The sequence below is a fragment of the Staphylococcus sp. KUGN1 genome (assembly GCF_045984185.1).
In the GTDB taxonomy this organism is placed as follows: Bacteria; Bacillota; Bacilli; order Staphylococcales; family Staphylococcaceae; genus Staphylococcus; species Staphylococcus warneri_A.
Map to the genome: position 1 here is coordinate 1,038,085 of NZ_JBJQIL010000001.1, position 230,686 is coordinate 1,268,770.

Annotated in this window: 203 protein-coding genes, 8 tRNA genes, 1 other RNA gene, 3 pseudogenes, 3 riboswitches and 3 other annotated features (1 of these 221 cut by a window edge); of the genes and pseudogenes, 37 read left to right on the forward strand and 178 right to left on the reverse strand. The window is 32.3% G+C overall.

Going from position 1 to position 230,686, the window contains the following annotated elements:
- The 17 genes from ACJQQZ_RS05100 to ACJQQZ_RS05180 all read right to left on the reverse strand — a co-directional run.
- Positions 1 to 2, reverse strand: a 2-nt sliver of a protein-coding gene (locus ACJQQZ_RS05100; RefSeq protein ID WP_124227794.1) for an acetyl-CoA carboxylase biotin carboxylase subunit. It extends 1,360 nt beyond the left edge of the window; a 2-nt sliver of its 1,362-nt coding sequence is all that appears in the window; its start codon straddles the left edge of the window (only 2 of its three bases are visible, at positions 1 to 2); the stop codon falls past the left edge of the window.
- Positions 3 to 15: 13 nt separating this feature from the next.
- Positions 16 to 462: an acetyl-CoA carboxylase biotin carboxyl carrier protein gene (locus tag ACJQQZ_RS05105; protein ID WP_002451832.1), complete on the reverse strand. Its 447-nt coding sequence runs from the start codon at positions 460 to 462 to the stop codon at positions 16 to 18.
- Between the two features lie 3 nt (positions 463 to 465).
- Positions 466 to 1,470: a 5-oxoprolinase subunit C family protein gene (locus ACJQQZ_RS05110; protein ID WP_145505320.1), complete on the reverse strand. Its 1,005-nt coding sequence runs from the start codon at positions 1,468 to 1,470 to the stop codon at positions 466 to 468.
- Positions 1,460 to 2,191 carry a 5-oxoprolinase subunit PxpB gene (gene pxpB / locus ACJQQZ_RS05115; protein ID WP_124227795.1) on the reverse strand — a complete coding sequence of 244 codons (732 nt, stop codon included), beginning with the start codon at positions 2,189 to 2,191 and terminating at the stop codon, positions 1,460 to 1,462. Before pxpB ends, ACJQQZ_RS05110 begins: the two co-directional genes overlap by 11 nt.
- Before the next feature lie 318 nt (positions 2,192 to 2,509).
- Positions 2,510 to 2,986, reverse strand: a complete 477-nt coding sequence (gene greA, locus ACJQQZ_RS05120; RefSeq protein WP_002451829.1) for a transcription elongation factor GreA — start codon at positions 2,984 to 2,986, stop codon at positions 2,510 to 2,512.
- Between the two features lie 26 nt (positions 2,987 to 3,012).
- Entirely contained in the window at positions 3,013 to 3,636 is a 624-nt protein-coding gene (gene udk, locus ACJQQZ_RS05125) for a uridine kinase (protein ID WP_002451828.1), read from the reverse strand.
- Positions 3,636 to 4,904, reverse strand: a complete 1,269-nt coding sequence (locus ACJQQZ_RS05130; protein WP_049424289.1) for a peptidase U32 family protein — start codon at positions 4,902 to 4,904, stop codon at positions 3,636 to 3,638. Before ACJQQZ_RS05130 ends, udk begins: the two co-directional genes overlap by 1 nt.
- Positions 4,905 to 4,915: 11 nt before the next feature.
- Entirely contained in the window at positions 4,916 to 5,839 is a 924-nt protein-coding gene (locus tag ACJQQZ_RS05135; RefSeq protein ID WP_065428320.1) for a peptidase U32 family protein, read from the reverse strand.
- A 2-nt stretch (positions 5,840 to 5,841) separates the two neighbouring features.
- On the reverse strand, positions 5,842 to 6,480 hold the full coding sequence (locus tag ACJQQZ_RS05140) for an O-methyltransferase (protein ID WP_398575057.1): 639 nt from the start codon (positions 6,478 to 6,480) through the stop codon (positions 5,842 to 5,844).
- Between the two features lie 326 nt (positions 6,481 to 6,806).
- The gene (locus ACJQQZ_RS05145; RefSeq protein ID WP_002466733.1) at positions 6,807 to 7,115 is read right to left on the reverse strand and encodes a DUF1292 domain-containing protein; all 309 of its coding nucleotides are present in this window, start codon (positions 7,113 to 7,115) and stop codon (positions 6,807 to 6,809) included.
- Between the two features lie 12 nt (positions 7,116 to 7,127).
- The gene (ruvX, locus tag ACJQQZ_RS05150) at positions 7,128 to 7,556 is read right to left on the reverse strand and encodes a Holliday junction resolvase RuvX (protein WP_075778391.1); all 429 of its coding nucleotides are present in this window, start codon (positions 7,554 to 7,556) and stop codon (positions 7,128 to 7,130) included.
- 6 nt (positions 7,557 to 7,562) lie between these two features.
- The gene (locus tag ACJQQZ_RS05155) at positions 7,563 to 7,823 is read right to left on the reverse strand and encodes an IreB family regulatory phosphoprotein (RefSeq protein ID WP_002451822.1); all 261 of its coding nucleotides are present in this window, start codon (positions 7,821 to 7,823) and stop codon (positions 7,563 to 7,565) included.
- 61 nt (positions 7,824 to 7,884) lie between these two features.
- Positions 7,885 to 10,515 (reverse strand): alanine--tRNA ligase, encoded by a 2,631-nt coding sequence (gene alaS, locus ACJQQZ_RS05160; RefSeq protein ID WP_124227796.1) that lies wholly within the window; start codon positions 10,513 to 10,515, stop codon positions 7,885 to 7,887.
- Between the two features lie 373 nt (positions 10,516 to 10,888).
- Entirely contained in the window at positions 10,889 to 13,360 is a 2,472-nt protein-coding gene (gene recD2 / locus ACJQQZ_RS05165) for an SF1B family DNA helicase RecD2 (RefSeq protein ID WP_124227797.1), read from the reverse strand.
- A 4-nt stretch (positions 13,361 to 13,364) separates the two neighbouring features.
- Complete coding sequence (locus ACJQQZ_RS05170) at positions 13,365 to 14,033, reverse strand: tetratricopeptide repeat protein (RefSeq protein ID WP_124227798.1); 669 nt, start codon at positions 14,031 to 14,033, stop codon at positions 13,365 to 13,367.
- A 228-nt stretch (positions 14,034 to 14,261) separates the two neighbouring features.
- Positions 14,262 to 15,380, reverse strand: a complete 1,119-nt coding sequence (mnmA, locus tag ACJQQZ_RS05175; RefSeq protein WP_002451818.1) for a tRNA 2-thiouridine(34) synthase MnmA — start codon at positions 15,378 to 15,380, stop codon at positions 14,262 to 14,264.
- A 2-nt stretch (positions 15,381 to 15,382) separates the two neighbouring features.
- On the reverse strand, positions 15,383 to 16,522 hold the full coding sequence (locus tag ACJQQZ_RS05180; RefSeq protein WP_124227799.1) for a cysteine desulfurase family protein: 1,140 nt from the start codon (positions 16,520 to 16,522) through the stop codon (positions 15,383 to 15,385).
- Positions 16,523 to 16,783: 261 nt separating this feature from the next.
- Here ACJQQZ_RS05180 and ACJQQZ_RS05185 point away from each other — a divergent pair, with 261 nt between their 5' ends.
- Positions 16,784 to 17,782 carry an LLM class flavin-dependent oxidoreductase gene (locus tag ACJQQZ_RS05185; protein WP_408023089.1) on the forward strand — a complete coding sequence of 333 codons (999 nt, stop codon included), beginning with the start codon at positions 16,784 to 16,786 and terminating at the stop codon, positions 17,780 to 17,782.
- 105 nt (positions 17,783 to 17,887) lie between these two features.
- Here the strand turns inward: ACJQQZ_RS05185 and ACJQQZ_RS05190 are convergent, their stop codons facing one another.
- The gene (locus ACJQQZ_RS05190; RefSeq protein WP_124227801.1) at positions 17,888 to 18,037 is read right to left on the reverse strand and encodes an SAS049 family protein; all 150 of its coding nucleotides are present in this window, start codon (positions 18,035 to 18,037) and stop codon (positions 17,888 to 17,890) included.
- A gap of 447 nt (positions 18,038 to 18,484) precedes the next feature.
- Positions 18,485 to 18,907: a cysteine metabolism transcriptional regulator CymR gene (gene cymR / locus ACJQQZ_RS05195; RefSeq protein WP_002451814.1), complete on the reverse strand. Its 423-nt coding sequence runs from the start codon at positions 18,905 to 18,907 to the stop codon at positions 18,485 to 18,487.
- 83 nt (positions 18,908 to 18,990) lie between these two features.
- Between cymR and ACJQQZ_RS05200 the strand changes: the two genes are divergently transcribed.
- Complete coding sequence (locus ACJQQZ_RS05200) at positions 18,991 to 20,262, forward strand: replication-associated recombination protein A (RefSeq protein ID WP_185291328.1); 1,272 nt, start codon at positions 18,991 to 18,993, stop codon at positions 20,260 to 20,262.
- Between the two features lie 69 nt (positions 20,263 to 20,331).
- Here ACJQQZ_RS05200 and ACJQQZ_RS05205 read toward each other — a convergent pair whose 3' ends face one another.
- The 24 genes from ACJQQZ_RS05205 to ACJQQZ_RS05320 form a co-directional block, all read right to left on the reverse strand.
- The gene (locus ACJQQZ_RS05205; RefSeq protein ID WP_002451812.1) at positions 20,332 to 21,105 is read right to left on the reverse strand and encodes a tRNA threonylcarbamoyladenosine dehydratase; all 774 of its coding nucleotides are present in this window, start codon (positions 21,103 to 21,105) and stop codon (positions 20,332 to 20,334) included.
- Positions 21,106 to 21,203: 98 nt separating this feature from the next.
- Positions 21,204 to 21,394, reverse strand: a non-coding RNA gene (gene ssrS, locus ACJQQZ_RS05210) — 6S RNA.
- A 123-nt stretch (positions 21,395 to 21,517) separates the two neighbouring features.
- Complete coding sequence (gene aspS, locus ACJQQZ_RS05215; RefSeq protein WP_124227804.1) at positions 21,518 to 23,284, reverse strand: aspartate--tRNA ligase; 1,767 nt, start codon at positions 23,282 to 23,284, stop codon at positions 21,518 to 21,520.
- Positions 23,285 to 23,299: 15 nt separating this feature from the next.
- A complete protein-coding gene (gene hisS / locus ACJQQZ_RS05220; RefSeq protein ID WP_124227805.1) occupies positions 23,300 to 24,562 on the reverse strand; it encodes a histidine--tRNA ligase in 1,263 nt (420 codons plus the stop codon).
- Positions 24,563 to 24,943: 381 nt separating this feature from the next.
- Positions 24,944 to 25,819 (reverse strand): N-acetylmuramoyl-L-alanine amidase family protein, encoded by an 876-nt coding sequence (locus ACJQQZ_RS05225; protein WP_002451809.1) that lies wholly within the window; start codon positions 25,817 to 25,819, stop codon positions 24,944 to 24,946.
- Entirely contained in the window at positions 25,816 to 26,268 is a 453-nt protein-coding gene (dtd, locus tag ACJQQZ_RS05230) for a D-aminoacyl-tRNA deacylase (protein ID WP_124227806.1), read from the reverse strand. Before dtd ends, ACJQQZ_RS05225 begins: the two co-directional genes overlap by 4 nt.
- Positions 26,269 to 26,290: 22 nt before the next feature.
- Positions 26,291 to 28,480 carry a RelA/SpoT family protein gene (locus ACJQQZ_RS05235; protein ID WP_124227807.1) on the reverse strand — a complete coding sequence of 730 codons (2,190 nt, stop codon included), beginning with the start codon at positions 28,478 to 28,480 and terminating at the stop codon, positions 26,291 to 26,293.
- A gap of 416 nt (positions 28,481 to 28,896) precedes the next feature.
- Positions 28,897 to 29,415 carry an adenine phosphoribosyltransferase gene (locus tag ACJQQZ_RS05240; protein WP_002451806.1) on the reverse strand — a complete coding sequence of 173 codons (519 nt, stop codon included), beginning with the start codon at positions 29,413 to 29,415 and terminating at the stop codon, positions 28,897 to 28,899.
- A gap of 14 nt (positions 29,416 to 29,429) precedes the next feature.
- Positions 29,430 to 31,712, reverse strand: a complete 2,283-nt coding sequence (gene recJ / locus ACJQQZ_RS05245) for a single-stranded-DNA-specific exonuclease RecJ (RefSeq protein ID WP_145505335.1) — start codon at positions 31,710 to 31,712, stop codon at positions 29,430 to 29,432.
- Positions 31,713 to 31,833: 121 nt separating this feature from the next.
- A complete protein-coding gene (gene secDF / locus ACJQQZ_RS05250) occupies positions 31,834 to 34,113 on the reverse strand; it encodes a protein translocase subunit SecDF (protein ID WP_124227810.1) in 2,280 nt (759 codons plus the stop codon).
- A 342-nt stretch (positions 34,114 to 34,455) separates the two neighbouring features.
- Positions 34,456 to 34,716, reverse strand: a complete 261-nt coding sequence (gene yajC, locus ACJQQZ_RS05255; protein WP_002451803.1) for a preprotein translocase subunit YajC — start codon at positions 34,714 to 34,716, stop codon at positions 34,456 to 34,458.
- A gap of 15 nt (positions 34,717 to 34,731) precedes the next feature.
- Positions 34,732 to 35,871: a tRNA guanosine(34) transglycosylase Tgt gene (gene tgt, locus ACJQQZ_RS05260; RefSeq protein WP_002451802.1), complete on the reverse strand. Its 1,140-nt coding sequence runs from the start codon at positions 35,869 to 35,871 to the stop codon at positions 34,732 to 34,734.
- 21 nt (positions 35,872 to 35,892) lie between these two features.
- Positions 35,893 to 36,918, reverse strand: a complete 1,026-nt coding sequence (gene queA, locus ACJQQZ_RS05265) for a tRNA preQ1(34) S-adenosylmethionine ribosyltransferase-isomerase QueA (RefSeq protein ID WP_002451801.1) — start codon at positions 36,916 to 36,918, stop codon at positions 35,893 to 35,895.
- A 1-nt stretch (position 36,919) separates the two neighbouring features.
- A complete protein-coding gene (ruvB, locus tag ACJQQZ_RS05270) occupies positions 36,920 to 37,924 on the reverse strand; it encodes a Holliday junction branch migration DNA helicase RuvB (protein ID WP_049424703.1) in 1,005 nt (334 codons plus the stop codon).
- Between the two features lie 35 nt (positions 37,925 to 37,959).
- Entirely contained in the window at positions 37,960 to 38,562 is a 603-nt protein-coding gene (gene ruvA, locus ACJQQZ_RS05275; RefSeq protein WP_002451799.1) for a Holliday junction branch migration protein RuvA, read from the reverse strand.
- 16 nt (positions 38,563 to 38,578) lie between these two features.
- Positions 38,579 to 39,034 (reverse strand): ACT domain-containing protein, encoded by a 456-nt coding sequence (locus ACJQQZ_RS05280; protein ID WP_145505343.1) that lies wholly within the window; start codon positions 39,032 to 39,034, stop codon positions 38,579 to 38,581.
- 11 nt (positions 39,035 to 39,045) lie between these two features.
- Entirely contained in the window at positions 39,046 to 40,335 is a 1,290-nt protein-coding gene (gene obgE, locus ACJQQZ_RS05285; RefSeq protein WP_124227811.1) for a GTPase ObgE, read from the reverse strand.
- Positions 40,336 to 40,536: 201 nt separating this feature from the next.
- On the reverse strand, positions 40,537 to 40,821 hold the full coding sequence (gene rpmA, locus ACJQQZ_RS05290; protein ID WP_002451796.1) for a 50S ribosomal protein L27: 285 nt from the start codon (positions 40,819 to 40,821) through the stop codon (positions 40,537 to 40,539).
- Positions 40,822 to 40,832: 11 nt separating this feature from the next.
- On the reverse strand, positions 40,833 to 41,153 hold the full coding sequence (locus ACJQQZ_RS05295; protein ID WP_002451795.1) for a ribosomal-processing cysteine protease Prp: 321 nt from the start codon (positions 41,151 to 41,153) through the stop codon (positions 40,833 to 40,835).
- A gap of 2 nt (positions 41,154 to 41,155) precedes the next feature.
- Positions 41,156 to 41,464: a 50S ribosomal protein L21 gene (gene rplU / locus ACJQQZ_RS05300; protein WP_002451794.1), complete on the reverse strand. Its 309-nt coding sequence runs from the start codon at positions 41,462 to 41,464 to the stop codon at positions 41,156 to 41,158.
- A 12-nt stretch (positions 41,465 to 41,476) separates the two neighbouring features.
- Positions 41,477 to 41,590: a sequence feature (ribosomal protein L21 leader region), on the reverse strand.
- Between the two features lie 33 nt (positions 41,591 to 41,623).
- Positions 41,624 to 42,145 (reverse strand): rod shape-determining protein MreD, encoded by a 522-nt coding sequence (mreD, locus tag ACJQQZ_RS05305; protein WP_107546679.1) that lies wholly within the window; start codon positions 42,143 to 42,145, stop codon positions 41,624 to 41,626.
- Positions 42,145 to 42,987, reverse strand: coding sequence for a rod shape-determining protein MreC (mreC, locus tag ACJQQZ_RS05310; protein ID WP_107536324.1), 843 nt, complete (start codon positions 42,985 to 42,987; stop codon positions 42,145 to 42,147). The genes mreD and mreC overlap by 1 nt, the downstream gene beginning before the upstream one ends.
- A 238-nt stretch (positions 42,988 to 43,225) precedes the next feature.
- Positions 43,226 to 43,375, reverse strand: coding sequence for a hypothetical protein (locus ACJQQZ_RS05315; protein WP_002451791.1), 150 nt, complete (start codon positions 43,373 to 43,375; stop codon positions 43,226 to 43,228).
- Between the two features lie 75 nt (positions 43,376 to 43,450).
- Complete coding sequence (locus tag ACJQQZ_RS05320; protein WP_124227812.1) at positions 43,451 to 43,930, reverse strand: DUF4930 family protein; 480 nt, start codon at positions 43,928 to 43,930, stop codon at positions 43,451 to 43,453.
- Between the two features lie 161 nt (positions 43,931 to 44,091).
- On the opposite strand from ACJQQZ_RS05320, the gene ACJQQZ_RS05325 reads away from it, so the two are divergent.
- The gene (locus tag ACJQQZ_RS05325; RefSeq protein ID WP_002451789.1) at positions 44,092 to 44,271 is read left to right on the forward strand and encodes a hypothetical protein; all 180 of its coding nucleotides are present in this window, start codon (positions 44,092 to 44,094) and stop codon (positions 44,269 to 44,271) included.
- Positions 44,272 to 44,335: 64 nt separating this feature from the next.
- Here ACJQQZ_RS05325 and ACJQQZ_RS05330 read toward each other — a convergent pair whose 3' ends face one another.
- The 12 genes and pseudogenes from ACJQQZ_RS05330 to ACJQQZ_RS05385 form a co-directional block, all read right to left on the reverse strand.
- Positions 44,336 to 44,617 carry a hypothetical protein gene (locus tag ACJQQZ_RS05330; protein ID WP_124227813.1) on the reverse strand — a complete coding sequence of 94 codons (282 nt, stop codon included), beginning with the start codon at positions 44,615 to 44,617 and terminating at the stop codon, positions 44,336 to 44,338.
- A 68-nt stretch (positions 44,618 to 44,685) separates the two neighbouring features.
- Positions 44,686 to 44,832 (reverse strand): annotated as a pseudogene (locus ACJQQZ_RS05335) (JAB domain-containing protein); the annotation flags it as partial.
- A gap of 160 nt (positions 44,833 to 44,992) precedes the next feature.
- Complete coding sequence (locus ACJQQZ_RS05340; protein WP_103207738.1) at positions 44,993 to 45,610, reverse strand: CadD family cadmium resistance transporter; 618 nt, start codon at positions 45,608 to 45,610, stop codon at positions 44,993 to 44,995.
- Between the two features lie 79 nt (positions 45,611 to 45,689).
- A complete protein-coding gene (locus ACJQQZ_RS05345; RefSeq protein WP_408023090.1) occupies positions 45,690 to 48,104 on the reverse strand; it encodes a cadmium-translocating P-type ATPase CadA in 2,415 nt (804 codons plus the stop codon).
- Complete coding sequence (locus ACJQQZ_RS05350) at positions 48,097 to 48,462, reverse strand: ArsR/SmtB family transcription factor (protein WP_103207742.1); 366 nt, start codon at positions 48,460 to 48,462, stop codon at positions 48,097 to 48,099. Before ACJQQZ_RS05350 ends, ACJQQZ_RS05345 begins: the two co-directional genes overlap by 8 nt.
- A gap of 239 nt (positions 48,463 to 48,701) precedes the next feature.
- On the reverse strand, positions 48,702 to 49,079 hold the full coding sequence (locus ACJQQZ_RS05355) for a DUF6262 family protein (protein WP_103210450.1): 378 nt from the start codon (positions 49,077 to 49,079) through the stop codon (positions 48,702 to 48,704).
- A 6-nt stretch (positions 49,080 to 49,085) separates the two neighbouring features.
- The gene (locus ACJQQZ_RS05360; RefSeq protein WP_408023091.1) at positions 49,086 to 50,978 is read right to left on the reverse strand and encodes a tyrosine-type recombinase/integrase; all 1,893 of its coding nucleotides are present in this window, start codon (positions 50,976 to 50,978) and stop codon (positions 49,086 to 49,088) included.
- Positions 50,975 to 52,060, reverse strand: coding sequence for a tyrosine-type recombinase/integrase (locus ACJQQZ_RS05365; RefSeq protein WP_031775850.1), 1,086 nt, complete (start codon positions 52,058 to 52,060; stop codon positions 50,975 to 50,977). The genes ACJQQZ_RS05360 and ACJQQZ_RS05365 overlap by 4 nt, the downstream gene beginning before the upstream one ends.
- 133 nt (positions 52,061 to 52,193) lie before the next feature.
- Positions 52,194 to 52,733, reverse strand: a pseudogene (gene radC / locus ACJQQZ_RS05370) (RadC family protein); the annotation flags it as partial.
- Positions 52,730 to 53,440, reverse strand: coding sequence for a prepilin peptidase (locus tag ACJQQZ_RS05375; RefSeq protein ID WP_124227815.1), 711 nt, complete (start codon positions 53,438 to 53,440; stop codon positions 52,730 to 52,732). The gene ACJQQZ_RS05375 and the pseudogene radC, both read right to left, overlap by 4 nt.
- A gap of 157 nt (positions 53,441 to 53,597) precedes the next feature.
- Positions 53,598 to 54,863 carry a bifunctional folylpolyglutamate synthase/dihydrofolate synthase gene (locus tag ACJQQZ_RS05380; RefSeq protein WP_124227816.1) on the reverse strand — a complete coding sequence of 422 codons (1,266 nt, stop codon included), beginning with the start codon at positions 54,861 to 54,863 and terminating at the stop codon, positions 53,598 to 53,600.
- An 11-nt stretch (positions 54,864 to 54,874) separates the two neighbouring features.
- A complete protein-coding gene (locus ACJQQZ_RS05385) occupies positions 54,875 to 57,505 on the reverse strand; it encodes a valine--tRNA ligase (RefSeq protein ID WP_124227817.1) in 2,631 nt (876 codons plus the stop codon).
- 42 nt (positions 57,506 to 57,547) lie between these two features.
- Positions 57,548 to 57,798 (reverse strand) — a binding site (T-box leader).
- 57 nt (positions 57,799 to 57,855) lie between these two features.
- Between ACJQQZ_RS05385 and ACJQQZ_RS05390 the strand changes: the two genes are divergently transcribed.
- Positions 57,856 to 58,416: a DNA-3-methyladenine glycosylase I gene (locus ACJQQZ_RS05390; RefSeq protein WP_075778020.1), complete on the forward strand. Its 561-nt coding sequence runs from the start codon at positions 57,856 to 57,858 to the stop codon at positions 58,414 to 58,416.
- 70 nt (positions 58,417 to 58,486) lie between these two features.
- On the opposite strand, the gene ACJQQZ_RS05395 is transcribed toward ACJQQZ_RS05390, so the two are convergent.
- The 29 genes and pseudogenes from ACJQQZ_RS05395 to ACJQQZ_RS05535 form a co-directional block, all read right to left on the reverse strand.
- On the reverse strand, positions 58,487 to 59,551 hold the full coding sequence (locus ACJQQZ_RS05395; RefSeq protein WP_124227819.1) for an AbrB family transcriptional regulator: 1,065 nt from the start codon (positions 59,549 to 59,551) through the stop codon (positions 58,487 to 58,489).
- A 109-nt stretch (positions 59,552 to 59,660) separates the two neighbouring features.
- Positions 59,661 to 60,947: a glutamate-1-semialdehyde 2,1-aminomutase gene (gene hemL, locus ACJQQZ_RS05400; protein WP_002451781.1), complete on the reverse strand. Its 1,287-nt coding sequence runs from the start codon at positions 60,945 to 60,947 to the stop codon at positions 59,661 to 59,663.
- 31 nt (positions 60,948 to 60,978) lie between these two features.
- Entirely contained in the window at positions 60,979 to 61,953 is a 975-nt protein-coding gene (hemB, locus tag ACJQQZ_RS05405; protein ID WP_124227820.1) for a porphobilinogen synthase, read from the reverse strand.
- A 1-nt stretch (position 61,954) separates the two neighbouring features.
- Positions 61,955 to 62,623 carry a uroporphyrinogen-III synthase gene (locus ACJQQZ_RS05410; RefSeq protein WP_124227821.1) on the reverse strand — a complete coding sequence of 223 codons (669 nt, stop codon included), beginning with the start codon at positions 62,621 to 62,623 and terminating at the stop codon, positions 61,955 to 61,957.
- 21 nt (positions 62,624 to 62,644) lie between these two features.
- The gene (hemC, locus tag ACJQQZ_RS05415; protein ID WP_124227822.1) at positions 62,645 to 63,571 is read right to left on the reverse strand and encodes a hydroxymethylbilane synthase; all 927 of its coding nucleotides are present in this window, start codon (positions 63,569 to 63,571) and stop codon (positions 62,645 to 62,647) included.
- A gap of 67 nt (positions 63,572 to 63,638) precedes the next feature.
- On the reverse strand, positions 63,639 to 64,451 hold the full coding sequence (gene ccsA, locus ACJQQZ_RS05420) for a cytochrome c biogenesis protein (protein ID WP_124227823.1): 813 nt from the start codon (positions 64,449 to 64,451) through the stop codon (positions 63,639 to 63,641).
- Between the two features lie 21 nt (positions 64,452 to 64,472).
- A complete protein-coding gene (gene hemA, locus ACJQQZ_RS05425; RefSeq protein ID WP_124227824.1) occupies positions 64,473 to 65,819 on the reverse strand; it encodes a glutamyl-tRNA reductase in 1,347 nt (448 codons plus the stop codon).
- Between the two features lie 190 nt (positions 65,820 to 66,009).
- On the reverse strand, positions 66,010 to 66,597 hold the full coding sequence (yihA, locus tag ACJQQZ_RS05430; RefSeq protein ID WP_002451775.1) for a ribosome biogenesis GTP-binding protein YihA/YsxC: 588 nt from the start codon (positions 66,595 to 66,597) through the stop codon (positions 66,010 to 66,012).
- Positions 66,598 to 66,753: 156 nt separating this feature from the next.
- Entirely contained in the window at positions 66,754 to 68,016 is a 1,263-nt protein-coding gene (clpX, locus tag ACJQQZ_RS05435) for an ATP-dependent Clp protease ATP-binding subunit ClpX (protein ID WP_124227825.1), read from the reverse strand.
- A 236-nt stretch (positions 68,017 to 68,252) separates the two neighbouring features.
- Positions 68,253 to 69,554, reverse strand: a complete 1,302-nt coding sequence (gene tig / locus ACJQQZ_RS05440) for a trigger factor (RefSeq protein WP_124227826.1) — start codon at positions 69,552 to 69,554, stop codon at positions 68,253 to 68,255.
- 172 nt (positions 69,555 to 69,726) lie between these two features.
- A complete protein-coding gene (locus tag ACJQQZ_RS05445; RefSeq protein WP_124227827.1) occupies positions 69,727 to 70,647 on the reverse strand; it encodes a hypothetical protein in 921 nt (306 codons plus the stop codon).
- A gap of 19 nt (positions 70,648 to 70,666) precedes the next feature.
- The gene (locus ACJQQZ_RS05450) at positions 70,667 to 71,275 is read right to left on the reverse strand and encodes an NUDIX domain-containing protein (RefSeq protein WP_002451771.1); all 609 of its coding nucleotides are present in this window, start codon (positions 71,273 to 71,275) and stop codon (positions 70,667 to 70,669) included.
- 177 nt (positions 71,276 to 71,452) lie between these two features.
- The gene (gene rplT / locus ACJQQZ_RS05455; protein WP_002451770.1) at positions 71,453 to 71,809 is read right to left on the reverse strand and encodes a 50S ribosomal protein L20; all 357 of its coding nucleotides are present in this window, start codon (positions 71,807 to 71,809) and stop codon (positions 71,453 to 71,455) included.
- Positions 71,810 to 71,864: 55 nt separating this feature from the next.
- Entirely contained in the window at positions 71,865 to 72,065 is a 201-nt protein-coding gene (rpmI, locus tag ACJQQZ_RS05460; RefSeq protein WP_002451769.1) for a 50S ribosomal protein L35, read from the reverse strand.
- Between the two features lie 30 nt (positions 72,066 to 72,095).
- Positions 72,096 to 72,623: a translation initiation factor IF-3 gene (gene infC, locus ACJQQZ_RS05465; protein ID WP_002451768.1), complete on the reverse strand. Its 528-nt coding sequence runs from the start codon at positions 72,621 to 72,623 to the stop codon at positions 72,096 to 72,098.
- 26 nt (positions 72,624 to 72,649) lie between these two features.
- Positions 72,650 to 72,773 (reverse strand) — a sequence feature (ribosomal protein L20 leader region).
- A 61-nt stretch (positions 72,774 to 72,834) separates the two neighbouring features.
- On the reverse strand, positions 72,835 to 74,331 hold the full coding sequence (locus ACJQQZ_RS05470) for an amino acid permease (protein ID WP_002451767.1): 1,497 nt from the start codon (positions 74,329 to 74,331) through the stop codon (positions 72,835 to 72,837).
- 201 nt (positions 74,332 to 74,532) lie between these two features.
- Positions 74,533 to 74,706: riboswitch (Lysine riboswitch) on the reverse strand.
- Between the two features lie 50 nt (positions 74,707 to 74,756).
- On the reverse strand, positions 74,757 to 76,694 hold the full coding sequence (gene thrS / locus ACJQQZ_RS05475; RefSeq protein WP_002451766.1) for a threonine--tRNA ligase: 1,938 nt from the start codon (positions 76,692 to 76,694) through the stop codon (positions 74,757 to 74,759).
- A gap of 180 nt (positions 76,695 to 76,874) precedes the next feature.
- A pseudogene (locus ACJQQZ_RS05480) lies at positions 76,875 to 76,971 on the reverse strand (hypothetical protein).
- A 92-nt stretch (positions 76,972 to 77,063) separates the two neighbouring features.
- Positions 77,064 to 77,984: a primosomal protein DnaI gene (gene dnaI / locus ACJQQZ_RS05485; RefSeq protein WP_002451765.1), complete on the reverse strand. Its 921-nt coding sequence runs from the start codon at positions 77,982 to 77,984 to the stop codon at positions 77,064 to 77,066.
- Entirely contained in the window at positions 77,985 to 79,367 is a 1,383-nt protein-coding gene (gene dnaB / locus ACJQQZ_RS05490; protein WP_075778012.1) for a replicative helicase loading/DNA remodeling protein DnaB, read from the reverse strand.
- Positions 79,368 to 79,838: a transcriptional regulator NrdR gene (gene nrdR / locus ACJQQZ_RS05495; protein ID WP_002451763.1), complete on the reverse strand. Its 471-nt coding sequence runs from the start codon at positions 79,836 to 79,838 to the stop codon at positions 79,368 to 79,370. It lies immediately after the preceding gene.
- A gap of 286 nt (positions 79,839 to 80,124) precedes the next feature.
- Entirely contained in the window at positions 80,125 to 81,150 is a 1,026-nt protein-coding gene (gap, locus tag ACJQQZ_RS05500) for a type I glyceraldehyde-3-phosphate dehydrogenase (protein ID WP_002451762.1), read from the reverse strand.
- 266 nt (positions 81,151 to 81,416) lie between these two features.
- A complete protein-coding gene (coaE, locus tag ACJQQZ_RS05505) occupies positions 81,417 to 82,019 on the reverse strand; it encodes a dephospho-CoA kinase (RefSeq protein ID WP_145506597.1) in 603 nt (200 codons plus the stop codon).
- 15 nt (positions 82,020 to 82,034) lie between these two features.
- On the reverse strand, positions 82,035 to 82,907 hold the full coding sequence (mutM, locus tag ACJQQZ_RS05510; RefSeq protein ID WP_049425094.1) for a bifunctional DNA-formamidopyrimidine glycosylase/DNA-(apurinic or apyrimidinic site) lyase: 873 nt from the start codon (positions 82,905 to 82,907) through the stop codon (positions 82,035 to 82,037).
- 14 nt (positions 82,908 to 82,921) lie between these two features.
- Positions 82,922 to 85,552, reverse strand: a complete 2,631-nt coding sequence (polA, locus tag ACJQQZ_RS05515; protein ID WP_145506599.1) for a DNA polymerase I — start codon at positions 85,550 to 85,552, stop codon at positions 82,922 to 82,924.
- A gap of 153 nt (positions 85,553 to 85,705) precedes the next feature.
- Complete coding sequence (gene pnpS / locus ACJQQZ_RS05520; RefSeq protein ID WP_002452221.1) at positions 85,706 to 87,400, reverse strand: two-component system histidine kinase PnpS; 1,695 nt, start codon at positions 87,398 to 87,400, stop codon at positions 85,706 to 85,708.
- The gene (locus ACJQQZ_RS05525) at positions 87,400 to 88,110 is read right to left on the reverse strand and encodes a response regulator transcription factor (RefSeq protein WP_002452220.1); all 711 of its coding nucleotides are present in this window, start codon (positions 88,108 to 88,110) and stop codon (positions 87,400 to 87,402) included. Before ACJQQZ_RS05525 ends, pnpS begins: the two co-directional genes overlap by 1 nt.
- 261 nt (positions 88,111 to 88,371) lie before the next feature.
- Positions 88,372 to 89,640, reverse strand: a complete 1,269-nt coding sequence (icd, locus tag ACJQQZ_RS05530; RefSeq protein ID WP_124227829.1) for an NADP-dependent isocitrate dehydrogenase — start codon at positions 89,638 to 89,640, stop codon at positions 88,372 to 88,374.
- 56 nt (positions 89,641 to 89,696) lie between these two features.
- Entirely contained in the window at positions 89,697 to 90,815 is a 1,119-nt protein-coding gene (locus ACJQQZ_RS05535) for a citrate synthase (RefSeq protein ID WP_124227830.1), read from the reverse strand.
- 348 nt (positions 90,816 to 91,163) lie between these two features.
- On the opposite strand from ACJQQZ_RS05535, the gene ACJQQZ_RS05540 reads away from it, so the two are divergent.
- Positions 91,164 to 92,522 (forward strand): amino acid permease, encoded by a 1,359-nt coding sequence (locus ACJQQZ_RS05540; protein WP_049425475.1) that lies wholly within the window; start codon positions 91,164 to 91,166, stop codon positions 92,520 to 92,522.
- A 253-nt stretch (positions 92,523 to 92,775) separates the two neighbouring features.
- Here ACJQQZ_RS05540 and pyk read toward each other — a convergent pair whose 3' ends face one another.
- The 8 genes from pyk to ACJQQZ_RS05580 all read right to left on the reverse strand — a co-directional run bounded on the left by pyk (position 92,776) and on the right by ACJQQZ_RS05580 (position 104,725).
- Positions 92,776 to 94,533 (reverse strand): pyruvate kinase, encoded by a 1,758-nt coding sequence (gene pyk / locus ACJQQZ_RS05545; protein ID WP_124227831.1) that lies wholly within the window; start codon positions 94,531 to 94,533, stop codon positions 92,776 to 92,778.
- 19 nt (positions 94,534 to 94,552) lie between these two features.
- Positions 94,553 to 95,521 (reverse strand): 6-phosphofructokinase, encoded by a 969-nt coding sequence (pfkA, locus tag ACJQQZ_RS05550; protein ID WP_002452215.1) that lies wholly within the window; start codon positions 95,519 to 95,521, stop codon positions 94,553 to 94,555.
- Positions 95,522 to 95,699: 178 nt separating this feature from the next.
- A complete protein-coding gene (locus ACJQQZ_RS05555) occupies positions 95,700 to 96,644 on the reverse strand; it encodes an acetyl-CoA carboxylase carboxyltransferase subunit alpha (RefSeq protein ID WP_002452214.1) in 945 nt (314 codons plus the stop codon).
- A complete protein-coding gene (accD, locus tag ACJQQZ_RS05560; protein ID WP_124227832.1) occupies positions 96,644 to 97,501 on the reverse strand; it encodes an acetyl-CoA carboxylase, carboxyltransferase subunit beta in 858 nt (285 codons plus the stop codon). The genes ACJQQZ_RS05555 and accD overlap by 1 nt, the downstream gene beginning before the upstream one ends.
- Before the next feature lie 177 nt (positions 97,502 to 97,678).
- Positions 97,679 to 98,908, reverse strand: coding sequence for an NADP-dependent malic enzyme (gene ystJ, locus ACJQQZ_RS05565; RefSeq protein ID WP_408023092.1), 1,230 nt, complete (start codon positions 98,906 to 98,908; stop codon positions 97,679 to 97,681).
- A gap of 326 nt (positions 98,909 to 99,234) precedes the next feature.
- Positions 99,235 to 102,429, reverse strand: a complete 3,195-nt coding sequence (locus tag ACJQQZ_RS05570; protein WP_145506603.1) for a DNA polymerase III subunit alpha — start codon at positions 102,427 to 102,429, stop codon at positions 99,235 to 99,237.
- Positions 102,430 to 102,456: 27 nt separating this feature from the next.
- On the reverse strand, positions 102,457 to 103,398 hold the full coding sequence (locus ACJQQZ_RS05575; protein ID WP_124227835.1) for a DHH family phosphoesterase: 942 nt from the start codon (positions 103,396 to 103,398) through the stop codon (positions 102,457 to 102,459).
- A gap of 28 nt (positions 103,399 to 103,426) precedes the next feature.
- Positions 103,427 to 104,725 carry a DRTGG domain-containing protein gene (locus tag ACJQQZ_RS05580; protein ID WP_002452209.1) on the reverse strand — a complete coding sequence of 433 codons (1,299 nt, stop codon included), beginning with the start codon at positions 104,723 to 104,725 and terminating at the stop codon, positions 103,427 to 103,429.
- A gap of 203 nt (positions 104,726 to 104,928) precedes the next feature.
- Between ACJQQZ_RS05580 and ACJQQZ_RS05585 the strand changes: the two genes are divergently transcribed.
- The gene (locus ACJQQZ_RS05585) at positions 104,929 to 105,342 is read left to right on the forward strand and encodes a universal stress protein (RefSeq protein WP_002452208.1); all 414 of its coding nucleotides are present in this window, start codon (positions 104,929 to 104,931) and stop codon (positions 105,340 to 105,342) included.
- A 246-nt stretch (positions 105,343 to 105,588) separates the two neighbouring features.
- Here the strand turns inward: ACJQQZ_RS05585 and ACJQQZ_RS05590 are convergent, their stop codons facing one another.
- Positions 105,589 to 106,278 (reverse strand): metal-dependent hydrolase, encoded by a 690-nt coding sequence (locus ACJQQZ_RS05590; RefSeq protein ID WP_002452207.1) that lies wholly within the window; start codon positions 106,276 to 106,278, stop codon positions 105,589 to 105,591.
- Positions 106,279 to 106,422: 144 nt separating this feature from the next.
- Here ACJQQZ_RS05590 and ACJQQZ_RS05595 point away from each other — a divergent pair, with 144 nt between their 5' ends.
- Positions 106,423 to 107,478, forward strand: coding sequence for a M24 family metallopeptidase (locus ACJQQZ_RS05595; RefSeq protein WP_124227837.1), 1,056 nt, complete (start codon positions 106,423 to 106,425; stop codon positions 107,476 to 107,478).
- Between the two features lie 79 nt (positions 107,479 to 107,557).
- Here the strand turns inward: ACJQQZ_RS05595 and ald are convergent, their stop codons facing one another.
- Positions 107,558 to 108,673: an alanine dehydrogenase gene (ald, locus tag ACJQQZ_RS05600; RefSeq protein ID WP_124227838.1), complete on the reverse strand. Its 1,116-nt coding sequence runs from the start codon at positions 108,671 to 108,673 to the stop codon at positions 107,558 to 107,560.
- 153 nt (positions 108,674 to 108,826) lie between these two features.
- Between ald and ACJQQZ_RS05605 the strand changes: the two genes are divergently transcribed.
- Positions 108,827 to 109,327: a universal stress protein gene (locus ACJQQZ_RS05605; RefSeq protein WP_002452204.1), complete on the forward strand. Its 501-nt coding sequence runs from the start codon at positions 108,827 to 108,829 to the stop codon at positions 109,325 to 109,327.
- A 167-nt stretch (positions 109,328 to 109,494) separates the two neighbouring features.
- Here the strand turns inward: ACJQQZ_RS05605 and ACJQQZ_RS05610 are convergent, their stop codons facing one another.
- The 7 genes from ACJQQZ_RS05610 to ezrA form a co-directional block, all read right to left on the reverse strand.
- Entirely contained in the window at positions 109,495 to 110,733 is a 1,239-nt protein-coding gene (locus ACJQQZ_RS05610; protein WP_002452203.1) for an acetate kinase, read from the reverse strand.
- A gap of 87 nt (positions 110,734 to 110,820) precedes the next feature.
- Positions 110,821 to 111,768, reverse strand: coding sequence for a class I SAM-dependent methyltransferase (locus ACJQQZ_RS05615; RefSeq protein WP_002452202.1), 948 nt, complete (start codon positions 111,766 to 111,768; stop codon positions 110,821 to 110,823).
- Positions 111,769 to 111,902: 134 nt separating this feature from the next.
- The gene (tpx, locus tag ACJQQZ_RS05620) at positions 111,903 to 112,397 is read right to left on the reverse strand and encodes a thiol peroxidase (protein ID WP_002452201.1); all 495 of its coding nucleotides are present in this window, start codon (positions 112,395 to 112,397) and stop codon (positions 111,903 to 111,905) included.
- A gap of 226 nt (positions 112,398 to 112,623) precedes the next feature.
- Positions 112,624 to 113,400, reverse strand: coding sequence for a TSUP family transporter (locus tag ACJQQZ_RS05625; protein ID WP_124227840.1), 777 nt, complete (start codon positions 113,398 to 113,400; stop codon positions 112,624 to 112,626).
- Positions 113,401 to 113,425: 25 nt separating this feature from the next.
- Positions 113,426 to 114,649, reverse strand: coding sequence for a tRNA uracil 4-sulfurtransferase ThiI (thiI, locus tag ACJQQZ_RS05630; protein WP_145506607.1), 1,224 nt, complete (start codon positions 114,647 to 114,649; stop codon positions 113,426 to 113,428).
- Positions 114,649 to 115,788 carry a cysteine desulfurase family protein gene (locus ACJQQZ_RS05635; protein ID WP_124227842.1) on the reverse strand — a complete coding sequence of 380 codons (1,140 nt, stop codon included), beginning with the start codon at positions 115,786 to 115,788 and terminating at the stop codon, positions 114,649 to 114,651. The genes thiI and ACJQQZ_RS05635 overlap by 1 nt, the downstream gene beginning before the upstream one ends.
- A gap of 246 nt (positions 115,789 to 116,034) precedes the next feature.
- Positions 116,035 to 117,738 (reverse strand): septation ring formation regulator EzrA, encoded by a 1,704-nt coding sequence (gene ezrA, locus ACJQQZ_RS05640; RefSeq protein ID WP_145506610.1) that lies wholly within the window; start codon positions 117,736 to 117,738, stop codon positions 116,035 to 116,037.
- A gap of 135 nt (positions 117,739 to 117,873) precedes the next feature.
- On the opposite strand from ezrA, the gene ACJQQZ_RS05645 reads away from it, so the two are divergent.
- Positions 117,874 to 118,338 (forward strand): GAF domain-containing protein, encoded by a 465-nt coding sequence (locus ACJQQZ_RS05645; RefSeq protein ID WP_002452196.1) that lies wholly within the window; start codon positions 117,874 to 117,876, stop codon positions 118,336 to 118,338.
- Positions 118,339 to 118,566: 228 nt separating this feature from the next.
- Positions 118,567 to 119,169, forward strand: coding sequence for a 30S ribosomal protein S4 (rpsD, locus tag ACJQQZ_RS05650; protein WP_002467124.1), 603 nt, complete (start codon positions 118,567 to 118,569; stop codon positions 119,167 to 119,169).
- Positions 119,170 to 119,595: 426 nt separating this feature from the next.
- Here rpsD and ACJQQZ_RS05655 read toward each other — a convergent pair whose 3' ends face one another.
- Positions 119,596 to 120,333: a glycerophosphodiester phosphodiesterase gene (locus tag ACJQQZ_RS05655; protein ID WP_124227844.1), complete on the reverse strand. Its 738-nt coding sequence runs from the start codon at positions 120,331 to 120,333 to the stop codon at positions 119,596 to 119,598.
- A 77-nt stretch (positions 120,334 to 120,410) separates the two neighbouring features.
- Between ACJQQZ_RS05655 and ACJQQZ_RS05660 the strand changes: the two genes are divergently transcribed.
- From ACJQQZ_RS05660 to serA, 3 genes are all read left to right on the forward strand, one after another.
- Positions 120,411 to 120,851 (forward strand): OsmC family protein, encoded by a 441-nt coding sequence (locus ACJQQZ_RS05660; RefSeq protein WP_002452193.1) that lies wholly within the window; start codon positions 120,411 to 120,413, stop codon positions 120,849 to 120,851.
- 119 nt (positions 120,852 to 120,970) lie between these two features.
- On the forward strand, positions 120,971 to 122,134 hold the full coding sequence (locus ACJQQZ_RS05665) for a pyridoxal-phosphate-dependent aminotransferase family protein (protein ID WP_408023093.1): 1,164 nt from the start codon (positions 120,971 to 120,973) through the stop codon (positions 122,132 to 122,134).
- Positions 122,124 to 123,719 carry a phosphoglycerate dehydrogenase gene (gene serA, locus ACJQQZ_RS05670; RefSeq protein WP_145506614.1) on the forward strand — a complete coding sequence of 532 codons (1,596 nt, stop codon included), beginning with the start codon at positions 122,124 to 122,126 and terminating at the stop codon, positions 123,717 to 123,719. The genes ACJQQZ_RS05665 and serA overlap by 11 nt, the downstream gene beginning before the upstream one ends.
- A 68-nt stretch (positions 123,720 to 123,787) precedes the next feature.
- Here serA and ACJQQZ_RS05675 read toward each other — a convergent pair whose 3' ends face one another.
- Complete coding sequence (locus tag ACJQQZ_RS05675) at positions 123,788 to 124,912, reverse strand: HAD family hydrolase (protein WP_124227847.1); 1,125 nt, start codon at positions 124,910 to 124,912, stop codon at positions 123,788 to 123,790.
- Positions 124,913 to 125,014: 102 nt separating this feature from the next.
- Positions 125,015 to 126,493: an N-acetylglucosamine-specific PTS transporter subunit IIBC gene (gene nagE / locus ACJQQZ_RS05680; RefSeq protein WP_124227848.1), complete on the reverse strand. Its 1,479-nt coding sequence runs from the start codon at positions 126,491 to 126,493 to the stop codon at positions 125,015 to 125,017.
- 371 nt (positions 126,494 to 126,864) lie between these two features.
- Here nagE and ACJQQZ_RS05685 point away from each other — a divergent pair, with 371 nt between their 5' ends.
- Complete coding sequence (locus ACJQQZ_RS05685) at positions 126,865 to 127,191, forward strand: DUF2147 domain-containing protein (protein ID WP_124227849.1); 327 nt, start codon at positions 126,865 to 126,867, stop codon at positions 127,189 to 127,191.
- A 54-nt stretch (positions 127,192 to 127,245) separates the two neighbouring features.
- Here ACJQQZ_RS05685 and ACJQQZ_RS05690 read toward each other — a convergent pair whose 3' ends face one another.
- The 3 genes from ACJQQZ_RS05690 to ACJQQZ_RS05700 all read right to left on the reverse strand — a co-directional run bounded on the left by ACJQQZ_RS05690 (position 127,246) and on the right by ACJQQZ_RS05700 (position 128,733).
- Entirely contained in the window at positions 127,246 to 127,560 is a 315-nt protein-coding gene (locus ACJQQZ_RS05690; RefSeq protein ID WP_145506618.1) for a hypothetical protein, read from the reverse strand.
- Between the two features lie 58 nt (positions 127,561 to 127,618).
- Complete coding sequence (locus tag ACJQQZ_RS05695; protein ID WP_124227851.1) at positions 127,619 to 127,960, reverse strand: hypothetical protein; 342 nt, start codon at positions 127,958 to 127,960, stop codon at positions 127,619 to 127,621.
- Positions 127,961 to 128,115: 155 nt separating this feature from the next.
- Positions 128,116 to 128,733: a lysophospholipid acyltransferase family protein gene (locus tag ACJQQZ_RS05700; RefSeq protein ID WP_124227852.1), complete on the reverse strand. Its 618-nt coding sequence runs from the start codon at positions 128,731 to 128,733 to the stop codon at positions 128,116 to 128,118.
- Positions 128,734 to 128,922: 189 nt separating this feature from the next.
- Between ACJQQZ_RS05700 and ACJQQZ_RS05705 the strand changes: the two genes are divergently transcribed.
- Positions 128,923 to 130,161 (forward strand): S1C family serine protease, encoded by a 1,239-nt coding sequence (locus ACJQQZ_RS05705; protein ID WP_398575058.1) that lies wholly within the window; start codon positions 128,923 to 128,925, stop codon positions 130,159 to 130,161.
- Positions 130,162 to 130,180: 19 nt separating this feature from the next.
- Here ACJQQZ_RS05705 and ACJQQZ_RS05710 read toward each other — a convergent pair whose 3' ends face one another.
- The 3 genes from ACJQQZ_RS05710 to tyrS all read right to left on the reverse strand — a co-directional run bounded on the left by ACJQQZ_RS05710 (position 130,181) and on the right by tyrS (position 133,488).
- Positions 130,181 to 131,605 (reverse strand): DHA2 family efflux MFS transporter permease subunit, encoded by a 1,425-nt coding sequence (locus tag ACJQQZ_RS05710; protein ID WP_124227854.1) that lies wholly within the window; start codon positions 131,603 to 131,605, stop codon positions 130,181 to 130,183.
- A 122-nt stretch (positions 131,606 to 131,727) separates the two neighbouring features.
- A complete protein-coding gene (locus tag ACJQQZ_RS05715) occupies positions 131,728 to 132,192 on the reverse strand; it encodes a MarR family winged helix-turn-helix transcriptional regulator (protein ID WP_075778990.1) in 465 nt (154 codons plus the stop codon).
- A 33-nt stretch (positions 132,193 to 132,225) separates the two neighbouring features.
- Entirely contained in the window at positions 132,226 to 133,488 is a 1,263-nt protein-coding gene (gene tyrS, locus ACJQQZ_RS05720; RefSeq protein WP_124227855.1) for a tyrosine--tRNA ligase, read from the reverse strand.
- A 460-nt stretch (positions 133,489 to 133,948) separates the two neighbouring features.
- On the opposite strand from tyrS, the gene ACJQQZ_RS05725 reads away from it, so the two are divergent.
- Positions 133,949 to 134,860, forward strand: coding sequence for a biosynthetic peptidoglycan transglycosylase (locus ACJQQZ_RS05725; RefSeq protein WP_002452180.1), 912 nt, complete (start codon positions 133,949 to 133,951; stop codon positions 134,858 to 134,860).
- 51 nt (positions 134,861 to 134,911) lie between these two features.
- On the opposite strand, the gene ACJQQZ_RS05730 is transcribed toward ACJQQZ_RS05725, so the two are convergent.
- Both ACJQQZ_RS05730 and acsA read right to left on the reverse strand, forming a co-directional pair.
- Positions 134,912 to 136,579, reverse strand: a complete 1,668-nt coding sequence (locus ACJQQZ_RS05730) for a formate--tetrahydrofolate ligase (RefSeq protein WP_002452179.1) — start codon at positions 136,577 to 136,579, stop codon at positions 134,912 to 134,914.
- 259 nt (positions 136,580 to 136,838) lie between these two features.
- Positions 136,839 to 138,548 (reverse strand): acetate--CoA ligase, encoded by a 1,710-nt coding sequence (acsA, locus tag ACJQQZ_RS05735; protein ID WP_124227856.1) that lies wholly within the window; start codon positions 138,546 to 138,548, stop codon positions 136,839 to 136,841.
- A gap of 172 nt (positions 138,549 to 138,720) precedes the next feature.
- On the opposite strand from acsA, the gene ACJQQZ_RS05740 reads away from it, so the two are divergent.
- Together ACJQQZ_RS05740 and ACJQQZ_RS05745 are read left to right on the forward strand one after the other, a co-directional pair.
- Positions 138,721 to 139,353 (forward strand): GNAT family N-acetyltransferase, encoded by a 633-nt coding sequence (locus tag ACJQQZ_RS05740; RefSeq protein WP_002452177.1) that lies wholly within the window; start codon positions 138,721 to 138,723, stop codon positions 139,351 to 139,353.
- A 21-nt stretch (positions 139,354 to 139,374) separates the two neighbouring features.
- Complete coding sequence (locus tag ACJQQZ_RS05745; protein ID WP_145506623.1) at positions 139,375 to 140,535, forward strand: acetoin utilization protein AcuC; 1,161 nt, start codon at positions 139,375 to 139,377, stop codon at positions 140,533 to 140,535.
- Between the two features lie 35 nt (positions 140,536 to 140,570).
- Here ACJQQZ_RS05745 and ccpA read toward each other — a convergent pair whose 3' ends face one another.
- The 10 genes from ccpA to ACJQQZ_RS05795 all read right to left on the reverse strand — a co-directional run bounded on the left by ccpA (position 140,571) and on the right by ACJQQZ_RS05795 (position 153,581).
- On the reverse strand, positions 140,571 to 141,560 hold the full coding sequence (ccpA, locus tag ACJQQZ_RS05750) for a catabolite control protein A (protein WP_002452175.1): 990 nt from the start codon (positions 141,558 to 141,560) through the stop codon (positions 140,571 to 140,573).
- 305 nt (positions 141,561 to 141,865) lie between these two features.
- Complete coding sequence (locus ACJQQZ_RS05755) at positions 141,866 to 142,957, reverse strand: bifunctional 3-deoxy-7-phosphoheptulonate synthase/chorismate mutase (protein ID WP_002452174.1); 1,092 nt, start codon at positions 142,955 to 142,957, stop codon at positions 141,866 to 141,868.
- Positions 142,958 to 143,295: 338 nt separating this feature from the next.
- A complete protein-coding gene (locus ACJQQZ_RS05760; protein ID WP_124227858.1) occupies positions 143,296 to 144,750 on the reverse strand; it encodes a coiled-coil domain-containing protein in 1,455 nt (484 codons plus the stop codon).
- A gap of 77 nt (positions 144,751 to 144,827) precedes the next feature.
- Positions 144,828 to 145,319: a DUF948 domain-containing protein gene (locus tag ACJQQZ_RS05765; protein ID WP_002467416.1), complete on the reverse strand. Its 492-nt coding sequence runs from the start codon at positions 145,317 to 145,319 to the stop codon at positions 144,828 to 144,830.
- A gap of 74 nt (positions 145,320 to 145,393) precedes the next feature.
- Entirely contained in the window at positions 145,394 to 146,707 is a 1,314-nt protein-coding gene (gene murC / locus ACJQQZ_RS05770) for a UDP-N-acetylmuramate--L-alanine ligase (protein WP_002452171.1), read from the reverse strand.
- A gap of 21 nt (positions 146,708 to 146,728) precedes the next feature.
- On the reverse strand, positions 146,729 to 150,577 hold the full coding sequence (locus tag ACJQQZ_RS05775; protein WP_145506626.1) for a DNA translocase FtsK: 3,849 nt from the start codon (positions 150,575 to 150,577) through the stop codon (positions 146,729 to 146,731).
- Between the two features lie 20 nt (positions 150,578 to 150,597).
- Positions 150,598 to 151,200 (reverse strand): YtpR family tRNA-binding protein, encoded by a 603-nt coding sequence (gene ytpR / locus ACJQQZ_RS05780; protein WP_049425501.1) that lies wholly within the window; start codon positions 151,198 to 151,200, stop codon positions 150,598 to 150,600.
- A gap of 14 nt (positions 151,201 to 151,214) precedes the next feature.
- On the reverse strand, positions 151,215 to 152,075 hold the full coding sequence (locus ACJQQZ_RS05785) for a DUF1444 domain-containing protein (protein ID WP_124227860.1): 861 nt from the start codon (positions 152,073 to 152,075) through the stop codon (positions 151,215 to 151,217).
- Between the two features lie 99 nt (positions 152,076 to 152,174).
- Positions 152,175 to 152,486 carry a thioredoxin family protein gene (locus ACJQQZ_RS05790; protein WP_037552591.1) on the reverse strand — a complete coding sequence of 104 codons (312 nt, stop codon included), beginning with the start codon at positions 152,484 to 152,486 and terminating at the stop codon, positions 152,175 to 152,177.
- An 18-nt stretch (positions 152,487 to 152,504) separates the two neighbouring features.
- Positions 152,505 to 153,581, reverse strand: a complete 1,077-nt coding sequence (locus ACJQQZ_RS05795; RefSeq protein ID WP_107536082.1) for a M42 family metallopeptidase — start codon at positions 153,579 to 153,581, stop codon at positions 152,505 to 152,507.
- A gap of 85 nt (positions 153,582 to 153,666) precedes the next feature.
- On the opposite strand from ACJQQZ_RS05795, the gene ACJQQZ_RS05800 reads away from it, so the two are divergent.
- The gene (locus tag ACJQQZ_RS05800) at positions 153,667 to 153,981 is read left to right on the forward strand and encodes a PepSY domain-containing protein (RefSeq protein WP_124227862.1); all 315 of its coding nucleotides are present in this window, start codon (positions 153,667 to 153,669) and stop codon (positions 153,979 to 153,981) included.
- 92 nt (positions 153,982 to 154,073) lie between these two features.
- Here the strand turns inward: ACJQQZ_RS05800 and ACJQQZ_RS05805 are convergent, their stop codons facing one another.
- From ACJQQZ_RS05805 to ACJQQZ_RS05840, 8 genes are all read right to left on the reverse strand, one after another.
- Entirely contained in the window at positions 154,074 to 154,910 is an 837-nt protein-coding gene (locus tag ACJQQZ_RS05805) for a YtnP family quorum-quenching lactonase (protein ID WP_124227863.1), read from the reverse strand.
- A 175-nt stretch (positions 154,911 to 155,085) separates the two neighbouring features.
- Positions 155,086 to 155,730 carry a tRNA (guanosine(46)-N7)-methyltransferase TrmB gene (gene trmB / locus ACJQQZ_RS05810; RefSeq protein WP_107532489.1) on the reverse strand — a complete coding sequence of 215 codons (645 nt, stop codon included), beginning with the start codon at positions 155,728 to 155,730 and terminating at the stop codon, positions 155,086 to 155,088.
- A gap of 13 nt (positions 155,731 to 155,743) precedes the next feature.
- On the reverse strand, positions 155,744 to 156,535 hold the full coding sequence (locus ACJQQZ_RS05815) for a phosphotransferase family protein (protein WP_124227927.1): 792 nt from the start codon (positions 156,533 to 156,535) through the stop codon (positions 155,744 to 155,746).
- Between the two features lie 360 nt (positions 156,536 to 156,895).
- Positions 156,896 to 157,744 carry a D-amino-acid transaminase gene (dat, locus tag ACJQQZ_RS05820; protein WP_107532491.1) on the reverse strand — a complete coding sequence of 283 codons (849 nt, stop codon included), beginning with the start codon at positions 157,742 to 157,744 and terminating at the stop codon, positions 156,896 to 156,898.
- Between the two features lie 3 nt (positions 157,745 to 157,747).
- Complete coding sequence (gene pepV / locus ACJQQZ_RS05825; RefSeq protein ID WP_002452160.1) at positions 157,748 to 159,157, reverse strand: dipeptidase PepV; 1,410 nt, start codon at positions 159,155 to 159,157, stop codon at positions 157,748 to 157,750.
- Between the two features lie 170 nt (positions 159,158 to 159,327).
- Positions 159,328 to 159,753, reverse strand: a complete 426-nt coding sequence (locus ACJQQZ_RS05830) for a YtxH domain-containing protein (RefSeq protein WP_002452159.1) — start codon at positions 159,751 to 159,753, stop codon at positions 159,328 to 159,330.
- Between the two features lie 21 nt (positions 159,754 to 159,774).
- Positions 159,775 to 160,467: a pseudouridine synthase gene (locus tag ACJQQZ_RS05835; RefSeq protein ID WP_124227864.1), complete on the reverse strand. Its 693-nt coding sequence runs from the start codon at positions 160,465 to 160,467 to the stop codon at positions 159,775 to 159,777.
- Positions 160,464 to 162,125 (reverse strand): putative polysaccharide biosynthesis protein, encoded by a 1,662-nt coding sequence (locus ACJQQZ_RS05840; RefSeq protein WP_075779005.1) that lies wholly within the window; start codon positions 162,123 to 162,125, stop codon positions 160,464 to 160,466. Before ACJQQZ_RS05840 ends, ACJQQZ_RS05835 begins: the two co-directional genes overlap by 4 nt.
- 318 nt (positions 162,126 to 162,443) lie before the next feature.
- Here ACJQQZ_RS05840 and ACJQQZ_RS05845 point away from each other — a divergent pair, with 318 nt between their 5' ends.
- Positions 162,444 to 163,712: a BaiN/RdsA family NAD(P)/FAD-dependent oxidoreductase gene (locus tag ACJQQZ_RS05845; RefSeq protein ID WP_145506631.1), complete on the forward strand. Its 1,269-nt coding sequence runs from the start codon at positions 162,444 to 162,446 to the stop codon at positions 163,710 to 163,712.
- A gap of 43 nt (positions 163,713 to 163,755) precedes the next feature.
- Here ACJQQZ_RS05845 and ACJQQZ_RS05850 read toward each other — a convergent pair whose 3' ends face one another.
- The 6 genes from ACJQQZ_RS05850 to ACJQQZ_RS05870 all read right to left on the reverse strand — a co-directional run bounded on the left by ACJQQZ_RS05850 (position 163,756) and on the right by ACJQQZ_RS05870 (position 180,659).
- The gene (locus tag ACJQQZ_RS05850) at positions 163,756 to 169,305 is read right to left on the reverse strand and encodes a DUF1542 domain-containing protein (protein WP_124227866.1); all 5,550 of its coding nucleotides are present in this window, start codon (positions 169,303 to 169,305) and stop codon (positions 163,756 to 163,758) included.
- A gap of 250 nt (positions 169,306 to 169,555) precedes the next feature.
- Positions 169,556 to 173,899 carry a DUF1542 domain-containing protein gene (locus ACJQQZ_RS05855; RefSeq protein ID WP_486387909.1) on the reverse strand — a complete coding sequence of 1,448 codons (4,344 nt, stop codon included), beginning with the start codon at positions 173,897 to 173,899 and terminating at the stop codon, positions 169,556 to 169,558.
- A complete protein-coding gene (locus ACJQQZ_RS12670; RefSeq protein ID WP_261369373.1) occupies positions 173,818 to 176,130 on the reverse strand; it encodes a SasC/FmtB family protein in 2,313 nt (770 codons plus the stop codon). The genes ACJQQZ_RS05855 and ACJQQZ_RS12670 overlap by 82 nt, the downstream gene beginning before the upstream one ends.
- Positions 176,131 to 176,434: 304 nt before the next feature.
- Complete coding sequence (locus ACJQQZ_RS05860) at positions 176,435 to 176,746, reverse strand: rhodanese-like domain-containing protein (protein ID WP_002452153.1); 312 nt, start codon at positions 176,744 to 176,746, stop codon at positions 176,435 to 176,437.
- Between the two features lie 24 nt (positions 176,747 to 176,770).
- Positions 176,771 to 179,185, reverse strand: a complete 2,415-nt coding sequence (gene leuS, locus ACJQQZ_RS05865; RefSeq protein ID WP_124227867.1) for a leucine--tRNA ligase — start codon at positions 179,183 to 179,185, stop codon at positions 176,771 to 176,773.
- Positions 179,186 to 179,468: 283 nt separating this feature from the next.
- A complete protein-coding gene (locus ACJQQZ_RS05870; protein WP_145506637.1) occupies positions 179,469 to 180,659 on the reverse strand; it encodes an MDR family MFS transporter in 1,191 nt (396 codons plus the stop codon).
- Between the two features lie 106 nt (positions 180,660 to 180,765).
- Between ACJQQZ_RS05870 and mnmL the strand changes: the two genes are divergently transcribed.
- Both mnmL and mnmM read left to right on the forward strand, forming a co-directional pair.
- Positions 180,766 to 181,719, forward strand: a complete 954-nt coding sequence (mnmL, locus tag ACJQQZ_RS05875; RefSeq protein WP_002452150.1) for a tRNA modification radical SAM protein MnmL/YtqA — start codon at positions 180,766 to 180,768, stop codon at positions 181,717 to 181,719.
- A complete protein-coding gene (gene mnmM / locus ACJQQZ_RS05880; RefSeq protein ID WP_049425517.1) occupies positions 181,716 to 182,279 on the forward strand; it encodes a tRNA 5-(aminomethyl)-2-thiouridylate-methyltransferase MnmM in 564 nt (187 codons plus the stop codon). The genes mnmL and mnmM overlap by 4 nt, the downstream gene beginning before the upstream one ends.
- A 52-nt stretch (positions 182,280 to 182,331) precedes the next feature.
- Here mnmM and ACJQQZ_RS05885 read toward each other — a convergent pair whose 3' ends face one another.
- Together ACJQQZ_RS05885 and ACJQQZ_RS05890 are read right to left on the reverse strand one after the other, a co-directional pair.
- On the reverse strand, positions 182,332 to 182,733 hold the full coding sequence (locus ACJQQZ_RS05885; protein WP_002452148.1) for a transcriptional regulator, SarA/Rot family: 402 nt from the start codon (positions 182,731 to 182,733) through the stop codon (positions 182,332 to 182,334).
- Positions 182,734 to 183,135: 402 nt separating this feature from the next.
- Entirely contained in the window at positions 183,136 to 183,963 is an 828-nt protein-coding gene (locus ACJQQZ_RS05890; RefSeq protein WP_124227868.1) for an alpha/beta fold hydrolase, read from the reverse strand.
- A 231-nt stretch (positions 183,964 to 184,194) separates the two neighbouring features.
- On the opposite strand from ACJQQZ_RS05890, the gene ACJQQZ_RS05895 reads away from it, so the two are divergent.
- Positions 184,195 to 185,196 carry a proline dehydrogenase family protein gene (locus ACJQQZ_RS05895; protein ID WP_124227869.1) on the forward strand — a complete coding sequence of 334 codons (1,002 nt, stop codon included), beginning with the start codon at positions 184,195 to 184,197 and terminating at the stop codon, positions 185,194 to 185,196.
- Positions 185,197 to 185,462: 266 nt separating this feature from the next.
- On the opposite strand, the gene ribH is transcribed toward ACJQQZ_RS05895, so the two are convergent.
- The 7 genes from ribH to ACJQQZ_RS05930 all read right to left on the reverse strand — a co-directional run bounded on the left by ribH (position 185,463) and on the right by ACJQQZ_RS05930 (position 192,459).
- Complete coding sequence (gene ribH, locus ACJQQZ_RS05900; RefSeq protein ID WP_002452145.1) at positions 185,463 to 185,921, reverse strand: 6,7-dimethyl-8-ribityllumazine synthase; 459 nt, start codon at positions 185,919 to 185,921, stop codon at positions 185,463 to 185,465.
- A gap of 12 nt (positions 185,922 to 185,933) precedes the next feature.
- The gene (gene ribB, locus ACJQQZ_RS05905) at positions 185,934 to 187,115 is read right to left on the reverse strand and encodes a 3,4-dihydroxy-2-butanone-4-phosphate synthase (protein WP_124227870.1); all 1,182 of its coding nucleotides are present in this window, start codon (positions 187,113 to 187,115) and stop codon (positions 185,934 to 185,936) included.
- 14 nt (positions 187,116 to 187,129) lie between these two features.
- Positions 187,130 to 187,762, reverse strand: a complete 633-nt coding sequence (gene ribE, locus ACJQQZ_RS05910) for a riboflavin synthase (RefSeq protein WP_002452143.1) — start codon at positions 187,760 to 187,762, stop codon at positions 187,130 to 187,132.
- 6 nt (positions 187,763 to 187,768) lie between these two features.
- Positions 187,769 to 188,812: a bifunctional diaminohydroxyphosphoribosylaminopyrimidine deaminase/5-amino-6-(5-phosphoribosylamino)uracil reductase RibD gene (gene ribD / locus ACJQQZ_RS05915; RefSeq protein WP_002452142.1), complete on the reverse strand. Its 1,044-nt coding sequence runs from the start codon at positions 188,810 to 188,812 to the stop codon at positions 187,769 to 187,771.
- Positions 188,813 to 188,973: 161 nt separating this feature from the next.
- Positions 188,974 to 189,104: riboswitch (FMN riboswitch) on the reverse strand.
- Between the two features lie 201 nt (positions 189,105 to 189,305).
- Positions 189,306 to 190,802, reverse strand: coding sequence for an FAD/NAD(P)-binding protein (locus ACJQQZ_RS05920; RefSeq protein WP_124227871.1), 1,497 nt, complete (start codon positions 190,800 to 190,802; stop codon positions 189,306 to 189,308).
- A 317-nt stretch (positions 190,803 to 191,119) separates the two neighbouring features.
- The gene (sagB, locus tag ACJQQZ_RS05925) at positions 191,120 to 191,974 is read right to left on the reverse strand and encodes a peptidoglycan release complex glucosaminidase SagB (RefSeq protein WP_124227872.1); all 855 of its coding nucleotides are present in this window, start codon (positions 191,972 to 191,974) and stop codon (positions 191,120 to 191,122) included.
- A 260-nt stretch (positions 191,975 to 192,234) separates the two neighbouring features.
- Positions 192,235 to 192,459, reverse strand: coding sequence for a hypothetical protein (locus ACJQQZ_RS05930; RefSeq protein ID WP_002452139.1), 225 nt, complete (start codon positions 192,457 to 192,459; stop codon positions 192,235 to 192,237).
- Between the two features lie 192 nt (positions 192,460 to 192,651).
- Between ACJQQZ_RS05930 and ACJQQZ_RS05935 the strand changes: the two genes are divergently transcribed.
- Positions 192,652 to 193,140: a sigma-70 family RNA polymerase sigma factor gene (locus ACJQQZ_RS05935; RefSeq protein ID WP_145506641.1), complete on the forward strand. Its 489-nt coding sequence runs from the start codon at positions 192,652 to 192,654 to the stop codon at positions 193,138 to 193,140.
- Between the two features lie 4 nt (positions 193,141 to 193,144).
- Positions 193,145 to 193,591: a competence protein ComK gene (locus ACJQQZ_RS05940; RefSeq protein ID WP_002452137.1), complete on the forward strand. Its 447-nt coding sequence runs from the start codon at positions 193,145 to 193,147 to the stop codon at positions 193,589 to 193,591.
- On the opposite strand, the gene ACJQQZ_RS05945 is transcribed toward ACJQQZ_RS05940, so the two are convergent.
- Together ACJQQZ_RS05945 and ACJQQZ_RS05950 are read right to left on the reverse strand one after the other, a co-directional pair.
- Entirely contained in the window at positions 193,566 to 194,021 is a 456-nt protein-coding gene (locus tag ACJQQZ_RS05945; RefSeq protein WP_002452136.1) for a hypothetical protein, read from the reverse strand. The genes ACJQQZ_RS05940 and ACJQQZ_RS05945 overlap by 26 nt on opposite strands.
- A 204-nt stretch (positions 194,022 to 194,225) precedes the next feature.
- Positions 194,226 to 194,939 (reverse strand): transaldolase, encoded by a 714-nt coding sequence (locus ACJQQZ_RS05950; RefSeq protein ID WP_002452135.1) that lies wholly within the window; start codon positions 194,937 to 194,939, stop codon positions 194,226 to 194,228.
- 255 nt (positions 194,940 to 195,194) lie between these two features.
- On the opposite strand from ACJQQZ_RS05950, the gene ACJQQZ_RS05955 reads away from it, so the two are divergent.
- The 3 genes from ACJQQZ_RS05955 to ACJQQZ_RS05965 all read left to right on the forward strand — a co-directional run bounded on the left by ACJQQZ_RS05955 (position 195,195) and on the right by ACJQQZ_RS05965 (position 196,357).
- Positions 195,195 to 195,500 carry a hypothetical protein gene (locus ACJQQZ_RS05955; protein WP_124227873.1) on the forward strand — a complete coding sequence of 102 codons (306 nt, stop codon included), beginning with the start codon at positions 195,195 to 195,197 and terminating at the stop codon, positions 195,498 to 195,500.
- A gap of 138 nt (positions 195,501 to 195,638) precedes the next feature.
- A complete protein-coding gene (gene crcB / locus ACJQQZ_RS05960) occupies positions 195,639 to 196,001 on the forward strand; it encodes a fluoride efflux transporter CrcB (protein ID WP_075778778.1) in 363 nt (120 codons plus the stop codon).
- Complete coding sequence (locus ACJQQZ_RS05965) at positions 196,001 to 196,357, forward strand: fluoride efflux transporter FluC (RefSeq protein WP_232133553.1); 357 nt, start codon at positions 196,001 to 196,003, stop codon at positions 196,355 to 196,357. Before crcB ends, ACJQQZ_RS05965 begins: the two co-directional genes overlap by 1 nt.
- Before the next feature lie 58 nt (positions 196,358 to 196,415).
- Here the strand turns inward: ACJQQZ_RS05965 and ACJQQZ_RS05970 are convergent, their stop codons facing one another.
- The 3 genes from ACJQQZ_RS05970 to metK form a co-directional block, all read right to left on the reverse strand.
- Positions 196,416 to 197,252 (reverse strand): aldo/keto reductase, encoded by an 837-nt coding sequence (locus ACJQQZ_RS05970; RefSeq protein WP_124227874.1) that lies wholly within the window; start codon positions 197,250 to 197,252, stop codon positions 196,416 to 196,418.
- Positions 197,253 to 197,464: 212 nt separating this feature from the next.
- A complete protein-coding gene (locus ACJQQZ_RS05975; protein ID WP_002452130.1) occupies positions 197,465 to 198,373 on the reverse strand; it encodes an NERD domain-containing protein in 909 nt (302 codons plus the stop codon).
- Positions 198,374 to 198,492: 119 nt separating this feature from the next.
- Positions 198,493 to 199,692 carry a methionine adenosyltransferase gene (gene metK, locus ACJQQZ_RS05980; RefSeq protein ID WP_049423424.1) on the reverse strand — a complete coding sequence of 400 codons (1,200 nt, stop codon included), beginning with the start codon at positions 199,690 to 199,692 and terminating at the stop codon, positions 198,493 to 198,495.
- 108 nt (positions 199,693 to 199,800) lie between these two features.
- A riboswitch (SAM riboswitch) is annotated at positions 199,801 to 199,916 on the reverse strand.
- 153 nt (positions 199,917 to 200,069) lie between these two features.
- On the opposite strand from metK, the gene pckA reads away from it, so the two are divergent.
- Positions 200,070 to 201,662, forward strand: coding sequence for a phosphoenolpyruvate carboxykinase (ATP) (gene pckA / locus ACJQQZ_RS05985; protein ID WP_075778776.1), 1,593 nt, complete (start codon positions 200,070 to 200,072; stop codon positions 201,660 to 201,662).
- Between the two features lie 32 nt (positions 201,663 to 201,694).
- On the opposite strand, the gene ACJQQZ_RS05990 is transcribed toward pckA, so the two are convergent.
- Together ACJQQZ_RS05990 and ytkD are read right to left on the reverse strand one after the other, a co-directional pair.
- On the reverse strand, positions 201,695 to 202,444 hold the full coding sequence (locus ACJQQZ_RS05990; protein ID WP_185291332.1) for an alpha/beta hydrolase family protein: 750 nt from the start codon (positions 202,442 to 202,444) through the stop codon (positions 201,695 to 201,697).
- Between the two features lie 10 nt (positions 202,445 to 202,454).
- Positions 202,455 to 202,928 (reverse strand): RNA deprotection pyrophosphohydrolase, encoded by a 474-nt coding sequence (ytkD, locus tag ACJQQZ_RS05995; RefSeq protein WP_002452126.1) that lies wholly within the window; start codon positions 202,926 to 202,928, stop codon positions 202,455 to 202,457.
- A 60-nt stretch (positions 202,929 to 202,988) separates the two neighbouring features.
- On the opposite strand from ytkD, the gene yidD reads away from it, so the two are divergent.
- Positions 202,989 to 203,228: a membrane protein insertion efficiency factor YidD gene (gene yidD, locus ACJQQZ_RS06000; RefSeq protein ID WP_002452125.1), complete on the forward strand. Its 240-nt coding sequence runs from the start codon at positions 202,989 to 202,991 to the stop codon at positions 203,226 to 203,228.
- On the opposite strand, the gene menC is transcribed toward yidD, so the two are convergent.
- Both menC and menE read right to left on the reverse strand, forming a co-directional pair.
- Positions 203,212 to 204,225, reverse strand: coding sequence for an o-succinylbenzoate synthase (menC, locus tag ACJQQZ_RS06005; RefSeq protein WP_124227876.1), 1,014 nt, complete (start codon positions 204,223 to 204,225; stop codon positions 203,212 to 203,214). The two genes, yidD and menC, sit on opposite strands and share 17 nt — an antisense overlap.
- The gene (menE, locus tag ACJQQZ_RS06010) at positions 204,212 to 205,624 is read right to left on the reverse strand and encodes an o-succinylbenzoate--CoA ligase (RefSeq protein WP_124227877.1); all 1,413 of its coding nucleotides are present in this window, start codon (positions 205,622 to 205,624) and stop codon (positions 204,212 to 204,214) included. The genes menC and menE overlap by 14 nt, the downstream gene beginning before the upstream one ends.
- Before the next feature lie 251 nt (positions 205,625 to 205,875).
- On the opposite strand from menE, the gene ACJQQZ_RS06015 reads away from it, so the two are divergent.
- Entirely contained in the window at positions 205,876 to 205,944 is a 69-nt protein-coding gene (locus ACJQQZ_RS06015) for an epsilon family phenol-soluble modulin (RefSeq protein ID WP_100066984.1), read from the forward strand.
- 857 nt (positions 205,945 to 206,801) lie between these two features.
- Here the strand turns inward: ACJQQZ_RS06015 and ACJQQZ_RS06020 are convergent.
- The 12 genes from ACJQQZ_RS06020 to hemE all read right to left on the reverse strand — a co-directional run bounded on the left by ACJQQZ_RS06020 (position 206,802) and on the right by hemE (position 212,101).
- Positions 206,802 to 206,890 (reverse strand) — tRNA-Ser (locus ACJQQZ_RS06020).
- A gap of 52 nt (positions 206,891 to 206,942) precedes the next feature.
- Positions 206,943 to 207,014: transfer RNA gene (locus tag ACJQQZ_RS06025), tRNA-Glu, on the reverse strand.
- A 1-nt stretch (position 207,015) separates the two neighbouring features.
- Positions 207,016 to 207,090, reverse strand: a tRNA-Asn gene (locus tag ACJQQZ_RS06030).
- 7 nt (positions 207,091 to 207,097) lie between these two features.
- Positions 207,098 to 207,171 (reverse strand) — tRNA-Gly (locus tag ACJQQZ_RS06035).
- Positions 207,172 to 207,192: 21 nt separating this feature from the next.
- A tRNA-His gene (locus ACJQQZ_RS06040) sits at positions 207,193 to 207,268 on the reverse strand.
- A gap of 13 nt (positions 207,269 to 207,281) precedes the next feature.
- Positions 207,282 to 207,354: transfer RNA gene (locus tag ACJQQZ_RS06045), tRNA-Phe, on the reverse strand.
- Positions 207,355 to 207,367: 13 nt separating this feature from the next.
- A tRNA-Asp gene (locus tag ACJQQZ_RS06050) sits at positions 207,368 to 207,443 on the reverse strand.
- A gap of 15 nt (positions 207,444 to 207,458) precedes the next feature.
- Positions 207,459 to 207,532 (reverse strand) — tRNA-Met (locus ACJQQZ_RS06055).
- A gap of 440 nt (positions 207,533 to 207,972) precedes the next feature.
- Positions 207,973 to 208,527, reverse strand: coding sequence for an RBBP9/YdeN family alpha/beta hydrolase (locus tag ACJQQZ_RS06060; protein WP_002452122.1), 555 nt, complete (start codon positions 208,525 to 208,527; stop codon positions 207,973 to 207,975).
- A 132-nt stretch (positions 208,528 to 208,659) separates the two neighbouring features.
- On the reverse strand, positions 208,660 to 210,057 hold the full coding sequence (hemY, locus tag ACJQQZ_RS06065; protein WP_186364175.1) for a protoporphyrinogen oxidase: 1,398 nt from the start codon (positions 210,055 to 210,057) through the stop codon (positions 208,660 to 208,662).
- A 21-nt stretch (positions 210,058 to 210,078) separates the two neighbouring features.
- The gene (hemH, locus tag ACJQQZ_RS06070; RefSeq protein WP_124227918.1) at positions 210,079 to 211,002 is read right to left on the reverse strand and encodes a ferrochelatase; all 924 of its coding nucleotides are present in this window, start codon (positions 211,000 to 211,002) and stop codon (positions 210,079 to 210,081) included.
- Between the two features lie 61 nt (positions 211,003 to 211,063).
- A complete protein-coding gene (gene hemE / locus ACJQQZ_RS06075; RefSeq protein ID WP_002452119.1) occupies positions 211,064 to 212,101 on the reverse strand; it encodes a uroporphyrinogen decarboxylase in 1,038 nt (345 codons plus the stop codon).
- Positions 212,102 to 212,435: 334 nt separating this feature from the next.
- Here hemE and traP point away from each other — a divergent pair, with 334 nt between their 5' ends.
- Positions 212,436 to 212,939, forward strand: coding sequence for a signal transduction protein TRAP (traP, locus tag ACJQQZ_RS06080; RefSeq protein WP_002452118.1), 504 nt, complete (start codon positions 212,436 to 212,438; stop codon positions 212,937 to 212,939).
- Between the two features lie 56 nt (positions 212,940 to 212,995).
- On the opposite strand, the gene ecsB is transcribed toward traP, so the two are convergent.
- Together ecsB and ecsA are read right to left on the reverse strand one after the other, a co-directional pair.
- Positions 212,996 to 214,219 (reverse strand): ABC transporter permease EcsB, encoded by a 1,224-nt coding sequence (gene ecsB / locus ACJQQZ_RS06085; protein ID WP_124227919.1) that lies wholly within the window; start codon positions 214,217 to 214,219, stop codon positions 212,996 to 212,998.
- On the reverse strand, positions 214,212 to 214,952 hold the full coding sequence (gene ecsA / locus ACJQQZ_RS06090) for an ABC transporter ATP-binding protein EcsA (protein WP_002452116.1): 741 nt from the start codon (positions 214,950 to 214,952) through the stop codon (positions 214,212 to 214,214). Before ecsA ends, ecsB begins: the two co-directional genes overlap by 8 nt.
- Positions 214,953 to 215,083: 131 nt before the next feature.
- On the opposite strand from ecsA, the gene ACJQQZ_RS06095 reads away from it, so the two are divergent.
- From ACJQQZ_RS06095 to prsA, 4 genes are all read left to right on the forward strand, one after another.
- Positions 215,084 to 215,509 carry an HIT family protein gene (locus ACJQQZ_RS06095; RefSeq protein ID WP_049424853.1) on the forward strand — a complete coding sequence of 142 codons (426 nt, stop codon included), beginning with the start codon at positions 215,084 to 215,086 and terminating at the stop codon, positions 215,507 to 215,509.
- Positions 215,510 to 215,586: 77 nt separating this feature from the next.
- Entirely contained in the window at positions 215,587 to 215,958 is a 372-nt protein-coding gene (locus tag ACJQQZ_RS06100; RefSeq protein ID WP_002452114.1) for a YtxH domain-containing protein, read from the forward strand.
- A 193-nt stretch (positions 215,959 to 216,151) separates the two neighbouring features.
- Positions 216,152 to 216,709 carry a DUF3267 domain-containing protein gene (locus tag ACJQQZ_RS06105; RefSeq protein WP_124227920.1) on the forward strand — a complete coding sequence of 186 codons (558 nt, stop codon included), beginning with the start codon at positions 216,152 to 216,154 and terminating at the stop codon, positions 216,707 to 216,709.
- Between the two features lie 419 nt (positions 216,710 to 217,128).
- Positions 217,129 to 218,121, forward strand: a complete 993-nt coding sequence (gene prsA, locus ACJQQZ_RS06110; RefSeq protein WP_124227921.1) for a peptidylprolyl isomerase PrsA — start codon at positions 217,129 to 217,131, stop codon at positions 218,119 to 218,121.
- A 151-nt stretch (positions 218,122 to 218,272) separates the two neighbouring features.
- Here the strand turns inward: prsA and ACJQQZ_RS06115 are convergent, their stop codons facing one another.
- The 9 genes from ACJQQZ_RS06115 to ACJQQZ_RS06155 form a co-directional block, all read right to left on the reverse strand.
- Positions 218,273 to 218,368 (reverse strand): type I toxin-antitoxin system Fst family toxin, encoded by a 96-nt coding sequence (locus ACJQQZ_RS06115; RefSeq protein WP_015364873.1) that lies wholly within the window; start codon positions 218,366 to 218,368, stop codon positions 218,273 to 218,275.
- 151 nt (positions 218,369 to 218,519) lie between these two features.
- Positions 218,520 to 219,461: a 3'-5' exoribonuclease YhaM gene (gene yhaM / locus ACJQQZ_RS06120; protein WP_002452110.1), complete on the reverse strand. Its 942-nt coding sequence runs from the start codon at positions 219,459 to 219,461 to the stop codon at positions 218,520 to 218,522.
- Positions 219,461 to 222,394, reverse strand: coding sequence for an ATP-binding protein (locus ACJQQZ_RS06125; protein WP_145506654.1), 2,934 nt, complete (start codon positions 222,392 to 222,394; stop codon positions 219,461 to 219,463). The genes yhaM and ACJQQZ_RS06125 overlap by 1 nt, the downstream gene beginning before the upstream one ends.
- Positions 222,384 to 223,580, reverse strand: a complete 1,197-nt coding sequence (locus tag ACJQQZ_RS06130; RefSeq protein ID WP_145506657.1) for a metallophosphoesterase family protein — start codon at positions 223,578 to 223,580, stop codon at positions 222,384 to 222,386. Before ACJQQZ_RS06130 ends, ACJQQZ_RS06125 begins: the two co-directional genes overlap by 11 nt.
- A 244-nt stretch (positions 223,581 to 223,824) precedes the next feature.
- A complete protein-coding gene (locus ACJQQZ_RS06135) occupies positions 223,825 to 224,169 on the reverse strand; it encodes a YlbF/YmcA family competence regulator (RefSeq protein WP_408023094.1) in 345 nt (114 codons plus the stop codon).
- Positions 224,170 to 224,238: 69 nt separating this feature from the next.
- Entirely contained in the window at positions 224,239 to 225,369 is a 1,131-nt protein-coding gene (locus ACJQQZ_RS06140) for a DUF445 domain-containing protein (protein ID WP_124227923.1), read from the reverse strand.
- Positions 225,370 to 225,643: 274 nt separating this feature from the next.
- Positions 225,644 to 226,108 carry an XRE family transcriptional regulator XdrA gene (gene xdrA, locus ACJQQZ_RS06145; protein ID WP_002452105.1) on the reverse strand — a complete coding sequence of 155 codons (465 nt, stop codon included), beginning with the start codon at positions 226,106 to 226,108 and terminating at the stop codon, positions 225,644 to 225,646.
- Positions 226,109 to 226,358: 250 nt separating this feature from the next.
- Positions 226,359 to 226,982, reverse strand: a complete 624-nt coding sequence (locus ACJQQZ_RS06150; RefSeq protein WP_002452104.1) for a response regulator — start codon at positions 226,980 to 226,982, stop codon at positions 226,359 to 226,361.
- A 20-nt stretch (positions 226,983 to 227,002) separates the two neighbouring features.
- Entirely contained in the window at positions 227,003 to 228,115 is a 1,113-nt protein-coding gene (locus tag ACJQQZ_RS06155) for a GAF domain-containing sensor histidine kinase (protein WP_002452103.1), read from the reverse strand.
- 177 nt (positions 228,116 to 228,292) lie between these two features.
- Here ACJQQZ_RS06155 and ACJQQZ_RS06160 point away from each other — a divergent pair, with 177 nt between their 5' ends.
- Complete coding sequence (locus ACJQQZ_RS06160; RefSeq protein WP_049425061.1) at positions 228,293 to 229,123, forward strand: RluA family pseudouridine synthase; 831 nt, start codon at positions 228,293 to 228,295, stop codon at positions 229,121 to 229,123.
- Between the two features lie 59 nt (positions 229,124 to 229,182).
- Here the strand turns inward: ACJQQZ_RS06160 and fumC are convergent, their stop codons facing one another.
- Positions 229,183 to 230,568, reverse strand: a complete 1,386-nt coding sequence (fumC, locus tag ACJQQZ_RS06165; protein WP_107533114.1) for a class II fumarate hydratase — start codon at positions 230,566 to 230,568, stop codon at positions 229,183 to 229,185.
- Positions 230,569 to 230,686: the final 118 nt, after the last annotated feature.

A 230,686-nucleotide genomic window follows, 5' to 3' on the forward strand; every position in this document is an offset into this window, starting at 1 on the left:
ATTATGTAAGCCTCCTTACTTCAAAGTCACTAATACTTGGTCATATTCAACATTTGTACCATGTTCTACAGCAATATTAGCCACTTCTCCAGCAATATCACTCGTCACTTCATTCATTACTTTCATTGCCTCAATAAAACCTATAACGTCACCTTTTTCAATTTTGTCTCCAACTTTAATTTGTGGTTCAGTTAATTCTTTACTATCTTGTAAAAAGAACGTGCCAACCATAGGTGATTTAATAGCATTCTCTTCATTTTGAGTATCAGTACTTTGAGAATCTTGTTGAGCATTATTATTTGAAGTACTGCTTGGACCTTGTGAAACGGAAGGCGCTTGTGAAATAACTTGACCTTCTGTGAAATCTAACTCTATTTCATTCTCAAAATCTTTATATTTAAATTTTTTAACATCATTTGCTTTTACTAATTTAATAATCTCTTCTATTTTTTTGGTATTCATTTGTTAAAATTCTCCTTTCATCAGATTCGCTAATTTTCTAGATGTTCTTCTCATACTTTTCATGTCATATAGCGGCTGACTTTTTATTTTTTTTAATTCTTCTTGGAATTGTTTATTAAATTGCTTTGATTCATTTATAGCATCTTCTACAGATATCCACTTAAATCGAATAGATTCTCCTGGTTGAAATTGGACTAATTGACTTAATCCTAATTGTGTAACCGTAGCAATTTTTGTATAACCACCAACAGTCTGTTTATCATTTAGTAAAATGATAGGGTTACCATCATTCGGTACTTGAATACTACCTAATGCTACAGGCTCTGAAATGATATCTGCACTTTCTTCAGGTGCAATATTTTCTCCTTTAAGACGGAAACCCATACGATCAGACATCTCTGAAATAACATATTCATTATCTGTTAACTTTGCTTTAGCATCTTGAGAGAATGATTCAATCTGTGGTCCTTCAATGATGAGTATCACATTATCTTTATTGGCAAGATTAATTTGTGATGCACGCCCAATGTTATTCTTATACGAAGGGTCATCATTTGTTTGAATAATATCATCTTTCTTCAATGATCGACCTTTATAACCACCCATATTACTTCTTGTGTGTGTTGAATAACTGTCTGCAATGATTGGTATATCTAAAGGTTGTCCAAAGGTAATATACCCTCTAGCACCTTTTATGGCATTACCAATCTCTAATATATCACCTGGCTTCACACCGTATATAATTTGAGATTCAATAGCTTCACCATTGAGTAACGCATTGAAACGACCACCTGCAATGGTAAATGAATTCTCTTTTAGAAACTGAATCGATGGGCCAATAATTGTAAATTCCAGTGCTGGGCCATCATTACCAATGAGATGAGATGCAATTTGATAATGATTTAGATCAAGTGCACCTGCCTCTGAAAACCCAACGTTCATATAACCTTTACGACCAATATCTTGAACCGTAGTAAATAAACCTGGTTTCAAAATTTTAATACTCATTTTCGTAAGTCACCCACTTATCTATGTCAAAATGTTCATTATTAATATCTGATACAATTTGGTCATATTCATCTTGTGTTATTGCCTTAAATTGCATGTAATCACCAGCCTCATAAATCGTCATTGGATCTCTGTTTAAATCAAAAACTTTTAATGGTGTTCGTCCAATGATTTGCCAACCTCCAGGCGAATCTAATGGATATAAGCCTGTTTGATTATTAGCAATACCTACTGAGCCAGCGTCAATCTTAACTCTTGGTTCAGAACGACGTGGTGTATGAATGCGCTTATCTAATCCACCTAAATATGGGAAACCTGGCATAAAGCCTAGCATATAAATCAAATAAGCTTGTTGTGTGTGTATATCTATCACTTCGTCATTTGACAAATTATTGTAAGACGCAACTTCATCTAAATCTGGACCAAAATCTCCACCATATACAACTGGTATGGTAATTATCTTACGTTGATTTTGATTATTAAGTTTTGTGTCTGAAATTTGACTGAGTTCTAAATTTTCAATTAATTCAGTGCCATCGATATTCATATTATCGAATGTGATTAGAATGGCTCTGTAAGACGGGACAATATCAATAATATCCTTGTGCTTTTGATTCTGAATATATTGTACTGTCTTATTAACTTTTTCATATGTATTTTCACTAATTTCATTTTCAAAATAAATCATTAGTGATTGTTCATTAATCAATCTTGTTTCCAACTTACCAATTCCTCCCCTTTTTATAGGACTTAGTTGTTGTACCATTCTATTGTATCATTTTCATTGTATATATGTTTAATAAGTAATTCGAATTATTGTTAATAACCAATTTGTCATGATACACAAAAATTTGCTCGTTTCAACAATAAAACAATTTATACAAAATTTTCTATATTCTATTTAATCATAATCAATTTCATTTGTCGCTATTTATTGCGTCATTTTCTATTGCTCATACTAAAATCGAAATATAGCTTAGGAATTCTTTCTATTAAAAAAACAGGCATTGTAAGATAACAATGCCTGCAATACTTATAATTATTTAATATCAACAATTTTAACGTTCATTTCGCCACCATTTGGTAATGGTACACGAACTTCATCATCTAATGATTTACCAATTAATGCTGATGCCATTGGAGATTCATTTGAAATTTTACCTTTGAAAGCGTCTGCTTCAGCAGAACCTACAATCTGATAACTTTCTTCTTCATCACCTGGTAACTCTACAAAAGTTACAGTTTTACCAATTTGAACTGTATTATTGTCGCCAGTATCTTCGATGATTAAAGCGTTTCTAATCATATGTTCAATACGTTGTATATCTTGCTCAATAAAACCTTGCTCATCTTTAGCTGCATCATATTCGGAGTTCTCAGATAAGTCACCAAATGAACGTGCAACCTTAATTTTTTCTACCACTTCTGGTCTTTTAACTGTTTTTAATTCTTCTAATTCTTGTTCTAACTTTTCGAATCCTTCTTGTGTCATTGGATACTGTTTTTGATTTTCCATTATGTCATCTTCCTTTACTTTTAATACTATTGTTTACTAACTAAAGATTGAATCTTTGTAGTCATGATATCAATGGCTACCTTGTTACTGCCACCTTCTGGAATAATGATGTCAGCATGTTTCTTAGTTGGTTCAATAAATTGTTCGTGCATAGGGCGCACCACATTTAAGTATTGATTGATAACTGAGTCCATAGATCGTCCACGTTCATGAGTGTCTCTTTTCAATCGACGTAATATTCTTAAATCTGCATCCGTATCGACATATATTTTAACATCCATCATATCACGTAACGTCTTGTTTTCTAAAGCGAAGATACCTTCTACGATGATAACATCTTTAGGTTCAAATGCAATTGTTCGTTCACTTCTAGTATGACTTGCATAATCATAAGTTGGTACTTCAACGGCTTTACCATTTCGTAAATCTTTTAGATTTTGAATTAACAAATCGTTATCAAATGCAAATGGATGATCATAATTTGTCTCCAAACGCTCTTCAAAAGTTAAATGTGATTGGTCTTTATAATAATAGTCTTGTGCTAATAATGCAATACTATGACCTTCAAGATTTTTCATAATTTCATTTGTGACAGTTGTTTTACCAGAACCAGAGCCTCCAGCAATACCTATAATCGTCGTTTGTGTCATTACCCGATTTCCTTTCTCATCATGTTGTTCGCAAAGATTGGACGATCGACTTTAATTTGTACAATTTGCAATGGATGACGTGCGGCATCAAGTTGATTACCTTCTTCATCATAAATTGTATCTACAATTTGTTTAAAGCTTTCTATTTCAGGTCCAAAGAATTCAATTTCTTGACCTGGCTTAAAATTATTTCTTTGTTGTATCGTAGCAATTTGTGTTTCTTCATCATAATCTAATACTAGACCACAAAAATCATATGGTGATTTTTTAGATTGTTGTTCTCCAAACATTTGCTCTTCATAACCTGGTGTACCTTCAAAAAAGGCAGGTGCTGTATCTCTATTTGCACATTTATCTAGTTCGATTAACCATTCTGGATTAATAGTGAAATGTTCTGGGTCTTCAGCATAAGCATCAATGACTTTACGATATACAGAAACAACTGTTGCAATATAATGAATTGATTTCATTCGACCTTCTATTTTTAATGAATCGATACCTAAGTCCATCATTTGTGGAATTGATTCGATTAATTTTAAATCTTTAGGACTCATGGCAAACGGAACTACTTCACCATCTTCATAAAATAAATCTAATTCACCATCTTCGTCTACTTGTAATAAATCATAATCCCAACGACAACTTTGGCAACATCCACCTCTATTAGAATCACGTGCAGTCATATGATTACTCAATGTACATCTTCCTGAGTACGCAATACACATAGCACCATGAATAAACGCTTCTATTTCAATATCTACTTTTTCTTTCATCTCTTTCATTTCCATTGCACCTGTTTCACGTGCTAAAACAACACGGTCAAGGCCTTCTTCTTTCCAAAACTCTACTGCTTTGTAGTTAGATAATGACTGTTGTGTAGATAAGTGAATTTCTAACTTAGGCGCTACTTTTTTACATGTTTCAATAATAAGTGGGTCGGCAACTATAATCCCTGTAGCACCTGTAGCTTCAAGGTTAATTAAATATTCATCTAAACCATCCATATTATCATCATGTGCGATAATATTGGTTGTAACATAGATCTTTGCACCATATCGATTTGAAAATTCTACACCTTCAGCTATTTCTTCCATAGTAAAATTATCAGCATTTGATCTTAAACCATATTCTTGGCCGCCTAAAAATACTGCATCTGCGCCATAATGTACTGCAATTTTTAATTTTTCTAAGTTACCAGCTGGAGCAAGTAATTCTGGCTTCTTCATTTTAGTTTTTGAAGCACCTTTTATGTCTTCTATTGTTTTCATGATTCAGCCTCCTAATATACCGTATGCTTAAATAAGAAACCTTCATCAAATGGACGATGTTCTGGTTGAATCTCTTCGATTGGGTCTACTAGCATAAATTTTTCATCTTCGTATGTTTCAGGGTCTTCATTATAAAGATCAATGGCTTCACGATATTGTTGTGTGACAATATTAATATATTCTTCTGTTTGTAAAATGCCATCTATTTTAAATGCATCAATGCCTGCTTCAAAAAATGGTTCTAATTCCTCAATTAGGCATATGTCATTTGGAGACATAATATGCGTACCATTGTAATCTTCAAATACTGGATATTTATTTTCACGTTCTTCATCATATAGTAATAAATCATTTTGATTATCACTACGTTGAATTTTCATTTGTCTATCTTGGAATGTGTAATAATTACCTAGTAACATTCTTTTAGATTGAAACATGCAAGACATACCGTGCACTTGAACTTCTATCTCAACGTCGGCATGCGATTTGATATTGATAATTTCTTCTAGACTTAATTCTCTTGCTAAAACTGCTCTAGATGCACCCTTTTTCCCCCAATAATTACATTGGAAATAGTTAGTCACTAATGTTTCAGCATCCCAATGTAATGGTATTGGATTTGTCTGTTGCTTAACATACATCACAACAGCTGGATCACCAAATATAATTCTATCTACCTGTATTTCATGTAAAAATTGAATATAATCTTCTAATGCTGCTAAATGATAATTATGGAATAAACCATTCACTGCAGCGTAGACTTTTTTGTGATTATTATGTGCTAACGTAACAGCTTTTGTCATATCTTCACGATTAAATTCTCCTGGAAGTCGTAAACCAAATTTTTGTTCACCAATAACAAATGCATCCGCACCTATGTCTATTAGTGTTTCCATATGTGTTAGTGACTTAGGAGTAACTAGTAATTCTGGCATAGTCATTCTCCTTTTATTGAAATTGCTAATCCATCATCCATATTTAAAAAGTTTGTCGTATATCCTTCTTGTTGCATTAACCATTCATTGAATTGTTGAACTTTTTTTACCATTTGGCGTACGTTTCTTGATCTAACAATATCTATATCTGAAACAAATCCATGATAAAGGACATTATCAGTAATAACAATGCCACCTTCTCTAAGTAGTGGTGTGTATAACTCAAAAAATTTCTTTGATTGTGCTTTTGCTGCATCAATGAATAGCATATCAAATGTTTGATCTTTAATTTTATCGAATTGCTCTAAAGCATCTCCCTCAAGTAGACGTATCTGATCAGAATAATGGTTATCTGAAATATTAGCTTTAGCTTGACTAATCATTTCTGAGTTTCTTTCGATTGTAGTTACAAGAATATCATCAGATACCGAAGCGAATTGCATGGCACTATATCCAATTGCTGTACCAATTTCAAGAATACGAGTTGTATGGTTTATACGAATAATTTGTTTAATCATTTCTAGCGTATTACGATCGACGATAGGCACTTGATGATTAACAGCATATTCTCTTAAGGCTTCTATATGATTGTCATTAGTTTTATGTAAATTGAGAATATATGAATGATTTGTATCCATTATAAAACGACTTCCTTTGTGTAAAATAACTATAAGTTTATTAGACAATAAAAATAAATCAGCCTATGTATTGATTTAATGTACAAATCAATGAATTTGACTGATTATAACAACGCACAAATATATAATCGCTGTATATTAAAACGATGGCTATAATATTTAACTCTAAATATTTTACCATAATTTCATTGGGATTATAAGTATAAATCTTAATGATACAAAGCAAAGTTAAAATTTTACAATATAGCTATTCATGTTAAAAACGCCTTATGCTTTGACATATTGATGTCTTCACATAAGGCGTATGTTTTAATTTATTATTCTAATACTTATTCATCAATTTCAGTATTAACTACTTCTTCAATCATATCCCATTCTTCGTCTGTTTCGATAGGAACTAATTTACCACCGTCTCCTGATTCGTCAGGTTCATTAATCATTGGAACTAGTTCAATCATATCATCTTCATCAGTTTGTGCACCTTCTTCAGCTAACACAACATATTCTTTTTTAAATTCAGGGTGATAAAATTCAAGCATTTTACGATAAAGTACTTCATTACCTTCTTCATCATATAATGTTAAAAGTTCCTCTTCATTATTAATATTTAATTCTGTATCGTGATTATGTTCAGTCATTTTATTTCTCCTTTATGAAATAGAATCCAAATAGCCTTGTAATATAAATACTGCAGCCATCTTATCTATTACTTTTTTTCTTTTTTGTCTTGAAACATCTGCTTCAAGTAATGACTTTTCAGCAGCCATTGTGCTTAATCGCTCGTCCCACATAATAATTTCAATAGATGGTAACGCTTCTTGTAGTTTCTCTTTGTATTGTAACGAAGCTTCTCCACGAAATCCAATAGAATTGTTCATGTTTTTAGGTAATCCAATAACTACTGTACCAACACCATGTTGCTTAATGATTTCTGCGAGTTGCTCGATACCTAATTCATTATTATTTTCATCGATACGGAGTGTGTCTAAACCTTGAGCAGTCCAACCCATTAAATCACTAATCGCTATACCTACAGTTTTACTACCAACGTCTAATCCGAGTATTTTATGTTTTAACATATATGGTTATTCTTTAGACTCAGATAAATAATTTGAAACAAGTTCTTCCATAATCACATCTCTGTCAATGTGACGTATTTGATTTCTAGCTTCATTTTGACGTGGAATATAGGCCGGATCACCAGATAGTAGATATCCTACGATTTGATTAACGGCATTATAGCCTCTTTCTTCTAAAGTTCGGTGGACATTTTCTAATACTGATTTGACATCTTCTTCTGGAATATCTTCATATTTGAATTTCATTGTTTTATCAAAGTTTTCCATCTCGTCACTCCTTCAATTCATAAATTGATTCTATTTTATTCTACACGAAGTTCTGATTAAATTATATATTTTTAATGTAATCTTTAATAAAGCGTAATGATTCTGTGATGTTCTCTGGTTGTGTACCGCCACCTTGTGCCATATCTGGACGGCCACCACCTTTACCACCTACAATTGGTGCCATATTTTTAATGATGTCACCAGCTTTGATTTTGTCTGTCTGATCTTTAGGTACTGTCGCGATGATAGATACTTTGTCATCTACATTACTTGCAAGAATAATCACTGTATCTTGTAATTTTGACTTAAAGTCATCCATTGTTGAGCGAATCGCTTTAGCGTTTGGCACATCTACTTCTGTTGCTAGTACTTTTAAACCATTAATTGTTTCAACTTGGTCTTCGATATTGCCCATTTTAAGTGATGTGATTTCTTTATCTCTTTGCTCGAGTTGTTTGATTAAAGATTTTTCTTCATCTTGAATTTGTGTAATTTTATCTACAACTTGATCGTCAGTTTTGACTTTTACTAAGTCTTTAACTAAATTAAATTGTTCTTGAATATGTTCTAAATACAAGAATGCAGCTTTACCAGTTAAGGCTTCAATACGTCTCACTCCAGCACCAGTACCAGATTCACTTACTATTTTGAATAACCCGATTTCTGCTGTGTTCTCTACGTGAATACCACCACATAATTCAATAGAAAATGGAGCCATATTGACTACTCTTACAACATCGCCGTATTTTTCGCCGAATAAAGCCATTGCACCCATTGCTTTTGCTTCATCAATATTCATTTCTTGAATTCGAACATCAATACCTCTCCAAATCTCTTCATTAACACGTCTTTCAACTTGATTGATTTCATCTTGAGTCATTTGTCCAAAGTGTGAGAAGTCAAATCTCAAACGATTAGGTTCAACTAATGAACCAGCTTGATTAACATGCTCGCCTAGAACTTCTTTTAATGCTGCATGTAATAAGTGTGTTGCACTATGATTTTTTTGGATAGAACGACGTTCGTCTTTATTGACACTGGCATCTACTTCGGATCCTTTATTTACTTGACCAAATTGTACTGTACCTTTGTGTAGATTTTGTCCATTTGGCGCTTTAGTTACCTCAGTTACAGCAATTTCAAAATGGTCATTGCTTACTATACCTTTATCAGCAACTTGTCCACCACTTACTGCGTAAAACGGTGTATCTTTAAGCATAAAGTAAATCGTTTCTCCAGCATCTGCTTTATCAACTTCTTCACCATTTTGAATTAAATGAATCAATTCTGTTTGATAGTCAGTTGTATCATAACCAACAAAATGACTTTCTGTAGTAATGTTCTTTAATACTTCACTTTGAACTTGCATTGATTGTGAGTTTTGACGTGCTTGGCGCGCTCTGTCACGTTGTTGTTGCATCTCTGTTTCAAAGGTTGTCATATCAACTGTTAATCCTTCTTGAGTTGCTAATTCTTCAGTAAGTTCGATTGGGAAACCATACGTATCATAAAGTTTAAACGCATCTTTACCATTGATTTCTTGATTTCCTTCTTTAGCTTGACTAATGAAGCCATTTAAAATTGATAAGCCTTCTTCAAGAGTTTCATGGAATCTTTCTTCTTCGGACTTGATTACACGTTTAATGAAATCGCTTTTCTCTTTCACGTTTGGATAATATGGTTCCATAATTTCTGCAACAATATCAACTAATTTATACATAAATGGTTCATTGATACCTAATGATTGACTGAAACGAACTGCTCTTCTTAATAAACGACGTAATACATATCCGCGTCCTTCATTAGCAGGTAAAGCACCATCAGCAATCGCAAATGAAATCGTTCTAATGTGATCGGCGATAACTTTAAATGCTACATCTTGATCATTATTTTGTAAGTAATTTTTACCAGAAACTTGTTCAACTTCATTGATAATTGGCATAAATAAATCTGTTTCATAGTTAGTACGTACATTTTGCGAGATAGACGTCATACGTTCTAATCCCATGCCAGTATCAATGTTTTTATTAGGCAATGGTGTATATGAGTGGTCTTTATTATGATTAAATTCACTGAACACTAGATTCCAAACTTCTAAATAGCGTTCATTCTCGCCACCAGGATACATCTCTTCTTCTGGATCATCTTTGCCGAAGTCTTCACCACGATCATAGAATATTTCTGTATTTGGTCCTGAAGGTCCTTCACCGATATCCCAGAAATTTCCTTCTATTCTAATAATGCGACTTTCTTCTAAGCCGATTTTTTCATTCCAAATTTTATATGCTTCTATATCTTCTGGGTGAATCGTCACATATAATTTTTCTGGTTCCATTCCCATCCACTTGTCACTTGTTAAGAATTCCCATGCAAATTCAATGGCTTCATTTTTAAAATAGTCACCAATAGAGAAATTACCTAACATTTCAAAGAAAGTATGGTGTCTAGCGGTAAAACCAACATTTTCAATATCATTTGTACGAATCGCTTTTTGTGAGTTAACAATTCTTGGTTTTTTAGGTGTTTCTCTACCATCAAAATATTTTTTTAACGTTGCGACACCTGAGTTAATCCATAACAAACTATCATCATCGATAGGTACTAATGGTGCTGATGGTTCAACCATATGTCCTTTTTCAACGAAGAAGTCTAAATACTTTTGTCTGATTTCACTTGCTTTTAAATTTTTCATCCACTTACACTCCCTGAATTTCATTTATGAGCTAATAGCAAATAATGTATAACTGTTTTTATTGTTTAAAAGTAAACAAAAAACGCTCATCCTCAAAAAGGGACGAACGTTGTCGCGGTACCACCCTAGTTATAAGATGTTGGGTTAGAATCAACACTGCATTTATAGAAAATAGCAATTTGATAATTCAAAACCAGAATTATATGATGCTAACCGTTTCTTATCACTTTAGTCTCATGATTAAATTGACACAAAGTAGCGTTCAACAATTTTAATTGTACTTTTCACCAACCAGTACATCTCTTAAAATTAAAAAATGTCTACTCATCTTTATGCGAACTTAACTTTATTTTAATTTTATTGGTTTTAATTGTCAACGATTAGCAAAGTCATATGGTGATATTTCTCCCATATTTATCATAGGGTCAATTTGATAGATTGTTTCTTCAGATAATTCAATAGTCATTGATGCATTAGACGTATTTGAATCATTATCAATATTTATCTTATCTTCAAAGTGTACAACTTGAGTATCTTGATGTTGGTCTTGAAGTTCTGCATTCTCATTGTCTTCAATTTTACTTTCTTTAAAGTATTGGCTAAGTAAATCATACAGTTGTGTTAACCTCTTTTGTCCATTGGTATTCAATCCGATATCAAATGCCTGTGGATCACCTAATAATACTAATGATTGCTTCGCACGTGTTAATCCTGTATATAAAATAGGACGCTGTAACATTCTAAAATATTGTTTAACTATAGGCATAATCACAATCGGAAACTCTGAACCTTGTGATTTATGGATAGAAGTACAATATGCATGTGTTAATTCGAGTAAATCTTGACGTGTAAATGTGATTTCATTACCTTCGAAATCCACTACTAAGACATCTTTATTTAAAGCATTTTCTTTAGCCCAAAATATACCGACAATCACACCAATATCTCCGTTAAATATATTATCATTCGGACGGTTAACTAACTGTAATACTTTATCGCCTTTTCTAAATACAACATCTCCAAACTCAATTTCTCTAGTATCTTTTTCTTTTGGATTTAAGATGGTTTGTAATATTTGGTTTAATCGTTTAATACCTGCATTCCCTTTATACATTGGGGCTAGCACTTGGATATCGCTCATATCATATCCTTTATTAACAGCACTATTTACTACTTTCTCAACAACAATAGGAATTTGATCTGTACCGCAATTAATAAAACTTCGATCATGAAATCGTTGTGTTATATCAATAGGTTGACCAAGTTTCATTCGATGGGCTAATTCAATAATACTAGAGCCATCTTGTTGTCGATAAACTTCTGTTAAATTTACTCTTGGAATCGTTTTAGAATCAATTAAATCTTTGAACACCTGACCAGGACCAACTGAAGGCAATTGGTCTTCATCACCCACTAGAATAATTTGAGCATCCAATGGCACGGCACTTAAAAATTGGTGAAATAGCCAAGTATCTACCATGGACATCTCATCAATGATGATGAGACATGCATTAATTTCATTGTCCAATATATCTTCTGGTTGTGTGTCTTGATTCCAACCAATCAGACGATGTATCGTCATGGCCTCTAATCCAGTTGACTCTTGTAATCGTTTTGATGCACGACCTGTTGGTGCTGCTAATACAACAGGATAATCATCTTCTTGATAATCATCATAATCTAAGGAAATACCATGAACTTCTGCATATAATTCAACAATGCCTTTAATCACAGTGGTTTTACCTGTACCAGGACCACCAGTCAATAGCATTACTTTAGAATTAATCGCTGTTTGTAAGGCTTCTTTTTGAGATTCTGCATAACTTACTTCATTATTTGTTTCTATTTCGCCAATATGAATTTGTAAATCAGATTGTTCTATATCTTTCAATTTGTTTGTATGCGTTTTGATGCGATACAAATTTTGAACACTTTTCAATTCTGAATAATATAAACTTGGTATCGAAACTTTTTCATTAGCAACTATGATTCTTTTTTCTTCATTTAATTCTTGCAACATTGTATGAAGTTGTTCATGTTTAATTTGATTATCATCATGGTTACTATTTTGAGTTAATACGTTGTAAGTTGCTTCAATAATTTGATCATGTGGAATATATGTATGACCTTGTTTAATGCATTCTTCTTCTAATGTAAAAAGCAAACCTGCTTTAATTCGCTCAGGTGCATCAAATTGGATACCAATTTTTTGTGCTAGATGGTCTGCTTTATTAAAACCGATCCCTTTGATGTCATATACAAGCTGATATGGATTTTTATCGAGAACATCTAACGTTTCTGCACCGTAATATTGATAAATTGAACTTGCCAATTTAGGACCAAAGCCTAAATCATGTAGTCGTATCATCACTTTCTCAGATTCTTGATTAGATGCGATTTGTTCAGCGATTTGCTTTTGTTTCTTTTTAGGTAAACTTGGTACTTTTTCAAGTACACTCGCGTCATTTAATATATCATTTATTGCATTTTCTCCTAAAGTATTCACTATATTTTGCGCAGTTTTTTTACCAATTCCTTTAAATAAGTCGCTGGATAAATAACTGATGATTGCATCCTTAGTTTGTGGTAATTCCTTTTCAAATGTTTCTGCCTTTAATTGTTTTCCATAACGTGGATGTTCTACTGTTTGACCCTTAAATGTATAAACGTCCCCTTCAACTACATTTGGAAGAAACCCTACAACTGTTGGCATCGTATCAAATGATTCATTTGTCTCAATCGTATCCACTTTTAAAACAGTATAAAAATTATCACTATTTTGAAATAAAATAGCTTCGACAGTGCCTTTAATCATTGAATAATCAAATAGTGTAGGGTCAGTCATAGTATTACTCCTCTTCTTTAATTGCTGTAAACGTTTTTAATGCGTGTTGACTCAATAAATGACCTGAATCAATTTCAATTGCTTGGTTGAAATATTCGATTGCTTCATCTACGTCTTCATTTTTCATATATGTAGCAAGTCCTAAGTTATATATTGCGTCAACATGGTTTGAATCGATAGATAGTACTATTTTTAATTGTTTAATAGCTTGATCAAACATTTCTAATTGACATAATACTAATCCGTATTGAAACTGAACTTCTGTATCCTGATTTTGATCTTTTTCTGAAGCGGTCATTAAAAATGGTAACGCTTCTTTATGGGCATTTAATTGATTGAAAGACATACCTATCATGTAATTGCAATCAACTGGTTCTATATTGTATTTCATAGCTTGTTGATATAATTTAATCGCTTCTTTAAATCTATCTTGATTATAATAGACATTTCCTAAATTATAATAAATGGCCCCATTTTCCGGATCGATTGTAATAGCTTTTTGAAAAAAACGTTCAGATTTTTCTATTTCACCTGCATCAGCTAATACAATTCCAGCATTGATATAATTTTCTGTAATTGTTGGATCTTCTTCAATATTATCAAATAAAGCCTTCAACGCTTCTTCTAATTGACCTTCTTTAATAAATTGGTATATGGTTTTTTGATCAATCATATTTTCTTAGACAACTCCTTATATCTTTGTTGAATCACTTTTGATTCTTTCTTATTTAAAACAGAGGATTATCGTTCAAAATTAGTTTAATTATATTTTATCATGATATGTATTAATTTTTAAAAGCAAACTAAGTAAAGTATATGCTTTTTGTTTATAGATGTTTCATTTAAAAAATAAAAAATGCCGTTAATCCTAAGACCATATCCATGAATTAACGGCAAAATTTTATACTACATAACTTAACTGACCAGAATTTTTATAAACATCATCGATTGTTGCGCCACCAAGGCAAACCTCTTCATTATAAAAAACAACTGCTTGACCAGGTGTAATCGCTCTAACCGGTTCATCAAATGTTACTCTTATTGCTTCATTATCTTCTCTTTGAACAAAAACTTTAGTATCTTTTTGTCGATATCTAAATTTAGCAGTGCAATAAAAACCTTTATCTAAATCAACATCTTGTTCATTAACAAACGATACATCTGACGCAATTAAATAGTCACTATATAATGCATCATGATGGAATCCTTGTTCAACATACAATACATTGTCTTCTAAATTTTTACCGACTACAAACCACGGGTCGCCATCTCCACCAATACCTAAACCATGTCTTTGGCCGATTGTGTAATACATTAAGCCACTATGCACACCCATTTTTTTACCATCAAGTGTTATCATATCACCTGATTGAGCTGGGAGATATTGAGATAAAAATGTCTTGAAGTTTCTTTCGCCTATAAAACAAATGCCTGTTGAATCTTTTTTCTTAGCTGTAGCTAAATCTTGTTCTTCTGCTATTTCACGAACACGTTTTTTATCAATATCACCGATTGGGAACATGACTTTAGAAAGTTGCTGTTGTGAAAGTTGATTTAAAAAATATGTTTGATCTTTATTGTTATCAATACCTCGCAACATTTCAACATGACCGTCTTCATGTCTTCTAATACGTGCATAATGTCCTGTTGCTACGTAATCAGCACCTAACTTTAAAGCATGTTCTAAGAATGCTTTAAATTTAATTTCTTTATTACACATTACATCAGGGTTTGGTGTACGCCCTTTTTTATATTCATCTAGAAAGTAAGTAAATACTTTATCCCAATATTCTTGTTCGAAATTAACTGCGTAATATGGAATGCCAATTTGGTTACAAACAGCTATAACGTCATTATAATCTTCAGTAGCTGTACAAACGCCATTTTCATCAGTATCATCCCAATTTTTCATGAAGATGCCAATCACGTCATAGCCTTGTTCTTTTAATAGATATGCTGTTACTGAACTATCGACACCACCTGACATACCAACGACTACACGTGTATCTTGATTCGTCACGATTATTCCTCCTTAAATTTATGATATATTTTATGAATTTCTGCGACTATATATTTAACTTCGTGCTCTGTAGTCATTTCATTAAAACTAAATCTCACTGAATGTTTCGCTCTTTCTTCGTCTTCATACATAGCTGCTAATACATGTGAAGGTGTCGTTGACCCTGCTGTGCAAGCAGAACCTGAAGACACATAAATTTGACTTAAATCGAGCAGTGTTAGCATTGTTTCCACATCAATAAAGGGAAAGTATAAATTTATGATGTGGCCGGTTGTATCAACCATTGAACCATTAAGCTCAAATGGAATGGCACGTTCTTGCAAACTCACTAAAAATAATTCTTTTAAATTCATTAAATGGATATTATTATCATCCCTATGTTGTTGTGCTAACTCAATCGCCTTAGCAAAACCAACAATCTGGGCTAAATTTTCTGTTCCTGCTCGACGTTTTGTTTCTTGTTCACCACCAAGTTGAGTAAATTGTATTGGTGTATTTTCTCTTACTAGTAATGCACCGATGCCTTTAGGACCGCCAAATTTATGACCAGTCACGCTCATAGTGTCAAATTTAAAATCATCAAAATCTATATCTAAATGACCAATGGCTTGTACTGCATCAACATGGAATAATGCATTCGTTGAGGTAACGATATCTTCAATATCATACATTTGTTGAACTGTACCAACCTCATTGTTCACAAACATGATAGATACAAGAATTGTTTTTTCTGTAATAACTTCTTCTAATTGATCTAAATCAATGGCACCCGTATCATCTACATCTAAGTATGTTACATCATAACCTTCACGTTCTAATTGCTCAAACACATGTAATACAGAATGATGTTCTATTTTAGTAGTGATTAAATGATTGCCAATATGTTCATTAGCTTTAACTAAACCTTTAATGGCAGTGTTGTTAGATTCTGTAGCACCACTTGTAAATATGACTTCAGATGGTTTAGCTCCTAAACATTTGGCTACAGTTCTGCGTGATTCATCTAAATATTTACGTGCGTCTCTTCCAATTGAATGAATTGAAGATGGGTTACCATAATGAGATTGATATATATCCATCATCGCCTCTACAACTTCAGATTTAACTGGGGTTGTGGCAGCATAATCAGCATAAACTTCCATGTTTGACACTCCTCACAAAATTATCAATGTTCCTATAATAGCACCTAGAAACGTATTTTTCTACCTATCTGTTTGACAAAAATAGTTAGTATAATTTTAACATTATATTGTTATAGTTGATAATATGAATTATAAATCTAACTATTATTTTCTCTTAATTTAATTAGTAATATTGTTCTGTGTAATGAGCAATTTAATATTGATTTCTGCTAATCGTTGTTATACTTCATATACTATTTTTACTATGGAGGAATAATTGATATGAATAAACTTAAAGTATCTGCATTAAATTTAGTACCTATTAGAGAAGGACAAGAGGATAGCGACGCTTTACATGATATGATTGATTTAGCACAATATTTAGAACAAGTAGGATATGAAAGGTATTGGATTGCTGAGCACCATAATGCGCCTAATTTAGTAAGCTCTGCGACTGCATTATTAATTCAACATACTTTAGAACATACAAAAACGATTAAAGTCGGATCTGGAGGAATAATGTTACCCAATCATGCGCCTCTTATAGTAGCGGAACAATTTGGTACAATGGCTACTTTATTTCCTAACCGCGTAGATTTAGGTTTAGGCAGAGCACCAGGTACAGATATGATGACAGCAAGTGCATTGCGCAGAGACCAACATAATGGTGTTTATCAATTTCCAGATGAAGTAGATCAATTACAACAATATTTCGGACCAGCAAATCAACAAAGTTATGTTCGTGCCTATCCAGCTGTGGATAAACAAGTACCTTTATATATATTAGGTTCTTCCACTGATTCGGCACATGTTGCTGCTAGAAGAGGTTTGCCATATGTTTTTGCTGGGCATTTTGCGCCACAACAAATGAAAGATGCGATACAAATATATAAAAATTTATTTGAACCATCAAAGTTTCTAAGTGAACCTTATGTTATTATAGGATTAAATGTTATCGTTGCAGACACAGATGAAGAAGCCAAATATTTAGCAAGTTCAATGGCTCAAGTTATGGTTAGTATTACTAGAGGTAAAATGCAACCTGTTCAACCACCAACAGATAAATTAGATCAAGTGTTAACACCAAGGGAATTGGACATGGCGAAACAACGAATCAACTCATCAATGATCGGCTCTGAAAGTACAGTTAAGCAAAAAATTAAAGCTTTTATTGATTATTATGGCGATATCGATGAAATTATGGGTGTGAGCTATATATATGATCAACAAAAACAACATGAGTCATATCAAAAATTTAAACACATTATCGATTCAATATAATTGAATTGATATATTAGACTGAAACGTGAAATTAACGTTTCAGTTCTTTTTATATACAAAAAAAGGTAGCGCTATTGCACTACCTCATTACTTATAAGAATACGATTATTTATCGTCTTTATCTTCTTTTTTATCTTTGTCGCCTTTACCAGTATCAGTGTACTCGTTAATTGAATCTTTAGCTTTGTTTACTTGCTCGTTATCACTGTTTTTGAATTTTTCTGCTGCATCTTTCGCTTTATCCATGAATCCCATAAATATAAGCTCCTTTCAAATTTAAAACTAAATTGTATTTGTTAAAACTTAAATTTTAACTTTATTACATCAATTGCCATGTGAATAAGATTAATTCAACAATTGTTATGATGTATATTCTATTCATACCACTTGGTCAAGGAACTAAACATATCAATCAAATAAAATTAGGAAATTTTAAATAAAATACAATTTAAGATTTGTTCACAGCACTATTCAAAGGCTTGATAGCAGAGCTTTAGATGATATGCTAATAAATAAAAAATATGGAAATTAATCCATATTTTTTATTAAATTTATAGTTATTAGGATTTAAACCTCTTTAAAGGGCACTTGCCTTTCCTGCATTGCTTGTTGAAATTGGATTCCCAATTTCTATTTGCTGGGTCCCTTGCCCTTCTTGCATTGTTTGTAGGTTTTCTTTTCGAAAACCTCTATGAAGGGTCCCTATATATAAAACATGTATCCGTCTAGGTTTTGGTCTGTTTCTTTGTATTCTGCAAGGTATTGTAGTGTTGTTTTGTCGAGTACGTCTCTGACTGCGTCTCTCATTCTTAACCATAATTGTTTTTGTGCAGGTGGTTCTGACTCTATACTTTCTACGAAGGTAATAGGTCCTTCTAATAATCTGATAATATCACCAGCTGTAATTTCTTCAGCAGGCAATCTTAATTGGTACCCACCCTTTGCGCCTCGAACGCTTCGAATTAATCCAGCATTTCTTAAGGGTCCAACAAGTTGTTCTAAATATAAATCACTTAAATTATTTTCTTCGGCTATTGTTTTTAATGATACGCAACCCTGGCCTTCTCTTTTAGCAAGAGAAATCATTAAAGTTAAGCCATATCTCCCTTTTGTTGATATTTTCATTGTATAACCTCACTTAATTCGAATTATATATTCCCATTCTATCATTTTTTGCGTTAAGATAATATTAGAAAGGTGTGACAAATGTGAATACTGAACCTTTAGCGTCAAGGATGAGACCAATTAATATTGATGAAATCATTTCACAACAACATTTGGTTGGACCAACAGGTATTATTAGAAGAATGGTAGATACTAAAAGATTGTCCTCAATGATATTTTATGGACCACCTGGAATAGGTAAAACAAGTATTGCTAAAGCTATTGCTGGTAGTACTCAATATAAATTTAGACAACTCAATGCTGTAACAAATACCAAAAAAGATATGCAAATGGTTGTCGATGAAGCAAAAATGTCTGGACAAATCATCTTGTTATTAGATGAAATTCACCGATTAGATAAAGCGAAACAAGACTTTTTATTGCCCCATTTGGAAAATGGAAAAATTGTCTTAATAGGTGCAACCACTTCTAATCCTTATCATGCAATTAATCCGGCAATTCGTTCAAGAACTCAAATCTTTGAATTGTATCCACTCGATGATAACGATATTAGATTAGCACTAAATCGCGCTTTAGAAGACGATCAGCGTGGTCTTAAATCATATACACCTGAAGTTGATGATGATGCTATGACCTATTTCTCAACTCAAAGTCAAGGTGATGTTAGAAGTGCACTAAATGCCTTAGAACTTGCTGTTTTAAGTGCAACTGAAGAAGATGGACAACGTCATATTACGTTGCAAGATGCGAAAGATTGCTTGCAAAAAGGCGCTTTCGTTAGCGATAAAGATGGAGATATGCACTATGATGTGATGAGTGCATTTCAAAAGTCTATACGAGGTAGTGATGTCAATGCGGCATTGCATTATCTAGCCAGATTGATAGAAGCTGGTGATTTGCCTACAATAGTCAGACGTTTACTCGTTATTAGCTATGAAGATGTAGGTTTAGCTTCACCTAATGCTGGACAACGCACATTAGCAGCTATTCAATCAGCTGAAAGATTAGGTTTTCCTGAAGCAAGAATCCCATTAAGCCAAGCAGTAATTGAATTGTGCTTATCACCTAAATCCAATTCAGGCATTTCAGCTATCGATAAAGCTTTAAGTGACATTAGACAAGGCAAAGTAGGACAAATACCTGACTATTTAAAAGATGGTCATTATGCTGGTGCGAAAGAATTAGGCCGAGCTATTGGTTATAAATATCCACATAATTATGAAAATGGCCATGTAGTTCAACAATACTTACCTGATATACTTAAAAATCGTATTTATTATGAACCTAAAACGACCTCTAAAAGTGAACAACAATTTAAAACCATTTATGAGAATTTATTGAATAAGTCTCAATAAGTCAAAAGATAGTTTGCCTAAATGTAGTCATTACATTATAGACAAACTATCTTTTTATTTACTATTTAATTATTGACCTTTATCTTTAATTCGACGAATCGGAATGTCTTTAAGAATATCATTAATGACATAACTTGAACAAATTAAACCGACCACACTAGGGACATATGCATTGGAAGATGGTGGCATTTGTCCTTTCCTGTTGATAGCGTTTTTGTCACCTACTGTTTCTTTTACATCTTCTCTAATTACAATTGGACTTTCATCTGAAAATACAACTTTTACTCCTTTTCGAATACCTACACGTTTTAATCTATTACGAATTACCTTTGCCATTGGATCTGTATGTGTTTTTGAAATATCTGCAATTTGGAATCGAGTAGGATCTATTTTATTAGCTGCACCCATACTTGAAATCATATCGATACCACGTTCTAAGCATTCTTTCATTAAATGAACTTTATAAATAATGGTATCACTTGCATCGATAAAATAATCAATATCATAGTTATTAAATATATCTTCATATGTTTCTTCTGTATAAAACATATGTAATGACGTTACTTTACAGTCTGGATTAATTTGTTTAATTCTCTCTTCCATTAATGTCACTTTGCTTTGTCCGATAGTCGACGTTAATGCATGGATTTGACGGTTAACATTTGTAATATCAACATCGTCTTTATCTATTAAAATGATATGTCCTATATTCGTTCTAGCTAATGCTTCAGCTGCAAAAGATCCGACGCCACCGACACCAAGCACAGCTACAGTTTTACTTTTTAATAAATCAAGTCCCTCTTGTCCGATTGCTAACTCATTTCTAGAAAATTGATGTTTCATTTTAATCTCCTTTAACTAAACAATCCAAATCAATATGTATTTTAAGTATTATTTTAATTTAAAAATAAAAATACGCAAGACCTAAGTCTTGCGTACCGATAGAGTCCGTAGATGCCGTAGTTATAAATAGCTTGATCATTCGGCCTGCTATATACAGGTGGGTGCCCTGTTTCATGTTTTGCAAGTCCTCCTAATGAGGCGTTTGCGCTGCATGAAAACCTATTGGGCTCCCTGATCAAAGAGTGTTAGGCCCAAATAAAAAGCAAACATACGAACATCACAGATGACTATCTTATGTCATTATAATATCACAAACTTAGAAAGAAAGGAATTAAACAACATTGTAAATTTTAATTCCTTTTTATTCAGACAACATTTAGACATATTCACAAGAAATTAACGCTTAGGTACACTAATGGCTAATTCTTAATGATAATTCTTCTAATTGTTTTTCTGAAACTTCACCAGGTGCATCTGTTAATAAACAAGTAGCTGATGCAGTTTTAGGGAATGCAATTGTATCTCTTAAGTTTGTACGGTTAGTTAATAACATCACTAATCTGTCTAATCCTAATGCGATACCGCCATGTGGTGGCGCACCGTATTTGAATGCATCTAATAAGAAACCAAATTGTTCTTGTGCTTGTTCTTTAGTAAAACCAAGTACTTCAAACATTTTTTCTTGTAATTCTCCATTATGAATTCTGATTGAACCGCCACCTAATTCATAACCATTTAATACGATATCATAGGCATTCGCTTGTGCATTTTCAGGCTCTGAATCTAATTTCTCAATATCTTCTTTTTTAGGTGATGTGAAAGGATGATGTGCAGCTACATAGCGTTTACTTTCGTCATCATATTCTAATAAAGGCCAATCTGTTACCCATAAGAAGTTTAATTTTGTTTCATCAATTAAGCCTAACTCTTTAGCTAGTTTAATACGTAATGCACCTAAACTTTGTGCTACAACATCTGGTTTATCAGCAACAAACATGACTAAATCCCCAGATGATGCTTCTGTTAATGATTTTAATTGTTCTGTATCTTTATCTTCAAAGAAGCGAGCAATTGGACCTGTTAAACCTTCATCAGTAACCTTAACCCATGCTAAACCTTTCGCACCATATATATTTACAAACTCAGTTAAAGCATCCATGTCTTTACGTGTGTATTGATCAGCAGCATCTTTAGCCACGATTGCTTTAATTTCACCATTATTCTCAACAGTATCTTTAAACACTTTAAAGTCCATATCATGACCTAATTGAGATACATTAATCAATTCCATGTCAAAACGTGTATCAGGTTTATCAGAACCATAGCGGCTCATTGCTTCAGCATAAGTCATTCTTGGGAATGGTCCAGGCACATCAATACCTTTGACATCTTTAACGACTTTACGTAACATTTCTTCACCCATAGCCATAACATCTTCTTGGTCTACAAAGCTCATTTCAATATCGACTTGGGTAAATTCTGGTTGACGATCTGCACGTAAGTCTTCATCACGGAAACATTTAACGATTTGATAATATTTATCAAACCCACTAATCATTAACAATTGTTTAAATAATTGAGGTGATTGTGGTAATGCATAAAATTCTCCATCATGAACACGTGAAGGTACTAAATAGTCTCTGGCACCTTCTGGTGTTGATTTAGTTAACACCGGTGTTTCAATGTCATAAAATCCATTATCATCTAAATATTGTCGAATTGAACGTGTTGTTTGATGTCTCATTTTAAAAGTTTGTGCTAGTTCTTGACGACGTAAATCTAAATATCTATATTTTAATCTTATATTTTCATCTACGTTGGTATTTTCTTCATTTATTGAAAATGGTGGTGTTTCTGATTTATTGATAATTTCAATATTTGAAACTTGTACTTCTACTTGACCTGTTTTAATTTTAGGATTTACTGTTTCAGCGTCACGTTTAGTTACTACACCTTGAACTTCAACAATATATTCAGATCTTACAGTTTCAGCGATATTTAATGCTTCTTGTGAAAAATCTGGATTAAAGACAATTTGCACAATGCCTTCTCTATCTCTTAAATCGATGAATATCAATCCACCAAGGTCACGTCGATTGTGTACCCAACCTTTTAATGTTACTTTTTCATTTAATAAATCTTCTGTGACTAAACCACAGTATGTCGTTCTTTTACTCATTTCAAAACTTCCTCTCTATTTGTGAAAATAATCAACAATTTGGTCTAATTGAATTGATTCAGATTCACCAGTTTCCATATTTTTAATATCAATTTGATTGTTTTCTAATTCTTGATCACCAATTACGATAGTATAATTTGCATTTAGACGATCTGCTTGTTTCATTTGACCTTTAATCTTTCTATTAAGATAATCTTTATCAGCTTTTACGCCATTTTTTCGTAATTCGTTAAGTAATTTAACTGCATAACGATCTGCTTGTTCTCCCATAGTAACGATAAATAAGTCAAAGTCATTTTTTATATCTAATTCAATGCCTTCTTCTTCTAATGCTAACAATAATCTTTCAATGCTTAATGCAAAACCGATACCTGTTTGGCTAGGTCCATCTAACAATTCAAGTAGGCCATTATAACGACCACCACCACACAAGGTTGTAATTGCACCATCATAATTTGGATTATCCATCATCAATTCAAATGCAGTATGTGTGTAATAATCTAAACCACGAACAAGATTAGGATCTTCTACATATGGAATTCCTAAATCATCTAAATGTTTTTTTACTTGTTCGTAGTATGCTTTAGAATCTTCGTTTAAGAAGTCCGTAATACGTGGTGCATTTTTGACAGCTTTTTTGTCTCTATCAACCTTACAGTCCAAGATTCTCATTGGATTAGTGTGTAGTCTAGACTGACAATCTTGACAGAAATCATCAATTACTGGTTCAAAGTGTTTAACCAATGCTTCATTGTATTCTTTACGAGAGTCACTATCTCCAATACTATTTATCACTAATTTTAAGTGCTTTAACCCAAATGATTGATAGATATGCATTACCATTGTTAAAACCTCAGCATCAATGCTTGGATTTTCAGAACCAATTGCTTCAACACCAAATTGATTAAATTGTCGATATCTACCTTTTTGTTTACGTTCATATCTAAACATTGGACCATTATAATATAACTTAACTGGTTGATTAGGATTTCCTTGCATTTTATGTTCAATATATGAACGAACTACACCAGCAGTACCTTCGGGTCTTAATGTTAGGCTACGGTCACCTTTATCTTTAAATGTGTACATTTCCTTTTGTACAACATCAGTTGAATCACCAACACCTCTAGCAAAAAGTTCAGTACTCTCAAAGATAGGTGTTCTTATTTCTTGATAATTATAAATTTCCATCAATTGGTCTAATTTATTTTCAATGTATCGCCACTTGATTGAATCTTCTGGTAATATATCTTGCGTTCCTCTTGGAATTTTTATCATATTTTATCTCCTTTACTAATACTCAAGGGTTTTCATTTCTTTTTCTTTTTAAAAATGTGAATAAAAAAGCCCTTGCATAGCATTAAATACTATACAAGGGACGAAAATCCGTGTTGCCACCCTAATTGATTTGGACATTACTAACGTCACAAATCCACTCAAAACGTTTAACGTACGTTAGCCGGCTTTACTTTTAAATAAAGCACCTTTTCTTGTGTTCAAAGAAATAAACTACTCAGCGTAATCTTTCAGCCTCATGGATTACATTTCTACGTATATAAATATATACTACCTCTTTCGTCTATTCTTTCAAGAATACAATCGGTTTACTATTTATAATTCATTTATAATGATAACGAGTTTTCATTTGATTTGCAAGTTCTATGATGAGAAATATTGTTTTAATCCATCAACGATAGCTTCCTCTACAACTTGTCTATGTAGTTGGTCCCGTACCATTACTTCATCTGTAGGATTACTGATATAACCTAGTTCTAATAATACTGCTGGTATGTTTGTTTGTCTCAAGACTTGATAATTTTGTTGTCTGGCTTCTTTATTTGTAAGGAGGGATTTCTTTTGGATGCTACTGCTGAGTGTTTGTGCTAATGCTTCTTGATTATCTTGTAACCAATACACAGTTACACCATTCGCATTTGGGGAATCTAGTGAGTCATTATGTATGCTTATAAAAGCGTCTCCTTTGATATTCCTATCATCCAAAGACACATATGTATCATTAGAACGCGTCATTTTAACATGAGCACCTTCTTTTTCAAGTAAACTTTTTAACTCTTTAGCAGTTTTTAATGTATATACTTTTTCTAAACTCTTTGAGGATGTGTTACTTGAAGCACCCTGATCACGTCCACCGTGACCAGGATCAAGTACAATTGTTTTACCTTTTAATGGTGCGGATTTTTTAGAATTATCAGCATGGATATTTAAATTGGTGTGCCAACCTGCAACCCACCCTTTTTCATCTCCAGCTTTATTCTTTACTTCAATCCACTTACCCGATTTATCAATCTTCTCAAAGGTATCTCCCTTTTCAATCTTATAAATAACAGGATAAGCTGCATTAGGTCCAGTTCTCAACTCAGCATTTTCAGTTATAGTGATTGTACCATTATCTTCATCATTATAATTTAAAAACATAAATAATAAAATGAGAAATAGTACAAAACAAATAACAACGATTAACGTTAGTCGATTCATAAGACCATGTTTGGTTAACCATGTATTTATTTTATTCATATCATTTTGCCATCCTGACTCTCATATATGATTGTTACAGGACCATCATTTTGAATGTCTACATTCATATGAGTACCAAATTCACCTGTTTTAACGTTCAAGCCATATGATCGAAGTGCTTCGTTAAACAATTCATATAATTCATTTGCTGCCTCAGGTGGCATTGAATCAGAAAAACCAGGACGATTACCTTTTTTTACATCGGCATACAATGTAAATTGAGAAATTGATAGTATTTCTCCTTCAATTTGTTGAATATTATAATTCAATTTGTCATTTTCATCTTCAAATAATCTTGCATTCGCGATTTTCTTAGCTATTGTTTGTACATCTGCTTCTGTAGAGTTTTTACCAAATCCTATTAATAAACAATAGCCTTTTTGAATAGCATTATGAATGTTGTTATTTGAAACAGAAGCTTCTGAAACTCTTTGTACAACTACTCTCATTTTTCTTTGCACCTCTTAAGTTCTAGTTCCAAACTCTTGTAACAGTATATACATCACCTAACTGTTTGATCTTTTCAACTACACGGTATACATCGTTAACATTTTTTACCATGACACTAATATTAATGACAGCATTTTTATCAATATCAGATCGACCTGATACTTTAATTAGACTTCCAGCTGTAGAATTTACAGCTTGTAATACTTCGTTTAACAATCCGTTGCGATCATATGCAGTGACTTCTAAATCGACTTGATAACGTTGTGTTGAGTCTTTAGATTTCACCCATTCAACTGATATTAAACGTTCTGTTTCATTTTTTATATTAGGACAATCGGTTCTATGTACCTTTATACCATGACCTTTGGTGATATAACCTACAATATCATCACCAGGTATAGGATTACAACATTTTGATAGTTTAATCAGTACATTTTCTAATCCTTCGACGTATACACCGCTATCAGTAATAATATCTTCTTTGATTGGAACTGATTTTGTCACTTCTTGTGCTTCATTTAAAGCTTTTTGCTTATCCAAAATTCTTTGACGTTCAGTTAACTTATTTACTATTTGGATAGCAGTTACGCCACCGAAACCAACTGCAGCATATAGATCATCTTCATTAGCAAAATGATATTTTTCATTCACTACATCGATATTTTTTTCGGTAAGAATATCGTCTACTCTAAAACCTTGTTCTTTAATTTCAGCTTCAACCATAAATTTACCTTTTTCAATATTAGAAGAGCGATCTTGCTTTTTAAAGAAGCTTTTAATTTTACTTTTCGCACTAGATGATTTAACAATTTTCAACCAATCTCTACTTGGTCCATATGAATGTTTACTCGTTCTAATTTCAATGATATCACCAGTTTGTAATATATAATCAATTGGTACAATTTTACCGTTGACTTTAGCACCTATCATTTTATTACCAACTTCACTATGAATAGCATATGCAAAATCAATAGGCACAGCACCATAAGGTAACTCTATGACATCACTTGCAGGTGTAAATGCATATACTTTATCACTTTGTAAATCATACTTGAGTGATTCCATAAATTCTTGTGCATCTGAAGACGTATGATCAGTTTCAGCTAAATCTTTTAACCAATTTAATTTATTTTGGAAATCCTGTGTTTTTTCGTTTACAGTTTTCCCTTCTTTATATGCCCAATGCGCAGCTACACCATGTTCAGCAATTTCATGCATTTCATAAGTACGTATTTGAATTTCTAGTGGGTCCCCATTAGGGCCTACAACAGTAGTGTGAAGTGATTGATACATATTTTGTTTTGGCATTGCTATATAATCTTTAAAACGACCAGGCATCGGCTTCCATAGTGTATGGACCAAACCTAATATCGCATAGCAATCATTGATTGTATTTACTATGATTCGGATAGCTAGTAAATCAAATATTTGATCAAATTGCTTTTTTTGTTTCATCATTTTTCTATAAATACTATAGATGTGTTTAGGGCGACCATTTATTTCGCCAACGATACTCATTTTATCCATTTCTGTTTCTATCTGGCCAATGGCATTGTCAATATAAGCTTCACGTTCACTTCTCTTTTTCTTCATTAAATTGACAATTCGGAAATATTGCACACTATCAATGTATCTTAAAGCCGTATCTTCTAATTCCCATTTTATAGTATTGATACCAAGTCTATGTGCTAAAGGTGCATATATTTCTAATGTTTCTTTAGAAATACGTATTTGTTTCTCTCTAGGCATAGCTTTTAACGTTCTCATATTATGTAATCGGTCAGCTAATTTTACTAAAATCACACGGACATCTTTAGCAATAGCAATAAATAATTTACGATGATTTTCAGCTTGTTGTTCCTCTTTCGAACGATACTTCACTTTTTTAAGTTTTGTGACACCGTCTACGATTCTTGCTACTTCTTCGTTAAACATTTTTTTAACGTCATCAAATGTATATGCGGTATCTTCTATGACATCATGTAAAAAGCCTGCAACGATTGTGGGACCGTCTAAACGCATCTCAGTTAGAATTCCAGCTACCTGAATAGGATGCATGATATATGGTAAACCATTCTTCCTAAATTGTCCTTGGTGCGCTTCATATGCAATATGATAACTCTTTAAAACATATTGGTATTCGCTTTCGCTTAAATAGGACTTTGCTTTGTAAAGCACCTCGTCAGCACTATAAGGATACTCGTTGTTCAATATATGACACCCCACTCATTGATTATACTTTCATGTTTAAATTTCTTTACATATGTTATGTATTATTACCCATTACTTAAGAAAGTTTATAGTAATTGATTAGCTTTATCACTTTTGATTATTTCAAAATATTTTTTGATGTTTCAATGTGAAATCAATATTAATTGTAATTAGTTTATCAAATTTTAACGACTCTGATAAGCTAACGATTATGAAATAAAATTAAATATTAGTTACATGATACTACAACTTTTGGAATAAATAAATGAATCACAATTAGATTGTAACTCTATCAATAATATTTTTTGTAAATAAAAACTAGTTCTCTACTTAAACTGTATTAACATCATTATTGTTAATCAGTAATGAGAACTAGTACTTCATGATTATTATTTCACTCAATTTAAAATTGTAAATTATTCATCATAAGAAATTAAACTCATAACATCATAGTCTTTTATCTTTTCAATTCCATTTAAATATTTTAATTCAATAATAAAAGCTATGCCAACAACGATACCGCCTAACTTTTCAACAAGTTTAATAGCCGCTTCGATTGTCCCACCAGTTGCTAATAAATCGTCTGTGATTAATACACGTTGACCTGGTTTAATAGCATCTTTATGCATTGTTAAAACATTAGTGCCGTATTCTAAATTATATTCGTATCTAATAACTTCACGAGGTAATTTACCTTCTTTACGTACAGGTGCGAACCCTATGCCCATTGAATATGCTACTGGACAACCAATAATAAATCCTCGTGCTTCTGGCCCAACAACAACGTCGACATCTTTTTCTCTTGCATATTCAACAATTTGGTCTGTAGCATATCCATATGCTTTACCATTGTCCATAATTGTAGTGATATCTTTAAAGCTGACCCCTGGTTTTGGCCAATCTTGTACCTCAGAAACATATTGTTTTAAATCCATCTTATTATTTCCTCCTAATTACTATATCCCAATTGAGTTTTAATCCATTGTTTTAAATGTTTGAAATCATCATATAATAAAAGTTTTTCGACTTCTATTCTTGATAACCTAGCTTGATAAAATTGGCTAGATTCAATATCTTGTTTATTTGGTTGACTCGCAATCGTTATTATACCATCATCTTCGTTAATAAATCCTAATTCTAAAAATACTTTTAGCATAAATTTTAATGAATTAGCTTTAATATTGAGAAATTCACACAACATCATACCTTCAGTCGCTAGATTCATTTTTCTTTTATTAATTAACGCTTTATAACATTGTTTGAATAAATTGATACTTGGCATGCCTTCGAAATAAATAGACGTTTTATGTTGAAATACAAGATAAATTTGAGATATTTGTGTTTGTTGTAATGTGTGTTTTAATTCATCAAGCGTATTCGGTAAATCTCTAAATACTATTTTATCATATTCCCCTGGTATAACTTCTCCATAGAAGAACTCATTGTCATTAGATTTTTGAACTTTAGAATGAATTACAAACGCTGTTGTTTGATCATTGTTTAAGAACTTAGTATTTTTACTTTTGCTTCGATAATCTAATATTTGCATTTTGTCCATCGCTATATCTTGAACAATGAACTGTGGTGTTTGATTCCCGTTCCATTCATTTATTTGTAAGTTACCAATTAAGTTGACTGGTTGACCAGTTTCTAATTGTGTAACATATGCACCATTTTGCCAAAATAAAGCCGGTAAATTAGAATCACCTAATGTCATCTTCAAGTGATTTTGTTCTTTACCAATAGCCTTTAAAGATTGTATAGTCATATTTTGAATTTCAAATAATGGTGAATTAAAATCTGTGCCAAAGGGGCTTAATTTCTGAATATCTTTAATGTTTTTAATTGTAATATCTGATTCATTAAGTAAAACATCTACCTTTTTACTCGGTTCAAGAGATGTCGTTTCACTTAGTTTTGCCATCCATTCATTTAATCCATTTCGTAATGCTTCAACATTATCAATATCCATAGTCATCCCTGCTGCCATATGGTGTCCACCGAATTTACTAATTAAATCTTGATGGGCATTTAAAATTTCAAACATGGATACTTGTTCAATCGATCTTGCTGAACCTTTAGCATGATTTTGTTCATGATCAATATTTAAAATTAATGTTGGTAAGCTAAACGTCTCCACTATTTTCGATGCTACAATACCTAAAACACCTTCATGCCAATCTTCTTTGGCTAATAATAGAAATTGATGTCCTTGTGAGACATAATCCTTAGCTATTGCTAATGCTTCTTCTGTAATATGAGCAACTATATCTTTACGCTCTTGGTTGAAATGCTCAACCTGTTCCGCTAAAAATTCAGCTTCATCTTCACTATCAGACATTAATAATTCAGCAGCTAAAGAAGCATCTTCTAAACGTCCAACTGCATTTAATCTAGGACCTATGATAAATCCTATTGTTTCTTCAGTAATGTCATCGTTATAACCAGCTTGTTTAAGTAAAGCTTTAACGGCTACTGGACAACTGTCATTCATGACTTTCAAACCATGTTGTACAATTGAACGATTTTCATCAGTTAATGAAACTAAATCTGCTATTGTGCCTATAGCTGCGTATGCTTTAAAATAATTTGGCACATTTTCTAATAACGCTTGAGCTAATTTATATGCTACACCTGCACCACATAAGTATTTAAATGGGTAATCAAATTCTGGATGCATTGGGTGTACGATTGCATATGCTTCAGGTAAAGTTCTACCTATTTCGTGGTGATCTGTGACAATGACATCTACACCTAATTCTTGAGCCATTTTAATTTCAGCATGCCCTTGTATACCATTATCTACAGTGATGATTAATGAAATACCTTCATCATAAGCATTTTGAAATGCCATTTCATTTGGACCATAACCTTCTGTAAATCGGTTCGGTATATACCATCCAACTTGGGCTCCTAATTTTTGTAAAGTATGTACTAATATCGTCGTAGAAGTTACCCCATCAGCATCGTAATCGCCATATACTAAAATACGCTCATTTTTATCTATAGCTTGATTGATACGTTCTATCGCTTTATCAATATCACTAAGTAAAGAAATATCACGGTTGATATCAATGCCATTTAGAGTTTGTTGAATGTCTTTTTCTTCAATAATTTGTTTACTTTCTAATATTTTCTTGATTATAGGAGATAGTTTTAAACGTTTAGCTATACTATCTGATATATATTCAGTTGGGTTATTTAAATTCCAATTATATTTAGATTTAATCATAAGTAACCTTCCTCATTTCCACATGCCATTATATCGAAAATCGAATAAAATAAAAAGGTTGAGCACTTTGTTGCAAAATCTTTTAAAGATTATACAACATCAATGCTCAACCTTAAATTGATTAAACTACGATTTTTTCATCGTTTGATTTTTTCTCTTTATAAACGACTAATTTTTGATTAGGTGATTTTTTCAATTGACGTTTCTTCATAATTCCCCATAATGGGACGGCTATGAAGATGGAAGAGAACACGCCTGAAATTAAACCGATTAATAAAGCTAATGAGAAGTTGAAAATTGTTGGTGCACCAAATAATAGAATTGCAACAACTACGACAACAACTGTTAAAACTGTATTAATAGAACGTGTCATCGTTTGTCTAATTGATCTGTTAACAATGTCATCAATTTGTTCAGCTGAAGTAATCACTTTAATCTTATGAAGGTTTTCACGAACACGGTCAAATGTAACGATGGTATCGTTAATAGAATAACCAACAATAGTTAAGATAGCAGCGATAAACGTTAAATCAACTTCTAATCGAAGTAAACTGAACACAGCGACGATAATAAATACGTCGTGTAATAATGCTAAGACAGAAGATAATCCCATTCTCCATTCGAATCGTAATGATACATAGATAATAATACCTACAGCTGCATAAACTAATGCAAGCATTGCGTTTTTAGCTAATTCTTGTCCAATTAATGGTGAAACTGTATTAATTTGCGGTGCGTTACCAAATTCAGATTTCATTTTATCACTTAATTGGTTATCTTTAGCTTGTGATAAATCTTGTTTAAATTGGACAGTCGCGTTTTTATTACCTGAACCATTAATTTGAATTTGATCTGGGTCTAAACCAACATCTTTCACTACTTTTTCAACTTTGGATTGAGTTAGTGCTTCTTTAGATTGTAGGTCTACACGCGTACCAGCAGAGAAGTCTATACCTAAATTCAATTTGAAAATATAAAGAATAACTAATCCTACAACTACAATTAAAATACTTAATGAAATCAATGGTTTAGCTAGTTTAACAAAATTCCATTTTTCAAATGATGTTTTTAAGTCATGGACATCTTTACCTTCACTGATATCATGTCTATCTGCTTTTTTAACACCAAATAACCAATATTTTTTCTTAAATAGATTAGAATAAACTAGTAATGATAATAGTAATCTAGATAAGAACACTGCAGTTACAAATATCATTAAAATACCTAATAACAACATTGTTGCGAAACCTTTTACTGAACTTTCACCAAAGAAGAACAGTACTGCTGCAGCAATTACGGTTGTTAAGTTGGAGTCAAAGATTGTTAAGAAGGAACTTTTATTGGCTTTTGAGTATGCCTGTTTAAGCGTCCTACCGATTCTCAACTCGTCTTTAATCCGTTCATACATAATGATATTGGCATCTACTGCCATACCCACACCTAATACTAAGGCTGCTAAACCAGGTAATGTAAGTACACCTGAAATAAAGTTAAAGGATACAAGTGTTAAATATATATATGTTGTTAATGCGATGATGGCTACAAGTCCTGGTAATCTGTAGAATCCTAACATAAATAGATAAATGACTGCTACACCAAGTACTGATGCAAAGATTGTTTTATCTAACGCATCTTGACCAAATTCTGCACCAACAGAGTTTGAATAAATTTCTTTAAGATCTACCGGTAAAGATCCTGCATTTAATAATTCAGCAATTTGTTTTGCTTTTTTAACGCCTTCTTGACCATGGAATCCACCAGAAATTTCTACACTATCTGAATTGATTGGTTGATCAACATTTGCCGCTGATACGAACTTAGGATCTTTTTTATCGGCTTCTTTCTTATAGCTATCGCCTTTATTGAAGTCTAACCAAACAACCATAACGTTATTTTGCTTTTTAGATATTTCTTCAGTTACTTTTTTAAATTTATTCTTATCTTTTACTTTAAATGTAACTGTAGGATCATTCGTATTCTGTTTAAATTCTTGCTTCGCTGATCCTTGCTTAATATCTGCACCGCTTAACTTAACTTTGTCGTCAGCATCACGAATCGTTAAATTAGCTTGTGATGATAAAATCTTTCTTGCTTCTTTCTGATCTTTTACACCAGCAAGTTGAACTCTAATTCTATTTGGATCTTCAACTTGGATTTTAGGCTCAGAAACCCCTAATACGTTAACACGGTTTTCTAGTGTTTGCGCTGTAGATTGCAACGCATTTTTATCAATTTTATCACCTTTATGTAATGGGTCAACTTGATAAAGCACTTCGAATCCACCCTGTAAATCAAGGCCTAAGTTAACATTCTTAATCACATTCTTATATGTAAGACCCATACCTGCGAACAGAAGGATCACCAGTAGTAAGAATGCAATCAATCTACTACTTTTCTTCACATGAACACCTCATTATTTACTTATGATACTAGAATACTCGATTAATCCTTATATTTGCAAGTCGGAGTCAATAGAATAACTCCTATGACCTATCTATATTAACATACTACACTTTATAGTGAAATTATTGAAAACTTTTTTCAATTAATTTAATGCATATGGATAATAACTAAATACAGATACTAACTCATCTCTAGCCGCATTTAATTATTGGAAACAATTCTTTAATGCTTAAATCACATCATTTTTAAATTTTTAAATTGTTTAGACATATAAGTTAAAATCCAAGTAAATATAATTGAAGCCTGAGACAATATTGCCCCAGGCTTCAATAACATACTATTATGAAGGATCAACTTGTTTAATAGCTGGTTTTTCAAAAGTCATTTCTGTGCCATGACCATTAACAGTAACCACTACTGTTGTTTCATCAACCGCTTTGACTGTACCTTTAATACCACCGATTGTAGTAATTTTTTGTCCAGCTTCTACACGACTTATCATTTCACGATGCTCTTTAGCACGTTTTTGTTGAGGTCTAATTAAGAAGAAATACATTAGAACCAACAATAAGATCGGTAATATCAATGATGTAAATTGCATGTTACATTCTCCTCTTTAAAAGTTTTTAGGGTTATCTACATTTAATCCATACTGTTCGAAGAATTCAGCTTTAAAGTCTAAAAGTCTATCTTCTCGAATGGCTTGTCTAATATCTTCCATTAATTTTAGCAGAAAATGTAAATTATGAATAGTAGTAAGACGGATACCAAAGGTTTCTTCTGCTTTGATTAAGTGTCTAATGTATGCTCTAGAATAATTTTTACATGTATAGCAATCACAATTTTCATCTAATGGTCTTAAATCATCAGCAAACTTTGCATTTTTGATTACTAAACGTCCATTAGATGTCATACATGTACCATTTCTAGCTATACGAGTAGGTAATACACAATCAAACATATCCATACCTCGGATGCTACATTCGATTAATGCATCGGGAGAGCCGACACCCATCAAGTATCTAGGTTTATCTTTTGGCATAAATTGTTCAGTGTGTTCTACCATTTCGTACATCACAGGTTTAGGCTCTCCTACTGAAAGCCCCCCAATAGCATAGCCAGGAAAATCTAGCTCAACAAGCTCTTTCGCACTTTGTTCACGTAAATCTTTATATTCGCCACCTTGAATAATACCAAACAACGCTTGATCTTCAGGGCGAGCATGGGCTTTTAAACATCTTTCTGCCCAACGTGTTGTTCTCTCAATTGAATCTTTGACATATTTATACTCAGATGGCATAGGCGGACATTCATCAAATGCCATCATAATGTCAGATCCTAAATCATTTTGAATTTCCATTGATTTCTCTGGACTTAAAAATAATTTTGAACCATTTGTATGATGTCTAAATTCGACACCTTCTTCTGAGATTTTACGTAGATTACTTAAACTAAAAACTTGGAACCCACCTGAATCAGTAAGAATAGGTCCGTTCCAATTCATGAATTTATGCAGTCCCCCAGCGTGTTTGATAATATCATTTCCAGGTTGTAACCACAAATGATATGTATTTCCCAAAATAATTTTAGCCTCAATCTGACGCAATTCTTCTGGGCTCATTGTTTTAACTGTTGCTTTAGTTCCTACTGGCATAAACATTGGTGTTTCAAACGAACCATGTGGTGTATGTACAATTCCTAAACGTGCACCTGATTGTTTACAAGTTTTAATATGTTCGTATGTTACTGCAGGCATATTTAAAATCCTCACATTCTTTTAGATAATTAACATTGCATCTCCAAAACTAAAGAATCTATATTCCATTTCAACAGCTTTTTGATATGCATTTAAAATATATTCTCTACTACTAAACGCTGACACTAACATTACTAGCGTTGATTTAGGAAGATGGAAATTAGTAATCAAACCATCAATAGCTTTATATTCAAAACCTGGATAGATAAAGATATCTGTCCAACCGCTTTTTTCAACAAATTCTGAATGATCTCTACGTATTGTTTCAAGTGTTCTAGTTGATGTTGTACCTACTGAAATAATTCGATGACCTTTTTTTCTTGTTTCATTTAATAAATCTGCAGTTTCTTGTGTCATTTGATAATACTCACTATGCATCTCATGATCATCAATATTATCTACACTTACTGGCCTAAATGTACCAAGACCAACATGCAATGTGATAAAGGCGATATTCACACCTTTTGCCTTAATTGACTCTAAAAGTTCATCTGTAAAATGTAACCCTGCAGTAGGTGCTGCAGCAGATCCACTTTCTTTTGCATAAACTGTTTGATAACGATCAGGATCATCTAGTCTCTCTTTAATATATGGTGGTAAAGGCATCTCACCTAATTCATCAAGACGTTCTTGCAATATTCCTTCATAATGCAAGCGCATAATTCTACCACCTTGGTCTAACTCTTCAATACATTCAGCGATAATTTTTCCATCTCCGAAATTCAATTGATTCCCTACTTTAATACGTTTGGCCGGCTTTAACAATACCTCCCAATCATTGCCTTCAATTTGAGTCAACATAAGCATCTCAACTTTAGCACCCGTTTCTTCTTTTAATCCAAAAAGTCTTGCGGGCATAACTCTAGTATCATTTAAAACAAGCGTATCACCAGGATTAAAATAGTTAATCACATCTTTAAAATGTAGATGTTCCATATTTCCATTATTTCTATTTAATACTAACAATCTACTTTGGTCTCTATTTTTTAAAGGCGTTTGTGCGATTAGAGATTCAGGTAAATCGTAGTCAAAATCTTCAATATTCAACTTACTCCCTCATTTCATTAGAATTGCCAAAATGTTCATGCGCCAATGGTGTTGCTTTTCTACCTCGAGGTGTACGTTCTAAGAAACCTTTTTGAATCAAGAAAGGTTCATAAACATCTTCGATAGTTATTCGTTCTTCACCAATAGACACTGCAATTGTATCAAGTCCGACAGGTCCACCTTTATATTGATTTAATATACAATTCATCATTTTGTGATCAATATAATCTAATCCATAATCGTCAACTTGTAATAGTTTTAATGCACGCTTTGTAGTTTCAATATAGATTTGATCATCTTCATTTACTTGTTGAAAATCTCTCACTCTTTTTAATAAACGGTTTGCTACACGTGGTGTACCTCTAGATCGTTTTGCTAACTCTATCGCACTCTCTTCATCTATATCTGTTCCTAGTACTTCAGCAGTTCTTATTATAATTTCTTTTAAATCTGCTTCATTATAATATTCAAGTCGTAAGTGGACGCCAAATCGATCCCTTAAAGGTCCAGTTAAACTTCCAGCACGTGTTGTAGCACCAACCAGTGTAAAAGGTGGTAAATCAATACGAATACTACGTGCTTCATCACCTTTACCTATAATGATGTCTAGGAAAAAGTCTTCCATCGCGGGATATAATACTTCTTCAACAACACTACTTAAACGATGTATTTCATCAATGAACAACACATCTCCTGGTTGTAATCCAGATAAAATTGCTGCTAAATCTCCAGGACGCTCTAATGAAGGGCCAGATACTGTTCTAATGTTAACGTCCATTTCATTGGCTATTATATTAGATAAAGTTGTTTTACCTAACCCAGGGGGACCATATAAGAGAACGTGATCTAGAGGCTCTTCTCTCAATTTAGCTGCTTTAATGAATACTTCTAAATTACTTTTAATGGAAGATTGACCAATGTACTGCTTTAATTTAGTTGGTCGTAAAGATAATTCGAAGTCAGATTCTTCATTATGTGCAGATTGGTCGACCATTCTTTCATCCATAATATTTCCCCCTTTCATTTTGATGTTAGGTTTTTTTATGACACTAATGTTTGTAATCCGATTTTAACAGCTTCATCAACTGAATCCATATTAGATTGTTTTAGAACCTTTTCAACTTTAGATAACTCACGTTTTGAATAACCTAACGCTTCTAAAGCTAACATAGCTTCCTTAATCATAGATTCATTAGCATTAGAATCATTCATCACATTTAATAGTGTGTCACTATTTTCTTCTGTAATTTGAACTTTGCCTTTTAAATCAAGCACTATTTGTCGTGCAGTTTTCTTACCGATACCTGGGAATTTAGTAAGGTAAGTATCGTTTTCATTCTCAATAGCTTGTTTCACTTCATTAGGTGTACTTGTTGCAAGTATAGCCAATGCTGATTTTGGACCTATTCCTGTTACTTTTATTAAACTTAAAAACATATCTTTCTCTTCTTCATTAATAAAACCATAGAGTAACTGAGCATCTTCTCTAACAATTAATGATGTAAATATTTGAACTTCTTTATCCAAATATTTTTGAAAACGATATGAATTAGGTGTCTGAATTTCGTAACCAACGCCATTAACATCTACCACTACGTGAGTAGGAAATAATTGCGTTAGTTTACCTTTAATATACGCGTACATTTTAGCACATCCTCATTTACATACTCATGCTTATTAATTCTACTTTAGACACATGTTCAATTTCTCGTAAAGCAATTACTACATCATCTATCATTAAATCTGAAGATGATGCATTTAACGATAAGGTAATTGTCGCTTTATCATTCATCGGTACACATTGATGTATAGTAAGTACAGATAACTGTAATTGAGAAATTGTATTTAATACTTGTGCCAACATACCTACAATATCATTGACATATAGAATTAATGTGAATTCACGATGATCTAATAATTTTTCATCTACAGGAAATATAGTTTCTCTATATTTATAAAAAGCGCTACGTGACAAACCGTATTGTTTTACGGCATCATAGATGGACAACTCAGAATTATTTTTTAATGCATCTTTTATTTTCAAAGTTTTAATTACAGATTCAGGTAAAACATCTTCGCGTATAAGATAAAACTTCCTATATTCTTTATTGTCCATCTTTCACACTCCTATTCTATAAATTCAAATTCTCCACCAAGAATTCTTACGATATCTCCATTGCTACAACCTCTAGCTCTTAGAGCATCATCAATGCCCATTGAGCGCATTTGCCTTGCGAACCTACGTACAGCAGGATCACTATTGAAATCAGTCATCTTGAATGTTCTTTCAATAGCATTACCACTCACAACGTATGCACCATCATCTCTTGTAATCGTGAATGTGTCTTGAGATGGTGTATGTTTATACACAACACGGTTTACACCAACATTTTCATCTTCTTCAACAGAGAAATCAATATCTTTAACTTTTTCAAGTTGATCAGCAATCGTATATAATAATTGATCGATATTATCTCTTGAGACAGCTGATAATGGAATTATGATATGGTCATCGCCGGTTTCCTCTTTGAATAATTCTAAATTATCTTCAGCATCTGGCATATCCATTTTATTTGCCACTATAATTTGAGGGCGATCTTCTAAACGTTGTTTATACGCCACTAATTCTTTATTAATTACGTGATAGTCATCGATAGGGTCACGACCTTCTGAACCACTCATATCAATCATATGTACGATTACTTTTGTACGTTCAACATGTCGTAAAAATTGATGACCTAATCCTACACCGTCTGAGGCACCTTCGATTAATCCTGGTAGGTCAGCCATGACAAAACTTCTATTATCAGGTGTAGATACAACACCTAAGTTAGGTTTAATTGTTGTAAAGTGATAGGCCCCAATTTTAGGCTTAGCTTTCGAAACGATTGAAAGCAAAGTGGATTTACCCACACTAGGAAAACCTACTAAACCAACATCTGCTAATAATTTTAATTCAAGTGTGACGTCAATTTCTTCACCTGGTTCACCATTTTCACTGAAGTCTGGGGCAGGATTTCTAGGTGTAGCAAAACGTGAGTTGCCACGTCCTCCACGACCACCTTTTGCCACCACAGCCCGTTGGCCATCTTCTACTAAGTCTGCAAGCACTTCTTCTGTTTCAACACTTTTAACAATTGTGCCAGGTGGTACTTTTAATACTAAGTCTTCAGCATTTCTTCCATGCATGTTACTACTTTGACCATTCTCACCTTTTTTAGCTTTAAAGTGCGTTTGGTATCTAAAATCTAATAATGTACGTAGTCCTTCATCTACTTCAAATATTACTGATGCACCTTTGCCACCATCTCCACCAGCTGGTCCACCGAATGGTACATATTTTTCTCTTCTGTAAGCGGTAATACCATTACCACCATCTCCTGCTTTAAGAGATATTTTCACTTGATCGACAAACATATATCTCACCTCTTTTACTCATTTTTGTTTTCATGATCTGTTTAATTATATCATTAAGTCTATGTGTAGAAAAATTTTAGTTCTTAAATTGAATCATTAGGAATCAACATGATTTAATGTGATAACTTTTTTACTTCAGAATAAGATTTTAAACAAAAGAAAACACCAGAAGCCTTCACTTCTGGTGTTAACTAGACAAAATTATTCAGCTACTGCATATACAGAAACTTGTTTTTTGTCACGACCTTTGCGTTCAAATTTAACAACGCCGTCGATTTTAGCGAATAATGTATCATCGCCACCACGACCTACATTTTCACCAGGGTAAATTTTAGTACCACGTTGGCGATAAAGAATTGAACCACCTGTTACGTATTGACCGTCAGCACGTTTAGCACCTAAACGTTTAGATTCAGAGTCACGTCCGTTTTTTGTAGAACTTACCCCTTTTTTAGATGCGAAGAACTGTAAGTTTAATTTTAACATCGGGATACACCTCACTTATAATTTAATCTGATATTTTCATTATATTCTTCTTCAATAGTTTGTAAAGATACAAGCATTGCTTTCAGAATTAATTGAGCTTCATCGTTATTTGTATCAACACTTCTTATATGAAAATGACCTCCGTCATCGTTATAATCGATGTCCGGCTTTTCTGACGTCAATCCCATAATTGCATTAACACTACCAAATAATACGGCTGAGGCACCAGCACAGACAATGTCATGACCATATTCACCTTGATTAGCATGACCATCCATAACGACATCTGTTACTTTGCCTTCATCATTAACTGTAATATCAACAGTAATCATTATTACGCGTTAATTTTATCGATAGTTAATTTTGTATATGGTTGACGATGGCCTTTTTTACGTTTAGAGTCTTTACGACGTTTGTATGTGAATACAGTGATTTTTTTACCACGACCGTTTTTATTAACTGTTGCAGTAACTGTTGCACCTTCTACTGTTGGCGCACCAACTTTAACTGAATCTCCACCTACAAATAATACTTTATCAAATGTGAAAGAATCACCTTCATTTACGTCTAATTTTTCAACGTAAATTTCTTGTCCTTCTTCTACTTTGATTTGTTTTCCACCTGTTTCAATAATAGCAAACATACTTTGCACCTCCTATATAATAAGTCACGCCATATATAGGTGACATATTCGTGATTTTAATAAATGTCATCATTAATTAAAATACAATTTGTACTTCGACCTATATTTGAGCGGTTGTATGTAGCCTGAAACTACTCAACTACTGCATCTTACCATTACTTATATCCTACTGTCAATCTTGATTTGTATTTTCCTCAAAAATTTTAACATGAGAGGAAATAAAATTGTTAACAGTAATAAATTAACTATAAATGTTGGTAATAATCTAAGCAATAAGAATTCAATTAGGTTAAATTGTATAAATCCAATCAATCCGTAAATTAACGCCACATATATTTCTATTAAAATGGTACTTACCAAAATAATAATAAATATCATGACTTTATCTTTATAGAATATTTTAAAGCATCTATCCATGACCACTACAGCTAATATATAACCAAACATGTATAGGCCATAAATGCTTCCATAATATAAATCAGTAATTAAACCCAAAAATATGGCTAGAACTAAAGCCACACCAAAACTACGATAAATGGTTAAAATTAACAAATACATTAAAGTTAAGTGTGGTACAAAAATGACATCAATTTTACCAAAGTGCATAGGAATGACTAAACCAATAATAGTATCAATATAAAAAAGTAGAATACCAATCAAGAAATAATATATTCCTCGCATTAGTTATCCCCGCTTTCATCTTTAGGAAGTGAAGAAGCGTCTCGCTTAGCAACATATACATGATTTAAATCTGATAAATCTGCACCTGTTTTTACTCTTACTTCTTTAGCTAAACCATATTGATCATTCTCTACACTTGTCACTTCACCTATGTATAAACTACTTGGAAGTTGATCTGCTAAACCACTTGTTACAACTTTATCGCCTTTAGAAATACTATCTTTATTATTGATATCACTAATAACTAATTCTTCGTTTTTCGCATCGTAATGATCTATTAAACCAAATACATTTTTAGATTTATGTTGTATATTAACTGATAATTTACCTGCTCTTGTATTCGTTGAAATCAAATCGACTTGTGAAGAAAATTGATTTACTTTAGTAGTTCTTCCAATTAACCCTTCAGATGTCATAACAGCCATATTATTTTTGATACCAGCTTTAGAACCTTTATCAATCACTATAGTATTCATCCATTGGTCTGGATTTCTTGCTATAACAGTAGTAGAAATCGGATCATATTTAGATATATCTTTCATATCTAATTCCTTTTTAAACTTCTTGTTTTCAGCCTCTAGACGTTGATTTTTAGCTTCTAATTGTTTGACTTTGTTTTTAGTTTTTTTCGATTCACCCATATTAAAAATATTACCAATTGCTCCAGTAACAAAATTTACAGGATAACTCATCACTCGTTGACCAAATGAAACAGAATCTCCTACATATTGCTCGGGAGGTGATTGAGTTTGAGAGCGAATAGACAAACCAATCAATGCAATAAAAACAATAATTGCACATAAAACAACAATGAGTTTGTTATTTTTAAAAAATTTAAGCACCCAGAACACCTCTTATAAAACTTTAAAATTTATTCTTCCTCACTATTCTATATTACTGCTGAAATGAAATAAAGCACTAACGCTTAATAAAATCATTTTATATCATAATCATTTACTATTGAAGAAAGCAACTTGCAATTTATCAATATTTATTAAGGTAATGATCTACTAATATATTATAAAGGATAAGTAAAAGACTACCAACTTGTCGTGAGTTGGTAGTCTTTAGTGCGTTACTCTATTCGTTCTCTTTTTGTTGTTTTTCTTGTTTCTTTCTCTCTTTTTTCTCATCTTCACTATAAAGTGTCTCTTCTTTTCTCCAACGTGCAAATAGATTTTGCGCTTTAGCTTGTTCGTTGGCACGTTTTTCTTTTGATTTTTCAACCATTGTCCACACCAACCTTTATCATTTTACTCTATATAAAGGCTAACGTATTTGAATAAGGATTTCAAACATGTGAATCTAATTATTTTCATATGCCTGTTCATTTTTTAAATCAATATTTTGGCCCAGTTCATGTAAATCCTGTTGCATTTCAAACTCATTATTATAAACTCTGATTGAATCAGAACCGAATTTATAAATAATGAATTCATCACCTCTTTGACCAGCTAAATATTCATCATTATATCCCATTCTACCTATTCCTGATACTGACATAAATTCTTTTTTATTTATCATATTAAATACATTTTTAATTTGACTTGCAGGTACGTTCTTAATTATATCATTATCTTCTATTGAATATCTTTTTCCATGTTGTGGTTGCTTTGTATTGTTATTTGGATTGTCCATATTTTGCTCAGTCTGATTTGGAGGATTGCTAATTGGATTCCACTCTTGGTCTCTTAAAAAAGGCGCATACTTTAATGCGATATAAATAATGATTAAAATAGCGATAACTGCTATAATATTTTTTATTATGCTGAATAAGAACCTCATAATATATCCTCCTTTTCCATTTAAGTTATTATATAAAATTATTAGTGAAAAATATATAGGTCTAAGGAAGTATCATAGTTGTACCTATAGACGGATGTATTCAATAATCAACTTTAGTATAATATTAATATGAGTTTCATGGCGTTAGGAGGTTTTCCATAATGAGTTTATTATCAATTATATTAATTGTATTACTTGTTATTTTACTATTTAGAGTAGGTATATCTATCATCCGCTTTTTAATATCTGTTGGTATAATACTATTATGTATTTATCTTGCTTATCAAGGAATTATTTGGCTAATGGATAATTATGATAAATTAATCGCATATATTCAATAATATAAAAGCTATGGGAATCAATGCAAAAACAATGCGTTAATTTCTCATAGCTTTTTTAGTAAATTTATTTTTTGAAAGTAGTAGATAAAAATCTAAAGAAAATATAACTTAATCCTAGTAAAACACCCCAAATTACACCTACAATTATTGAACCTAATATAACTAAACCAATAGATGCATGTGAATGAGATACTATTGTTCCAATGACAGTAGTCACTACAATCCCTAAAATTGACAGTCCTATAGTGTATAAAAAAAGTTTTATTGTCATTTTTTGATTTTTAGCATTTAATCGCATGATAAAAATAATGGGAATGAGTACTCCAATAATTAGAAATATAGTCAATTTAATGACCCCCTGATGTCTATTTTCACCTATTATACTATTCCAATTCTATTTATTCTAGGTGAAAACTATTCATTATCAAAGTAACCACACTCTACTAAACTTGTAAACTGATTATCGCCAATAATAATATGATCCAATACATTAATACCCAATATCATTCCACAGTCTCTTAATCTAATTGTCGTATTAATATCTTCTTCTGAAGGCGTTAAACTTTATCAAGAGTAAATTATGAAAAAAATGGTTTAAATCAATGTTCTTACTTTAAGTACATGTGTTTAACGTAAATGATAATTAGTTAAATATAAAAAGGTTATCCCAATCAATAGGATAACCTCTTTATACTTTACTTTATGGTTTGGATTCGCCACTTCAAAGAAGAAATGAAATCAGAGCATTGAATGTTCCATTTTCAAACAATATATAAATACCTAGCCCAATGAATACAATTGGTACAATCCAACGTTCATATTTCTCAATTGTTTCCGATATAAAATCGAAGGAAGCTAGACGGTAACTGACATAGCACAAAACTCCAACCATAATTAGAAAGACAATAGTGACAATAAAGATTTCAGACATACTTAAGGTCGTGAAGTACGGTATATAAATGGAAAAGTCATCCGCACTGGAAGCCAATACGATGAAAGTCATCGTCAAAAATAACTGATTAAATTTTCCAGAGGAGAATAAGGATAAAATGCTACTTTCATCTTCATCCTCTTCTCCTTTAATCCATATTTTCACGCCTAGGTAAAGTGGTAAAAGCCCAAGTAGTCCGATAACCCATTGCTGAGGAATTAAATTTACAACCCCCTGTGCAACTAAAAGACTTGCTCCTATCACAATTGCAGTCCCTATATATTGTCCTATCCAAATATGTTTTACCTGACCTTTTTTTACTTGCGAAAACAAAAGAATTAATATGACGAGATAATCAATTCCTGTTGCTACATATACCGCAGTAGCCGTCAGTATCGTCGCGATCATTTTATCATCTCCAATATTTTAGGGATAGGACTTTTCTTCAAAATGAAAAGTCCTTCCGTAAATTGCACACATATAGTACCTATTTATCCTTCACTCTCATCAGTCGCAAACTATTTAATGCTACCAAAATAGTGGCTCCCATATCGGAAAGAATCGCAATCCAAAGGGTTAGCCAGCCTGGAATAACCAATAGTAAGGCAATTATCTTAATTCCGATGGCAAACGTGATGTTCGCTTTGATGATATTTAGCGTTTTCCTGCTAAGTCTTACTGCAAATGGAAGCTTACTTAAATCATCTCCCATTAATGCAATATCAGCTGTCTCGATGGCAGTATCTGTTCCAGCACCGCCCATTGCAATGCCAACAGTGGATGCAGCAAGTGCAGGAGCATCATTGACGCCATCGCCAATCATAGCTACATTACCATGCTCGGCTTTCATTTTTTTAATATAGTCCAACTTATCCTGTGGCATCAATTCGGACTGAATATCAGAAACGCCTACATGAGCACCGATTGCTTCTGCGGTACCTTGATTATCACCTGTCAGCATAATTGTTTGCTTGATTCCTAACTGATGAAGTTTTTGAATCACATTTTTACTTGTTTCGCGGACCTCATCTGCTACAGCAATCACGCCGAGGATTGTTTGGTCCGTTCCAATAATCATGACCGTTTTCCCTTGGTTTTGTAAAACTTTCACTTTATTTTCAAACTCAAGGCTAAAATCGGAAACATTTAATTCTTTAAAAAGCCTTGGACTGCCAATGTAATAGGTTGTTCCATCTATATTCCCTTGAATGCCCCGACCTGTAATAGAAGTGAAGTCCTCCACTCTAACATCGGAATAAGTAATATTATCTTGCTCTGCTTTCTTCATTATTGCTGAAGCAAGTGGATGTTGTGATCGATATTCTAAAGCTGTAATAATGGAAAACAGCTCTTTTTCTTCTACTTGATCATTTAACACTTTAAAATCTGTTACCACTGGTACACCTTTTGTCAGTGTTCCTGTTTTATCAAATGCGATTGCCTTAATGGCTCCTAATTCCTCTAGATAGACACCGCCTTTAATCAACACACCTTTTTTAGCTGCATTTCCAATTGCCGAGACAATCGAGATTGGAGTAGAAATAACTAATGCACACGGACATCCAACTACAAGTACCGCTAATCCTTGATAAACCCAAGTATCCCAACTTCCACCAAAGAATAAAGGTGGAACGACTGCAACGAGCGCCGCAATAACCATAATGATCGGCGTATAATATTTCGCAAATTTATCTACGAATGCTTGCGCTGGAGCGCGCTCCCCTTGTGCTTCCTCAACCAGATGAATAATCTTGGAGATGGTTGTATCCTCTACGTATTTGGTGATTTTTACTTCAAGTAGTCCCTCTTCGTTAAGCGTACCTGCAAATACTTCATCATCTACCGTTTTGGCAACAGGGACAGATTCTCCTGTTATAGCAGCCTGGTTGACAGCCGACACCCCATTTATAATGATCCCATCCATGGCAATTTTCTCCCCTGGTTTGACGATCATAATATCACCCACGGCAATATCGTCCACATGGATCATTATTTCCTGACCATTCCGCCTAACAAGTGCTTCTTTTGGGGCAATATCCATCAATGAACGAATGGACTGTCTTGCTCTATCCATAGAAAAACGTTCAAGTGCTTCACTGATTGCAAAGAGAATGACAACAATGGATGCCTCTGCCCATTCACCAATGATGGCAGCTCCAATAACTGCAACGGTCATCAGGGTTTTCATGTCGAAATCAAAGCGTATCAAATTTTGAAAACCAACTTTAAATAGTGAATATCCGCCAATTACAATCGAACTTACAAATAACATGGAAGTTACAAGGTTATCTTCTCCATTTACAAAGTGAGAAAGGTAACCAAAAGCAATCATTAATGTGGCAAACAGCAATGTGCTGTGTTTTTTATAAAACGGTATTTTCTCTTCTTTAGGAGCCTTAGTGTCTTCTTTGACCGCTTGTATCGATGGATTCGCCAGTTTTTCAGGAATTACCTTAAGATTCTCGAAAGCACCTGCTTTTTCAAGCTCTTCAACCGATGCATTTCCATATACATCAATTTTGGAAGCGCCAAAGTTCACTTTTGCATCCTGAACTCCAGCTAGTTGTTTTACATTTTTTTCAAACTTCCCAGCACAGTTTGCGCAAGAAAATCCCTCCACACGGTAAACATTTTTATCTTCTGTTACCACTGGTTCGACCCGTCTTCTAGCCTTCTCTGGTGCCACTTTAAGATTCTCGAAAGCACCAGCCTTTTCCAGATCTTCAACAGTTGCACTGCCAAAGACATCAATTTTGGAAGCTCCGAAATTGACTTTCGCATCATGCACCCCTGGTAGTTCCTTTACATTTTTTTCAAACTTCCCAGCACAATTCGCACACGAGAAACCCTCCACACGGTAAACCTGTTTATCTTCTGTTAATGTTTTTGTTGAACTATCCAATACTAGCAACCTCCCTTTGATGCAAGAAAGCTTTTTCTACAAGCTGTTTAACATGCTCATCATCTAGTGAATAATAGACTAATTTTCCTTCTTTACGGTATGTTGCTATACCTAAATTTTTCAACAATCTTAAATGATAGGATGCCGTAGCCGTTGAAGATTCAATGATATTCGCTACATCACAAACACATAACTCTCCCTCTAAAGATAAAACATAAGCAATTTTAACCCTTGTATCATCTGACAGAGTCTTAAAAACTTTCGCTACATCCATAGGATTCTGTTTAGCAAGGTCTTTTTTAGCCCTGTTTACCTTATCTTCGTGAATACAGGTAACTTCACACATATCTTTTGTCATAATTATCCTCCTTATTCAAATGACTGTTTGTTTGATAATTATAATATATCCCACCATAAACAAATAGTCAAATGATTGTTTGATTATTATATATTAATATTACAATAAAAAAGATTGGTTTCTAATGTTAGAAACCAATCTTTTTAGAGATTTTAACCAGATTTTAAAGCATCTTAAACATAACTGCCCCGTTAGTTTAAGTACATTTCTTCACAATTCATTTATAGATTAACTTTTAACTATTCATTATTGTACAATTCTCCATATAATTTCTGAATTTGGTTTTTTAATTTTTTATTTTCCTCCTCTAATTCCTTAACTCTTGTTTTTAAAGTCTTAACAAGAACCCCTTCAGATCGAGAGCTTTTCTCAGATTTTGATACTATAATTGATGTTATTTGACGTTTACGAAGGGATTCGATTCTTTGCCTAATATCTTGTTCTTTATAAAGCCATGATTTAGAAACTTTGGCTTCCTTTGCTATTGAATTAAAATTAATAGCTTTACCTTCAATCGAAAATTTAGAAATCGCTTTGTCTACTTTTTCCCTTGTCTTTTGTGATTTCTGCTTCGCCAAACGTACAATTTCTGTTGTATTTCTAACTTGTTTATCCATTGATAATTACCCCGTCAAACTTCCAATGATTTGTTCTAAACGCTCTTTAACACGGCTATTAGTCTCTATTTGTCTTTGCCATTGTTTATCCTTTGCTATGGTTAATAACTCTTCTGTACGCTCTAACTGTTCTTCGTGCTGTGGTAAGAATTGCTTACTGGTACAGAAGTGAGTGCAATCTAAGCATGCATTCGCATGTGGACAACCACCTGCTATTACTGGCAATCTACAATAACCATTTGGAAGCACTTGTGCATTTATATTTTTCTTGAACCATTGAAGCTCTACATCATCGACTTCACTATCATCATCTAGATTGAGCACATCTCCATTATTGGTAACCAGTTTTTCTTGAAATTTAGTAAATTCATTTTTTAGAGTTTCATCAAAGATATGAGCGTATCTGCTTGTCATTTCTGGGCTTTCATGTCTCAAAAATTTCTGCACAATATGCTGGGGCACCCCGTTGTTAATCATTCTTGTTCCTACTGTATGGCGAAAGGCATGGGCATGGAATCTATAAATCTCGCCTGATTTATCCACTATATTTTGCTCATAAGCTAATTTATTTAACTCGCCTCTAAATGTTTCTTGTTTTAATGGCGATCCATCTTTTCTTGGAAAGAGGTATTCACTATCTGGAAATTCCTCTGAAACTTTATCTTCCCGAACTTTAATAAGTAAAGCTACCTCTTTAGATATTGGAACTATATGCTCCTTTTTCATTTTCCATTGATAATACTTTAAAAAGTAATCTCCATCTTTGTCCTCTAATAGACAGCCTTTTTTCAAGGTGCACAATTCACTTATCCTCATTCCACATTCTTGAACAATCATAGTCATCGTAGCTATATATTCGGGTAATTTATCAAGATGACTGTTCAATTGCTCTAGAACGAATTCGTCTATAAAGCGAGGTTTTGCTCTTGGTATTTTCGGATAGTCCTCGGGATAAATTAATATTTTGGAAGGAACATCATCCCATTCTAGCCTATGAAGGGTACTAAATAGTCCTTCCAATATAGAGATCCTCCCAGTTATTGTACTAGGTTTTATCCCCATCATGTTTAGTTCACTTAAATATGCTTCAATTTCCACTCTCGTTAATTGGTGTACTCTCTGAACGTGTTTAAACTTTATGTCCAGAAAATTAAAGAACTCTTTAAGTTTTTGGGCAATATCACTTACATAGGAAAAGCTATCCATGTTCAATCTTAACTTACAATATCTTTTTACAAGCTGTTTAAAATATGTATTCCGAAACCCTTTAAAGTTAATTGTATATTCATATTGTGTTGGGTTAACCTTATCATCTGGCAAAGGTAAGTTTCGTCTATCCCAAACGTCTTTATCCCACTCCTCTCCATCAAAATAAAAATCCTCATAAAACTCAATAAATTGTTTTAGATTAGTAACATAGTAAGAATTAGCTTTTACAGGTGTTTTTTCTTGATTAGCAGTAATCTTATAATTAGTGGTGGTAATTCTAACACCCTGTTTTGTCAAATATGTTCTATACTCCGTCATTGCTTTATCAATAGGAACTTCAGTAATTGAAGTAATGCTGGGATACTTTAAATCTAAAAAATCCAACATTTTATTAATTACTGTTCCTTTTCTAATCCAGACAGTTTTTGCATTCCATATTCCATTGTTTAAATGGTAAAAATAAAAATATTTCAATTCTGTTCTTAACCACAGATTTTTAACACGTTCAAAACGAACCCAACGATTTCTTAAAGCAGGATTCTTACTTAATTCTATGGCAGAAGGATGTGGACATTTTCTTATATCCCAACTATTATTAGCCCAAAACCCTTGCATTTCTTCATTCATTACAGCTATTTTTTTGCTGATCTCACTCTGACTGATAATTTTCCTTTTACTAGAAGCATTCATTTCTTATGCTCCTTTCTCTCAAGGTATTTATTAAACTCATTTTTCATATCCTGATCTGAAAGATGAACATAGGTATTTAACGTTGTCTGAACATGTGCGTGACCTAATCTCTTTTGAACGAACGCAACATCCCACCCTTCCCTAATTAGCTGCGTTGCGTGAGTGTGGCGAAGCATATGCGATGTAAATTCTATTCCAGTCCTTTTAACTATTCTTCTAACTAGATCAAGAACACTTTGGTACTTTAGTGGTTTCCCAAAATAGCCTTCTTTTAAGGAAATAAAAACATAGTCATGCTCCAATTCCTCACTATACTCATATACCAAGTAATCTGTATAAAGTGACATCAGTTCTTTACTCACATGTATTGTTCTTTCCTTCCTTAATTTAATATAAGCTTCATTAACATTAACATCTCTAGGTGTTAAATGGATTTGATTGTCCCAAGTGGCAATATCTTCAAGCCTAAGCGATAACACTTCACCGATTCTTAAACCACCCTCATACATAAGCATTAAAATTAACTTATCTCTTTTCGTATGACAAGCGTCAATAATTTGCTTAACTTCCTCTGCTGTCAATGTTCTTATCTGTTTCTTTTTAACCCTTAACTTTAAGACATTCTTTTGGTATCTACCCTTATTAACATGATGTAAAAATCCTTTGAAGTTTCTTCCCTTTGCTTGTTTAAATACATCAATTGATTTAAATTCTCCTAATCTACTTAAATAATCAAGAAAACTCATAACGGCATTTAAAATTGTATTAACTGTCGTTTCTTCTCTTATGGCTTCTTTTGACTGAAGATCAATTACATTATTTGCTGTTGGATATCTCAACCAACCTACGAAATCTGCTAACAACTCAAAGTTAATATCATTAAGAATAACGCCTCTCTGTTCCATGAACTCATACAGCAACTTTAAATGATAGCAGTATGCTTTAATGGTATTTGGAGACTTACCAGTGTTATCTAAGTATTTAATAAATTTCATTACTGGTTCAATTAGCTGGTATTCTTTATCTAGTAATAAATACAATGGATACGGCTTATTCTCCACTTCTATCCTTTGAACCCTCACACGCGCCCCCCTCTTTAAACACTTTAAGTACTACAAATTATAAACCTTGTTAATTTTTATTTAAAGTAAAATCTCCCTTTAACATCTCCTCCTGAACTACTTTAACTACTATTATTTATTATACTATGGTTAAAACATCACCTGATGGATGATTATGAACAACAATCATCGAATTACAAGATTCTTTAATAGCAACATTAAAAATTTCTCTAGGGTGAATGATAGAACTATTCAATGTTCCTACAAAGACACATTGTTGTTTGATAACAATATTTTTGGAATTCAATAAAAGCACATAAAAATGTTCTTGCTGTAAATCTTTAAGCTTCGACATCATCAGATCTGCGACATCAACAGGACAAGTAATTTTAAATACTTCCTGTTGAGATACACTATTTATCCGTTCCCCTATTTCAAATGCAGCCTTTAATGTTATAGCTTTATGATAACCAATACCTTTGACTTTGATTAAATTGTTAATTGATAACTTTTTCAATTCTTTCAACGTGGTTATACCACTTAATAATTCATTGGCAATTTCAATACTAGAACATCCCTTTCTACCTGTATTAATAAGTATTGCTAATAATTCTGAGTTTGATAATGATGCAGCGCCATTGGACACTAATCGTTCACGTGGTTTCTCCGAATTAGCCATTTCTTTAATCCTCAAAAAGGAACACCTCCCATTATTTCCGTCAATGATGGATAAAAGGATGAAACAAAAACAAAAGATAAAAAGATAAATGGAATAAGAGGAACATATTTAATATTGTGGTTGAAAAATATTTTAATAATAATGCTTAATATGCCACCAATCATAAAAGTGAAAAGAAAAAGGTAAAACATGAAGTTTATTGGTAAGAATAAAGATAGAATGTTAAATAGAAGGATATCACCATAACCGATATAACGATACATTAAAATAAAGAATAGGTGACTAATAATAAATGTAAGGAGAAAAGTATTTAGAAAGATTGGAGTCGTAAATAATAAAACAGTTGTGAAGATCATTAAGAAAATTAAGCTAATACAATAATCTTCAATATCATTAATTGACATAACCAATAAAAACAGAAAAGTCGTTAAATAAAACTGAGGATTGATATTAATTAATTGGTAATAAATAAGCAATATTGGAAGTATCGCAAGTAACTCACCTATCAAATAACTATATTTTAAAGGTTGCTTACAACATCTCGACTTACCTTTTAAAATAAGGAAACTAAAAATTGGAATGAAATCATAATATTTTAATTTGCTTTTACAATAATCACATTTGGATCTTAATTTTAAGTATCGCTTATCGAAGTGATCATTTGCAGAAAGTTGATATAAAAAGCTAAATAATATCGAGGATACATATGTATAAATAAGCATGACTACTCCTTTCAAAGCAATTATATCACAACATTAAAATAAAATACATATTATCATTTTTTTATAATTATAGGTGAAATAAGCTCCATAATTAACAAAAGAGCCAAGATTTCTAATTTTTTTAGAAACCTTGGCTTTATTTTTTGAATATTATTAGTTAATCAAAATTTGTTTTAGATTTAACTTCGCTAATAAAATATAAACTACCTGTGATAATTAGACCTTTTCCATCATAATTCTCTAAAAATTCTACATAATCATCTACTAGCTCAACGTTATCTCTATTGATATTTTCTGCTATTTCTTCTTTTGATAAGGCTTTTGGAAAATCAAAATCAGTGATATAAAAGTGAGACGCAATGTCTTCCAATTTGTTTAACATGTCACAAATAGGTTTCCCTTTAATTGCAGAAAATAATATATCAATTTGATCACGACCATAATATTGTTTAATCGTATCAATCAATGCGTCTACACTTTCATTATTATGCGCACCATCAATTATCATTAATGGATGTTCTTTGACTTGTTCAATTCTACCTATCCAATTGACTGACTCAATACCATCTATCATTTTATTGAAATCAAGTTCTATAATTCCAGCTTCGTTTAATTCAATTAATGCTGTTATAGCTAATGATGCATTTTCTTTTTGATGTTCACCCAACATATTTAAAATAATTGTTTCAAGTTCGTAATCTTTATATCTATAAGTAAATTCATCATCTTGAGAAATTACTATAATTTCTCTATCTAACTCAATAGGTGTTGCATTTTGTTCTACTGCATAGTCTCTAATATATTTTAAAGCATCTTCATTTTTCACTGAATAAATAACTGGTGTATTAGGTTTAATGATATCGCCTTTGTCTTTGGCTATATCTAAATAGGTGTTGCCTAAAATATCAGTATGATCTAAACCTATACTTGTTAAAATAGACATAATTGGATTAAATACATTGGTTGAATCGTTTTTAATACCTAAGCCCGCTTCAATAATAACAAAGTCAACAGGGTGTATTTCACCAAAGTATAAAAACATCATTGTAGTAATAATTTCAAACTCTGTTGCATTCCCTAACTCAGTTTCAACTTCTAACGATTCACTTACTGGTTTAACACGAGAAACTAACTCAACAATTTCATCATTTGAAATGGGATATCCATTTAAACTAATACGTTCATTAAAAGTTTCAATAAACGGAGATGTAAAAGTACCAACTTCATAGTTATTTTCAACCAATGCGGCTCTTAAATAAGCTACTGTCGATCCTTTTCCATTTGTACCGCCTACGTGTATGCCTTTAATATGTTGCTGTGGGTTATTTAGTTTTTCTAGCATCCATTCCACACGTTTAACGCCTGGTTTGATGCCAAACTTAGTTCTTTCATGTATCCAATACAAGCTATCTAGGTAATTCATGATACATACTCCTATGCTTTTAATTGTTCAATTCTTGCTTTAACACCATCATACTTTTCTTTGTAATGTTTTTGTTTTTCTTTTTCTTCATTAATAATTTTTTCAGGTGCTTTATTGACAAAGTTTTCATTGGCCAATTTCTTATCCACACGGTCTAATTCACTCTGTAATTTATCTAATTCTTTTTCTAAACGTGCAATTTCTTTATTCATATCAATTAAACCTTCTAAAGGTAAGATGACTTTACCTGCTAACACTACAGATGTCATTGCTTTCTCAGGAATGTCTATATCAACATTGATTGTCAATTCACTAGGATGACAGAATCGTTCAATATAATCAGCATTATCTGTTAATGTTGATTGAATATTACTATCTTTAGCCTGAATCATAATAGGAATGGCTTTAGATAATGGTGTATTAACTTCTAATCGAGATTGTCTAATTGATTTGATAATTTCAACTAATTGTTGCATTGTTTGCTTACTATCATCAAACATAAGTTCCTTATCTACTGTTGGCCAAGATGATTGAACAATTGTTTCGCCTTCATGAGGTAAACTTTGCCAAATTTTCTCTGTAACAAATGGCATAAATGGATGTAACATTCTCATAATACGATCTAACACATAACTTAATACAGAACGTGTCGTTTGTTTTTGGTCTTCATCCTCGCCATTCATAGGTATTTTACTCATTTCAATATACCAATCACAGAATTCATCCCAAATGAAATTATATAGTGCTCGACCCACTTCACCAAACTCATATTTATCACTTAAATCTGTAACTGTAGCGATTGTTTCATTTAGACGCGTTAATATCCATTTATCTGCTAAAGATAAGTTTCCTGATAAATCAATATCTTCTACATTAAAATCTTCACCAATATTCATTAAACTAAATCTTGCTGCATTCCATATTTTGTTAATGAAATTCCATACTGATTCAACCTTTTCAGTTGAGTAACGTAAATCTTGTCCAGGTGCAGAACCTGTGGCAAGGAAGTATCTTAAACTATCAGCACCATATTCATCAATAACATCCATAGGATCCACACCGTTACCTAAAGATTTACTCATTTTTCTACCGTCTTCCGCTCTAACTAATCCATGTAACAGAACATCATTAAATGGTCTACGGTCTGTGAACTCTAATCCTTGAAATATCATACGTGCAACCCAGAAGAAAATAATATCATAGCCTGTTACTAATGCATTAGTTGGGAAGTAACGTTTAAAATCTTCTGCATCTACGTCTGGCCAACCTAGAGTTGAGAATGGCCATAAAGCACTTGAGAACCAAGTATCTAAAACATCTTCATCTTGAGTCCAATTTTCTATATCTTCTGGTGCATTTTCACCTACGTAGACTTCGCCAGTTTCATTGTGATACCAAGCAGGAATTTGATGCCCCCACCAAAGTTGTCTTGAAATTGTCCAATCTCTGATTTCTTCCATCCATCGATTAAATGTATTTTCAAATCTAGGTGGGTAAAAATCAATACGATCATCGGTTTTTTGATTATCTAAAGCACGTTGTGCTAAAGGTTTCATTTTAACAAACCATTGTGTAGATAAATAAGGTTCTACTACTGCACCAGAACGTTCAGAATGACCAACAGAATGCATATGTTCCTCAATCTTAATAACCAAACCTTGTTCTTTTAAGTCTTCAACTAATTGTTTACGACATTCAAAACGCTCAAGTCCTTCATATTTACCAGCATGATGATTCATGTGACCTTTTTCGTCCATAACGATAATGTTTTCTAATTGATGACGTTGACCAATTTCAAAGTCATTAGGATCATGTGCCGGCGTTACTTTCATAGCACCCGAACCAAAGTCGATATCTACATATTCATCTGCTAATATAGGTAATTCTCTACCAACAATTGGTAATATCACCTTTTTGCCAATAACATCTTTGTATCTCTCGTCATTTGGGTTAACAACAATAGCTGTATCACCTAACATCGTTTCTGGGCGTGTTGTAGCGATTTCAATATATCCATCTCCATCAGCATATGGATATTTAAAATGATAAAATGCACCTTGTACATCTTCATGAATCACTTCAATATCAGATAAAGCCGTACGAGCTTGAGGATCCCAGTTGATTATACGTTCGCCTCTATAAATAATACCTTTGTTATAAAGATCAACAAATACTTTTTTAACAGCTTTACTTAAACCGTCATCCAAAGTAAAACGTTCTCTACTATAATCTAAACCTAACCCTAATTTAGCCCATTGTTTACGAATGAAGGACGCATATTCTTCTTTCCAATCCCAAGCTTGTTCTAAGAATTTTTCACGACCAATATCATGACGTGAAATACCTTGTTCATTTAGTTTAGCTTCTACTTTAGCTTGTGTAGCGATACCAGCGTGATCCATACCAGGTAAATATAAAGTGTCAAAACCTTGCATACGTTTCATGCGTGTAATGATATCTTGTAATGTTGTATCCCAAGCATGACCTAAATGTAATTTACCAGTTACATTTGGTGGTGGAATAACGATTGTATATGTTTCTTTATTAGTGTCTTCTGATGGTTTGAAATAACCATTTTTTACCCATTCATCATATCTTCCAGCTTCTACTTCGCGTGGATTATATTTCGGCTTCATTTCCATAAAGTAAATCCTCCTCAAAAATAAAAAACACCCATCCTATATACATAGGACGGATGTTCCGTGGTACCACCTATATTCAAGAAAGTAGTTAGTCTGTATATGTCTCAACCTTCTACTTTCGAGCACTCTAGAATTTGATTAACGCTCAAACACGCTTTTGCCTACTCTTTTCTTCGTTCAATCAGCAAAAGGACTAAGTGGGCTACCTTCAGTAGTAATTATTGTGTATTTTCACCAACCATACACTCTCTAAAAAATAATTAAAACCTACTCTTCCCAAATGTTATATTCATTTACTTAATTATAGTATAATGGAAATTCGCATAAGTCAATCTATTAGGAGGAATTTTATGAACCCTTGTGCCTTTGGTACCAAAGATCCAATTTATATAGAATATCATGATCAAGTTTGGGGTCAACCGATGTACGATAGTAAAGATTTATTTAAACTATTGGCTCTAGAATCTCAACATGCTGGTCTATCTTGGCTTACGATACTAAAAAAGAAATCCGCTTATGAAGAGGCATTTTATCAGTTTGAACCTAAAAAGATAGCGGCAATGACTGAACAAGATGTCGACAACTTAATGACATTTCCTAATATTGTCCATCACAGAAAGAAATTAGAAGCTATTATTGCACAAGCGAAAGGTTATTTAGAAATTGAGAAGGATTATGGTAGTTTCAGTACGTTTTTATGGTCTTATGTTGATGGTAAACCTATCGACATGGGATATGTAAAGCCTGAAGATCGTATTACGGTAGATGACCGTGCTAAAGCAATTTCCAAAGATTTAAAAAAATATGGTTTTAAATTCCTAGGACCCGTAACAGTATTTTCATTCTTAGAGGCAGCTGGATTATATGATGCGCATTTAAAGGATTGCCCTCAAAAACCAAAACATGATTAAAATTTAAAAGACGTATATCATAGCTTTCTCAATAAGCATTTGATATACGTCTTTTAATTCTATTAAATATCTACGACCGTTTAGCTCTATATTTCAAAAAGTAATTAATTAATGGTGCGATTAAAAACAAAATAAAGAAGATTCTAAATATATGATAACTCGATATCATAGCCACATCTGCACCTGTTTCAATCGCAACTAATACTATTTGACTCATACCACCTGGTGCTGCGCCTAAAAACAACTCGTTGATTGAATCATGTGTAAATAAATGTAAGATACAAACCATTACGAAAGCACTTAATATAAGCATTATATTTTGAAACGCAATCGCTACGGCTATTCTACCTTTCAAGTCTGAAAGCAAACGAGCAATCTGTAACCCTATTCGAATCATATACACTACTTGTGCTGATGCTAGTAACCAATTATCTAATGCAAATGTTATATCAGTCGTAATATTCCAAATGATTAAGACTATAATTGGTGCCAATAATTGTTTTGTTGGAAAATTGATCTTAGCCATTATCCAATAAACTACAATGATTGCTAACACAAGAAATATAAATTGCCAAATGTTTAAAATATCTGTTAACGGTTTCGCTTTAACTATTGGTTCTCCGCTACTATGATCATTTTGAAAGAAATATGAAATTAAAGGTACTAAAATAACAACGAAAATAATTCTTGATGTTTGTGTTAAACTAACAACTAAAATATTCGCCTTTTTATCTTCCTCTGCCATGACTAACATTTGGCTTAAAGCACCCGGAATGACACTTAGTACAGCTGTTTCGGTATTTACATCTGCAATCTTCTTAAATAATAATGCGATTAATAGTGCTAATACGAGCAAAAGAACTGATACAAGAATAATTGTTAACCAACTTGCTTGAATATCTTTTATGACAGTTCTAGTGAATGTTGATCCTATTTGAACACCTAAACAAATCAACCCAATTTGACTGATCCAAAACGGCCATTTAATGTTTAATTTAAATATTTTTATACATATTATAGCCGCTATAATGGGCCCGAACATAAAAGGTAATAATATATGTGATACCTTTAATAGCAAACTTATAAAAATGGATAATGCTAATATAATTAGGTTATTTCTATTTATTATTTTCATACGCACACTACCTTTTATAAATGTGTGAAATGATGTGAAATTTACTTATATAAATTAAGAGCCTGGGTATAATGAGATATCCCAGGCTAAAATATCATTAATTTAATTTTTATTTTACAATACGACTTAATGAATTATCAAATGCTTGAATTGTTTTTTCAATATCTTCTTGAGTATGCGCCGTTGATAAGAAAGTGCCTTCAAATTGAGATGGTGGTAAGAATACGCCTTCTTTTGCCATTTCTCTATACATCTCACTAAATAATTTCAAGTCACTTTTATTGGCTTGTTCAAAGTTTGTGACTGGCCCTTCATTTAAGAAATAACCAATCATTGAGCCAGCTCTATTAACAGTGATAGGAACTTGATGCTTAGCAAAGACTTCTTTTAATCCTTTTTCAAGTAAATCTCCAAGTTCATTAAAATAATCATATGATTCAGGTGTCAATTGACTAAGTGTTTCATATCCACTTGTCATTGCTAATGGATTACCTGATAAAGTACCTGCTTGATAAATATTGCCTACTGGTGCAATATGGTCCATAATCTCTTTTTTACCGCCAAACGCTCCAACAGGTAAACCACCACCTATTACTTTGCCTAAACATGTTAAATCTGGTGTGACACCAAAATAACCTTGGGCACAGTTATAACCAACTCTAAAGCCAGTCATAACTTCATCAAAAATCAATAAAGAACCGTATTCATTAGTAATGTCTCTTAATCCTTGTAAAAAACCTTCCACAGGTGGCACTACACCCATATTACCAGCAACTGGTTCAACAATAACTCCAGCGATATCATCACCATATTTTTCAAAAGCCAAACGTAATGAATCTAAATCATTATATGGCACAGTTATTGTATTTTTAGCAATGCCTTCAGGTACACCAGGTGAATCAGGTAAACCTAATGTTGCCACACCTGAGCCAGCTTTAATTAATAATGAATCGCTATGTCCGTGGTAACAGCCTTCAAATTTAACAATTTTATTGCGTCCAGTATAACCACGCGCTAATCTTAATGTATCTAATGTAGCTTCTGTGCCTGAAGATACCATTCTAACTTTTTCAATTGAAGGTACTCTATCAATTACTAATTGTGCTAGTTTATTTTCTTGTAATGTAGAGGCACCAAAACTAGTGCCATTATCCACTGCCTTATGAAGATTTTCGATAACTTGTTTATTTTTATGCCCTAAAATAAGCGGCCCCCAACTTAACACATAATCAATATATTCATTACCGTCAATATCATATATTTTTGAACCTTCTGCATGATCCATAAAAATTGCAGGTGTGTCCACTGATTTAAAAGCACGTACTGGACTATTTACACCGCCAGGCATTAAATCTTCAGCAATTTCCATTGCTTTAATTGATTTTTCATATCCCATAAATGTTGCCTCCTCTTTATTATCCTCTTTGTTATTTATCTAAATAATGACAAATATCTTTAGCAAAATAAGTAATAATCATATCTGCACCGGCACGTTTCATTGAAACCATTTGTTCCATCACAATCTTTTCTTCATCAATCCAACCATTTAATGCAGCAGCTTTTGTCATACTATATTCACCACTAACATTGTATGCAACAACAGGAACATTAGTATGATTTTTAACATCTCTAACGATATCTAAATAACTTAAAGCAGGTTTAACAATCATCATGTCACAACCTTCTTTTAAGTCACTTTCAAGTTCTCTCAATGCCTCTAAACGGTTGGCAGGATCCATTTGATATGTTTTACGATCGCCGAAAGAAGGCGCTGAATCAGCAGCGTCTCTGAATGGCCCAAAGAAACTTGATGCATATTTAATACCATAACTCATGATTGGTACATTTTGATAGCCGGCATCATCAAGTCCTTGTCTAATTTCAGTAACAAATCCATCCATCATATTACTTGGTGCAATGATATCTGCACCTGCTTCTACTTGAGAAATTGCTGTTTTGACTAGTAATGGTAATGATTTATCGTTATCTACATCATGTGTGTGGTCGTTAATCACACCACAGTGACCATGATCAGTATATTCACATAGACATGTGTCAGCAACAATCAATAAGTCACTATACATTTTTTTAGCAATGCGTGTTGCTTCTTGCACTACTCCATTATGATCATATGCACCAGAACCAACATCATCTTTATCGTTTGGTACACCAAAGAACATAATTGCTCTAATACCTAAGTCATACGCTTCTTTAATTTCATTGTGTAATAAATTTAAACTGATTTGATATACACCAGGTAATGATTTGATTTCAGTTTTAACATCATCTTTTTCAACTACAAAAATTGGGTAAATTAAATCTTCTTTTCTTACATGTGTTTCGCGAACCATGTCTCTCATTGTTTGAGAAGAACGAAGTCTTCTATGTCTATCAAATTTCATTTTAGTCCCTACTTTCTACTACTTTGTCTATCAATGACTCTAACGTTTGTTTATTTGCAACAATAGCTGGTTGATTATATGAATGTAGTGTATTTGCTGTTTGCTTGCCTATTGCAAAATAGTAATCAAACTTAGGTATTGGGTCTTCATTAAAATAATAACGTACTGAAGATGAACTTGAAAATGTTAATGCATCAATTTTGCTATTAAAAATTAATGATTTAACTTCATCTATATGTTTGTAATGTGGTACTGGCTCGTACAAATCAATTTTAACAACATTATTATTACGAGCTAATGTATCTCTCAATAGAGGCCGTGCTTGTTTACTAGAAGGTATTAATATTCTTTGATTATATTTTTGAAATTGATTAATCAACCCTTCTTGTGAGTAATCTTGTGGAATTAAATCTACAGGAATTTTTAATGCACGACAATATTGAGCCGTTTTTTCACCAACAACTGCAATTTTTTTGAAATTAACAACATGCATATAAGGTGAAAAGAACTTAACCGCGTTTTTAGACGAAAAAATAAGCCAGTCATAGTTATCTTTTAACAAACGCGAATCAAATTCAAGTGGTTTTATATCTATAAATGGTTTGTGAATAATCGTAACCAAATCACTTTGAATTTTACTTGTTTGCGTCATAACTACAACTGGTTTCATTTTAAATAGTCACCTCGAAGATTATTGTTCTTCATTTAATTTTCTAATAATTTCATATGCGCCTTGTTCTTTTAGAACACGGCTTACTTCTTTACCTAATGCTGTTGGAGATTCGCCAATAGCTGTATGTTCATATCGTTCTGTTCCATCAGGTGTCATAATTAGTCCAGTAAATTCGATTTGCTGTTGACTATTAATTGTTGCATATCCACCAATTGGTACTTGGCAACTTCCATCCATTTCGGCTAAAAATGTTCTTTCTGCTGTAACGCATTTTTCAACATCTTTATTATGAACCTCTTTTAATAGTTCTAATAATTCTTCATCATCACTTCTGCATTCAATACCAAGTGCACCTTGACCGATAGCTGGTAGTAAAATATCTTTATCTAAATAGGTTGTTACGATATCATCAGACCAACCCATTCGTCTTAAACCAGCTGCTGCTAGGATAATAGCATCGTAGTCTTCTGTTTCAAGTTTTTGCAATCTTGTATCAATGTTACCTCGTATCCATTTGATTTCTAGATGAGGATACTTAGATAAAATTTGAGCGCCTCTTCTTAGTGAGCTTGTTCCAATAATGCTACCTTCAGGTAATTCTCTTAAAGGTGTATGATTTTTGGAGATATAAGCATCAAAAGGGACCTCTCTATCAGGTATACAGCCTAATGTTAATCCTTCAGGAATCACACTAGGTACATCTTTTAATGAATGAATAGCCATATCAATTTGTTTTTCAAACAATTCATTTTGAATTTCTTTAACAAATAAACCTTTACCACCAACCTTAGATAATTGCTTATCTACAATACGATCACCTTTAGTAACTATTTCCTTAATTTCAATATCCAAGTCAGGACGTACCTGTTTCAATTTATCAATAAATTGCTGACTCTGAGTTAAAGCTAGTTTACTTCTTCTTGATCCTACTACTAACTTGCGCATGTTTTGCTGCCTCCTAGAAAAACACTCGTTCTCTTTTCCAACCTATCAATAAACACTACAAGCTAATTTACGAAAAATGTGTAGTGAAAAATAAGTTGAACATACATAAACAGAATAAAATAATATTAAAACATATAAGATTCTTTTGATTGATAATCTTTTTCACTCTAAATATTAAATAAATACCATACAATAGTGTAATAACTGAAGAAAAAATAACTTTTGGATCAATAAATATTTGTTGACCTACTGAAAATACACCCCATTGTGCTCCCAGGATAATACTAAATATAAGTATAATCCATCCTGCCAAAGTGGTGAAAAAGACAATGGACTCTAATGTAGCTACACTGCCTATTCTAAAATACTTCTGATCAAAATTCTTTTCTTTCAAATTACGATATTGAATGATATAAAGTAAACAATTTACGAAAGCTAAAGCAAAGAATGCATAGCTCAAAATTGCCAAACCAATATGGACAAGTAACAATTCGTTTATAACTGCCACTTGTTGTACTTGACTATGATACCGATCCGGCTGAAATGTATTCATTGCCATTAATACAAAACCAATTAAATTTAAAAAGAACACAGAAAAATTTAATGCTTTTATCACATTCAAAATGAGTGATAAAGAGATTATAATCCACGTAAGTGAGAAAAATACATCAAACAGTGATCCTAATGGAGCATGTTTTGTTTGTATAATAAAAACAGATAAAGAGATTGTTTGTAATACCCAAACAATCCTCAATGTATATATGCCAAATACTCTAATCTTATGACTTTTGCGTACAAAATCTAGAAAATAGCAAACAATGCTAATTAAATATATGATTAATATTATTTCATGAAATCGAATAAACAGGTTTTCTTGCATATCATCACCATATTAATATGCTTATTCAAAACTAAAAATTCGACGTGCTGAAATTTCTTTAGCCTTATTTTCTTTATGTTGTCTCGCCTGTTCATAAGGGTTATCAGCTTCTATGTCAAAAATGCTTTGAAAGAGCTCTAATTTTTCGTTACTTTTCTTATCACTACTTAATTCTTTAGCCTGCTTAATAGGGTCTTTTAACATTTGATTAATAATGCTTTTAGTATGCTTAGAGATAATCTTTCTTTCTCTCTCTGATAAATCTGGTAATTTTCTATCAATACTATCCATTGTTTCAGATTGAATGTTCATTGCTTTTTCACGTAAAGCTCTAATAACTGGTACAACACCTAACATATTAACCCAATCATTATGACTAGCTATTTCGCTAGGTATTTGATCAGCTATTGTCTGTGCTGCTAATTGACGTTCTCTTAAGTTCGCATCAACCAGTCCTTTTAAGTCATCAACATCGTAATTAAATATATTATTGATGGCATCAATACCAGGTTCGATATCTCTTGGAACTGCAATATCAACTAATAATAAAGCGTCTAATTTACGTTGATTAGCTATTGAATCAATTAAATCATTAGTAATGATATATGACTCTGAACTTGTAGAACTAATTACAATATCTGCTTGTTCTAATAAAGCTGGTAATGCATCTAGTGAATCGAATTTAACTTGATGTTTTTCAGCTAATACTTTTGCTTTACTTAACGTTCTGTTAACAATAGTTATATTTGTAATACCTGACCCTAACAGATTTAAGAGTGATAATTCACTCATTTCCCCTGCACCAATAATGACAGCTTGTTTATATTTTAGTTTTCCGAATACCTTTTTAGCTAATTCAACGGCAGCATATGAAACACTAACTGCATTATCTGCAATATCTGTTTCACTATGTGCTCTTTTAGCAAAAGTAATTGCCTGCTTGAATAAATGATTAAAGATAGTACCAGTTGTACCCGTTTCTTGTGCTAAGAAAAATGCGTCACGCATTTGTCCTAGTATTTGTGTTTCACCAAGTACTATGGAATCTAAGCCAGAAGTGACACGCAATAGATGTTCTACAGCTTCGTCCCCCACTTTAACTTCTGACATCTCTTTAATGTCATCTACTTCAAATCCAAATTTACGTGCTAAAAATCTTTGAACGTAATAACGTCCAGTATGAATTTGATCAACAACGGCGTATACTTCGGTACGATTACATGTAGATAAGATGACGTTTTCTAAGATGGCTTTGGTTTCATATAAATCTTCATGGGCTAATCGTAAGGCATCATCTCTAAAAGCAACTTGCTCTCTTAGTGCTACATTAGCAGTTCGATGATTTATGCTTATTGCAATAAAATGCATTTATAACGCCCTCCATATACTTACAATAACCTTAGTATAACACATTTGTATTGATTATTAAGTTCATTGCTCAAATAAATTAGAAAGATTCTAATCTGACTTCATTTTTTTGTCAAAATTGTTAAATTTGTATTTAAATATGCAGATTTAATCTAAATATCAAAAAAATAATTAAGAATAATTAAAATGATTATAAATAAGACTCTATCATATCCCATATTTGTTGTTGCTTGTTATTTTTTATAGAAGAATAGCTAACTATAGTATCTCCTTCTTCTAAATCTAATTTATTTTTGATGTTATTTAAATGCTTTTGAACTTTACCTTTAGGTATTTTATCTTCTTTAGTACAAATAATTAAAGTTGGAATATCAAAATGTTTTAAATAATTATACATGAGCACATCATCTTCAGTTGGATTATGTCTCAAATCAACGAGTTGAATGACTAGTTGTAATTTTTGACGTGTTGTTAAATACTCTTCAATCATTTTACCAAACTTTTCTCGTTGAACCTTACTTACTTTAGCATAGCCGTAACCTGGCACATCAACAAATACTAGCTGATCATCTATATTAAAGAAATTCAGCGTCTGTGTTTTACCAGGTTGTTGTGATGTACGAGCCATATTTTTTCGACCTATCATACTATTGATAAATGATGATTTACCTACGTTTGAACGGCCACTTAATGCCACCTCAGGTACATCTGTTTCTGGATATTGTGCTTCTTGTACAGCACTTATAATTAAATCTATATTATTAGGATTAATTTTCATTGGTGATCCTCACTTTTCTTATTTCTCACATTAACACTTTACCATTACTCTTATCATTATGTCATCCTAGTTTTAGGAAATACATACATTGAAGGAAAAGTACTGCATAAAAAAAGAGCCACAATGATATGTGGCCCTAAATCATAAAATATTAAATTATGCAGATGTTTTACTATCGTTGATTAAGTTTCCTTCTGAATCGTATAATTCAGGTTCAACTTCATCATTAATTGTTTGTCCAGTAATAACAACCTTATTGACATCTTCTGATGAAGGTACGTCATACATAATATCGATTAATGCTTCTTCAATAATAGAACGAAGTCCTCTAGCACCAGTCTTACGTGCAATTGCTTTTTCACTAATAGCAGATAATGCTTCTTCACTAAATACTAATTCGACGTTATCTAGCTCTAACATTTTAGTATATTGTTTAACTAGCGCATTTTTAGGTTGCGTTAGAATATTTTTAAGTGCATCAACATCTAAAGTTTCTAAATTAGCTACAATTGGTACACGACCAATGAATTCAGGAATTAAACCGTAAGATTGTAAATCTTCTGGTCTAATTTGTTCTAATAAGGCTTCTTCATCATATTTATCAGCTTCATTACTAGCGAAACCAATCACTTTTTCACCTAAACGACGTTTAATAACTTCATCAATTCCGTCAAAAGCACCACCAAGGATGAATAAAATATTTGTTGTATCAATTTGTATCAATTCTTGGTTAGGATGTTTACGTCCACCTTGAGGTGGTACGCTCGCAGTAGTACCTTCTAAAATTTTAAGTAATGCTTGTTGCACACCTTCACCTGAAACATCGCGTGTAATAGATGTATTTTCAGATTTTCTTGCAATCTTATCAATTTCATCTACGTAAATAATACCTTTTTCAGCTTTATCAATATCAAAATCTGCCGCTTGAATTAAACGTAATAAGATATTTTCTACATCATCACCAACATAGCCAGCTTCTGTTAAACTTGTAGCATCTGCAATTGCAAATGGTACGTTTAAAGTTTTAGCTAATGTTTGTGCTAATAATGTTTTACCACTACCTGTTGGTCCGATTAATGCAATATTACTTTTTTGTAATTCTACATCATCTTCATTAGGACCTAGTTGTTGAATACGTTTATAATGATTATAAACAGCTACAGATAAAGCTTTTTTAGCTTTTTCTTGACCGATTACATATTCATTCAAATGATCCATAATTTCTTTAGGAGTTGGTAATTCTGTTAATTCCTCTGAAGAATTTTGTGCTAACTCTTCTTCAACGATTTCTGAGCATAATTCAATACACTCATTACAGATATATACGCCACTTCCTGCAACTAATTTCTTAACTTGGTCTTGATCTTTACCACAGAAAGAGCATTTTAAATTTTCTTCATCTTCATTGAATTTGAACATTCTTTTTTACACCCCTATTCCATAAAGACTATACTAGATAGCATTCTATAATGCAACATAATCACATTTCAATTGATTTGCTTGAAAATAGGAAGGAGTGGGACTGAATTCAAACTATAACAGATTGAACTCATGGCCCCACCCCACAAGATAATATATCTTATTTATCCTACCTATCAATATTACTAAAACAATACAATGTTAAATTGTTTATCGCTTTAATAGAACAGTAATAATTAGTCTTCTTTGCTACCTTCTACTAATTTAGCATTGTCTTTTAATAAATCGATAACTTTTTGGATGCGAACATCATTTTTAACGATATCAGTATTACCTAATGTATTTTTGATATCTTCAACTGAAATGTTGAATTGTTCACTCATTTTTTCTAGTTCTTTATCAATATCTTCGTCAGAAACTTCGATATTTTCAGCATCAGCAATTGCAGTTAATGTTAAGTTTGTTTTAACACGTTGTTCTGCATCGTCTTTCATTTGCTCTCTTAATTGAGACTCATCTTGTCCAGAAATTTGGAAATATGTTTGTAAATCTAATCCTTGTTGTTGAATTCTTTGACCAAATTCTTGAACCATACGATCTAATTCAGTATCGATCATTGCTTGAGGAATGTCGATTGTAGCATTGTCTGTTGCTTTTTTAATTGCTTCTTCTTTTTCAGTATTTTCAGCTTCAGTCGCTTTTTGTTCAGCAAGACGTTTGCGTAAGTTTTCTTTGTATTCATCAACTGAATTAGCTTCTGCATCTAACTCATTAGCAATTTCATCATTTAATTCTGGAACATCTTTATATTTGATTTCATTTACTTTTGTTTTGAAAGCAGCTTCTTTTCCAGCTAATTCTTCAGCATGATACTCTTCTGGGAATGTAACAACAACGTCTTTTTCTTCTCCAGTTTTCATGCCTTCTAATTGTTCTTCGAAACCTGGGATGAATGAACCTGAACCAACTTCTAAGTCGTAACCTTCAGCCTGTCCACCTTCGAATTCTTCACCATCAACTGAACCACTGAAGTCAATGTTAACTGTGTCGCCATTTTCAACAGCGCCATCTTCTTTAACCACCATTTCAGCCATGTGGCCTAAACTATGGTTGATTGATTCTTCTAGTTCGTCATCTGTTAGTTCAGAATCTTGTTTTTCAATTTCTAAACCTTTGTAATCACCTAATTGTACTTCTGGTTCAACAGTTACAGTAGCTTCAAAAATGAAGTCTTTACCTTTTTCAATTTGAGTTACATTAACTTCAGGTTGAGCAACTGGATTAATACCAGTTTCATCAATAGCTTCACCGTAAGCTTCTGGTAATAAAATGTCTACTGCATCTTGATATAATGCTTCAACGCCAAAACGTTGTTCAAAAATTGGACGAGGCACTTTACCTTTACGGAATCCAGGTACATTAATTTGTTTTACTACTTTTTTAAATGCTTGATCTAATGCTTTATCTACTTTTTCTGATGGAACAGTAACAGTTAATAATCCTTCGTTACCTTCCTTTTTTTCCCAAGTTGCTGTCATGTATAAATACCTCCATGAATAACTATTTTATTTTTTCAACTTCCCTATTATAGCATAGGTCAATTGTGTACACAAACATTGAAATTGCAACGTTTGCGAAATGATTTATTACTTAATTCAATTAAAATTTACGTTAAACGATTTAAGAATTATTTGCAAGAAATTGAGTTTATCATTGTTTATCTAATTGATATATATATGATAAAACATCTTGATTAACAACATTATCATCTATACCTAACATAGATTTAAAATAAACATCATATGCAACAATCCAATCTTCTATTGGAAATAAAGATTCAATATTAAGAGGATATAACAATATAGAATGATTATTCATAATATGGCTCGCTTCGTCAACAATATGTATGGCACCATCCTCAAGATTCTCGATCACTTTTGGTAAGATAATTGATTTTAAAGTCGTGTGTTCAAGACCACTTAACTCTTTAGGGATGATATTAACTGTTGTTCCATATTTGGTAACGGTTACGATACTTTCAGATTGTGCGAACCTTAGGTATTCTATCATTAAACTTACAATATTATTTTCGAAAGTAGAATGACTTAACAAATAATGGATTGTTTCTTTAAAATCATAATGACCATTATCGATGAGTTGAAGTAGAACGTGTGTTTGTTCTCTTGCATTTAATTGATGAAATTGAGCTAATGATTGAGTTAATTGTTCATGATTTGAATCTAGCTTAGATTGTGCATATGCTTTAAGTGGAAATAATTCCATTCTAGTCTTATGGTCCCGTACTTCATCAATAATTTGATTAATCACTTCAACTGATTCATAGTACTGTTCTAAACCATTCAAACTCTTAATATAATAAATCATTAACTCATCATACTTATTTAAACCCTGTTTAAGTAAAATGATAGCTTCTTCTCTTAATTCCAAAAATGCCCTCATTTGATAAAGCATATCGCACTTTTTAATTGCAAGTGCTTCATCTAATTCAAATTGGCTTTCATATTGTTCAAATAATTCATACATTCTATCCAAGTCTTGTGTTAATTCCGCTTTTCTAATATCTTCTTTTAACTTTTTCTCAGATAATGGGAATGGGATGATATCTGACATTCAATTTGCACCTCAATTATTATAAATCTTGAAGAATTAATGCACTCCATGTCTCAAAGTCATCGTATGATTCTATTTTCCCTTTTTCAATCCATTTGATTCTTAACGTATCTGTTTCTTTAGATTCTACATCATTTGAACTGACTGTTATTTTAAATACTACACCCATATGAACCTTGCCTACTTCATTATTGTCATCATTGATAAAGCCTAAGTATTCCATATTTTGAGAATCTTCTGCAGATAAACCTACTTCTTCTTCTAATTCTCTTTGCGCATTCACTCTTAGCACTTCATTAATTGAATCTGCCCCTACAACGTCGTTCATATGACCACCGACGCCAATTGAGGATTGGCCATGTAGTCTTTCTTCTCCGCCGCCTGAAAGACGCTCATACACAAGTATTTCACCACTTTGATTTTCTAATAAACAATATGAAATAAGTTGTTTAAATTCTGGATCCTCTTCCATATCACCTCTACGCTTCACGTCATACTGACTTAATGCATTGAAAATATTACTACCTTTTTCATCATTTTTTGATAAAAATCCATTAAATGCATTCTTTTCATTATCGAAAAGTGTTGCTCTTGGCACAACTATAATTTGCTCATCAAATTTAGACATACTAAACTCCTTTATGTTTTCTTTTATAATATTATTCTATCAAACTTATTTTCAATTCGCGATCGTTATCAATATTCTCTATTAATATCAATGCTTAGACAATTCCATTTTAAAATTTAAAGAAATATAAATAAAAGCTGGGACATCCTAAAATGTCTCAGCTTTTATGAGTTTAGTTTATTTTAAAGCGTCTTTAGCTTTTGATACTAATTCACCGAATGCTTTATCGTCTGAAATAGCAATTTCAGATAACATTTTACGGTTGATATCGATGTCAGCTTTTTTCAATCCGTTCATTAAACGTGAATAACTAATATCGTGTTTACGTGCTGCAGCATTAATACGTGTAATCCATAATTTACGGAAATCACGTTTACGTTGACGACGGTCACGGAATGCGTATTGACCTGATTTCATTACTTGTTGTTTTGCTACTTTATATAATGTATGTTTTGAACCGAAGTAACCTTTAGCTAATTTAATCGTTTTTTTACGACGTGCTCTTGTTACTGTTCCACCTTTTACTCGTGGCATATTAAATTCCTCCTTAGATTCTATCTACGTAATTATTCTATATTCGTTAGTTGTATTATTTTTTATAAGATAATAATTGTTTTACACGTTTCATATCACTTTTAGAAACTAATCTACTTTTACGTAATTGACGTTTTTGTTTAGTGTTTTTGTTTGCGAATAAGTGAGATGTGAAAGCTCTTGAACGTTTTAATTGACCTGAACCAGTTCTTTTAACACGTTTCGCTGCTCCACGGTGAGTTTTCATTTTAGGCATGATTCATTTCCTCCTAGAAATTATTATTAATTATTTTTCATTAATTGGTGATAACATAAGGAACATTTGACGGCCTTCCATTTTAGGCTTCTGTTCGATTGTTGCAATGTCTTTGCATTCTTCAGCAAATTTTTCTAATTGGCGTTGACCAATTTCTTTGTGAGTAATTGCACGACCTCTGAAACGAATTGAAACTTTACATTTATCGCCTTTAGAAAGGAATTTACGTCCATTTTTCAATTTTGTTTGGAAATCATGTTCCTCAATTGTTGGGCTTAAACGAATTTCTTTAACGTTAATTGTTTTTTGTTTCTTCTTCATTTCTTTTTCTTTTTTCTGTTGTTCGAATTTGAATTTACCGTAATCCATAATTCTTGCAACAGGTGGTTTAGCATTTGGTGCTACGATTACTAAATCTAAATCAACACGTTCAGCCATTTCTAATGCTTCTTGTTTTGATTTAACACCAATTTGTTCACCATCTTGACCTACTAAACGAAGTTCTTTTGCACGAATTTTCTCATTAATTTGAGTCTGATCTTTTGCTATGGTTGACACCTCCCAGAATTTTACGAAATTGTCCCAAGCAAAAAGAAGAGCGAGTATCACTACCCGCTCTTCTTCACACATTAATTGTGTAACATGATTAACCTGCCAACTGCTTATTGCGTCGCTACAGGTGAGAAGCGGGAGCTTCTACTTGGTTCGTTTCGTATTCAACGTTATTAATCATATCAACAATAAATGTATTCGTCAACTACTTTTTTTATTAATCATGATGTCTTACTTCTTCCATAGATACATCTTGTCGTAAATCTACTTGTTCTAATGGAATTTTTTTAGTTTTATATCGTACTTTATGATATATAAAGAATGCTAAGAACACCGGAATTCCCATATAGGTAATAATAAATCGATTTAAGTCAAAGTCCCCTGTTTTAATAAAATCGACGTCTTGACCTAGTATAACAATTATACATAAGAATCCGGCAAATATTGGGCCGAATGGGAATAATTTAGCCGTATATTTTAATTTAGATTTGTCATAATTTTGCTTATCGAATGCACGTCTAAATCTATAATGACTCACTGCTATACCGACCCAAGCAATAAATCCTGTCATACCACTTGCTGCAACGATATATTCATATGCATCACCACTAAAATGTTGTACTGCAAAAATCACTACAACAATAATTCCAGTTACGATTAAAGAAATGTGCGGTACACCATTTTTATTCGTTTTAGAAAATGAATTAAATGCTAGTTTATCTTTACTCATTGAATATAACATTCTAGTAGACGCATACATCCCTGAGTTACCTGCAGATAACACTGATGTTAATATAACTGCATTCATAAATGATGCTGCAAATGCAAGTCCAGCATTTTGGAACACTAATGTAAATGGTGAAGTAGAGATGCTATTTTCTCCACCCATAAGTGCACTACTATCATATGGTATTAGCATACCAATGATGAAAATTGCTAGTATATAGAATAATAATATTCTCCAGAACACTTGTTTGATTGCTTTTGGAACGGCTCTTTCAGGATTTTCAGATTCCCCTGCTGTAATACCAATTAATTCAGTTCCTTGGAATGAAAAGCCAGCAACTAAGAACACACCTAATATTGAAAGTAAGCTACCACCTAAGTTACCACCAAGGATAGGGCCGCCTCCTTTAGTAAAGGTTTCAAAACCAACGAATTTACCACCCATTATACCTACAATAGTTAATAATCCTATTACAATAAATATGATGACAGTAACAACTTTTATAAGTGCAAACCAATATTCACTCTCACCATATACTCGAACTGACAATGAGTTAAGTGCAAAGATAATAACTAAAAATATACAACTCCATACCCAAGCGGGAACACTTTGCATTGGGGACCAATATTGAATGACCTGAGCGGCAATGGTTACATCTGCAGCTACTGTAATGACCCAGTTAAACCAATAGTTCCACCCTAATGCAAACCCTAGAGATGGGTCTACAAATCGTGTGGCGTATGTACTAAATGATCCCGAAACTGGTAAATATGTGGCCATCTCGCCTAGTGAGGTCATTAAGAAGAATACCATTGCTCCAATAATTGCATAAGCAATCAAAGCACCTAAGGCACCAGCGCTGTGAATGGCTCCACCGGAAGTCATAAATAGACCTGTTCCAATACAACCACCAATCGCTATCATAGATATGTGGCGGTCTTTTAAACCTCTTTGTATCCCTTCATTTTGACTTTTGTTTTTACTCATAGAAGATTCCTTTCTTTGTATTTAGAGGCAGTTATGATTTTGTTTTATCATTTATTAAAGAAACAACACATTAAGTTCTGTTTCATCATCTATTTCAATAGCTGTACCATATATCACTTAATTATGTTACTTTTATTTATAAATCTAAAACAAAAAAGTGGCTACATACCTTTAAGATATGCAACCACTTTGCTTTTATCTATATAAGGTAGCACATCACATTCTGTGACAGTACAGTTTCTTTCGACAACTGTCCCAACAAGTCATAATTATGGTTATCACTTGTTTCGGCAACATTACCTTTAACTTGTTCAACATATGTCCCATAAGACTTCTGACAAGCGACTCTTTAATATTGCAACCTCTAACTCAACTTTTTATTTAACTAACTTGTAATATACATGAACTGCGTTTAAATTTCAAGCTTATCTATGCTTTTTTAAACGGATTTCGTCTACTAAATTCCAAATAAATTCATCTTTTTCTAATGTCTCTTGATCTTGAGAACCGTATTTACGTACATTTACTTCATTGTTTTCTACTTCTTTATCTCCTACCACTATTTGATAAGGGATTTTTTGCATTTGGGCTTCACGGATTTTATAACCCATTTTTTCATTACGATCATCGATTTCAACACGAACACCTTGAGATTTTAATTCATCTTGAATTGATTTTGCATAGTCGTAATGTAAATCTAAATTAACCGGGATAATTTCAACTTGTTTTGGTGCTAACCAAGTTGGGAATGCACCTTTAGTTTCTTCAGTTAAGAATGCAACAAATCGTTCCATTGTAGATACAACACCACGATGAATAACTACAGGTCTATGTTGCTCTCCATCTTGACCAATGTATGTGAGTTCAAAACGCTCAGGTAATAAGAAATCTAATTGCGCTGTAGATAATGTTTCTTCTTTACCCATAGCTGTTTTAACTTGCACATCTAATTTAGGGCCATAAAATGCCGCTTCTCCGATAGCTTCTTCGTATGATAACCCTAATTCGTCAGCCGCTTCTTTAATCATGTTCTCAGCTTTATTCCACATTTCATCATCATCAAAATACTTTTCTTTATCTTCTGGGTCTCTATAACTTAATCTGAAACGATAGTCTTCGAAACCGAAATCTTTATATACATCTTGAATCATATTAACTACGCGTTTGAATTCTTCCTTAATTTGATCAGGTCTAACAAAGATATGTGAATCGTTCAAAGTCATACCTCTTACACGTTGTAATCCTGATACAGCACCACTAGCTTCATATCTATGCATAGTACCTAATTCGGCAATACGAATTGGCAATTCTCTATAAGAATGCGGTTTATTATTATATATCATCATATGGTGAGGACAGTTCATCGGACGTAATACCATTTCTTCTGTCTCATCTAATTTCATAGGTGGGAACATATCCTCTTGATAGTGATCCCAATGTCCGGATGTTTTATATAAATCAACATTTGCTAATACTGGTGTATATACGTGGTCATATCCCATACTTACTTCTTTATCTACAATATAACGTTCAATTTCACGACGAATTGTAGCACCATTAGGTAACCATAGTGGTAAACCAGCTCCAACTAGTTGACTATTTGCAAACAACTCTAAATCTTTACCGATTTTACGGTGATCACGTTCTTTGCGCTCTTCCAACATTTCTAAATGCGCTTTTAAATCTTTTTTATCAAAGAATGCAGTACCGTAAATTCGTTGTAACATTTTATTATTACTGTCTCCGCGCCAGTATGCACCAGCTGTTGATAATAATTTAAATTCTTTAATTTTAGACGTAGATGGTACATGAACACCTCTACATAAATCAGTGAATTCTCCTTGACTATAAAGCGTTACATTTTCATCTTCAGGTATTGCATCAATTAATTCTAATTTGTATGGATCATCTTTGAAGAATGCTTTAGCTTCATCCCTAGTGACTACTTTTCTTTCGATTTTATGATTCTCATCGACAATTTTTTTCATTGTTTTTTCAATTTTTTCAAAGTCATCTGATGAAATTTTTTCATCTGTATCGAAATCATAGTAGAAGCCGCCTTCAATGACAGGACCTACACCAAATTTAACATCCCCGTATAAACGTTTTAATGCTTGAGCCATCAAATGAGCAGTTGAATGACGCAATACTTCCAATGCTTCATCACTGCCTGGTGTAACGATTTCAATCTCACCATCTTCTTCTAACGGTCGTGTTAAATCTACCATTTGTCCATTAAATTTACCTGCTACAGCTTTTTTACGTAGACCTGGACTGATTGATTGAGCTATATCTTCAGTAGTAGTGCCTTTATCAAATGCCTTTGAATTACCATCTGGAAATTGAATATTAATTTGATCCATACTATAACCTCCTAAATTATAAAAAATCATATCGTTGACTTATTGAAATAAATCAATGTAAAACTATAGAGAAAATAAAAAAATCCCATCCCTAAATCAGGGACGAGATTGTCGTGGTACCACCCTAGTTAAGCGTTAAAACAATACTCGATTAAAAATCGAGCAATTTTAACGTCTTCTCTACATAAGATAACGGTCTTGAGCCGAGTATTCATTACAAATACCATGCATTAAAGTAGTAATAATTTAATTTATTAGCCATATTCTCATCAAACAACGGCTTTCTGTGTAACAGTGATTAAATTATCATGTCTTCAACAGTTTCAACGATTTAGATTTGATTCTATTATACAACATTTTATGAAAATATCAATTGTTTCTAAAGTTTTCACCTTTTAAGAAATAAGGTGTGGATAACGTCTTAATACGTTCAATAATTCGAGCTGCTTTCGTTTTTTCTGAACCCTCACGTGTCATTGATAAATGGTGTTCTAATTCATCATAACTTAAATTAGAAGTAAAGAAAGTGGGTAATTCATGAACCATTCTATAATGCAATAATGGGCCAATAACTTCATCTCTAACCCATGGCGTTACTTCTTCTGCACCAATATCATCTAGCATTAAAATGTTAGCTTCTCGAATTCTTTGTAATTTTCTTTCGTAACTCCCGTCCTTAAAACCACCTTTTAATGTGCGAATGTATTCGGGAAGATAAACTATAGTAGATGGCACTTTTTTAGCTTTGAGTTGATTTGCTATGGCACCTAAAATAAATGACTTTCCAGTGCCAAAAGGTCCATACAGATATAGCCCTTTGACATTCTCACCATTTATTAACTTTTTGCATATATCATTAACTTGCATTGCAATATCCAATCGATTACGTCCAGTTGTATAAATATCTTTAATCTTTGCATTTAAAGTATCTCTCTGCATATGATGTGATGTAATCAATTGAGAATTAAGTCTTTCTTCATCATATTTCACTTTACATGGGCATGGCAAATAGCGGATTTTAATACGTTCATTTTCGATATATAATTCTGGTATATGGCCTTTAACAAAATTAGGACATTCATTATAATGATGCCCATCATAGTGCTTTTGTTGATCTTTATATTCTTGTAGAACGTTTAAATCTTCATCAATCATGGCATTAGTTAATTCTGATTGATGTTCATTTAAAAATTGCTTAACATCAGGATCATTAACAACTTGCTGACGTATTTTAGCAATTCTCTTTTCGAAATCTTTATTTGAACCTACAATATTCTTAAAGCTTTCCATCTAATCCTCCTCCCAATCTTTATTTAATTGTTCTAAGAATGCTTGTCTATCCTTTTCAAATTGTTCATCCTTTTCATCTTTTGAAAGTTCTGTAGCATTCGGATTATCTCTTTCTTCTAACCATTTAGGTGTTTTCTCTCTAGAAACCAATTTACTTTTACGATTATAACCTTGATAAGGTTGCGATTTATTCTCATAAGATGGTTTAGGTTGATTAACTTTCAAGGCATATTCATAAGCTTGTTTAGCCGTAGTAATCCCTTTCTTCTTCCAATTCGAAGCAATTTCAAAAATATATGATTTTGGTAATTTCATATCTTCTTTGAGCATAACAAATTGTAATAAGATGTTAATAACTCCAAAGTTCATTTTTTCTCTATGAATTAATTCTTCAATCATATTCTTTTGAGACAATGTTGGTTCTGATTCAGACCATGAGGCTAACATATCAATTGGACTCGTCTGTTCTAACAATTGAAGCCATTGTTCCGTATCATTTTCAGGATTAGGGATTTCATTAGATTGGTTCGAATTTTCACTTTGTTTAATGCTTTTATTCAATTCTAATTTAGGTAATTGGTTTTCATGTTCTATTAAATAATATGAACGCGCTTGTTTACGCATCTCTTCAAAAGATAATTGTTGAGCACTAGTAATTGAATTCAATATAATATGTTTCATCGCGTCAGCCGTTAAACCATATAAAGTTGCAAGTTGAATAATAAGACTTTTAGCGTCTTTTGTCACGATTTCATTTGAAATGAAGTGGTTATGTAACATCTGTTTCAACATATCAAAATCAAAAGATTCATTAGACAAATCAAGTCCTTGATACTCACTCGCTTTAGGTATATCTTGTGTGTCGATATCTAATATTCTATTGGGTACTTTAAAGACATCTGTAAACTTTCTCGTTGTTTGTTGATACTGCGTTAAATCTCTAAAAGTTTGTTCAAAATGTTTCTTTAGTACTTGGTATCTTTTTTTATCAACTTCACTATATAAAAATACAGATAACATAGGGTCATTGAAAAATTGGGATGCTGACGGCGGCTGAATCAATTGATATATAAAATGTGTTTGTTGCTCATCATGTTTAACAAATGATTTCATTAAACCAATTGCTTCTAACAAATCCATTTGATTTCTAAAGTCGATTAAATTTTCTTTAAGTTCATTCATAATGACATAATGGGTTAATGGTTGTTCAATATCATTGGAAAATTGATGCATAAAATGATATAAACCAATTGCTTGAGGCCCAATTAAAGGTGTAAACAGACGGTTTAATATTTCAAGATGTTGTGAGTTTAAATAAAAATCTTGTATCACTTCAAAACTATCTTGTGGTCTTAACCCTAATTCAAAGGAATTTAACCCCATTTATAAATCACTCCGTTTATTATCATTAAGAATACCTTGCATTGAGGCCAACAGTTGATCAATATCTTTAAACTCTTTATACACAGAAGCAAAGCGAACATAAGAAACTTGATCAACATGCATTAATAAGTTCATTACATGTTCTCCAATTTCTCTAGATGAAATCTCAGTATGACCTTCATCTCTTAATTGCCACTCCACTTTATTTGTTATATCTTCTAGTTGTTGGTATCTCACTGGACGTTTTTCACATGACCTAACTAATCCATTCAAGATTTTTTCTCTTAAAAATTGTTCTCTCGTTCCATCTTTCTTCACTACTATTAATGGACTCACTTCAATATGTTCAAATGTTGTAAATCTTGTACCACAATTTTCACATTCTCTTCTTCGACGAATCGCGTTTGCATCTTCTGCATGACGTGAATCTACTACTCTCGAATGCGTTGAATTACATTTTGGGCATTTCATGATTGTCACCCTTTTCTATTTAGATTATGCTTAATTATACTATAAATTCGCACGTTACAAAAGAAAGCACCTTTTAAATTATATGACTAAAAGTGTAAACTATTTTATATCATTAAATATAACAACCTAAATAAAAAATGTGACATTTTCAAAAATGATGTTAAATTTAAATTTTTCTCTATTTAATTTATGATAAATTTGATACCCCCACTTTATAAGAACAAAAAAACTGCCAATGTAACCTTTAGCATTAAAGGTTACATTGGCAGTCGCTTAAAAATGATTTTTATACAGCTTCTACTGCTTTATGAGATTCTATCAATTTACCAATTTGTTCTGCTACTTCAACAACTCTGTTTGAATATCCCCATTCATTATCATACCAAGCGATAACTTTAACTTTTTTATCACCCATAACCATTGTAGATTGTGCATCAATTACTGCAGAATTTGGATTTGTATTAAAATCTACTGAAACAAGTGGTTCGCTTTCTACATCCAATACACCATCTAAATTTGCATTTTTGAATGCATCATTAATTTGTTCTACTGTTACATTTTGTTCTAAATCTACAACTAAATCTACAAGTGAAACATTCTTAGTTGGTACTCTTAGTGCCATTCCATGTAATTTACCTTCTACTTCAGGTAGTACCTCTTTTAATGCTTTCGCAGCGCCTGTAGATGTCGGAATTATACTTTCATTACATGAACGTGCTCTACGTAAATCTTTATGTGGGTTATCAATATTCTTTTGGTCATTAGTAATTGCGTGTACTGTAGTCATAAGACCATTCACAATACCAAATTCATCATTTAATACTTTAGCAACCGGCCCAATACAGTTAGTTGTGCATGATGCATTACTGAAAATATCGTATTCATTAACATCTAGCTTTTCATCATTGACACCTTTCACAATCATTTGAACATGACCACCTTTAGATGGGCCTGTTAATAATACTTTTTTTGCACCAGCATTAATATGTGCAATAGCTTTATCACCATGATTGAATTTACCAGTTGCTTCGATGACAACATCTATATCAAGTTCTTTCCAAGGTAAGTTTTCTGGATTTCTATCTGAAACTAATTTGATATCTTGATTTTTATAACGAATGCCATTTTCAGTAGCTTCTACTTTTTCGTCGAACTTACCATGAGTTGTATCATAATTGATAAGATGTGCAATTGTTTCTGGAGGGTAACTTGCATTAATTGCTTTTACGCTTAAGTTTTCATTTTTTAAAGCAATTCTTAATACCATTCTACCTATTCTACCCATACCGTTAATTGCTATATTCGTTGTCATTTAAAGCACCCCTTGACCATTTATTTATATGTTATACTTTATGGCATTAGTATAACATAATAAATTATTTTTGTAAGCGTTTACCAAAACTTTACAAACGCAAATTATAATCAATCATAATAAGATTTAGTTATTAAATGATATCGAATTCAATATCATCTAATAACGCTATAAATATAAAAGATTCTATAGTTACTCAGTAATCATATAAAAAAACCTGAGTCATTTTTAAATGTCTCAGGCTTAATAAATAGTTACTATTTGAATTATTTCTCAATATAACCTTTTTCACTAAGTAACTTTTCTAAATTTTGCTTTAGTTCCAGTTTATCCCCAAGATTATCAATCACGTGGTCAGCCATTCTACTTTTCTTATCAATAGATATTTGGCTATATACTCTTGCTTTTGCTTCTTCTTGAGTTAAATCATTTCTTTCCATTAAACGATCAATTTGAATACTTTCAGATGTGTAAACAAGCCATACTTCATCTACGGTATCTTGCAATTCATTTTCAAATAAAAGTGGTATATCCATAATTACGTTATGGCCTTTATTTAAAAATTGTTGCTTCTTTTCTTCCATTATTTCTCTAACTTTAGGATGAACAATTTCATTTAACTTAATACGTTCGCCTGGATTATTAAATACTAATTCACCCATATATTTTCTGTCCATCTCGCCATTTTCATCAATAACTTCTTCGCCAAAAACTTCTTTTACCTTCGCTATACCTGGTGTTCCTTTAGCAACTGCTTCTCTTGCAGCTGTGTCCGCATCTACTACTTTAAATCCAAACGCTGTTAACAATTCAGATACAGTTGATTTACCTGATGCGATACCACCAGTAAGTCCTATTACTTTTGACATATTTTCACGCTTCCTTTATTTCTGACAAGTCGGGCAATAGTGACTATTTCTAGATGCGATGACTTTCGTTTCAATTGAGTGCCCACATACCTTGCAATATTTTTGTTTATAAACATTCAGATGTAACTGCATTTCCCCTGTTTTACCATCGGCATGACGATAATCGGAAATGCTTGTTCCTCCATATTTTATACCCTCATTTAATACAGATCGAACATGATAAAATACCATTTCTTTTTCTTGTTGCGTTAAATCTTGCGTTAGTCGACTGGGTAAAATGCCCGCTCTAAATAGAGCTTCACACGCATAAATATTTCCGCAACCAGATATAACTTTATGATCTAAAATCACTTGTTTAATCGGTTTTTTAGCATAATTCTTTTTATTGGTAATATCTAAAAAATGTTGCATTGCATCTTCGTCAAATGGTTCAGGAGCTATACTTAAAAATGAAGGATATGCATCGAAGCTACTCACATTTCTAATTTCTCCAAAGCGACGAATATCTGAATAGATTAATTTTTTACCATTGTCTAATTCAAAAATAACTTGCCAATGTTTACGATAATTAGGTACAGCAATTTGTTCTAAATGATCAACAACGAAAAATCCACCAGCCATACCTAAATGACTAATCAAAATACGTTGTTCTGAATCACGATTAATATAAAATACAATATATTTACTTCTACGCTCAATTTTGGTAATTGTATAACCTTCTGTTAAACGTTGAAAACTATCAAGCGTCATTCCTTTGATAATCGTCTCTCTATTATCTTCTTTACCCTTTTTTACATTTTCTGAAAAAGTAATTTTATTTATCGTAGTATTTATGGCATACGGTTCAATCCCACGTTTAACATGTTCTACTTCTGGTAGTTCTGGCATATTCAAACCTTCCTTTATTTTGCATCATACCATGTCGCACCGTAACTTGAGTCAACTTTTAGTGGCACATCTAATTCTAGTGCAGACTCCATAATGTCTTCTACAAACTGGCTGAATGATTCTACTTCATCTTTTGGTACTTCAAAGATTAATTCGTCATGAACTTGCAATAATAGTTTCGCGTGATATTTAGTATGTTGTACTTCTTTATTGAATTGCACCATAGCCAATTTGATAATATCTGCCGCACTACCTTGAATTGGCGTATTCATTGCTGTTCTTTCTGCAAAACTTCTTAAATTAAAATTACGACTTGTAATATCTGGAATATATCTACGACGATGTAATAATGTTTCTACAAAACCTTGAGCTTTAGCATCTTTCACAATATCTGACATATATTGTTTGACTCCTGGAAAACTATCTAAATAATCATCAATAAATGCTATCGCCTTTTTACGTGTAATTCCTAAACTTTGGCTTAATCCATAATCACTTATGCCATACACAATTCCAAAGTTAACGGCTTTCGCTTGTCTACGCATTAAACTATCAACTTCATCCGCTTCCACATCGAAAACCTTCATTGCAGTCGCTGTATGAATATCATGACCATTTATGAATGCTTCTTTCATACTTTCATCTTGCGTAATATGTGCTAAAACTCTTAATTCAATTTGAGAATAATCGGCACTTAAAATAACACTATCTGTAGATGTCGGTTTAAATGCTTTTCTAATTTTCCTACCTTCTTCTAAACGAATAGGTATATTTTGTAAATTTGGATCCACACTTGATAATCGCCCAGTTTGAGCTAATGTTTGATTAAAACGTGTATGAATGCGATTATCTTCACTAATCACTTTTTGTAATCCTTCTACATACGTAGATTGTAATTTTGATAATTGGCGATATTCTAAAATATAATCAATAATTGGGTGTTGACCTTGTAATTGTTCCAATACATCAACAGCAGTAGAGTAGCCTGTTTTAGTTTTTTTAATCACTGGTAATTCTAGTGTTTCAAATAATACCACGCCAAGTTGTTTAGGAGAATTAATGTTAAATTCTTCACCCGCAGCTTCATGAATATTTTTAATTAAAACATCTAGCTTTTCTTGAATCTCTTTCTCCATATGTTGTAAATCATTTACATCTGTATAGATTCCAATTTCTTCCATCTCGCTTAATATTTCGGCTAATGGTAGTTCTAAATCTGCTAATAGAGATTCTTGATTATATTCTTTTAGTTGATTTTGCATTTCTGATTTCGATGCACTTACCGCTTCAATGATTGAGGCTACATGTTTATTTAAAATCTCGTCTTCTGGAATATGATGCTTTTTGCCCTTACCATAAATAGCCACGTTATCCTGAACATAATGTTGTCCATATAAAGAAACAACTGAATTCACATCGTCAATGGTTCTTGATGGATCGATAATGTAACTAGACAACATGACATCAAACTGAATGTTTTGAATATCGATATCTAGTCTATGAGCAACAACATAAGTTTTCTTAGCATCATAAACAGTTTTTGCTGTATTTGGATTTTCTAACCAATTGACTAAATCTGAAAATTGTTTAATTTCATCTGCATTGATAACAACATGATGTTCTCCAGTATAAAGTCCAAATTTTAATATATTATCTTTTAAATAATTACTATCTTCTAGCTCAAAATGAATGGTCGCCTCATCTAAATCATTAAAATTAATATGGTCAAAATCTGACTCAATCTCAAAGACTTTATCTTTTTGTTCTTGAGTTGCTTCAAATGAATCTATTTCTGCTAAAAGTTGGTTAAATTCTAATTTTTTAAAGAGCTCAATTTTTTCAGTTTCATCAATGTCTGCTTCCATTTTAGTATCTTCTAAATTAACTTCGATTGGGCTTTCAACATTAATGGTAGCTAAATCTTTACTCATTAAAGCATCATCTTTACTATTTTCAAGTTTTTCTTTAAGTTTTTTACCTGAAACACTATTTATATTGTCATAAACGCCTTCTACAGTATTGAATTGATTTAGTAATTTAATTGCAGTTTTTTCGCCTACGCCAGCTACGCCCGGTATATTATCTGAAGTATCGCCCATTAACCCTTTCATATCAATAATTTGATTTGGTGTTAATCCGTTATATTTTTCAGCGATAAAGTCTGGTGTATAATGATCGACTTCTGTTACACCTTTTTTAGTATAGTAAATTGTGACATGATCAGTAGCAAGCTGCGTTAAATCTCTATCGCCAGTAATTATGATAGTTTCAAACCCAGCTTTGTCCGCTTCATTACTCAAAGTACCAATAATATCATCTGCTTCATAATTCTCTAATTCATATCTTTTTATGTGATATGCATCTAATAATTGACGAATATATGGGAATTGTTCACTTAACTCAGGTGGAGTTTTTTGTCTACCACCTTTATATTCACTATATTTAGAATGTCTGAAAGTTGTTTTACCTGCATCAAACGCCACTAAAAAGTGATTAGGTTGTTCTTCTTTAAGAATTTTCTCTAGTAACATCGCAAAGCCATATACTGCATTAGTATGTATGCCTGCCTTATTTGAAAGTAATGGCAAAGCATAGAAAGCTCTAAAGCTTAAACTATTACCATCAATTAATACTAATTTATTCACGTTATAAACCTCCAGCACATATTTAAATATATTTTAGCATAAACAGTGTATCGTCATTAAACATTAAGTACCATTGTCTCATAATTCATTGAACTAAAATAAGAACCACACGCCTTTATGAATTCAATCATTTTAGGGTGTGGTTCTTAATATTTAATCTTCATCGAAAAACGTCACTTTAAAGGTCGAACCCTCATTTAAACGACTAATTACACTAATTCTTCCATTATGCGATTCAACAATATGCTTAGTAATCGATAATCCTAACCCAGTACCGCCGGAATCCCTACTTCGTGCTTTATCAACTCGATAAAATCTTTCAAAAATATGTTTTTGTTCCTCAGCACTAATACCTATACCAAAGTCTTGAATTTCTAGGTTAACCCTCTTACCTTCACGATACACACTTACAATAACTTTATTATCATTGGTTGAATAATTGATGGCATTAGATAATAAATTGGTAATAACTTGAGCAATTTTATTTTCATTTGCTTTGAAAATAACATCACGTTCAATTTTAGATTCAATTGTTATATTTTTATTCTGAGCTTGATTTTGTAAATTATCTATCGTTGTATAAGCTAATTCAGATAAATTCATATAACTCGTTGTTATTTCATTTTGTTGCTCAATATGCGATAAATCTAGTAAATCCATCACAAGTGATTCGATTCTATTCGATTCTTTCAGGATGATATTTAAGAACATATTAAGCGATTCTTCATCGTTTTTAGCACCTTCAATCAATGTTTCAGCGAATCCTTTAATTGAAGTAATCGGTGTTTTAAGTTCGTGTGAGACGTTAGCTACAAATTCTCGACGTAGGTTTTCTAACTTTTGCAAATTAGTAATATCATGCAATACGACCACCATACCTTGTAGCTTTTTCTTCGATTTAGAAAGTATTGGTACACATGATACATCAAAATATTTTGTGTGAACATTATTGATATCTACTTCAATCTGATCATAAATCACTTTCTCAGTTCTAAAACTTTCCATGATTAACTTTTCAATTTTATCATTGATAAAACCAATATAACTTTTATTTTCCACACTTTGTTCAGGACTAAATACTTCATAATATGCCGAGTTCGCTACGACAATTTCACCATGTTTATCAATCATTAATACTGAACTTGGTATATTTTCTAATGTCGTTTTTAATCTATTAGATTGGATTTTTTGTCTATTATTTAATTTCTGTAACCGTCTTGCAAGCTCATTTGTCGTTACAAACAATGCTTTAGTTTCTTTGACGTTGCTTTCGGGTACACGAACATGATAATAACCATCCGCCAATAATGAAGTAGCATATGTTACTTCATTTATGGGTCTAATATATGTACGATTGATACTTCTACTAGCTAGATAAACTGTAATTAATACAATCACACCTACAATTGATAGGTACTTCCACATTTCTTTTTGCAGGTCTAATATTTCATCATTAATTCCACTTATGTAAACAGTTTTATCATCAATTTGACTTTTAAACGTATACTTCAAACCAAGTTTCGTATTTTTATGAATCAATTGTGAGGGGTTTGCCTCGTTATCTATACGTTTATCTATCTTTTCTTTTTCATCAGTCGTGAATATCACTTTATCGTTTTTCTTGATTACGATTATATTCTCTTGATTATTAGCAATATTTTTAATCTCACTTTTTTTATTATCGTTATATAAGCTGACATAGTTACGCGATTCTTTTTCAAGTTCTTTTGTCTGATTTTGTGTTAATGTTTGATAAATCATGTTGTGGACAATTGCACCTAAACCTATAAAACTAATAATCGTAATAGTACTAATTAATATTAAAAGACGATGGTGGAATTTCAACATTAACTTTTAGGACGCTCCAATTTATAGCCTAATCCTCTAACAGTTTTAATTAATTTAGGTTGTTTAGGGTTCTCTTCTAATTTGTCTCTCAAATGACTAATATGGACATCAACGATACGAGAATCACCTGCGAACTCGTAATTCCATACAGAATTCAACATATGTTCTCTAGTAATCACACGACCTTGTCGTTCAATAAGATAAAGTAATAATTCAAATTCTTTTGGCGTAAGTTCTAATAACTCATCATCTTTATATACTTCAAAAAATTCAGGACGAATACGGATTGAATCAATAATAATATCCTCATCATCTGTTTCACTTTGTTCAACTTCATTGACGAATTGTGAACGTCTTAAAATTGCTTTTACTCTTGCCACGACTTCTCTTGGTGAGAAAGGTTTAGTCATATAGTCATCAGCACCTAGTTCCAAACCTAATACCCTATCAAATTCATCATCCTTTGCCGTAAGCATAAGAATAGGTACTAAATTTTTATCAGATCTAATTGTTTTACAAACTTCAATACCATCTTTTTTAGGTAACATAACGTCTAAAACAATTAAATCTGGTTGAGACAATTCAACCTTTTGTAGTGCTTCTTCACCGTCATAGGCTACTTCTACTATGTATCCAGCTGTTTCTAAATTATATTTAAGTAACGTAACGATCGATTGTTCATCGTCAACGACTAATACTTTTTGTGACATGATGTGCCTCCCCCATTTAAATTACATGTTTATTATAACTGATGTTTAAATACAAATAACATACCTACACATCAAATTTACATAAACTTAACAATCCAATTATAATGATACTTATATTAAGCTAACATTGGATTAATATTGTCATTTCATTAATTAAACTATCATTTTTTTATAATAAATGATATTGAAACACTAGTAATTTACAAAATCTTAATAAAAAAACGGATTGGTTTCCCAATCCGTTTAGTTCAATATCATCTATTATTTTAAGTTTTTGATTAATTCGTCAGCAAACTCTGAAGTTGATACTTCTGTCGCACCATCCATTAGACGAGCAAAGTCATAAGTAACTATTTTAGAAGCGATTGTTGCTTCTATAGAGTCTGTAATTTTATCAGCAGCTTCTTGCCATCCTAAGTGTTCTAACATTAATACTGAACTTAATAGTTCAGAAGATGGGTTTACTTTGTTTAACCCAGCATATTTAGGTGCTGTACCATGAGTAGCTTCAAAGATAGCATGACCAGTTTCATAGTTGATATTTGCACCAGGTGCAATACCAATACCACCTACTTGAGCAGCTAATGCATCTGAAATGTAGTCACCATTTAAGTTCATTGTAGCAACAACTTCATGTTCAGATGGACGAGTTAAAATTTGTTGTAAGAAGATATCAGCGATTGAGTCTTTAACGATAATTTTACCTTCTTGTTCAGCTTTTGATTGTGCTTCATTCGCAGCTTCTTTACCTTCTTTTTCTACAATTTCATCATATTGTTGCCAAGTGAATACTTGATCAGCAAATTCATTATGAGCTAAATCGTAACCCCATTGTTTAAATGAACCTTCAGTAAATTTCATAATGTTACCTTTGTGAACTAAAGTTACAGCTTTACGGTTATTATCAATTGCATATTGGATAGCAGCTCTAACTAATCTTTCAGTACCTTCTTTAGATACTGGTTTAATACCAATACCTGAAGTTTCTGGGAAACGAATATTTGTTGCGCCCATTTCATCTTGTAAGAAGTCAATTACTTTTTTAACTTCTGGCGTACCTTCTTTGAATTCAATACCTGCATAGATATCTTCAGTGTTTTCACGGAAAATAACCATATCTACGTCTTGAGGGCGTTTAACTGGTGATGGTACACCTTGGAACCAACGTACAGGGCGTAAGCAAGTAAACAAGTCTAGTTCTTGTCTTAATGCTACGTTTAATGATCGGATACCGCCACCGATTGGAGTAGTTAAAGGACCTTTTACAGCAATTAAATATTCTTTAATAGTGTCTAAAGTTTCTTGTGGTAACCATTCACCAGTATTGTCATATGCTTTTTGTCCAGCTAAAACTTCTTTCCATTCGATGCGTTTTTCGCCATTATATGCTTTTTCAACTGCAGCATCGATAACACGACTAGCTGCTTTCCAAATATCTGGTCCGATTCCGTCACCGATAATGAAAGGAATAATTGGTTCGTTTGGTACATTTAATCCATCTTTAGTTTGAGTAATTTTTTCTGCTGTCATAAAATTTGACCTCCAAGTAATTTGTTTGAATTCACCTAATACTATAGATGATTTGATTATCTTTCTTCAATAGGAACGTATTTACGATTTGTTTCACCAATGTAATTCGCTCTTGGACGCATGATTCTATTATCTCTATATTGCTCAAGAATATGTGCAATCCAACCTGATGTACGACTTACTGCAAAGATTGGTGTAAATAAATCATGTGTAATGTCCATACTGTGATAAACTGACGCACTAAAGAAATCGACGTTAGGAATTAATCCTTTTTCTTCCTTCATGCGTTTTTCAATAGCTAATGACATTTCATATAATTCGCTTTGTCCAGTTTCTTCAGTGATTTTTCTACTCATTTCTCGTAAATACTTAGCACGTGGGTCACCTTCTTTATACACACGGTGACCGAAGCCCATAATTTTTTCTTTATTAGCTATTTTTTTGTCTAAATAGTTATCTACATTGTCTAATGAGCCTACTTCAGATAACATAGCCATCACGCGTTCATTAGCACCACCATGTAAAGGTCCTTTTAATGAACCAACAGCAGCAACAATACCTGAATACATATCAGATAAAGAAGATACTGCACAACGAGCAGTGAATGCAGATGCATTTAATTCGTGATCAGCATGTAAAATTAAAGCTTTGTTGAAAGCTTCTTCCTCAATATCAGTTGGTAATTCACCTTTTAACATGTATAAGAAGTTTCCAGCGTAGCTTAAATCTGAATTTGGTTTTAATGGTTCTTTACCTTCACGTACACGTGCGAAAGCTGTAACTAATGATGCAATTTTAGCTTGAATACGAATTGCTCTTTCATATTTCTTTTCATCTGATTCGTCTTCAGCATCTGGATCGAAATGAGCAATGTATGATACTGAAGTACGTAATGCAGCCATTGGATGTACTTTATCAGTTACGTACTCTTCAAAATGTTTATACACTCTAGGATTAAGTGTCATATACTCATATAATTTTGATTTAAGTTCTTGTAATTCTTCTTTATTTGGCAATCTATAGTTCCATAATAAAAAGATGATTTCTTCAAACTGGGCATTTTCTGCAAGATCGTCAATATCATATCCTGCGTATGTTAATTGACTATCGATGATTGAGCTGATTTTAGTTTCAGCTGCAATTACCCCTTCCAAACCTCTTTGTAATTCTGCCATGATAAATTTCCCCTTTACTATTTCTTTATGAAATGGCTTTCAACTAGTATTATAGCTAATTATTAAGTTTTTGTGAAACAAAATAAATTACTATATATATGTAAGTTTGGTATTGATTCATATATAACATAAATGTTAAAAATGTTCTAAGTACCATGAAACCAACATTTTGGCCTTTTAAATTGTTTTGAAAATTAAATTTAATACAAAGTTTTTATTTGGTTATCAAGCTTGATTAAAAAATACTAATTATCTAGGAGTGTATTTTAACACTTTTTTAATAAATAAATTGTATAAAAAGCTATTTAAGTGCATAATATAATTATCTAAAAGTAAGGGAGAGGTCTTATGGCTGATAATCTACAAAGAGAATTGAGCAATCGCCATGTGCAATTAATTGCTATTGGAGGCGCTATTGGGACAGGATTATTCCTGGGTGCTGGACAAACGATTGCCATGACGGGTCCCTCAATACTACTCACGTACATCTTTATTGGATTCATGCTATTCATGTTTATGCGTGGATTAGGTGAAATTATTATTCAAAACACAAGTTTCAAATCATTTGCGGACGTAACTAATACATATATAGGTCCATTTGCAGGATTTGTTACTGGTTGGACATATTGGCTATGTTGGATAATTACTGGTATGGCAGAGGTTACCGCAGTAGCTAAATATGTTAGTTTTTGGTTTCCACATATTCCTAACTGGATTAGTGCATTATTCTGTGTACTTATTTTGATGTCATTTAACTTACTAAGCGCTAAGTTATTTGGTGAATTAGAGTTTTGGTTTTCTATTATCAAAATTGTAACAATCATAGGGTTAATTGTTGTTGGGGCTGTTATGATCTTATTTGCATACAAAACGCAATTTGGACATGCAAGCTTAACTAATCTATACAATCATGGTATTTTTCCTAAAGGAGCATCAGGATTCTTCATGTCATTCCAAATGGCAGTGTTCTCATTCGTTGGTATCGAAATGATTGGTGTAACTGCCGGTGAAACGAAAGATCCTGAATCAACTATTCCAAAAGCTATCAACAGTGTACCAATTCGTATATTAATCTTTTATGTTGGTGCCCTAGCTGTGATTATGTCAATCATTCCTTGGGATAAAGTCGATCCAGATAATAGTCCATTTGTTAAACTATTTACACTTATTGGAATTCCATTTGCAGCTGGTTTAATTAACTTCGTTGTATTAACTGCTGCAGCATCATCATGTAATAGTGGTATTTTCTCAAACAGTAGAATGTTGTTCGGATTATCTGATAACAAACAAGCACCACCTGCGTTTAGCAAAACTAACAAGAACGGTGTGCCACATGTAGCAATTATTGGATCTTCAGCATTATTATTAATTGCAGCACTATTGAATTACATTTTCCCAGATGCAACATTAGTGTTCACATATGTAACAACATTATCTACTGTATTGTTCCTAATCGTATGGGCTTTAATTATCATTGCTTATATTAATTACAGTAGTAAAAATCCAGAATTACACAAGGCGTCTACATATAAATTACCTGGTGGTAAATATATGGGCTACGTCATCTTATTATTCTTTATCTTAGTATTCGGTTTATTATTTGTTAATGAAACAACTAGACGTGCAATTTATTTAACGCCGTTATGGTTTGTAATATTAGGATTAATGTATTGGAGATATAAAAAAGCAAGTACTGCATCTAAATAGTCTTTAACAAAATAAAAATGAGCCAGTAAATGATTTATCATCAATTCATTTACTGGCTTTTTTATATTTAATATCAATATTACTTATGGTCTACATATTTAACTAATATAAAATATATTTTTACATACACTAATGATGTATCAGATCATATTAAAAACGAGTTATAAAGCAAAAAACACCACTTCCAATTTTAATAGTTTGGAAGTGGTGTTTCTGATTTCATCATCAATCTATTTAATTAAAATACTATTAATTAAAGTACGTTAGCATAACCTTCGAATACTTTACCGTTAGCTGCATCAACAGTAACTAACATATCATCTTTAATTTCTTTTGTAGCATTTTCAACACCTACTACCGTTGGAATACCTTTTTCTAAACCAACAATAGCACTTGGTGATGTAATACCATTTTCTTCAGTGATTAAACCAATAGCTTGATCTACGTATGGTACTAATGTTTCATCTACAGAGTTAGTGACGATGATTTTATCACTTAAATCAACACCTTCTAAATCACTAGCAGAATCAGCGACAACAGCAGTACCTACTACTGATCCACGACCTACACCTTGACCTTTAGCAATTTCATCACCAACTAAGTGAATTTTCATCATATTTGTAGTACCTTTTTCACCTGTTGGTACACCTGCAGTGATAATAATTAAATCACCATTTTGAACTCTTTCAGTTTCAACTGCAGTTGCTACTGCATTATTTAATAATGCATCAGTGTTTTTACGTCCTTCTTTAACTACTGGGTAAACACCCCAAACGATAGCACATTGGCGTGCAGTTTTTTCACTCGGTGTTACAGCAATAATGTCTGAATGTGGACGATATTTAGAAATTGTACGAGCTGTTGAACCACTTTCAGTTGCAGCAACAATAGCTTTAACATTTAAGTTTAATGCAGTATGTGCCACTGAGATACCAATAGCATTCACTAATGATGTTTCAACTAATTTAGTTCTGTCAGATAATAATTTTTTATAGTCTTGTGCTGCTTCTGCTGAAACTGCAATGTTTCTCATTGTTTTAACTGCTTCTTCTGGGTATAAACCTGCAGCAGTTTCACCAGATAACATTACTGCATCTGTACCATCATAGATTGCATTCGCAACGTCACTAGCTTCCGCACGAGTAGCACGTGGATTACGTTGCATAGAATCAAGCATTTGTGTAGCTGTGATTACTGGTTTACCTAATTTATTACATTTTCTAATTAAGTCTTTTTGAACCATTGGTACTTTTTCAGGTGGAATTTCAACACCCATATCACCACGAGCTACCATTAAACCATCAGATACTTCAAGAATTTCTTCGATATTATCAATACCTTCTTGGTTTTCAATTTTAGGGAAAATAGTAATATTTGCTTTTTCTTGTTCTAAGATTTCACGAATATCTAAAACGTCACTTGGACGACGAACGAAGCTTGCAGCGATGAAATCTACATCTTCTTTGATACCAAATCTAATGTCGTCTGCATCTTTGTCAGTGATACCTGGTAAGTTTACTTTCACACCTGGTAAGTTAACACCTTTTTTATTTTTTAATTCTCCACTGTTTAAGATGTCACATTTAACTTCACCTCTATCATGGTCAATGTCTTTAACTTGTAATTCAACTAAACCATCATCTAATAAAATATATGAACCTACTTGAACATCGTTGATTAAGTTGTCGTAAGTAACAGAGAATTTCTCTGGCGTACCTTCAACTTCTGTCATGCTTACAATAACTTCTTTACCTTTTTCTAAATCAATGATGCCATTTTTCATATTATGTGTACGAATTTCTGGCCCTTTTGTATCTAAAAGGATAGCTACTGTTTTATTTAAACGTTTAGCAACTTTGCGAATTGTATCAATTCTACCTTTATGTTCTTCATGGCTTCCGTGTGAAAAGTTCAAACGTGCCACGTTCATACCAGCATTCATTAATTTTTCAAGCATTTCTTCTGATTCTGAAGCTGGTCCAATAGTACATACAATTTTAGTCTTTCTCATTTTAAAATCCTCCTGAAATTTATATAGATAACTCTTTAGCTAGTTGATAAATTTGTTGATCAAACTTATGACTTGAATGACCAAATATTTCATCGAATGGTGTCGCTGTTAATTGGTTATGTTTAATACCAACACCTTTGGCAGTTTCACCTTTCTTTAATAATTCAACGGCGTGGCCACCTAATCTTGATGCTAAAACACGGTCAGCTCCTGAAGGGCTACCTCCACGTTGAATGTGTCCTAATACTGAAACTCTTGTATCAATATTAATATATTTACTTAATTCATCAGCACATTCTTGACCGCTCATACATCCTTCAGCAACCATAACGATTGAGTGTTTTTTACCACGTTTAATACCTTGCTCTATCTTTTCAGCTACTTCTTTAATATCTGTATCAACTTCTGGTACGACAATCGTTTCAGCACCTACAGATAAGCCTGCCCATAGCGCTAAGTCACCACAGTCACGACCCATTACTTCAACGATAAATGTTCTTGCATGACTTGATGCTGTATCACGAATTTTATCGACTGAATCAATAATCGTATTAAGTGCTGTGTCGAATCCAATCGTAAAGTCGGTACCGTTAATATCATTATCGATTGTACCAGGAATACCAATGGTTTGTATTTCTTTACACTCTTCACTTATACGTTGAGCGCCACGGTAACTGCCATCCCCACCAATAACTACTAAGCCTTCAATTTCTCTTTTACGTAGATTGTTAATAGCAACTTTACGTACTTCTTCTTCTTTAAATTCAGGACATCTTGCTGAGAATAAGAATGTCCCACCACGTTGGATAGTATCTCCAACTGATCCTAATTCAAGTTTATGAATATCATCTTCTACTAATCCTTGATAACCGTGATATACACCATAAACTTCAATATTATTGTAAATTGCTGTACGTACAACTGCTCTAACGGCAGCATTCATCCCCGGTGAATCTCCACCGCTAGTCAAAACTGCAATTTTCTTCATGACGACATACCTTTCTATAACTAGATTTATCTTCAACTCTAAATTACCACAAATTTTTTACTTCTTCCATCAAAAGAAAGGAGTTATATTGATGTAAACGTTTTTAATTTTGACTTTTATTTTAACAATATTAAAAATAGAGTAATAGTCTATAAAATGACTACTACTCTATTCCTCTTTATTCTACAAAAGAACCTATATTTCTAAATTTATTAAAGCGATCTTCAACTAATTGTTCCTTATTAAGCTGTTCTAATTCATTTAGATGAGTAACAAACGCCTTTTTAATAGATTGCGCTTGAGTCTCCATTTCTTTATGTGCGCCGCCAAGTGGCTCGTTAATCACATCATCTATTACCTTTAATTCATGTAAGTCATGTGCTGTGATTTTCATTGTTTCTGCAGCAATTTTAGCCAAATTACTGTCTTTCCATAGTAATGCTGCTGCACCTTCTGGAGAAATAACAGAGTACGTACTGTTTTCAAGCATTAATACTCTGTTAGCAATACCGATACCAAGTGCACCACCACTACCACCTTCACCGATAACGACTGCAATGACAGGTACTTTTAAAGAAGCCATTTCTATTAAATTGGTAGCAATAGATTCACTTTGCCCTCTTTCTTCAGCTGCCTTACCAGGGTATGCACCTTTAGTATCAATAAATGTGAATATAGGTCGATTAAACTTTTCAGCCTGTTTCATAAGTCTTAATGCTTTTCTATAACCTTCTGGATGTGCCATACCAAAATTACGATAAATATTATCTTTAGTATCTTTACCACGTTGTTGACCTACAACAGTTACTGCCTTTCCATTTAAGTAACCAATACCGCCGATCATAGCTGGATCATCTCTAAAATTACGGTCTCCATGTAATTCTATAAATGAATCAAAAATCATAGGGATATAATCTAAAGATGTCGGTCTGTCTGGTAATCTAGCTATTTGTACTCTATCCCATGGTTTTAAATTTGTATAAACTTTTTTTGTTTCGCGTTCTAAAGAAGCTTCAAGCATATCGATTTCTTCTTGTAAATCAACATCATTCTTTTCTTGAGATTCTTTTAACGAATCAATTTTCTTTCTAATTTCAAAAAGTGGCTTTTCAAAATCAAGCATTAGCTTTTCACCTCTTGATGCAGATTTAATATATTAGCAAGTGTTGTTCTCATGTCTTTACGATGTATTACTTTATCAAGTTGACCATGTTCCAATAAAAATTCAGCAGTTTGGAAATCTTCTGGTAATTTTTCATTAATCGTTTGTTCAATCACGCGTCGTCCAGCGAAACCGATTAATGCTTTGGGTTCACTTAAATTAATATCACCCACTGATGCAAAACTTGCAGACACACCACCTGTAGTAGGATTCGTAATATATGAAATATATAGTAATCCTGCGTCAGAATGTCTTTTTAATGACACACTAGTCTTACCCATTTGCATTAATGAAATAATACCTTCTTGCATACGGGCACCACCACTTGCAGAGAACAAGATAAATGGTAATCGATGCTCAGTACAATAATCAATGATTCGGCAAATTTTTTCACCAACAACTGAACCCATACTACCCATTCTAAAACGTGCATCCATTACGGCTACACCGTATTCAATACCATCTAATTTAGCAGTACCAGTCACAACGGCTTCATTTAAGTCTGTCTTTTTCTGATCCTTTTCAATCTTCTCAATGTAACCAGGAAAATCTAAAGGATTAGCAGATGTCATGCCTTTATCAAATTCATTAAATGTATCTTCGTCAGAAATTGCTTCGATTCTTTTGTAAGCAGATAATGAAATATGGTGGTCACAATTGAAGCATACATTTAAGTTCTCATCTAATTCTTTGGTATACATGATCTTTTTGCATTTTGGACATTTAGTCATGATTCCTGCTGGTACATCATTTTGTTTAGAATCTTGAACTGTTAGATATTTCTTTTTCTTTGTTCGATTAAAAAAATCTTTAAACATAGGGAAACCTCCAAAAACCTCTGACCTTTATAAGGATTAAATTTATACTCATGATGCATTTATAATTATGTATAGTGATAAAGTACTATAACGACATTTGTAACTTACACGTTATAAATGTCGTTATAATTAAACTTCATCCAAATATAGTATTCTATATGAATATATTTATCAATATTATTTTAAATCTGTTAATTTCATTGTTTTATCATACACATCTTGTGGATCAACTTCAATTCGAGCTACACCAGATTCCATTGCTGCTTTAGCAACCTCACGAGCAACAGATGGCGCAACACGTTTATCGAATGGTCCAGGAATACAATAATTTGGTTCTAATTCTTTACTATCGATTAAGTCTGCAATCGCTTCAACTGCAGCTTTTTTCATTTCTTCGTTAATATGGGTTGCTTCTGTATCCAATGCACCTCTAAATATACCTGGGAATGCTAATACATTATTAATTTGGTTTGGATAATCTGAACGTCCAGTTCCAACAACTTTCGCACCAGCATCTTTAGCATCGTTAGGATTGATTTCAGGATTAGGATTCGCCATTGCAAAAATAATTGGATCTTTGGCCATGCTCTCTACCATTTCTTTAGAAAGTAGGTCCGCAATAGATACACCTATAAATACGTCAGCATCTTTAATAACTTCACTAAGTTCGCCTTCAGTTTTATCTTTGTTTGTCCATTTAGCGACGTATTCTTTTGTGTCATTCATGCCATAACTTCTTCCTTCAAATATGGCACCTCTTGAATCACACATAACCATATTTCTAACACCATATGAATAAAGTAATTTCACAATAGCTATTCCTGCTGCGCCTGCACCATTAAGAACGACTTTAATATCTGATAAATCTTTATCAACAATTCTAAGTGCATTGATTAATCCTGCCATTGTCACTATCGCTGTACCATGTTGATCATCGTGGAAGACGGGAATGTTGGTCTCTTTTTTCAATCGCTCCTCGATTTCAAAACAACGTGGTGCTGAGATATCCTCTAAGTTTATACCACCATAATTAGGTTGGATTAATTTAACTGTCTTAATAATTTCCTCAGTATCAGTTGTATCAAGTACAATAGGTACACCATTCACACCAGCAAAACTTTTGAACAACACAGCTTTACCTTCCATAACAGGAATACTAGCTTCAGGGCCAATGTTACCTAAACCTAATACTGCGGTTCCATCAGTAACGACCGTAACTGTATTACCTTTAATTGTATAGTCATATACTTTTCTTTCATCTTCATGAATTTCTTTACATGGTTCGGCAACACCTGGAGAATAAGCCAGACTTAATTCTTCTTTATTGGTAACTTTAACATTAGGCGTTACTTCTAATTTTCCTTGGTTTTCTTTATGCATTTCTAGTGCTTCGTCTCTTAAAGACATCAAATATCAACCCCTATTTATTTAGTTATAAGAATTAGATGTTGCTAGTTATCATTCAGTTTTTATTATAATATGTTTTCACATACTACTAATAATGAATTGCTTACCTATAGGATGTAAAGTGAATTAAAACTAGCAATAATTTAATTATCAGTCACTACTTTTATAATTATTTTTTCTGCTGATCATTCATATTTTATCATTAATCGACCAATAAGATAATGCCATTTACAAACAAATAGAACAAAAAACAATTATAAAAATAAACTGATGATTAAAATTTAAATCATCAGTTTACTATATCACAATTCAATACTGGATAAAAGTTATACAAAACGGATATCACTTGGTTTAAATAACTTTACTAAATCAGATAAAAAAGCTGAATTTTTCTTAATATAACCTAATCTTGTCATCTCGTTTGTTTGATCATTAAATGATAAAACCTCAATGGATTGATTTGTATTTTCTTGATCTAAATATTGATAGAACCCTTTAACTTGGTCAACTCGTCTAACAATAATTTGTTTTGTTTGGTTCAATTTAAATGCTTCAAATGCTTCTTCTGTATAAATATCATTAAGAATCAACTGCTTTTTACCATTTCGTTGATCAAATTTTCCTTGAACAACATAAATTTGCTCTTCAGATATATCAAGTTCATACTTTTTAAATTGATTTGGAAATATCACGCCATCCAGTAAATGAACGCCATCATTCAAGGTTACGAATGCCATATTTTGACCATTTTTAGTTCTAATCCGCTTAATTTGATTAAACTGTACTAAAATAGGTTGATAGTTTTTAGCATTACTTAATTTATATATTGTTAAATATTGTTTCTTGTTAAATTCTTTCTCTACTGGGTGCTTAGAGATGTAAAATCCTAGGTATTCTTTTTCATATTCACTTATTAATTGATCGGATAACTCTTCTTTTTCTTCATATGACTGTTTTGGCGTGAAGAAATCAAATAACATATCATCTTGTTCTATATCAGTTACTTGATCAATGACTTGATCAATTGAATGTAATAACGTAGCTCGATTTTTACCGAATATATCAAAGGCACCAACTAAAATTAAAGACTCTAATAATTTTCGAGTTTTAACTCTTTTAGGTAAGCGTCTTGCAAAATCAAAGAAATCTTTAAAGTCACCATTTTGATATCTCTCGTCTACGATAAGTTTCACACTTTGGTATCCTACCCCTTTAATAGCTCCTAATGATAAATAGATGCCATCGTTGGTTGCTTTATAAAACCAATAACTTTCATTAATATTGGGTGGGAGTATTGTAATGCTCTGATGTTTTGCTTCATCAATCATGGCAGCCGTCTTTTTCTCACTGCCAATAACATTACTTAATATATTAGCGTAAAAATAATTAGGATAATGGACTTTTAAATAACTCATGATATAAGCGATTTTTGAATAACTAACTGCATGTGCTCTAGGGAAACCATAGTCAGCAAATTTTAAAATTAAATCAAAAATTTGTTTACTCATATATTCGTCATAGCCATTTTGTTTAGCACCATCAACAAAGTGTTGTCTTTCACTTTCAAGTACAGCCCTATTCTTTTTACTCATTGCACGTCTTAAAATATCTGCTTCACCATAACTAAAGTTGGCAAATTGACTGGCGATTTGCATAATTTGTTCTTGATAAATAATAACGCCATAAGTATTTTTCAATATAGGAGCTAAGTCTTCATGTAAATATTCTACTTTTGATGGATCGTGTCTTCGTGTAATATAAGTTGGAATTTCTTCCATAGGCCCTGGTCTATATAACGAAGTAACAGCAACGATGTCTTCGAAGTGTTCAGGCTTTAACTTTTTCAATACTCGACGTACGCCATCTGACTCTAATTGGAAAATACCAGTTGTATCTCCTTGAGACAATAATTCGAAAACTTTTGGATCATCAAAAGGTATACTTTCTATTTCAATGCTGATATTCAAGTCCTTTTTAACTTGATTAATAATCTGATGAATAATTGATAGATTTCTTAAACCTAAAAAGTCAATTTTTAATAAACCAATGCGTTCTGCCTCAGTCATTGTCCATTGTGTTAATAATCCTGTATCACCTAAAGTTAAAGGTGCATACTCATATAAAGCATGATCATTAATAATTATTCCTGCAGCATGAGTTGATGTATGTCTAGGTAATCCCTCTAGCTTTTTACATATTTCAAACCAGCGTTCATGACGATAATTACGATGGACAAATTGTTTAAATTCATCATTCTGATAAGCTTCTTCTAATGTGATGCCTAATTTATGAGGGATTAATTTAGAAATTTCATTTAGCGTTATTTCTTCAAATCCCATAATACGTCCCACATCTCGTGCAACAGCTCTTGCAAGTAGATGGCCAAACGTTACAATACCTGAAACATGTAATTGTCCATATTTTTCTTGAACATATTGAATCACTTTTTCACGTCGTGTGTCTTCAAAATCAATATCGATATCAGGCATCGTTACTCGTTCTGGATTTAAAAAACGTTCGAAGAGCAAATTAAATTTAATAGGATCTATTGTTGTAATACCAAGTAGATAACTTACCAGTGATCCTGCTGAAGACCCACGGCCAGGTCCAACCATTACATCATGCGTTTTAGCATAATGAATTAAATCACTTACGATTAAGAAGTAATCTTCAAATCCCATATTTGTGATAATGTCATACTCATGTTTTAATCTTTCCCAATAGTCTGGTCGATTCAAATTTAAATGATTTAACTTTTCTTCTAGTTTTTGCCATAAGTATGTTTTCGAAAGTTCACCATTCGGCGTTTGGAATTGAGGCAGTAATGATTGATGATAATTTAACTCAGCAGTACATAATTGTGCAATTTCGTCAGTTTTAATGATTAATTCATCATTAATTTCCAAATTTCGAAGTTCGTTTTTATTAAATACATGTTCATGGTAATCCTCTTGTTCAGCTACTAAATCTAATTTACTATTTTCCTTAATGGCTTGAAGTGCTGAAATCGTATCTGCATCTTCTTTATTTAAGTAACGCATGGTATTCAACCAAACAAACGATCTATTCTCTATAGCGATACAATCTTGGTTAAGATATACATGCTTTTTATCATGAAAGGCTTCAATGAATAGTTGATGGTGTTCTTCGACCCCTTTAAATATGATGATGAGATGATTTGCATAACGTTTTAACCATTCAATAGGGATATCTTCTTTCTCTTTCATTTTAATAGCTGACGATAATTGATATAAATCTTTTAAGCCATCATTATTTTGTGCCAAAAGAACAGTTTCCAATTGATACAACCCATCAGTTAAATAGACGGTCATACCAAAAACGGGGTGAATCCCCGCTTCTATACATGCATCATAAAATTTAGGATAGCCATACAAAACATTAGTATCTGTGATTGCAAGTGTTTCAATTCCTTCATTCTTAGCTTTATTAACGACATCCGATATTCTTAAGCTTGAATTTAACAAATCGTATGACGTATGAATATTTAAATACGCAACCATGTTTGTATGACTCCTTTCTGTTTATAGTTATTGAAGCTTTTTACGTAATGCTTGTGCTAGTGAATCAAATTCTTCCCAACTATATACTGAGACACCTGATGCATTAGGATGACCGCCACCACCGAAATCATTTGCTATATCATTAATGACATATTGTCCTTTAGAGCGTAGGCGACAACGAATTTGATCTCCTTCGTCTACACCAAACATCCAAATTTTTAGCCCTTGAATATCCGCTACCGTATTTACAAATTGCGACGCCTCATTTGCTTTTATCTTATATTGTTCTAATACGTCTTTAGTGATTTTTACTTGGCAGTAGCCATCACTATGCAATTCAAAGTTTTGTAATACATAACCTTGAAACGGCATTAATCGTGGGTCTTTTTCGGACATTTTATTAAGCTCAGCATTATGATCAAATGGGAAACCAAGTAGTTTTCCTGCAACTTCCATTGTATGTTGTGTTGTATTACCGAATAAGAAGCGGCCAGTATCTCCGACAATACCTAAATAAAGTACACGTGCGACATCTTCATTAATGATACTTTCATCATTGAAATGTGAAATCATATCGTAAATGATCTCACTTGTTGATGATGCTTCTGTATTAACTAAATTAATATCACCGTATTGATCTACTGCCGGGTGATGGTCAATCTTCAATACTTTCTTACCTAAAGTAAACCTCTGGTCATCTACACGTGGCGCATTCGCAGTATCACATACTATGACAAGCGCTTCTTTATAAACGTTATCCTCAATTTGATCAAATGACCCTATAAAGTTAAGCGACGCTTCTTCATCACCTACTGCATATATATCTTTATCTGGGAATTTAAGTTGTAAATAATATTTAAATCCTAATTGTGACCCATACGCGTCTGGATCAGGTCTTACATGTCTATGAATAATTACTATTTCATTTGATTCAATTTCTTTCATTATATCGTTCATAAGTGTTTCCATTTATATAACTCCTCTAGTTGATCTTTTATTAATATCCCTCAAACATTTGACATATAACTGATGCAATCGCTACTTTTTCATTTTGACAATACATCGTCACTTCTAATTTCGCAAAGTATCTCCCTACATCGAGCATTTCATATTTAACATCAACACCAGTTTCAATAGGCACTGTTTTTAAGTAAATGATATTTAAACTTTCTATCATCACATTACCCTTTTTATACTTTCTCATTTCATGTCGTAAAGTTTCTTCTATAATTCCAACAAATACTGCTTTACTTAAGGTACCATAATGATTGGTTAATAATGGAGATACATCAGTTTGAATACCATCATGATTAATAGTAATATGTTTAGCAATTTGATCATTAATCGTTTCACCAATTTGTGGTTGTCTCCCTAGTAACTGCATTGATTTCAATACATCTTGTCTATTGATAACACCGACTGCTTTTTTATTATTATCGGTAACTGGTAGAAGTTCAATACCTTCCCAAATTAATAAATGTGCACAACTTGCGACAGTGTTTGACAACTTAACACTGATAGGATGCTTAGTCATAACATCTTCAATCATATCATTGTCGTTCATATTAATAATTTCTCTACTGGTTACGATACCTACTAACTTGTAATCTTTATTTACAACAGGAAAACGTGTATGTCCCGTTTCATTCGCGATTTGTTTATAATCTTCTAAAGTCATTGTGTTTAATAATACAGACAATTCGTTTATTGGTTTTACAATATCTTCTACCACTAAAATTTCTTTTCGAATTTTTTGGTTGAACATCGCACGGTTAATGATATTTGCAACTAAGAACGTATCATAGCTAGATGACAATACTGGTAAATCGTGATCATCTGCATATTGAATGACTTCTTTTGTTGGTTGAAATCCACCTGTAATTAAAATGGCTGTACCACGTTTCAATACTTCGAGTTGTACATTTCTTCTATTTCCTATAATTAATAAAGTTTGCGGTCCAATATATCTTAAGATATCACTTAATTCCATAGCGCCAATGGCAAAGTTAGATACCGTTTTATTGACGCCATTCTTACCAGCAATAATTTGTCCTTCAACAATATTTGCAATTTCATTAAATGTTAAATTATCTATTTCATCACGATTTCGTTTTTCAATTCGAACAGTTCCTACTCTATCAATAGTTGTAACCATTCCTAGCTGTCCAGCATCTTTAATTGCTCTGTAGGCTGTACCTTCAGATACAGCTAAATCTTTGGCGATTTTCCTAACTGAGATTTTTGAACCAATTGCTAATGATTCAATATGCTTTAAAATTTGTTCATGTTTAGTCATTACGTTACCTCTTCTTAGAACAATGTTATGCCTATTATAACTTTTTAATGAAAAAAAATCATTGACGCACACTCCTAAATGATTAAAACCCTTATATTAAATTTACAACTTTTGTAAAATGATAATTTTATTAAAAAACCTTTTAATTTAAATGGAAATATCCATCTTTTTTTATTAGAATGGAAATGAGGAGGGGTGATCTTATGTATAAAAAGATTTTATTAGGCGTAGACACTCAATTAAAAAATGAAAAAGCTTTAGAAGAGGTTTCAAAACTTGCTGCTGATGACGCAGTAGTCACTATTTTAAATGCTATTAATGAACAAGATGCTCAAGCGTCTATTAAAGCTGGAGTTCACTTAGACAAAATTACCGAAGAGCGTAGTAAACGTTTAGAAAAAACACGTAATATTTTAGAAAGCTATGGTATTGATTATGATCAAATTATCGTTCGCGGGAATGCTAAAGAAGAATTACTTAAACATGCAAATAGTGGCAAATATGAAATTGTAGTTTTGAGTAACCGCAAAGCTGAAGAAAAGAAAAAATTCGTTCTTGGTAGCGTAAGTCACAAAGTTGCTAAACGAGCAACTATCCCTGTACTAATCGTAAAATAAAATCTTACTTAGCTTATTTACACTAGTTATCTATTGAGGCTCACACGCCTTTGATGGATAATTAGTGTTTTTTAATTAAAAAGGTTGGGACAAAAGCGTTTATGATTTGAGCAGAACCAAACGATGAGCAAAATTATTTTCCAAATTTTGTCGAATCATAAGATTCTGCCGATAATCCTGCTTTTGGGACGCCGTTAATCGGTTTCCCAGAGCACAAACACTATATGTCTCAACCTCATCTCAAAATTAGAATTTAACTTCTTGACCTGGTTCTAATATTTGAACATCCCCTACTTTAACTGCATCTTTAAATTGCTCTGGGTCTTGTTCAATTAGTGGGAAAGTATTGTAATGAACCGGTACTGAAATACTAGGTTTAATGAATTCATTTATTGCATAGGCTGCATCGTCTATGCCCATCGTGAAATTATCACCAATTGGAATAAAACAAACATCTACAGGATGTCGTTTAGCTATTAATTCCATATCGCTAAATAAACCGGTATCTCCTGTATGGTAAATTGTTTTTCCTTCTGCTTCAATTACGACACCCATAGGCATACCTAGATACACCGGAATACCATTTTCATGTGTATAACTTGAACTATGGAACGCTTGTACATATTTAACGCTACCGAAATCTAATTCAGCTTTACCACCAATGTTCATACCTCTTACATTTTCCACACCATGATAAGTACTTAAATAGCCGGCAATTTCTGCACTACCGATAACTGTAGCATGATTTCTATTAGCTAGTTCTACTACATCACCAAAGTGGTCTTCATGACCATGAGTTAAAATAATATAATCTACATCTAATCTTTGTTCATCTAAATCACATTTATCATTTCCTGAAATAAAAGGATCTACAATGACTTTTTTACCATTTCCTTCAAAATAAATTGTTGATTGACCATGAAATGAAAGTTTCATTATCTTAGCCCTCCTAATCGTTTATATGCATATTATACCCTAGCGACTGCGTTTTATAACACGAAAGAATGGAATAATTCAAACTTTGAAATATGTAGTTTTTTAGCATAAAATTAAGTTAATCATTTAAAGGAGGAAAACTTCATGACAAAGATCAATGAAATCATTAATTATCTACAAAAAGAAAATGCTGATGCTGCTTGGATCACTACACCATTAAACATTTATTACTTTACTGGCTATCGTAGCGAACCGCATGAAAGATTATTTGCATTATTAATTCAAGCTAGTGGTGAAACTGTTTTATTCTGCCCTAAAATGGAAGTTGAAGAAGTTAAAGCGTCTCCTTTTGACGGTCAAATTATAGGTTATTTAGATACTGAAAATCCTTTCGATTTATATCAACAATCATTCGAACGTATGCTAATTGAAAGTGAACATTTAACAGTTAAACGCCAACGTGAAATAACACAAGCCTTTCATGTAGAACAATTTGGTGATATCGACCAAACGATTAAAAACTTAAGAAACATCAAGTCAATTGATGAAATTGAAAAAATTAAGCATGCTGCTCATTTAGCAGATAAATGTATAGAAATCGGTGTAAACTATTTAAAAGAAGGCATCAGTGAACGTGAAGTTGTGAATCATATCGAAAATGAAATTAAGAAATATGGTGTGAATGAAATGAGCTTTGACACTATGGTATTATTTGGCGATCACGCTGCTTCACCACACGGTGTTCCTGGTAATCGTCAATTACAAAATAATGAACTGGTTCTCTTTGATTTAGGTGTCATCTACAACCATTATTGTAGTGACATGACTAGAACAGTACAATTTGGTACACCTAGCAAAGAAGCATTAGATATATATAATATTGTTCTTGATGCTGAAACATCAGCAATTGATGCTATTCGTCCAGGTGTAAAATTAAAAGAAATAGATAAAATCGCGAGAGATATTATTGATCGAGCAGGCTATGGTGACTACTTCCCTCATCGTCTTGGCCATGGTTTAGGCTTAGAAGAACATGAATACCAAGATGTTTCTAGCACTAATGATAATGTTTTAGAAGCGGGAATGGTCATTACTATTGAACCTGGAATTTATGTACCGGGGGTTGCTGGCGTACGTATTGAAGATGATATTTTAGTTACAGATAGTGGTTGTGAAATATTAACGCATTACGAAAAATAATCCTGTCTTCAACATTATTAACACCCTCAAATGTATTAGATGCATTTGAGGGTGTTATTTATATATTGATGATTTTAAATTATTTTAAGGCATCTTCAACAGATGTGTATTTCATATTAAATGCTTCTGCAACGCCTTGATGTGTTACATGACCTTTGTACGTATTTAATCCTAAAGATAAAGCATGGTTAGATTTAAATGCCTCTCTATAGCCTTTGTTTGCTAATATCTGAGCAAAAGGTAATGTAGCATTATTTAATGCTAATGTAGATGTACGTGGTACTGCACCAGGCATATTAGCAACTGCATAATGAACAACGTCATGCTTAATGTAAGTTGGATCATCATGAGTTGAAATTTTGTCTGTAGTTTCAAAAATTCCACCCTGGTCAATTGCAATATCTACAATTACAGAACCATTTTTCATTTGTTTAATCATATCTTCTGTTACAAGATTTGGTGCTTTAGCGCCTGGAATTAATACTGCACCTATAACTAAATCACTTTCTTTAACATACATTTCAATATTTAATGGGTTTGACATAATAGTATGTACTCTTCCATCAAACAGATCATCTAATTCTTGTAGACGTTTAGGATTAACGTCTAATACAGTGACATCTGCGCCTAAACCTAATGCAATTTTTGCTGCATTTGTGCCTGCTTGGCCACCACCAATAATTGTCACCTTACCTTTAGGCACACCTGGCACGCCTCCAAGTAAGATACCCATACCGCCATTAAACTTTTGTAAAAATTCAGCACCGATTTGTGTTGCCATTCTACCTGCAACTTCACTCATCGGACTCAACAATGGTAATGAACGATCTGGTAATTGTACAGTTTCATAGGCAATACCAATCACTTTATTATCTACAAGCGCTTGTGTTAATTTTTCTTCATTTGCTAAATGTAGATAAGTGAATAAAATTAAACCTTCTTTGAAATATTGATATTCTTCTTCTAATGGTTCTTTAACTTTAACGACCATATCAACATCCCAAACTTGTGATGCTTCTGAAACAATGTCAGCCCCTGCTTCTTTATAATCTATATCTTCAAAGTATGAGCCCATTCCAGCATTAGTTTCTACTAAAACAGTGTGTCCTTGTTCAACCAAGGCATGTACACCACTCGGTGATAGACTTACTCTGTTTTCATTGTTTTTTATCTCTTTAGGAATACCTATTTTCATTCCACACACCTCCTCTATTATAGTAACGCGAAAGCCTACTAAAATACAAATGAAAGCGCCTACAAAAATACACAAAAATGTTAATTTTTAAAGTAATATTTTCTGAAAAATGTGGTAATATATAAGTAAGAAAAGACGAAAGGGGTACTGACGATGATTACTTACAAAAATATTTTAATCGCAGTCGACGGTTCACACGAAGCAGAATGGGCATTTAATAAAGCAGTTGGCGTTGCTAAACGTAACGATGCCAAACTTACAATTGTGAATGTCATTGATTCAAGAACTTATTCTTCTTATGAGGTATATGATGCTCAATTTACTGAAAAATCTAAGCACTTCTCAGAAGAATTATTGAATGGTTATAAAGAAGTTGCGACAAATGCTGGTGTTACAAACGTTGAAACGCGTTTAGAATTCGGTTCACCAAAAGCAATTATCCCTAAAAAAATCGCACCTGAAGTTGGTGCAGACTTAATTATGAGTGGTACTTCAGGTCTTAATGCAGTTGAGCGTTTTATCGTAGGCTCAGTTTCTGAAGCCATTGTTAGACACGCACCATGTGATGTGCTAGTCGTAAGAACTGAAGAAATGCCAAATGATTTCCAACCACAAGTTGCTACACCACAATTACGTGAAAGATATTCAAATTAATTGATAATAAAATTATCATTATTACGCCAGCAAATGATTACATTTGCTGGCTTTTTTATATTCTGTAGAAAATTGTTATTACTTTATTTCATAATTAATTTATCTAAATAAAGTTATCTCTATAAACTAAAAAAGGAACGACATTGTCGCTCCTCTCATTCACTATATTATTTTGATTCAACATTTTCTTCTGAAGATGTTTCTTCAGTTTCTAAACCACCATATTTGATGACATCTCTAGATATCATTACTTCTTCATCTGTTGGTACTACAAGAACTTTAACAGGTGAATGTGGGTAGTTAATATCACCTTCTTCACCATGGAGGTTTTCATTTTTCTTAGGATCCCAATAAACACCCATAAATTCTAAGCCTTCTAATACTTTACCACGAATAATATGAGAGTTTTCACCTATTCCTGCAGTAAATACAATGACATCAACACCATGCATTCTTGCAGCATATGAACCAATGTATTTATGGATTTTAGAGGCAAATAAATCAAGTGCTACACGTGCTCTGTGACGACCATGTTTAGCTTCTTCAGTTAAGTCACGTAAGTCACTAGATGTACCAGTGATACCTAATAAACCAGATTCTTTATTTAAGATATTAAGAACTTCATCTGCATTTTTACCAGTTTTTTCCATAATATATGGAATTAATGCTGGATCTAGGTTACCTGAACGTGTACCCATAGTTACACCTGCTAATGGTGTGAATCCCATTGATGTATCAATTGATTCTCCTCCATCAATAGCTGCGATTGAAGCTCCGTTACCAATATGACATGAAATAATACGTAAATCTTCAATAGGTTTACCTAATATTTCAGCCGCACGTCGTGATACATATTTATGACTTGTACCATGGAAACCATATTTACGAATACCATAATCTTCATAATAACGATAAGGTAAACTATATAAATATGCTTGTTCTGGCATGGTTTGGTGGAATGATGTATCAAAAACTGCAACATGTGGGATTTCAGGTAATAGCTTTCTAAATGCTCTAATACCCATTAAGTTAGCAGGGTTATGCAATGGTGCTAATTCACTCAATGCCTCAATTTGTTGTTCAACTTCATCAGTAACAACTACTGATTTAGGGAATGTTTCACCACCGTGTACAACTCGGTGACCAGTACCTTGAATCTCATTGATATCTTCGATAATATGATGTTCTTTAAATTTCTCTAACATCAAGTTAACTGCTTCTTCATGATCTTTAATATCTCTGACTTCAGTTAATTTTTCCCCTTCAACAAGAATTGTAAAAATAGAATCGTCCATACCAATTCTTTCTACTACGCCTTTTGTTACTGTTTTTTCTTCAGGCATTCTAATAAGCTGGAATTTCAAAGATGAACTACCAGCATTAATCGCCAAAATTAATTTTGACATAAGATTTTGTCCTCCATCATTTGTTTAGTTATATTTTTCACATTTTATTTTATCATTAATACAGTTTGAATTCTATACTGTTACAGATTATTTTTTTGTATGATTTGTGTCCATCCATTGATTTAATTCAGTTATAAAACCTTGGAATTGTTGTGGGTTTTTAAAATCAGGAATATTCGCTAGGAATACTTCAACTGGTTTTGTTACATCTGCTTTTTTCTTCTGTAATATCAGTATAGATTTACGCGCTTTTTCATTTTTAAATAACGTAGATGGTAGATTTAAAAATGCTTGCATTTCCGTTTCTGTAGTAATGAATTTTTCTAACTGTTTCACATGTTCTCCTGAGAATAACTCGCTTGGAACAACTAAAAATGCATATCCTGCCCCTTTTAATGCATTAACAGCTTGTTCAATAAGCAAGTAATGGGAGTAACTATGCCCCTCTTTGAAACCTAGTTTCATTTCTTTACTACGGTCATCTACTGGATAATAACCAATAGGCAAATCACCAATTACAATATCAGATTCTTCTAATGGTAGTGGCATAATAGCATCTTGTGGATATACATCGAAAGGTATTTCTAGGTAGTTTGCAAGGTGAACGCTCACTCTAGAAAGCACTGGATCCACTTCAATAAGATGATGCATAATTGTTGTCTCAGTTAACACTTCTTTAACAGCAGCACTTAAGTGACCTGCACCACTTGCAATATCAACCACATGCAACTCGTCATTATCTTGTGTAAATCGTTGAACTAAGAAACCTAAAATTAAACCAATTGAATCTGGTGTGATTTGATGATTAGCCTGTATATTTTCTTCTTGCATTAAACTTAAATATGCAAATTGGAATGCTTTTCTTCTATCTTGAAGAGTAGCTTGTTCTAACATTTCTCGTTGATTAGTATAGATATCTTCCATTGCTAACCCTAGATTTTCTATAAAACTTTGTCCATTTTCTTGGTTTAAAGTTTTAGCTTTTTCATCTAAGTGATGGAATAATCTTTCCATAATCGTATTTTCTTCTGCCATTTAAATCCCTCTCTATAAAAAGCATCCATCGCTTTCATAGTGAAATCAGTTGATGTCATATTATCACTTGTAAAAAACAATGGATGCTTATTTCTCACACTACTATCTAAAAGTTTCCATCTTTAGACAAATAGTTATAAATTTTTGTATGCTTCTAAGGCTTTTTCGAAATCTGGGAAGTTTGTACCTTCACTTACAATTTCTTTATATACCACTTTGTTGTCTTGATCTAGTACGAATACTGAACGAGCTAATAATCGCATGCCTTCCATCACCACACCAAAGTTTTCACCGAATGATAAATCTCTATGGTCACTTAATGTTACCACATTATCTAAACCATTAGATGCACACCATCTTTTTTGTGCAAATGGTAGGTCAACTGAAATTGTTAATACAACACCATCTTCTTGTGATGCTTCTTCATTAAACTTACGTGTTTGTTGATCACATACACCAGTATCAATAGATGGTACTACACTGATCAATTTTTTCTTATTAGCATAGTCATCTAAAGATTTTTGATTTAAATCGTTATCTAATACTGTGAAATTAGGTGCAACATCTCCCTCATTCACTTGTTGTCCTGATAATGTTACTGGGTTATTTTTAAATGTAATTTCAGTCATATATATGACCTCCTATTTATATTTTTCATTCATTAATATCATACGACATCAATATGACCAAATTCAATTTTAAACTTTTATATCTTAAAAATTCGTTATATATAGTGTTAAATATTTTTACTAAGGAACATTCGATTTATTCAAAAAGCAAATCTTATTATGAATTGATAGTACTTACGTTTAAGTCCATCTACTTCAATAAAGATTTGCTTTCATTTTAATTATATTAATTTGTAAAAAAAGGTAATAAGTAGTCATATGCATTTTTAAGTATCAATAGTGCAGTGACTGTTATAAATAACAATTTAACATAACCCACACCTTTACTTATGGCGAATTGTGCACCCACATATGAACCTATGATCATACTGACTGCCATTATTAGTCCATAAAAATAATCAACTTGTCCTAATATCATAAATAAGATTAAAGCCCCTATATTGGATGCGAAATTGAGTACTTTAGCATTGCCTGCTGCACTTAAAAAGCCAAATCCAAACATAAGTAATACAAATAACATGAATGACCCTGTACCACCACCAATAAATCCATCATAGAAACCAATAATAAGATATGCCATGACAAACATAATGGCTTTCATTCGTGTGAAAGTGGTGAACGTCCTAACTGAACCCCAATCTTTTTTTACTAAGGTATAAATAAATACTAATGACAATGCAATAATAATTAATGGTTTTAAAAGTTGTGCAGGTAATAGTGTTGCTAAATAAGCACCAGCTAAAGATGCTATAAGGACAAACGGAAACAGTTTTGATACTATTTTCAAATCAACATTACCTGATCTAATAAACTTGATGGTGCTTGTCAGTGTCCCAAATGAACTTGCTAATTTATTTGTTCCTAGTGCTACTGCAGGTGGCAATCCAATTGCTAGTAGTGCAGGAGTAGAAATTAATCCTCCACCACCTACGACTGAATCAATAAATGATGCTAAAAATCCAAACAAAACAATAATCAATATGACATATATATCCCATTCCATGTCATGACCCCTTTGCGATTATTTATTAGAATAAATCTTCCATTAAAGCATCAGTTGATTTATCTTTTTCAGATTTATAATTTTTATCTACCATAATTGTTTCAATGTTTTCGACAGCTTCATCCACCATACTATCAAAGTTAAATACACTTTCGTATTCTACAACTTTATCAAAGTCTGGTTCTGTTACTGGGTTTTTAGGGGTGAAAATGGTACAACAATCTTCATAAGGTTGAATGGAAACTTCGAAAGTACCAATTTCTTTAGCCTTTTTCACAATATCTTCCTTATCAAGCGTTAATAAAGGGCGTAACACTGGCGTTGATGTAACGTGATTTATCGCATACATGCTATTGAGTGTTTGACTTGCAACTTGTCCAAGGTTTTCACCATTGACGATACCTAAAGCGCCAATTTTATGCACTAATTGATCAGCCACTCTCATCATTAATCGACGAGTGGAAGTCATCGTATATCTTGGATGTACTGACTTATTGATTTGTTTTTGTAAATCTGTAAAAGGCACGATGTGTAATTTAATTGGACCAACACGTTCAGACATTATACGTGTCAGTTCTATAACTTTATCTTTAGCTTTTTCACTCGTAAATGGCGGACTATGGAAATGTATCGCTTCAATTGTCACACCACGTTTCATTACTTCCATACCTGCAACAGGTGAATCAATTCCTCCAGATAACATCAAAAGCGTTTTACCGCCTGTACCAACTGGTAAACCTCCGGATCCTTGAATGACTTCCACATAAATATAGATTGCATCTAAACGCACTTCTACACGAATTTCATGTTGTGGTTGTCTCACATCTACTGTTAGTCCTTCCACATTTTTTAATACTGCTCCACCAATTTCTCGCTGTAGCTCATAAGTATCTTTAGGATAAGACTTATCTGATCGCTTAACGTCAATTTTAAATGTTGAACCATGATCAAATGATTGCGCTAATTGCACAGCGACATTAGCCATGGCTTGATCATTCTTTTCTGTTTTCAATACCGGACTGATTGATTTAATACCATACACTTTAGATAATCGATGTATGATTTCATCAATATCCGCTTCTTCGAACAACTCTATGTACATACGATCTCTTTTACCTTTAATATGGAATCCTTCTAAAGGCTTCAAAGCTCGTGTCACATTAGTTTTTAATTGATTCACAAATTTTTTACGGTTTGAACCTTTAAGTGTTAACTCACCATATCTAACTATTAAGTGGTCATATCTCATTACTTCAACAACTCCTTCACTTCTTCATATATAATTTCAAATTTATCTTTAAAGTTATCGATATCTTTTTGTGTAGTCATCTGTCCCATTGATATTCTAATACTTCCTTCAATTTGTCGGTCAGAAATACCCATTGCAAGCAATACTTCATTGAGTTTACCCCTTTTAGAAGAGCAAGCGCTCGTAGTAGATACCATAATATCTTGTTTTGAGAACGCATTGACTAAAACTTCCCCTTTAACACCAGGAAATCCTAAATTGATGATTTGTGGTGCAGCATCTTCAGGAGAATTAATTTTAATACCAGGGTATGTTAGAACCATGGCTCTAATTTGTTGTTGGTAAGAAGACAATCTTTGATGCAATTCATCTGTCTGTTTCATAGCATTATTAATCGCTTTTGCCATTGATACTGCCATTGGTAAATTAACTGTACCACTGCGAACGCCATATTCTTGACCTCCACCATGTATAATGGGCTCGATATTATGTGCTGTTCTAGTGATCAAAAGTCCTTGTCCTTTTAAACCGTTAAATTTATGACCACTTAAACTCAAACTATCAATACCTTCTATATTGAACGGTATTTTTCCTAAAGCTTGTACCGCATCTACATGAAAGTGCGCTTTAGGGTAATCTTTTAGTACATTGACAATTTGTTGTATTGGTTGAATCTGCCCCATAATATTATTGACATACATACATGTTACAAGGCCTACCCGTTCATTCATTATGGACTTCAAATGCTCGATATCTATCTGCCCATTTGATTGAACATTGACATATTTTAATACAAAACCTTCTTTTTCAGCTAAATATCTCACTACTTCTAATACTGAAGGGTGTTCTAATACAGAGGTTATGATTTCATTGGCTGTATCTTTTTTGCGATAAGCTATTCCTTTTAACGCCATATTATTAGATTCTGTAGCACCACTTGTAAAAATAATATCATATGAGTGATTTAATCTTAGTGCTTGATTAATTTGTTCTTTCGCTTGTTGCAACAATTTTTCTGCTTGTAAGCCAGCCTGATGAGGACTATTAGGATTATAATAAAGTGTCTCATTAACCTTTACAAAGGAATTCAAAACACTAGGATCTACTTTGGTTGTTGCTGCATTATCTAAATAAATCACTGATAACACTTCACTTTCTACATTTTTTACTTAGCTAATTTTATATACTACTGTCAAATATCATTGATATAGTATATTTCTATACTTAGACTACTATGAGTAATTATTTATTCAGTTTAATTATATTTTTCGTTATTTAACTATTAAAAAGCATTTCTAAATAAGCATACTCATGCATTATACTATTTTTTTGTAAAAATAAAAGACATGACTTCCAATTAAATGGAAACCATGTCTTATTATTAATTAAAATCGTTTTGATTTAATTACTTGCTCTTCAATATGTTTCGTAATACCAGGTTCTACACTTTCAAGTGCTTGTTCTGAAATTTCAATAGAACGCTTATAACGATTGTTTTTAAATAAACGTTCTGCTTCATTTAAGCTTTTATCAACACTTTGGTGATCTTTACGGTATCTGTTACCATATTGAATTAGCTTTTCAGCATAAACTGCATTAATTAATACATCGTTCGCTTCATCTTCAAATGTATTCATTTGAATGACGATTTTAGCAACTTTATCTTTTAATTGTTTGACGTGAATTGGTCTTTGACTAAATTGTTCATCAACTTCACGTACTTCATAATCGATTTCATTCTTCATAATAATGAATCGTTCTGGCACGCTAGTTAAGTTAGAAGCTAATAAGCGTCGATAAACCTCTTCTTTTTTAGATTGTACGCGCAATAAGTTATCTTCTGCCTCAGCTTCGTCTTCACGTAATTGAATTAAATGATTTTGTAATTTATCTTGCTTTTCATTAATCACACTTACATGATCTTCTAAATATTGTAAATTATCTTGTACTTCACTATATCTAACAGCCGACTTAGACATTTCTTTAAGAATCTCATCATATACTGAGATAAGATTTTGAATTTCATTTTCAAACTGTCTTACGCTTTGAACATCTGATTCATTAATATAGTAATTCTCACGAACATATTCAATTTCTGTTTTCAATGTATAATTCATGTCTTTGGCTTTGAATAAGTCATCAGTGATAACATCTTTAGTTTCTTCAACTTCATTCTTTGCCTTAACTTCATGTTCGATTAAGTCATACATTTCATCTAACTTATCATTGATATATTCAAGTTTGTCATTCGCTTCATTTAATTCTAATCTACTAATCATTGGTTCTACGAAACTCAATTCTGTTTTAAGGCTTTGAACAGTACCATCTACTTTAACATGATCTAAATCATAGCCTTCGACTTTTAAATCTCTACAACCATATTTTAAATCTTGGAATTGACCAGGAAGTTCCTTTTGAGCTTCACGAATTAATTCTGGTATTTCTTCCATATATTCTTTTAATTGTTGCATTTCTTCATGTAAAGCTGAAATATGGTTATGCGCTTGAACATAATTTCCGTCAGCTTTTAAAACTTCGTATTGAGATAACTTTGGTTCAAAGTTTTCAATTTCTGATTCTAATGGACCAGCTGCTTCACCATATTGGTGACGATTAGCTAATATATCTCGTTTCATTTCACGATGATCTACTTTACATTTTTCATATAATGCTTCGTTATCTTTATGTAATGCAACTATTTCATCCACTTGTGAAACTTGATTATTATAACTTGCTTCGTATTGATCCATTAATTCATGCGCATCATCAATTTCTGCTTGAGCACCTGAAAAGTTAAACTTATCTAAAAGTTCTTCAGCGTTGTGAATTTTTTCCTCGACAGGAGCTAAGTATTGATTAGTATTTTCTAAGTTGTCTTTCTTCATTGCATCGTACTTCGTTTTAGTTTCACCTTTTAGGTTTAAACTAGATAATTTTTTAATATTTTGATCAAAAGGTAATTTTTCAATATCTAATTTACGTTCTTCAGCTTTTTCAACGAGCTGTCGTTTATTCGATCGCAAGTAGAACATGATACCCACAGCAATCAATATAATAACTATTATTGCTAAAATGATATATAACACCATATATACTTCTCCTCCTATGTTATCACTCTATATTATAACGTAATTTGTCTTTTCATTAAATCAGAAAATGTATTTATTGATAGAATATTTTAAACACCTTATACTTATATAAAATAACGGTTAAGGGGAGACAATATGTCAGACATCAAAAACACAAATTATGACTTACTACAAAAACAACTCATTAGCTTAATAGAGGATGAATCAAATTTAATAGCGATATTGAGTAACACATCTGCACTTCTCAATGATCACTTAGACCAAGTTAATTGGGTTGGTTTTTACTTAATTGAAAATAACGAACTCATCTTAGGTCCTTTCCAAGGACACCCTGCTTGTGTCCATATACAAATTGGTAAAGGCGTTTGTGGTACAGCAGTCTCTAATAATGAAACACAAGTTGTAAAAGATGTCCACCAATTTCCTGGACACATAGCATGTGATGCCAATAGTAATTCAGAAATTGTCATTCCAATACATAAGGCCAATGAAATTATTGGTGTTTTAGATATTGATGCGCCAATTAAAAATAGATTTAATAATGAAGACCGCAAAGAATTGGAAAAAGTTGTTTCGATAATAGAAAACCAAATTAAATAGTTGAATTAAAAGTATTGACTCTTACGCATAAACTGTTACAATGAAGTTTGTGTGAATTAACGAAAATAGCAGTTGTATATTATTGAGCGCTATGTTGTTCCCAATGCGGACGTGCCGTGTAACTGTCGCTATAAGGTGAAGACACATAAAACAACATATCTTAATAAGCATATAACACTCTTTTTTGTTTATTCATAACAACAAAAAAGAAAAAGGAGGAGTCTTATTATGGCTCGATTCAGAGGTTCAAACTGGAAAAAATCTCGTCGCTTAGGTATTTCTTTAAGCGGTACAGGTAAAGAATTAGAAAAACGTCCTTACGCTCCAGGACAACATGGTCCAAATCAACGTAAAAAATTATCAGAATATGGTTTACAATTACGTGAAAAACAAAAATTACGTTACTTATATGGAATGACAGAACGTCAATTCCGTAACACATTTGACATCGCTGCTAAACAATACGGTGTACACGGTGAAAACTTCATGATTTTACTTGCTAGTCGTTTAGACGCAGTAGTTTACTCATTAGGTTTAGCACGTACACGTCGTCAAGCACGTCAATTAGTTAACCATGGTCACATCGAAGTTGATGGCCGTCGCGTAGACATCCCATCATATTCATTAAAACCTGGTCAAGAAATCGCTGTTCGTGAAAAATCTCAAAAATTAAATATCATTACTGAGTCTGTTGAAATCAACAACTTTGTTCCTGAATATTTAAACTTTGATGCAGACAGCTTAAAAGGAACTTTCGTTCGTTTCCCTGAACGTAGCGAGTTACCAGCTGAAATCAATGAACAATTAATCGTTGAGTACTACTCAAGATAATATGTTTATATTCTTCACCCTTTCTCTTTGGAGATTGGGTGTTTTTTTATTTCCATAAATAATTACAGGCTGGGACATAGATATATACGTCAAGTTACATTTATATTTAGGCTTTAGTTGACTGAAATGAAAAAGCACTTATAATAAGTATTTTCCTTTCTAGTCAACCTTGCCGGGGGGACGGGCCCCAAACATATAGAATTTCGAAAAGAAAATCTACAGACAATGCAAGTTGGGGATGGATAACGATAAAGAAATACTTTTTCTTTAGAAATTAGTATTTCTTATGCATGAGTTTCACTCATGTATTCCTATTTTAAAGTACACATTAGCTGTGGCTAATGCGTAAGAACCACTACATCATAAATGATTAGTGGTTCTTTATAATTTCTATCCCACTCCCTCCTTTTCTATAGTGATTTATCTTTATAATCGGTCTGGTATATCCGTAATAATGCCATCAATATTTAGGTCTATGAGTTTTCTTGCTTCTTTAGAATCATTAACTGTATATGGCATCACTTTTAAATGCTCAGCATGTGCTTTTTCCATAAAATGTTTGTTAACAATGCTATAATTAGGATTAATATAGTTAGCAATTTTTGCAATCGCTTTAAAATCTGGTGATTTATACCAATATTTTTTCTTACTTATTAACACACCTAGTTCATAAGGCACATTCATATGCGCTAATTTACTGACACTGTCAAAATCAAAAGATTGCAAGATTACCTTATGTGTTGGAACTTGTTTCTCTTTAAGTTGATCTACAATCATCTTTTCAATGCCCGGATATTGGCTTGGCTTTTTAATTTCAATTAGTAATTTTTTTGAACTTCGAGAATGTAAATCTAATACTTCATCAAATGTTGGAATTTGTTCGCCTTCAAAATGACCCTGATGATAAGAACCAAAATCCAATTTTTTTAATTCTTCTAATGTATAATCTTTAACTTTACCTTTACCATTAGATGTACGATCTATCGTATCGTCGTGAATGACAACAAGTTGCTTATCCTTAGTATAATGTATGTCAATTTCTAACATATCTATAGGTAATGCGAAAGCATGTTGGTAGCCTATTAATGTATTTTCAGGATAGTCTTGTGGTAAACCACGATGAGCAATTAATTGATATGATGGATTTGAATGTTCATTCGACATGAAAGTCACCTTTCTTTTAATCTGATTAATAATATTCTAAACTTAAATTACCATAATGACACAGGAGGTCAATCTAAATGGTCCAACATGACTTTAAAGTTCAAACCACTTGGCAAGGTGGTAGAAATGAAGTTGGTCAAGTAACTGGCGACGTGATTAATGAACAAATATCTATTCCAGCCTCTTTAGAAGGTACTGGTGTGGGTACCAATCCTGACGAACTATTAGTTAGCGCAGCATCATCTTGCTATATTATTTCCTTGGCAGCAACACTTGAAAGAGCTGGTTATAAAGACATTTCAATTACACAGCAATCCATCGGCAATGCTGTATTTGAAAATGCAAAATTCAAAATGACATCCATTACACATTATCCAGAAATCAAAGTAGCAGACAAAGATAAAGACAATTTAGAAAAGCGATTACCAAAATTATTAAAAATTGCTGATAATAATTGTATGATTTCTAACTCGATTAAAAACAACGTCATAGTTCACATTGAACCAATTATAAAATAACTATAAAGCTGTCAGATTGATGAAAATCATTGCTTAAATCTGACAGCGATTTATTTAACCTTTTAAATTTTCAGAATATTTGTTAAAATGGTTCAATATTACACTTGGAGGAATGACTTATGCATTATTATCAACCCCTTTTACTTACACCAGGACCAACCCCAGTACCCGATGAAATTATGTCCCAAATTCAATTACCTATGGTAGGCCATCGTTCTTCGGATTTTGAAGTGATTGCTGAAGATGCTTATAGTGGCTTAAAACCAATATTCGGTGCCCAAAATGATGTCTTAATATTAACATCTAGTGGTACGAGTGTATTAGAAGCAAGTATGTTAAATATCGCTAATCCTGAGGATCATATCGTCATTATTGTTTCAGGCGCCTTTGGCAATCGATTCAAACAAATAGCTGAGACTTATTATAAAAATATCCACGTCTATGACGTTTCTTGGGGCGAAGCAGTCAATGTTAATTCATTTTTAGATTTTCTTAAAAGTTTAAATGTCAAAGTCACTGCTATTTTTACCCAATTTTGTGAAACATCTACTGGTGTATTACACCCTATCCATGTACTTGGACGAGAAATTAAATCTTATGATTCAGATATCTATTTTATAGTTGATGGCGTAAGTTGTATTGGTACCGTCGATGTTGACTTGGTCAAAGACCATATTGATGTTTTAGTGTCAGGTAGTCAAAAAGCAATTATGTTACCACCAGGTTTAGCTTTTGTCGCTTATAGCACTAGAGCGAAATCAAGATTCAAAGAAGTTACAACACCAAGATTTTATCTTGATTTAAACAAATATATAGATTCATCTACTAAACACTCTACTCCTTTTACACCAAATGTTTCATTATTTAGAGGTGTGAATACATATGTTGACTTAGTTAAGCATGAAGGTTTGAACCATGTTATTCAACGTCATTATATTATTCGAGATGCGTTACGACATGCTCTTAAAGCACTAGACCTCGACGTATTAGTTAAAAAAGATGAAGTTGCTTCCCCTACCGTTACAGCATTTATTCCAAATTCCAAAGATGAATTGACAATAATTAAAAATCAACTTAAATCTAGATTTAATATTACTATTGCAGGTGGTCAAGGGCATCTTAAAGGAGAAATACTTAGAATTGGTCATATGGGTAAAGTCTCCCCATTTGATATTCTATCCGTTGTTTCCGCATTAGAACTTATTCTTACTGAATATAGAAACTCAAATTATATTGGTACAGGTGTATCAAAATTTATGGAGGTAATACAGCATGAGTCATAAAATTTTAGTTTCGGATCCTATTTCAGATGAAGGTATTAAAAGTTTATTAGAACATCCTGACTTTGACGTCGATATTCAAACTGATTTAACAGAAGAGACATTGGTAAATATAATTCCTGACTATGAAGGGTTAATCGTGAGAAGTCAAACACAAGTTACTGACCAAATTATTGAAGCTGCATCAAATTTAAAAGTAATTGCTAGAGCAGGTGTTGGCGTAGATAATATAAATATTGAAGCTGCGACATTAAAAGGTATACTAGTCATCAATGCACCGGATGGCAATACCATCTCAGCAACTGAACATTCCATCGCAATGATTTTGGCTATGGCTAGAAATATTCCACAAGCGCATCAATCTCTAAAAGCTGGAGAGTGGAATAGAAAAGCGTTTCGTGGCACAGAATTGTATAAGAAAACATTAGGTATTATTGGTGCTGGACGTATTGGTTTAGGTGTAGCAAAACGTGCACAAAGTTTTGGAATGCAAATATTGGCCTTTGACCCATATTTAACGGAAGACAAAGCCAAATCATTAGATATTCAATTGGCTACTGTAGATGAGATTGCTTCAAAGTCAGATTTTGTAACCGTCCATACGCCTTTAACACCTAAAACAAAAGGTATTGTCGGAGATAACTTCTTTAAAAAAGCGAAACCTAATTTACAAATAATCAATGTAGCCCGAGGTGGGATAATTGATGAAGATGCACTTATCAATGCTTTAGACCATGCTCAAATTTCAAGAGCTGCCATAGATGTATTTGAGCATGAACCCCCTTTAGATTCGCCATTAATTAAACATGATAAAATTATAGTGACACCACATTTAGGTGCATCAACTGTTGAAGCACAAGAAAAAGTAGCTGTCTCTGTTTCAAATGAAATCATTGATATATTAACTAAAGGGACTGTCGAACATGCAGTCAACGCACCTAAAATGGATATGAATGAGGTTGACCAAAATGTAAAAGATTACTTATCATTAGCCACTACAATTGGGGAATTTGGTATCCAACTCTTAGAAGGTGCACCGAGTGAAGTAACGATTACTTATGGCGGAGATGTAGCAAAAATTGATACAAGCCTAATATCAAGAACCATAGTATCTAATATTTTAAAAGAAGACTTTGGAGATGAAGTCAATATTATCAATGCTTTAGCTTTATTAAATCAGCAAGATGTAACCTATCAAATTGAAAAAAATAAAAACGAATCAGGTTTTAGTAACTATATTGAATTGTCATTATCAAATGATAAAGACACAATTAAAATTGGTGGTACGGTATTGTACGGTTTTGGCCCAAGAATTGTTAGAATCAATAATTTCTCTTTAGATTTCAAACCTAATCAGTATCAAATCGTTACATGTCACAATGACCAACCAGGTATAGTTGGTAAAACAGGTAATTTATTAGGAGATAACGGTATTAATATTGGTTCAATGACTTTAGGTAGAACAATTGAAGGTGGTCAAGCATTAATGATACTATCTATTGACCAACCAGCATCACAAACCCTTGTTACTGAACTTAACAATGCGATACCATTCAATAAAATTATAAGTACTAAACTAACACTTTAAATCAATAAAAGCTACAAAATATGTGATTGATGACATCATAACATCTCTCATATATTCTGTAGCTTTTTTTATAATAATATGTCGCGGATATTTCCCACATGATTAACAATATAATCGGCATCGTTATTTTCTAATTCTGTCTTAGCCTGTTCACCTTTTAGTCCAGTTAAAGTTCCTATAAATGTAGCACCTATTTTCTTTGCACTTAATAAATCCGCTAATGAATCACCTACAATAAATACTTCCTCTTTTTTAACTATATTATTTTGATGTGTTATATATTTGAAGTATTCATCTTTCTTATTACCACTTAATGTTGCTATATAACTAAACGGATTTGGCTTTCCTAAAGGTTTATATTCAGCAAACATAGTTTCAGCTTTTAACACTTCGCTTGCTGTCACAATGTGCTTTTCATCAAAATATGAAAGTAGATTCAGTGTTTGAAATGGCACGAGTGTTTCCGTTCTTGGTCTACCTGTAGCAATCGCAATTTGATAGCCACTAGCTTTCAAATCATTGAGTAGATCTTGAATCTCTTTAATAGGACGTATTAAAATTTCTTGATGAATAAAACCACTTTTATTTTGCTTGTACGGTGCATGACCTCCAACTACTTTAAACAATGTTGACCCTAAATACCATTCTTGATATATAGATTGTGTTAAATTCCAAAGCGGACTTTTAAAATCAAAGTATGATACATTGTTCGTATTTAATTCATTTCTCGCATACTCTTGTAATCGAGAGAAAATATTAGACTTTCCGCTTTGAACATGTTCTAAAAATTTAAGTGGCAATTGGTAATCAATTTGATAATTAGATTTTATCAATTGACCTATATGTTGTAACTGTTCTCCATTAATTTGTTGAGACTGAAGTATCTTTTCTACTTCATCAGATGGTAATGCTTTTAATATCTGAATATAATGTAAACTAAAGACAATATATAACATGTCCCAATTTGAGTTTAAACCGAGTGACTTCAACTTTTTTAAAACGTCATCGTTGACGAATATATCTGCTCTAATTCGATCAATATCTTCATTTTCAAGAAGACTTAAATCTATATCAGGTTTCAATCCTAAATAACTTTGATCCATTAGTAATTCATAGACAGTCAAAGCTGAAACATCAAAGCAACGTTCTTCACTTAAAAAAACACCATCTACATCAAACAATACTGACTTCATCTATAAACTCCCTTTCAGAAAATTCTGATACTATATAATATACATGTTGTAAATAAATAGAGCAAATTCAAATTATGAATTTGCCCTACCCTATTAAAAATATTATGATTCGATTTGTTTTTCTATTTCGTCTGCGACTTGTTGTACATGAGTACCAATGATGACTTGAGTTGAATGTTTACCACTCTTAGTGACACCAACAGCACCTGCACTTTTAATTTTCTGTTCATCGATGATTGAGTTATCTTCAAGCTCTAATCTTAGTCTTGTTGCACAATTTGTCAAAGTAGTAATGTTTTGAGCGCCACCCAAACCATCAAGAATTTGTGAAGCTGATTTACTATATTTACTTCCATTACTTTGCTTAGTATCAGCACTTTCCTTTTCAATCGCATCCTCATCAGTTGGATCAACTAATTCATTGTCACCTCGTCCAATGGTATTTAAATTAAAGAACTGTATGACAAATCTAAAGATAACATAATATAAAATGAAGAATACAATACCTTGTACTAATAACATTAATGGTTGATTAGCTACTGGATTTATTAGAGATAATATGTAATCTATGAGTCCTGCACTAAATGAAAATCCAGCTGTCCAATGAAAAGTAGCAGCAATAAATAATGATAATCCAGTTAACAATGCGTGAATAACATATAATATAGGTGCAACAAACATAAATGCAAATTCAATTGGCTCTGTAACACCTACGAAAAAGGCAGCTATCGCACTTCCTAAGAACCAACCATATACTTGTTTTTGTTGAGATGTTTTAGCTGTATGGTACATTGCTAAAGCTGCTGCAGGCATACCAAACATCATAATTGGAAAGAACCCTGCTTGGTACCGACCTGTAATACCATGTACAGCATCTTTACCTGTTTGGAATTTACCAATATCATTGATTCCAACTGTATCAAACCAAAATACTGTGTTTAATGCATGATGTAAACCCGTTGGAATTAATAAACGGTTGGCTACACCATAAATAAATGCGCCAAATGGCCCCATACCTACAATCCAAGTACCAAATGTCACAATAGCATTATAAACAACTGGCCATACAAATAATAAAATAACTGCTATAAATGTACAGAAAAATGCGGTTAGTATAGGTACCAGACGTTTACCACTGAAAAATGATAATGCGAGTGGTAACTCTGTTTCACTAAATCGATTATAAGTATACGCCGCAATAAGACCAATAATGATACCTACAAATACGTTGCCGTTATCCATCTTGTCGAATGCTTCACCTAATGATGATGGCTTAACATGCAAGATAGGCGCTAATTTATCTGGTGATAACACTTTGGTTACTACAAAGAAGCCTAATGCTGATGCTAATGCGACTGCACCATCATTCTTCTTAGCCATACCAATGGCTACACCTATAGCAAATAATATGCCTAATTGCTCAAGAATAGTAGTACCTACGGCAACAAAGAATTGAGCCACTTGAGGTAAGGCATGTAAAACGTTTAGCGCGTTACCTATACCAACTATAATCGCTGCTGCTGGTAATACTGCCACTGGTAACATCAGTGAACGACCTAAATTCTGAAAAAATTTAAACATGTAACACTCCCCCTTTATTTTTGTTGGATGATAAATGACAATTTTCAATTTCTCAAATTTATCATTTAATTTGTAATTTTGTATATGTATGAAAAATGATGTAAATCACTGTCATATCAACTTATATCCTTACATATTGTATCAGAATCAATAGATAAATAAAATTGCATTTTCATGCTAATTATGAACTTTTCAAGTTTTTTGTTTTTTTAAATTTGATAGAAGAACACTTCTGTTAAAATTCACATTGAAATAAAAGTAATTATGATATTTTACACTAATCTATTTATAACAAATTATACAAAATATATTATACACAATATTTTGATTTTTTGATAAAATGATAGCAATCAATAAGGAGGTTGAGCTTTATGAAAAAGATTTTAGTAATCGTTTCAATTTTTAGTGTCTTATTAGTAGCTTGTTCAAGTAGCCCTACTAAAAAGGCGGAAGGTAAATGGCAAAATGAGAATGGTGATATTATCACTATAAAAGGTGAATCTCTCAAAGTCACAACTGAAGGTGAAACTGCAGAAGGATCAATAAAAGATGATAAAGAACATAAAGATCTTGCCAAAATTAATTTAGGTGGCTCAACTGGTTATTTAAAAGTTGGTAAAAAAGCGGTTTACGCATTAGAAAAAACAGATGAAAAACCCGATGATAGTGAAGCAAAATTCGAGAAAATCAAACAATAATATTAATACCCGTTAAAATCTAAACATGATTTTAACGGGTGTTATATATAATCATTATTTTACTTTTTTCGCTTTGGCAACTTCTTCATCAGAACCAGCCTTTAACTTTAATTTTAATGTATCATCTTCTAGCTTATAATCAATTTTCATAGGATGATTTTCATAATATAATGTTATGATTTTATCATCTTTATTTATTTTACCGTGTAAGACTTCTTTTTCATTTTCATTAGAAACCTCAACCTTATTGTTTTTCTTAATTTCTATCGTCCCGCCATTGTCTTCCACTTTGTATTTACCATAGATTTGATTACTACACGCTGTTAATATAAAAAGCATCGTAAGCGTAATCGCCATTATTTTCTTCATACTGTTTACACCTTTCAATTAGAAATTCAGTATAAAATATGCAATCTCAAAAATTAAATTACTCTTTTTTCAATTCAATTTTTTCATCATCTTTATCTGGATTAATTAATATGAGTTTATCCCCTTTAACTTTATAATCAAATTTCATTGTTTCATCCTGCACTTCAAACGTCATTGTTTTTTTATCTTTGTCAATTCGCCCTTCAACATTACCATCATTCTTTTCTACACCAAAAATACCACCATCATTTTCTAGTGATTTTAGATGTAAAGTTGCACGATCACTATCTTTACTTGCTTTAATGCTCATTTCATCATTTTTATATGTACCATCTACTTTACTACCGCATGCTGCTAACAAAATAAGCATGCCTAAACATAATACAATTATTCTTTTCATTTAAAATGTCCCCCTAAAATTTAAAATGTTTTGTACATCATAACAATGATGGAGGACACATATTGTCTATTTACTTATACATTAAAAAACATATTAAAAAGGTTGGATATGATTCAAAATATTTCATTGAATCCCTATCCAACCTTAATGTCTAATTATAAATTTTTAGCTAATTCATTTAATTCTTTTTGCAATGCTGTTGTTTGGCGTTCGATTTCTTTTGTTAAGTAATCTACTTTTTCATTTCTTTTTAAGTCTTTAGGTAAATTACTTGTATCAATAGGTTCACCAAACTTTATTAATGCTTGACCTGTAACCAGTCCATGTAATTTTTTAGGTCCTACATATGCTGCAGGAAGTATAGGTGCTTTACCTAACATAGCTATTGTTGCTGCACCACGTTTCAATGGCACACCTTCTGCAGATGTTCTGTGACCCGTTGGGAAAATGCCAACTGTTTTATTCTCTTTTAATAATTTAATTGGTCGTTTTAATGTGCTTGGACCGGGATTTTCTCTATCTACTGGAAATGCATTTAATGCAGTTAAAAATTTACCGCCCCATTTATTACTAAATAATTCTTTCTTTGCCATGTAATGGATTTGGTTTGGATAAATAGCCATACCTAACATTATCACTTCGTTATAACTTTCATGTGTACAAGTCACAACATATTGATTATCTTTCGGTACATTTTCTTTTCCGATAACAAATAATGATTTACCTAACTTAACTAAAATAAAATACAAGATACTACTAATCACTCTATACATAGTTACACCTACTCTTATAGTTTTCTGTTTAACATTTAGATTTTATCATTTAGATACTTGTTGAACAAGATAAGCTTTAAATAAGTCTAAAGTCTGATTGCAGAAAACTAGCGTTTTTGTGAAAAAAATTACATAATTATATTGTGAGAATATTTATATTGGAGGTCAAATATGTCAGATTATACACAAATGAATCAATCCTTTGATTCTTACGATCAGCCATCTCGATATAATAAACCTAAGTTTCCATGGTTTAAAACTATACTCGTTGCATTAATTGCAGGTATCATTGGTGCATTACTAGTATTGGGTATTGGCAAACTACTCGATCATACCATTTTCAATCAAAATGGAGCCACTGTTAATGAAGCTTCAAATAGTAAAGGTGGTAATCAGTTAGACGGTAAAAGTGATAAGTATAGTTCAGTTCATGAGATGATTAAAGATGTATCGCCAGCAATTGTAGGTGTTATCAATATGCAAAAGTCAACGAACTTGGACGATTTACTAAATGGTAAGACAGCTAAGCCTGAAGAAGCAGGTATTGGATCCGGAGTCATCTATCAAATCAGTGATGGTTCAGCATACATCGTTACTAATAATCACGTTATCGATGGTGCTTCTGAGATTAAGGTTCAGTTACACAATTCCAAACAAGTTAAAGCAAAATTAGTTGGTAAAGACGCAGTCACTGATATTGCCGTATTAAAAATTAATAATACGAAAGGTATCAAAGCTATAGACTTTGCTAATTCATCTAAAGTACAAACAGGCGATAGCGTATTTGCGATGGGTAACCCTCTAGGCCTTGAATTTGCAAATTCAGTCACTTCGGGTATTATTTCAGCAAATGAACGTACGATTGATGCCAATACCACTGGTGGAAATACAAAAGTAAATGTACTTCAAACTGATGCAGCAATTAACCCTGGTAACTCTGGAGGTGCCTTGGTAGATATCAACGGTAATTTAGTTGGCATAAACTCTATGAAAATCGCTTCAGAACAAGTTGAAGGCATTGGATTCGCTATACCAAGTAACGAGGTCAAAGTTACCATTGAACAATTAGTTAAACACGGTAAAATTGAACGTCCTTCTATTGGTATCGGCTTAATTAATTTAAGTGATATTCCAGATTCATATAAAAAAGAATTAAATACGGATAGTCAATCTGGTGTTTATGTAGCCAAAGTGGATCACGATAATGACTTGAAAAAAGGAGATATTATTACTAAGGTAGACGGAAAATCAGTAAAAGAAGACACAGATTTACGAACATATCTATATGAAAATAAGAAACCAGGTGAAGACGTTAAGTTGACGATTATTCGAGATGGTAAAACTGAAACGATTGATGTCAAACTAAAGAAACAAGTTCAGTCAGTTAGCCAATCTTCTTCAGAAAAACAAAGTCAATTTGCAGAATAAATAACAGGAATGGATGAATTTAGTTTTCATCCATTCCTGTTTTATTTTCACCTAAGTAATAAGTTGGAATTAAAATAAGTATAATCGCAATCATTGAAACTAGAAAACCTTCATGAAAGCCCACAATTGAATGACTCATTTCATGATGACTATGTCTCATGGATAAATTAGAAGCTACAACGGTTGCTATGATTGCTGTACCAAAACTTGCACCAATATTTTCAATCATGTTAATTCCTACGCCAGCTTCTGATAACTGATTCTGAGAAACACCTTTGTAGGCATCGGCCATTAAACCTAAATTGATGCCACCAACACTACATCCACGAATAAATAAAATGAACGACAACCATGCAATAGATGATTCATTATCAACAAATATCAATGGAATTGTGCCAAGAATAGCAATCACGATACTAATATATATAACCTTTTTGGATCCTATCCGGTCAATAGATGTTCCAATATATGGTCGTGTGATTAACATACCTATGCCTTGAGGAATTAGTGCTAGTGCTGCACCAATAGCAGAATAACCTTTAAATTCTTGAAAATATAAAGGTAGAATAACCATTGGCCCCATAATACCCACATTTGCTAATAATAATCCTGTCATTGATGCTGAGTACGTTTTATTTTTAAACAAATTTAAAGGTAGTACCGTATTAAAATCGCATAGTTTGTTATAAAAAATATAAGCAACAATAGCTGCAACTCCAATGAATATAAATGTCATAACTTTACTATCTATAAATGAACCTATAGTACCAGCTAGACTGATACCATAGATCACTGTTGCACTCGTAATGCATAATAAAAGAATGCCCCATATATCTAACTTTTTATGCTTTTCAAATGGTTTGAATGATGGTACATATTTCATCATGAGTGGTACAGAAATGAGTGAAACTACTATATTAATAAAAAACATCCAACGCCATGAGGCAAAATGAATTATAAATCCACCTAATGTTGGGCCGAGAATTGGTCCAAAGATCATAGGTGTACTGACGATAGCCATTACCCTCCCTATATGATCTTGTCCAGCAGTCTTTACCAGTAAAGTGAACATAAGTGATGTAATAACTCCCGCACTAAATCCTTGAAAGATTCTAAATAGAATAAATATACTCACTGTCGGACTGATTCCTACAAATAATGAAGTAATACCAAAAACTAGCATAGCTATAATAAAAGTATATTTACTATTAAAATGATTCATTAACCATCCAGAAAAAGGAATAGCTATAGCAAGGGCTAAAATATATCCAGTAATCCCCCATTGGACAATATCTATATTAGTATGAAATGTTTGATTAAGTTGTTGAATACCAATATTTATCATAGTTGAATCTAACATAGGTGCAATGGCTCCAATCGCTATTGCCCATGCCGCATTCATTGTATCTTTTGGAATCTGATGTTGTGTCGCTTTCTTTGACATAAAACGTCTCCTTTTTGTTTCTTCGTCAACAAACTTACACCCTTTTAGTTTCCTTGTCAACAAAATTCCGATAAAAAAAGTACTCTAAAATTAATTAGAGCACTTTTTTCGAAATATCATACTTAATGTTGTAATCTTTTATTTTTAATTTCTTTATCCAAATGTTGATTATACTTTTCTATAAAATGTTGAATGCTTTCGAACTCTTGTTGTGTTAAACTTTCAAAAACATCTTGATCTCGTGCATCAAATTTTGCATGAAGTTGTTGATGTGTGTGATAAACTTGTTGTCCTTTAGGCGTAAGTCGAAAATAAATTTCTTTTTTATTATGCTCATTTTGATAACTTTCAATTAACTTTTTAGATTGTAATCGTTTCGTTAATTTACTAATTGCACCTCTTGTCATAAATAGCTGTTCCGTTAAACTTCTAACATTTGGATTGTCTAATTCATGTATCGCTTCAATGCAATGCACTTCACTAGACTTATAATCCTTTAATGCCTCTTGCATTTCACTTTTATTTAGCCATGCTATTTTATTAAACACGTTACGTAATCCTGTCATGATGACTTCTTCTTTATTCACGCTTTACCTCCTAGACACAACATATTGCAACTACTATTTATAGTTAACCATGAAGTATTTCTTTTTACCTCTACGAATAATCGTAAACGCACCTTCGATTTTATCTTCATCAGTTAATTCGTAGTTAACATCTTGTTGGCGTACACCATTAATATAAATCGCACCATTATTAACATCTTCACGAGCTTGACGTTTAGATGATCCAATGCCTGTTTCAATCAATGCATCAATAATATTAGTTGTATCCTTAGATAATTCAACTTGAGGTACGTCTTTAAAACCTTCTTTTAATTCTTTTGCTGATAAAGATTTTAAATCACCGCTAAATAATGCTTGTGAAATTCTAATCGCATCATTCAAGGCGTCTTCACCATGGATAAAGCGTGTCACATTTTCAGCTAAAGCTTTTTGAGCTTCACGTTTGTGAGGTGCTTCTTCTTTAGACTGCTCTAACTGATCGATTTCTTCTTTACTCAAGAATGTAAAGTATTTTAAGAACTTGATAACATCTTCATCTGATTGATTAATCCAGAATTGATAAAATTCATATGGGCTTGTTTTATCAGCATCTAGCCAAACAGCACCTGATTCTGATTTACCGAATTTCTTACCATCAGATTTTGTTACTAAAGGAATTGTTAATCCATAAGCTTCAGTTTGACCATACATACGTCTCATCAATTCGATACCACTTGTAATGTTACCCCACTGGTCTGAACCACCGACTTGAATTTTACAATTTAATTCACGATTCAAGTGTCCGAAATCGATAGCCTGTAAAATAGTATACGTAAATTCAGTATATGAAATACCATGTTCTAACCGCGTTTGGATAGAATCTTTACCTAACATGTAATTGACACCGACATGCTTACCATAATCGCGTAAGAAACTAATTAACGAAATTTGGCCTAACCAGTCTTTATTATTTACTAATACTGCTCCTTTATCGGTACCAAATTCAAATAATTTATGCATTTGATTACTAATACCTTGCACATTGGCTTCTACTTGTTCTTCTGTTTGTAACACACGTTCTTCTGATTTACCTGATGGGTCCCCAATCATACCTGTTCCGCCACCAATTAAAACAATAGGACGATGCCCGTGTTCTTGGAAACGTCTTAATGTTAAGAACGGAAGCAAATGACCAATATGTAAACTATCTGCAGTTGGATCTGCACCACAATATAGCGTTACTTGCTTTTTATTTAATAATTCCTCTATACCCGCTTCATCTGTTTGTTGATAAATCAGTCCACGCCACTTTAAATCTTCAATTAATGCATTTGTCATATTTCTCTTCCTCCTATATATTATGTATTTTCATAAGTTAAGATGAACGTAAAACTTAGAATTAAAGACCAATTCTAAAAATTTGTATAAGTATGATTTATAGATTTATTTAATCAACAAAAAAAGCACCCTTACATCATATTTAAATGTAAGGGCGCAATTGCACGGTACCACCATACTTGAATTAAAGGTATATACAGATTTTATAATTAAACCCATTTATACCTCTTTTCTCTTTACTAATGATACGTTCATTAATCAAACGTCAGACTGTTATATAAGGTGTATTCACTAGTTAGATCATGTTAGTTCTCAGCAACCACTAACTCTCTAAAAATCTCTAAAAAGCTACTTGTCCTTCATCTGAAACTTATGTATTTGCCATTAATTATAGTTAACATTATTTTAAAAGTCAACTTTACGACTATGGTATAATAAGTCTACATAAAGGAGGTTTGCTATGGATAAAATCATGAAACAACAACAACAAGATAAAATGTTTCAATTTGAAAAGAAATATAAGCAGCTCAAACATATCATCGTTACCATCTTTCTAATTGGTTTGATGTTTATGATTATTATCCTGCTAGCAGCCATCATATACTTTCATCAATTGACTAAAGATGCTTCATCTATAAGTGATCATGCACTTAAACATAAGGTCATTCACTTTGCAGGAGATGACTTAATTAATTATAAAAACAATGACATTTTAGATGAATATGATCATTCTTTAAATTCATTAATTGTTGGTCCAAAACATGTTAGTCCAGACGTCATTAAAGCATTAACTTCTTCAGAAGACACCTTATTCTTTCAACATAATGGCATTTTACCTAAGGCCATTATACGAGCAATGTTTCAAGATATAATGCAAAATGATCAAAGTTCTGGTGGCAGCACGATAACACAACAATTGATTAAAAACCAAGTACTTTCTAATGAAAAAACTTATAGTCGTAAAGCTAATGAAATTATATTAGCACAAAGACTTGAACGTATACTCTCTAAAGAAGAAATTATTTATACGTATTTAAATATTGTACCTTTTGGTAGAGATTATAACGGTGCCAATATAACAGGTATCTCTTCGGCGTCTTATAGTTTATTTGGAATTCCACCTAAAGATTTAAATGTTGCACAATCAGCTTATTTAATTGGCTTATTACAAAGCCCTTACGGTTATACACCATATAAGGAAAATGGTGACTTAAAACCAGACAATCAAATAGATTATAGTATTCAGAGACAACATTATGTACTAAAACGTATGTTGGTCGAAGAAAAAATATCTAAAAAAGAGTATAAAGAAGCGTTAAAATACCATATTAAATCACATTTACTTACAAAACCTAATAAAAATGCTGGTTAAATCATAAATACCCGGTAATGATCAATACATTACCGGGTTTGTTAATTAAATTTAGAATAAGCCTACTGCATGTCCATCATCTGTAACATCCATATTTAATGCTGCTGGTTTTTTAGGTAAGCCAGGCATTGTCATAATTGCACCTGTTAATGCAACTATAAATCCTGCACCTGTTTTCGCTTCTAATTCACGAATCGTAATTTCAAAATCACTAGGTGCACCTAAGGCTGTTTGATCATCGCTAAATGAGTATTGTGTTTTAGCCATACAAATTGGATAATGGTCCCAACCATTGTCTTTAAATTGTTTTAATTGTTTTTGAGCCTTACTTGAGAATGTTACTTTTGAACCACCGTAGATTTCTTTAACGATTGTTTCAATTTTATCTTCTAAAGGTTGATTTAATTCATAAAGTGGTTTGAAATTTTGAGGTTGATCAATGACTTCTAATACTTCATTAGCTAGATCAACGCCACCTTTACCACCTTTTTCCCAAACTTCAGTCAATGCAATTCTCACGCCATTTTCTTTGGCCCATGATTTAACAAACTCAATTTCTGCATCTGTATCGTGAATAAATGCATTGATAGCTACAACTGGTTCAACACCAAACTTCTTAATATTATTTACATGACGTTCTAAGTTAACGATACCTGCTTTAACAGCATCCACATTCTCTTCTTTTAAATTATCTTTCGCAACGCCACCATGCATTTTTAAGGCACGCACAGTTGCTACCACTACAACTGCTGATGGTTCGAAACCTGCTTCACGTGCTTTGATATCCATGAATTTTTCAGCTCCTAAATCAGAACCGAATCCTGCTTCAGTAACCACAATATCAGCTAATTCACGTGCAGTTTCTGTCGCTAAAATTGAATTACATCCGTGAGCGATATTAGCGAATGGTCCACCGTGTACAAGTGCTGGCGTTCCTTCAATTGATTGTACTAAGTTTGGCTTAATAGCATCTTTTAAAATCATTGCTAAAGCACCTTCAACTTTTAAATCAGCAACAGTCACAGGCTTACGATCACGTGTATAACCGATTGTGATTTTACTAATTTTTTCTCTTAAGTCTTTAATGCTTCGGCTAAGACATAAGATAGCCATAATTTCAGATGCAACTGTAATATTAAAGCCATCTTCACGTGGTACACCATTAGTTGGACCACCTAGTCCAACGTTAACATGACGTAAAGCACGATCGTTCATATCTAATACACGTTTCCATTCAATACGACGTTGATCAATGCCTAATTCATTACCTTGATGTAAGTGGTTATCGATAAATGCTGATAATGCATTATTCGCTGTAGTAATCGCATGGAAGTCACCGTTAAAGTGTAAATTGATATCTTCCATTGGTAATACTTGTGCATATCCACCACCAGTAGCGCCACCTTTTATACCAAATGTTGGTCCTAACGCTGGTTCACGTAATGCTACCATGACATTCTTTTTTAATTCATGAAATGCATCTGATAAACCAACTGTAACTGTCGATTTACCTTCCCCTGCTGGTGTTGGACTCATTGCTGTTACTAATACAACTTTACCCTTATTATCTTTAGGTTTTATTTGGTTAATATCAATTTTAGCTTTGTAATGTCCATATTGCTCTAAGGCTTCTGCTGGAATCCCTGCTTCTTTAGCTATTTCACTAATAGGTCTAATTTTTGATTGATTCGCAATTTCTAAATCTGATAAATGTGCCAACTTATTTCAACCCCTTGTAAATAATATAAATAGAAAAATAAGTGTAAGAATGTTTGATATGTAATGACTCTCATTCTCTTACAACTTTAATAATAACCGACTCAATCAATGATGTCGAATATTTGTTAACGTTTACATTACTATTATCAGAAATATTCAAAAAATATGATTGAGTCTAGAAAAACTAAACTCAATCATATTTATCTTAATCGTTAATGTATGGAGATAGTTATTTTGCTAATACTACTTAATCAATCATCTAATCTTCCATTGTACTTAAATCACCTGCATCTAAATCTAATTCCCAAGCTTTTAATACACGGCGCATAATTTTACCAGAACGTGTTTTAGGTAATTTGTCTTTAAATTCAATTTCACGAGGTGCTGAATGTGCTGATAATCCTTCTTTAACAAATTGCTTAATACTTTGTTTTAATTCATCTGATGGTTCATAACCTTCTCTTAAAGCTACAAAAGCTTTAATGATTTCACCTCGTACTGGATCAGGCTTACCAATAACACCTGCTTCAGCAACAGCTTCATGTTCAACTAATTTAGATTCTACTTCGAATGGACCGACACGTTCACCAGCTGTCATAATGACATCATCAACTCTACCTTGGAACCAGTAGTAACCATCTTCATCTTTATAAGCAGAGTCTCCTGAAACATACCAATCACCAATAAAGTATGAATCATATTTTTCTGGATTTTTCCAGATTGCATGCATCATTGAAGGCCATCCTTTTTTAATGGCTAGGTTACCCATACGATTTGGAGGTAACTCATTACCTTCATCATCAACAATTGCTGCTTCAATACCTGGTAGTGGTTTACCCATTGAACCTAATTTAATATCCATAGCTGGATAGTTAACAATCATGTGTCCACCTGTTTCTGTCATCCACCAAGTATCTAACACACGTTTATGGAATACATCTTTAGACCATTTAATCACTTCAGGATTTAACGGTTCACCAACAGATAAAATTGAACGCAGTGATGATAAATCATATTTATCTACAACATCATCACCAGCACTCATTAACATTCTTAATGCAGTTGGCGCTGTATACCACACTGTCACTTTAAAGTCTTGAATCATTTTATACCATTGTTCTGGAGAGAAACGTCCGCCAACAATACAATTTGTCACACCATTTAACCAAGGTGCAAAAACACCATATGACGTACCAGTTACCCAACCGGGATCTGCTGTACACCAATACACATCTTCATCTTGTAAATCTAAAACATATTTACCTGAAATATAATGTACTAACATGGCTTTTTGGACATGTAATACACCTTTAGGTTGTCCTGTAGACCCAGATGTATAATGTAAAATAAGGCCATCATCTTCATTTAACCATTCAATATCAAAATCTTCACTTGCTTCTTTAAATGAACGATTAAAATCTACATAACCTTCTTCAACATCATTATCAACAACAACAATTTTCTCTAAATGCGGTAATTTATCTTTCGGGATTCTAGGCAACAGTGCTTTATTAGTAATGATTACTTTTGCTTCACTATTTTCTAAGCGATCCGCAACAGCTTTTTCCATAAATGCTTCAAATAAAGGTCCAACGATTGCACCAATTTTTAAAATTCCTAAGAAAGCGAAATACAATTCTGGCGTTCTTGACATAAAGATAAATACTCTATCCCCTTTTTTAACATCAGCTTCATTTTTTAATACATTAGCTGCCTTATTTGAGTATTTTTTCATATCTTCGAACGTATATGATTCATGACGTTGATCGTCTTTATAATTAAGCGCAATTTTGTCTCCTTTACCTTCATCAACATGTCTATCGATACATTCATATGCCATATTGATTTTACCTGTTTTACTCCAAGAAAAGGCTTGCTCAGCGCTCTTCCAATCAAAATCTTTGTACGTTTGCTCATAATCTTGCATGTTATAATTTCCAGGTTCGCTTTGATAAACTTCAACTTTCATAAGAAAATCCCCCTTCAACTTTATGTAATCGCTTTCTTTAAAATGAATTATACATATAATTGTCACATTATTCAAAACATTTATTTATTAATCACAATATTTTTGTTATATTACAAGAAAATAAGTATAATAACAGTAAGGTTTTGAGGCTATTTGATGAGGATGTGAAAAAATGAAACATATTAAAACTTATGTTACAGACAATATCGAAATTGACGATGTTAAATACAAAATCGAAGGCCCTGTTTCACACTCTTTTTTGAAAACGCTTACTTTCGACGAAGGTCTTAATGCTTTTCGATCTTCTAAAGAACAATACGATGCATTGTTAGAAATTACTACATTACCAGAAGGTAGAGTATATGTAATACGACTAGAGCAACATATTATTGGTTACGTTACCTATCATTATCCAGATGAGCTCGAAAGATGGTCTACTGGGCATCTCCCCTATTTATTAGAACTCGGTGCAATCGAATTAAGTAAAAGTTATCGACACCTACATCTAGGTGGTCGATTAATACAACTTAGTCTCTCTGGAGACGAGTTTGAAGATTTTATTGTACTTACTACTGAATATTATTGGCATTGGGATTTGAAATATGCACAATTAGACGTATTCGAATATAAACGACTCATGCAGAAGTTAATGCAAAAAGGTGATCTAGAAGTGTTTGCTACTGATGATCCTGAAATTACCAGTCACCCCGCTAATTGTTTAATGGCAAGAATTGGTAAACGTATTACTTTGGATCAACAACATGCATTTGATGATATTAGATTTCAAAACCGCTTCTTCTATTAGTTGTTTGAAAGGGATGAGCTTATGAATACTAAAAATAGAACAGGTTATGTATATTCAGATGATATTTTAAAATATAGATTTAATAACGAGCATCCTTTCAATCAAATGCGTTTAAAATTAACGACTGAGTTGTTGTTAGATGCACAATTTTTAACAAATGAAAATATTTTAGAACCAAGAATTGCGACAGATGATGAAATTGGTTTGATTCATAAATATGATTATATACAAGCCATCAAACATGCATCTCATGGTATATTAAGTGCTGAAGAAGCCAAAAAATATGGATTTAATGAAGATACTGTACCATTTAGGCATATGCATCGACATTGTGCACGAATTGTCGGTGGTGCGCTCAATTTAGTAGATAAAATAATGGATGGTACTTATATCAATGGTTGTCATTTAGGCGGCGGCTTACACCATGCCTTAGCAGGCCGAGCAAATGGATTTTGTATTTATAACGATGTCGCTATTACAGCTCAATATCTCGTTAATCATTATAATCAACGTGTGATGATAATAGATACAGATGCACACCATGGCGATGGAACTCAATGGAGTTTTTATACTAGTAATGATGTTTTAACTTATTCTATTCATGAAACAGGTAAATTTTTATTTCCAGGATCAGGTTATTATACTGAACGTGGTGAAGATATAGGATATGGTTATACAGTCAATGTACCATTAGAACCCTATACAGAAGATAAATCATTTCTAGAATCATTCAAATCAACAGTTGAACCTGTTATTGCTGCATTCAAACCCGATATTATCTTAAGTGTTAATGGCGTGGATATCCATTATAGAGACCCATTAACACACATAAATTGTACCTTAAGTTCATTATATCAACTGCCATATATAATTAAAGATTTAGCTGAAAAGTATACAGAAAATAGAATAATTATGTTTGGTGGCGGTGGTTATAATTTATGGCGTGTTGTTCCACGCGCATGGAGCCATTTATATTTAAGTTTAATTAATGAACCGATTCAACAAGGCTATTTACCTCTAAACTGGATTAATAAATGGAAGCATTATAGCTCAGTTACATTACCTAAAAGATGGGAAGACCGTTTAAATGACTATACTTATATTCCACGCACTACTGAAATTTCAGAAAAAAATGGACGTATTTCAAAATTAGTTGCCAGTTGGTATGACCTTTCAAATTAAAAGCACACCGCATAAACGGTGTGCTCTATTTTTAATTATTTAGTTGTTCCTCTATATTCAATTCTATGTGGTAGAATCACGTTTGGTTCATCAATTTCTTCTTCGTTCATATATTTCGTTAGTAATCTCATACCAACAGCACCGATGTCATATAATGGTTGAATCACACTAGATAATTGTGGTCGAACCATTTCAACTAAACGCGTATTATTGAAACTTACAATTTGTAATTCTTCAGGTACTTTAATACCTGCATCTAGTGCACCATGTAAAATACCTATCGCTTGTTCATCACTAATTGATAAAACGGCATCAGGTAGATTATCTTTAATTTTATCAAAAACTTTCATACCTTCTTTGTAGCTTTCAGCTCCTGATAAATGAAGTGAATCATCTAATTGTAATTGATTTTTAGATAATACTTTATTTAAGCCTGAAAGTACGTCTTCTTGTGCCTTTTTAGAGTAATCGCCACCTACTAATGCAAATGACTTAGCACCTTGTTCTATAAGTTGTTGCGTAACTTCTTCAGCTGCTTTTTCAAAATCAATATTTACAGATGCAACATGGTCATCTTTACCATTTGTACCTGATACAACAACTGGAACTGAAGATTGATTGATGAGCTCTTTGATTTCCTCTGAAATTGTACCACCTAAGAAAATAATGCCATCAACTTGTTTACTTAAAAGGTTATTAAATATCTCTTTTTCTTTTTCTGAATCATTATCAGAATTTGAAATAATAGAATGATATTTGTACATCGTTGCAATATCTTCTAAGCCACGAGCAAGTTGAGAATAATAAACATTAGAAATATCTGGGATAATTACACCTACAGTTGTTGTACGTTTACTTGCTAGTCCACGTGCAACAGCATTAGGTCGATAGTTTAATTTTTTTATAACTTCGTTTACCTTATTTCTAGTTTCTGGTTTAACATTTTGATTTCCGTTAACTACACGAGAGACCGTTGCCATCGATACTCTAGCTTCTCTAGCTACATCATATATTGTTACAGTCATAGTATCCTCCTTGAAAGCGCTTTATACACTTTGGTATCATGTTTTCATATTATTTTCAAAGTTTACCATATTTAGAGATTCAGTGAAATAAATTTGTTTCGACGTTCACATTTCTGTCAGATTTTAAGTATCATTACTCATTTATTGAATTACGTCATTTCAAGGACTAGAAACACTGTCAAAACTTAATATAGTAATGATAATAATATTATACATAAAGAAGAGGTTGAGATATAATGTTTCTACTCTGGGAAACCGATTAACATCGTCCCAACAGCAAAACTATATCCCAACCTCTTTTTGCTTTATTTTAGTTTTTTATCATTATATAAGTCAGCTAAAGGTTTTAATTCTTTATAGAATTCATTGAATTCATTTAAATCCATTTGTTGGCCTGCATCACTTAAAGCCACTGAAGGATCTGGATGTACCTCAGCCATAACACCATCAGCGCCGACCGCTAATGCTGCTTTAGCTGTTGGTAACATAATATCTTTACGACCTGTACTATGTGTTACATCAACCATTACTGGTAAATGTGTCCCTTGTTTTAAAATAGGTACTGCAGAAATATCTAATGTATTTCTAGTCGCTTTTTCATATGTTCTAATACCACGTTCACACAGAATAATATTTCTATTACCTTGAGAGGCAATGTATTCTGCAGCATATGTGAATTCTTCTATCGTTGCTGATAATCCACGTTTTAAAAGAATTGGTTTATTTGTACGACCAGCTTCTTTTAATAATTCAAAGTTTTGCATGTTACGTGCACCAATTTGGAAAACATCAAGATATTCGTCAGCAATTTCAAAGTCATTTGGATTCACGATTTCACTAATGACATTTAAATTAAACTTATCTTTAACATTTTTTAAGATCTTAAGTCCTTCAACACCTAAACCTTGGAAATCGTATGGTGATGTACGAGGTTTAAATGCCCCTCCACGAATGAACTTTTCACCTTTAGCTTGCAAATCTGCTGCTACAGCATCTACTTGCTCTTGTGATTCAACTGAACATGGTCCGAATACAAAAGATTTATGTCCTTCTCCGAACATGCCACCATTGTCAAAATGAACAATTGTATCTTCAGGTTTTAATTTACGAGATACGTATAAATGCTTTTCATTTTCTGATTTTTGTAAGTCTGTAGAGGCTTTAAAAATTTCTTTAAATAATTGTTTAATGACATTGTCGTTGAATGGCCCTTTATTTTTATCTAAAAGATCATTAATCATTTCTTTTTCACGTTGTGGATCATATACTCGTGTTCCTTGCTTGATTTTTTCTTCACCAATTTTTTGTGCTAATTCGCCTCGACGGGATAGCAATTCTAAAATTTGATCGTTAAGGGAAACAATTTCTTGTCTGTACGTTTCTAATTTATTACTCATAGCTACTTCACCTCTATCTAATAGTTGCACATTTATATGTATCACTTTAAAGCGATAAATTAAATGTATTTACGAATCATTCTAACAATTAACATTTTATAGTTCAAGCTCTAATTGTTAGAATTGATTAAATTTTCTAAAAATATACTAATATTCTAAAACGATGTGACTTTAATTTTTCTAAAATAAAAAGAGCAGAACGTCATCTATCCTGATATTGAATAAATGATGGGTCCCACTCTAAAATGATACGTTTAATTTCACTTTAAAAATCAAATACTAATCAATGAGTGCTTATATTTATATCATAATATTAACTGATATTAAATACAAACCAATTAGTCATTGAAGGTACGTTTTTCAATTTTGCTAGTCGTTTTTTCTACTTTTTGTTGTTTTTTACCTTGTTGCTTTTGGTTTTTATTTTGACTAGGTGTTTTTGTTGATTGTTTAGACGATTTTGTTTGGGTCTTAGTTTTGTTATTTGATTTAGTTGATTGATTATTTTGACGTGTTACGACACCTTTGTCAAATTGTGCTTTATTTTGTTTTTTTGAAGGTTGTTGATTAGTTGTTTGACTAACATTATTACCTTTTGTTTCATTCGTTGAAGATTTAGTCACTAAGTTAGGCACTTTTGTCATTTTAGATTTTGCAATAGGTGCCTCTGCTAATAAAGCGTTTGTTAATTGTGATTCTTTAGAACCTTTAGTTAACTTCGCTTGTTTATCTTTAGCTGCTGTAGCTAATCTATTAGCGAATGAACCATCATTTGCTTTTGACGCATTATGATTTGATTGATTTAATAAGTTTGGTGTAGTTTGTTTGTTGCTTTTAGCTACGTCTTGTTCTTTAGTTAAATCGCTAGTATCTGCTAATACTTGTGAATCATTGTTCATTTTTTGTTTCTTTGTGTGAGCTGCACTAGCTAATTTATCAGCACTAGATGTTTGAGCTGCTTTATCTTTAGTTTGAGATGGATCTGATAACGATGATTCTTCTTTAATAGCAGATTGTGCCATAGCAATTTCTTTGTCAGATACATGCTTATTGTTATCAATATTAGAATCTGCTTGCTTACTTTTTGCATCTGCTTTTGCTTCTTGGATTTCTCTTGCTTGTGGTGATTGATCTGCTAATTGGTCATGATTCGATTCTGCTTGAATCGCATTCTGTTGTGCTGCAAGTTCCTTTGATGAAGGTGTTGCAGTTTGTTGATCATTACGCTTAGCTTCAACTTTTGCATCTTGAATTTCACGCGCTTGTGGTGATTGATCTGCTAATTGGTCATGATTTGTTTCAGATTTGATTGCATTTTGTTGTGCTGCTAATTCAGTTGCACTCGCACCAACTTTTGAATGATTGTCAGCTTCTAATTTTGCTTCTTGGATTTCTCTCGCTTCAGGAGATTGGTCTGCTAGATTATGATCACTTACTTCTCTTTGAATCGCTACTTTTTGAGCAGATAATTCATCAGAAGTAACACCATTATTAGATTTATTTCTAAAGTTTTCTACTCGTGTTTTAACAGTTTCAATATGATGTTCAGCTTGCGATTTATAATTTAACGCTTTTTCACGTAATTCTTTTTCTTTTGCAATAGCCTGATCTGCTTTTTCAAAGACTTTCATCTTATAGTATAAACCTAAAGCAGACCCTACAATTGCTCCTGTAATAAAGCTAACTACGAAATCTTTACGTTGTGGTGTTTGATCATTTATACGAGTATGTCGGCTGTATAAATCATTTCCAGTATTATTTCTTTCAAAATCATCACGATTATAGTGTTCCATGATTTATTCCTCCCTATAACAAATGCACTTAAACAAGTAACAACCTCATTTAAGTGCATTTAGTTCATTCTTATTAATTATTTATCAACACGAGTAGTGTAACTATGATCTGTATCATTTGCTACTGTGTTTGCTTTGTAATTTGCACTTCCTCGACGGTAGTGTCTATTTTGCCATTTGTCAGCAATTTCCATTGCTACATTTGACCATTGTACTACTTGAGAAATTTTATCTTCGTTTTGAGAAACATTGTGCGTAATTGAGTTAGTTACACGGTCAACTGAACCGTTTAATGTTTGAACTGAGTCACCGATACCTTTAACAGCATCAACTACAGAATTCAAACGATCAACTTTACCTTGAATGTCTTCAGTTAAACGGTTTACTTTGTGAAGTAAGTCCGTAGATTCTCTTGTAATACCTTGTACTTGACCTTCAACACCATCTAGTGTTTTAGCCACGTGATCTAAATTTTTCTTAACAGAAATTAACACTACAACGATACCGATACATAAAATTAAGAACGCTATCGCAGCGATAATTCCGGCAATTGGTAAAATCCAATCCATTAAAAACGCCTCCTAAATACCTAATTATAAAATTCATTAATATTTAATACCCTTGAGAAATCATTATAAACATATTAGAAATCTTTTTTTACACCAATTTTATTTAAATACGCTTTTTGCATTTTTTGAATGTCACCAGCGCCCATAAATAAGATAACTGCATTTTCAAATTTTTCTAATACATCAATACCACTTTCATCAATTAATGCTGAACCATCAATACGGTTAATTAAATCTTGTATTGTTAATTCACCAGTATTTTCTCTTATAGATCCAAAAATTTCACATAAGAAAACATGATCAGCTGCACTTAAACTCGTTGCAAATTCTTCTAAAAATGCTTGAGTTCTAGAAAATGTATGTGGTTGGAATACTGCAATAACTTCTTTTTGTGGATATTTTTTTCGAGCTGTTTCAATTGTAGCATTAATTTCTCTTGGATGGTGAGCATAATCGTCTACTAATACTTGATTTGATACTTTTGTTTCATTAAAACGACGTTTTACACCACCAAATGTTTCTAATGCCTCTTTAATATTATCAACATTCATTTTTTCAAGATAACTAATCGTAACAACCGCTAATGTATTTAAGATGTTATGGTCACCATATTGTGGTGATAGGAATTGACCATAGAATTCACCATTGATGTAAACGTCAAATTGAGAACCTTGTTCTGTAATTTGAATATTTTTAGCATATACATCGTCTGTTTCATTAAATCCATAATAATAAATAGGCACATCTGCTTCTAATTTTCTAAGGTGTTCATCGTCACCCCATGCAATGATTGCTTTTTTAACATTATGAGCCATTTCTTGGAATGCATCAAATACATCATCAACATCTTTGAAGTAATCTGGGTGGTCGAAATCAATATTCGTCATAATTGCATAGTCAGGATCATAACTTAAAAAATGTCTACGATATTCACATGCTTCAAATGCAAAATAATCACTACCAGGCAATCCCATTCCAGTACCATCACCAATTAAGAATGATGTCTTTTTATCGCCATTCATAACATGTGATAGTAAACCAGTTGTAGATGTTTTACCATGTGCACCTGTAACAGCGACAGATGTATATTGATTAATTACATGTCCAAGAAAATCATGGTATCTAATCACATCTAATTTAAGTTGATGCGCTTTAACAATTTCTTCATGACTATCAGGAAAAGCATTTCCTTGAATAATCACCATGTCTTCTTTTATATTATTCGCATCGAACGGTAGAATTGTTATGCCTTTGTTTCTTAGAGCAACTTCAGTGAATACATAAGTTTCAATATCTGAGCCTTGCACCTCATGTCCAAGATCATGCATAATTTGTGCTAATGAACTCATGCCGGAACCCTTAATACCGACAAAATGATAGTGTGTCATTATAAAACTCCTTACTAAATTTTAATCTTGATTTAAATCCGCCTCAGTAATATAAACATCTCTAGGTTTAGAACCGTTAGCTCCAGAGATATATCCCAATTGTTCTAACTGATCTACGATTCTCGCTGCTCTATTATACCCAATTTGGAAATGTCTTTGTACTAATGAAGTAGATATATGTCCTTCATTAATCATGAACTCACACACATCATCAAATAGATCGTCCTGTGCTTGAGTTTGTGTTTTCTTTAATAATTCCTTTTCTTCAAATAAATACTCTGGTTCACGTTGTTGTTTAATGAAATCTACAACGTCATCTATTTCTTCATCTGAGACAAATGTACCTTGAACACGGATTGGTTTATTCATACCGCCTCCTAGATATAGCATGTCACCATATCCTAATAGACGTTCTGCACCACCGCTATCAAGTATAGTTCTAGAATCTACACTAGATGATACCATAAATGCAATTCTAGTTGGAATATTAGCTTTTATTAATCCTGTAATGACATTTACTGATGGACGTTGAGTGGCTACTAACATGTGAATACCACATGCGCGCGCTTTCTGAGCAATTCGTGCTATGGATTGTTCAACTTCTTGTGGTGCCATCATCATTAAGTCGGCTAATTCATCTATTACAATAACAATTTTAGGCATTCTTTGTTCATAAGATGCTTTTTTATTAAATGCAGTAATATTTCTCACATGATATTGCGCAAATAATTTATATCTGCGTTCCATTTCTTCAACTGCCCATTTTAAACTTTGAGTGGCAGCTTTAACATCTGTAATAACGGGTGATACTAGATGAGGTAAATCATTATACGGTGCTAATTCCACCATTTTTGGATCAATTAATAATAGTCTCAATTCTTCTGGGTGATTTTTATACAGTAAGGACATCAAGATACTATTAATACATACAGATTTACCTGAACCAGTAGCACCTGCAATCAAGGCATGTGGCGTTTTCGCTATATCCATTAACAATGGCTCATTGTTAATTCGATATCCCATGGCAACTGTTAATTTAGATTCTGCGTTTTTAAATTGTTCTGAATCTACAATTGATCTCAAATTCACTTTAGCTGGGTTTTGATTAGGCACTTCAATACCAACAAGGCTAGTTCCTGGTATTGGTGCTTCAATACGAATATCTTTGGCAGCTAGCGCCATTTTAATATCATCTTGTAATGCAGTAATTCTTGATACTTTCACACCTTTTTCAACTGACAGTTCAAAGCGTGTCACACTTGGACCTTCAGTGACATTTTGCACTTCAGCTGGCACATTGAAGTAATATAATGCATCGTTTAATTCTTGTTTCTTATCATCGATCCATTCTTCATTGACTTCATGCGGCTCGGGTTCTTCAAGTAAATCAAAACTTGGCAGCTTAATATTAGGCCCTTTTCGAATTGTAGGCTTTTGTACTTCTGTTTCTTCTGAATGATTTGGCGTCTGTTTCTTATGATGTTCATTCATTTCAATTTGACTATTATCTTGATGATTATTTGTGAACTCACTGTCATTAGCATGTGATGAACTATTTTGTTTGTTTATCACAGAATGATTTTCATCGGAATGACTTGTTTCTGTAGTCACAGTATCTTCAGATTCAGAATGAGTAATTGGTGTTGAATGACTCGTTTGAACACTTTCAGAAGAATGACTTGCTTCCTGATTAGAAAACGGCTCCGATGTACTAGTATGATGTGACAATGATGTTGACTTAGTATCTTCGCTAGAATGAGTTGCTTGTTTCTTATCTTCTGGCGTTAATTCAGGAACATTAACTCTTTTACCTTTATTCTTATCCATCATTCGCTTTTTATCTGATGGTGTCATTACAACATTAAACGGTTTACCACCTGTAACACGCTTCTTAGGTGAACGAGATTGCTGAGCTTGTAGTGAGTTGGATTGTTTATCTGAACTACTTGTATTTTCAGAATTTGATTCAACTTGTTCTTTAGTACTAGATTGTATTGATTCAGATGTTGAATGATGTGAAAGACTGTCTAGATGACTACCATCATCTGAAGGACTCATTGACTCATATTGATGTTCTGATGAACTTACCATATCCATTGGCTTAGTTGATGACATACTTGTATTATCATTAGAAGTCTCGTCATTATTCTCAGTTGAGTCACTTTGATTTTCTGAAGCGCTATCTGGTTCTAATGATGTTTCACTTTTTATATCGGATTGACGTTTACGCTTCTTAGCATATTCAGTTTCATGATCAACACTTTGTGTAACAGCATTATGTCCGCTTCTTTGTTGCCATTGTTGCTCATTAGGTTTTTGTTGAGATTCACTCAATTCTTGTGACGATGACATTGGTTCTGAAGTTACATGATTTGATGATGGGATACTTTCATCTATTTCACGATAATCTGCATCATCAACGTTATTAAGTGATTTAGATGTGTTATCATTCGTTTCAAAATCTCTGTATCCACTGTCAAAATTTTGCGTGTTGGACTCAAATTCTTGATTCACTTTTCCATCTTCAACTGTACTATCTGTTAAAGCATACTCATCTCTACCTTGAGCTGAATCATTTTCAATATCAGAATCGTGATTGACAGCGTCAGAAACCGTAACATCATCATGATTTACTTCGTGTCTTTGAGTGATATCGCTTAAATCTATTTCTTCGTAATTATAGTGATGTTCAGATTTTTCTTGGTTATCTATGTCTAATTCAGTAGCGTCATTTGATACATTTTTATCTACATCGCTATTTATATTCTCAGTGCTATCTTTAAGTTCTTCTTGATCATCAATGTCTAATGAACTATCACCTACGTATTGCTGAGCTTGTTTAGCATACATTTCATCTATTGCTTTTTGGATACTATCTTCATTAGATTCTTGATTTTGTTGTCTCTTTTCTTGTAATGCCTTTTTAAATCGACGTTTCTGAAGGACTTTACGTTCACGTTCTCTACGAATTTCTTCGACAATTTGTGATGCATAGATATTATTAATATTTATTGTATTATCTTTTTTAGAATGATTAGGTGTAGTCGTTGTTTTTACATTTTCATCATCTGTAGATAAATCATTATTAAAAGTATTATGATTTATTTCTTGTGACTTTTGTTTTTCAGGTTGAGATTGTGTCTTATAACCGGGTGAAACCTCTCTTGAATTACTATTTAACTTATCACTATCACTTCGATTATCTTCCGTTACATGTGCGCTACTTTTCTCACCATCTTTAGGCGGTATAACACCATTTTCAATTGGACGTCTTTGTTTAGTACCGAAAATAGCAGATGGTACTTCAGATGCTCTAAAATCACTTTTGTGATATGTATACTCAGATTGAGTCTTATAGTTTGATTTAAATCGCTCTGATTGTAACTTCATTCTAGGTTGCGTATTGGATGATGTTTTATGATTATTCGTACTTGAACTCCCAAGTGATGTAGGAGAAATTTGACGGTGTGTTGATGTCGTAGTATAAGGGTTGGAATCTTTTTTCTTTCTAGATTGGTAACCCTTAGATTGATAACTAGAATCAGCAATACCATCATCATTGGCATGATTTCTTCTACGACGATGTCTTTTATTGTCTTGAGTACGAAATTCCTCTATATCATGATTGACATTAGACTGGTACACATCTTGAGTAGTTGTGTTTTCAGACTCCGCATTTCCTGATTCAAAACCTTCCATAGGAAAGCGAAACTTCCCTTTTGGACGATGATAGATATCATTATTTTGTGGCAGTAATGAGTCATGATTAGTATCATTCGATTGATTTGCCTGGCGTCTTTTATTTTTATTGCGCAATATATCTTCATTTGAATCATTATCTTCGCCAAATAATTTATCAAACCAGCTCATACTTTCACTACCTTCCTTTATTATTCAAAAAATGCTTGTCCAATTTCATAACTATCATCTAATACCATGATGCCTTTTTCTTTAGGTGCATTAGGTAAATTGAGTTCTTTCATAGAACAAATCATTCCACTAGATGCAACGCCTCTAAGTTCTGCATCTTTAATTACCATACCGCTTGGCATAACTGCACCAACTTTTGCAACAACCACTTTTTGGCCTTGTTCAACATTTGGAGCACCACAAACAATTTGTAATGTATCATTCCCCACATTGACATTTAGAACACTTAATTTGTCTGCGTCAGGATGTTTTTCCTTAGTTTCAACGTATCCAACTACAAATTTAGGTGATAAATCTGCATTCAATTCATATGTGAAACCATTATTTTTTATCATTTGTTGTAATTGTTCCACAATATCTTCAGTTAATTTGATATGACCATTACCCTCAATTTGAATGTGATTTGAAATATTGAAGAAATTATATCCAACTACTTGGTTATCATCTTCCTTAGTAATTTCTACAACATCGTTATTTTTTCTATAATTAAATTCACCTTCTGAAGGTTCAATTTGTAAGAAAGCAACGTCTCCTACACCATTGGGGTTATAAAATAAATTCATACTTTTTCTCCTTTTTATTTATTTTTATCATTAAATTTTTTACGATTTGCTTCTAATCTTTGAATCACGTTTGGGTCTCTTTTTTGTTTATTATTTTTACCTAAAATGAATATAGGTTCAAGATGACCTTTATCATAACCAAATGATAGTGACGTGATAGGCACAAGACCTTTAGTGAAAAATTCCATAGTTAAATGTGCCATAACATCATAGCCTATTTTATTACGAATGTCCGCAATAACTAATACATCTTGATGAGGCACTGCTACTAACATTTCACCTTCACATTGATCTTGAATGTCATTTAAAAATGATGTGTTTAAAATACGACTTGCATCATAGCCATCATTAGAGTTAATAAAATAAAAGATATTACCCTTAACTTCATCTGTACTATATTGATTGTTTAACTTTCTAACATTGAATAAAGACATTTCTTTCACTTGTTGCTTTGTCATATTTAATGTTTCTAACATACTCTCATCTATGAGTCGATAAGATTTACCTAAATCTAATGCATAGTAAATATTTGTTTCTGCGGTGTGATGTTCAAAAATGAAAGCATTGCCCTCTTTAGTCTTCTTGTCGAAACTTGTAGCACGGATTACTGGCATAATTTGAATATCTTTTAGTTGTTCGAGCCCTTGATCAGCCATTTGTTCAATAGCTTCGTCTATATAATAAATAATTTCATCGACTATTTTTTCTTCTTTTTCTTCATATTTTGCGACAATAGCATTTAGTTTAATTGTGACACCTTTATGATTGTCTTTTCTATAAATTCTTAATGTTTCGTCTTCACGATCAAATTTATAATTGACGTCTAAATGGTTTAAACGCTGTTTAATTTTATCTCTCATTTGAAAGACATTCATCTATAACACTCCTATTTCGCACCTCTTAATAGTTTACAATAAAACAATGGATACTAACAGAAAAAAACAGGTTTTTAAATATATTTTTCAACTAATCAATTAAATATATTGTGATAAAAATGTATCGATTTGTTCGATGGATTTTCTTTCTTTACTAATATAACTTCCTAACAATTCACCATTTCTATAAACTAAGAAACTCGGAATTCCCATAATACCATTATCAATACAAATATCTATAAATTGATCTCGATCTACTGAGACGAATTTAAACGAGGAATATTTTTCTTCTAATTGTGGTAATTCAGGTTCAATAACTTTACAATCTGGACACCAATCAGCAGTAAATTCAAATACCGTATTGTTTTGTTTTAATTCTTCAAATTGTTGTTCTGATTCTAGTTTTAACATCATCTTCACTCCTGTTAGTTAATAATATTGTAATGTTTCAATTTGTGTTTCATTTAAATTTACGATTGCTTTATTTAATAGTTGTCTTGCTGCAAAGTAATCTCTAATATCAAATACAGCATCTGTGCTATGAATGTAACGTGCACAGACACCTATAACGGCTGTAGGAATTCCTGTATTCGCTTTATGAATCTCGCCCCCATCAGTTCCGCCTGGAGACATATAATATTGATGAGGAATATCATATTGATTGACTAATTGAAGTAAATAATCTCTGAATGATGGTCTAAGAATCATTGTTCCATCTTTAATACGAATCAATGTCCCCTCCCCTAACGCACCAGACAACTGATTAGGACCTTTAATATCATTTGCTGGAGAGCAATCAACTACAAATGCAACATCTGGTTGTACAAGTTCAGCAGATGCTTTAGCACCACGTAGCCCAACTTCTTCCTGTACATTTGCCCCAACATATAAATCTACATCTAACTCGATGTCTTTCAATAATTCTAATATCTCAATCGCGATGAGACAACCATATCGATTATCCCATGCTTTAGCACTAAATCGATACTTGGATAATTGAGTGAATGTAGTATCTGGTACAATCGTATCGCCTATTTCAATACCTCTTTGTCTCACTTCATTAGCCGATGTCGCACCAATATCTAACATTAAATCACTAATTTGTGGAACAACTTCGTTTCCTGTTCTAAAATGTTTTGGGATATTAGATACAACTCCTGTAATTTCTTCGTTGTTACGATTTTTTACTTTGAGCCTTTGTCCTTGCCAAATATCATTAGCAACGCCACCAAGATTTGTAAATTGGATCATACCATTTTCAGTAATATGTGTAATCATAAAACCAACTTCATCCATATGTGCAGCTACCATTACACGTTTTGCATTCGGCTTAGCTGATTTTTTCACTCCAAAAAAGCCACCCATTCTGTTTTCTATAAACTCATCCACAAATGGCGTCATTTGATCTTTCATATATGCTTTAATATCATCTTCAAAACCTGGCGCACCATGTAATTCAGTAAGATGCTGTATTCTATCTATTGTTTTACTTTCATTTATAGTCATTTAATGCTTCACTCCTTATAACTTATTATATCATCTTCATTATGGTAAACTAATAATATGAATTATGAAAAAGGGAGATACAATGATGAAGTGTTTAAATTGTAAAAATTTATCTATCATAGGTGCTTGTACGGTTGTAATCATTTCAGCTGGTGTCATTACATACCTAGCTAAGAAAAAATATTATAATCCCGATAAATTATTAAATGAAGTTAAAACATATTTTATGGACGTTAAAGGCTCTTATATCGTACATCAACCTCTTAATGATCCTAACATTAATGCTCACAAACCAGTTTATCTCGGTGGCATAACTGCAACTAAAAATGGACAACTCGTAGATTATGATTTTTATGCAGATGCCTATTCAGGTGAAGTATTAAATATTATAGAGTTATAAATTACACATTTATATAAAAATTAAAGGTTATAGTAAGTTCATGCCTCAATTTTGAGATTCTTGAACAAAGCTATAACCTTTTTTTCATTGATTTAATATTGTCTATATGCACGTTTAACTGTCTCTTTAACGTTGTGTTTATCTAAATCAAATTTAAGTGCAAAGTATTCCTCGTCATGATAAAACAAGAACCAATAATCATTAAAAATATAATAAGGAATGCATCTTTCCTTTTCTTCAATCGATGTCATAGGGTAATCATCATATGCTGTAACCCATAATGGATTACGATGTGCTAAGGTTGGGAAAATATCAGCCATATGTACTGCTTTTTGCCCTTCGCTTTCAATAGTTATGATACAGTGTCCATTACTATGTCCACCTGTATGTATCATTCTAATACCTGGAACTGGTTCGATGTTATCTTTAAATAATATAACTTTTTCTTCGTAATCTCCTTGATTTTCCTTCCAATACGTCGCCTGACTACGTATATTCGGTGCTAAAAATTCATGCCATTCATATTGTTGAATATAGTGTGTAGCATTTTTAAATAGTGCATGCCCATGTTCATTGGTAAGTCCCGCAGCATGGTCAAAGTGTAAATGAGTCATTAAGACCATATCTATATCATCTGGTGTCAATCCAAAATATGCTAATTCCTCTTTAATAAAACTTTCTTGTGTAACACCACTATTTCTTTTTTGCTTGTCTGTTAATTTATTATTACCAATACCTGCATCTATTAAAATATTGTAGTCTGGGTGTTGAATAAGAATTGGGTGCGTAGGCGTATGAACCTGATTCTTGTCGTTTACTTTATATTTTCTTGTCCAAAGTGGTTTGGGTACAACACCAAACATCGCGCCACCATCTATATGCGTATTGCCTCCATTTATATCATCTATTGTCAATGCACCTAACCTCATCAAATCACTTCCCCATTTTAGTCTTGAAACAGTCAAACTTAATTATAATCTATAATATTTTTAGGACATTAGCAATAATTGACATTGCTCTATTATGGTTAAATACCGTGACGACTCAGAACATCTTTGATTCACACAAAAAGACAAGCACCAGTTAAGGTGCTTGTCTTTTTCATTATATATTTTTATGAAATTTAGCTTCCATTCGATAGATTCTAGAACCTTTTTCAGAAAATTTCTGTTCATATTCTGTTAAAATATTATCTTCGTCATCTTCTTCATGTAAGTTTAAATTCATCTTTGTAAAGTACATACCAAATTGAGACATACTTTCTAGACTGTACGCAAAAAGACCTCTATTATCGGTTTTAAAGTGAATTTCGCCATCTTCAATTAAAATTTGTTTATATAATGCTAAGTATGTATGATATGTAAGTCTTCTTTTAGCATGACGTTTTTTAGGCCATGGATCAGAAAAATTAAGATAAATTCTTGAAACTTCACCATTTTTAAAGTATTCGTTAAGTTCTATCGCATCATTACAAATCATTTTCAGATTAGATAAGTTTTGTTCTTTAACTTTATCTAATACCTTATACATGACGCTTTTTTCACGTTCCATTGACACGAAATTAATTTCTGGATGTTGTGCGGCAAGTGTTGTAATAAATTGCCCCATTCCTGAGCCAATTTCAATATAAATCGGTTGCTTTTGTTCAAACCATTCATCTATATGCCCAGCATGCGAACCATCCATGTCAACTAAGTCTGGATGGTCTTTCAAATAATCTTCCGCCCAAGGTTTGTAGCGAACTCTCATACTCAATTTCTCCTTATATAAATAAGTTGCTATTCATCACTTCATTTAAAAATTCAAGCCATGTATTCATATCTTTAAAACGCTTTTGTTCTTCATACCATTGAACCATACCAATAGATTGAATAACCGTATACCACTTCATACGTTTGTTTAGATTTAAACTTTCTTGAACACCATATGTTTCAAACCATTTAGACCATTTATTTTCAGGAACGTAGTTGTAAAGCAGCATACCAATATCAATAGCAGGATCTGCAATCATTGCACCTTCCCAGTCTACTAAAAATAGCTCATCACGATCTGATAAAAGCCAGTTATTATGATTGACATCACCATGTACAACAGTGAAAAATCTTGAATCTAAATTAGGTATATGCTCTTCTAAATACGTTAATGCTTTTCTAACAACATGATGTGTTAAAACTTCTCTTGAAAGAGATGCATTAATTTTATTTAGCATAATACCTGGTGTAATTGGTTCCATTTCCATTCTTTTTAGCATGGTCAATAATGGTTTAGAATTATGGATTTTTTTCAGTATTTTGGCTACTCTAGGCTGTTGCATTTCGTTCGCTGTTAATTCGCGACCGTTTTTCCAATGTTGCGCCGTTACGACTTCACCAGTTTCAATTCTTTTCGTCCAAACTAACTTAGGTACAATACCCTCTGCAGATAAAGCTGCTATAAAAGGATTAGTATTTCGTTTTAAAAACAACTTCTGACCATCTTGTTCAGCCATATAAGCTTCACCAGAAGCACCGCCAGCTGAATCTAATGTCCACCCTAACTGATAAAACTGCTCCAACACGTTCACCTCACTTTCAATTAGAAAATGGCTCCAGAAATATGTTTTTCAAGAGCCATATATTCTAATTTATAGAAACCGTATAGTCATTTCTACACGCTTGTTTAAATTTATTTTACAGTTTTGTGAGTTGGCTAATTTTTATATTTTTGTCCCTAAAAATACGCTTTAAAATTGCGTCCTCATTTTTTATCACTCATAGAAGATTTTATAATTTTTACCATTATATTTCAACTAAAAATGAGAAACTAAAAGACACATTTTACTAGTCCGCTCGTTTAAAAATTATAAAACTACTTTGACTTAGATTATAACATATTTAGAGTGAGATAGTTGGAGAAATTTTGATAATTATTCAACTTATAAACTATGTGTTTTGATATATTCGTTAAATCCATCTTGAAGTTGTCTCGTAACTTCACCTACATTGCCATTTCCGACATCTTCTCCATCAATCTTAACTACAGGCATGACCTCAGCTGATGTACTAGAAATGATCACTTCATCTGCATTTTTTAGGAAATCAACAGTAAACGTTTCTTCAATAAATGGAATATTTTTATCTTCAGAAATCCATTTAATAACTTTTCTTGTAATACCATTCAAAATAAAGTTATTCACAGGATGCGTGTACACTTTTCCATCTTTGATAGCATAGACGTTACTTGAAGCACCTTCTGTAACAGTGTCACCGCGATGTTGAATTGCTTCACTAGCATTATATTTCACAGCAAATTCTTTAGCTAATACGTTCCCTAAAAGATTTAAACTTTTAATGTCACAACGTAACCAACGAATATCTTCTGTTGTAACAGCATAGACACCTTTTTCTAAATCGTCGAACGGTCTATCATAACTCTTTGTAAATGCCATCAATACAGGTTTTACCGGTGGTGTTGGAAAAGAATGTTCTCGTGGTGATGCACCACGTGTTGCTTGAATATAAATCCCACCATTTTTAACACCGTTAACCTCTAATAATTTACGCACTAATTCGATTAATTCATCGACTGTATAATTCAGATCTAATCCAATTTCATTAGCACTTCTTAAAAATCTTTCAAAATGTTCTTTAACTGTAAATAACTTACCTTCGTATGCACGAATGTATTCATATATACCGTCACCAAACACGTATCCTCTATCTTCATATGATACCTTTGCTTCTTCTTGTTCTAGGAATTCACCATTAATAAAAACTTTTGTCATAAATTATCCCTCCACACATAATGAGTATATCGCCTCGAGATAAATACTCGTTGCATTAAATAGTTGTTTTTTCGTGATGTATTCGTTTTTCTGATGCATTAAGTCTTCAGAGTCGCTAAACATAGCACCAAAAGCGACACCTTTGTCTAAGTTTCTTGCGTAAGTACCGCCACCAATTGTATACGGTTCTGTCATATCTCCAGTTTGGTTTCTGTATGCAGTCACTAATTTTTGAACAAATGGATCATTTTTATCCACATAATGAGGTTTTTGTACTTTACCCATTTCTATTCTAAATCCTAATGTTTCAATCTCTTTTGAGAAACGATCAATAGCTTCTTCAAATTCAAATCCTTGAGGATATCTCAAATTCACACCAAAGCGACCAGCATTTTCATTATCATAAGTCATCACACCAATATTTGTAGTGACATCACCCATAATATCAGTATGGAATTTCATTCCCATTTTTTCTCCAAAGTGAGATTCGTGTAAATATTGGTTGCTAAAGTCCACAAAATCTTTTGCACTTTTATTTAAATTCAACGTAGCTAAGAATTCTAAAAGATAAAGTCCTGCATTAATTCCTAAAGAAGGGTCCATGCCATGAACAGCTTTACCTTCAACAGTTAAAATAAGAATACCACTATCTACAGTGCTTTCACCTTGTAGATGATGTGTTTCTAAAAAGTATTCAAAGTTCTGTATCACATCAGTCATGTGTTCTTTGACTAATACTTTAGCTTCTGCATGATCAGGCACCATGTTATAACGTTGTCCAGAATTAAACGCTAATAATTCATAATCTGGTTCATCTACATCTTCAGCCATTTCATTTTGTACTAAGTCAAATGTCGTAATACCTTTTTCACCGTGAATCGCAGGAAATTCAGCGTCTGGCGCAAATCCTAATGCAGGCATTTCTTCAGTTTGAAAATAACGATCGGTACATTTCCAATCAGACTCTTCATCTGTACCAATAATGATATGAATACGTTTCTTCCAATCTACTTTCATATCATTTAATATCTTCACAGCATAGTAGGCCGCAATCGTAGGTCCTTTATCATCTAGTGTGCCTCTAGCAATGATAGCATTATCAGTAACTACTGGTTCGAACGGATTTGAATCCCATCCATCACCAGCCGGTACAACATCAACGTGACAAAGAATACCTAATACATCGTCACCTTGGCCTGCTTCAATTCTACCAGCTATATGATCAACATCATGTGTAGAAAAGCCGTCTCTTTCTGCAATTTGATACATATAATTTAATGCTTCTTTGGGGCCTGGACCTACTGGTGCATCATCGTTTGCTTTACTGTCATCTCTTACACTCTCTATTGATAATAATCCATTTAGGTCTTCAATGATTTGGTTTTCGTATTCTTGAACTTTTTCTTTCCACATTCGAATTCGACTTCCTTTTTTAATAAGTTATTTTCCATTTTACATGAAGTTACTGCGAAACTACAGTAAGATGTTAGAAAAATTACTAAATTTTCTAAATTTTTATTACAAAAAAACACCTATACACGATTTCTTCGAGAAATGTGTATAGGCGTTTAGCTTATTAAAAATTATTTTTTATCTTCTAAAGCATTTTTATTATTTTTTAGATCTTCTTCTGATACGACGCGTAAATTATTATTAGCTGTAGCGCCACCTTCATCATCAAATTTACCTTCTTCTAAATCATCAGCTTTATTTTCATCTAAATTTGTGAATCTAGTTTTTTCTTCCTCGAAGAATGCTTTAGGGTCATTTTTAATTCTTTCTACGTAACCTTTTGGATTACTTTTAACATCTTGAATTGTTTCATTAGCTTTAGAACTAATTTGATTTGCGAAGTCTTTAGCATTCGCTTTATATGATTCTGGGTTTTCTTTGTATTGATTATATTGATCTTTTAATTTATCTCTGCTTTCTTTACGAGATAATAGAACTGCTGCTGCTGCACCACCTAAACCTAATACTACTCTAAATAAATTTGTTCCTTTTGCCATATTCAAACACCTTCTCTTTCTTTAGTTTAAAAGTAATTTAAAATCATTTTCTGTTAATAAACGAAATTCGCCTAATTTAAGAGATGTATCCAACTCTAATTCAGCAATTTTAATACGTTTTAATTGTAATACCTCATTTTCTATCTCATGAAACATTCTTTTAACTTGATGATATTTACCTTCGTATATCGTAACACGTGATCGTCGATTTTCAATGATTTCAAATTGTGCAGGTTTTACTAACCCATCAGACAATTCTAATCCTTCTTTAAATCGCTCTACATCGCTTTGTGTTACATCATTTTTTGATACTACTTCGTAAGTTTTAGGCACGTGTTTATTTGGACTCATCAAATCATGGTTAAATTGACCATCATTAGTGATTAGTAGTAAGCCTTCTGTATCTTTGTCTAACCTACCTACAGGGAAAATCCCCAAGTGTTGATACTCAGGGATTAAATCTATAACAGTTTGATGTTTATCATCTTCAGTCGCTGATACTACACCAGATGGCTTATTTAACATGATATACACTTTATCGATATATATTATTTTTTCATCATTAACTGTAATGATATCTTCATTAGGATCAATTTGCGTTTTTGGAGACTTGATCACTTCATTGTTCACTTTAACGTAACCTTTTTTTAAACTTTGCTTTACTTCATTACGTGTACCTACGCCCATGTTAGCTAAAAATTTATCTAGTCTCATCTTAAGAAACCAACTTTACGTCTGATTTTCTCAGGAATATCACCTAAAAACTCATCTGCAAATTTAGTCTTAATTGTAATACCGCCGTATATTGCTGCACCTACAACCACACCTACAGCAATAATAATTAAATAGCCTATTTTGCTAGGAGCTAGGAATAACTTTCCAATAAAGAATACTAACTCTACACCTAGCATCATAATAAATGAGTATAAAAAGATTTTACCGAAATGAATCCAACTGTAACTAAACTTGAACTGTGCATATTTCTTCAATATGAAGAAGTTACATCCAATTGCAAAGAGTAATGCAAATGATGTACTTAGTACAGCTCCTGGTGTATGGAATAACATAATAAGTGGATAGTTAAGTATTAATTTTATAGCAACTGCACCTAAAATTACATAAACTGTTAACTTCTGTTTATCAATACCTTGTAACATTGACGCTGTAACACTTAACAGTGAAATTAGAATTGCAACAGGTGCATAGATAAACAGTAATCGACTACCATCAAAGTTAGGATCATGACCTTGAACTACTGGATCATATCCATAAAAGACTGTAAATAATGGCTGTGCCAATGCCATAATTCCAATACTAGCTGGAACTGTAATGAACATCAGTACACCAATTGACGTTCTGATTTGTCGATGCATTTCTTCAAAACGACCTTCTTCATACGTTTTGGTAATATATGGAATTAAACTTACTGCAAAACCAGCACTTAATGACGTTGGAATCATAACAATTTTATTTGTCGACATATTTAACATATTAAAGAAAATGTCTTGCAATTGTGATGAAACACCCACTACAGATAATGCACCATTGTGTGTAAATTGATCGACTAAATTAAATAATGGGAAATTTAAACTTACAATTACAAATGGGATACTATATTTTATGATTTCTTTATACATATTGCCATAAGAAACATTGATATCGGTATAATCTGACAATACCATTTTATCAATATTTTTCTTACGCTTTCTCCAGTAATACCATAAAGTAAGAATACCTGCTATAGCACCAATAGCTGCAGCAAATGTTGCGATACCATTAGCCATTAATACTGTTCCATCAAATACATTTAATACTAAATAACTACCTACTAAAATGAAAATCACTCGAGCTATTTGTTCAGTTACTTCAGATACAGCTGTTGGTCCCATTGATTTATATCCCTGGAAGATACCTCTCCAAGTTGCTAATACCGGTATGAAGATAACTACCATACTGATGATTCGAATAATCCAAGTGATATCTGCGACAGACCAGCCATTTTTATCTGACGCATTACGAGATAAAGTTAATTCTGAGATAAAAGGTGCTAGGAAATATAGAATTAAGAATCCTAATACACCTGTTATACTCATGACAATAAAACTTGATTTATAAAATTTCTGACTGACCTTATACGCACCTAAAGCATTGTATTTAGCTACATATTTTGAGGCTGCAAGTGGTACACCTGCTGTAGCTACAGCTATCGCAATATTATACGGTGCATAAGCATACGTGAACGGTGCCATATTTTCTTGTCCACCTATTAAATGGTTAAATGGAATAATAAATAGTACACCAAGAACTTTGGTAATTAAAATACTAAGTGTAATTAAAAAGGTCCCTCGAACCATTTCTTTACTTTCGCTCATTAACTATCTTCCTATCTTTAAAAGTTTATTAAACCTAGTTGAACTCATGTTGTGTTCGTTATCATTAGCTTACATTATTATAAAATATATCACAAAAAGACTAACATGGGGATTGATTTTATAATAATTTTAATTGTTTAAAAGATGATAACGAATTAATCCTTTATTATCCGTTTGAATAGATTATGTATCTAAGATACTTCAAGTTTTCTATTATAGTTATTATTTTATTCATTGTCATCTAATTATACAACTTCTATAGCATATATTTTTTGATTCATATACAATAGTGTTGAATATTCATTGGAGGAAGTTAATATGTATCAAACAATCATCATCGGTGGTGGCCCAAGTGGTTTAATGGCTGCAGTAGCTGCTAGTTCTAATAGTAATCAAGTTCTTATATTAGAAAAGAAAAAAGGTCTGGGTAGAAAATTAAAAATATCAGGTGGTGGTCGTTGTAATGTTACCAATCGCTTACCCTATGCAGAAATAATTAAAAATATACCAGGTAACGGTAAGTTTTTATATAGTCCTTTTTCAATATTTGATAATGAATCCATTATTGATTTCTTTGAAAGTCGTGGCGTTAAATTAAAAGAAGAAGACCACGGACGAATGTTTCCTGTTTCAAATAAGGCCCAAGATGTCGTTGACACGTTAGTAAGCACAATTAACAAACAACAAGTTACTGTTAAAGAAGAAACAGCAGTGACTCGTCTATCTGTAAATGACAATGGTATCTTTACGGTTGAGACATCACAACAAACATATGAAGCAAATAGTGTGATTATAGCAACAGGTGGCACGAGTGTTCCACAAACTGGTTCGACAGGTGACGGTTATCGCTTCGCAGAATCTATGGGACATACCATAACTGATTTATTCCCTACCGAAGTGCCAATCACATCCCCTGAGCGCTTTATCAAAGATAAAACTTTAAAAGGATTAAGTTTGAAAGATGTAGAATTATCCGTTTTAAAGAAAAATGGCAAAAAACGAATTAGTCACCAAATGGATATGATTTTTACACATTTTGGTGTCAGCGGTCCTGCCGCCTTAAGATGTAGTCAATTTGTATATAAAGAACAAAAGAATCAAAAGAAAAACGAAATTCTAATGTCTCTTGACGCTTTTCCAGAGTTAAATCAAGAAGAACTTACGCAACAAATTCGACGTATGTTAAAAGAACAGCCAGATAAATTCATTAAAAATAGTTTACACGGTCTGATCGAAGAACGTTATTTATTATTTATATTAGAACAAGCTAATATTGATAACGAGACAACGTCGCACCATTTATCCAATCAGCAATTGACTACAATTGTTAATTTATTAAAAGGGTTTACATTCAAGGTTAACGGTACCTTACCTATTGATAAAGCCTTTGTTACTGGTGGAGGCGTTTCATTAAAAGAAATAGAGCCTAAAACGATGATGTCTAAATTAGTTACTGGGCTATTTTTATGTGGTGAGGTGCTAGATATCCATGGTTATACTGGCGGATATAATATCACAAGCGCGTTAGTCACTGGTCATGTTGCTGGTTTAAATGCTGGCAAACATAATACTTTAAAGAACAATTAATAAAACAGAGTCTAGATTTCTCTAGACTCTGTTTATATATTATTTATTTTAATTTATCTTTCTTTTGAACCATTCTTCTACTAACTAAGGCAGCACCTGCAGCAAATGTGATACCCGCTAATGGTAATTGATTATCATGTTGTCCAGTTTCAGGTAATGTTTCTAAACTATTTTGTTTATCAACTTCTGTGTCTGTTTCAACACTTTCATCAGACTCAATTTTAGTTAATGCGTTTGATTCATCGTTACCTTCGTCATTTCCATTTGCTTCTTTAGTAGGATTAGATCCTACATCAGATTTTTGTGGACTTTGTTGTTCTGTTTCTGGAAGAATTGCTTCAATTTGTTCAATAGCTTCTTCTTTCACTTTCATAACTGCTTCATTTGTATCAGCAGCGTCTAGTTGATCAGCAATAAGTGAAGCAAGACGATCTAATTGACTTAATGCTTTATCTTTTTGTCTTTGAGAAACATCAGCATTATTGATTATTACTTTTTGCTGTTGGATATGCTTATTAATTTCTTTTTCTGTTTCATCTTTGATTGACGCTTGTGCTTCGATTTGTGAAATTTGTTGTTCAGCGTCTTTCACAATCGTTTTCACTTCAGAATCAGATGGTGTTGCTTTAATAAGTTCTATCGCATTTTGTTCGATTGGATTTAATTGTTCAATCGCTGCTTCTTTCTCTTCTTTAGTTGCTTTAGGAGTTTTATTAATTTTATCGATTTGTTTTTGAACAAGATTTGCAATTGTATTTCTTGCCTCTGGTTTTACCACCGCAACGACATTAATTGCTTTAAGTTGTTCTAAAGCACTTTCTTTTACTTTAGTAATGTCATCGTTAGTATCTTTAGCATCAATATCAGATAGACCTTGTTCTAAAATATCATTTAGTTGTTCTTCAGCTGCTAATTTTTCAGTTTCAGTAGCATCATCATTGGAATCAATCATGTCTTGAACCTTGTCTGCTTGTTCTTTAAGCGCATTCGCAGCAATTGCTTTTTGTTCAACATTTACTACGACTGCATTTAAATCATTCATTGCATTGGCTTTGATTTGAGCAATATCAATATCAGAAGTTACATTGGCAATTTCAGTTTTAGCAGATTCTAATATATTGTCAACTTGTTGATTAGCTTCATTTAATTCGTCAACTGTTGCACCAGGTGTATTTGCAAATGTTTCTTTTAATTGATTTGCTAAATTATCAATTGAATTAATCGCGTTTGGTTTAGTTACAACTTCTGGATTAATACCATTAATTGCAGTTTCTCCGTTAGTTAAGGCATCCTCAACTTCTTGATTTGTTTCACCATTATTAATATTGATTTCAGCAATTTCTAATTGTTCATTAACATTTTGAATAGCCGCTTCTTTTTCTTGTGCTGTAGCAGTAGCATTTGCATTAATTTCATTTTCTTTAGTTGTAGCAACTTGTTTAATATGAGTGAGTGCTGACGGTTTTTTAGTGAATGTTACATCAAATTGATTCACATTTTCTATAGCATGTTCTTTTGCAGCAGTTAATCTAGCTACGTTAATGGCTTGATTAATAGATGCTTCAGCTTGAGTTTTAATTGCTGCTAAATCTGCAAGCGCAGCGTTCACTTCTTCTTGTGTTCCATCAAAGTCAGCTTCTATTTCACTTACTTTATCGTTATAAACATTAGTAAATTCTTCTAATGCAGCTTGTCTAAGAGTTCCAATTGGTTGGATTGCTTTAATTTCAGATACACCATTTGCCTTAGCGTTATCTACATCTTGATCAGTTTGAGCTTGAGCAACTTGATCTTTTGCTGATGTTAATGCATTTTGAACAGCTTGTTTAGCTTCCGCTATATCTTCTTGTGTTGCATTAGGTGTTTTATCTAATTCCTCTTGTTTTAAATCAGCTGCATTATCTAGTTCTTGTGTTGCATTTGACTTTTTAACAATAGATGGTACAAATTGATTAATTTGAGTTGTACCTTCATTTTTAGCTTGATCTACATCATTATTTGTATTTGCATGATCAATATTACCTGTCACTTGATTCGCAATATCATCTAATTTATTAGATGCTAATTGTTTTTCTTCATTTGTAGCTTGAGGGTTTTGATTTACAGCATCTTTTTGTTGATTAATGCTATTTTGAATATCTTGTTTTGCATTGTCTTTAACAGTTGTTTCTGGTTGAACTGATTGAATAGCTTGATCAGTTGCTTTAACAGCATTATTTACATCAACAATACTTTGAGCATTAGTCACATCTGTTAAACCTTGTTGTAACGCATCATCAACTTTTGTATTTGCAGCTTGTTTTTCTTCTTCCGTAGAACCATTATTATTAGCTATTTGTTGTTTTTTATCGTTAGCTTGATTTTGTAAATCTGTTTTAACAGCTGTTTTAATTCCTGTATCAGCAGTAATCTGACCTATACTATTAATGCCTTCATTCTTTTTAGCCTCAACATCTGCAGCATTTTCTGCATTTACAATAGCTTGATTAGCATTATTTTGTGTGCGAGCTACCAGTTGTTTAGCTGCATCTTTTTCTTCTGTTGTTGCATCTTGGTTTTGATCAATAGTGTTATTTTGATTTGTTGCTGCTTGATCAACTTCATTTTTAGCATTTGTCTTAGTTTGAGTTTCAGGAACAACATTACCAATATTTGTTTCACCATTTTGAACTGCTGTGTCAACTTGTGCATTTGTAGTTGCAGCATTAATTTCATCATTTGCAGTTGTCACTGCTTGAGTTAATGTTTGTAATGCCGCTTCTTTTTCTTCTGTTGTTGCATTAGGTTCGTTGTTAATAATATATGTTTGTTGATCTTGTTTAGTTTTAATATCAGCTAATGCTGTTTCTTTTTTAGTATTTGCAGGTATAACTTGATTAATTTCTTGAATCGTTTGATCTTTAATTTGATTTACTGCTGCGTCAGTTTTAGCTTGGTTAATTTGTTCATTTGAAGCTGCAACGAGTGCATCCACATTATTTGTTGCTGCTTCTTTTTCCTCTGTTGTTGCATTATTATCATTAGGAAATGTCGCTTTACGTTGATCTGCAGCTTGAGTAATTTCGTTTCTAGCATTAGATTTAGTTGTTACAAATGCTTGAACTTGATTAATAGTATTAATACCATCATTTTTATTACTATCAACGCTTTGTTTATTCGCAGCTTGATAAACGTTGGCACTACCTTGACCTAACATACGATCTACTGAATCATTGGCATAATCTCTTTCTTCATTAGTCATATCCGGGTCTTGTGTCAAATCGTGTTTACGTTGATTTGCTACATTTTCTAATTCAGCTATCGCATTATTTTTATAATCTTTAGATGGTGTAATGGCTGCAATTTTTGCAATTTGTTCATTCTTAACATTTTCAACATCTGCATTAGATTGTGCCGCATCTATTGCTTGGTCTGCTTCTGTTTTAGCATTTTGTAATGCTTGTTGAGCTTCATTTTGTTCTTCTGTAGTTGTACCACGCGTATTTTGGATGACACCTTCTTGGTCAGTTACTTTTTGAGCAATTTCAGCTTTTGCAGCCGGTTTAACTTGTGCTTCTTGTTGAATTTGATTGATATCATTTTGATTAGTTGTTACAGCATTGTCAACATCATCATTACTTGCTGCTTGGTCAATGTCGTTATTAGCTTTAGTAACAGCTGCATCAACATTTGCATTAGCTGCATTATGTTCTTCTGTTGTAGAGTTTGTATCTTGATTAATTAATCGTTTTTTATTGTCTGCATCTTGTGCAATTGTTGATTTCGCTTGTTGTTTCTTATCTGTTGATGGCGTTACATCATTAATTTGATTTATACCATTAGTAACCGCATTAGCAACTTCATCGTTTGTTAATGCTTGATCAATATTATTATATGCTTCATTCTTTCTAGGGTCTAAAACATTCATTGCATCATTTTTTTCTTCTGTAGTTGATTGATTTGAGTCATTAATTGCTTGTTTCTTTTGTTCATATGCATGATCAATTGTATTTCTAGCATCTGGCTTTTTAACTTCATCTGGAGCAACATTTTGTAATTCTTGAAGCGCATGATCTCTAGCTTCATTCACTTCATTTGTTGTATTTGCCGCACCTATTGCAGTATTTGCTTGATTTACAATTTGATCTACTTGATTATTGGCAACATTAATCTCTTCTGTTGTCGCATCCATATAGTTATTTGTATTATTATTTCTAATTTGTTCAGCTGACTGATTCACTTCAGCCTTTGCTTCGTCTTTAACTGTAGTAGCTGGCGTAACTGCATTAATTTGATTTATACCTAATTCTTTGGCTTGCGTTACATCCTGATTATTAGACGCGTCATTAATATTAGTAGTTGTATTTTGAACTAAGCCATTAACTTGTTCTTTTGCCACAGCTTTCTCTTCATTTGTAGCATTTTGATTTGCATCTATGTCACCATTATGTGTAGCAGCAGCTTGATTTACTTCTGCAATTGCATTTGGTTTAGCTGTTGAAGCAGGTACAACATTACCGATTGCATTAACATTTTGTGTTTGAATGCCGTTAATCTCATTTTCAGTATTAGCTGCATTAATATCTTTTAATGCTTGTTGTTCTGTTTGATGTACTTGGTTAACTGCTTCTTGTTTTTCTTCATTCGTTGCATCTGGATTATTATTAATTGTTAAAATTTGATCTGCAACTTTTTGAACTACTGCATTTCTTGCTGCATCTCTTGTACGTGCTTGTACATTTATAGCATCAATGGCTGCAATACCATTATTTTTAGCTGTTGTTACATCGTCCGTTGTGTTTGCTTGATTGATATTATTATTAGCATTAAATTGTTGATGTGCTACATCGTTTAAAGCTAATTGTTTTTCTTCTTGAGTGGCTTCTGTTGTGTTATCAATTGCTTGATTTTTATCAGTAGCTTTTTGATTAATTTCATTTGTTGCACCTTGTTTCGCATTTTCTAATGCTTCATCTTGAGCATTAACAGGTTGGTTCTGATTAGGTGCTACATTATTACCATTTTGGTCATCACCCACATCACGTTTATTACGTTTTTTAGGTGTTTGATTATTTTCAACAGTAGCAACTGGTTTGCTTTGTTTGTTTAATCCTTCATTCGATTCAATGGGTGACTCTTTATCTTGTTTTTCTTTTGGCGTTTCTTGAGCTTGCTCTTGATTAGACTGTGGTTGAGCTTGTTCTTGATTACCTTCATTTACTGGATTATCAATAACTGCATTAGGTTGATTGGCATCATTATTAGCTTCTGTTGCTTCTGGATTAGCGATTTGCTCATTATTTGTTTCAACAGCATTTTTGTTATCATTTTGTTGTTGATTTTGTTCTTGAGCTACAACATTTTGAGGTGATGTTTGTTCATTTGCAGGATTAACATTTCCAGCTTGATTTTCATTTGGTAATGTCTGATCATTGGGCTGTCCCTGATTAACGACATTATCTGTCAATGGGCCATTAACATTGACATTATCTTGTTCAGCAGCATCTGCACTATTAGGATTAACGCCTAAAAATGCTACCGTTGCTATTAATGCTGAAAAAATACCAACGTTAAACTTACGAATACTAAATTTTTGTTGCTTAAATAAATTCATAATGACTATCTTCCTAGGTGTATCAATCGTGATGTTGAGTATTAGAAATTTATTTCTATAACAAATAGATTGTACGCATATAATAAATTCATACAACCTATTTATTTATTATTGATTTTATCATCAATATATTTTTAAATCTAGTCTATTAAATAACATTTTTATTTCAAAGTTGTTACTATTATTTTAATAATTATATTTGGTGCAAACTTAATAACTCATTCATATTTCAATGAATTCATTTCAAATCTTAACTAACCTTTTTTCTTCGTTTTAAGCTACTTACAAATATACTTATACCAAATGTAAACATAATAGGAACGATTGGATGTTGATAATTAGTTATACCTGTATTAGGCAACTCTTGCACAGATTCTTCCTTAAAATCACAAGTGTTCTTTACTTCTTTTTCTACGAAAAATTTATTATCTCTAGTATTACAGAATACAACTGGTTCTATTTCTTTCTCTAAAGTAACTTCTACTTCAGGTTCCGCTATAGGTAATTGAATTGCTTTTAATTTTTCAATTGTTTCTTTAACAATTTGTGCTACTTCATCATTTGTTTTTGCATCTTTAATTAATGCATTAGCTTCGTTTAAAATATCTTCAACTCTATTTAAAGCATTTTTTACTGCTTTTGGATTAACATTTTTAAGTTGATTTATTTTATCTTTGACTTCATTTGCAACAAGATTGATGTCATCTTTAGCACTAGGTTTCACTTCAATTACTGGTTGAATATGTTCAATGAGTTGCACTTCTTTAAGTTTTATTTGCGCTACTTCTTCATTTGTTAATGCTTTCATTACTAATATTTTGGCTATTTCCAATTCTTTATGAACCTTCGCAATGGCTTCATCTTTCTCTTCTTGTGTGGCTTCAGTTATACGATCAAAATCTTGAATAACTCGTTGAGCAATTGATGTTAATGCTTCATTTGCTTCTGGTTTCACTTTAACAATTGGCTTAATACTCTTTATTAGAATTTCCCATTCTATTTTAGCTTTAGCAACTTCCGCATTAGTTAATGATTGGTCTACTGTATCAATACTATTTTTTAAAGCTTCCTCCAATTGATTGATAGCGTCATTTTTTTCTTCTTGAGTTGCCTCATTTTTATCATTAATATGTGTTTTAATTTGACTTGATAATTCTTTTAACACTTTAACCGCAGCAGGCTTCACTTCAATATTAGGCATAATCTGTTCAATATCTTTTAACGCTTTTGAAAGTACGTCTGCAACATTTTGGTTTGTTTGTGCACTTGATACCTCTTTAGTGTATTGGTTTACTGCTTGATTTAGTTGCTGTAATGCTAATTCTTTCTCTTCAGTCGTCGCTTCATTTGTTAACTTAATTACTTGGTCTTGTTTTGTGAAAGCTTGATCAATTTCATTAATTGCTTCAGGTTTTTTTACGATATTAAGTTTTACATTATTAATATCTTCAATTGATTGAGTCTCTGTTTGATCAACTTGTTGATTAGTTTGATCTGACTGTAAAGCATTTAATGCATTTTGAAGAATTGTCTTTAATTGTTGAATCGCGTCATCTTTTTCTTCAGTTGTTGCTTCACCATTATTATTAAACAATTGATTTTTAATTGCTTCAGCATTAGTGATCGCGGCTCTTGCATCATTCTTTTTAACTACATTAACTTGAACGTCATTAATTGATTGGACACCTTGTTGCTCCGTTAGGTTAACTTGATTTGTAGTTTTATCTTGATTAATTTGTGCTAAGGCTTGATTTAATAGTTTTTCGACTAAGGCTTTCGCTATGTTGATTTCCTCATTAGTAGCATCAGGTGTTAGTGATAAAGCATTCATTTTTGTTTCTGTAGTTTGATTTAAGGCATATCTTGCATCTGTTTTCACTTTAGTAGACGGTAAAATTTGTTTAATATCATTAATTGCTTTATTTTTAGTATTTTCTACTTCAGTATCATCTGTAAATCGATTAATATCATTTTTAGCTTTATTAACAACAGTATTGACATCATTTATAGCTGCATCTTTCTCCTCTACTGTTGCATCTTTAACGCCATTGATGACCTTATCTTGATTATCCGCAGTTTGGTTTATCATTGATCTAGCATTTTCTTTGACAACAATATGAGGTAATATGTTGGGAATTATAGCATCGCTATTTGATTGGATTTGATTAACTTGTGCATTCGTGTCTGAGTTATTGATATCAGCTAATAACTGATTGTTAGCATTCTGCAATCTATCTAATGCATTATTTTTCTCCTCATCGGTTGCATCTTTGGCTTGATTAATAATTTCTTGTTGATGTTCTACAAGCTGATGTAATGCATCTCTAGCATTTTGTTTCACAGTCGGCTTGAACACAGTTTGATTAATCTTTTCTAATCCATTGTCTTTTGTATTAGCAACTTCTTGATTGGTATTATCATTAGTGATTTGTTGATTTAAATCATTTAATATATTATTCAAATTATTAATGAATGCATCTTTTTCGTCTTGCGTTGCTTCTTTATTCTCTAGTGCCTCTTGTTTTTTATTATTTATAGCATTAAGTAATGATTGTCTTGCATTTGTTTTAACAATCGTTTCTGGCACAATTTGTTGTATTTCTTGGTTTCCATTTGTTACAGCATTATTAACGTCTTGATTTGTTTGTGCTTGGTCAATATTTTGAAGAGCTTGATTTTTAGCTTGTGCCACCAATTGTTTTGCAGCATCTTTTTCTTCAAGTGTTGATTCACCATTACTATTGATTACATTATCTCGTTGATTCGCTTCTGCTTCTATATTTTTTCTGGCATTATTTTTTACGACTGTTTCAGGTAAAGTCATATTGATTTGCTCAATTGCTTGTTGTCGTCTATCTTCTACATCTTGATTGGTCTGTGCTTGATTAATTGCTTCATTCGCTTGATTAAATATTTGTTCTAACTTTTGTAAAGCTACATTTTTCTCTTCAATAGTGGCATCAGGTGTCGTATTAATCTTACGTTCTTGGTCAGTTTTGGCGTCTGCTAAAGCTTGTCTTGCTTCAGGTTTAGTTACAACATTAACTTGAACTGCGTCTATATTTTGAATCGCATGGTCTTTAGCTTGATCAACCTCTTGATTGGTTTGTGCTTGATTGATTGCTTCCAATGCTTGTTGTTTATTTTGATCTAATTGTTGAATAGCCTTATTTTTCTCTTCAATAGTGGCATCAGGTGTCTGATTAATTTGAGCTAATTTATTATTATACTGTTGATTGATGTCATTTATCGCTTCAGGTTTTTTAACAACATGTGCTTGTATTTGATTAATATTATGATCACCATTTTGTTGTGCTTGATCGACTTGCGCATTTGTATCAGCTTGGTTTACTTGTTCAATAGCTTGGTTAAGTGCTTGATTCACTTGTGTAATGGCTGCCTCTTTTTCTTCAGTAGTTGCATCAGGTGTTTGATTTATATTTTGTTTTTTAGCTGTAGCATTATTATTCAATATGCCAATTGCTTCTTGCTTTTTCGTTACGTTTGGTTGTACATTACCGATATCATTAAGCGCAGTATTTTTAATTGCATCTACCATTGGTGTTGTATTAACAGTATTAATATCATTAATAGCGCGATTCAATAATTGATTCACTCTACCAACTGCCTCTTGTTTTTCTTCTCTAGTTGCACCAGGTGTTGCGTTAATATTTATAATCGCTTCATTCGCTTTATTAGTAACTGCATTTCTAGCATCCGTTTTAACTTGTGTTGAAGGTTGAACATTACCAATCTCATGCAATCCATTATTTTTCGCATCTGTTACTTGTTGATTGGTATCAGCGTTATCTATATTTTGTATAGCCGTGTTTAATGCCTGATCTAATATAAGTTGAGCTGCTTGTTGTTCTTCTACAGTTGCTTCGTTGTTATTAAAGATAATATTATGTTGTTCTTGGGCTTTTTGATTTAATGCATTTTTAGCGATTGATTTAACGATAGTTGCAGGTGTAATAGCTTGTATTTGATTTAATGCATTATTCTTAACCATATCAACATCGTTATTAGTATTAGCCTTTAATATATTATCATTTGCTGTCGTAACCGTTTGATTCACTAACTTAATAGCAGCTTCTCGTTCCTCTAAAGTCGCTTCATGATTGGCATTTATATCTGCAATCTTTTGTTGAGCATTATTAGCGATCGCCTCTCTTGCTGCTTGCTTAACAACTGGTATAGGTGAAATATCTAAGATAGCATCTAATCCTCTATCTTTAGCATGATCGACATCACTATTTGATATGCCTTGATTTATATTTTGAATCGCTTGTTCAGAAGCCTGATTAAGTTCATTCAGTGCAGTATTTCTTTCTTCTTGTGTTGCTTCATGGTTTTCATCAATTTGCTCACGTTGTTTGGCCACTGCTCGATTGATCGCTGTAATTGCGTTTGCACGATACGTATTTTCTGGCACATCAGAATTAATATCGCTCACACCATTATTTTTAGCTTCGTTTACAGCATTATTTGTATGTGCTTGATTAATATTGTTCAGTGCAGTTGTAACATGATTATCAACTTGTGCATTAGCAGCTTCTTTTTCTTCTTGTGTTGCAATACGGTCTTGTTGAATTTTTTGTTTTTGCTCATTTGCTTTTCATTTATAGTTTGTCTTGCATTAGGTTTAATAACAGGAACAATATTAACTTGTTCAATTTTATTGATGCCCGCTTCTTTCTCTCTTGTGACACCATCGTCCGTAGTTTGATCATCTATATGATTTAATGCTTCGTTTTTCAAATTAGTAATTTGACCTCTATAAGCGTCATTTTCATCATCTGTTAAATCTTTAACATTATCTACTTCATCCGATCTATCATCTGCTTTTTGACCAAGTTCACGTGCAGCGTCTACACGAGAAATAAGTGTGTGTTGCATTTGATGTAATAATTGATCAATTGTAGCTTGAGAAACTTGTTGATTTAAAGGCACATGGTTACGATCTTCATTTAATATCGTTTGCGCTTGTTGTTTTAGACGATTATATTCTTGATATGAAGCATAAGTATAATCTGATGGTACTACGCCCCAATTATATTGAGCTTGCAAATCATCTTTGTTCATGACAATATTCACTTGATATGGAACACCATTCACTATACTTTGTGGTGGCTCTCCATTCAAATAAGTTTGTGTATAAGTTTTAGATTTAATGGCATCTGAGAAAGTCACTTCTTTTGGGTTAGCTACGTTATTAACTCTTAAATTAAATGTTACATTTAATGTTTTATTGGCTAATAAGCTAGTAGGTTCTCCTTGAGTAGGTGTCGCAGAAGTGATTCCGTTACTTGTAAAAGTGAGCGTTCTAGTTCCTTGGTCATAGTTTTCTGTTAAACGATTCATCACATCATTAGGCCCGTTTCCATCAGGAAAACTCGTTGTTATAGAATTAGGAACATATTCAATGCCTTCTGGTAATTGCATAGAATATTCAAAAGCTCCTGGTAACATAGAAGCGCCAGACTTACCATTATTAGTAATTTGTGTTGTTACAGTAAAGTTAGTATTATTTTTCACATTATTTTCTTTATTTCTTCCACTTATATATAAATGTGATCCTGAACGGATACCGACATTATCGATAAAGTCATAATATCTATAGCCATCTTGGTTCTTTTCAAGTCTTCTTACATTTCCCATGATATCGTTATTAGGTATTAATTGAATTTTGATGTTCGATACATTATCAGGCACTTTAAATAAACGAAGCATATCTCCAGCTTGTATATCACCGTTTCCAATTACAGTGTCGGTATTCGCATCTTTAATTACTAAGTTTGTACCACCTTTACCGTTACCTGCAGCCATAGTATTAAAATCAAAAATAATTTCTGAATTAGGATTTACAGTTACATCTTTTTCAATACCATTGAAATCACCATGATTATTTGGATCATTACCTTCTACTCTACCTAATGCAAGGACAGTACCTTGTGCTTGTTTATTATTTCTATCACCCGGATGGAATACTTGTGTTCTTTCTAAAACGGCATTAAGCACCCCTACTTTACCACCATTAATCAAATTAAATCCCGGTAAGCTATTTAATACAATCACTTGTGGGTTATTTCGATTATCACTAGGTTTAACGCCTACATCCTCAAAAGTAAAACGGTAATTTAATGTATTATTTCCAGTATTATTAATATTTGGATCTATCGTTGCATCATCTCTAGAATATTCCCCATTGGTACTTTGAGGTGTCCCATTTCCATTTTGTGGACCGGTACCACCAGCAACTGTAGGTGTGTTATTTACATCACGACGTTGTCTTTTCTTAGGTTTAGTTGCGGGTTCTATTACCGCATTCATGTATTGAATTTTTCCTTCAGCCTGTTGCTTAGGTTTAGCTGACATATGTTCAGATGCAGGTTTTACATGGTTTACTGTCGTATTATTATCAATCGGAGTCTTACTTTCAATCGTCGTATTCAATTCATTATTCGTTGATTGTGTCTCTTGGATAACTGTATTGTCTGTAGTTTCAATTGTTTCTATTTGAGTCTGTTGATTATTTGTATTTACAGAATCATTATTGGAATTAGCTTGGTTTGAAACATCAGAAGCCCCCACTTCGGAAAGTGTTTCTTGATTATTATTGAGTTCTCTAGTGTTATCCAATTGTCCATCACTAGTTGTTTCTTGTAGTTTTTGCACATCATTTACTGGTTGTGAGTTTACTTCATCTGCCTGTGCTATATGTGTAATTGGTGATGACAAAAAAGCTACAGTAACAATTAACGTAGAAAATATACCAACTTTAAATTTTCTAATACTAAAGGTTTCTTTTCTAAATAAATTCATTAATTGTTCCTCCTTGTTGCACTTCTTGTTGTTTATAATTAATGAACATTTTTCGTGTATGTATCTTAAATGAATTAAATCTCTATTTAAACCATTCGCTCAATTAATTAATAGTTATTTTGATTTTAACACCAATATTATTCTAAATCTAGTACACAACATTAAAATAAAATAGCGTACGTTTTTATTCATAAATCGATGTATTTTAGAGATTTGAATATGTAAATATCTTTATACATAAAAAAGCTAGATTAAAGTGCTATTACTACATAGCATTTAATCTAGCTCAATTGATAAGTTCATTTTAAATATTATTAATTTCTAAACCTTCTGTACCCCACTCATTCATGCCGCCTTCTACATTAACAGCATGAATATTTGAGTCCTCTAAATATTGAACGACTCTAGCACTTCTAGCACCTGCAGCACAAATAATATAATAAGTTTGATTTGAATCAAATTCATTTAAATGGTCAGGAATTTCATTCATTGGAATTGTTTTCGCACCGGGAATGATACCCATAGCTGTTTCATCATTATTTCGTACGTCTACAATATTAATTGGATTTGAGTCCAATATTTTCTCTTTTAATTGATCTATTGTAATTGATTCCATTTTTTAAAACTCCTTTAAAATGATTTATTTAGCAACGATATTAACAAGTTTTTGCGGTACAGCAATTACTTTTTTAATCTCTTTACCTTCAATACTCATTTTAACATTTTCATTTGCTAATGCTAAATCTTGCATTTCCTCTTTAGATAAATCTTTTGGTATTTCAATCTTAGCTCTTAATTTACCATTAACTTGAACAACGATTTCAACTTCATCATCAACTAATAATGATTCATTATAAGTTGGCCATGGTTGGTACGTAATGGTATCTGAATGACCTAATCTTTCCCATAATTCTTCGCCAATATGAGGGGCAATTGGTGCTAACATTGTTACAAAGCCTTCAATATACGGTTTATATATTTCATCTGCTTTATAGCAATCATTGATAAAGACCATCAATTGACTAATCGCTGTATTGAAGCCTAGTGTATCAAAATCTTCAGTTACCTTTTTAACAGTTTGGTTATAAGTTTTATCTAATGATTTATTATTAGAATCTACTATCTTATCTGATAATGAGCCATCTTCTTTTACAATTAATCGCCATACTCGATCTAAGAAACGACGTGAGCCATCAAGACCTTTATCACTCCATGCAATGGCAGCATCTAAAGGTCCCATAAACATTTCGTATAAACGAAGTGTATCAGCGCCATGTGAATTAACAATGTCATCTGGATTGATTACATTTCCTTTAGATTTACTCATTTTTTCATTTCCTTCACCTAAAATCATACCTTGATTGTATAATTTTTGGAAAGGTTCTTTAGTTGGGACTACACCTAAATCATAAAGCACTTTATGCCAGAAACGTGCATACAATAAGTGAAGTACAGCATGTTCGACACCGCCAATATATAAATCTACTGGTAACCAATGTTTTAATTTTTCTGGATCTGCAATCATTTTATCGTTATCAGGATCGATGTATCTTAGGTAATACCAACAACTACCTGCCCATTGCGGCATCGTATTTGTTTCACGACGACCTTTCATAACAGTCTTCTCATCTGTGACATTAACAAAATCATCAATGTTAGCAAGTGGTGACTCACCAGTACCTGATGGTTTAATTTCATCTGTTTCAGGTAGTAGTAAAGGTAATTCTGACTCAGGTACAGTTGACATTGATCCATCTTCCCAATGAATAATTGGAATTGGTTCTCCCCAATAACGTTGTCTACTGAACAACCAATCACGTAATTTATAATTAACTTTTTTCTCACCAGCTTGATTCGCTTCTAATAACTCAATCGCTTTTGTAATGGCTTCTTCATTATATAAACCATTTAATTCGCCTGAATTCACATGTGGACCGTTACCAGTATATGCTTCTTTTTGTACGTCTCCACCTTCAATGACTTCAATTATAGGAAGATCAAACTTTTCTGCAAACTCATGATCACGTTCATCGTGTCCTGGTACTGCCATAACTGCTCCAGTACCATAAGTTGAAAGCACATAATCAGCAATCCATATTGGAAGTTGCTCACCTGAAACAGGATTGATTGCATAAGCACCTGTGAAGACACCTGTCTTACCTTTAGCTAAATCTGTTCGTTCCAAGTCAGATTTTTTTGATGCTTCAGTTTGATAAGCTTTTACTTCTTCTAATTTTTCATCACTTGTAATTTGATTTACCAATGCATGTTCTGGACTTAATACTAAGAATGATGTACCAAAAATCGTATCAGGTCTTGTTGTGAAGACTTCTACTTTTTCATCAGAATCTTTGATATTAAAAGAAACTCTAGCGCCTTCTGATCGACCAATCCAATTACGTTGCATATCTTTAATAGATTCAGGCCAATCTAATTCCTCTAAATCTTCGAGTAAACGATCTGCATATTCAGTAATTTTAAGTACCCATTGTTTCATTGGCTTTCTATATACTGGATGACCACCACGTTCTGAAACGCCGTCAACGACTTCTTCATTTGATAATACTGTACCTAATGCTGGGCACCAGTTGACTGCTACTTCATCTACATATGCTAGTCCTTTATTATAGAGTTGAATAAAAATCCATTGTGTCCATTTATAATAGTTAGGATCTGTTGTATTTACTTCTCTATCCCAATCATAACTAAACCCTAATTCTTGAATTTGACGTTTGAATGTTTGAATATTTTTTTGAGTAAATTCACGAGGATCGTTCCCAGTATCTAAAGCATATTGCTCTGCAGGTAAACCAAATGCATCCCATCCCATTGGATGTAGCACATTGTAACCTTGCATACGTTTATATCGTGAAATGATATCTGTCGCAGTATAACCTTCTGGATGACCTACATGTAGACCCGCACCTGATGGATATGGAAACATATCTAATGCGTAAAATTTCTTTTGACCTAAATTATCTTGTGTCTTAAATGTTTTGTTGTCTTCCCAATACTTTTGCCACTTTTTCTCGATTTCGTTATGATTGTAATTCAATACGTTTCCTCCTATTCAATAAAAAGACACCCCTCACTAGTGATTAAGGGACGACCATAGCCGCGTTACCACCCTTTTTCGCATTTTCTGCGCACTTCATTCAATAGTAAGAGATGTCATCATTAAATTCGTTATATGTTTGATAATGTTATTTATAGTTCTTAACACTAGTTCTCACCATACTAGTTCTCTGTAGAAAAGCGTCTAATAACACGTTATTACAAATTAATAGTATTTGATTATGCGTATGATTGCAAGAGGTTAATAACAATTTTTCATTATTCTAATTTGTTTGATGGTTTAAATATTTTTTAGCCGCCTTACTTTTCGCAAAAAGGCTTAAAATGATAATAGCTACGCCTAATAATATAATCATGGTTAAAAACATCATTCGCATATTAAATAAATCTACAAGTAAACCTCCAAACAATGGGCCTAAAGCTTTCCCAACAGTTGATGCTGAATTAACAATACCTTGATATTGCCCAACTTTTCCTTTAGGCGCTAACTGATTTGCTATGGTAGGTACTGCTGGCCAAACAAACATTTCACCAAATGTTAATATCACCATACCGATAACAAACATTGAAAATTGATGTGCAAAACTAGTTACTAAAAACGAGCTCATAAATATTAAAATTCCTACAAATATTTGCTTTTTCAAGTCACCTTTTAAAAGTATAATAACAGGTCTGATTAAAGGTTGCGCTACTAAAATCATAATACCATTAATGGTCCATAATACACTGTATTGAGACATTGATATATGAATAGATTGTGTAAATGAAGCAATTGTTGTTTCCCACTGTATATAGCCAATCCAACAAATAGCGAATACGACACAAACTAATAATAAAGAGATAAATCTACTGATATTCTCTTGATTATTTAAATCGATATTATCTTGTCTTTTAACTTTAGCATTAATTTCTAAATTAAATTGTGAGATAGCTACTATGGCGAAAAGTACATACATAACTAGATTAGCTATAAATATATAATTAAAACTTAATTCTGCAACAAACCCACCTAATGCCGCACCTAATGCAACGCCAATATTTTGTGCTAAATAAATAGCATTAAACGTTTGTCTTCCTCCATTCGGCCATACTGCTCCAGCCATTGCATAAATTGCGGGGATGATCATACCCCCACCAAATCCTAGTAATACAAGCCAAACAGCATACCAAGGCCAACCGTGAAATATATTTAATAATGTGGTACTAATTAAACAAGTAAATGTTCCGATAAGTATGGTTTTATAACCACCAAGTTTATCGAATAATACACCGCCAAGTAAATTGCCTACAACCATAGTTAAAGAATTAATTAATAAAACAATACCAGCAATTGTTAAACTCTTATTAAGTTCTTCTTTCATGTAAATCGTATTTAATGGCCACAAAAAGCTGGCGCCCGTAATATTTAAAGCCATACCTATTACAAGCCACCACACTGATTTTGGTATATTCATTTCTTGAGGTCTCCTCTTTATATTTTTCTCAATCTATAATAGACACTATAACATTAAAGTATGTTAAAATCTTTATTTAGATACAAAACAGAAAGGAAAATGTCTTATGGGTAATTTCTTCCCGTATGCTTTTGAAGATAAAAGATATCACACTTGGAATTATCATTTAAAAAATAAATTCGGTCGTAAAATATTTAAAGTTGCTTTAGATGGTGGTTTCGACTGTCCAAATAGAGATGGTACTGTAGCTCATGGTGGTTGTACGTTCTGTTCAGCTGCTGGCAGTGGTGATTTTGCAGGGAATCGTGCTGATCCTATTGAAGTACAGTTCCAACAGATTAAAGAAAGAATGCATGAAAAATGGAGTGAAGGTCAATATATTGCTTACTTTCAAGCCTTTACAAATACACATGCACCTGTAGAAGTACTAAAAGAAAAATATGAACCCGTCTTGAAAGAAGAGGGTGTTGTAGGTTTATCAATAGCTACACGTCCAGACTGCTTACCTGACGATGTCGTTGAATATTTAGCAGAATTAAATCAAAGAACATATCTATGGGTAGAACTCGGATTACAAACTGTGCATCAAACTACTTCGGATTTAATTAATCGTGCACATGATATGCAAACATATTATGAAGGTGTCGCTAAATTACGTAAACATAATATTAACGTTTGCACACATATCATTAATGGATTACCAGGTGAAGATTATAATATGATGATGGAAACTGCACGCGAAGTTGCACAAATGGATGTCCAAGGTATTAAAATTCATTTATTACATCTATTAAAGGGTACGCCAATGGTGAAACAATATGAAAAAGGCATGTTAGAGTTCATGTCACAAGAGGATTATACTAATCTCGTATGTGATCAACTTGAAATTCTTCCACCTGAAATGATAATTCATCGTATTACAGGCGACGGTCCAATTGATTTGATGGTTGGTCCTATGTGGAGTGTTAATAAATGGGAAGTACTAAATGAGATAGATAACGAATTAGCACGTCGTGATTCATATCAAGGTAAAAAGTTTGAGCATAAGGTGAAATCATGAAACTTGAACGTATACTCCCCTTTTCAAAGAGTTTAATTCAAAGTCATATTACTGATTCTAGTATCGTAATCGACGCCACATGTGGTAATGGAAACGATACTTTATACTTAGCACAACATGTACCTAATGGTTTTGTATATGGTTTTGATATTCAACAATTGGCTATCGACAATACTAAAATGAAAGTATCTACCTATTCAAATGTAAAACTGATTAAAGATGGTCATGAAAATGTAAAACAATATATTACTGAGGATCATATTGGCAAAGTTGATGCTGCTATATTTAATCTCGGTTATTTACCTAAAGGCGATAAATCTATCGTGACTACACCTCAAACTACCATTAGCGCAATCCAAAATATTTTTGATATATTGAATGAAGAAGGTATCATTATATTAGTAATTTATCATGGTCATGACGAAGGTAAAATTGAACGAGATGCATTAATGGATTATTTAACGCAATTAGATCAAAATCAGGCACATGTACTACAATATCAGTTTATTAATCAAAAAAATAATGCACCATTCATTTGTGCTATCGAAAAAAGAGATTAGATTTATTAATACCAAAAAGAAGGGACCAATTAAGGCCCCTTCTTTTTTGATATTAAACAGCTAAAATTGATTTTAAGCTTGTCTGCATAGGTTCTGATTTAGATGTAATTGTTTCACCAATAAAATCTAGTAAACCAGCTTTTTGTTTTGCTAATTTTTCATTAAAATGAATAATTACCGTACGTTCATCATCTTGCGGACGCTCTTTGTATATCCACTCTAAATTAACTAAATTATTGTAAGTTCTTGTTCGTTTATACGGCTTAATTTCAACAAACTCGTCCATCTCTTTTAAAGTCATTGAACCTTTTTCCCATAGGTTTAATAAAATTAAAATTTCTTCTTTAGACATATCATATTCTTTTTGGATTGTTTCAAAAATAGAATTAACATCGGCTAACAACTTGTCTAACTGTAAAATACCATAAACTCTTTCATTTTCATTTTGATTCATAGTTAACATCTCCCAAATAACAAGTTAAATTTATCATTTTCTAAAATAACCGACTCCCAAATTTCTACCATCGGTTAATTGAAAAATTGTCAATATTGCTTGTCCATATTAACAGAACATTTGATAAATGAAATGCTTAGTTAAGACTTGTGTATTTTACTATAAATGTGACATATAAAAATATAATTTTACAAAATGGTTCAATCTCAATACACAAAGCCTTATTACATATTAAAATTATATTTTTAATCCAAACAAAATATATCAATTTTACATTAAAATTGCAACTATAAATTAAAAAAGATTTTACGTATTTATCTCCACTAACCTTATAAAAAAGTTTTATCGTTTTATACTACATTTTCACAAGAAAACCAGGCTGTTTAAACAACCTGGTTCAAATCAAATATCTTCTATTTCATCTTCTTCAACAATAAATCCCATAGTATTCACGCTATTATTAAGAAACGTTAATACATAACGCATCACTTGATCTCGCTCTGGTTCGTTATGTATCTCATGATATAAACCATTCCATACTTTATAATATAACTCATTCGTTACTAATTTATCTTTAAACGTTTCAGTCGCATTGATTTCTGAAATGATATCTTTACTACCTGTCATAATTAAAGTTGGTAACGGCTTAATATCCTTGATATGCTCCATTGTCTCTTTCATCATTTCATTAATAAGGTTATACCAATGATATGTCACTTTCTTCAACATTAATCCATCATTTACTGTATCTTCAATTACTTCTTCATTACGTGTTAGGTCTTGAGCAGTGATACCAATTTTAAAGCGAGCATCTTTAGATACTTTACCAACATTAGAAAGTAATTTATTCTTTCTATCTTTACCAGATTGTTTAAATTCTAATAGTGGTGAAATAAGCATTAAACCTTCTACGGGTAATTCTACTCGCTCTAATAAGTTAATTAAAATTAAACCACCTAAACCTACACCTAGTACAAACGTTGGAATCTTATACTCGTTAGCAATTTTAATCCATTCTAATATATTCTCATGATATTCATTAAAATCTTCAATTTGACCTTTATTAGCTCTAGAAGTTTGGCCCTGTCCAGGTAAATCACCCATAATGACATGATAACCATTTCTTCTTAACATCGTAATAACATATGCATAACGACCAGTATGTTCTAATATATTATGAGCAATGACAACAACGCCTTTTGCGTCATTTTCAGTTTCCCACTTCCACATTCTTAAATTGCCCCTTTTTCAATAATCTTCAATAGCATAATTATAGCAAAACATTACAATTAATTGCCATTTTAATCTATTAACTTAAACGCTTAGTATTTTCCTATCTTCAATCGTGTAATTTTACTAAAAACATTATTAAATTCTTTATGTAAACGCTTTCTTGAAAATATGTTTCATGATACACTATTTTAAAAGTACCAATGATATTTGGTTATGGAGGTATGTACGATGGGAGTTTTCAAAAATGTATTTATAGCTTTGTCTAATAATAGTTATTTAAATAATGCTGCAAAACAAGTGGGTCCAAGACTTGGCGCCAACAAAGTAGTAGCCGGTAACACAATTCCACAATTGATAGAAACAATTGAATATTTAAACGAAAACAAAATTTCAGTTACCGTAGATAACTTAGGGGAATTTGTGACGACAGAGCAAGAGAGTCAACAAGCTAAACAAGAAATACTAGAAATTATGGAAGCCATAAACCAATACCAAGTTGATGCGCATATGTCAGTTAAATTAAGTTTATTAGGTAGTGAGTTTGACTTAGAACTTGCATATCAAAATTTGAGAGAGATTTTACTTAAAGCTAATGAATATGGCAATATGCATATCAATATAGATACCGAAAAGTATGATAGCTTACAACAAATTATTGAAGTGTTAGATCGATTAAAGGGAGAATTCAAGAATGTGGGAACAGTGATTCAAGCATATCTATATGATGCTGAAAAACTGATTGATAAATACCCTGAATTACGTTTAAGACTCGTTAAAGGTGCATATAAAGAGGGTGCCTCTATTGCGTACCAAACTAAAGAAGAGATTGACGCAAATTATATTAAAATAATTGAAAAAAGACTATTAAATGCACGTAATTTTACTTCAATTGCAACGCATGATCATAATATTATTAACCATGTGAAACAATTCATGAAAGAAAATCATATCGAAAAAGACCAAATGGAGTTCCAAATGCTATATGGTTTCCGTTCAGAATTAGCGCAATCTATTGCTAATGAGGGCTATCATTTCACAGTATATGTCCCTTATGGAGATGACTGGTTTGCATACTTTATGAGAAGATTAGCAGAACGCCCACAAAATTTATCTTTAGCAGTAAAAGAATTTGCCACACCAGAAACATTGAAAAAAGTCGGTATTTTCTCAGCTATTGGTATAAGTGTTGTTTCTCTTGTAGGGTTATCTACGAAGTACTTACGTAAATAAATTTAGCATCAAAAACTGCCCACAAAATATTAATTTTGTGGGCAGTCTATCAGTTTAGAACATAAATATATTTCAAGTTATATTCATATTTAGGCAGTAGTTGACTGTAAAGTCATTCTATTTCTTTAGAGATTAGTATTTCTTATGCATGAGTTTCACTCTTGTATTCCTATTTTAAAGTACACATTAGCTGTAGCTAATGCGTAAGAACCACTACATAATAAATGATTAGTGGTTCTTTATTATTTCTGTCCCACTTCTTTTATTTAAAATTGTTTCATTAAATTAGCCATTTCAATGGCACTTACTGCTGCTTCAGAACCTTTATTACCTGCTTTAGTTCCTGCACGTTCAACTGCTTGCTCGATACTTTCCGTAGTTAAGATACCGAAGATAACAGGAACATCTGTAGATTCATTAGCTTTGGATACGCCTTTTGCAACTTCATTACATACATAATCATAATGAGACGTAGCCCCTCTTATGACACATCCTAAAGTAACTACTGCATCATATTTACCTGTTTGAGCTAACTTTCTAGCTACCATAGGAATTTCAAAAGCACCAGGTACATAAGCAACATCAATATTGTTTTCGTCAACATCGTGACGAATAAAAGTATCCTTAGCACCCTCTAACAAACGTCCAGTAATAAAATCATTAAATCTACTAACCACAATAGCGACTTTTAAATCTTTACCAACTAATTTTCCTTCAAAATTCATTTTATGATCCTCCTAAATTAAATGTCCCATTTTTTCTTTTTTGGTTGTCATATAGTCATGATTATATTGTGTTTCAGGTACAATCACTTCTATACGTTGTTGAATATTAATGCCATATTCTTTTAATCCTTCAAATTTCTTCGGATTATTACTTAATAAATTTACTTTTTCTATTTCAAAATATTTAAGAATCTGTGCAGCTATATTATAATCTCGTAAATCTTCATCGAATCCTAATGCTAAATTAGCTGTAACAGTATCATAACCTTTTTCAATTAATTCATAGGCACGTAATTTATTCATGAGTCCTATGCCACGCCCTTCTTGAGGTAAATAGATAATCATTCCACCGTGTTGTTCTATATAATTCATCGAAGCTTCTAATTGAGCACCACAATCACATCGTTGGCTGTGGAAAATATCACCCGTAAGGCATGCAGAATGGATTCGTACATTTTCATGAGATCTAATATTACCTTTAGTTATAACGACGATTTCTTCTTCACTATAATCGGTTGTAAATCCATACATATCAAAGGTACCAAAGTCTGTTGGCATTTTTACTTTTGCATTGAGTTTTACATGTGATTCGTTAACTTGACGATATTCTATTAAACTTTCAATCGTAATCATAACTAATTGATGTTTATCTTTAAATGCTTGGAGATCTTCACCTTTAGCCATAGACCCATCATCATTCATAATTTCACAAATCACACCTGCTGGTTTAGCACCTGTTAATTTAGCAAGATCTATTGCCGCTTCGGTATGACCATTTCTTTCTAACACACCATTATCTTTAGCAATTAAAGGAAATAAATGGCCTGGTCGGTTAAAATCTGAAGCTTTCGCATGTTCATCAATCAGTGCTCTAGCAGTTAGCGTTCTCTCGTTCGCACTGATACCGGTTGTTGTATTCTTATGATCGATACTTACAGTAAAATTAGTGCCAAACACATCTGAGTTATTTGATTCCATTGGATGGAGATCTAGTTGTTCACTAATGCTTGAACTGATAGGTGTACAAATTAACCCACGACCTTCTTTAGTCATGAAATTAATCGTATCGTCTTTCATCCATTCAGTTATTGCTATTAGGTCGCCTTCATTTTCTCTATCTTCATCATCAACTACAATAATACTTTCACCTTGTTTTAAAGCATCTAAGGCTAATTCAATACTGTCGAATTTCATGTTTATTGCCTCCCCTAAAAACCAAATGCTTTTAGTTTTTCTTCTGTTAAACTTGATTGATTTTGATTTAAGATATTTTCAACATATTTGAATAACACATCTGATTCTAGATGTACGTTATCGCCCACTTTTTTACTTGATAAGATTGTGGAACGTCTTGTTTCAGGAATCAAATGAATATCAAAAGCATCCGAATGAAGATCGAAAATCGTCAAACTTGTACCATCTACCGTTATCGATCCTTGCTTAACCATTTGATTAAGTAGTGTTTTGGATGCTTTTATTTGGATAATCATTGAATTGGCAGATTCATTAATTTTAGATATTGTTCCTAAATCATCAACATGACCTAACACAAAATGACCGCCAAACCTGCCGTTACCACTCATTGCTCTTTCTAAATTAACTTTCGTATGGCGTTGTACATCTGAGAGGTAGGTTTTATTTTCTGTGCCTTTAATGACTTGCACTGAAAATGTTTGGTCATCGAAATCAATGACAGTTAAACACGCACCATTTACACTAATTGAATCACCAATATGCATATCTTCTAATATTTTTTCAGCAGTAATTACTAATGTTCGAACTGAATTTTGATTACGAACTTCTTGCACCGTTCCTATTTCTTCGATGATGCCTGTAAACATTTGCAATCACTTCTTTCTCAAAACTAATTTAATATTTTGTTGAATTAACGTGGAATTAACAATTTCAAATTGAGTTGTATCTGGTAAAGACACTATCTGGTCAGTTTGGAAAAATTGATACTTACCAGAACCACCTATTATTTTCGGGGCAAAATAAAGTACAAGGTGATCTAAGTGATCAGATTGGAGAAATTCTGAAGTAATTTCGGGACCTGCTTCGACTAACAGTTTCCCGATACCTTTTTGATATAAATCTTTCAAAATAGATTTAATATCGCATTGTTCCATATAAATAATAGTTACATTACTATTGTCTACTTTTAAATTTTTATTTTCTGTATAAATCCAAATAGGAGATGCATAATCATGGAATAGTTGTTGATTAAAGTCTAATTTGCCACTCTTACTAAGTATGACTCGAATTGGATGTTTCCCATCAGCTATCCTTGTCGTGTATAATGGATCGTCAGCTTCTACTGTTTTACGTCCAGTCAATACTGCATCGTGACTATGACGTAATTGATAGACGTCTTTTTTTACTTCTTTATTAGTAATCCACTTACTCTCGCCATCATCGGTAGCTTGTTTGCCATCTAAACTAGCTGAAACTTTAACCGTTAATTCGGGAATACCATTTCTTTTTGCAGTGAAGAAATCTTGATAAAGTTGCGCTGCAACGGCATTATATTGAAATTCAACTTCGATGCCTGCATTTTTCAAAATGTCATCGCCTTTTGAAATAAGGGTAGTATCTTTAACAGCGTAGATGACTTTGTGAATACCAGCTTCAATGATTTTATCTACACATGGTGGTGTTGAACCATGGTGTGTACATGGTTCTAATGATACATAAATGGTAGCACCATTGGCTTCTGATTGTGCCATGTCTAAAGCTTGAACTTCAGCATGTTTATCACCTTTTCGTAAGTGTGCACCAATACCAACTATTCTTCCGTCTTTGACAACAACTGAACCCACTGGAGGATTAACACCTGTTTGTCCATCAACCATTTGTGCAAGTTGTATAGCATAATTCATAAATTTACTCAAAATATCACCTCTAAAATTAAAAAGCCTTACACCAATGAAATTGTATATTTCAAGGCATAAGGCGAATCATATATCTTCAAATAAGCATATTTATATCTAAAAATATAAACATACTTATTAATACACATACTTATACAAATATATGTTAATGTCGATAAACGTCATTCTTTCTCCCATCCAGACTTTAACTGTCGGCTCTAGAATTTCACTAGATCAGCCACTAACAAATGTTAGTAGGTCGCAGGCTCATATCACTGCCGGTTGGGAATTCCACCCTGCCCCGAAAGAATTTTATATGAAATTGTTAAAGGTTAATTGAGTATTGTAGTCTAATTTACTACAATTCAAATCATACTACACCTTTTTCAAAAATACAATTACTATACATTGTACTTAATTAAAGTAATACTTTTAAATTAAATCATCGGATTTTGTTTATCTTTTAAATAAAATATAGATTTAAAATACGCCTAGATATAATTACTTAACGCTTTTAGCTTTCTTCTTTGATATTTTCAAAGTCTTGTTGCGTGTCATATAATCTATCCACCGCATTAGCCACTTGGTTAACAATCATTTTAACACCGTTTCTAAGTTTATTGACGCCATTTGTCATTTGTCCAATCGCTATCACATTAGTTAAAGTACCAAACCTCGGACTAATAACTTGGTTCGTTTCAGGAATAATTTGTATACCGCCTAAAGGATGTGCTTGTACAATTTGCCTATTTTCTAAATTAAGAATTAATTGGTCATCTTCATCTAACTCAGATAAATGATTTTTAGATCCAGTTGCATTAATGACTACATTAAAATCTTCAATGTCATTCTCATTTTCATATTGTAAATGGAATAATCCGTCCTCATGATAAACATTTTTTAAATTTTTACGGATAATCAATGCCTCTTGTTCTAATAATTCAATAAGTAATTTCGCAGTTCTAGGAGGCATTGGATTAGAATTAAGTTGAATTATTTTAGTATATTTCTTTTGGAATTGTTGTTGATCTTCAAAGCTAAAGCTATTCCATATCCAATTTAAATTTTCCTTTAAATATTCAATTATACTTTGGAATATTCCCATTTCCTTTTCATGTTCTAAATCAAATTTTAAATCATTAATATGATTACCAGTTCTTCTATTGATAAGTTTTTCAAAATCTATACCGTAGTCGCTACATTCTTTTAAAAATAAATCTACTGCAACATCTAAAGGTACATTCCCATAATTTTGTGCCTGTAAATCATTAAATTTTTGTTTTGTTAAATGTGTAAATTCTATATCTACCATTTGACCTCTTACACTTGGTAAATTGGCTGATCGACTTGTCATTAAAATAGGTAATCTAGGGTGATGTGCAGTCACATATCGAATGACATCTAGACTAGCGAGACCAGTTCCAAGAATGGCAATTCTATCATCTTCATTTACATCATCTAATGAATTGTATGTAGGATAAGGTGTCGGTTTAAACCCTTTTATACCTTTTAAATGATATGGATCGTGATAGGCAAATGTACCAAATGTTAAGAATAAGTAATCGTATTCTCGCCATTCTTTCATATCATCTGAGTTACATACATAATATTTTAAATTCGTTTCATCCACTTTCGATGTTGTAAAAATCTCGTGTACTTTATGATTGATAATAGTAATATTTTCATATTGCTCATCGAATTTGGATAAGTATGATTTCATATAATGTCCAAATACAAAACGTGGTAAGTATGTAGGATTATCGAAATCAAATACTTGTTGATGTTGATACCATTTCCAAAACTCTTCATCATCATCTAAATTTAAGCTCATCTTTTTAGATGGCATATTAATGAGTAATTCACTACTATCATTTTGAAATGGAACACCCTGTCCCATATTATTGCGGTCATCATACACATCTACTTTTAATTTTTCAAAATGGTCGTGTTTGACTAGTTGACGTAAAACACTCACACCTGCTGTGCCCATTCCTATTATAGCTACTCGCATGATTAAATCATCCTCTCTCTACAATCTATTTCCGTGATGAACTTTATAAGTGTAGTCATTTTTAAGTTCGCTCATTATCAAAAATTAAATTTTCATATTTACTCATATATACCCTAATCTTGAACAATTTAATCCTTTAAAATTTGTGATAAAATCTTTCTTTGAGGTGATGAAATGAAATTAGTTTCGAAAATCATAGCACTCACTATTATAATGTTTTTATGGATAACACGTCATAATAAAGCTGAATAATAATAATGATGAATACAAAAATGCCTGCAACCGTTATTACCGTTGCAGGCATTTTTTAACATTAATTATTTCTTCAAATGGTCTTTATCATCTTTATAAACATATAATTTGAAGTATTTACCTTCCGTTTTCATATCTTTATAAAAATCTGCGATGATAGTGGCATTACTTTCAGCCCATTTAATGTCAGTTGCATATTGATGTTCACCAGGATTCTTAGGATTCCATCTCATACTGTATAGTGTATCTTGATCTTCATGTTTTAAGAAATGATTATGAATGAAATCAGCACCACCATAAATGGCTTTTTGAGGTGTGTCCCAACCATGTTTTTTAGCATATTCAGCACCTGTCTTAACAGGATCTTTGTCTAATGCACCTACACCATAAAAGTTGTAGTATTTCTTACCATCAATTTCTACACCTTTAGATAATTCACTCTTAGCAGCGCCAGTTTCTAATAACGCATGTGAAATTAAATACACTTCGTTAACATGTTTATCTTTCGCTGCTTTTGTAAAGTCATCCGTATGTTTCAGTAAAGTTGGTCGATCAACTAACATACGTTTAATTCTTTTTTCATCAATACCTTGATATTTAGATAAATCTAAAAATTGATATTTTTGTACGTCACTATCGATAAATTGACTACTATCCATAGCTGATTTTATTTCAATTGATGATGCATCTCTCCACGCATCATTGTTTTTATTCGATACTTGTTGACTCGTATAGTTATCTATTTGTTTCTTTGCAGCTTTATCTAAAGTTACATCTAATTTCTCAATTTTCTGTTCTTCTTTTACATGTTTAAAGAAAATTTGGTCTGAAACCATTGAGAAAAAGATAATAGCACCAACTACAAAGATAATCAGCAATCCTAAAATTGCAACAATAGATCCCTTTTTGTGCTTCGTCATATTCACACCTCTTAGGTCAATGTTGTTATACTTTTGAATTGTATTACGATAATAAAGTTTAACATTATTAATTCTGATTCACAATTTAATATATACCTTGTTACAAATTCATAAATAAAAAGTAATAAAAATGAAACTTTTGAGATGAAAAAGATTTAGACAACAATATAGACACTATCTAAATAAAATGTTGCACGCATAAAAACATGCAATTTACATATGATAGTGTCAATACCATTTCTAAGTCTAAATTATTACTTTTATTTATTATGTTTTTTATATTCCATCATGATGAAACTAACAGCTTGTGATCTATTTTTATAAAAATATTGATTTAAATCAATTGTACCTTCAATTTCACCATCTCTATATTTCATTTCATTAGTAAAATTATTAATCATCACAAAATCTGAGCGATCTTTAATTCGATCTAAATCATCATTGCGTGCGAAAAAATGTTCTAAATTTAAGTGTGCGTAGTCCATACGTACCTCCTATCAAACTTTGCTCTATTTAAACAATAAGACAATGTAAATGTAAAAATTAAATACCTAGTTATTTTCTATGTTTACTATTTAACACCTATTTTTACAATTAAGCAAATGAAATTTTTTATTACATATTTTAAATTCATTTTATCCGGAAAAACACTTTATGTACATAAATAGGAGAAAACTTTGGAATTCAATAAAATTTATCAAAAGTACAACAAAATCATACATTATTTGTTAAAAAGATATCAAATCACTTATAATTATGACGAGTTTTATCAATTACTGTTAATCCAATTATGGCACTTAACTCATCATTATCAACCCTCACAATCTAGCAAACTATCCTCTTACCTATTTATTAGGTTAAACTATTACCTTATCGATATATTTCGCAAAGAAAACAAAAAAATACCTACTATCAATATCGATACACCTATCCACTCAAAAAATGAGCCCATACAGTTTTTAGATGAGGATGCATTACTTTTGCAAGACATTTATTATCTATTAAATAATCAAGAAAAACAATGGTTAGATTTAAAATTACTAGGATATAAACAATACGAAATCGCAAATATGATGCATCTTTCTATATCAACCATTAAGAAAATCAAAAAGATAACTCAATCCAAAATCATGCAGCATTTACAATACAACCTAGAAAAGGAATGACAACATGAATCAAATTACAACATCTCAATTATTATATATTCAAACAGGAATAGGTCCGAAAAGTGTTACGCAATGTCATTATCAACAATATGATATTTCACTTCCTATTACAATTAATCATACATTAATATTTCTATTAGAATTACATCAAAAATCATTACCGCTTCAAAAGAAACTCGCTAAACGATTACTTCAAATTAATAAAAAGATACCGCTTTTCATTAATGAGACGCTCATCTTATTCCCTCTTAAACATCATCGAGCTCCCATTCAAATTTACGTGAATGCATACTATATTATAGGAATACAATCACAAAGCGATGCAACACTCATACAGTTTTCTAATTCTAAATCTCTATTAGTAGACGAACCTTATACTTTTATATTAAAAAAATGGCAAGAAAGCTTACTTCTTTGCCATTTGATTACACATTCGTATTCTGCTTATTAAATTTATATTCTAATAGCTTTTTAGTAAAAAATGCAGTTACTTTCTTAATTAAGAACAGAGAAACGATCATCAATAGAATAGCCCCTACGATAATTAAAGTCACTGTCATTGTTGATAGAGTTACTTGTGGGTTAATAAAATAATTAACAGCTGTGAGACTTGTGATTAATCCAAATAGAAAGCCACCTAGTAATATCACATATGTAAAAACGATTCCCATCAATAATAATACAAGACTGAATGAACTAATCATTTTTTGTTGAAAGACATGTGTTCTTAAAAATTGATTTGAAAATTTGACAGGTTTATTTAAAACATCCGTGTCATGTTCATTCAATTGGTTCAATTCTTGATTAAGTTGATCTTTTTCTGTTTTATTTAAGAACCATAATTGCTTTTTTACTCTAGCACTAAATGTATTTTTATCCATAGCTAGAATTGCACCTCTACTCTAATTGGTTATTTATATATCATAGATGACTTTGAACCATCAATCAATTCAAAATTAAATTTATTAATAAGAAAAGCCAATCCATCGTACATTGTTATCTTAAAATAAAATTTGAAAACATGTACGGGCGATTGGCTACTTCAATATCTTATACTTCAGCTTCGATATCACTTTAATGATTGCTTATAAAATAGATAATCCTGAACTTTGAATATCTTTAGCAAAACCTTTAACAGTATCAATAGATAGTTCTTCTACATCTCTACCTAAATTATTATTGACCTTCTTAACAACATCCGCAGGACATGTAATGATATCTGCACCAATTTCATCAGCTTGAATTACATTAAATAATTCACGGCAACTAGCCCATAATAATTTAACGCCTTTTTTACTATGTGTAATTTCGACGGCTTCTTTCATTAATGGTAATGGATCTACACCAGTGTCGGCGATACGACCAGCGAATACAGATACATATGTTGGTACACCTTCTGTTACAGCTTCAGTAATTTCTTTAACTTGTTCAATCGTATAAACAGCAGTAACATTTAGTCTTACTTGTTTAGCTGATAAAGCTTTAATTAATGGAATGGTAGAAGTACCATCCGTTGTAACAATAGGAATTTTAACAAATACATTGTCACCATATTGTTTTAAGATTTCAGCTTCTTTTTCCATTGTTTCTAAATCATCTGCGAATACTTCAAATGAAATTGAAGCATCAGGAATTTCTCTCACTGCTTCTTCAGCAAATGCTTTATAATCTGTTACACCAGCTTTTGCCATTAAACTTGGATTAGTCGTAAATCCGTCTACTTGTTTATTTTTGTATGCAGCTTTCATTTCTTCGATATCTGCACCATCAGCAAATACCTCTACATTTAATTGTCTCATTACGAATTCCTCCTTAACCGATAACATTGCTTAATCATCAATGGTCACATTATTTAAGTATGTAAGCTTGATTATTTAACTTAACATCATTAATGATTTATAAATAATTTATAACATGCTTTTGAAATGTAAGCGAATTATTTGCCTATATCATAGGATTTCATATTTCACCATATTTTTTATATTAATTTATACTATTCTCATATCCTAAAAAATGGTAGTATATTGTAATGATAACCATCTAGGAGGATGCGCATGTCAAAATCTAAAATTTACTTTTATATTACATTACTACTATTAGCGATAAGCTTTTTCTTTAATACAAACAACCCATTTCTGAATAGTGTTTTAGGTTCATTCGTTAAATTGGTCATCGCATGTAGTGTGATCAATGTCATTATTTTGATTGCTTCTGTGATATTTGCAGATAAATCTATCAAACACGCGCGTGAAAAACAAGATTGGATAAGAATTGGTAGTAAGTTATTACCTATTCTTATTTTCATTGTGATTATCATTCATATTTTATCCTCATTACATACATATGGTTTCCTTTTATAAAGTATTTATGTAATGTGGACGTATATAAATCAACCTTTTCCATGAGAATTGGTTGATTTAGTTTTATATATGAAATCCAACCATTCTAGATATAGAATTATATATTTTGTGACTGACCAAATTGAAGGGATTTAAAAAATGCAATATTTATTTATTTTTATTGGTGGCGCCTTTGGTGCATTAATGAGATATCTGTTTTCTTTCTTTAATCATGGACATGACATACCTATAGGCACATTAAGTGCCAATTTAATAGGTGGCTTTTTTATGGGATTTTTGTCGGCTTTAACTATTAAGTTATTTAACAATAATCCTTTATTAAAAAAAGCTGTCACTACTGGATTCATGGGAGCATTGACTACTTTTTCTACATTTCAATTCGAACTCGTTCAAATGTTTAATCAGCAACAATGGGCGTTATTAATCTTTTATGCTTTGATTAGTTACATCCTATGTATCCTTTTATGTTTATTAGGCAAGAAATTAGGTGAGCAGATATGATAATGACAATGGTATTAGTTATGCTGGGCGGCGGTATTGGTGCGATGAGTCGTGCGTTGATATCAAATTACTTCAATCACTTTAATACCAGATTACCTGTTGGTACTTTGATAGTTAATATTGTTGGATGTATGTTAATTGGTGCCATATCAGGCTTATCACTTCACATCAAATGGATGAATCCATTCTTCATCACAGGTATTTTAGGCGGGTTAACAACATTTTCAACCTTATCTAATGAACTTGTAGGCATGGTATCACCTCAATTTAAGCCTATACCTTTTATTATTTATACGCTCTTGCAATTTGTTGGTGCCTTTGCAAGTTGCTATTTTGCATATCATTTATTTCAATAACTAATGATATTCATTAAAACCACGTCCCCTGTTCGATTGAGGACGTGGTTTTGTCATATTATTTCCCATTAAATTCTGAAGGGTCTGGCCCAATTCTTTTATTTTGATTTAGGTCATCTAATTTTTTCATTTGGTCATCATTTAATTCAAAATCTAATATATTTAGATTTTCGTCAATACGGTGAGGTGTTACTGATTTAGGAATTGTGACTACTTGATGTTGATAGTTCCATCTAATAATCACTTGTGCTGGCGTTTGCCCAACTTCTTGTGCTACTTGATTAACTACTTCATCATCTAATATTTGCGCGTTCATTAATGGTGACCAAGATTCCATCACAATATTTTGAACATCTAAATATTGTCTCAACTCTTTTTGAGTTAAGTATGGATGGAACTCAACTTGGTTAATTACAGGCTTAATAGATACTTGAGCTAGTAACGCTTCAAAATGATCTACATTAAAGTTACTCACTCCAATATTTTTAACACGCTCTTGTTTATATAAATCTTCCATACCTTGCCATGTATCTATCATTAGGGCTTCATTCGTACCCGGCCAATGCATTAAATACAAATCTAGATAATCTAAATCTAACCTTTTCAAACTATTTTCGTAGGCTTGTTCAACATTTTCTCTACCATAATCTTCTAACCATAATTTTGAGGTAATAAATAAATCCTCACGTTTTAAGCCTGCAGATTCAAGCCCTTCTTTAATACCTTGTCCTACCTTTTCTTCATTACCATATACCATTGCTGTATCGATACTTCTATATCCATTTTCAATTGCGTATTTAACAGCTTTTGTACAATCATCATTATTTTCAACTCTAAATGTACCTAGACCAACTTTCGGCATCGTATGACCATTATAAAATTTAATATTATCCATACATTCCCACTCCTTAAATACAATTTCAATATTCTATACCCTATGAAAGTAGATAAAACTCAGATTAAACATAAGTCATATAAATTTCAATATTCTATACCCTATGAAAGTAGATAAAACTCAGATTAAACATAAGTCATATAAATTTCAATATCTGTGCTCAAAACTAAAAAAGCTAGTAGAGATAAAATCCCTACTAGCTTCGTTGATATTTAATTAAATGATTCGATTTGTTCCATGATTTGTTGTAAATCATCGACATTATATTGAATACGTCCATGGAATACAAATTTGTTAAAGAATTCATCTAGTTGTTCAGGTCCAACTAATACTTTGACATTACTATTTTGAGCATAATTAGAAATAGTAACATCTCCTTCATTTTTAGGGTTAAAGTAAAGAATAGATGTTGGTGTATACTTAGTATTTAATTTACTTTGTAAGTCACCAGCTACATTCTGTATTTGTTGAATCTCATCTGAATAGTTTATAAATGATAATGATTTTTCGTCACTATTTTGATCAAGTACTAATGTTTGAGGCGTTCCTTTATCTAATTCCAACGTATTAAATACTTGTTCCATTGTTGGTAGCTCAGAAAATTGAGCGCCACTAATACCATTATATACATGACCTTTTAATAATTGAGAATCAATAATATATAATCCAGTACGTGTAAGAACGAGATGACTAATTCTTTCAATCTTATTTAATTCATTTGTCGGTAAGAAAATATTAGCCATGATATGCATATCTTCAGGACGAATACGTTTTTCATTGACTAAACGCTCACGAATACCAATTAATCGCATATCAGTTACATATTCACTATGGTTTTTAGAAAATAGCTTTAATGCATCAATTTCTCTTTCTTTACTATTTACTGTAGCTTCATAATCTTCTTTTTGTTTCGTAACTGTCTTTTTATTCTCAATACGTTCTTTTTCCAAAGCTTCTTCATGAGATGCCTTTATACTTTGTTCTTTTTGTTGGTATTCTTCTTCTGTTTGTTGCTTAATCTTTTTCTTACTATTTAATGCAATTAAAAATAGTACAAAAAAGATAATTGCAATAACTACTGCAACAATTAACCCTATACCAATAGGTGAAGATAAACTCATCACATCAACGCTCCTTTTATATGATCAATACAATTAATTATAAAACATAATCAAGACATTTTCGACATCTTGTCGCAATTTATCTTATTATATTTCAAACATCTCACATGCTATTTTGTTTAAGCCTTGTTAATCGTATCTTTTAAAACGTTGACTTTATCCAATTTTTCCCATGGTAATAATACGTCAGTACGTCCAAAATGACCGTATGCAGCAGTTTGTTTATAAATAGGTTGTTTTAAATCTAACATTTTAATGATACCAGCTGGTCTTAAATCAAAGTTTGCTCTAACTGCTTCTACTAATTCAGACTCAGACACTTTACCTGTCCCGAACGTATCAATAGCTATAGATACTGGTTCAGCTACACCAATAGCATAAGCAAGTTGTACTTCACATTGTTCAGCTAATTCTGCAGCAACAATATTCTTCGCTACATATCTTGCTGCATAAGCAGCAGAACGGTCTACTTTAGTTGGATCCTTACCACTGAAGCAACCACCACCATGGCGTGCATAACCTCCGTACGTATCTACAATAATCTTACGTCCTGTTAATCCAGCATCCCCTTGTGGTCCACCGATTACAAAACGTCCTGTAGGATTAATATAGAATTTCGTCTTATCATCCATTAATGATTCTGGAACAGTTGGATAAATGACATGTTTTTTAATATCGTTTTGAATTTCTTCTAACGATTTATCTTCAGCGTGTTGTGTTGATACAACAATAGTATCAATGCGTTTAGGTTTATCATTTTCATCATATTCTACAGTGACTTGAACCTTACCATCTGGACGTAAATAATCTATAATGTCATCTTTACGTACATCTGATAGACGTTTCGCTAATTGATGAGATAAGAAAATAGGTAACGGCATATAAGTATCTGTTTCGTTTGTAGCATAGCCAAACATTAATCCTTGGTCACCTGCACCAGTTGCTTCAATTTCTTCTTCAGAAATATCATCACGGTATTCTAATGCTGTATCAACACCTTGAGCGATATCTGGTGATTGTTCATCAATTGCAGTTAAAACCGCCATTGTTTGTGAATCATAACCATATTTGGCACGTGTATAACCAATATCTTTAATTGTCTCTCTTACTACTTTTGGAATGTCAACATATGTCGTTGTTGAAATTTCACCTGAAATTAATGCCATTCCGGTTGTCACTGTTGTCTCACAAGCGACACGTGCATTAGGGTCGTCTTTAAGAATTTCGTCTAAGATTGCATCAGATACCTGATCAGCAATTTTATCTGGATGTCCTTCAGTTACTGATTCTGAAGTAAATAATCGTTTATTGTTAGTCATGTTTTGCTCCTTTTAAAATATATTACGATAATTCTCTTTTATATGAGCTAAATAAAAGAGCCTTCTACTACTACCTAGATAGAGTGAAGGCTCTTATACGTCCATTCGCTCTTATCGTTCAGACATTATGTGTCTGCAAACGGTTTGGCACCTTTCTTTTTATATGTAAAAAGAGGTTGCTGGGTTTCATTGGGTCCATGTCCCTCCACCACTCAGGATAAGAGAATCCGTTAAAATTAATACTACCTAATAAGAGAATTAATGTCAATTTATGATTTAAGTTATTTTAGTAATAATTTACGGTGGATTAATTAAATTGATATGTTATACTATTGAAATGTAAAGGCTTACATTATAACTATCTGGAGGGATTAAGTATGTCGATTGATACATACTCTGAAACGTCAAAAATTAAACAATTATTAGAAAAACCATCAACGAAGTTTCAACTATCAACAACTCAACTTTACAATAAGATCTTAGATAATAATGAAGGTGAACTTACTGAATTAGGCGCTATTAACGCAAGCACTGGTAAATATACTGGTCGCTCACCAAAAGATAAGTTTATCGTTACTGAACCTTCATATAGAGATAATGTAGATTGGGGAGACGTCAATCAACCTATCGATGAAGAAACATTCTTAAAACTTTATAATAAAGTATTAGATTACTTAGGTAAAAAAGATGAACTATATGTGTTTAACGGCTACGCAGGTAGTGATAAAGATTCACGTTTAAAATTAACTGTCATTAACGAATTAGCATGGCATAATTTATTTGCACATAATATGTTCATTCGTCCTGAATCTAAAGAAGAAGCAAAATCAATCAAACCTAACTTTACGATTGTATCAGCACCACATTTTAAAGCTGATCCTGAAGTTGATGGTACGAAAACTGAAACGTTTGTCATTGTATCATTTAAGCATAAGGTTATTTTAATCGGTGGCACAGAATACGCTGGTGAAATGAAAAAAGGTATCTTCTCAGTAATGAACTACTTATTACCTATGCAAGATATTATGAGTATGCATTGCTCTGCTAACGTAGGAGAAAAAGGCGATGTCGCATTATTCTTTGGGTTATCAGGTACAGGTAAAACAACGTTATCAGCTGATCCTGAAAGAAAATTAATCGGTGACGATGAACATGGTTGGAATAAAAATGGTGTGTTCAACATTGAAGGTGGTTGCTACGCAAAAGCGATCAATCTTTCAAAAGAAAAAGAACCACAAATTTATGATGCTATTGAATACGGCACTATCCTAGAAAACACAGTCGTTAAAGAAGATGGTACTGTTGATTTCGATGATAATAAATTCACTGAAAATACAAGAGCGGCATACCCTATTCATCATATTGATAATATTGTATTACCTTCAAAAGCAGCACATCCTAATACGATTATCTTTTTAACTGCAGATGCATTTGGTGTGATTCCTCCAATTTCAAAATTAACTAAAGATCAAGCAATGTATCATTTCTTAAGTGGATTCACGTCTAAATTAGCAGGTACTGAACGTGGTGTAACTGAACCAGAACCATCATTCTCTACTTGTTTCGGCGCACCATTCTTACCACTACATCCAACTGTTTATGCAGACCTATTAGGTGAATTAATTGATAAACATGATGTTGATGTGTATTTAGTTAACACTGGATGGACTGGCGGAAAATATGGTGTTGGTAGAAGAATTAGTTTACACTATACGCGTCAAATGGTTAACCAAGCAATCTCAGGTAAATTAAAAGATGCAGAGTTTACAAAAGACTCAACATTTGGTTTAAATATTCCAGTTGAAATCGAAGATGTACCAAAAACTATTTTAAATCCTATTAATGCTTGGAGCGACGCTGAAAAATATAAAGCACAAGCAAATGATCTTATCCAACGATTCGAAGATAACTTCAAAAAATTCGGCCCTGAAGTGGAACATATTTCTGACAAAGGTGCTTTCAATAAATAAAAGTAAAGCGCGGCAGACTTAAATCTGCTGCGCTATTTTTTGTTTGTTTCTATTTGAGTCATCCATTTATGTATATACGTTAAAGTTTCTTGCAAAGCAAATGGTCGAGGTACATGTCCTTCTTCCATTTGATAACATGTATCATAAGGTGCACCAATATCTTTCAATTGTCGTTCTAGATAATAAGCTTGATGAATACCTACCTGTTTATCTTTACCACCATGTACAATTAAAATCGGTGGACTTTGCGGTGTAATATATTGTATCGCTTCTCTAACTTCATATGCTTCATGATCTTTTTTAGGATGTCCTACCATTCTTCTCAGCATCCCTCTTAAATCCACACGCTCTTCATACATTAAATGTATATCAGAAACACCACCCCAAATGATATAACTATCAACTGGTAAATCTTGAAATGTTAGCAAGCCTTGCAACCCACCACGAGAAAATCCAATCATATGTATAAACGCGTTGGGATATTTTGAATGTAATATGCGTATAAGTTCAGTGACATCATTTAAATCTCCTCGATAAAACTCATCTTTACCTTCACTACCATTATTACCTCTATAATAAGGGCCTACAACAAGTGTGTGCTCATTGGCAAATTGCATTAAACGAGCTGCTCGTACCCGACCAACTTGTCCTTTTCCGCCTCTTAAATAAACCACGATTCGATTAACTTTACTATATGGTGTCATCATTAGTGCTTTCACTTTTAGATGATCAACATCATAAGTGATTTCATCAAACTGGTGCGTAGCTATTTCAATCGGCATTCTTTTCATTTTAATAAAGTCCAAGTGAAGTCACCCTTTCAAAACAGTGTAAAATGGCGTCATCTTGTAGCAAAAAACTACGTTCACTATATGGTATGTCTTTAATAGAAGTAAAAAGACAAGGGCCATCTGTTTCTAAATAGTCAGTTCGATTGGCTAAAGATGAAACTTGAATAAAATAAACATCTTTGACGAACCTAGTGGCATCGTTAGTTTTCACAGTATATTGAGCAATATACTGCATTTCTTCTACATATGCGCCGGTTTCTTCATATAATTCTCGTTGGATAGCATCAATACTTGATTCTCCATGTTCTCTTTTGCCGCCAGGAAATTCAATACCTCTATTTTTATGTCGAGTAAATAATAACTTCCCTTGGTATACTGGTATTGCAAGAACGTGATTACCTGTTGGATTATCTGTATTCGCTTTATATGTTAACTGCACTTCTCTTTGGTCTTTATCTAAAAACTTCAAGTACATCACATTCCTTTATAATATGTTAAAATAACTGTATTCAAAATTCTGGTTGGAGGCTTTTTTATGAAAAAAATATTTCTAGCCTTGATACATTTTTATCAACGCTATATATCTCCATTAACACCACCTACTTGTCGCTTTTATCCTACATGTTCAGAATATACGCGTGAAGCGATTCAATATCATGGTGCTTTCAAAGGATTATATTTAGGCATTCGACGCATACTCAAATGCCATCCACTACATAAAGGTGGCTATGACCCAGTACCGCTTGCTAAAAATAAGTCTAAACATCACCATTAATACATTCTAATTTACTTCTATCAACTATTGGGGGGATGAATGCAATCATTCCCTCTTTTAAAATACCTTCATTTTCCACAAAATCATTTTCAAAATAATAGCCTGCTGGCGTCACATCTCCAGGATAATCACCATATTGAGATAACATCGCAGTAAAATATCGACTCAATCCATATTCGTATATACCACCTACAACAATATTAATACCCCTATTTTTTAGATAATCAATGGTTTCGATAACACGGTCAATGCCACCTAATCTAAACGGCTTGAGTACGACCGTATCAATTGGATAATGCGAAACAATAAACTGAATATCATCAATTGATGTAGCTTTTTCATCAATAGCAATAGGTAATTGAGGTTCATCATCAAACTGTTTTAAGGTATTAATATTAGCAAATGGTTCTTCTATATATAATATGTTCTGCTTAGTATTTTTATTTATTTCTTGGTATTGATTGATATCGAGTGACTCATTTGCATCGATGACAATATCAAATGGAAATTCTAATGACTTTAATTTATTAATATCAGAAATTAATTGATTTGAATATTTCACTTTTATACGTTTAGGTTGTGTTTGCTTTAACGTCGCAAATTGGGCATCACTCCATCCACTCACGGTAGCACCATATTCAACCTTAAATGCTTTAAGTTTATAATACATTTGATATAACGCCATGACAACTGTACTGCGGGCTGCCGGACAATGATTTAATGTATTCAATAATGCCTGCCATTCTTCAAACGAATGTACATCTTTATTTTTAATTGATACAAACCACTGTTCAATCTGTTGTTTAACCGATGATATGGTTTCCTTATCATACCATGGTGTTTTAAAGGCATTGCACTCACCAAAATACGTATCACCTGTATCAGTAATCAGTTCGATAACTAAACATTCTCTTTTGTCTAACGACACTTTAGGTGTCACAATAGGTGATTTAAATGCCTGACTATATAAATAAAACTTCAACTCATTTATCTTCATTTTTTGATTCCTTTGACATCACTTTATTTCTTTGTAGTTTACCTGTTGATGTATATGGTAATTCATTTACTTCATAAAAAGCTTTAGGTATTTTATATTTAGCTAAATGTGTGGAGAAATGTTGCTGTAAATCATTTTTATCAACATAGTCTTGGGCGATATAATATAGTACCGGTACTTGACCCCATGTGTCGTCATTTTGACCGATACATACGGCGTCTTCAATTTCAGGAAAATATTTAGCTACAGATTCAATTTGATATGGATAGATATTTTCTCCACCACTAATGATTAAGTCTTTACGACGATCATAAATCATAACGAAGCCATCATCGTCAATTTCAGCAATATCACCTGTTTTAAAAAAGCCATCTTCAAAGGTATCTGTTAAATTAGAAGGATATAAATAACCATTCATTACATTTTCCCCTTTTATAAGTAATTCACCGTGACCATTTTGATCAGCATCTTTAATTTTAACTTTGACATTATCACTCGGTTTTCCAACTGTATCATATCGTTGAGCCAACATATCTGGTGTCGCAGTTAAAAATTGTGAACATGTTTCAGTCATTCCAAACGAATTATAAATAGGTAAGCGATAATCTAATGCTTGTTGAATTAAATTAGAAGAAAGCTTTGCGCCACCTAACAGAATCTTTTCTAATTGATAAGGCTTTTCTAAACCGGCATCCATTAACCATTTTAATGTTTGTGGTACAAGAGACACATGAGTAATATCTTCATTTTTAATTATATCAAGCATATCTTCTGTATTATATTTCTCTAATAGTCTGACAGTAAATCCTTCCATCACACTACGTAATATCACACTCAAACCAGATATATGATAAATCGGGAGTACAGATAACCATTTAGATTGTTGACTATAACCTAAGCTTCTTTTACATCCTTTTGCACTTGCTAGATGATTCTTAAACGTTTGAGGCACAGCCTTTTGTGGACCTGTCGTACCCGACGTAAACATGATTGATGCGATATTTTCTAATTTAAAAATATTCATTTGATCTTCTATTTGATTTAAAAGCTGAATTTCCTCAATATTGTATATAATAAAACCTTCTAATTCTAAAGATGTCGTTGTGATAATTGTATTAACATCGATTGAATTCATTTGAGCAATCATTTCATTAGTCGTTAAGCGAGTATTAATCATCGCAATTTCAATATTAGCAAGCCAACATGCATGTATTAATATCAATGATTCAATTCGATTGTTAATATGTAAACCAATTCTTGACTGAGCTAATTGTATTAAATGTTGTGAAAGTACATGCGCTTCATCATATAAAGCTTTGAATGTAAGCGAGCGTTGTCCATCAGTCACAGCTATTTTGTTTTTTTTCTTGATAGATTGTTCCTTTAACCAAAAGTCCACGAGTCATTCCTCCATTTATGATTACATATTTAATTATAACGATTTTAATAGCATCTATCAGTGTTCAAATCTTAAATTTCTAATAAAGTATGTAGAAACAAATGTATATCTACACCTTCGCATTCAAGAATGTCCTTTTAAATGATAAAAACTACATCTTGGGAAAAACGTATATAAAATAAGAAAAAAAACACCAAAAAAGATTAAAAAAGATTTATATTAAAGATACAAATTATAGGAGGTGAATCACAATGCAATTTATCACAGATCTTATCAAAAAAGCAGTAGATTTCTTCAAAGGTTTATTTGGTAACAAATAATCTGCATCATGATCATCCTGGAACTCAAGTTCCATAATCCTATGGCCCTAAAGCATACCTTATCGTATCGCTTTAGGGTTTTTCTTATATGTTTGATATGTTATATATGTATAAAGTTTGAATGAAGAAAATTATATATTATAAATATTATCGTTTTTAAGATACTTAGATATGCTTTCATCTAAAACGTTTGGAATTATTAATAGCCATAAAATAATTGCAATGTTTTCAAAATCAATTGCAATTTTCAAAATCAATCGTGAAATATCTGATAAACTTAACCCCTCCTATTTTTAAAATTCCAAATTTGGTGATACTAACACTTATTATATTGTTAAACAGTGTCTCATAATCATATTGACTTATTCTTATAACTTTCATTTGATTTTATCCATAAAAAATAGAGATTGAAGTAGTACTACTTCAATCTCTATAATATAATTTTTTGTTTATTTGTAAAAATTCTCATGATGTATCATTTTAAATTTAAAAAGCAGGATAAGTATAAAACTCAATCCTGCAAAATACTATGATATTCAATTATCGCCTAGCCTCATAGTTGGCTGGCTACTGTGTTCAATGTATTTCGTTTTAATAGTCCACGCACTGTCGTTGAGTTATATATATTATAACATTTTTATTTTATTTCTCAAGATATGATTCTAATGTTTTTATTTCTTTTTTAACGTTGTGTGGTTGTCTTTCTTTATGGTCTTCAATTTTTGATTGGGCAACTTTACTCACTTTTATTATAATTTAGACTTTCATTTAAATTCTTTTATCCTCAAATTAATGCCTAATTTAAAAGAAAACAAAAATAAGCCTAGAATGGATTAAAACCATTCTAGGCACTTTTACGGAGAGTGAGGGATTCGAACCCTCGAGACGCTTGTGGCGCCTACACACTTTCCAGGCGTGCTCCTTCGGCCAGCTCGGACAACTCTCCATCATAATATGATAAATAAAAAAACAGAAGCGATATTTCACTTCTGTTTGTATGACTCCTACGGGACTCGAACCCGTGTTACCGCCGTGAAAGGGCGGTGTCTTAACCGCTTGACCAAGGAGCCATGGCTCCACAGGTAGGACTCGAACCTACGACCGATCGGTTAACAGCCGATAGCTCTACCACTGAGCTACTGTGGAATAATAATGGAGCGGGTGATGGGAATCGAACCCACAACATCAGCTTGGAAGGCTGAGGTTTTGCCATTAAACTACACCCGCATGTGAAATGTAATACGATTATGGGGCGGTTGAAGGGAATCGAACCCTCGAATGTCGGAACCACAATCCGATGCGTTAACCACTTCGCCACAACCGCCAAAAATGACGAATGGTTCAGGACAGAGTCGAACTGCCGACACATGGAGCTTCAATCCATTGCTCTACCAACTGAGCTACTGAACCATAATATTAATAATGGCGGTCTCGACGGGAATCGAACCCGCGATCTCCTGCGTGACAGGCAGGCGTGTTAACCGCTACACTACGAGACCTATTAAAACTATGTATTGCGGGAGGCGGATTTGAACCACCGACCTTCGGGTTATGAGCCCGACGAGCTACCGAACTGCTCCATCCCGCGATAATATTATTTTTGACTACTTGATTATTGTACCATCATTAGCTTAATAAAGTCAACACTTTTTTAAAACTAAATTTACATTGTTTGAATTAATAAAACAATCGATACGTTCAAGTCGCTTTAATACGCTCTCGCTTAACACTTTATTAGTATATTAAGTTTGTTACTATTAGTCAATATTAATTCCAAATTAAAATGTGTAAAAATTACTACTTGATTTCATTTTATAACAAAAGTGTCTAAATGGCCTTCTATTATATTAACTTTCATCCAATATTGATACCTTTTCTATAAAATAATCATCTTCTATTATTCATGTTTTCTGTTTTTTGTCCCTTACTGCTACTAAATGGATCACAATATCAAATGACTAACGCCATACTTATCTATTCTAAATAAGTACGGCGCATATTTTAAATTATATTATTAATTTCCCTACACTATTGCGTCATAAATCCTTGCATACGATTTTGTAGTGATGTGAATGTAGTAAAACCATCCTCTTCCATAAAATGGCCACCATCTTCAACAACTCGCATACGTCCATCTAAGGTATCCATGAGTCGTTTCGTTTCTTTATATGAAACATGTGTATCATTTTTAGAACTCAAACCATAAAAATGATCTACTTTACTTTTAACTCGTTCATAATTAATCGTTACTCCATGTAAATCAATATTTTCATCTATGTCTACTGCATCATCTTTAAAACCAGCAATACTGAATAGCCCTTCAACATTTTGTTCTAATGTTTCTATAAATTTCAAAGTCGCTATCGTTCCAAATCCATGTGTTACAAAATATGTATCTTTCTTTCTTACATTTAATTGTTGTTGCATTTGCTTAACCCACATATCAATTTTAGCAGGAGTATTAGCTTCTAAATTAAAAAGAGAGACTTTATATCCTTCTAACGTTAAATTGTGACCTAACCATTCATACCAATGATTATGTGCATTTCCTACACTTGAATGAACAATGATGACATCTGTCATTTTTTATCAACCTCACTTCTAGATTAAGTAGCAGTCTTTATCATGAACGTATTTATCTTTATTCTATATCAAAAGCACTTTAAAAAGACATTATTATCCTTTTAAAGTGCTTTAATTAAATTATAAAACGTATTAACGTAATTCCTCTAGCATTTCATCAACCGCATTATGACCTTGTTGGATACAATCAGGTAGGCCAACCGCTTCAAATGGTGCCCCTGTAATTTTTAATCGCGGATAAGTTCGTTTAATATGTTCTTGAATTTTTCTAATTTGTTTAATGTGGCCTACATGGTATTGAGGCATACTTTTCGGTAATCGATTGACTATTGTGAATTCAGGATCACCTTTAAATGTCATCATTTGTTTTAAATCACGACGTACTATAGAAACAATTTCTTCATCTGTGTGATCATCCACAACAGTATCACCTGGTTTACCAACATAAGCTCTTATTAAAACTTTGCCTTCTGGTGTTGTAAATGGCCATTTTTTAGATGTCCATGTACATGCCGTAATATCTGTATTACTTGTTCTAGCAATAACAAAACCAGTACCATCATAAGTATTTTCAATATCTTTTTCATCAAATGCTAGGACAACAGTTGCAACTGTTGTTGAATCCATCGTATTGAAATAATCAAATGCTGGATCATGATTGAACCATTGCATAAACACTTGTTGAGGTGTAGTGACTAATACACCGTCATAAAGTTCATTTTTACCATCAACAACCACTTGATAGTCTCTTTGAGATACAATAATATCTTCAACTTTAGTGTTATATTTAATGTCTACACCTTGATTTTTAACAGCTTTTTCAAGTGCTTCGATAAATGAGCTTAAACCATGCTTGAACTGTTTAAATTGTCCTTTCGGCGCACCTGGATATAATTGACGTTGTTTAATACGTTGTTCTTTTTCATCTTTCATACCTTTAATTAAGCTACCAAAGGCTTCTTCTTTTTCTTTAAAGTTAGGAAATGTACTCATTAAACTTAAGTCATCTATATTTGTACCATAGATACCACCCATCAGTGGTTCAATTAAATTTTCAAGTACTTCATCACCTAAACGCTGTCTAAAGAAATCACCTACTGAAATGTCATCTTCTATTTCGATAGGCTTTTTAAATAAATCTAATCCAGCTCTAAGTTTACCTAATGGTGAAATTAATTTAGTTTTGATAAAAGGTTTAATATCCGTTGGTATTCCCATAATAGAACCACCAGGTATCGGATATAATTTATTTTTAGCATAAATGTATGATTGACCTGTCGTATTGGTAATTAAATCATTACCTAATCCAATTTCATTAGCTATATCAGTCATAATCGTTTTTCTACCTAAATAAGACTCTGGGCCTAATTCAATCGTATAGCCATCTTTACGATATGTTTGGATTTTTCCACCTGGTCGATTGGTTGCCTCATAAATGGTTACATTTAAATGAGGATTTTGTTTTTTCATATAGTAAGCACTTGTTAAGCCGGTTATACCTGCACCGATGATTGCTACATTCTTACTCAAAATCATTCACGCTTCCTTCTATTAAAATACTGATTTAATTTCGTCTACAATTGCTCCGATAAATAATGGATGTGTATTAGGCATTTCTGGACGATAATAATTTGCACCGATGTCGTCACAAACAACTTTACATTCATAGTCATTATCATATAAAACTTCTAAATGTTCGCATACAAATCCAACTGGTGTATAGATAAAGTTTTTATAACCATGGGCTTCATATAAATCTCTAGTTAAATCTTGTACATCAGGCCCTAACCAAGGTGTACCAGTATTACCTTCTGATTGCCAACCTTCAGCAACATGGATAATATTTGATTTAACTTTTAATTGTTCTGCTGTGTCATGTAGCTCTTTAGGATATGGATCATTGTTTCTTTCAATTAATCCTTTAGGTAGACTGTGTGCTGATACAACTAATACAGTATCGTCATGTTCTTCAGATGGAATCTGTTTTAAAGTATCATTAATTTGATTAGTCCAAAACTCTAAGAATTTCGGTTGGTGATAATAATGTTTAACATGATGTAATTGAATACCATATTTTTCAGCTTCTTGATCGGCACGCTCGTCATAAGAGCCCACTGAAAAGCTTGAATAGTGTGGTGCCAAAACAACTGTTACTGCTTCAGTAATCCCATCATTATTCATAGACTCAACCGCTTCTTCTATATATGGAGAAATATGTTTTAAACCTAAATATAACTTAAATTCAACATCATCATATGCACTATTTAAGGCATCTCTTAATGCTTCTGCCTGTCTGTTTGTTGTACCTGCTAATGGTGATAAGCCACCTATAAATTCATAGCGGTTTTTTAAATCTTGTAGTTCTTCATCTGTTGGTTTTTTACCGTGTCTGATATCAGTATAATAAGGTTCAATGTCACTTTCTTTGTAAGGTGTGCCATAAGCCATTACTAATAATCCTATTGTTTTACTCATTTATAAAACCACCCTTTAATCTAATCATATTACTTACGTTATTCAAATTGAATTAATAGAACTACTGTTGAGTATAATCATGTACAAATTGACTTACTTTGCGAAGTGTTTCTGGTTGAACTTCTGGGAAAACACCATGCCCAAGGTTAAAGATGTGTTTACCTCTAGACATACCTTGGTCTAAAATGTCTTTTAATCTCTCTTCAATTACTTCCCATGGCGCTAATAATAATGAAGGGTCTAAATTGCCTTGTAATGTTTTGTTTACGCCCATTTGTTGAGCTTGCTGAATAGATGTTCTCCAATCTAAACCTAGCACATCAATTGGTAAATCATTCCATTCATTAATTAAATGACTTGCTCCAACTCCAAACAATATGACTGGAACGTGATGTTGACGCTTAATACCATTTACTAATTTATCCATACCTGGTTTAATATATTTTCTATAATCTTGAACATTTAAAGCGCCTACCCATGAGTCGAAGATTTGAATCAATTCGGCTCCTGCTTCTATTTGTGCATTAACGTAATCTATAGAAATTGCAACCAAATGATCCATTAAAGCAAACCAAGTAGCTTCATCACGATACATCATTGCTTTAGTTAAATTGTAATTTTTAGATGGTCCGCCTTCTATCATATATGAAGCTAAAGTGAATGGAGCACCAGTAAATCCAATTAACGGTACATTTAATTTTTCTTCAGTTAAAATTTTTATCGTATCTAAAACATATGGTACATCTCGTTTTGGATCAATTTGAGAAAGTTTTTCAACATCTTGTACTGATTTTATTGGATTTTGTATCACTGGTCCGATTCCAGATTTAATCTCAACATCTACACCAATAGGTTTTAACGGTGTCATAATATCTTTATATAAAATCGCAGCATCTGTGTTGTAATTATCAACTGGTAAGTGTGTGACATATGCACATAATTCAGGTTGATGCGTAATATCGAATAATGAATATTTCTCTTTTAATTTACGGTATTCTGGCTGTGACCTCCCTGCCTGACGCATAAACCAGACCGGTGTATGGGATGTCTTTTCACCTTTTATCATTTTTAAAATCGTATCATTCTTGGTATGCACCATATAGTCCCCCTAAATTAAAATCATTCTTATCTATAATATCATATTGTATGTTCGTTCGTATTTTAATGTGCTTAAATGTCATAAAAAAGACATAGTAAAATTATTTGGAAATATGAACTACTTACAAATTGTCATAATTTTTTATTTAGATATTGAAATTCAATATAATAACTCGTCATTTTATATCATGGATATAATATAATTCCATTTAATTTCAGTTTAATTTGTAATAAATCAAAACATTCTTATACATTTATTTTAAAAATCAGACTTTTAAGGTAGAAAATAAAAATTGATAATCGTATAATTAATAAAAACGAGGGAGGTAACTGTCATGAATTTATATACATCTTATGGGACTTATGGATTTTTAAATCAAATTCAACTTAATAATCCAGATCATAATTTATACCAATATTCAGCATCAGATACTTCAGTTATATTAGAAGAAACTGAAGGAAAATCTGTACTAAAACATCCAAGTGCTTATGAAGTGTTATACAGTGTGGGTGAATTTAATGAAGATCATTTTTACTGTGCACTGTTTATTCCTTCATCAGAAGATCATAAAAATCAATTAGAAAAACAATTGCTTCATTTAGGTGCACCTTTTGACACTTTCGGTGGATTCAAAAGTTATCGATTATTACGACCTTTAGAAGGCAATACTTATAAATTGTATTTTGGTTTTGCTAATCGTAGTGCATATGAAGACTTTAAGTCATCTGATTTATTCCAAGATCATTTTTCTAAAGCAGCATTAAATCAATTCTTTGGATATAGTGGCCAACATTCAAGCTACTTTGAACGTTACTTATATCCAGTTGATCATAATTAAAAAATAAGTTGTCCTATAGCGTAGATACTTCTTTCGCTATAGGACAACTTTTTCATTTAATCTCTTAATAATGTTTCTTGGTATTTTAATTTTTTAATGGTACTTCTAATTGTAAAATAACCAACTAAGAAGAATACGATTGAAAAGAAAAATAATGTTGAATTCATGATTGAAAATGTAATTGTTAATATCAAACCAATAATAATCATAAGTCTATATAAAAACTTCTCATAACCCTTGATAACAATTGTATCAGGTACTGGCCAAACCTGTGGCCATAAACCATAGGCTTGTTGAGTATAAAACTGAGACATTTGTAATAAAGTAATATACATAAACAGACTACCTATTAATATGGATACTACTGGATTTGAAAGCCATACCATTAATATCACCGCAATAAGTGTCAATCTTAATATGATGCTAAAGGCATCTCTTCCCCTTACAAAACTTCGTATAAATAAATATAAATACATTTGATTTGCATTAAACTTTTTACCTTTTGGTACCGGCAAGATAAAATCTAAATAACTACGTCTAACCGCAGATTCTCTAAGATGTTTGACATCGGTAAACATATTTACAAACTTATAATAATTAGTATAATGTCTATGTTCTACCCCAATCATTCTATCCCATGGGTATAATTGGTTGTCTGCTTTAGATTTTAAAATAACAATCAATATTAATATGACTAACGTGATAATTAACGCGAAATACGTTTGCATTCCGAGAATCAAATAATAGTTAATACTTAAAATAATAAAAAAGCCTAAATTCATTAACCAAGTTGATACACCTAATTGATAACCAATCCATCTTAGGCATAATACTAAATAGGGTAATATTAGTGCAATTACTACAAAAACAATATAGTACTGCAAATGGTGATGATTTAATTTATAAAATAATGGAAATGGTACAATGAGTAATACCAATTGCATTATTATTCTTGCAAAGTAACTATATTGAATACTTAATGACATATATCGTTTCATATACTTTTCAAACGGTAATAAAAAAATCTGATCTGCTTCTTTTAATAATGTTCTTAATGGAAATAATGAAGCAATCGCGATAATCATACTAGTTATAAGTGCATAATCGATATGCTTAGGTATATGTTTTAACCACTCTCCATACCCCATGATAAAAGCACCGAACAAGATTAAAAGAAAGACAGTAAAATGACCATTAAAAATAAATTTATTGTAGTAATTCTTTTCTTTACGTATCGCCTTTTGACGCTTTCTAAATAATGTCGTTGCCTGATTATTCATTGGCATGTCCACCTTGAGTAACATGTATATAAATATCATCAAGTGTATGATGATTTAGACCAGTTTGCGTTCTTAATTCCTCTAAATTTCCAAAGGCCACAACTTCACCTTTATCTAAAATGATAAAACGATCACAGTAGCGTTCGGCAGTGGCTAAGATATGTGTACTCATTAACACTGTACGCCCTTCATTTTTCTTTTCTACCATTAAATCAAGCATAGACTGTATACCTAATGGGTCTAAACCTAAAAATGGTTCGTCAATAATGTACAATTCAGGATTAACAATAAAAGCACATATGATCATCACTTTTTGCTTCATACCTTTTGAAAAATGGCTTGGGAAGACTTTTAATTCATCTTGTAACCTAAATATTTTTAATAATGGTTCTGCCCTTTTCATTGCTTCTTCTTGAGATAGACCATATGCCATTGCAGTCATTTCAATATGTTCTTGTAACGTTAATTCATCATAAATAACTGGTGATTCTGGAATATATGATAATTTTCGACGATATGTTTCAATATCGTCTGTTATATTAGTATTTGAAATTGATAATGAGCCTGATGTAGGTGTTAAAAGTCCTAACATATGTTTGATCGTAGTACTTTTACCAGCACCATTCAGACCAATTAATCCAACGATTTCGCCTTTTTTTAATTCAAAATTAATATCCTTAATTACAGGTCGTTTACCGTAACCACCTGTTAGATGTTCTACTTTTACTGTCATAAGGCACCTCCACGAGACCTATTGTATCAAAAATAATGAATTACACCTAAAATTAGCTATGAAGAATGACGAATTTTTGTTAGTAATGCTATAATATATTTTAAGATGAAGAGAAGAGGAGTGTAATCAACATGTCTGAAACGATTTTCAGTAAAATTATTACTGGCGAAATTCCTAGCTTTAAAATTTATGAAAATGATTATGTCTATGCCTTTTTAGATATTTCTCAAGTAACGAAAGGTCATACACTGTTAATCCCTAAAAAAGCCTCAGCAAATATCTTTGAAACAGATGAAGAAACAATGAAACATATAGGTGTTGCTCTTCCTAAAGTGGCAAATGCAATTAAAAAAGCATTTAATCCTGATGGCTTAAACATTATTCAAAATAATGGTGAATTCGCCGATCAATCTGTTTTCCATTTACATTTCCATTTAATTCCAAGATATGAAAATGACATTGATGGTTTTGGTTATAAATGGGAAACACATGAAGAAACGTTAAATGATGAAGCCAAAAAAGAAATTGCTGCTCAAATTCAAGCTCAATTTGAATAATCATGCTTAATTTGTCTTAAAATGGGTATAAGATGAATAATACAATTATCCGAGATATAAAAGTGAGGAGATTTATAATGAAAGTAACACGCGTATTGTTTGGTATTGGCGTAGGTGTTGCCGCAGGTTTCGCAGTCTCATTGCGTAATCGTGATGACCAAAGCGTTAAAAATAACACGATTGATGGCGGACAACCAACTGGCGCTCAATCAGAGTTACAACGTGAACTAGAAACAATGAAACAATCATTTAATGACATATTAAATTATAGTTCACAAATTAAAAATGAAGGAACAGAATTTGGTAGTTCAATCGGTGATGAAATCAAAACATTAATCGGTAACTTCAAGTCTGATATTAATCCTAATATTGAAAAGCTACAATCTCACATTGAGAATTTACAAAACCGTGGCGAAGAAATCAGCAATACATTTTCTAAAGAAAAATAAATGAGTCATTATTGGGTTTCCCCTATTCAAAAAGTGCAATCAATAATTGCATTTTTGAATAGGGGTTTCTAATATATTGAATCACTTTTGAATTATGGTGTTTGACTGTTTTTTACTAAAGTACCTATTGACTTCATCTCTAATTCAATAGATAATACCATACATATATTGACTAAGAAATGAGGCATGTTGCATGTTTTTATGTACAAGACAAATTGATATTCATGAAAGATTTGGTATACCTAGAATTGCATTCATGAGCATCGTTGGTACCATTATAATGTTTTTGTTTAGTTATGAAGTCATGTACTTTTTTAGTAACACGCCATTATCAGATAAACATTTTTTGATTGTGCTTGTACTTATATTTTTTATGTATCCATTGCATAAAGGGGTTCATTTATTATTTTTCTTACCCTTTTACAAATCATTTCGAATTCATAAATTAACTCGAAAGAAATGGATTCCATATTTTAATACTTATGTAAATACACCTATTCATAAAGTTTATTTTTGTATCAACTTGATATTACCTTTTATATTAATATCATCTTTATTTATTTTTTTATGTATGTATTTCCCTCAATATGGACATTATTGTATGTTTCTATTAGCACTTAATTTTGGTTTTTCTGTACTTGATTTACTTTATTTAAAAATCCTAGTGTTTTCATACTATGGTAATTATATTGAAGAACATCAATCAGGCGTTCACATTTTAAAAAAAGAAAAATTCGTTTCTACTTTATAAGTTTAAATCTAAAGAGGTCGGGACAAAAGCGTTTAGGATTTGAGCAGAACCGAACGATGATAAAGAACTACTTCCTTATTCATAGGTTAGTAGTTCTTACAAACTCAATAGTTGAGTTTGTTCATTTGAATTGTTTTCCAAATTTTGTCGAATCGTGAGCGTTTGCCCAACATAGAGAAATTGGAATACCAATTTCTCTATGTTGGGTCCCTTCTGCCGATAATCCTGCTTTTGGGACGCCGTTAATCGGTTTCCCAGAAGCACAAAAGCTTTATGTCTCAACCTCGTTTTTTATCGTCATGGACTTTTGTCTATAAATCACCTAGTACTATAGTCCTATAGAGAGGGTTTTGAATTGGTACCTTCCCTTTTATATGTTATATTTACGTTGATTATATACATAAAGGAGCTAACAACATATGAAAGCATTTAACAAAATCATGATACCAGTGACAGCAAGTGCCCTTTTACTAGGTGCATGTGGCTCAGATTCGACAGATTCAAAAGAGAACACGCTCATATCATCTAAAGCTGGTGATGTTAAAGTTGAGGATGTTATGAAGAAAATTGGCAAAGATCAAATTGCTAGTAAATCATTCAGTATCGCTCTGGATAAAATTCTCGCTGATAAATATAAAGATAAAGTAGATACTAAAGATATTGATAAAGATATTAAAAAAGAAGAAAAGCAATATGGTGGTAAAGAACAATTTGAAAGTGTTTTAAAACAACAAGGTATGTCAATGGATGAATACAAAGATCAAAAACGTTTATCTGCTTATCAGAAAGAATTATTAAATGATAAGATTAAAGTTTCGGACAAAGAAATCAAAGATAATACTAAAAAAGCTTCTCATATCTTAATCAAAGTCAAATCTAAAGATAGTGATAAAGAAGGCTTATCAGATAAGAAAGCTAAACAAAAAGCTGAAGAAATTCAAAAAGAAGTTTCCAAAGATCCAAGTAAATTTGGAGAAATCGCCAAAAAAGAATCAATGGATAAATCTAGTGCTAAAAAAGATGGTTCCCTTGGTTATGTAACAAAAGATCAAATGATGGAAAGCTTCGACAAAGCACTATTTAAACTTAAAGAAGGTGAAGTTTCTAAAGTTGTCAAAACTGATTATGGTTACCATATCATTAAAGCTGACAAAGAAACTGACTTTAATTCAGAAAAATCAAATCTAAAATCTAAAATTTTAGAACAAAAAATTCAAAAAGATCCTAAATTACTTACCGATGCTTATAAAGAAATTCTAGATGAATATAAAGTAGATTATAAAGATAGAGATATTAAAAAAGCTGTTGATGATACAATTTTAGATCCAGACAAGATTAAACAACAAGAACAACAGTCATCACAAGGTGGCGCTAGCATGCAACAAGGTGCTCCAGGAATGACAGGCTCATAATTCAAAATTAGCATTGACGACTGTAACATTTTGCAATCCTATTTACACATGTTATAATATATATAACAAAGATTTCAGTATGGAAACACCAATCCCCTCACTATTTGCGGTAGTGAGGGGATTTTTTAGTGTAGCTACATATGTCGCCTATTTACTTATCGTTACGATGGCGTAGCCAATGCGCAAATAATGTAACGATACAACCACTAATAACAGTAGTTGCGATATGAACAAAGATTTCAGTCATGGAAGTAACACCCCCTCTCATCGTCAAAATGACGCCTGAGAGATAGGCGACGATATTATTATATCATCTCTACTCACTTTTGAAATATATAGATAATAGATTAAATTAAAAGGTGATGAATTCATATTCGAGTTCATCACCTTTTTTCATATTAATCTAATTGTATTGGATTGTAGAATTGTCTATTTTCAAGACCAAAGATTCGCTCAGTAAATTGGCCTTTTTCAGTTTTCTTAAATGCTTTTTCAAACATATTCATTTTAGCATCTATATTATCTATGAAAAATAGAATCTCGGCTTCTTTTAAATGCGGCATTTTAGGTGAACCAAACTCTAATTTACCGTGATGAGCTAAGATCATATGTCTTAATAACATCACCTCTTCACCTTCGATTCCAAGCTCTTTTGCTGCTTCAGCCACTTCATCACTTGCAATTGAAATATGCCCTAATAAATTACCTTCAACAGTATACGTTGTAGCCACAGGTCCACTAAGCTCTTTTACTTTTCCTAAATCATGTAAAATGATGGCACTATATAATAGGCTTCTATTTAATAGTGGGTATATATCACAAATAGATTTAGCAACTTTTAACATCGTTAAAACATGATAACTTAAACCACTCGCAAAATTATGATGATGTGAACTTGCAGCTGGAAATGTAAAGAAACTTTCTTGATACTTTTTAATTAAATGTCTTGTAATGCGTTGTAAATTAGCATTCTCAATATCTAACATATAATGGGAAAGTGCTTCTTGAATTTCAGTTGGAGACATAGGTGCTCCATCTACGAAATCTTGTGTATTCATGTTATCTTCAGGTGTCGCTAATCGAATTTGATTCACTTTCATTTGTTTACGACCACGATAGTTAATGACATCACCTTTTACATGTACGATTTCTTCTGGCTTCAATGTCTGCATATCTTCTTTCGTTGCAGTCCATAATTTAGCCTCAATATCTCCACTTTTGTCTTGTAAATAAAGCGTCATATAGTCTTTACCTTGAGCTGTCACACCTTGTGTTGCTCTGTGGATTAAAAAGAAGTGATTAACTGAATCACCGGGATTTAATTTTTCTACATTTCTCATTATTTCCCGCCTTTCTCTAATTTATTTAATGTAATCATTTCTTTAGTTGGAACAATATTATCATTAGTACACGTAAAGTATAGTACTTGATGATCCGTTGATAATGTTCTTAAGTAATTTAACATTCTTTCTTTACGATCTTTATCAAAGTGTACAAACGCATCATCCACAATAATTGGGAATGGATAATATGGTTTTAATACTTTAATCAAACTCAATCTAAGTGCAACATATAACAACTCTTTCGTAGATTGACTTAACTCTACAGGTTGGTACATTTGACCATTTTCATGTTTAACTTGAATAGCTTCTTCTGAATAATAAATATTAGTATAAGCACCGTTAGTAAGATTTGTGAAAATAAGAATAGCTTCATTAATCACCTGTGGTAAACGTTTATCTTTAATTTGTTTTATATGTTCATCTACTAAACTTTGTAAGTAACTTAAACTTGCCCAATCTTTAGCTATGCTATTCATTCTATTCTTCAAGCTATGATATTCATGACGTAATTGTGTTAATGTCGTATCTGTTTCCATATGCGCAATTTGAGCATTAAGATCACTCACTTCAGCTTGCATATCCAAATATTGTTCATTATATTGGTCAACTTGGTGTGCAAGTAATTGATTTTCCTCGTTTAACTGTGCTGTTGTTTTATCACTTAATTGTGAACTAGCATCATATGAGTAATTTTGATTTTCAAGATATTTTGTTAAATCATTGAAACGCGTCAATTGATTTATATATGTTTGATATTTTTCATGATGTTGATAATATTCTTCTTCCGTAGCAACACCGATATGATTAAATAATTCGTTAATCGTTTGATTATTATCCTCTAAGTGTGTTCGTAGCTGTGATAACTCATCATTTAATAATTTACTTTGTTCAGTATTTTTATGCCACTTTTCATTACTTTCTTCAGCATTTTTAAGCCATTGTTTCACATCGTGGAAGAATGACATTTTATTAAAGTAAGTAAATTGTGATTGTGTCACTGCTTCAGCATGATTATAAAATGCCTCTAAATCATTTACTATTTGATGACGTTTAGAATTTAATTCATCAATATACTGGTCATTTGATTTGATTTGGCCCATTGTACCTATACTTTCAACAATAAGGCTATCTGATATTTTTGGTGAAAGATGTAACTCTTGTTTCGCAACTTCAATATTATGATTAATATCATTTAAACGTTGTTCTGCCTTAGATAATGTATTGTTCATATAATTTGATTTTTCATCTAGAACGTCTTTATTTTTTAAAGCATGTTGCCAATGATCACGTGTACGTTGTTGCTCATCTAAATCAAAGTCTAAATCATATTGATTTTCTAAAACTTCTAATTGTTTTTCTAAATCGTCAATTTCTTGTGTGATTGTTTCGCTATAATCTACTTCCTTAGATTTCACTAGGAATATACCGATTACAAACACAACAGTTAATACAGCAAATATAATACCAAAAATCATGTTTTGCGTTAAAAATGCGAAAACGGTTAACGCTGCGCCAACTATTGCTAGTAAAATAAATACCATACGCAACATTTTTTGGCGTTTGTTTTTTCGCTCTTGTTCAATTTCAAATGTTTCTTTTAATTTTTCATAGAGATTTTCTTTCTCATTTAATTCAACAATTTGTTGTTTGTGCTCTTTTTTCTTTTCAAAAGTTTCTTCTGGAACAAGTTGATTTTCTAAGTGATCTAATTCATTGCTATTTGCGTTTTGTTCAATTTTATTATCTTCAATACTACGTTCTAATTGTTGAATATACGCGACTTGCTCTTGCTTGTTTTTAATTTGATCACTAATATGGCTCTTCATTGCCTCTGAACTATCAACATCATGATGCGTTTCATTCCAACCAATATTAGATTGCATACTTTCTTTATCACGTTGTTTATCAGAAATTTCTTTTTCTAAAGATCTTAATTCATATTCTTTTTGTTTAATTTCATTTTCTTGCTGATATAAACTATTAAAGGCATCAATATCAGACTGTTTAGCAGGTTCTAAAGATTCATTATCTTGTTTGATATGAGCCAATTGTTGTTCTCTTAAACTAATGTCTCTGAGCAAGGATTGTCTTTGCGCATTTGCAGCTTCATAACGATCAATCCCCTTTTCAGGAAAATGTAATGGTTCAACATTTAGTGCATGTTCTAATTGTTTCCATTCTTGTGTTTGATCATGTAATGCTACTTCTTTTTGCTTTTCTTCATGCATTTTAGAGAGTTGATTCAAGTTCTGTTTGATATTGTCAAGACGGCGTGAAGATTTGTCTTTTTCATCAACTAATCTATGATACGTATCAAGTTTCGCTTCTTCTTCACGTATTTGTGCTTCTAATTGTTTTAACTGATCCACTTGTTGATTAATAATTGGATTTTTACCTGACTTTTTATACAATTCGTCCTTTTTCTGACTAATCGTATCTCTCATGCTTGTAAATTCAGTGGACCCTAAAGCACCCGCTTCAAGTAAATAGTCTTGTAGTTGTTTTTCATTTAAATTACGATGAATATCTTGTAAGCCTAGGACGTCAAAAGAAAATATACCTTGGTATGTCTTTTTAGATATATAATTCAATTTCTTTTGTAACCATTCTTCATCTCGAACGCTACCATCTTCTAGATATACTTTAACGTCACCTTGAGCGCTACCTTTGATACGTTCTACTTCAATGACATTTCCATCGTCTAATTGAAGCGTTAATTTACCACCATATTGATTACCTAATCTTGGTTCTAAACGTGGTTCTTTAGACTTCTTAGTTGGAAAGCCAAACAATATAGAATGGATGAAAGCTTGAATCGTTGATTTACCAGCTTCATTTTCACCAAAAATTTCTGTAAATGATTGGTTAAACTCAATATTTCGCTGAACAAATTGGCCATAGCCATATATCTCAAGTGATTTAATTATCATTTTGTTCACCTCTCATGTCTGCCTTTAATAAATCTTCAGCATGATTGACTAGCTCTGTTTTATCAAAAGTTGTATAGTCATCTAAATATTTAGAAGCACGTGGATTTAAATATAAATCCGACATTGCTTTATCGAAGACTGTTCTATCATTTAATAAATCATTTGAAAACTCATTTACTAATGGAGACTCGTCATTCGATTTATATTTTAAATTTAAATCCTCTATAAATACAAAATCTTTTTCATTTTCTTCATAGTCCGTAATCATTTCTTCGACTTGTAATATATCTTGAGGTGACATCATTGATTCACTATTGATAATGACATTTAAGCGGTAAAATGCTTTTCCTTCTTCTCGTACTTTATCTTTAAATGCTTGGATTGCTTCATACAAGCCCTGTTTAGTCGTTTCTGAAGTTTCAATAGTTGCTTCTTCAAATTTAATAGATTGTGTCGGATAGAATTGTGTAGTGAGCTTTAAATTATCCCCTTGGATAAGTAAACAGCCTTTTTCACCTTTTTCGTTAAAATGTCGACCTTGAATATTACCAGCATAATTAATAACTGGTAAGTCACTTAATTGTTGTCTTTCATGTATGTGACCTAACGCCCAATAATGGTACAATTTACTATTTAAATCTTCTAGTCTAAATTCAGTATATCTATCTTTAACAGATGACTTACTATAAGTACCATGTAGCACCCCGATATGTATACCTTGTTGTCCCTGACTAGATGGAAAGCTATCAATCTTATTCTCATAACTTGCATCATTTTGATAACTAAATCCATTTATAAAAATTGTCTCTCCATCTTTAGTAATCGCTTGATAAGTTTCTACTTGGTTTGAAAATACAGATACATTTTTAGGCCAATTTGATGATATCTTTGTTGACAATGGATCATGATTACCATGACAAATGTAAACGAAAATTTGTTCTTTTTCTAATCGTTCGAATTGCTCTTTTAAAAACACCTCAGCTCGTAATGTTCGATTTTCTTTATCGAATAAATCACCAGCAATGATGATAAAATCTACTTCTTTTTGTAATGCTAAATCAACAATATGTTGAAAACTTTCATACGCACTTTTTTGAACATCCTCAAATATATTGGGGCTCAAATGACTTTTAGATTTAAAAGGACTGTCTAAATGTAAATCCGCACAATGTATAAATTTAACCATAAGCTCTATTCTCCTTATTAAAGACACTTTATGACTGAAGTTAATTAAAATGTATTTAAAATAATAAAGATACATTTCGTATTCTAATTACCAAATAAAAATCCAGTCACAATATTCCTTTATATCTAATCATTTTACCATATGTGAAACATAACAGTCGATGTTGAACATAGTTATTCATTCATAATATAAAAAAAGCTACAGCACTTAATAAGTACTGTAGCTACGAATAAATAACTAACTATTAGTCAGCGTAAATTTCATCTAATGGTTTAACGATGATTTGGTTGATTTCTTGGAATACTTGACTCATTTTTTGTTCAGCTTGCATTAATGAAGAGATGTTTTCATCTTTTTCAATTGCTTGAGCTTGTTCTTGAGCTTTTTGTAAGTCTTCCTCAGGAATTTCTTCACCTTGCATTTGTTTTTGTTGGAAATTCATTTGAGTTTCACGGAATTCATCAAATAATTTTTTTGATTCTTCGTTATCTTTTACTTTAGCATAAGCATCTTTAATAGCTTTGTATTCATCACTATTTCTTAATGCTTGCTCTAATTGGTTTGCATAATCATATAAATTTACTGCCATTGTTCATTGCACTCCTTTGAGTTAATTTGTGTTTCAACACTCTTAATAAATGTAACACATATCATTAAGTTAGACAAAGATTGCGACTATACCTTGGAAAATTCCTATAATACCACCAAGTATAAAACCTAATGACATAATTAATTTTAATTCTTTATTAGCAATATCGATAATAATTTTTTCTATATAGTCTAAATCAAATGTGTTGATTTGATCTTCAACAAGTTGTCTTAAATTAATTTTATGCATAATAGTTGTTAAATTGCTTGATACTTGATTAATAATGATATCTGTCAGTTTGCTAGACAACTCGTTTTCTAAATAATGAATAAACTGAGGTGCCAATTCATTAATAGGTTTTCTTATTTTATCTTGTAAATTAAATTGCGTCATCATTAATGATGTTGCAGTTGTAGCAATATTTTCAAACTGTTCATTTGATACTAATTCACCTAGTTGCTTTTGTTTGAATGTTTCAAATTCATTATTGATCACTTGATCAATAATTGATTTGGCTTTCGGATGATTTGTTAAGCGAATTAATTCTTGTTGTATTCGATCAGCAATACTCTCTCGTGTCATAAACATTTGTAATAGACCTACAATTTTACCTTTTTCATTAAAGAACGTTTCTAACATATCGTTGATGTCGTGCGTACCTTTTGGTGAAGATAAATAAACACGTGCACGTTCACAAATTAAATCACCAACTTCATTCAGTCTTTCTTCAATCAACTCAATTAATTCCTGAGGTAATACATCTTTAACTGTAGATTGTTGATGAGACCTGTAATATTTCATTAGCATTGATTCTACATCTTCGTGTAGTTGATGTTCTATAAAATAATCGATATTAAAATCAACTTTTTCTGCAATATAGTGAATAGTCATATCATCTGCTTTCAGTTGTTGTATCTGTTTTAAAATAATATCGTTTATCGTACTTTTAGCTTTTCCATCATTTAATTTTTGTCTCATGAGATCTTCTGTAAGCAAATGTTCTTCAATAACTTGACCAATTTTATTTGCAATTTCATCTCTTCTTTTCGGAATTAAACCTGGTGTGAATGGAACTCTTATTTTAAAAATGTAATATGGATTGAACGGGTGAAATAACATTTTGATAGCTATGACGTTAGTTAACCCACCAATAACGGCACCAACCACCATCATAAATAAGATGATTAACAAAGCATGCATGACATAGACTCCCTTCAAAATATAAAAAATCATGATTTATTATAGCATTTAATTTCCTTAGGTTTCGTTAATTTATACTTATAAAACTTTTTTCATTTACCAACTAACTTAAAATAAGTCGTTATAAATACCCACAGTACAAATAAAAGCCTAAGTCATCATTTGTTGACGGCCTAGGCTAATATGTATAGTCAATAACTAAAACATCTTCTATGTTAATAAAAATAAGTGATTAAATCATTTTAAGATTCTACTATCACTTATTTGAGAAAAATTAAATATGAACTAGTTCTTCTTTAGCATTTCTATTGAAATAAGTTTCTGCTTCTCTCATTTTAGAAGTGCCGAAAATAGGTTGTTTTTCAGGATTTAATACACGGTAAATATTGCTAACTTTATTACTTTGTAAAATATAACCGCTTCTAGTTTCAATTGTATTCCAATAAATATCACTAGTTGTTGAGTGATTTGGATAAGCACAATGATTTCTAGATATTGTTTGGACGATTTCTAATGGATCACAACCAAACGTGCTATTCAAAACATCTGAATCTCTAAATAACGCACAAATTGAAACACATGTTGTCCAATTTGGTAATACACGTTCTTTTTCAATTTGAACTAATGTTTTTTTAGAAAGTCCAATTGTTTGAGCCATTGTATCTTGTGTATATCCTGCTTCTATACGAACCATTTTAAATTTTGTTTGAATTAAATCTGTAAAACTCTGTCTATCCATTCTATTATCTACCTTTCTTGAAGAGAATTTATATCCGGACACAAGAAATTGCAATTATACACATTTCTTGAAACACAAATTACATCTTAATATATTTTTAATGAAAATAAAAGAGTCAATTTCGTTTTAAGCTCATTTTTATTAAAGACAAAATTATCAAAATACTTAAATTTTTAACATAATTTGTAAAAACTTAGTTATTTAACCATCATTAATTGAGCATAATTTTTACTGCTATTAACTTATTTAATTAAATCAGTTTATTTTCCATAGCATAAATTGCAGCTTGTGTACGATCGCTCACTTGCAATTTACTAAAGATATGACTGACATGTGTTTTAATTGTTTTTTCTGATACAAATAATGTATTAGCAATTTCTTTGTTTGTTTTGCCTTTTACCATTTCTTTAAGTACTTCTGTTTCTCTTTTAGATAATTTATTTGTAAAATGCGGTTTAGAACTCATAGAGTCTATAACATGTTTTGCATCTGGATGAATGATTCGCTTCCCATTAAGTACATTATGAATCGTTTCAATAAGTTTCTGTGGTTCGACGTCTTTCATTTCATAGCCATCAGCACCTTTTTCTATGGCAGAAATGACATGTTCATCATCAACATAACTTGTTAACACTAAAATTTTAATGTTAGGATAATGCTTTTTCAAATACTCAGTTATTTCAATACCATTCATATCTGGCATAACTAAATCTAATAACACAATATCCGGCTGTTCATTGTTTTCTAGGTATTCTAAAAATAGTTTACCTTCAGCAAACCCTTGTACAACCTCTATATCTTCTACAGTAGATAATAAAAATTCTAAGCCTTGTCTTACAATATGATGATCATCGACTAATATGATTTTATTCATCGTTATACTCCTTTAAATAATTAGTTCAATGGTATTTCTATTTCAATACGAGTACCTTTTAATGGCTTTGAATCGATACGTAGACGTCCTTTTAAAATATCTGTACGTTGTTGTAAATGCTTTAAACCATTCGATGTATCTGACATTTGCTTTGTATTGTCAAATCCTTTTCCCTCGTCTTGAACAATCACATAAAGTTTTTCATTTGTCTGTTTTAAAGTTAAAGTAACTTCTTTTGTTTTCGCATGCTTTCTTACATTGTTTAGACATTCTTGAACCATACGATAAACATTTTCTTCAATGACATTGGTAACATCGATCAATCCATCCACATGAACAGTTAAATTCAACTGTAACAATTCACTATAATGATTCAGTGCATGTAACATTCCTTGCTCTAATCCAACAGGTTTTAATTGCCAAATGAGTGCACGCATTTCATTAACCGCATTTTGACTTGTTTCCTCAATTGTTTTAAAGGCTTTTTTTGACATTTCTTCGTTTGAAATACCATAGGCAGCATGTGCAGTTAATTTTAATGAAAATAACATTTGATTAACCGAATCATGTAAATCTCTAGCTAACCGATTCCTTTCATTAATTCGAGCATTTTCTTTTTCTTTATCAGTTAACATTATACGCTTGATAGCTGAACCAATTTGAAAGGCCACTGATTCTAATAGTGCTAAATCTTCCTGACTATAATGGCTTTTATTTGGTGTAGCAACATTTAATAAACCAAATTGTTCTTCACCAGATCTCAGTGGCACTGTTGCATGGTGCGTAATATCGTCTGTTTCTTCATAATGCGCACGATTGGCTAAATTAATTCTTGAGCAATTAATGATATTAGACGCTTTCGTAAGTTTTTCATTTTGATAGGCACGTACACACCAACATGATCCATCAGTCATATAGTGACATTGATTTTTAGATAGTGCTCCTGGCAAGTTCACACTGGAAACTAATTCATGATGGCCAAAATCATCGATAAAGAAAATCCAACCCGTCGTAAAGTCACTTCCTTCTATCAAAGATTGAATTGCACCTTGCATCATACTATATATTTCTGTTTCTTCATTCAAAAATTCTGCAATTTCTTTAAGGAGAGCGATGCGTGTTGGTTTTTCCATAATTACCTCCAAAAATAATTTGAATATCTATTCTATTATACCGTTTCATGTAATATAAAAAAACATATCAACGTCATTATGGCGCATGACGGTGATACAAAGGGTATTATTTAACTTGATTTTATATTGCAATAATACATTTTATGATATGATTAAGAGTAACTATAGGAGGATTTTATGAAATTTACAATACCTGAAAATTATGATCAATATACATTGAGAGAGATTTTCCAAGATTTAAAGTTACCTAAAAAAGACTTACATTTATTAAATATGTCTAAAGATATTACTATTAATAAAGAAACAAGTCGTTTATCTGATAAGGTCAATTCCGGTGATGAAGTATTTATACCTACACCAGAAGAAAAAAGTAATTACTTACCAAGTTATCGTTACGCACAAGTTTACTATGAAAACGATGATTTTGCGATTGTGCTAAAACCTAAAGGTGTCAAAACACATCCAAATGATTTAAAAGAAAGTAATACTTTAATGAATCATCTTATTTATACTATTGATAGTGATTATGTAGAACCTATACATCGATTAGACCAAGAAACAGTTGGTTTATTAATTGTGGCAAAAAATCCATTAATGAAAAAGATATTAGATAGAATGCTAGAAGAAAATGATATCACCCGCATCTATAAAGCACATGTTAAAGCCTTATTACCTATCAAACCCCAAACAATTGATAAACCCATTGGTAAAGATAAGTTTCATCCAAATAAGAAACGTATATCTAATACAGGTCAACGTGCGATTACACATATTCTTTCTTCAAATATGGTTAAGGAAAATGTGTGTGAGTTAGAAATTAAATTAGATACAGGACGTACACACCAAATTCGTGTACATCTAGCAGACATCGGACACCCTGTCATTGGAGATCCATTATACGGTGATTCAACATTAAGACAATTAGAATTACACAGTTATAAAATCGAATTAGAACATCCTTTAACTAAAGAATGGATTTCAGTTAGTTTAGATGATGAGATTTCATAAAAAAAGCTAGGAAGATTATATTTATTTAATCTTCTTAGCTTTTAATTATTATATTAGCACTAGTGCGGGTCTACCATATCTTCTGGTTTAATCCATTCTTCAAATTGTTCTTCAGTAACATAACCTGATTGAATAGCTGATTCTTTAAGTGTTAAGCCCTCTTTATGTGCTTTTTTAGCTATTTGTGCAGCTTTCTCATATCCAATATGTGGATTTAAAGCAGTCACTAACATTAATGATTGATTTAAGTAATTATCAATATTTTCCTCAATAGGTTCAATACCTACGGCACAGTTATTATTAAATGTTTCCATACCATCTGCTAATAAGTAAATTGATTGTAATGTATTGTGTAAAATGACCGGTTTAAATACATTTAATTCAAAGTTACCTTGTGAACTTGCGATACCTACTGCAGTGTCATTACCCATCACTTGTACTGCTACCATTGTTAACATTTCACATTGTGTTGGATTAACTTTACCTGGCATAATTGAAGAACCTGGTTCATTTTCAGGAATTGAAATTTCAGCTAAACCTGCTCTTGGACCTGAAGCTAACCATCTTACATCATTAGCAATTTTCATTAAATCGCCAGCTAGTGCTTTTAATGTACCATGCAATTGAACAACTTCATCATGTGCCGTTAATGCATGGAATTTGTTTTCTGATGATACAAATGCATAACCTGTGTTTTCAGAGATAAATTTCGCAACTTTGTCTCCAAACTCTGGATGTGCATTGATTCCTGTACCTACGGCAGTACCACCAATTGCTAAGTTTAGTATATGCTTTTTAGATTCATTTAATAATGTTTCACATCTATCTAACATATAACGCCAACCACTAATTTCTTGTCCTAATTTAATTGGTGTCGCATCTTGTAAATGTGTACGACCAATTTTAATAATAGATTCAAATTCATCTTCTTTTTGTTTGAAAGTTTGGCGTAAATGTTTTAACGCTGGTTCTAATTTAGTTTCAACTTCGTGATATAGTGCAACGTGCATCGCTGTTGGAAATGTGTCGTTAGAGCTTTGAGATTTATTTACATCATCATTCGGATGGATTGATTCATCACTTTGATGTTCTTTTAAATATTCATTAGCTACATAACTAACTACTTCATTCACATTCATATTACTTTGTGTACCGCTTCCTGTTTGCCAAACTACTAATGGGAAATGTTCGTCTAATTCACCATTTAGAATTTTATCACAAGCATAGACGATAGCATCTTTTTTAGCATCACTTAATTTCCCTAACTCGTTGTTAGCTAATGCAGCACCTCTTTTAAGTTGAGCAAATCCGTATACAACTTCAATAGGCATTTTCTCTTTACCTACTGGGAAGTTTCGTTTACTTCTTTCTGTTTGAGCACCCCAATATTTATCTGCAGGTACTTCAATTTCTCCAAATGTATCATGTTCAATACGTACTGACATTTTTTTCTCCCCTTATTATCATTGTTAATCCTAGTATATCACTATTTAATTTGTCATATCAATTTAGAAGTAAAACGTTTACATATATTTTTCAAATACAAAAACTCTAGTTTCTAAT

Excerpts from the sequence above, each read along its gene's own strand:
- ACJQQZ_RS05105 (WP_002451832.1), bottom strand. The coding sequence starts at position 462 with ATGAATACCAAAAAAATAGAAGAGATTATTAAATTAGTAAAAGCAAAT.
- ACJQQZ_RS05110 (WP_145505320.1), bottom strand. The coding sequence starts at position 1,470 with ATGAGTATTAAAATTTTGAAACCAGGTTTATTTACTACGGTTCAAGAT.
- greA (WP_002451829.1), bottom strand. The coding sequence starts at position 2,986 with ATGGAAAATCAAAAACAGTATCCAATGACACAAGAAGGATTCGAAAAG.
- udk (WP_002451828.1), bottom strand. The coding sequence starts at position 3,636 with ATGACACAAACGACGATTATAGGTATTGCTGGAGGCTCTGGTTCTGGT.
- ACJQQZ_RS05130 (WP_049424289.1), bottom strand. The coding sequence starts at position 4,904 with ATGAAAACAATAGAAGACATAAAAGGTGCTTCAAAAACTAAAATGAAG.
- ACJQQZ_RS05135 (WP_065428320.1), bottom strand. The coding sequence starts at position 5,839 with ATGCCAGAATTACTAGTTACTCCTAAGTCACTAACACATATGGAAACA.
- ACJQQZ_RS05145 (WP_002466733.1), bottom strand. The coding sequence starts at position 7,115 with ATGACTGAACATAATCACGATACAGAATTAAATATTAATAATGAAGAG.
- ruvX (WP_075778391.1), bottom strand. The coding sequence starts at position 7,556 with ATGTTAAAACATAAAATACTCGGATTAGACGTTGGTAGTAAAACTGTA.
- ACJQQZ_RS05155 (WP_002451822.1), bottom strand. The coding sequence starts at position 7,823 with ATGGAAAACTTTGATAAAACAATGAAATTCAAATATGAAGATATTCCA.
- alaS (WP_124227796.1), bottom strand. The coding sequence starts at position 10,515 with ATGAAAAATTTAAAAGCAAGTGAAATCAGACAAAAGTATTTAGACTTC.
- recD2 (WP_124227797.1), bottom strand. The coding sequence starts at position 13,360 with ATGACTGACCCTACACTATTTGATTATTCAATGATTAAAGGCACTGTC.
- ACJQQZ_RS05170 (WP_124227798.1), bottom strand. The coding sequence starts at position 14,033 with ATGATTGATCAAAAAACCATATACCAATTTATTAAAGAAGGTCAATTA.
- ACJQQZ_RS05180 (WP_124227799.1), bottom strand. The coding sequence starts at position 16,522 with ATGGAAGTTTATGCTGATTATGCTGCCACAACCCCAGTTAAATCTGAA.
- ACJQQZ_RS05185 (WP_408023089.1), top strand. The coding sequence starts at position 16,784 with ATGAATAAACTTAAAGTATCTGCATTAAATTTAGTACCTATTAGAGAA.
- ACJQQZ_RS05190 (WP_124227801.1), bottom strand. The coding sequence starts at position 18,037 with ATGGGATTCATGGATAAAGCGAAAGATGCAGCAGAAAAATTCAAAAAC.
- cymR (WP_002451814.1), bottom strand. The coding sequence starts at position 18,907 with ATGAAAATATCAACAAAAGGGAGATATGGCTTAACTTTAATGATTTCT.
- ACJQQZ_RS05205 (WP_002451812.1), bottom strand. The coding sequence starts at position 21,105 with ATGAAACATCAATTTTCTAGAAATGAGTTAGCAATCGGACAAGAGGGA.
- aspS (WP_124227804.1), bottom strand. The coding sequence starts at position 23,284 with ATGAGTAAAAGAACGACATACTGTGGTTTAGTCACAGAAGATTTATTA.
- hisS (WP_124227805.1), bottom strand. The coding sequence starts at position 24,562 with ATGATAAAAATTCCAAGAGGAACGCAAGATATATTACCAGAAGATTCA.
- ACJQQZ_RS05225 (WP_002451809.1), bottom strand. The coding sequence starts at position 25,819 with ATGAATAAAATAAATACATGGTTAACCAAACATGGTCTTATGAATCGA.
- dtd (WP_124227806.1), bottom strand. The coding sequence starts at position 26,268 with ATGAGAGTAGTTGTACAAAGAGTTTCAGAAGCTTCTGTTTCAAATAAC.
- ACJQQZ_RS05240 (WP_002451806.1), bottom strand. The coding sequence starts at position 29,415 with ATGGATTTAAAACAATATGTTTCTGAGGTACAAGATTGGCCAAAACCA.
- recJ (WP_145505335.1), bottom strand. The coding sequence starts at position 31,712 with ATGATTAAATCTAAATATAATTGGAATTTAAATAACCCAACTGAATAT.
- yajC (WP_002451803.1), bottom strand. The coding sequence starts at position 34,716 with ATGCAATTTACATCATTGATATTACCGATCTTATTGTTGGTTCTAATG.
- tgt (WP_002451802.1), bottom strand. The coding sequence starts at position 35,871 with ATGCCTGCAGTAACATACGAACATATTAAAACTTGTAAACAATCAGGT.
- ruvB (WP_049424703.1), bottom strand. The coding sequence starts at position 37,924 with ATGGATGAAAGAATGGTCGACCAATCTGCACATAATGAAGAATCTGAC.
- ruvA (WP_002451799.1), bottom strand. The coding sequence starts at position 38,562 with ATGTACGCGTATATTAAAGGTAAACTAACGCAATTATTTCCTACTCAC.
- ACJQQZ_RS05280 (WP_145505343.1), bottom strand. The coding sequence starts at position 39,034 with ATGGACAATAAAGAATATAGGAAGTTTTATCTTATACGCGAAGATGTT.
- obgE (WP_124227811.1), bottom strand. The coding sequence starts at position 40,335 with ATGTTTGTCGATCAAGTGAAAATATCTCTTAAAGCAGGAGATGGTGGT.
- rpmA (WP_002451796.1), bottom strand. The coding sequence starts at position 40,821 with ATGTTAAAATTAAACTTACAGTTCTTCGCATCTAAAAAAGGGGTAAGT.
- ACJQQZ_RS05295 (WP_002451795.1), bottom strand. The coding sequence starts at position 41,153 with ATGATTACTGTTGATATTACAGTTAATGATGAAGGCAAAGTAACAGAT.
- rplU (WP_002451794.1), bottom strand. The coding sequence starts at position 41,464 with ATGTTTGCTATTATTGAAACAGGTGGAAAACAAATCAAAGTAGAAGAA.
- mreD (WP_107546679.1), bottom strand. The coding sequence starts at position 42,145 with ATGCGAGGAATATATTATTTCTTGATTGGTATTCTACTTTTTTATATT.
- ACJQQZ_RS05315 (WP_002451791.1), bottom strand. The coding sequence starts at position 43,375 with ATGGTTGAAAAATCAAAAGAAAAACGTGCCAACGAACAAGCTAAAGCG.
- ACJQQZ_RS05320 (WP_124227812.1), bottom strand. The coding sequence starts at position 43,930 with ATGAGGTTCTTATTCAGCATAATAAAAAATATTATAGCAGTTATCGCT.
- ACJQQZ_RS05325 (WP_002451789.1), top strand. The coding sequence starts at position 44,092 with ATGAGTTTATTATCAATTATATTAATTGTATTACTTGTTATTTTACTA.
- ACJQQZ_RS05340 (WP_103207738.1), bottom strand. The coding sequence starts at position 45,610 with ATGATCGCGACGATACTGACGGCTACTGCGGTATATGTAGCAACAGGA.
- ACJQQZ_RS05350 (WP_103207742.1), bottom strand. The coding sequence starts at position 48,462 with ATGACAAAAGATATGTGTGAAGTTACCTGTATTCACGAAGATAAGGTA.
- ACJQQZ_RS05355 (WP_103210450.1), bottom strand. The coding sequence starts at position 49,079 with ATGGATAAACAAGTTAGAAATACAACAGAAATTGTACGTTTGGCGAAG.
- ACJQQZ_RS05360 (WP_408023091.1), bottom strand. The coding sequence starts at position 50,978 with ATGAATGCTTCTAGTAAAAGGAAAATTATCAGTCAGAGTGAGATCAGC.
- ACJQQZ_RS05375 (WP_124227815.1), bottom strand. The coding sequence starts at position 53,440 with ATGCTTATTTATACATATGTATCCTCGATATTATTTAGCTTTTTATAT.
- ACJQQZ_RS05380 (WP_124227816.1), bottom strand. The coding sequence starts at position 54,863 with ATGAATTACCTAGATAGCTTGTATTGGATACATGAAAGAACTAAGTTT.
- ACJQQZ_RS05385 (WP_124227817.1), bottom strand. The coding sequence starts at position 57,505 with ATGGAAATGAAGCCGAAATATAATCCACGCGAAGTAGAAGCTGGAAGA.
- ACJQQZ_RS05390 (WP_075778020.1), top strand. The coding sequence starts at position 57,856 with ATGAACCCTTGTGCCTTTGGTACCAAAGATCCAATTTATATAGAATAT.
- ACJQQZ_RS05395 (WP_124227819.1), bottom strand. The coding sequence starts at position 59,551 with ATGAAAATAATAAATAGAAATAACCTAATTATATTAGCATTATCCATT.
- hemL (WP_002451781.1), bottom strand. The coding sequence starts at position 60,947 with ATGGGATATGAAAAATCAATTAAAGCAATGGAAATTGCTGAAGATTTA.
- hemB (WP_124227820.1), bottom strand. The coding sequence starts at position 61,953 with ATGAAATTTGATAGACATAGAAGACTTCGTTCTTCTCAAACAATGAGA.
- ACJQQZ_RS05410 (WP_124227821.1), bottom strand. The coding sequence starts at position 62,623 with ATGAAACCAGTTGTAGTTATGACGCAAACAAGTAAAATTCAAAGTGAT.
- hemC (WP_124227822.1), bottom strand. The coding sequence starts at position 63,571 with ATGCGCAAGTTAGTAGTAGGATCAAGAAGAAGTAAACTAGCTTTAACT.
- ccsA (WP_124227823.1), bottom strand. The coding sequence starts at position 64,451 with ATGCAAGAAAACCTGTTTATTCGATTTCATGAAATAATATTAATCATA.
- hemA (WP_124227824.1), bottom strand. The coding sequence starts at position 65,819 with ATGCATTTTATTGCAATAAGCATAAATCATCGAACTGCTAATGTAGCA.
- yihA (WP_002451775.1), bottom strand. The coding sequence starts at position 66,597 with ATGAAAATTAATCCTAATAATATAGATTTAATTATAAGTGCTGTACAA.
- clpX (WP_124227825.1), bottom strand. The coding sequence starts at position 68,016 with ATGTTCAAATTCAATGAAGATGAAGAAAATTTAAAATGCTCTTTCTGT.
- tig (WP_124227826.1), bottom strand. The coding sequence starts at position 69,554 with ATGACAGCAACTTGGGAAAAAAAGGAAGGTAACGAAGGATTATTAACT.
- ACJQQZ_RS05445 (WP_124227827.1), bottom strand. The coding sequence starts at position 70,647 with ATGTCAGATATCATCCCATTCCCATTATCTGAGAAAAAGTTAAAAGAA.
- ACJQQZ_RS05450 (WP_002451771.1), bottom strand. The coding sequence starts at position 71,275 with ATGTCTAAATTTGATGAGCAAATTATAGTTGTGCCAAGAGCAACACTT.
- rplT (WP_002451770.1), bottom strand. The coding sequence starts at position 71,809 with ATGCCACGAGTAAAAGGTGGAACAGTAACAAGAGCACGTCGTAAAAAA.
- rpmI (WP_002451769.1), bottom strand. The coding sequence starts at position 72,065 with ATGCCTAAAATGAAAACTCACCGTGGAGCAGCGAAACGTGTTAAAAGA.
- ACJQQZ_RS05470 (WP_002451767.1), bottom strand. The coding sequence starts at position 74,331 with ATGAGTAAAAACAAAAGTCAAAATGAAGGGATACAAAGAGGTTTAAAA.
- thrS (WP_002451766.1), bottom strand. The coding sequence starts at position 76,694 with ATGGATCAAATTAATATTCAATTTCCAGATGGTAATTCAAAGGCATTT.
- dnaI (WP_002451765.1), bottom strand. The coding sequence starts at position 77,984 with ATGGAAAGCTTTAAGAATATTGTAGGTTCAAATAAAGATTTCGAAAAG.
- dnaB (WP_075778012.1), bottom strand. The coding sequence starts at position 79,367 with ATGGGGTTAAATTCCTTTGAATTAGGGTTAAGACCACAAGATAGTTTT.
- nrdR (WP_002451763.1), bottom strand. The coding sequence starts at position 79,838 with ATGAAATGCCCAAAATGTAATTCAACGCATTCGAGAGTAGTAGATTCA.
- gap (WP_002451762.1), bottom strand. The coding sequence starts at position 81,150 with ATGACAACGAATATAGCAATTAACGGTATGGGTAGAATAGGTAGAATG.
- coaE (WP_145506597.1), bottom strand. The coding sequence starts at position 82,019 with ATGTCAAAAGTAATAGGACTTACTGGTGGTATCGCATCAGGTAAATCA.
- mutM (WP_049425094.1), bottom strand. The coding sequence starts at position 82,907 with ATGCCAGAACTACCAGAAGTAGAACATGTTAAACGTGGGATTGAACCG.
- pnpS (WP_002452221.1), bottom strand. The coding sequence starts at position 87,400 with ATGTTGAAATTCCACCATCGTCTTTTAATATTAATTAGTACTATTACG.
- ACJQQZ_RS05525 (WP_002452220.1), bottom strand. The coding sequence starts at position 88,110 with ATGTCACAAAAAGTATTAGTCGTTGACGATGAACAATCGATCGTTACG.
- icd (WP_124227829.1), bottom strand. The coding sequence starts at position 89,640 with ATGACAGCAGAAAAAATTACTCAAACTAAAGATGGATTAAATGTACCA.
- ACJQQZ_RS05535 (WP_124227830.1), bottom strand. The coding sequence starts at position 90,815 with ATGGCAGAATTACAAAGAGGTTTGGAAGGGGTAATTGCAGCTGAAACT.
- ACJQQZ_RS05540 (WP_049425475.1), top strand. The coding sequence starts at position 91,164 with ATGGCTGATAATCTACAAAGAGAATTGAGCAATCGCCATGTGCAATTA.
- pyk (WP_124227831.1), bottom strand. The coding sequence starts at position 94,533 with ATGAGAAAGACTAAAATTGTATGTACTATTGGACCAGCTTCAGAATCA.
- pfkA (WP_002452215.1), bottom strand. The coding sequence starts at position 95,521 with ATGAAGAAAATTGCAGTTTTGACTAGCGGTGGAGATTCACCGGGGATG.
- ACJQQZ_RS05555 (WP_002452214.1), bottom strand. The coding sequence starts at position 96,644 with ATGCTTGATTTTGAAAAGCCACTTTTTGAAATTAGAAAGAAAATTGAT.
- accD (WP_124227832.1), bottom strand. The coding sequence starts at position 97,501 with ATGTTTAAAGATTTTTTTAATCGAACAAAGAAAAAGAAATATCTAACA.
- ystJ (WP_408023092.1), bottom strand. The coding sequence starts at position 98,908 with ATGTCTTTAAGAGACGAAGCACTAGAAATGCATAAAGAAAACCAAGGA.
- ACJQQZ_RS05570 (WP_145506603.1), bottom strand. The coding sequence starts at position 102,429 with ATGGTTGCGTATTTAAATATTCATACGTCATACGATTTGTTAAATTCA.
- ACJQQZ_RS05575 (WP_124227835.1), bottom strand. The coding sequence starts at position 103,398 with ATGGAAACACTTATGAACGATATAATGAAAGAAATTGAATCAAATGAA.
- ACJQQZ_RS05580 (WP_002452209.1), bottom strand. The coding sequence starts at position 104,725 with ATGACTAAACATGAACAAATTTTAAAGCATATTGAATCATTAGCAATT.
- ACJQQZ_RS05585 (WP_002452208.1), top strand. The coding sequence starts at position 104,929 with ATGTATAAAAAGATTTTATTAGGCGTAGACACTCAATTAAAAAATGAA.
- ACJQQZ_RS05590 (WP_002452207.1), bottom strand. The coding sequence starts at position 106,278 with ATGAAACTTTCATTTCATGGTCAATCAACAATTTATTTTGAAGGAAAT.
- ACJQQZ_RS05595 (WP_124227837.1), top strand. The coding sequence starts at position 106,423 with ATGACAAAGATCAATGAAATCATTAATTATCTACAAAAAGAAAATGCT.
- ald (WP_124227838.1), bottom strand. The coding sequence starts at position 108,673 with ATGAAAATAGGTATTCCTAAAGAGATAAAAAACAATGAAAACAGAGTA.
- ACJQQZ_RS05605 (WP_002452204.1), top strand. The coding sequence starts at position 108,827 with ATGATTACTTACAAAAATATTTTAATCGCAGTCGACGGTTCACACGAA.
- ACJQQZ_RS05610 (WP_002452203.1), bottom strand. The coding sequence starts at position 110,733 with ATGTCAAAATTAATTTTGGCGATTAATGCTGGTAGTTCATCTTTGAAA.
- ACJQQZ_RS05615 (WP_002452202.1), bottom strand. The coding sequence starts at position 111,768 with ATGGCAGAAGAAAATACGATTATGGAAAGATTATTCCATCACTTAGAT.
- tpx (WP_002452201.1), bottom strand. The coding sequence starts at position 112,397 with ATGACTGAAATTACATTTAAAAATAACCCAGTAACATTATCAGGACAA.
- ACJQQZ_RS05625 (WP_124227840.1), bottom strand. The coding sequence starts at position 113,400 with ATGGAATGGGATATATATGTCATATTGATTATTGTTTTGTTTGGATTT.
- thiI (WP_145506607.1), bottom strand. The coding sequence starts at position 114,649 with ATGAGATATGACCACTTAATAGTTAGATATGGTGAGTTAACACTTAAA.
- ezrA (WP_145506610.1), bottom strand. The coding sequence starts at position 117,738 with ATGGTGTTATATATCATTTTAGCAATAATAGTTATTATATTGATTGCT.
- ACJQQZ_RS05645 (WP_002452196.1), top strand. The coding sequence starts at position 117,874 with ATGTCAGACATCAAAAACACAAATTATGACTTACTACAAAAACAACTC.
- rpsD (WP_002467124.1), top strand. The coding sequence starts at position 118,567 with ATGGCTCGATTCAGAGGTTCAAACTGGAAAAAATCTCGTCGCTTAGGT.
- ACJQQZ_RS05655 (WP_124227844.1), bottom strand. The coding sequence starts at position 120,333 with ATGTCGAATGAACATTCAAATCCATCATATCAATTAATTGCTCATCGT.
- ACJQQZ_RS05660 (WP_002452193.1), top strand. The coding sequence starts at position 120,411 with ATGGTCCAACATGACTTTAAAGTTCAAACCACTTGGCAAGGTGGTAGA.
- ACJQQZ_RS05665 (WP_408023093.1), top strand. The coding sequence starts at position 120,971 with ATGCATTATTATCAACCCCTTTTACTTACACCAGGACCAACCCCAGTA.
- serA (WP_145506614.1), top strand. The coding sequence starts at position 122,124 with ATGAGTCATAAAATTTTAGTTTCGGATCCTATTTCAGATGAAGGTATT.
- ACJQQZ_RS05675 (WP_124227847.1), bottom strand. The coding sequence starts at position 124,912 with ATGAAGTCAGTATTGTTTGATGTAGATGGTGTTTTTTTAAGTGAAGAA.
- nagE (WP_124227848.1), bottom strand. The coding sequence starts at position 126,493 with ATGTTTAAATTTTTTCAGAATTTAGGTCGTTCACTGATGTTACCAGTG.
- ACJQQZ_RS05685 (WP_124227849.1), top strand. The coding sequence starts at position 126,865 with ATGAAAAAGATTTTAGTAATCGTTTCAATTTTTAGTGTCTTATTAGTA.
- ACJQQZ_RS05690 (WP_145506618.1), bottom strand. The coding sequence starts at position 127,560 with ATGAAGAAAATAATGGCGATTACGCTTACGATGCTTTTTATATTAACA.
- ACJQQZ_RS05695 (WP_124227851.1), bottom strand. The coding sequence starts at position 127,960 with ATGAAAAGAATAATTGTATTATGTTTAGGCATGCTTATTTTGTTAGCA.
- ACJQQZ_RS05700 (WP_124227852.1), bottom strand. The coding sequence starts at position 128,733 with ATGTATAGAGTGATTAGTAGTATCTTGTATTTTATTTTAGTTAAGTTA.
- ACJQQZ_RS05705 (WP_398575058.1), top strand. The coding sequence starts at position 128,923 with ATGAATCAATCCTTTGATTCTTACGATCAGCCATCTCGATATAATAAA.
- ACJQQZ_RS05710 (WP_124227854.1), bottom strand. The coding sequence starts at position 131,605 with ATGTCAAAGAAAGCGACACAACATCAGATTCCAAAAGATACAATGAAT.
- tyrS (WP_124227855.1), bottom strand. The coding sequence starts at position 133,488 with ATGACAAATGCATTAATTGAAGATTTAAAGTGGCGTGGACTGATTTAT.
- ACJQQZ_RS05725 (WP_002452180.1), top strand. The coding sequence starts at position 133,949 with ATGGATAAAATCATGAAACAACAACAACAAGATAAAATGTTTCAATTT.
- acsA (WP_124227856.1), bottom strand. The coding sequence starts at position 138,548 with ATGAAAGTTGAAGTTTATCAAAGCGAACCTGGAAATTATAACATGCAA.
- ACJQQZ_RS05740 (WP_002452177.1), top strand. The coding sequence starts at position 138,721 with ATGAAACATATTAAAACTTATGTTACAGACAATATCGAAATTGACGAT.
- ACJQQZ_RS05745 (WP_145506623.1), top strand. The coding sequence starts at position 139,375 with ATGAATACTAAAAATAGAACAGGTTATGTATATTCAGATGATATTTTA.
- ccpA (WP_002452175.1), bottom strand. The coding sequence starts at position 141,560 with ATGACTGTAACAATATATGATGTAGCTAGAGAAGCTAGAGTATCGATG.
- ACJQQZ_RS05755 (WP_002452174.1), bottom strand. The coding sequence starts at position 142,957 with ATGAGTAATAAATTAGAAACGTACAGACAAGAAATTGTTTCCCTTAAC.
- ACJQQZ_RS05760 (WP_124227858.1), bottom strand. The coding sequence starts at position 144,750 with ATGGAACACTATAATCGTGATGATTTTGAAAGAAATAATACTGGAAAT.
- ACJQQZ_RS05765 (WP_002467416.1), bottom strand. The coding sequence starts at position 145,319 with ATGGATTGGATTTTACCAATTGCCGGAATTATCGCTGCGATAGCGTTC.
- murC (WP_002452171.1), bottom strand. The coding sequence starts at position 146,707 with ATGACACACTATCATTTTGTCGGTATTAAGGGTTCCGGCATGAGTTCA.
- ACJQQZ_RS05775 (WP_145506626.1), bottom strand. The coding sequence starts at position 150,577 with ATGAGCTGGTTTGATAAATTATTTGGCGAAGATAATGATTCAAATGAA.
- ytpR (WP_049425501.1), bottom strand. The coding sequence starts at position 151,200 with ATGAATTTATTTTATAACCCCAATGGTGTAGGAGACGTTGCTTTCTTA.
- ACJQQZ_RS05785 (WP_124227860.1), bottom strand. The coding sequence starts at position 152,075 with ATGAATGTCTTTCAAATGAGAGATAAAATTAAACAGCGTTTAAACCAT.
- ACJQQZ_RS05790 (WP_037552591.1), bottom strand. The coding sequence starts at position 152,486 with ATGTTAAAACTAGAATCAGAACAACAATTTGAAGAATTAAAACAAAAC.
- ACJQQZ_RS05795 (WP_107536082.1), bottom strand. The coding sequence starts at position 153,581 with ATGACTATAAATGAAAGTAAAACAATAGATAGAATACAGCATCTTACT.
- ACJQQZ_RS05800 (WP_124227862.1), top strand. The coding sequence starts at position 153,667 with ATGAAGTGTTTAAATTGTAAAAATTTATCTATCATAGGTGCTTGTACG.
- ACJQQZ_RS05805 (WP_124227863.1), bottom strand. The coding sequence starts at position 154,910 with ATGAGGTTAGGTGCATTGACAATAGATGATATAAATGGAGGCAATACG.
- trmB (WP_107532489.1), bottom strand. The coding sequence starts at position 155,730 with ATGAGAGTTCGCTACAAACCTTGGGCGGAAGATTATTTGAAAGACCAT.
- dat (WP_107532491.1), bottom strand. The coding sequence starts at position 157,744 with ATGACAAAAGTTTTTATTAATGGTGAATTCCTAGAACAAGAAGAAGCA.
- pepV (WP_002452160.1), bottom strand. The coding sequence starts at position 159,157 with ATGTGGAAAGAAAAAGTTCAAGAATACGAAAACCAAATCATTGAAGAC.
- ACJQQZ_RS05830 (WP_002452159.1), bottom strand. The coding sequence starts at position 159,753 with ATGGCAAAAGGAACAAATTTATTTAGAGTAGTATTAGGTTTAGGTGGT.
- ACJQQZ_RS05835 (WP_124227864.1), bottom strand. The coding sequence starts at position 160,467 with ATGAGACTAGATAAATTTTTAGCTAACATGGGCGTAGGTACACGTAAT.
- ACJQQZ_RS05840 (WP_075779005.1), bottom strand. The coding sequence starts at position 162,125 with ATGAGCGAAAGTAAAGAAATGGTTCGAGGGACCTTTTTAATTACACTT.
- ACJQQZ_RS05845 (WP_145506631.1), top strand. The coding sequence starts at position 162,444 with ATGTATCAAACAATCATCATCGGTGGTGGCCCAAGTGGTTTAATGGCT.
- ACJQQZ_RS05850 (WP_124227866.1), bottom strand. The coding sequence starts at position 169,305 with ATGAATTTATTTAAGCAACAAAAATTTAGTATTCGTAAGTTTAACGTT.
- ACJQQZ_RS12670 (WP_261369373.1), bottom strand. The coding sequence starts at position 176,130 with ATGAATTTATTTAGAAAAGAAACCTTTAGTATTAGAAAATTTAAAGTT.
- ACJQQZ_RS05860 (WP_002452153.1), bottom strand. The coding sequence starts at position 176,746 with ATGGAATCAATTACAATAGATCAATTAAAAGAGAAAATATTGGACTCA.
- ACJQQZ_RS05870 (WP_145506637.1), bottom strand. The coding sequence starts at position 180,659 with ATGAATATACCAAAATCAGTGTGGTGGCTTGTAATAGGTATGGCTTTA.
- mnmL (WP_002452150.1), top strand. The coding sequence starts at position 180,766 with ATGGGTAATTTCTTCCCGTATGCTTTTGAAGATAAAAGATATCACACT.
- mnmM (WP_049425517.1), top strand. The coding sequence starts at position 181,716 with ATGAAACTTGAACGTATACTCCCCTTTTCAAAGAGTTTAATTCAAAGT.
- ACJQQZ_RS05885 (WP_002452148.1), bottom strand. The coding sequence starts at position 182,733 with ATGAATCAAAATGAAAATGAAAGAGTTTATGGTATTTTACAGTTAGAC.
- ACJQQZ_RS05890 (WP_124227868.1), bottom strand. The coding sequence starts at position 183,963 with ATGTGGAAGTGGGAAACTGAAAATGACGCAAAAGGCGTTGTTGTCATT.
- ACJQQZ_RS05895 (WP_124227869.1), top strand. The coding sequence starts at position 184,195 with ATGGGAGTTTTCAAAAATGTATTTATAGCTTTGTCTAATAATAGTTAT.
- ribH (WP_002452145.1), bottom strand. The coding sequence starts at position 185,921 with ATGAATTTTGAAGGAAAATTAGTTGGTAAAGATTTAAAAGTCGCTATT.
- ribB (WP_124227870.1), bottom strand. The coding sequence starts at position 187,115 with ATGAAATTCGACAGTATTGAATTAGCCTTAGATGCTTTAAAACAAGGT.
- ribE (WP_002452143.1), bottom strand. The coding sequence starts at position 187,762 with ATGTTTACAGGCATCATCGAAGAAATAGGAACGGTGCAAGAAGTTCGT.
- ACJQQZ_RS05920 (WP_124227871.1), bottom strand. The coding sequence starts at position 190,802 with ATGCGAGTAGCTATAATAGGAATGGGCACAGCAGGTGTGAGTGTTTTA.
- sagB (WP_124227872.1), bottom strand. The coding sequence starts at position 191,974 with ATGACGAAGCACAAAAAGGGATCTATTGTTGCAATTTTAGGATTGCTG.
- ACJQQZ_RS05930 (WP_002452139.1), bottom strand. The coding sequence starts at position 192,459 with ATGGACTACGCACACTTAAATTTAGAACATTTTTTCGCACGCAATGAT.
- ACJQQZ_RS05940 (WP_002452137.1), top strand. The coding sequence starts at position 193,145 with ATGAATCAAATTACAACATCTCAATTATTATATATTCAAACAGGAATA.
- ACJQQZ_RS05945 (WP_002452136.1), bottom strand. The coding sequence starts at position 194,021 with ATGGATAAAAATACATTTAGTGCTAGAGTAAAAAAGCAATTATGGTTC.
- ACJQQZ_RS05950 (WP_002452135.1), bottom strand. The coding sequence starts at position 194,939 with ATGAGACAATTAAATGTAGAGGTATTTGCTGATGGTGCAGATATCGAA.
- ACJQQZ_RS05955 (WP_124227873.1), top strand. The coding sequence starts at position 195,195 with ATGTCAAAATCTAAAATTTACTTTTATATTACATTACTACTATTAGCG.
- crcB (WP_075778778.1), top strand. The coding sequence starts at position 195,639 with ATGCAATATTTATTTATTTTTATTGGTGGCGCCTTTGGTGCATTAATG.
- ACJQQZ_RS05970 (WP_124227874.1), bottom strand. The coding sequence starts at position 197,252 with ATGGATAATATTAAATTTTATAATGGTCATACGATGCCGAAAGTTGGT.
- ACJQQZ_RS05975 (WP_002452130.1), bottom strand. The coding sequence starts at position 198,373 with ATGAGTTTATCTTCACCTATTGGTATAGGGTTAATTGTTGCAGTAGTT.
- metK (WP_049423424.1), bottom strand. The coding sequence starts at position 199,692 with ATGACTAACAATAAACGATTATTTACTTCAGAATCAGTAACTGAAGGA.
- pckA (WP_075778776.1), top strand. The coding sequence starts at position 200,070 with ATGTCGATTGATACATACTCTGAAACGTCAAAAATTAAACAATTATTA.
- ACJQQZ_RS05990 (WP_185291332.1), bottom strand. The coding sequence starts at position 202,444 with ATGCCGATTGAAATAGCTACGCACCAGTTTGATGAAATCACTTATGAT.
- ytkD (WP_002452126.1), bottom strand. The coding sequence starts at position 202,928 with ATGTACTTGAAGTTTTTAGATAAAGACCAAAGAGAAGTGCAGTTAACA.
- yidD (WP_002452125.1), top strand. The coding sequence starts at position 202,989 with ATGAAAAAAATATTTCTAGCCTTGATACATTTTTATCAACGCTATATA.
- menC (WP_124227876.1), bottom strand. The coding sequence starts at position 204,225 with ATGAAGATAAATGAGTTGAAGTTTTATTTATATAGTCAGGCATTTAAA.
- ACJQQZ_RS06060 (WP_002452122.1), bottom strand. The coding sequence starts at position 208,527 with ATGACAGATGTCATCATTGTTCATTCAAGTGTAGGAAATGCACATAAT.
- hemH (WP_124227918.1), bottom strand. The coding sequence starts at position 211,002 with ATGAGTAAAACAATAGGATTATTAGTAATGGCTTATGGCACACCTTAC.
- hemE (WP_002452119.1), bottom strand. The coding sequence starts at position 212,101 with ATGGTGCATACCAAGAATGATACGATTTTAAAAATGATAAAAGGTGAA.
- traP (WP_002452118.1), top strand. The coding sequence starts at position 212,436 with ATGAATTTATATACATCTTATGGGACTTATGGATTTTTAAATCAAATT.
- ecsB (WP_124227919.1), bottom strand. The coding sequence starts at position 214,219 with ATGAATAATCAGGCAACGACATTATTTAGAAAGCGTCAAAAGGCGATA.
- ecsA (WP_002452116.1), bottom strand. The coding sequence starts at position 214,952 with ATGACAGTAAAAGTAGAACATCTAACAGGTGGTTACGGTAAACGACCT.
- ACJQQZ_RS06095 (WP_049424853.1), top strand. The coding sequence starts at position 215,084 with ATGTCTGAAACGATTTTCAGTAAAATTATTACTGGCGAAATTCCTAGC.
- ACJQQZ_RS06100 (WP_002452114.1), top strand. The coding sequence starts at position 215,587 with ATGAAAGTAACACGCGTATTGTTTGGTATTGGCGTAGGTGTTGCCGCA.
- ACJQQZ_RS06105 (WP_124227920.1), top strand. The coding sequence starts at position 216,152 with ATGTTTTTATGTACAAGACAAATTGATATTCATGAAAGATTTGGTATA.
- prsA (WP_124227921.1), top strand. The coding sequence starts at position 217,129 with ATGAAAGCATTTAACAAAATCATGATACCAGTGACAGCAAGTGCCCTT.
- ACJQQZ_RS06115 (WP_015364873.1), bottom strand. The coding sequence starts at position 218,368 with ATGACTGAAATCTTTGTTCATATCGCAACTACTGTTATTAGTGGTTGT.
- yhaM (WP_002452110.1), bottom strand. The coding sequence starts at position 219,461 with ATGAGAAATGTAGAAAAATTAAATCCCGGTGATTCAGTTAATCACTTC.
- ACJQQZ_RS06125 (WP_145506654.1), bottom strand. The coding sequence starts at position 222,394 with ATGATAATTAAATCACTTGAGATATATGGCTATGGCCAATTTGTTCAG.
- ACJQQZ_RS06130 (WP_145506657.1), bottom strand. The coding sequence starts at position 223,580 with ATGGTTAAATTTATACATTGTGCGGATTTACATTTAGACAGTCCTTTT.
- ACJQQZ_RS06135 (WP_408023094.1), bottom strand. The coding sequence starts at position 224,169 with ATGGCAGTAAATTTATATGATTATGCAAACCAATTAGAGCAAGCATTA.
- ACJQQZ_RS06140 (WP_124227923.1), bottom strand. The coding sequence starts at position 225,369 with ATGCATGCTTTGTTAATCATCTTATTTATGATGGTGGTTGGTGCCGTT.
- xdrA (WP_002452105.1), bottom strand. The coding sequence starts at position 226,108 with ATGGATAGACAGAGTTTTACAGATTTAATTCAAACAAAATTTAAAATG.
- ACJQQZ_RS06150 (WP_002452104.1), bottom strand. The coding sequence starts at position 226,982 with ATGAATAAAATCATATTAGTCGATGATCATCATATTGTAAGACAAGGC.
- ACJQQZ_RS06155 (WP_002452103.1), bottom strand. The coding sequence starts at position 228,115 with ATGGAAAAACCAACACGCATCGCTCTCCTTAAAGAAATTGCAGAATTT.
- ACJQQZ_RS06160 (WP_049425061.1), top strand. The coding sequence starts at position 228,293 with ATGAAATTTACAATACCTGAAAATTATGATCAATATACATTGAGAGAG.
- fumC (WP_107533114.1), bottom strand. The coding sequence starts at position 230,568 with ATGTCAGTACGTATTGAACATGATACATTTGGAGAAATTGAAGTACCT.